The sequence below is a fragment of the Streptomyces africanus genome (assembly GCF_030816955.1).
Classification (GTDB): Bacteria; Actinomycetota; Actinomycetes; order Streptomycetales; family Streptomycetaceae; genus Streptomyces; species Streptomyces africanus.
This window is the reverse complement of record NZ_JAUSYP010000001.1, coordinates 7,567,214-7,792,975: the sequence shown is the minus strand read 5'-3', so window position 1 is coordinate 7,792,975 and position 225,762 is coordinate 7,567,214. Positions and strand designations below refer to the sequence as shown.

At 71.6% G+C, this 225,762-nt stretch carries 209 protein-coding genes, 2 tRNA genes, 4 pseudogenes and 1 riboswitch (2 of these 216 only partly in view); of the genes and pseudogenes, 85 read left to right on the top strand and 130 right to left on the bottom strand.

Annotated elements, in window-relative coordinates; genetic code table 11:
• Positions 1–671 carry the 5' portion of a LacI family DNA-binding transcriptional regulator gene (locus tag QF034_RS35780; protein ID WP_307178812.1) on the bottom strand. Its footprint begins 328 nt before the window's first position, so the window shows 671 of its 999 coding nt (coding positions 1–671); it begins with the start codon at positions 669–671; the stop codon falls past the left edge of the window.
• A gap of 110 nt (positions 672–781) precedes the next feature.
• Here QF034_RS35780 and QF034_RS35775 point away from each other — a divergent pair, with 110 nt between their 5' ends.
• Positions 782–1,945 (top strand): Gfo/Idh/MocA family protein, encoded by a 1,164-nt coding sequence (locus tag QF034_RS35775; RefSeq protein WP_307178811.1) that lies wholly within the window; start codon positions 782–784, stop codon positions 1,943–1,945.
• Positions 1,946–1,948: 3 nt separating this feature from the next.
• Here the strand turns inward: QF034_RS35775 and QF034_RS35770 are convergent, their stop codons facing one another.
• The gene (locus QF034_RS35770) at positions 1,949–2,560 is read right to left on the bottom strand and encodes a TMEM175 family protein (RefSeq protein ID WP_307178810.1); all 612 of its coding nucleotides are present in this window, start codon (positions 2,558–2,560) and stop codon (positions 1,949–1,951) included.
• Positions 2,561–2,636: 76 nt separating this feature from the next.
• A complete protein-coding gene (locus tag QF034_RS35765; RefSeq protein ID WP_307178809.1) occupies positions 2,637–3,671 on the bottom strand; it encodes a LacI family DNA-binding transcriptional regulator in 1,035 nt (344 codons plus the stop codon).
• 108 nt (positions 3,672–3,779) lie between these two features.
• Here QF034_RS35765 and QF034_RS35760 point away from each other — a divergent pair, with 108 nt between their 5' ends.
• From QF034_RS35760 to QF034_RS35745, 4 genes are all read left to right on the top strand, one after another.
• Positions 3,780–4,937: a phytanoyl-CoA dioxygenase family protein gene (locus QF034_RS35760; RefSeq protein WP_307178808.1), complete on the top strand. Its 1,158-nt coding sequence runs from the start codon at positions 3,780–3,782 to the stop codon at positions 4,935–4,937.
• Between the two features lie 8 nt (positions 4,938–4,945).
• On the top strand, positions 4,946–5,722 hold the full coding sequence (locus QF034_RS35755) for an SDR family oxidoreductase (protein WP_307178807.1): 777 nt from the start codon (positions 4,946–4,948) through the stop codon (positions 5,720–5,722).
• Positions 5,723–5,836: 114 nt separating this feature from the next.
• Positions 5,837–6,841 carry a Gfo/Idh/MocA family protein gene (locus QF034_RS35750; protein ID WP_307178806.1) on the top strand — a complete coding sequence of 335 codons (1,005 nt, stop codon included), beginning with the start codon at positions 5,837–5,839 and terminating at the stop codon, positions 6,839–6,841.
• Positions 6,838–7,857, top strand: a complete 1,020-nt coding sequence (locus QF034_RS35745) for a Gfo/Idh/MocA family protein (protein WP_307178805.1) — start codon at positions 6,838–6,840, stop codon at positions 7,855–7,857. The genes QF034_RS35750 and QF034_RS35745 overlap by 4 nt, the downstream gene beginning before the upstream one ends.
• A gap of 39 nt (positions 7,858–7,896) precedes the next feature.
• On the opposite strand, the gene QF034_RS35740 is transcribed toward QF034_RS35745, so the two are convergent.
• The 5 genes from QF034_RS35740 to QF034_RS35720 are packed head-to-tail and all read right to left on the bottom strand — an operon-like array spanning position 7,897 to position 12,855.
• A complete protein-coding gene (locus QF034_RS35740; protein ID WP_307178804.1) occupies positions 7,897–8,916 on the bottom strand; it encodes a Gfo/Idh/MocA family protein in 1,020 nt (339 codons plus the stop codon).
• Positions 8,917–8,938: 22 nt separating this feature from the next.
• A complete protein-coding gene (locus tag QF034_RS35735; RefSeq protein WP_307178803.1) occupies positions 8,939–9,841 on the bottom strand; it encodes a sugar phosphate isomerase/epimerase family protein in 903 nt (300 codons plus the stop codon).
• Between the two features lies 1 nt (position 9,842).
• The gene (locus QF034_RS35730; RefSeq protein WP_020271623.1) at positions 9,843–10,754 is read right to left on the bottom strand and encodes an ATP-binding cassette domain-containing protein; all 912 of its coding nucleotides are present in this window, start codon (positions 10,752–10,754) and stop codon (positions 9,843–9,845) included.
• Positions 10,755–10,759: 5 nt separating this feature from the next.
• On the bottom strand, positions 10,760–11,836 hold the full coding sequence (locus QF034_RS35725) for an ABC transporter permease (RefSeq protein ID WP_307178802.1): 1,077 nt from the start codon (positions 11,834–11,836) through the stop codon (positions 10,760–10,762).
• Positions 11,836–12,855 carry a sugar ABC transporter substrate-binding protein gene (locus tag QF034_RS35720; protein WP_307178801.1) on the bottom strand — a complete coding sequence of 340 codons (1,020 nt, stop codon included), beginning with the start codon at positions 12,853–12,855 and terminating at the stop codon, positions 11,836–11,838. Before QF034_RS35720 ends, QF034_RS35725 begins: the two co-directional genes overlap by 1 nt.
• A 323-nt stretch (positions 12,856–13,178) precedes the next feature.
• Between QF034_RS35720 and iolC the strand changes: the two genes are divergently transcribed.
• The 7 genes and pseudogenes from iolC to QF034_RS35685 all read left to right on the top strand — a co-directional run.
• Complete coding sequence (gene iolC / locus QF034_RS35715; RefSeq protein WP_307178800.1) at positions 13,179–14,156, top strand: 5-dehydro-2-deoxygluconokinase; 978 nt, start codon at positions 13,179–13,181, stop codon at positions 14,154–14,156.
• Between the two features lie 12 nt (positions 14,157–14,168).
• Entirely contained in the window at positions 14,169–15,047 is an 879-nt protein-coding gene (locus QF034_RS35710; RefSeq protein ID WP_086561861.1) for a Cgl0159 family (beta/alpha)8-fold protein, read from the top strand.
• A gap of 58 nt (positions 15,048–15,105) precedes the next feature.
• Positions 15,106–15,999, top strand: coding sequence for a 5-deoxy-glucuronate isomerase (gene iolB, locus QF034_RS35705; protein WP_307178799.1), 894 nt, complete (start codon positions 15,106–15,108; stop codon positions 15,997–15,999).
• Positions 15,996–17,870 carry a 3D-(3,5/4)-trihydroxycyclohexane-1,2-dione acylhydrolase (decyclizing) gene (gene iolD, locus QF034_RS35700; protein WP_307178798.1) on the top strand — a complete coding sequence of 625 codons (1,875 nt, stop codon included), beginning with the start codon at positions 15,996–15,998 and terminating at the stop codon, positions 17,868–17,870. Before iolB ends, iolD begins: the two co-directional genes overlap by 4 nt.
• Before the next feature lie 63 nt (positions 17,871–17,933).
• Positions 17,934–19,430: a CoA-acylating methylmalonate-semialdehyde dehydrogenase gene (locus QF034_RS35695; protein ID WP_307180060.1), complete on the top strand. Its 1,497-nt coding sequence runs from the start codon at positions 17,934–17,936 to the stop codon at positions 19,428–19,430.
• A 22-nt stretch (positions 19,431–19,452) separates the two neighbouring features.
• The gene (locus QF034_RS35690; protein ID WP_307178797.1) at positions 19,453–20,238 is read left to right on the top strand and encodes a GntR family transcriptional regulator; all 786 of its coding nucleotides are present in this window, start codon (positions 19,453–19,455) and stop codon (positions 20,236–20,238) included.
• 59 nt (positions 20,239–20,297) lie between these two features.
• Positions 20,298–20,595 (top strand): annotated as a pseudogene (locus QF034_RS35685) (TetR/AcrR family transcriptional regulator); the annotation flags it as partial.
• Here QF034_RS35685 and QF034_RS35680 read toward each other — a convergent pair.
• The 7 genes from QF034_RS35680 to QF034_RS35650 form a co-directional block, all read right to left on the bottom strand.
• Positions 20,549–21,385 (bottom strand): DUF427 domain-containing protein, encoded by an 837-nt coding sequence (locus QF034_RS35680; protein WP_307178796.1) that lies wholly within the window; start codon positions 21,383–21,385, stop codon positions 20,549–20,551. The pseudogene QF034_RS35685 and the gene QF034_RS35680 overlap by 47 nt on opposite strands.
• 56 nt (positions 21,386–21,441) lie before the next feature.
• The gene (locus QF034_RS35675; protein ID WP_307178795.1) at positions 21,442–22,425 is read right to left on the bottom strand and encodes an aldo/keto reductase; all 984 of its coding nucleotides are present in this window, start codon (positions 22,423–22,425) and stop codon (positions 21,442–21,444) included.
• 162 nt (positions 22,426–22,587) lie between these two features.
• Positions 22,588–23,775: an ABC transporter ATP-binding protein gene (locus QF034_RS35670; RefSeq protein WP_307178794.1), complete on the bottom strand. Its 1,188-nt coding sequence runs from the start codon at positions 23,773–23,775 to the stop codon at positions 22,588–22,590.
• A gap of 90 nt (positions 23,776–23,865) precedes the next feature.
• Positions 23,866–24,699, bottom strand: coding sequence for a carbohydrate ABC transporter permease (locus tag QF034_RS35665; protein WP_307178793.1), 834 nt, complete (start codon positions 24,697–24,699; stop codon positions 23,866–23,868).
• Complete coding sequence (locus QF034_RS35660; protein ID WP_370880906.1) at positions 24,699–25,652, bottom strand: carbohydrate ABC transporter permease; 954 nt, start codon at positions 25,650–25,652, stop codon at positions 24,699–24,701. Before QF034_RS35660 ends, QF034_RS35665 begins: the two co-directional genes overlap by 1 nt.
• Entirely contained in the window at positions 25,649–26,869 is a 1,221-nt protein-coding gene (locus QF034_RS35655; RefSeq protein ID WP_307178792.1) for an ABC transporter substrate-binding protein, read from the bottom strand. Before QF034_RS35655 ends, QF034_RS35660 begins: the two co-directional genes overlap by 4 nt.
• Before the next feature lie 391 nt (positions 26,870–27,260).
• Positions 27,261–27,334, bottom strand: a tRNA-Pro gene (locus QF034_RS35650).
• A 102-nt stretch (positions 27,335–27,436) separates the two neighbouring features.
• On the opposite strand from QF034_RS35650, the gene QF034_RS35645 reads away from it, so the two are divergent.
• From QF034_RS35645 to QF034_RS35630, 4 genes are all read left to right on the top strand, one after another.
• Positions 27,437–28,012, top strand: coding sequence for a DUF309 domain-containing protein (locus QF034_RS35645; protein WP_307178791.1), 576 nt, complete (start codon positions 27,437–27,439; stop codon positions 28,010–28,012).
• A 384-nt stretch (positions 28,013–28,396) separates the two neighbouring features.
• Positions 28,397–29,188, top strand: coding sequence for a precorrin-6A synthase (deacetylating) (gene cobF, locus QF034_RS35640; protein ID WP_307178790.1), 792 nt, complete (start codon positions 28,397–28,399; stop codon positions 29,186–29,188).
• A 72-nt stretch (positions 29,189–29,260) separates the two neighbouring features.
• Positions 29,261–31,336, top strand: a complete 2,076-nt coding sequence (locus tag QF034_RS35635; RefSeq protein ID WP_307178789.1) for an MDR family MFS transporter — start codon at positions 29,261–29,263, stop codon at positions 31,334–31,336.
• 78 nt (positions 31,337–31,414) lie between these two features.
• Positions 31,415–32,215, top strand: coding sequence for an HAD-IIA family hydrolase (locus QF034_RS35630; RefSeq protein WP_307178788.1), 801 nt, complete (start codon positions 31,415–31,417; stop codon positions 32,213–32,215).
• 48 nt (positions 32,216–32,263) lie between these two features.
• Here QF034_RS35630 and QF034_RS35625 read toward each other — a convergent pair whose 3' ends face one another.
• On the bottom strand, positions 32,264–33,043 hold the full coding sequence (locus QF034_RS35625) for a sulfite exporter TauE/SafE family protein (RefSeq protein ID WP_307178787.1): 780 nt from the start codon (positions 33,041–33,043) through the stop codon (positions 32,264–32,266).
• A 175-nt stretch (positions 33,044–33,218) separates the two neighbouring features.
• Between QF034_RS35625 and QF034_RS35620 the strand changes: the two genes are divergently transcribed.
• Entirely contained in the window at positions 33,219–33,857 is a 639-nt protein-coding gene (locus QF034_RS35620; protein ID WP_307178786.1) for a DUF6193 family natural product biosynthesis protein, read from the top strand.
• Positions 33,858–33,924: 67 nt separating this feature from the next.
• On the opposite strand, the gene QF034_RS35615 is transcribed toward QF034_RS35620, so the two are convergent.
• Positions 33,925–35,109, bottom strand: a complete 1,185-nt coding sequence (locus QF034_RS35615) for a thiolase family protein (RefSeq protein ID WP_307178785.1) — start codon at positions 35,107–35,109, stop codon at positions 33,925–33,927.
• Between the two features lie 183 nt (positions 35,110–35,292).
• Here QF034_RS35615 and QF034_RS35610 point away from each other — a divergent pair, with 183 nt between their 5' ends.
• Genes QF034_RS35610 through QF034_RS35595 form a run of 4 tightly spaced genes read left to right on the top strand, consistent with a single transcriptional unit; the run spans position 35,293 to position 37,077 of the window.
• Entirely contained in the window at positions 35,293–35,550 is a 258-nt protein-coding gene (locus QF034_RS35610; protein ID WP_020269817.1) for a WhiB family transcriptional regulator, read from the top strand.
• Positions 35,547–36,029: a Dps family protein gene (locus QF034_RS35605; protein WP_307178784.1), complete on the top strand. Its 483-nt coding sequence runs from the start codon at positions 35,547–35,549 to the stop codon at positions 36,027–36,029. Before QF034_RS35610 ends, QF034_RS35605 begins: the two co-directional genes overlap by 4 nt.
• Positions 36,030–36,081: 52 nt before the next feature.
• Positions 36,082–36,426, top strand: a complete 345-nt coding sequence (locus tag QF034_RS35600; RefSeq protein ID WP_307178783.1) for a DUF3140 domain-containing protein — start codon at positions 36,082–36,084, stop codon at positions 36,424–36,426.
• A complete protein-coding gene (locus QF034_RS35595; protein WP_307180058.1) occupies positions 36,427–37,077 on the top strand; it encodes an HhH-GDP family DNA glycosylase in 651 nt (216 codons plus the stop codon).
• A gap of 12 nt (positions 37,078–37,089) precedes the next feature.
• Here QF034_RS35595 and QF034_RS35590 read toward each other — a convergent pair whose 3' ends face one another.
• Genes QF034_RS35590 through QF034_RS35560 form a run of 7 tightly spaced genes read right to left on the bottom strand, consistent with a single transcriptional unit; the run spans position 37,090 to position 44,085 of the window.
• A complete protein-coding gene (locus tag QF034_RS35590) occupies positions 37,090–37,779 on the bottom strand; it encodes an SDR family oxidoreductase (RefSeq protein WP_307178782.1) in 690 nt (229 codons plus the stop codon).
• Entirely contained in the window at positions 37,776–38,657 is an 882-nt protein-coding gene (locus tag QF034_RS35585; RefSeq protein ID WP_307178781.1) for a cupin domain-containing protein, read from the bottom strand. The genes QF034_RS35590 and QF034_RS35585 overlap by 4 nt, the downstream gene beginning before the upstream one ends.
• A complete protein-coding gene (locus tag QF034_RS35580) occupies positions 38,654–40,024 on the bottom strand; it encodes an amidohydrolase family protein (RefSeq protein ID WP_307178780.1) in 1,371 nt (456 codons plus the stop codon). Before QF034_RS35580 ends, QF034_RS35585 begins: the two co-directional genes overlap by 4 nt.
• A 54-nt stretch (positions 40,025–40,078) precedes the next feature.
• Positions 40,079–41,059: an alpha-ketoacid dehydrogenase subunit beta gene (locus QF034_RS35575; RefSeq protein WP_307178779.1), complete on the bottom strand. Its 981-nt coding sequence runs from the start codon at positions 41,057–41,059 to the stop codon at positions 40,079–40,081.
• Positions 41,047–42,024: a thiamine pyrophosphate-dependent dehydrogenase E1 component subunit alpha gene (locus tag QF034_RS35570; protein ID WP_307178778.1), complete on the bottom strand. Its 978-nt coding sequence runs from the start codon at positions 42,022–42,024 to the stop codon at positions 41,047–41,049. The genes QF034_RS35575 and QF034_RS35570 overlap by 13 nt, the downstream gene beginning before the upstream one ends.
• Positions 42,024–43,373, bottom strand: a complete 1,350-nt coding sequence (locus QF034_RS35565) for a M24 family metallopeptidase (protein WP_307178777.1) — start codon at positions 43,371–43,373, stop codon at positions 42,024–42,026. The genes QF034_RS35570 and QF034_RS35565 overlap by 1 nt, the downstream gene beginning before the upstream one ends.
• Positions 43,374–43,425: 52 nt before the next feature.
• Complete coding sequence (locus tag QF034_RS35560; RefSeq protein ID WP_307178776.1) at positions 43,426–44,085, bottom strand: helix-turn-helix domain-containing protein; 660 nt, start codon at positions 44,083–44,085, stop codon at positions 43,426–43,428.
• Between the two features lie 198 nt (positions 44,086–44,283).
• On the opposite strand from QF034_RS35560, the gene QF034_RS35555 reads away from it, so the two are divergent.
• From QF034_RS35555 to QF034_RS35520, 8 genes are all read left to right on the top strand, one after another.
• Positions 44,284–45,108: a hypothetical protein gene (locus tag QF034_RS35555; protein ID WP_307178775.1), complete on the top strand. Its 825-nt coding sequence runs from the start codon at positions 44,284–44,286 to the stop codon at positions 45,106–45,108.
• Between the two features lie 138 nt (positions 45,109–45,246).
• On the top strand, positions 45,247–46,059 hold the full coding sequence (locus QF034_RS35550; RefSeq protein WP_307178774.1) for an SAM-dependent methyltransferase: 813 nt from the start codon (positions 45,247–45,249) through the stop codon (positions 46,057–46,059).
• Between the two features lie 45 nt (positions 46,060–46,104).
• The gene (locus tag QF034_RS35545) at positions 46,105–47,508 is read left to right on the top strand and encodes a type I glutamate--ammonia ligase (RefSeq protein WP_307178773.1); all 1,404 of its coding nucleotides are present in this window, start codon (positions 46,105–46,107) and stop codon (positions 47,506–47,508) included.
• Position 47,509: 1 nt separating this feature from the next.
• Complete coding sequence (locus QF034_RS35540) at positions 47,510–48,649, top strand: amidohydrolase family protein (RefSeq protein ID WP_307178772.1); 1,140 nt, start codon at positions 47,510–47,512, stop codon at positions 48,647–48,649.
• Between the two features lie 84 nt (positions 48,650–48,733).
• Positions 48,734–49,261, top strand: coding sequence for an NUDIX hydrolase family protein (locus tag QF034_RS35535; RefSeq protein WP_167409651.1), 528 nt, complete (start codon positions 48,734–48,736; stop codon positions 49,259–49,261).
• A gap of 31 nt (positions 49,262–49,292) precedes the next feature.
• On the top strand, positions 49,293–50,294 hold the full coding sequence (locus QF034_RS35530; protein ID WP_307178771.1) for a glycoside hydrolase family 43 protein: 1,002 nt from the start codon (positions 49,293–49,295) through the stop codon (positions 50,292–50,294).
• A 211-nt stretch (positions 50,295–50,505) separates the two neighbouring features.
• A complete protein-coding gene (locus QF034_RS35525; RefSeq protein ID WP_307178770.1) occupies positions 50,506–51,894 on the top strand; it encodes a PP2C family protein-serine/threonine phosphatase in 1,389 nt (462 codons plus the stop codon).
• A gap of 33 nt (positions 51,895–51,927) precedes the next feature.
• Positions 51,928–52,935 carry an MASE1 domain-containing protein gene (locus tag QF034_RS35520; protein WP_307178769.1) on the top strand — a complete coding sequence of 336 codons (1,008 nt, stop codon included), beginning with the start codon at positions 51,928–51,930 and terminating at the stop codon, positions 52,933–52,935.
• A 65-nt stretch (positions 52,936–53,000) separates the two neighbouring features.
• Here QF034_RS35520 and QF034_RS35515 read toward each other — a convergent pair.
• The 18 genes from QF034_RS35515 to QF034_RS35430 all read right to left on the bottom strand — a co-directional run bounded on the left by QF034_RS35515 (position 53,001) and on the right by QF034_RS35430 (position 70,325).
• Positions 53,001–53,074: transfer RNA gene (locus QF034_RS35515), tRNA-Pro, on the bottom strand.
• A 101-nt stretch (positions 53,075–53,175) separates the two neighbouring features.
• Complete coding sequence (locus QF034_RS35510; protein WP_307178768.1) at positions 53,176–53,535, bottom strand: MmcQ/YjbR family DNA-binding protein; 360 nt, start codon at positions 53,533–53,535, stop codon at positions 53,176–53,178.
• A 30-nt stretch (positions 53,536–53,565) separates the two neighbouring features.
• The gene (locus QF034_RS35505) at positions 53,566–54,099 is read right to left on the bottom strand and encodes a GNAT family N-acetyltransferase (protein ID WP_307178767.1); all 534 of its coding nucleotides are present in this window, start codon (positions 54,097–54,099) and stop codon (positions 53,566–53,568) included.
• A complete protein-coding gene (locus tag QF034_RS35500; protein ID WP_307178766.1) occupies positions 54,096–54,668 on the bottom strand; it encodes a helix-turn-helix domain-containing protein in 573 nt (190 codons plus the stop codon). Before QF034_RS35500 ends, QF034_RS35505 begins: the two co-directional genes overlap by 4 nt.
• A 45-nt stretch (positions 54,669–54,713) precedes the next feature.
• Positions 54,714–55,616 carry a LysR family transcriptional regulator gene (locus QF034_RS35495; RefSeq protein ID WP_307178765.1) on the bottom strand — a complete coding sequence of 301 codons (903 nt, stop codon included), beginning with the start codon at positions 55,614–55,616 and terminating at the stop codon, positions 54,714–54,716.
• A 31-nt stretch (positions 55,617–55,647) separates the two neighbouring features.
• Positions 55,648–56,841 carry a glycine C-acetyltransferase gene (locus tag QF034_RS35490; protein ID WP_307178764.1) on the bottom strand — a complete coding sequence of 398 codons (1,194 nt, stop codon included), beginning with the start codon at positions 56,839–56,841 and terminating at the stop codon, positions 55,648–55,650.
• Positions 56,842–56,874: 33 nt separating this feature from the next.
• Entirely contained in the window at positions 56,875–57,903 is a 1,029-nt protein-coding gene (tdh, locus tag QF034_RS35485) for an L-threonine 3-dehydrogenase (protein ID WP_307178763.1), read from the bottom strand.
• 184 nt (positions 57,904–58,087) lie between these two features.
• A complete protein-coding gene (locus tag QF034_RS35480) occupies positions 58,088–58,660 on the bottom strand; it encodes a GAF domain-containing protein (protein ID WP_307178762.1) in 573 nt (190 codons plus the stop codon).
• Positions 58,661–58,747: 87 nt separating this feature from the next.
• Positions 58,748–59,377 (bottom strand): GTP-binding protein, encoded by a 630-nt coding sequence (locus tag QF034_RS35475; protein ID WP_307178761.1) that lies wholly within the window; start codon positions 59,375–59,377, stop codon positions 58,748–58,750.
• Positions 59,355–59,726 carry a DUF742 domain-containing protein gene (locus QF034_RS35470; RefSeq protein WP_010044672.1) on the bottom strand — a complete coding sequence of 124 codons (372 nt, stop codon included), beginning with the start codon at positions 59,724–59,726 and terminating at the stop codon, positions 59,355–59,357. The genes QF034_RS35475 and QF034_RS35470 overlap by 23 nt, the downstream gene beginning before the upstream one ends.
• 2 nt (positions 59,727–59,728) lie before the next feature.
• Positions 59,729–60,163, bottom strand: coding sequence for a roadblock/LC7 domain-containing protein (locus QF034_RS35465; RefSeq protein ID WP_086564018.1), 435 nt, complete (start codon positions 60,161–60,163; stop codon positions 59,729–59,731).
• A gap of 68 nt (positions 60,164–60,231) precedes the next feature.
• Positions 60,232–62,331: a sensor histidine kinase gene (locus tag QF034_RS35460; RefSeq protein WP_307178760.1), complete on the bottom strand. Its 2,100-nt coding sequence runs from the start codon at positions 62,329–62,331 to the stop codon at positions 60,232–60,234.
• A 525-nt stretch (positions 62,332–62,856) separates the two neighbouring features.
• Positions 62,857–64,860, bottom strand: a complete 2,004-nt coding sequence (locus QF034_RS35455; protein WP_307178759.1) for an FAD-dependent oxidoreductase — start codon at positions 64,858–64,860, stop codon at positions 62,857–62,859.
• Positions 64,861–64,866: 6 nt separating this feature from the next.
• The gene (locus QF034_RS35450; protein ID WP_307178758.1) at positions 64,867–66,459 is read right to left on the bottom strand and encodes a class I tRNA ligase family protein; all 1,593 of its coding nucleotides are present in this window, start codon (positions 66,457–66,459) and stop codon (positions 64,867–64,869) included.
• A complete protein-coding gene (locus QF034_RS35445; protein WP_307178757.1) occupies positions 66,456–66,815 on the bottom strand; it encodes a cupin domain-containing protein in 360 nt (119 codons plus the stop codon). Before QF034_RS35445 ends, QF034_RS35450 begins: the two co-directional genes overlap by 4 nt.
• A gap of 57 nt (positions 66,816–66,872) precedes the next feature.
• Positions 66,873–68,225 carry a lysine N(6)-hydroxylase/L-ornithine N(5)-oxygenase family protein gene (locus QF034_RS35440; RefSeq protein WP_307178756.1) on the bottom strand — a complete coding sequence of 451 codons (1,353 nt, stop codon included), beginning with the start codon at positions 68,223–68,225 and terminating at the stop codon, positions 66,873–66,875.
• Between the two features lie 11 nt (positions 68,226–68,236).
• On the bottom strand, positions 68,237–69,535 hold the full coding sequence (locus tag QF034_RS35435) for an MFS transporter (protein WP_307178755.1): 1,299 nt from the start codon (positions 69,533–69,535) through the stop codon (positions 68,237–68,239).
• Position 69,536: 1 nt separating this feature from the next.
• Complete coding sequence (locus QF034_RS35430; RefSeq protein ID WP_307178754.1) at positions 69,537–70,325, bottom strand: class I SAM-dependent methyltransferase; 789 nt, start codon at positions 70,323–70,325, stop codon at positions 69,537–69,539.
• A 250-nt stretch (positions 70,326–70,575) separates the two neighbouring features.
• Here QF034_RS35430 and ddaH (QF034_RS35425) point away from each other — a divergent pair, with 250 nt between their 5' ends.
• Complete coding sequence (gene ddaH / locus QF034_RS35425) at positions 70,576–71,436, top strand: dimethylargininase (protein ID WP_307178753.1); 861 nt, start codon at positions 70,576–70,578, stop codon at positions 71,434–71,436.
• On the opposite strand, the gene QF034_RS35420 is transcribed toward ddaH (QF034_RS35425), so the two are convergent.
• The 12 genes from QF034_RS35420 to QF034_RS35365 all read right to left on the bottom strand — a co-directional run bounded on the left by QF034_RS35420 (position 71,399) and on the right by QF034_RS35365 (position 82,717).
• Complete coding sequence (locus QF034_RS35420) at positions 71,399–72,460, bottom strand: LysR substrate-binding domain-containing protein (protein WP_307178752.1); 1,062 nt, start codon at positions 72,458–72,460, stop codon at positions 71,399–71,401. The two genes, ddaH (QF034_RS35425) and QF034_RS35420, sit on opposite strands and share 38 nt — an antisense overlap.
• Positions 72,457–73,353, bottom strand: a complete 897-nt coding sequence (locus QF034_RS35415; protein WP_307178751.1) for an ABC transporter permease — start codon at positions 73,351–73,353, stop codon at positions 72,457–72,459. The genes QF034_RS35420 and QF034_RS35415 overlap by 4 nt, the downstream gene beginning before the upstream one ends.
• Entirely contained in the window at positions 73,340–74,128 is a 789-nt protein-coding gene (locus QF034_RS35410; protein WP_307180057.1) for an ABC transporter ATP-binding protein, read from the bottom strand. Before QF034_RS35410 ends, QF034_RS35415 begins: the two co-directional genes overlap by 14 nt.
• A gap of 80 nt (positions 74,129–74,208) precedes the next feature.
• A complete protein-coding gene (locus QF034_RS35405; RefSeq protein ID WP_307178750.1) occupies positions 74,209–75,531 on the bottom strand; it encodes a sulfate adenylyltransferase subunit 1 in 1,323 nt (440 codons plus the stop codon).
• 2 nt (positions 75,532–75,533) lie between these two features.
• Complete coding sequence (gene cysD / locus QF034_RS35400) at positions 75,534–76,469, bottom strand: sulfate adenylyltransferase subunit CysD (protein ID WP_307178749.1); 936 nt, start codon at positions 76,467–76,469, stop codon at positions 75,534–75,536.
• Positions 76,466–77,014, bottom strand: a complete 549-nt coding sequence (cysC, locus tag QF034_RS35395; RefSeq protein ID WP_307178748.1) for an adenylyl-sulfate kinase — start codon at positions 77,012–77,014, stop codon at positions 76,466–76,468. The genes cysD and cysC overlap by 4 nt, the downstream gene beginning before the upstream one ends.
• On the bottom strand, positions 77,011–77,826 hold the full coding sequence (locus tag QF034_RS35390; RefSeq protein ID WP_307178747.1) for a 3'(2'),5'-bisphosphate nucleotidase CysQ: 816 nt from the start codon (positions 77,824–77,826) through the stop codon (positions 77,011–77,013). The genes cysC and QF034_RS35390 overlap by 4 nt, the downstream gene beginning before the upstream one ends.
• Entirely contained in the window at positions 77,813–78,613 is an 801-nt protein-coding gene (locus QF034_RS35385; RefSeq protein WP_307178746.1) for an amino acid ABC transporter ATP-binding protein, read from the bottom strand. Before QF034_RS35385 ends, QF034_RS35390 begins: the two co-directional genes overlap by 14 nt.
• A gap of 3 nt (positions 78,614–78,616) precedes the next feature.
• Positions 78,617–79,471, bottom strand: coding sequence for an amino acid ABC transporter permease (locus QF034_RS35380; protein ID WP_307178745.1), 855 nt, complete (start codon positions 79,469–79,471; stop codon positions 78,617–78,619).
• Positions 79,472–79,478: 7 nt separating this feature from the next.
• Positions 79,479–80,321, bottom strand: coding sequence for an ABC transporter substrate-binding protein (locus QF034_RS35375; protein ID WP_307178744.1), 843 nt, complete (start codon positions 80,319–80,321; stop codon positions 79,479–79,481).
• The gene (locus QF034_RS35370; protein WP_307178743.1) at positions 80,318–81,634 is read right to left on the bottom strand and encodes an ATP-grasp domain-containing protein; all 1,317 of its coding nucleotides are present in this window, start codon (positions 81,632–81,634) and stop codon (positions 80,318–80,320) included. The genes QF034_RS35375 and QF034_RS35370 overlap by 4 nt, the downstream gene beginning before the upstream one ends.
• Positions 81,635–81,718: 84 nt before the next feature.
• Positions 81,719–82,717: a sulfotransferase family protein gene (locus QF034_RS35365; protein WP_307178742.1), complete on the bottom strand. Its 999-nt coding sequence runs from the start codon at positions 82,715–82,717 to the stop codon at positions 81,719–81,721.
• A 609-nt stretch (positions 82,718–83,326) separates the two neighbouring features.
• Here QF034_RS35365 and QF034_RS35360 point away from each other — a divergent pair.
• Positions 83,327–84,427 (top strand): ABC transporter substrate-binding protein, encoded by a 1,101-nt coding sequence (locus QF034_RS35360; protein ID WP_307178741.1) that lies wholly within the window; start codon positions 83,327–83,329, stop codon positions 84,425–84,427.
• A gap of 43 nt (positions 84,428–84,470) precedes the next feature.
• Here QF034_RS35360 and QF034_RS35355 read toward each other — a convergent pair whose 3' ends face one another.
• Entirely contained in the window at positions 84,471–85,661 is a 1,191-nt protein-coding gene (locus QF034_RS35355; protein WP_307178740.1) for an MBL fold metallo-hydrolase, read from the bottom strand.
• A gap of 125 nt (positions 85,662–85,786) precedes the next feature.
• On the opposite strand from QF034_RS35355, the gene QF034_RS35350 reads away from it, so the two are divergent.
• Together QF034_RS35350 and QF034_RS35345 are read left to right on the top strand one after the other, a co-directional pair.
• Positions 85,787–86,965: a glutamate dehydrogenase gene (locus QF034_RS35350; protein ID WP_307178739.1), complete on the top strand. Its 1,179-nt coding sequence runs from the start codon at positions 85,787–85,789 to the stop codon at positions 86,963–86,965.
• Between the two features lie 86 nt (positions 86,966–87,051).
• Entirely contained in the window at positions 87,052–87,666 is a 615-nt protein-coding gene (locus QF034_RS35345; RefSeq protein ID WP_307178738.1) for a TetR/AcrR family transcriptional regulator, read from the top strand.
• A 9-nt stretch (positions 87,667–87,675) separates the two neighbouring features.
• On the opposite strand, the gene QF034_RS35340 is transcribed toward QF034_RS35345, so the two are convergent.
• On the bottom strand, positions 87,676–88,413 hold the full coding sequence (locus QF034_RS35340; protein WP_307178737.1) for a helix-turn-helix domain-containing protein: 738 nt from the start codon (positions 88,411–88,413) through the stop codon (positions 87,676–87,678).
• Between the two features lie 220 nt (positions 88,414–88,633).
• Here QF034_RS35340 and QF034_RS35335 point away from each other — a divergent pair, with 220 nt between their 5' ends.
• Positions 88,634–89,731, top strand: a complete 1,098-nt coding sequence (locus tag QF034_RS35335) for a serine hydrolase domain-containing protein (RefSeq protein WP_307178736.1) — start codon at positions 88,634–88,636, stop codon at positions 89,729–89,731.
• A 208-nt stretch (positions 89,732–89,939) separates the two neighbouring features.
• On the opposite strand, the gene QF034_RS35330 is transcribed toward QF034_RS35335, so the two are convergent.
• The 4 genes from QF034_RS35330 to QF034_RS35315 form a co-directional block, all read right to left on the bottom strand.
• On the bottom strand, positions 89,940–90,725 hold the full coding sequence (locus QF034_RS35330) for an SGNH/GDSL hydrolase family protein (protein WP_307180056.1): 786 nt from the start codon (positions 90,723–90,725) through the stop codon (positions 89,940–89,942).
• A 145-nt stretch (positions 90,726–90,870) separates the two neighbouring features.
• Positions 90,871–91,587 carry a DUF6250 domain-containing protein gene (locus tag QF034_RS35325; RefSeq protein WP_307178735.1) on the bottom strand — a complete coding sequence of 239 codons (717 nt, stop codon included), beginning with the start codon at positions 91,585–91,587 and terminating at the stop codon, positions 90,871–90,873.
• A 192-nt stretch (positions 91,588–91,779) separates the two neighbouring features.
• Positions 91,780–92,694 carry a M23 family metallopeptidase gene (locus QF034_RS35320; RefSeq protein ID WP_307178734.1) on the bottom strand — a complete coding sequence of 305 codons (915 nt, stop codon included), beginning with the start codon at positions 92,692–92,694 and terminating at the stop codon, positions 91,780–91,782.
• Between the two features lie 4 nt (positions 92,695–92,698).
• Positions 92,699–92,860: riboswitch (cyclic di-AMP (ydaO/yuaA leader) on the bottom strand.
• Positions 92,861–93,170: 310 nt separating this feature from the next.
• A complete protein-coding gene (locus QF034_RS35315; RefSeq protein WP_307178733.1) occupies positions 93,171–95,246 on the bottom strand; it encodes an alpha-galactosidase in 2,076 nt (691 codons plus the stop codon).
• 179 nt (positions 95,247–95,425) lie between these two features.
• Here QF034_RS35315 and QF034_RS35310 point away from each other — a divergent pair, with 179 nt between their 5' ends.
• Entirely contained in the window at positions 95,426–96,223 is a 798-nt protein-coding gene (locus QF034_RS35310; RefSeq protein WP_307178732.1) for a tyrosine-protein phosphatase, read from the top strand.
• A gap of 21 nt (positions 96,224–96,244) precedes the next feature.
• On the opposite strand, the gene QF034_RS35305 is transcribed toward QF034_RS35310, so the two are convergent.
• The 20 genes from QF034_RS35305 to QF034_RS35210 all read right to left on the bottom strand — a co-directional run bounded on the left by QF034_RS35305 (position 96,245) and on the right by QF034_RS35210 (position 117,797).
• Positions 96,245–96,364 carry a DUF6126 family protein gene (locus QF034_RS35305; RefSeq protein WP_040903800.1) on the bottom strand — a complete coding sequence of 40 codons (120 nt, stop codon included), beginning with the start codon at positions 96,362–96,364 and terminating at the stop codon, positions 96,245–96,247.
• Complete coding sequence (locus tag QF034_RS35300; protein ID WP_307178731.1) at positions 96,361–97,005, bottom strand: helix-turn-helix domain-containing protein; 645 nt, start codon at positions 97,003–97,005, stop codon at positions 96,361–96,363. Before QF034_RS35300 ends, QF034_RS35305 begins: the two co-directional genes overlap by 4 nt.
• A 59-nt stretch (positions 97,006–97,064) precedes the next feature.
• Positions 97,065–98,480, bottom strand: a complete 1,416-nt coding sequence (locus tag QF034_RS35295; RefSeq protein ID WP_307178730.1) for an aspartate aminotransferase family protein — start codon at positions 98,478–98,480, stop codon at positions 97,065–97,067.
• Positions 98,477–100,372, bottom strand: a complete 1,896-nt coding sequence (gene dxs, locus QF034_RS35290) for a 1-deoxy-D-xylulose-5-phosphate synthase (RefSeq protein WP_307178729.1) — start codon at positions 100,370–100,372, stop codon at positions 98,477–98,479. Before dxs ends, QF034_RS35295 begins: the two co-directional genes overlap by 4 nt.
• A gap of 29 nt (positions 100,373–100,401) precedes the next feature.
• On the bottom strand, positions 100,402–101,559 hold the full coding sequence (gene ispG / locus QF034_RS35285; protein WP_307178728.1) for a flavodoxin-dependent (E)-4-hydroxy-3-methylbut-2-enyl-diphosphate synthase: 1,158 nt from the start codon (positions 101,557–101,559) through the stop codon (positions 100,402–100,404).
• Between the two features lie 4 nt (positions 101,560–101,563).
• Positions 101,564–102,586, bottom strand: a complete 1,023-nt coding sequence (hpnH, locus tag QF034_RS35280) for an adenosyl-hopene transferase HpnH (RefSeq protein ID WP_307178727.1) — start codon at positions 102,584–102,586, stop codon at positions 101,564–101,566.
• 5 nt (positions 102,587–102,591) lie between these two features.
• Positions 102,592–103,233: a 5'-methylthioadenosine/S-adenosylhomocysteine nucleosidase family protein gene (locus QF034_RS35275; RefSeq protein ID WP_307178726.1), complete on the bottom strand. Its 642-nt coding sequence runs from the start codon at positions 103,231–103,233 to the stop codon at positions 102,592–102,594.
• Complete coding sequence (gene shc / locus QF034_RS35270) at positions 103,230–105,272, bottom strand: squalene--hopene cyclase (protein WP_307178725.1); 2,043 nt, start codon at positions 105,270–105,272, stop codon at positions 103,230–103,232. Before shc ends, QF034_RS35275 begins: the two co-directional genes overlap by 4 nt.
• Positions 105,273–105,394: 122 nt before the next feature.
• Complete coding sequence (locus QF034_RS35265; protein WP_307178724.1) at positions 105,395–106,528, bottom strand: polyprenyl synthetase family protein; 1,134 nt, start codon at positions 106,526–106,528, stop codon at positions 105,395–105,397.
• Positions 106,528–107,940, bottom strand: coding sequence for a hydroxysqualene dehydroxylase HpnE (gene hpnE / locus QF034_RS35260; protein WP_307178723.1), 1,413 nt, complete (start codon positions 107,938–107,940; stop codon positions 106,528–106,530). Before hpnE ends, QF034_RS35265 begins: the two co-directional genes overlap by 1 nt.
• Positions 107,937–108,302, bottom strand: coding sequence for a DUF6380 family protein (locus tag QF034_RS41815; protein WP_503167806.1), 366 nt, complete (start codon positions 108,300–108,302; stop codon positions 107,937–107,939). Before QF034_RS41815 ends, hpnE begins: the two co-directional genes overlap by 4 nt.
• 242 nt (positions 108,303–108,544) lie before the next feature.
• A complete protein-coding gene (gene hpnD, locus QF034_RS35250; protein ID WP_307178722.1) occupies positions 108,545–109,495 on the bottom strand; it encodes a presqualene diphosphate synthase HpnD in 951 nt (316 codons plus the stop codon).
• Positions 109,492–110,394 carry a squalene synthase HpnC gene (gene hpnC, locus QF034_RS35245; protein ID WP_307178721.1) on the bottom strand — a complete coding sequence of 301 codons (903 nt, stop codon included), beginning with the start codon at positions 110,392–110,394 and terminating at the stop codon, positions 109,492–109,494. Before hpnC ends, hpnD begins: the two co-directional genes overlap by 4 nt.
• A gap of 359 nt (positions 110,395–110,753) precedes the next feature.
• Complete coding sequence (locus tag QF034_RS35240) at positions 110,754–111,533, bottom strand: ABC transporter ATP-binding protein (RefSeq protein ID WP_020272211.1); 780 nt, start codon at positions 111,531–111,533, stop codon at positions 110,754–110,756.
• On the bottom strand, positions 111,526–112,455 hold the full coding sequence (locus tag QF034_RS35235) for an ABC transporter permease (protein WP_307178720.1): 930 nt from the start codon (positions 112,453–112,455) through the stop codon (positions 111,526–111,528). Before QF034_RS35235 ends, QF034_RS35240 begins: the two co-directional genes overlap by 8 nt.
• A 103-nt stretch (positions 112,456–112,558) precedes the next feature.
• On the bottom strand, positions 112,559–113,431 hold the full coding sequence (locus QF034_RS35230) for a glycosyltransferase family 2 protein (protein ID WP_307180054.1): 873 nt from the start codon (positions 113,429–113,431) through the stop codon (positions 112,559–112,561).
• A gap of 5 nt (positions 113,432–113,436) precedes the next feature.
• Positions 113,437–114,216: a CDP-alcohol phosphatidyltransferase family protein gene (locus QF034_RS35225; protein ID WP_307178719.1), complete on the bottom strand. Its 780-nt coding sequence runs from the start codon at positions 114,214–114,216 to the stop codon at positions 113,437–113,439.
• Positions 114,194–115,255, bottom strand: a complete 1,062-nt coding sequence (locus QF034_RS35220; protein ID WP_307178718.1) for an iron-containing alcohol dehydrogenase family protein — start codon at positions 115,253–115,255, stop codon at positions 114,194–114,196. Before QF034_RS35220 ends, QF034_RS35225 begins: the two co-directional genes overlap by 23 nt.
• Positions 115,243–115,995 (bottom strand): phosphocholine cytidylyltransferase family protein, encoded by a 753-nt coding sequence (locus tag QF034_RS35215; protein WP_307178717.1) that lies wholly within the window; start codon positions 115,993–115,995, stop codon positions 115,243–115,245. The genes QF034_RS35220 and QF034_RS35215 overlap by 13 nt, the downstream gene beginning before the upstream one ends.
• Positions 115,992–117,797 carry a DUF5941 domain-containing protein gene (locus tag QF034_RS35210; protein ID WP_307178716.1) on the bottom strand — a complete coding sequence of 602 codons (1,806 nt, stop codon included), beginning with the start codon at positions 117,795–117,797 and terminating at the stop codon, positions 115,992–115,994. Before QF034_RS35210 ends, QF034_RS35215 begins: the two co-directional genes overlap by 4 nt.
• Before the next feature lie 279 nt (positions 117,798–118,076).
• Between QF034_RS35210 and galE the strand changes: the two genes are divergently transcribed.
• The 3 genes from galE to idi all read left to right on the top strand — a co-directional run bounded on the left by galE (position 118,077) and on the right by idi (position 121,040).
• Positions 118,077–119,048: a UDP-glucose 4-epimerase GalE gene (gene galE, locus QF034_RS35205; protein ID WP_307178715.1), complete on the top strand. Its 972-nt coding sequence runs from the start codon at positions 118,077–118,079 to the stop codon at positions 119,046–119,048.
• A 157-nt stretch (positions 119,049–119,205) separates the two neighbouring features.
• Positions 119,206–120,144, top strand: coding sequence for a cation diffusion facilitator family transporter (locus tag QF034_RS35200; RefSeq protein ID WP_307178714.1), 939 nt, complete (start codon positions 119,206–119,208; stop codon positions 120,142–120,144).
• A gap of 302 nt (positions 120,145–120,446) precedes the next feature.
• Positions 120,447–121,040, top strand: a complete 594-nt coding sequence (gene idi, locus QF034_RS35195) for an isopentenyl-diphosphate Delta-isomerase (RefSeq protein WP_307178713.1) — start codon at positions 120,447–120,449, stop codon at positions 121,038–121,040.
• A 24-nt stretch (positions 121,041–121,064) separates the two neighbouring features.
• Here the strand turns inward: idi and QF034_RS35190 are convergent, their stop codons facing one another.
• A complete protein-coding gene (locus QF034_RS35190; RefSeq protein ID WP_307180053.1) occupies positions 121,065–121,571 on the bottom strand; it encodes an ATP-binding protein in 507 nt (168 codons plus the stop codon).
• 218 nt (positions 121,572–121,789) lie between these two features.
• Between QF034_RS35190 and QF034_RS35185 the strand changes: the two genes are divergently transcribed.
• Complete coding sequence (locus QF034_RS35185; RefSeq protein ID WP_307178712.1) at positions 121,790–122,539, top strand: enoyl-CoA hydratase/isomerase family protein; 750 nt, start codon at positions 121,790–121,792, stop codon at positions 122,537–122,539.
• Here QF034_RS35185 and QF034_RS35180 read toward each other — a convergent pair.
• On the bottom strand, positions 122,532–123,167 hold the full coding sequence (locus tag QF034_RS35180; RefSeq protein ID WP_307178711.1) for a DJ-1/PfpI family protein: 636 nt from the start codon (positions 123,165–123,167) through the stop codon (positions 122,532–122,534). The two genes, QF034_RS35185 and QF034_RS35180, sit on opposite strands and share 8 nt — an antisense overlap.
• A 28-nt stretch (positions 123,168–123,195) precedes the next feature.
• A complete protein-coding gene (locus QF034_RS35175) occupies positions 123,196–124,155 on the bottom strand; it encodes a GlxA family transcriptional regulator (RefSeq protein WP_307178710.1) in 960 nt (319 codons plus the stop codon).
• Between the two features lie 114 nt (positions 124,156–124,269).
• On the opposite strand from QF034_RS35175, the gene QF034_RS35170 reads away from it, so the two are divergent.
• From QF034_RS35170 to QF034_RS35155, 4 genes are all read left to right on the top strand, one after another.
• Positions 124,270–125,139, top strand: a complete 870-nt coding sequence (locus tag QF034_RS35170; protein ID WP_307178709.1) for an SCO6745 family protein — start codon at positions 124,270–124,272, stop codon at positions 125,137–125,139.
• 114 nt (positions 125,140–125,253) lie between these two features.
• A complete protein-coding gene (locus tag QF034_RS35165; protein ID WP_010042827.1) occupies positions 125,254–125,385 on the top strand; it encodes an LPFR motif small protein in 132 nt (43 codons plus the stop codon).
• 129 nt (positions 125,386–125,514) lie between these two features.
• Entirely contained in the window at positions 125,515–127,899 is a 2,385-nt protein-coding gene (locus tag QF034_RS35160; RefSeq protein WP_307178708.1) for a Tex family protein, read from the top strand.
• Positions 127,900–128,010: 111 nt separating this feature from the next.
• Positions 128,011–128,568, top strand: coding sequence for a putative glycolipid-binding domain-containing protein (locus QF034_RS35155; protein WP_307178707.1), 558 nt, complete (start codon positions 128,011–128,013; stop codon positions 128,566–128,568).
• Here the strand turns inward: QF034_RS35155 and QF034_RS35150 are convergent.
• Both QF034_RS35150 and QF034_RS35145 read right to left on the bottom strand, forming a co-directional pair.
• On the bottom strand, positions 128,565–130,205 hold the full coding sequence (locus QF034_RS35150) for an ABC-F family ATP-binding cassette domain-containing protein (protein WP_307178706.1): 1,641 nt from the start codon (positions 130,203–130,205) through the stop codon (positions 128,565–128,567). The genes QF034_RS35155 and QF034_RS35150 overlap by 4 nt on opposite strands.
• 24 nt (positions 130,206–130,229) lie before the next feature.
• On the bottom strand, positions 130,230–131,252 hold the full coding sequence (locus QF034_RS35145; protein WP_307178705.1) for an oxidoreductase: 1,023 nt from the start codon (positions 131,250–131,252) through the stop codon (positions 130,230–130,232).
• A 66-nt stretch (positions 131,253–131,318) separates the two neighbouring features.
• Between QF034_RS35145 and QF034_RS35140 the strand changes: the two genes are divergently transcribed.
• Positions 131,319–132,266, top strand: coding sequence for an NAD(P)/FAD-dependent oxidoreductase (locus QF034_RS35140; RefSeq protein ID WP_307178704.1), 948 nt, complete (start codon positions 131,319–131,321; stop codon positions 132,264–132,266).
• A 112-nt stretch (positions 132,267–132,378) separates the two neighbouring features.
• Here QF034_RS35140 and QF034_RS35135 read toward each other — a convergent pair whose 3' ends face one another.
• From QF034_RS35135 to QF034_RS35125, 3 genes are all read right to left on the bottom strand, one after another.
• Positions 132,379–134,103 (bottom strand): BCCT family transporter, encoded by a 1,725-nt coding sequence (locus tag QF034_RS35135; protein WP_307178703.1) that lies wholly within the window; start codon positions 134,101–134,103, stop codon positions 132,379–132,381.
• 81 nt (positions 134,104–134,184) lie between these two features.
• Positions 134,185–135,471, bottom strand: coding sequence for a M14 family metallopeptidase (locus tag QF034_RS35130; protein WP_307178702.1), 1,287 nt, complete (start codon positions 135,469–135,471; stop codon positions 134,185–134,187).
• On the bottom strand, positions 135,468–137,423 hold the full coding sequence (locus QF034_RS35125) for a Xaa-Pro dipeptidyl-peptidase (protein WP_307178701.1): 1,956 nt from the start codon (positions 137,421–137,423) through the stop codon (positions 135,468–135,470). Before QF034_RS35125 ends, QF034_RS35130 begins: the two co-directional genes overlap by 4 nt.
• Before the next feature lie 201 nt (positions 137,424–137,624).
• Here QF034_RS35125 and QF034_RS35120 point away from each other — a divergent pair, with 201 nt between their 5' ends.
• Positions 137,625–139,139 carry a M1 family metallopeptidase gene (locus QF034_RS35120; protein WP_307178700.1) on the top strand — a complete coding sequence of 505 codons (1,515 nt, stop codon included), beginning with the start codon at positions 137,625–137,627 and terminating at the stop codon, positions 139,137–139,139.
• A 599-nt stretch (positions 139,140–139,738) separates the two neighbouring features.
• On the opposite strand, the gene QF034_RS35115 is transcribed toward QF034_RS35120, so the two are convergent.
• Together QF034_RS35115 and QF034_RS35110 are read right to left on the bottom strand one after the other, a co-directional pair.
• Positions 139,739–140,218: a macro domain-containing protein gene (locus QF034_RS35115; RefSeq protein WP_307178699.1), complete on the bottom strand. Its 480-nt coding sequence runs from the start codon at positions 140,216–140,218 to the stop codon at positions 139,739–139,741.
• A gap of 43 nt (positions 140,219–140,261) precedes the next feature.
• Positions 140,262–141,728, bottom strand: coding sequence for an amino acid permease (locus QF034_RS35110; RefSeq protein ID WP_307178698.1), 1,467 nt, complete (start codon positions 141,726–141,728; stop codon positions 140,262–140,264).
• Between the two features lie 269 nt (positions 141,729–141,997).
• Here QF034_RS35110 and QF034_RS35105 point away from each other — a divergent pair, with 269 nt between their 5' ends.
• Positions 141,998–142,708, top strand: a complete 711-nt coding sequence (locus tag QF034_RS35105) for a MerR family transcriptional regulator (RefSeq protein ID WP_307178697.1) — start codon at positions 141,998–142,000, stop codon at positions 142,706–142,708.
• Here QF034_RS35105 and QF034_RS35100 read toward each other — a convergent pair.
• From QF034_RS35100 to QF034_RS35090, 3 genes and pseudogenes are all read right to left on the bottom strand, one after another.
• Positions 142,700–144,880, bottom strand: coding sequence for a 3-hydroxyacyl-CoA dehydrogenase NAD-binding domain-containing protein (locus tag QF034_RS35100; protein ID WP_307178696.1), 2,181 nt, complete (start codon positions 144,878–144,880; stop codon positions 142,700–142,702). The two genes, QF034_RS35105 and QF034_RS35100, sit on opposite strands and share 9 nt — an antisense overlap.
• A gap of 34 nt (positions 144,881–144,914) precedes the next feature.
• Positions 144,915–146,130: pseudogene (locus QF034_RS35095) on the bottom strand (acetyl-CoA C-acetyltransferase).
• A gap of 11 nt (positions 146,131–146,141) precedes the next feature.
• Complete coding sequence (locus QF034_RS35090; protein WP_307178695.1) at positions 146,142–147,287, bottom strand: CaiB/BaiF CoA transferase family protein; 1,146 nt, start codon at positions 147,285–147,287, stop codon at positions 146,142–146,144.
• A gap of 218 nt (positions 147,288–147,505) precedes the next feature.
• Here QF034_RS35090 and QF034_RS35085 point away from each other — a divergent pair, with 218 nt between their 5' ends.
• The gene (locus tag QF034_RS35085; RefSeq protein WP_307178694.1) at positions 147,506–148,681 is read left to right on the top strand and encodes a saccharopine dehydrogenase family protein; all 1,176 of its coding nucleotides are present in this window, start codon (positions 147,506–147,508) and stop codon (positions 148,679–148,681) included.
• A gap of 17 nt (positions 148,682–148,698) precedes the next feature.
• Here QF034_RS35085 and mmpA read toward each other — a convergent pair whose 3' ends face one another.
• Positions 148,699–148,845, bottom strand: coding sequence for a morphogenic membrane protein MmpA (mmpA, locus tag QF034_RS35080; RefSeq protein WP_010042861.1), 147 nt, complete (start codon positions 148,843–148,845; stop codon positions 148,699–148,701).
• 203 nt (positions 148,846–149,048) lie between these two features.
• Here mmpA and QF034_RS35075 point away from each other — a divergent pair, with 203 nt between their 5' ends.
• A complete protein-coding gene (locus tag QF034_RS35075) occupies positions 149,049–149,243 on the top strand; it encodes a hypothetical protein (RefSeq protein WP_020271765.1) in 195 nt (64 codons plus the stop codon).
• Here QF034_RS35075 and QF034_RS35070 read toward each other — a convergent pair.
• The 3 genes from QF034_RS35070 to QF034_RS35060 all read right to left on the bottom strand — a co-directional run bounded on the left by QF034_RS35070 (position 149,231) and on the right by QF034_RS35060 (position 151,560).
• Positions 149,231–149,926, bottom strand: coding sequence for an endonuclease V (locus tag QF034_RS35070; RefSeq protein ID WP_307178693.1), 696 nt, complete (start codon positions 149,924–149,926; stop codon positions 149,231–149,233). The two genes, QF034_RS35075 and QF034_RS35070, sit on opposite strands and share 13 nt — an antisense overlap.
• Before the next feature lie 127 nt (positions 149,927–150,053).
• Positions 150,054–150,377: a hypothetical protein gene (locus QF034_RS35065; RefSeq protein WP_010042867.1), complete on the bottom strand. Its 324-nt coding sequence runs from the start codon at positions 150,375–150,377 to the stop codon at positions 150,054–150,056.
• A gap of 70 nt (positions 150,378–150,447) precedes the next feature.
• The gene (locus QF034_RS35060) at positions 150,448–151,560 is read right to left on the bottom strand and encodes a WD40/YVTN/BNR-like repeat-containing protein (RefSeq protein ID WP_307178692.1); all 1,113 of its coding nucleotides are present in this window, start codon (positions 151,558–151,560) and stop codon (positions 150,448–150,450) included.
• Between the two features lie 249 nt (positions 151,561–151,809).
• Between QF034_RS35060 and ssgD the strand changes: the two genes are divergently transcribed.
• A complete protein-coding gene (gene ssgD / locus QF034_RS35055; protein WP_307178691.1) occupies positions 151,810–152,226 on the top strand; it encodes a spore wall synthesis regulator SsgD in 417 nt (138 codons plus the stop codon).
• 65 nt (positions 152,227–152,291) lie between these two features.
• Here ssgD and QF034_RS35050 read toward each other — a convergent pair whose 3' ends face one another.
• Positions 152,292–152,939: a GOLPH3/VPS74 family protein gene (locus QF034_RS35050; protein ID WP_307178690.1), complete on the bottom strand. Its 648-nt coding sequence runs from the start codon at positions 152,937–152,939 to the stop codon at positions 152,292–152,294.
• 296 nt (positions 152,940–153,235) lie between these two features.
• Between QF034_RS35050 and QF034_RS35045 the strand changes: the two genes are divergently transcribed.
• Together QF034_RS35045 and QF034_RS35040 are read left to right on the top strand one after the other, a co-directional pair.
• Positions 153,236–154,861 carry an ABC-F family ATP-binding cassette domain-containing protein gene (locus tag QF034_RS35045; RefSeq protein ID WP_307178689.1) on the top strand — a complete coding sequence of 542 codons (1,626 nt, stop codon included), beginning with the start codon at positions 153,236–153,238 and terminating at the stop codon, positions 154,859–154,861.
• Positions 154,862–154,871: 10 nt separating this feature from the next.
• Entirely contained in the window at positions 154,872–157,163 is a 2,292-nt protein-coding gene (locus tag QF034_RS35040) for an ATP-binding cassette domain-containing protein (protein ID WP_307178688.1), read from the top strand.
• Here QF034_RS35040 and QF034_RS35035 read toward each other — a convergent pair.
• Complete coding sequence (locus QF034_RS35035; RefSeq protein WP_307178687.1) at positions 157,147–157,443, bottom strand: hypothetical protein; 297 nt, start codon at positions 157,441–157,443, stop codon at positions 157,147–157,149. The genes QF034_RS35040 and QF034_RS35035 overlap by 17 nt on opposite strands.
• Before the next feature lie 344 nt (positions 157,444–157,787).
• On the opposite strand from QF034_RS35035, the gene ddaH (QF034_RS35030) reads away from it, so the two are divergent.
• Positions 157,788–158,564 (top strand): dimethylargininase, encoded by a 777-nt coding sequence (gene ddaH / locus QF034_RS35030; protein WP_307178686.1) that lies wholly within the window; start codon positions 157,788–157,790, stop codon positions 158,562–158,564.
• 191 nt (positions 158,565–158,755) lie between these two features.
• Positions 158,756–159,742, top strand: coding sequence for an acyl-ACP desaturase (locus QF034_RS35025; protein ID WP_307178685.1), 987 nt, complete (start codon positions 158,756–158,758; stop codon positions 159,740–159,742).
• A 117-nt stretch (positions 159,743–159,859) separates the two neighbouring features.
• Here QF034_RS35025 and QF034_RS35020 read toward each other — a convergent pair whose 3' ends face one another.
• Positions 159,860–160,105, bottom strand: a complete 246-nt coding sequence (locus QF034_RS35020; protein WP_010042893.1) for a WhiB family transcriptional regulator — start codon at positions 160,103–160,105, stop codon at positions 159,860–159,862.
• A 246-nt stretch (positions 160,106–160,351) separates the two neighbouring features.
• Here QF034_RS35020 and QF034_RS35015 point away from each other — a divergent pair, with 246 nt between their 5' ends.
• Positions 160,352–161,134 carry a VOC family protein gene (locus tag QF034_RS35015; RefSeq protein ID WP_307178684.1) on the top strand — a complete coding sequence of 261 codons (783 nt, stop codon included), beginning with the start codon at positions 160,352–160,354 and terminating at the stop codon, positions 161,132–161,134.
• 15 nt (positions 161,135–161,149) lie between these two features.
• On the opposite strand, the gene QF034_RS35010 is transcribed toward QF034_RS35015, so the two are convergent.
• Positions 161,150–162,187 carry a LacI family DNA-binding transcriptional regulator gene (locus tag QF034_RS35010; protein WP_307178683.1) on the bottom strand — a complete coding sequence of 346 codons (1,038 nt, stop codon included), beginning with the start codon at positions 162,185–162,187 and terminating at the stop codon, positions 161,150–161,152.
• Positions 162,188–162,270: 83 nt separating this feature from the next.
• Positions 162,271–163,260 carry a multicopper oxidase domain-containing protein gene (locus QF034_RS35005; protein WP_307178682.1) on the bottom strand — a complete coding sequence of 330 codons (990 nt, stop codon included), beginning with the start codon at positions 163,258–163,260 and terminating at the stop codon, positions 162,271–162,273.
• A 190-nt stretch (positions 163,261–163,450) separates the two neighbouring features.
• Here QF034_RS35005 and QF034_RS35000 point away from each other — a divergent pair, with 190 nt between their 5' ends.
• Together QF034_RS35000 and QF034_RS34995 are read left to right on the top strand one after the other, a co-directional pair.
• Positions 163,451–165,925, top strand: a complete 2,475-nt coding sequence (locus tag QF034_RS35000) for a ThuA domain-containing protein (RefSeq protein WP_307178681.1) — start codon at positions 163,451–163,453, stop codon at positions 165,923–165,925.
• A 47-nt stretch (positions 165,926–165,972) separates the two neighbouring features.
• A complete protein-coding gene (locus tag QF034_RS34995) occupies positions 165,973–168,114 on the top strand; it encodes an OmpL47-type beta-barrel domain-containing protein (RefSeq protein ID WP_307180052.1) in 2,142 nt (713 codons plus the stop codon).
• On the opposite strand, the gene ligD is transcribed toward QF034_RS34995, so the two are convergent.
• Positions 168,101–169,132 carry a non-homologous end-joining DNA ligase gene (gene ligD / locus QF034_RS34990; protein WP_307178680.1) on the bottom strand — a complete coding sequence of 344 codons (1,032 nt, stop codon included), beginning with the start codon at positions 169,130–169,132 and terminating at the stop codon, positions 168,101–168,103. The two genes, QF034_RS34995 and ligD, sit on opposite strands and share 14 nt — an antisense overlap.
• A gap of 74 nt (positions 169,133–169,206) precedes the next feature.
• Here ligD and QF034_RS34985 point away from each other — a divergent pair, with 74 nt between their 5' ends.
• Entirely contained in the window at positions 169,207–170,271 is a 1,065-nt protein-coding gene (locus QF034_RS34985) for an ATP-dependent DNA ligase (protein WP_307178679.1), read from the top strand.
• Positions 170,272–170,287: 16 nt separating this feature from the next.
• On the opposite strand, the gene QF034_RS34980 is transcribed toward QF034_RS34985, so the two are convergent.
• Positions 170,288–171,478: a zinc-dependent alcohol dehydrogenase gene (locus QF034_RS34980; RefSeq protein ID WP_307178678.1), complete on the bottom strand. Its 1,191-nt coding sequence runs from the start codon at positions 171,476–171,478 to the stop codon at positions 170,288–170,290.
• 189 nt (positions 171,479–171,667) lie between these two features.
• Between QF034_RS34980 and QF034_RS34975 the strand changes: the two genes are divergently transcribed.
• Positions 171,668–172,678, top strand: coding sequence for a DUF3048 domain-containing protein (locus QF034_RS34975; RefSeq protein WP_307180051.1), 1,011 nt, complete (start codon positions 171,668–171,670; stop codon positions 172,676–172,678).
• 17 nt (positions 172,679–172,695) lie between these two features.
• On the opposite strand, the gene QF034_RS34970 is transcribed toward QF034_RS34975, so the two are convergent.
• Positions 172,696–173,160, bottom strand: coding sequence for a MarR family winged helix-turn-helix transcriptional regulator (locus tag QF034_RS34970; protein ID WP_307178677.1), 465 nt, complete (start codon positions 173,158–173,160; stop codon positions 172,696–172,698).
• 207 nt (positions 173,161–173,367) lie between these two features.
• Between QF034_RS34970 and QF034_RS34965 the strand changes: the two genes are divergently transcribed.
• From QF034_RS34965 to QF034_RS34930, 8 genes are all read left to right on the top strand, one after another.
• A complete protein-coding gene (locus QF034_RS34965; protein WP_307178676.1) occupies positions 173,368–174,123 on the top strand; it encodes a CoA transferase subunit A in 756 nt (251 codons plus the stop codon).
• Positions 174,123–174,767 carry a CoA transferase subunit B gene (locus QF034_RS34960; RefSeq protein ID WP_307178675.1) on the top strand — a complete coding sequence of 215 codons (645 nt, stop codon included), beginning with the start codon at positions 174,123–174,125 and terminating at the stop codon, positions 174,765–174,767. The genes QF034_RS34965 and QF034_RS34960 overlap by 1 nt, the downstream gene beginning before the upstream one ends.
• Positions 174,764–175,966: a thiolase family protein gene (locus tag QF034_RS34955; RefSeq protein ID WP_307178674.1), complete on the top strand. Its 1,203-nt coding sequence runs from the start codon at positions 174,764–174,766 to the stop codon at positions 175,964–175,966. The genes QF034_RS34960 and QF034_RS34955 overlap by 4 nt, the downstream gene beginning before the upstream one ends.
• A gap of 116 nt (positions 175,967–176,082) precedes the next feature.
• Positions 176,083–176,856 carry a protocatechuate 3,4-dioxygenase subunit beta gene (pcaH, locus tag QF034_RS34950; RefSeq protein WP_307178673.1) on the top strand — a complete coding sequence of 258 codons (774 nt, stop codon included), beginning with the start codon at positions 176,083–176,085 and terminating at the stop codon, positions 176,854–176,856.
• A gap of 6 nt (positions 176,857–176,862) precedes the next feature.
• Complete coding sequence (gene pcaG / locus QF034_RS34945) at positions 176,863–177,468, top strand: protocatechuate 3,4-dioxygenase subunit alpha (RefSeq protein ID WP_307178672.1); 606 nt, start codon at positions 176,863–176,865, stop codon at positions 177,466–177,468.
• Complete coding sequence (gene pcaB, locus QF034_RS34940) at positions 177,465–178,760, top strand: 3-carboxy-cis,cis-muconate cycloisomerase (protein ID WP_307178671.1); 1,296 nt, start codon at positions 177,465–177,467, stop codon at positions 178,758–178,760. The genes pcaG and pcaB overlap by 4 nt, the downstream gene beginning before the upstream one ends.
• Positions 178,757–179,878: a bifunctional 3-oxoadipate enol-lactonase/4-carboxymuconolactone decarboxylase PcaDC gene (gene pcaDC / locus QF034_RS34935; RefSeq protein WP_307178670.1), complete on the top strand. Its 1,122-nt coding sequence runs from the start codon at positions 178,757–178,759 to the stop codon at positions 179,876–179,878. Before pcaB ends, pcaDC begins: the two co-directional genes overlap by 4 nt.
• Before the next feature lie 64 nt (positions 179,879–179,942).
• A complete protein-coding gene (locus tag QF034_RS34930) occupies positions 179,943–180,734 on the top strand; it encodes an SDR family NAD(P)-dependent oxidoreductase (RefSeq protein WP_307178669.1) in 792 nt (263 codons plus the stop codon).
• Position 180,735: 1 nt separating this feature from the next.
• On the opposite strand, the gene QF034_RS34925 is transcribed toward QF034_RS34930, so the two are convergent.
• Complete coding sequence (locus QF034_RS34925; RefSeq protein WP_307178668.1) at positions 180,736–183,420, bottom strand: ATP-binding protein; 2,685 nt, start codon at positions 183,418–183,420, stop codon at positions 180,736–180,738.
• Between the two features lie 180 nt (positions 183,421–183,600).
• Between QF034_RS34925 and QF034_RS34920 the strand changes: the two genes are divergently transcribed.
• From QF034_RS34920 to QF034_RS34910, 3 genes and pseudogenes are all read left to right on the top strand, one after another.
• Entirely contained in the window at positions 183,601–184,902 is a 1,302-nt protein-coding gene (locus QF034_RS34920) for an MFS transporter (protein ID WP_307178667.1), read from the top strand.
• Positions 184,903–184,906: 4 nt separating this feature from the next.
• Positions 184,907–186,061, top strand: a complete 1,155-nt coding sequence (locus QF034_RS34915; RefSeq protein WP_307178666.1) for an anhydro-N-acetylmuramic acid kinase — start codon at positions 184,907–184,909, stop codon at positions 186,059–186,061.
• Between the two features lie 57 nt (positions 186,062–186,118).
• A pseudogene (locus QF034_RS34910) lies at positions 186,119–186,199 on the top strand (DUF2510 domain-containing protein); the annotation flags it as partial.
• 108 nt (positions 186,200–186,307) lie between these two features.
• On the opposite strand, the gene QF034_RS34905 reads toward QF034_RS34910, so the two are convergent.
• Complete coding sequence (locus tag QF034_RS34905; RefSeq protein ID WP_307180123.1) at positions 186,308–186,511, bottom strand: hypothetical protein; 204 nt, start codon at positions 186,509–186,511, stop codon at positions 186,308–186,310.
• Between the two features lie 126 nt (positions 186,512–186,637).
• Here QF034_RS34905 and QF034_RS34900 point away from each other — a divergent pair, with 126 nt between their 5' ends.
• Complete coding sequence (locus QF034_RS34900) at positions 186,638–187,720, top strand: collagen-like triple helix repeat-containing protein (protein ID WP_307180050.1); 1,083 nt, start codon at positions 186,638–186,640, stop codon at positions 187,718–187,720.
• A 173-nt stretch (positions 187,721–187,893) separates the two neighbouring features.
• On the opposite strand, the gene QF034_RS34895 is transcribed toward QF034_RS34900, so the two are convergent.
• Positions 187,894–188,502, bottom strand: coding sequence for a TetR/AcrR family transcriptional regulator (locus QF034_RS34895; protein WP_307178665.1), 609 nt, complete (start codon positions 188,500–188,502; stop codon positions 187,894–187,896).
• A gap of 169 nt (positions 188,503–188,671) precedes the next feature.
• Here QF034_RS34895 and QF034_RS34890 point away from each other — a divergent pair, with 169 nt between their 5' ends.
• Both QF034_RS34890 and QF034_RS34885 read left to right on the top strand, forming a co-directional pair.
• A complete protein-coding gene (locus QF034_RS34890) occupies positions 188,672–189,487 on the top strand; it encodes a phosphatase PAP2 family protein (protein WP_307178664.1) in 816 nt (271 codons plus the stop codon).
• The gene (locus QF034_RS34885; RefSeq protein WP_307178663.1) at positions 189,484–190,431 is read left to right on the top strand and encodes a DMT family protein; all 948 of its coding nucleotides are present in this window, start codon (positions 189,484–189,486) and stop codon (positions 190,429–190,431) included. The genes QF034_RS34890 and QF034_RS34885 overlap by 4 nt, the downstream gene beginning before the upstream one ends.
• Here QF034_RS34885 and QF034_RS34880 read toward each other — a convergent pair.
• Positions 190,421–192,472 carry a phosphocholine-specific phospholipase C gene (locus QF034_RS34880; RefSeq protein ID WP_307178662.1) on the bottom strand — a complete coding sequence of 684 codons (2,052 nt, stop codon included), beginning with the start codon at positions 192,470–192,472 and terminating at the stop codon, positions 190,421–190,423. The genes QF034_RS34885 and QF034_RS34880 overlap by 11 nt on opposite strands.
• A 163-nt stretch (positions 192,473–192,635) precedes the next feature.
• Between QF034_RS34880 and QF034_RS34875 the strand changes: the two genes are divergently transcribed.
• The gene (locus QF034_RS34875; protein ID WP_307178661.1) at positions 192,636–193,925 is read left to right on the top strand and encodes an MFS transporter; all 1,290 of its coding nucleotides are present in this window, start codon (positions 192,636–192,638) and stop codon (positions 193,923–193,925) included.
• Between the two features lie 13 nt (positions 193,926–193,938).
• On the opposite strand, the gene QF034_RS34870 is transcribed toward QF034_RS34875, so the two are convergent.
• The 9 genes from QF034_RS34870 to QF034_RS34835 form a co-directional block, all read right to left on the bottom strand.
• Positions 193,939–194,994, bottom strand: coding sequence for a hypothetical protein (locus QF034_RS34870; RefSeq protein ID WP_307178660.1), 1,056 nt, complete (start codon positions 194,992–194,994; stop codon positions 193,939–193,941).
• Between the two features lie 175 nt (positions 194,995–195,169).
• Positions 195,170–195,349, bottom strand: coding sequence for a LysM peptidoglycan-binding domain-containing protein (locus tag QF034_RS34865; RefSeq protein WP_307178659.1), 180 nt, complete (start codon positions 195,347–195,349; stop codon positions 195,170–195,172).
• Between the two features lie 95 nt (positions 195,350–195,444).
• Positions 195,445–196,683 carry a PP2C family protein-serine/threonine phosphatase gene (locus QF034_RS34860; protein WP_307178658.1) on the bottom strand — a complete coding sequence of 413 codons (1,239 nt, stop codon included), beginning with the start codon at positions 196,681–196,683 and terminating at the stop codon, positions 195,445–195,447.
• 393 nt (positions 196,684–197,076) lie between these two features.
• The gene (locus tag QF034_RS34855) at positions 197,077–198,225 is read right to left on the bottom strand and encodes an LLM class flavin-dependent oxidoreductase (RefSeq protein WP_307178657.1); all 1,149 of its coding nucleotides are present in this window, start codon (positions 198,223–198,225) and stop codon (positions 197,077–197,079) included.
• Positions 198,218–199,309: an LLM class flavin-dependent oxidoreductase gene (locus QF034_RS34850; RefSeq protein WP_307178656.1), complete on the bottom strand. Its 1,092-nt coding sequence runs from the start codon at positions 199,307–199,309 to the stop codon at positions 198,218–198,220. The genes QF034_RS34855 and QF034_RS34850 overlap by 8 nt, the downstream gene beginning before the upstream one ends.
• Positions 199,306–200,679 carry an NtaA/DmoA family FMN-dependent monooxygenase gene (locus tag QF034_RS34845; protein WP_307178655.1) on the bottom strand — a complete coding sequence of 458 codons (1,374 nt, stop codon included), beginning with the start codon at positions 200,677–200,679 and terminating at the stop codon, positions 199,306–199,308. Before QF034_RS34845 ends, QF034_RS34850 begins: the two co-directional genes overlap by 4 nt.
• A 20-nt stretch (positions 200,680–200,699) precedes the next feature.
• Positions 200,700–201,908: an LLM class flavin-dependent oxidoreductase gene (locus QF034_RS34840; RefSeq protein ID WP_307178654.1), complete on the bottom strand. Its 1,209-nt coding sequence runs from the start codon at positions 201,906–201,908 to the stop codon at positions 200,700–200,702.
• A gap of 112 nt (positions 201,909–202,020) precedes the next feature.
• Positions 202,021–202,086, bottom strand: coding sequence for a putative leader peptide (locus QF034_RS41625; RefSeq protein WP_370880979.1), 66 nt, complete (start codon positions 202,084–202,086; stop codon positions 202,021–202,023).
• A gap of 196 nt (positions 202,087–202,282) precedes the next feature.
• Entirely contained in the window at positions 202,283–203,626 is a 1,344-nt protein-coding gene (locus QF034_RS34835) for a vanadium-dependent haloperoxidase (protein ID WP_307178653.1), read from the bottom strand.
• 556 nt (positions 203,627–204,182) lie between these two features.
• Here QF034_RS34835 and QF034_RS34830 point away from each other — a divergent pair.
• The 6 genes from QF034_RS34830 to QF034_RS34805 all read left to right on the top strand — a co-directional run bounded on the left by QF034_RS34830 (position 204,183) and on the right by QF034_RS34805 (position 208,588).
• Positions 204,183–204,338, top strand: coding sequence for a hypothetical protein (locus tag QF034_RS34830; protein WP_307178652.1), 156 nt, complete (start codon positions 204,183–204,185; stop codon positions 204,336–204,338).
• A 73-nt stretch (positions 204,339–204,411) separates the two neighbouring features.
• Positions 204,412–205,335 carry an LLM class F420-dependent oxidoreductase gene (locus QF034_RS34825; protein ID WP_307178651.1) on the top strand — a complete coding sequence of 308 codons (924 nt, stop codon included), beginning with the start codon at positions 204,412–204,414 and terminating at the stop codon, positions 205,333–205,335.
• A 62-nt stretch (positions 205,336–205,397) separates the two neighbouring features.
• Entirely contained in the window at positions 205,398–206,222 is an 825-nt protein-coding gene (locus QF034_RS34820) for a DUF1684 domain-containing protein (RefSeq protein ID WP_307178650.1), read from the top strand.
• 187 nt (positions 206,223–206,409) lie between these two features.
• The gene (locus QF034_RS34815; RefSeq protein ID WP_307178649.1) at positions 206,410–207,480 is read left to right on the top strand and encodes a Rieske 2Fe-2S domain-containing protein; all 1,071 of its coding nucleotides are present in this window, start codon (positions 206,410–206,412) and stop codon (positions 207,478–207,480) included.
• Entirely contained in the window at positions 207,477–207,653 is a 177-nt protein-coding gene (locus QF034_RS34810; protein WP_307178648.1) for a hypothetical protein, read from the top strand. Before QF034_RS34815 ends, QF034_RS34810 begins: the two co-directional genes overlap by 4 nt.
• The gene (locus QF034_RS34805) at positions 207,653–208,588 is read left to right on the top strand and encodes a PDR/VanB family oxidoreductase (RefSeq protein ID WP_307178647.1); all 936 of its coding nucleotides are present in this window, start codon (positions 207,653–207,655) and stop codon (positions 208,586–208,588) included. The genes QF034_RS34810 and QF034_RS34805 overlap by 1 nt, the downstream gene beginning before the upstream one ends.
• Before the next feature lie 52 nt (positions 208,589–208,640).
• On the opposite strand, the gene QF034_RS34800 is transcribed toward QF034_RS34805, so the two are convergent.
• The 7 genes and pseudogenes from QF034_RS34800 to QF034_RS34770 all read right to left on the bottom strand — a co-directional run bounded on the left by QF034_RS34800 (position 208,641) and on the right by QF034_RS34770 (position 214,828).
• Complete coding sequence (locus QF034_RS34800; protein ID WP_307178646.1) at positions 208,641–209,315, bottom strand: GntR family transcriptional regulator; 675 nt, start codon at positions 209,313–209,315, stop codon at positions 208,641–208,643.
• Positions 209,312–210,313 carry a proline racemase family protein gene (locus QF034_RS34795; protein ID WP_307178645.1) on the bottom strand — a complete coding sequence of 334 codons (1,002 nt, stop codon included), beginning with the start codon at positions 210,311–210,313 and terminating at the stop codon, positions 209,312–209,314. Before QF034_RS34795 ends, QF034_RS34800 begins: the two co-directional genes overlap by 4 nt.
• A 5-nt stretch (positions 210,314–210,318) precedes the next feature.
• Positions 210,319–211,209 (bottom strand): dihydrodipicolinate synthase family protein, encoded by an 891-nt coding sequence (locus QF034_RS34790; RefSeq protein WP_307178644.1) that lies wholly within the window; start codon positions 211,207–211,209, stop codon positions 210,319–210,321.
• On the bottom strand, positions 211,206–212,570 hold the full coding sequence (locus QF034_RS34785; RefSeq protein WP_307178643.1) for an NAD(P)/FAD-dependent oxidoreductase: 1,365 nt from the start codon (positions 212,568–212,570) through the stop codon (positions 211,206–211,208). The genes QF034_RS34790 and QF034_RS34785 overlap by 4 nt, the downstream gene beginning before the upstream one ends.
• 58 nt (positions 212,571–212,628) lie before the next feature.
• A pseudogene (locus QF034_RS34780) lies at positions 212,629–212,919 on the bottom strand ((2Fe-2S)-binding protein); the annotation flags it as partial.
• Positions 212,916–214,070 (bottom strand): NAD(P)/FAD-dependent oxidoreductase, encoded by a 1,155-nt coding sequence (locus QF034_RS34775; protein ID WP_307178642.1) that lies wholly within the window; start codon positions 214,068–214,070, stop codon positions 212,916–212,918. The pseudogene QF034_RS34780 and the gene QF034_RS34775, both read right to left, overlap by 4 nt.
• A gap of 98 nt (positions 214,071–214,168) precedes the next feature.
• The gene (locus tag QF034_RS34770; RefSeq protein WP_307178641.1) at positions 214,169–214,828 is read right to left on the bottom strand and encodes an MmyB family transcriptional regulator; all 660 of its coding nucleotides are present in this window, start codon (positions 214,826–214,828) and stop codon (positions 214,169–214,171) included.
• Between the two features lie 238 nt (positions 214,829–215,066).
• Between QF034_RS34770 and QF034_RS34765 the strand changes: the two genes are divergently transcribed.
• The 5 genes from QF034_RS34765 to QF034_RS34745 all read left to right on the top strand — a co-directional run bounded on the left by QF034_RS34765 (position 215,067) and on the right by QF034_RS34745 (position 218,670).
• Positions 215,067–215,726 carry a helix-turn-helix domain-containing protein gene (locus QF034_RS34765; RefSeq protein WP_307180049.1) on the top strand — a complete coding sequence of 220 codons (660 nt, stop codon included), beginning with the start codon at positions 215,067–215,069 and terminating at the stop codon, positions 215,724–215,726.
• Positions 215,727–215,758: 32 nt separating this feature from the next.
• On the top strand, positions 215,759–216,289 hold the full coding sequence (locus tag QF034_RS34760; RefSeq protein WP_307180048.1) for a toxin-antitoxin system, toxin component: 531 nt from the start codon (positions 215,759–215,761) through the stop codon (positions 216,287–216,289).
• A 138-nt stretch (positions 216,290–216,427) separates the two neighbouring features.
• A complete protein-coding gene (locus QF034_RS34755) occupies positions 216,428–216,670 on the top strand; it encodes a hypothetical protein (protein ID WP_307178640.1) in 243 nt (80 codons plus the stop codon).
• A 189-nt stretch (positions 216,671–216,859) separates the two neighbouring features.
• Positions 216,860–217,903, top strand: a complete 1,044-nt coding sequence (locus QF034_RS34750; protein WP_307178639.1) for a GlxA family transcriptional regulator — start codon at positions 216,860–216,862, stop codon at positions 217,901–217,903.
• Positions 217,900–218,670, top strand: a complete 771-nt coding sequence (locus QF034_RS34745; RefSeq protein WP_307178638.1) for a DJ-1/PfpI family protein — start codon at positions 217,900–217,902, stop codon at positions 218,668–218,670. The genes QF034_RS34750 and QF034_RS34745 overlap by 4 nt, the downstream gene beginning before the upstream one ends.
• Positions 218,671–218,833: 163 nt before the next feature.
• Here the strand turns inward: QF034_RS34745 and QF034_RS34740 are convergent, their stop codons facing one another.
• Both QF034_RS34740 and QF034_RS34735 read right to left on the bottom strand, forming a co-directional pair.
• Positions 218,834–219,511 (bottom strand): 4'-phosphopantetheinyl transferase family protein, encoded by a 678-nt coding sequence (locus tag QF034_RS34740; protein WP_307178637.1) that lies wholly within the window; start codon positions 219,509–219,511, stop codon positions 218,834–218,836.
• A complete protein-coding gene (locus QF034_RS34735) occupies positions 219,508–220,380 on the bottom strand; it encodes a metallophosphoesterase family protein (protein WP_307178636.1) in 873 nt (290 codons plus the stop codon). The genes QF034_RS34740 and QF034_RS34735 overlap by 4 nt, the downstream gene beginning before the upstream one ends.
• Before the next feature lie 260 nt (positions 220,381–220,640).
• On the opposite strand from QF034_RS34735, the gene QF034_RS34730 reads away from it, so the two are divergent.
• Positions 220,641–221,822: an ATP-grasp domain-containing protein gene (locus tag QF034_RS34730; RefSeq protein ID WP_307178635.1), complete on the top strand. Its 1,182-nt coding sequence runs from the start codon at positions 220,641–220,643 to the stop codon at positions 221,820–221,822.
• On the opposite strand, the gene QF034_RS34725 is transcribed toward QF034_RS34730, so the two are convergent.
• From QF034_RS34725 to QF034_RS34715, 3 genes are all read right to left on the bottom strand, one after another.
• Entirely contained in the window at positions 221,759–222,310 is a 552-nt protein-coding gene (locus QF034_RS34725) for a cupin domain-containing protein (RefSeq protein ID WP_307178634.1), read from the bottom strand. The genes QF034_RS34730 and QF034_RS34725 overlap by 64 nt on opposite strands.
• A gap of 75 nt (positions 222,311–222,385) precedes the next feature.
• Entirely contained in the window at positions 222,386–223,636 is a 1,251-nt protein-coding gene (locus QF034_RS34720; RefSeq protein ID WP_307178633.1) for an alpha-L-fucosidase, read from the bottom strand.
• A gap of 3 nt (positions 223,637–223,639) precedes the next feature.
• Positions 223,640–225,762, bottom strand: the 3' portion of a protein-coding gene (locus QF034_RS34715; RefSeq protein WP_307178632.1) for an alpha-mannosidase. It continues 922 nt past the right edge of the window; 2,123 of the gene's 3,045 nt are visible here — the last part of the coding sequence; its start codon lies beyond the right edge, outside the window; it ends in the stop codon at positions 223,640–223,642.

Here is a 225,762-nt window from a genome sequence, read left to right as displayed (position 1 = left end):
TAGCCGCCCTCCTCGGTCATGTCGCCGCTCTCGACGACGGCCCGGTCCGCCAGGCCGTGCGCCCGCATCGTCGCCTCGAAGCTGCGGCGGCGCAGTTCGCCGACGGCTCCGTAGCCCGCGAGGTGCGCGATGCGGCGGTGACCGAGGCCGATGAGGTGCTCGGTGACCAGCCGGGCGCCCTGCTCGTCGTCGCCGGCGACCTGGTCCACCCCGGGCGGCACGGGCTCGCGGGCGCCCGCCAGGACGACCGGCATCCGCTCGGCGACCGCGCCGAGGGCCGCCGGGTCGGGCAGGGTGCCGACCACGACCAGGCCGTCGACGCGCAGGTCCAGGAGCGGGTCGGCCGGGTCCTGGCCGGTGCGGCGGTTGAGGCGGGCGTCGGCGAGCAGCATGTGCAGGCCGTTGGCGTGCAGCAGCGAGTTCAGGCCGTCGAGGAGGTCGACGAACCAGGGGTTGCGCAGGTCGTTCAGCAGGACGCCGACCGTGCGGGTGCGCTGCTCGCTGAGACTGCGGGCGGCGGCGTTGGGCCGGTAGCCCAGCTCCTGGGCGGCCCGGAGCACGGCCTCCCGCTTCTCGGGGCGCACCTGGTCGGAGCCGCGCAGCACCAGGGAGACCAGCGACTTGGAGACGCCGGCCCGTTCGGCGACGTCGCGGATGGTCGGCGGTCTCATGAGATGGACCGTTCCATACGGGTCGTGGCCTTGTCAAAGGGTTGACAGGCACGGGAAACCGCGCCCAGGGTGGGCTGGACAGGTTGTGGAACGGTCCAAGAGGGGCTCTCATGGTGGACACGCTCGGCGTCGCCGTCGTCGGTTTCGGCTGGATGGGGCGGGTGCACACCCAGGCGTACGCGCGCGTGCGGCACCACTATCCGCATCTGCCCCTCGTCCCGGAGCTGGTCACGGTCGCCGAGGAGGTGCCGGGGCGGGCCGAGGAGGCCGCCGCGCAGTTCGGGTTCGCGTCGACGACGCGTGACTGGCGCGAGGTGGTCGCCGACCCGCGGGTGAAGGCGGTCAGCATCACCGCGCCGAACTTCCTGCACCGCGAGATCGGCGTCGCCATGGCCGAGGCGGGCAAGCACATCTGGATCGAGAAGCCGGTGGGTCTGACCGCCGAGGACGCCCGTGCGGTGGCGGACGCGGTGGCCGAGGCGGGTGTGCAGGGCACCGTCGGCTTCAACTACCGCAACGCGCCCGCCGTCGAGGCGGCCCGCGAGCTGATCGCCTCGGGGGAGATCGGCACGGTCACGCATGTCCGCATCCGGCTGTTCAGCGACTACGCGGCCCATCCCGAGGGCGCGCTGACCTGGCGGTACGAGCGGGAGCGGGGCGGCAGCGGCGTACTGGGCGACCTCGCCTCGCACGGCGCGGACCTGGCGCGTCATCTGCTGGGCGACATCACGTCCCTGACGGCCGACACGGCGATCTTCCTGCCGGAGCGGGCCCGTCCCACCGGGGCGACGGCGGGTCACAGCCGCGCCTCGGGCGGCGAACTCGGCCCGGTGGAGAACGAGGACTACGTCAGTTGCCTGCTGCGCTTCGCCTCCGGGGCGCGCGGTGTGCTGGAGGCCTGCCGGGTCTCGGTCGGCGAGCAGAACAACTACGGCTTCGAGGTGCACGGCACCAAGGGCGCGGTCTTCTGGGACTTCCGCCGCATGAACGAGCTGGGGATCAGCCGCGGGACGACGTACCAGGACCAGGCCGTGACGAGGGTGTACGTCGGCCCGGGCCACGGCGAGTTCGCCGCGTTCCAGCCCGGTGCGGCGAACGCCATGGGGTACGACGACCTGAAGGTCATCGAGGCGTACCGCTTCCTCCGGTCGGTCGCCGAGGGCACTGCGCACGGGGCGACCCTCGCGGACGCCGTGCACAGTGCGGCCGCCCTGGACGCGATGGCGCGGTCGGCGTCGAGCGGCACCTGGGCGGAGGTGGCCGCGGGGGCGTGAGGTTCAGCCGGCCTTCTGGAGGCGGCGGCCCAGGACGTACCTCACCGGGACGAGGACCAGCCACAGCCACATGGCCGCCGCCCCGATCACCAGGGCCAGCGGGACGGTCACGGCGAACACCACCACCAGCGTGGCGCTCTCGAGGAGGTAGGGGGTGCTGCCGGTGTCGGAGGGGGTGCCGTCGCGGAGCCAGGGGCGCTTCGCGAGGACGGCGGCCAGCGCCAGATGACAGGCGCCGAGCGCGGCGACCGCCGCCGCGTAGACGGCGACCGACGCGGGCACGTCGCCGTACTCCGCGAGCAGCCTGGTCGGGAAAGGCACCAGGGCCGCGACACCCAGGCCGGTGAGGGACAGGATGATCACATGTCCGTCCACCTCCCGTACGTCACGGAAGATCCTGCGGTGGTCGCGCCAGAAACTGCCGAGCACGGCGACACTGAGCGCGTAGGCCCCGAGGTCCGGGAGCAGCTGGTGCAGGGCTTCCCGATACCTGTCCGCGTCCAGGTCTCGCGGGACGTAGAGGTCCAGGACCAGCAGCGTGATGGCGATGGCGAACACGCCGTCGGCGAGCGTCAGCAACCGGTCCGGCCCGCCGTCCGGGCGCGAGGTCCACATGAGGACGACGGTAGGGGCCTCGGCGCACCGCGCTCCCGATACACGCCGGGGTCCCACCCCGCGACATCGCCCCGGCTCACACGGCCGTCGCCTGCGGGGGCATGTTGTACGGCGTCACCACCTGGATCGCCGACGGCAGCGACGGCCCGGCCGGCGGGAGCGCGCCGTGCGCCCGCATGACGATGTGGCAGGCCTCGCGTACGTCCTGCCGCAGGTCGTGGTGGAGCACGGCGGACAGGCGGTGCGCACGCAGCAGCCGGGTGTTGTCGTGGTCGAGGTCGTGCGCGACGAACACGGCGCACTCGCGGCCGAGGTCGTCGAAGGCCCGCAGTGTGGCGATGTTGCCGCCGCCGATCGAGTACACGGCGCGGATGTCCGGATCGCGTTCCAGCGCCGCCCGCACGAGGTCGTACTGGGTGGCGTCCAGACCCTGCCCCTCGGCGATCTCGACCAGGGTGCGCTCGGGGTGGCGGGCCCGCATGGCGCTGCGGAAACCCATCTCGCGCTCCTCCTCGTTGCGGAAGAAACCGCTGCTGAGGCTGGTCAGGATGTTGCCGGGGCGCTCCCCCAGCCACTGGCCCGTCAGATACGCGGCTGTCGCGCCCGCCGCCCGGTCGTCGATGCCGACGTAGGCGCGGCGGGCGCTGGCGGGCAGGTCGGTCACCAGGGTCACGACCGGGATGCCGGCGGCTTCGAGGCGGCCGACGGCGGCGGTGACCTCGGGGACGTCCGGGGCCTTGAGGATCACGCCCTGCGAGCCGCGCCGGGCGATCCGGTCCAGGGTCCGCACCAGCTCCCCGGCCGGGCCGGTCTCGCGGAAGTGGAAGCGGGAGCGCAGCACCGCCGGGTGCAGGGACGGCAGCTCGGCCTCCAGGGCGGCGCGGATCGCGGTGGTGAAGCGCTCGGGCGCCTGCATCACGATGTCGACCATGAACGTCCGGCCGACGAGCCGGACCTGGGTGCGCTGCCGGTCCAGGTCGGCGATGGCCTGGCGCACCTCCCGGGCCGTGCTCTCCCGCACCCCTCCCCTGCCGTTCAGGACCCGGTCGACGGTCGCCTCGCTCAGGCCCGCCTGACGTGCGATCTCCCGGATCGGGAAGGGGTGGCCCATGCTCCGGCTCCTTGAGGGGTTTTTGATGGCTCGCTGCTGGTTGTTCGAGGGGTTTGTACTGACAAGAATGACAGGGCTGCGTCGCTCCGTGACCCCGAAGGGACGACGATGTCCTTCACTTCCGTACACCGCCGCGCCTGGCTGTCCGAACAGGACTGCGACCTCGACGCGTTCCGCGCGCTGGTCGAGCAGGCGACCGATCCCGCCGACTATCCGCACGCCTTTGCCGTGGAGCGGAACGTGCCGGTCTACGACACCGCCCTGCTCGAAGGCGACCGGGTGGTCCAGGCCGAGCTGGTGCGCGCGCTCGCCGACGGGCCCGGCATCGTCGTCTTCCGCGGCGCCTTCCCCGACCCGGAGGTCGTGGACCGCACCACCGCCGTGTTCGACGCCCTGATCGCCGAGCAGCGCGCCTCGGGCGCGACGGCCGGTGACCACTTCGCGAAGCCGGGCGCCAACGACCGGGTGTGGAACGCGCTGGAGAAGGCGGCCCTGTACGACGCGGAGGTGTTCGCCGACTACTACGCCAACGACGTCCTCGCCCTCGTCGCGACGGCCTGGCTGGGCCCCGGCTACCAGGTCACCTCGCAGCTCAACGTGGTCAACCCGGGCGGTGCCGCCCAGACCGCGCACCGCGACTACCATCTGGGCTTCCTCTCCAACGAGGTCGCCGCCGCCTACCCCGGGCACGTGCACCGCCTCTCCCCCGTGCTGACCCTCCAGGGCGCGGTCGCGCACTGCGACATGCCGGTGGAGTCCGGTCCGACGATGTACCTGCCGCACTCGCAGAAGTACGAGCCGGGCTATCTCGCCTGGCGGCTCCCGGAGTTCCGGGCGTACTTCGAGGCGCACCAGGTGCAGCTGCCGCTCGCCAAGGGCGACGCGGTCTTCTTCAACCCGGCCCTCTTCCACGCCGCCGGCACCAACCGCTCGGCGGACATCCGGCGCATGGCCAACCTGCTGCAGGTGTCGTCCGCGTTCGGGCGGGCGATGGAGACGGTGGACCGGGAGGCCGTGGCCAACGCGGTGTACCCCGTGCTGCTGAAGCGGAAGGCCGAGGGCGCGAGCGACGCGTGGCTGGGCAACGTCATCGCGGCGAGCGCCGAGGGCTACCCGTTCCCGACCAACCTCGACAGCGACCCGCCGGTCGACGGCCTCGCCCCGCCCTCGCAGGCGGATCTCGTACGGCGGGCCCTGTACGAGGAGTGGACGCCCGAGGCGCTCCGTGCGGAGCTGCGGGCCGGTACCGCACGGCGAGAGAGCTGAGGAACCTCGTGGGACTTCTCGACGACAAGATCGTCCTGGTCAACGGCGGCACTCAGGGTGTCGGCGCCGCCATCGCGCGGGCCGCGGTCCGCGAGGGGGCGGTCGTGGCCGTCACCGGGCGGCGCCCCGAACCCGGCGAGGCCCTGGTGGCGGAGCTGACCGCCGCGGGCGGCAAGGCCCTGTACGTGCGGGCCGACCTGGCGGACGCCGAGCAGGCGAAGACCTCAGTGGCCCGGGTCGTGGAGGCGTACGGCCGCGTCGACTGCCTCGTGAACTCCGCCGGGCTGACGTCCCGGGGGACGCTGCTGGACACCACGCCCGAGCTGTTCGACCAGCACATCGCGATCAACCTCAAGGGTCCGTTCTTCGCGATGCAGGCCGCGGTCGCGGACATGGTCGCGCGTCAGGCGCCCGGCACGGTCGTCAACATCATCACCTCGTCGGCGCACGGCGGGCAGCCGTTCCTGGCGCCGTACGTCGCCGCGAAGGCCGGCCTCATCGGCCTCACCCGTAATGCCGCGCACGCGCACCGGTGGGACCGGGTCCGGATCAACGGGCTGAACATCGGCTGGACGGCGACGGAAGGGGAGGACGCCACGCAGAAGTTTTTTCACGGGGCGGGGGACGACTGGCGTGAGGAGGCTGCTGGGAAGTTGCCGATGGGCAAGTTGGGCCAACCGGATGAGATCGCCGACTTTGTTGTGTTCCTGCTGTCGGAGCGGTCAGGCGTGGTCACCGGATCGGTCATCGACTGGGATCAGAACGTGCTGGGCGGACTCGACTGAGGATTGCCGCACGTTGTCGTCGGTCGTGTGCGGCACCGTGGTGGCTGGCCGCGCAGTTCCCCGCGCCCCTGAGGGCGTAGCACCACCCCCTGTTTACAACTAGGAGCAATACCCATGCGTATCGGAATTCTCGGGCTCGGCCGTATCGGTGCCTTTCATGCCGAGACCCTCTCCGGGCTCGACGCCGTCGAGTCCCTCGTCGTCACCGACCCGTTCGCGGACGCCGCCAAGGCCGCCGCCGAGCGGTTCGGAGCCGAGGTCGTGGACTCGCCGGAGGCCCTGCTGGCCGCCGGCGTGGACGGCATCGTCGTCGCGGCCGCCACGGACGCCCACCCCGCGCTGATCCTGGCCGGGGTCGAGGCCGGCATCCCGGTCTTCTGCGAGAAGCCCGTCGCCAAGACGATGAGCGAGGGCGTCGGCGTACTGAAGGCCGTACGCGGCAGTGACGTGCCGATCCAGATCGGCTACAACCGCCGTTTTGACACCGGTTTCGTCAACGCCCGCGCCGCCGTGCGGAGCGGCGAGCTCGGCACGCTGCACACGGTCCGCTCGACCACGCTCGACCCGGCGCCGCCGCCCGCCGCCTACATCGCCGCCTCCGGTGGCATCTTCCGCGACTGCTCGGTGCACGACTTCGACATCATCCGCTGGGTGACCGGCCGCGAGGTGACCGAGGTGTACGCCGTGGGCGGCAACCGCGGGGCCGACTTCATCAAGGAGGCCGGTGACGCCGACACCACCGGCGCGATCCTCACCCTGGACGACGGCACGATCGCCGTGGTGTCCAACTCCCGTCACAACGCCCGTGGTTACGACGTCCGCATGGAGATCCACGGCTTCACGGACTCCATCGCCGTCGGCCTGGAGGACAAGCTGCCGCTGCGCTCGGTCGAGCCGGGCGTGACCTTCCCGGCGGGCACCCCGCACGACTTCTTCATGGACCGCTTCACCGCGGCCTACCGCGCCGAACTGACCGCGTTCACCGAGGTCGTCGCCGGCACTCGCCCCTCGCCCTGCACGATCGAGGACGCCCTGGAGGCGGGCTGGATCGCCGAGGCGTGCACCCTGTCGCTGCACGAGCACCGGCCCGTGACGATCGAGGAGGTACGGCAGGCATGAGCGACGAGGGCCGGGAACCCCTGCGCATAGGTGTGCTGGGAGCCGCGCGGATCACCGAGCGCTCCCTGATCGACCCGGCCCGGGCGACCGGCCACCGCCTCGTCGCGGTGGCCGCCCGCGACCGCACCCGAGCCGAGGCGTTCGCCGCCGAGCACGGCGTGGAGCGGGTGGCGGGTTCGTACTCCGAGCTGGTGGCCGATCCCGAGGTGGACGTCGTCTACAACCCGCTCGCCAACGGTCTGCACGGCCCGTGGAACCTGGCCGCCCTCGCGGCGGGCAAGCACGTGCTGTCGGAGAAGCCGTCGGCGAGCAACGCGCGGGAGGCGGCGGAGGTGCGGGAGGCCGCCGGGAAGGCCGGGACGGTCTTCATGGAGGCCTTCCACTACCTCTTCCACCCGGTCACCCGCCGCCTGCACGAGCTGCTGGACTCCGGCGAACTCGGGGAACTGCGGCATGTGGAGGCGATGGTCGCCATCGCCTCCCCGCCGGACACCGACCCGCGCTGGTCGCTGCCGCTGGCCGGCGGCGCCCTGATGGACCTGGGCTGCTACAGCCTGCACGCGCTGCGCATGCTGGCGCCCTGGGCGGGCGGCGCGCCGCGCCTGGCCGGGGCCCGGGGCAAGGAGCGCGCGGGTGCGCCCGGGGTCGACGAGTGGCTGGACGCCGACCTGGAGTTCCCCGGCGGCGCGACGGGCTCGGCCCGCTGCCACATGGCGTACGACGACGGGCTGGACATGAGCATCCGGGTCGTCGGCTCCCGGGGCGAGGTGACGGCCCCGAACTTCGTGCTGCCCCAACTGGACGACCGGATCGTGGTCCGCACCCCGGAGGGCGAACGCACGGAGCACCTCGGGACGCGCTCGTCGTACACGTACCAGCTGGAGGCGTTCGCGGCCCGGGTGCGTGACGGTGCGGCGCTGCCGCTGGACGCGGACGACGCGGTGACGACGATGCAGCTCATCGACGACTGTTACAGGGCTGCCGGGTTCGCGCCCCGGCCCCGCACCAGGATCTGAGAACACGCCGAGCGGGCCGGGGGCACACCCCCGGCCCGTTCACGCGTACAGCGCGGGCTTCCCGACCAGTTCCACCTCGACCCGGCCGCCGTCCTCCAGCGCCCGTACCCCCGCCTCGCACACCGCGGCGGCGGCGTAGCCGTCCCAGACGCTCGGGCCGGTGACCTCGCCGCGGCGGGTGGCGTCGACCCAGGCCTGGAGCTCCCGGTCGTAGGCCGTCTCGAAGCGTTCGGTCCAGTCCTGGGCGATGGTGCCGCCCCAGCGGCCGGCCATGTTCGTGACCAGGGCGTGGCCGTCGCCGATGCGGGCGGTGCCGCGTTCGCAGACCACCTCGGCCTGGACCTGGTAGCCGAAGCCGCAGTTGACGAAGATCTCGACGTCGCTGAGGGCGCCGCCGTCGGTCTCGAAGACGACGAACTGCGGATCGCGCAGTCCGTCGGGGGCGTTGGCGGACGGCGCCGGGCGCAGCACCGTGACCGCCGTGATCTCGTGGTCCAGCAGCCAGCGGGTCGCGTCCGCCTCGTGGGCGACGGAGTCGCTGATGAGCATGGAGCTGGTGAAGAAGGGCGGGCTGGCGACGTTGCGGTGCCGGTTGTGCAGCATCAGCGGACGGCCCAGCTGACCCGTCGTCAGCAGGGCCTTCAGCTTCGCGTACTCGGGGTCGTAGCGGCGCATGAAGCCGACCTGGACACGGCGGTGGCCGAGGCGCAGTTCGGCTTCGAGGACGCGCAGGGCGGAGGCCGCGTCGGGGGTGAGCGGCTTCTCGCACAGGACGGGCAGATCGCGCTCGAAGGCGGCGAGCAGGGTGGCCTCGTGAGCCGGGCCCGGGGAGGCGATCAGGACGGCGTCCACGTCGGCGGCCGCCAGCGCGGCGGCCGGGTCGGTGTGGGCGCTGCAGCCGTCGACGCGGGCGGCGACGGCCTTCGCGCGCTCCGCGTCGACGTCGGCGACGGCGACCACCCGTGCTCCGCTGATGACTTCGTGGATGCGGCGCACATGGTCCGCGCCCATCCTTCCGGTACCGATGACCGCGACTCCCAGGGTGGCGCGCTCAGCCATGGCCGTCCGTCCTTTCGGGTCGTCAGGCGCCGCAGGACCTCAGGAACTTGCGGGTGCGCACCGCGATCGGCAGCGGCTTGTCCGGCTCGCAGGGGTACATGTCCTGCTCGACGATGGCGAACAGGTCCACGCCCAGCTTCTGGGCGGCCGTGAGCACCGGACCCAGCTCGGGGACACCGGCGGGCGGTTCGCACATCACTCCGCGCGCCACGGCGGGTCCGAACGGGACCTCGTTCTTGACCACGTCGGCGAGGATGTCCGGGTCGACCTGCTTGAGGTGCAGGTAGCCGATGCGCTCGCCGTACGTCTCGATCAGCTTGACGCTGTCGCCGCCGCAGTAGGCGTAGTGGCCCGTGTCCAGGCAGAGGTTGACCGCGTCGGAGTCGGTCGAGTCGAGGAACTGCTCGACGTGCTCCTCGGTGTCGATGTGGGTGTCGGCGTGCGGGTGGACGACGATGTCCAGGCCGTAGCGGTCCTTCACCTCACGGCCGAGGCGCTCCATGCCCGTGGTGAGGTTGCGCCACTGCTCGGTGGTGAGCTCCGGGGGCTCCAGGATCTCGGCGGTCTTGTCGTCCCGCCAGAAGGACGGGATGACGACCAGGTGCTTCGCGTCCATGGCCTGGGTGAGGGCGGCGACCCGGCTGACCTGCTCCCAGGTGGAGTCCCACTCGGACGGGCCGCGGTGCAGGCCGCAGAAGATCGTGCCGGCGGAGACCTTCAGGTTCCGCTTGGTCACCTCGTCGGTGAGCCGGGCCGGGTCGGTCGGCAGGTAGCCGTACGGGCCGAGTTCGATCCACGAGTAGCCGGCCTCGGCGACCTCGTCGAGGAAGCGTTCCCAGGGCACCTGCTGGGGGTCGTCGGGGAACCAGACGCCCCAGGAGTCGGGTGCGGAGCCGACCCGGATGCGGTCGAGCGCGAGGGCCATGTCAGGACTTTCCTTCCGAAGACGTGGCTACGGGGGCGGTGAGGTCTCCCGCCTCGGGGAGCTCCTCGACGTCGACGCCGCGGACCTGCGCCAACTCGTGCTTGAGGGAGGCCAGTTCGGTGCCGCCGGCCATGTGGTTGGTCAGCTCCTCGAGGCTGACCTCGCTGCGGGAGGCGGACAGTTCCATGGTGCCCAGGCGCAGCACGCTGAAGTGGTCGCCGACCATGTAGGCGTGGTGCGGGTTGTGGGTGATGAAGATGACGCCCAGGCCCTTCTCGCGGGCGGCGGCGATGTACTTCAGCACCACACCGGACTGCTTGACGCCGAGGGCGGCGGTCGGCTCGTCCAGGATGAGGACGCGGGCACCGAAGTAGACGGCGCGGGCGATCGCGACGCACTGGCGCTGGCCGCCGGAGAGCGTGCCGATGGGCTGCTCCATGTCGTCGAGGACGATGCCCATGTTGCGCAGTTCCTCGTCGGCGGTCTTCTTCATCTTCTCGATGTCGAGACGGCGGACGGGCCAGGGGCCCTTGGTCATCTCGGAGCCGAGGAAGAAGTTGCGCCACACCGGCATCAGCGGGACGACCGCGAGGTCCTGGTAGACCGTGGCGATGCCCTTGTCGAGGGCCTCGCGCGGGGTGGAGAAGCGCACCGGTTCGCCGTCGACGAGGAACTCGCCCTCGGTGTGCTGGTGCAAACCCGAGATGATCTTGATGAGGGTGGACTTGCCGGCGCCGTTGTCGCCGAGGACGCAGGTGACCCGGTTGGGGAAGACCTTCAGGTCGACGCCGTGCAGGGCGCGGATGTTGCCGTAGGACTTGCCCGCGCCGCGGAGTTCGACGAGGGCTCGGTCCTCCGCGGGCGGCGTGTCCTTCAGGACGGCCCCGTGGGTGCCGGTTTCGTTGCTGGTCATTGCGGTCACCTCCGGGTCGCCGTGCGCTGGACCCACAGATTGATGAGGACGGCGCCGAGGAGCATCACGCCGAGGAAGGCCTTGAACCAGTCGGGGTTCCAGCCGGCGTAGACGATGCCCTGCTGCACCATGCCGAACATGAAGGCGCCGAAGACCGGGCCGATCGCGGAGCCGTAGCCACCGGTCAGCAGACAGCCGCCGATGACGGCCGCGGCGATGTAGATGAGCTCCTGGCCCACGCCCTCGCCGGACTGGACGGTGTTGAAGGAGAACAGCTGGTGCATGCCGACGAACCAGGCGCCGAAGCCGACCAGCATGAACAGGGAGATCTTGGTGAAGGTCACCGGGACACCGACGGCCCGGGCGGAGTACTTGTTGCCGCCGACCGCGAAGATCCAGTTGCCGTACTTGGTGCGCAGCAGCACCCAGGTGGCCAGGGCCGCGAAGACCAGCCACCACACGACGGTGATCTTGACGTTGACCCCGCCGACCTCGAACGTCGACGCGAAGATCTTCTGCGCCTGGCCGAAGCCGTCCATGTCGCTGATGTCGTCGGTGGCGACGTTGCCGGTGACCAGCTTGGTGATCGCGAGGTTCACGCCCTGGAGGATCAGGAAGGTCCCCAGGGTGACCAGGAAGCTCGGCAGGCCGGTCTTGACCAGCAGCCAGCCGTTGAACGCGCCGATCGCGAGCGACACGAGCAGGGCGACGATCACGCCCACCCAGACGTTCATGGTCAGCTGGTAGCTGAGCATCGACGCGGTGAGCGCCGAGGTGACCACGGCGACACCGGCCGACAGGTCGAACTCGCCGCCGATCATCAGCAGGGCCACGGGCAGCGCCATGATCCCGATGGTCGACGACTGGTAGAGGATGTTGGCCATCGAGCTGCCGTCGCGCACCGGCGGTGCCGCGAACAGGAAGAACACGAGCACGGCGACGGCGCCGAGGAAGACGCCGACCTCGGGCCGGGCGAGCAGCCGCAGCGCCAGGGGGCGCTGCCGTGTCCGGCCGTCGGACTGCTTCTGGCCGGGGGCCGGCGGTGTGTCCACCGCCGGCGTGGCCTGCTGGGTCATGCTCATCACCGGGTGCCCTTCGCGGCGAACTCCCCGATCTTGTCGACGTTGGACTTGTCGACGAAGGCCGGGCCGGTCAGCACGGGCTGCTCGCCGCCGCCGCTGTAGTTGCCGTTGTTCTTGTAGAGCCACAGGCCGTCGACGGCCAGGTAGCCCTGGAGGTAGGGCTGCTGGTCGACCGCGAACTGGATGTCGCCGCCCTTGATGGCCTTGATGAGGTCCTTGTTGAGGTCGAAGGTGGCGACCTTCGCCTTGCTGCCGGCGTCGCCGACCGACTGCACCGCGGTCAGCGCGAAGGGGGCGCCCAGCGTGACGACGTAGTCGATGGAGGGGTCCTGCTTCAGCTTGGCGGTGATCGTCGACTTCACGGCCGGCATGTCGGTGCCGTTGACGTTCTGCGGGTCGACCTTGCCCTCGAAGGTCTTCGCCACACCGTCGCAGCGCTGCGTCAGGCCGACGTTGCCCTGCTCCTGCATGACGCAGAGGACCTTCTTGGCGCCGACCTCGTTCAGCTTCTTGCCGAAGGCCTCGCCGGCAACGGACTCGTCCTGGCCGAAGAACTCCAGCAGGTTGAGCTTCTTCCAGTCGCTCAGGCCGGAGTTGAGTCCGACCACGGGTATGCCGGACTTCTCGGCCTTGCCTATGACGCCCTTGAGGGCGTCCGGCTTGGCCAGGGTGACGGCGATGCCGTCGACCTTCTGGTCGATCGCGTTCTGGACCAGGTTGGCCTGGTTGCCCGCGTTCGGGTCGGCGGAGTAGACGAGCTTGATGTTGTCCTTGGCGGCGGCGGCCTCGGCGCCCTTGCGCACGGTGTCCCAGAAGGTGTCACCGGGCGCCTGGTGCGTGACCAGGGCGACCGTCATACGGGGCGTGGTCGCCTTGCCGGCGGAGGCGTTCGCGGCGCCTTCCTCCGACTTCTTGCCCCCGGAACTGCTGGAGCAGCCGGCGAGGGTCAGGGCCGCCGCCGCGGCAACGGCGACAACCGGCGCGATCCTGCGGGAGCGGGGGTGAGAAGAGCGGTCCATCTTTCCTGGCACCTCACTGTGCTACTGCGGGGGAAAGGGGAGGGGATCACGAGGGATCCGTGGTCCCGGAGCCTTACGGAGTCCGGATCATGATGCCGCAAACACACTGTTGCGATGCCACGGGATCCAAGTCCTTGCCGCGCTCGCTGTCAATACTTTGTTAAGACATCATTTCACAAGCAGGTCCGAATGTAAGTACAAACTATTGACAGGGCCGTCCTCCGCCCCCTACACCTGTAGGGCGGCAGGTCCCAGGTCATCCACGCCCCACGGTGTCAGGACGGCTCCGGACCCGCATCCCCAGCTTCCCGAGGAGGTCGCGCATGGCCGGGCCAGCCCAGTATTTCGACTTGATCACGATGGGCCGCATCGGGGTCGACCTCTATCCCCTCCAGACCGGCGTCCCGCTCCCCCAGGTGGAGACGTTCGGGAAATTTCTGGGAGGTTCGGCGGCCAATGTGGCGGTCGCCGCGGCGCGCCTCGGACGCCGTACGGCCGTGATCACCCGGACCGGCAACGACCCCTTCGGCACCTATCTGCACGAGGAGCTGACGTCCTTCGGCGTGGACGACCGCTGGGTCACCCCGGTCGACGCCTACCCGACGCCGGTCACCTTCTGCGAGATCTTCCCGCCGGACGACTTCCCGCTGTACTTCTACCGCCGCCCCAAGGCTCCCGACCTGGAGATCCAGACCGACGAGCTGGACTTCTTCGCGATCCGCGGGGCCCGGATCTTCTGGATCACCGGGACCGGCCTGAGCGAGGAGCCGAGCCGCTCCGCCACGCTCGCCGCCCTCAAGGCCCGCGACAAGGCGGGCATCACCGTCTTCGACCTCGACTGGCGGCCGATGTTCTGGGCCGACCCCGAGGAGGCCCGCCTGTACTACCGCGAGGCGCTGCGCCACGCCACCGTCGCGGTCGGCAACCTCGACGAGTGCGAGATCGCCACCGGCGTGCGCGAGCCGCAGGCCTGCGCCGACGCGCTGCTGGAGGCGGGCGTGGAACTGGCCGTCGTCAAACAGGGCCCCAAGGGCGTCCTGGCCGTGCACCGCGACGGCACCCGGGCCGAAGTACCGCCGGTGCCGGTCGAGGTGGTCAACGGCCTGGGCGCCGGCGACGCCTTCGGCGGCTCCCTCTGCCACGGTCTGCTCGCCGGCTGGGACCTGGAGAAGACCATGCGGCACGCCAACGCCGCCGGCGCCCTCGTCGCCTCCCGCCTCGCCTGCTCCTCCGCGATGCCCGCCGAGTCCGAGGTCGAGGACCTCCTGGCCACGGTGCCGTCGCCGAGCACGAGTCACTGAACGGAGCCTGCATTGAACATCGGCATCCCCGACCTCACCACGGTCCGGGCCCGCAATCCCGAGGCCGTCGCCGAGGCGGCGGCCCGCCGGGTGCGCCGCCCGCTGATCGGCGACAGCGGCCGGCTGATGATCGTGGCCGCCGACCACCCGGCGCGCGGCGCCCTCGGGGTCGGCGACCGGCGCCTGGCCATGGCCAACCGCGCCGATCTGCTGGAACGGCTCTGCGTCGCGCTGTCGAGGCCCGGTGTCGACGGGGTGCTCGCCACCGCCGACATCCTGGAGGACCTGCTCCTGCTCGGGGTGCTGGAGAACAAGGTCGTCATGGGCTCGATGAACCGCGGCGGCCTCGCCGGCGCCTCGTTCGAGATGGACGACCGTTTCACCGGCCACCGCGCCGAGGACATCGCCCGGCTCCGCTTCGACGCGGGCAAGCTCCTGGTCCGCATCGACTACGACGACCCGGGCTCCCTCACCACCCTGGAGTCCACCGCGCGGGCGATCGACGCCATGGCGGCCCGGCAGCTCCCCCTGTTCGTCGAGCCGTTCATCTCCCGGCGGGTCGACGGCACGGTGCGCAACGACCTGTCCGCCGAGGCCGTCACCCGGTCCATCGCGATCTCCGCCGGCCTGGGCGGCACCTCCGCCTACACCTGGCTGAAGCTGCCCGTCACCGACGACCCGGACGACATGGCCCAGGTCCTGGAGACCTCCACGCTCCCCGTCGTGCTGCTCGGCGGCGAGGTCGGCGGCGACCAGGAGGGCGCGTACGAACGCTGGCGCAAGGCCCTGCGCCTGCCCACCGTGCAGGGCATGGTCGTCGGGCGCTCGCTGCTCTACCCGGCCGGGGGCAGCGTGGAAGAGGCGGTGGACACGGCCGTCGGTCTGCTGTGAACAGGCCTGTCGAATCTGTCTGTTGTGAGTCGCTCCGCTGTGATCCGAAAGGCACACGATGACGTATCACCTTCCCGCGGGTAAGGCCCTCGGCGGCCCCTACATCGTCGACGTCACGCCCGAGAAGGCCGGCTGGGACCACTCCAGCCTGCGGATCCTGGAGCTGCCGCCGGGCGGCACGCACTCCTTCGACACCGGCGACAGCGAGTGGATCGTCGTCCCGCTGAGCGGCGGCTGCACGGTCGCCGCGACGGACGACTTCGGCCAGGACACCTTCGAGCTCCAGGGCCGCCGGGACGTCTTCAGCGGCGTCAGCGACTTCGCGTACGTGCCGCGCGACGCCCGGGCGAGCGTGACCTCCGCCGCCGGCGGCCGGTTCGCGCTGACCGGCGCGCGCTGCACCCGCCGGCTGCCCGCCCGCTACGGCCCGGCCTCCGAGGTGCCCGTGGAGCTGCGCGGCACCGGGAACTGCTCCCGGCAGGTCAACAACTTCGGCGCGGCGGGCGTGTTCGAGTGCGACAAGCTCATCGCGGTCGAGGTGATCACCCCGGGCGGCAACTGGTCGTCGTTCCCGCCGCACAAGCACGACGAGCACCGGCCGGGCGAGGAGTCCGTGCTGGAGGAGATCTACTACTTCGAGTTCGCCGGCCACGACGGCATCCCCGGCCTCGGCTACCAGCGCGTCTCCCCGTCCGGTCCGGGCCGGGACACCGACGTGCTGGCGGAGGTCCGCGACGGCGACGTCGTCCTGATCCCGGACGGCTGGCACGGACCGTCGATGGCCACGCCCGGCCACCACATGTACTACCTCAACGTCATGGCGGGCCCGGAGGCCGAGCGCGCCTGGCTGATCTGCGACCACCCCGACCACGCCTGGGTCCGCGACACCTGGCCCGACCAGCCGGTCGATCCCCGACTCCCTCTCTACACCGCCCCGGAGACCTCCGCATGAACGCCACCACCCGCCGACTGACGACCGCCCAGGCGCTGGTGCGGTTCCTGTCCGTCCAGTACACCGAGCGGGACGGCGTGCGGCGCCGGCTGATCGCCGGGACCTGGGGCATCTTCGGCCACGGCAACGTGGCCGGCGTCGGCCAGGCGCTCCTGGAGGCGGGCGAGGACGTCATGCCGTTCCACCAGGGACGCAACGAGCAGTCGATGGTGCACGCGGCGGTCGGCTACGCCCGGCAGCTGAACCGCCTGTCCGCGCAGGCGGTGACGACCTCGATCGGCCCGGGCGCCACCAACCTGGTCACCGGTGCGGCCCTGGCGACGATCAACCGGCTGCCGGTGCTGCTCCTGCCCGGCGACTACTTCGCCTCGCACGCCCCGGACCCGCTGCTCCAGCAGCTGGAGCACCCGGTCGAGGCCGATGTGTCGGTCAACGACACCCTGCGCCCGGTGTCCAGGTACTTCGACCGCATCACCCGCCCCGAGGCGCTCATCCCGTCGGCGCTCCAGGCCATGCGCGTGCTGGCCGACCCGGCCGAGACCGGCGCCGTCACCCTCGCCCTGCCGCAGGACGTGCAGGCGGAGGCGTACGACTGGCCGGAGGAGTTCTTCGCCGAGCGCGTCTGGTACGTACGGCGTCCCGCGCCGGACCCGGTGGAGCTGACGGCGGCCGTCGAGGCGATCCGGTCGGCCGAGCGGCCCCTGATCGTGGCGGGCGGAGGCGTCCACCACAGCGAGGCCGAGGCGGCCCTGAAGGCCTTCGTGGACGCCACCGGCATCCCCGTCGCCTCCACCCAGGCCGGCAAGGGCGCCCTGCGGTACGACCACCCCGCCGACCTCGGCGGCATCGGCCACACCGGCACGGCGGTCAGCGACGACCTCGCCCGCACCGCCGACCTCGTCATCGGTGTCGGCACCCGCTACACGGACTTCACCACCGCCTCCGGCACGCTCTTCCAGAACCCGGGCGTGCGGTTCCTCAACCTCAACATCACCGGCTTCGACGCGCACAAGCTGGCCGCGCGCACGCTGGTGTGCGACGCGAGGTCCGGCCTTGAAAGGCTGCTGGAGGCGCTCTCCGGCCACCGGGTGAGCGAGGAGTACGAGGCCGCGTACCGCGCCGGCAAGGAGCGCTGGGACGAGGTCGTCGAGGCCGCTTACCGCGCCGACGACGAGAGCGCGGTCCCGACCCAGACGCAGGTGCTCGGCGCGCTGGACGCGGCCGTCGGCGACGACGACGTGGTGATCAACGCGGCCGGCTCGCTCCCCGGCGACCTGCACAAACTGTGGCGCTCCCGCAGCCCGCGCCAGTACCACCTGGAGTACGGCTACTCCTGCATGGGCTACGAGATCCCGGCCGGCATCGGCGTCCAGCAGGCCGCTCCCCGCACACCGGTGTGGGCGCTGGTCGGCGACGGCACCTACCTGATGATGCCGACGGAGATCGTCACGGCCGTCCAGGAGGGCCTGCCGCTCAACATCGTGCTCCTCCAGAACCACGGCTACGCCTCCATCGGCGGTCTGTCGGAGGAGACCGGCGGCGAGCGGTTCGGCACCGCCTACCGGTTCCGGGCCGCCGACGGCACCTTCACCGGCGCCCCACTGCCGGTCGACCTGGCCGCCAACGCCGCCAGCCTCGGCATGGAGGTCCTGCGCGCCAAGACGGTGCGCGAGCTGCGCGAGGCGCTGGCCACGGCTCGTGCCTCCGACCGGCCGACGTGCGTGTACGTCGAGACCGACCCGGCCCCGACCGCTCCCCCGGCCGAGGCCTGGTGGGACGTGCCGGTGGCCGAGACCGCCTCCCGCGAGGCCGCCGTCGAGGCACGCGAGCGCTACGACCGCCAGGTCGCCGGACGCCGCCGTCACCTCTGAACATCCGCGAACTCCCCGCGAACTCCCCGTGAACTCAGGCTCCACGAAAGGCCCTTGCGCACCATGAAGACCATCACCCACTGGATCGACGGCAAGCCCGTCGAAGGCACCTCCGGCCGCTTCGGCCCCGTCTACAACCCGGCCACCGGCGCCCAGGAGAAGCAGGTCGCGTTCGCGACCGTCGACGAGGTGGACGCCGCCGTCGCCTCCGCCAAGGCCGCCTTCGAGTCCTGGGGCGACTCCTCGCTCGCCAAGCGCACGGCGGTGCTGTTCAAGTACCGCGAGCTGCTGGACGCCCACCGCGACGAGATCGCCGAGCTGATCACCGCCGAGCACGGCAAGGTGCACTCCGACGCGCTCGGCGAGGTCGCGCGCGGCATGGAGATCGTCGAACTCGCGTGCGGGATCAGCGTCCAGCTCAAGGGCGAGCTGTCCACGCAGGTCTCCACGCGGGTCGACGTCGCCTCGATCCGCCAGCCGCTGGGCGTGGTCGCGGGCATCACGCCGTTCAACTTCCCGGCGATGGTGCCGATGTGGATGTTCCCGCTGGCCATCGCGTGCGGCAACACGTTCGTGCTGAAGCCGTCGGAGAAGGACCCGTCGGCCTCCTTCCGCCTGGCCGAGCTGGCCAGTGAAGCGGGCCTGCCGGACGGCGTCCTGAACATCGTGCAGGGCGACAAGACGGCCGTGGACCGCATCCTGGAGCACCCGGACATCGAGGCGGTCTCCTTCGTCGGCTCGACCCCGATCGCCAAGTACATCCAGCTCAAGGCAGTCGAGCACGGCAAGCGCGTGCAGGCCCTGGGCGGCGCCAAGAACCACATGCTGGTCCTGCCCGACGCGGACCTGGACCTCGCCGCCGACCAGGCGATCAACGCGGCCTACGGCTCCGCGGGCGAGCGCTGCATGGCCGTGTCGGTCGTGGTCGCGGTCGGCGACACCGGCGACGAGCTGGTCGGCAAGATCGCGGAGCGGGCGAAGAACCTGAAGATCGGCCCCGGCAACGACCCGGCGTCCGAGATGGGTCCGCTGATCACTCGCGAGCACCGCGACAAGGTCGCCTCGTACGTGGCGGGCGCGGCCGAGCAGGGCGCCGAGGTCGTGGTCGACGGCACCGGCTTCTCGGTCGACGGCCACGAGGACGGCTTCTTCCTCGGCGTCTCCCTCCTGGACCGGGTGCCGCTGACGGCGGACGCGTACCGGGACGAGATCTTCGGCCCGGTGCTGTGCGTGGTCCGCGCGGAGACGTACGAGGAGGCCATCAAGCTGATCAACGACTCCCGCTGGGGCAACGGCACCGCGATCTTCACCCGGGACGGCGGCGCGGCGCGCCGCTTCCAGCTGGAGGTCAAGGCGGGCATGGTCGGCGTCAACGTGCCGATCCCGGTCCCGGTCGGCTACCACTCCTTCGGCGGCTGGAAGGACTCGCTCTTCGGCGACCTGCACGTCTACGGCAACGACGGCATCGCCTTCTACACCCAGGGCAAGGTCATCACCACGCGCTGGCCGGACCCGGCGGACGCCGGCGGCATCAACCTCGGTTTCCCGAGCAACTCCTGACGTCCGAAAGGGGGGTTCATCCATGGCGAGGACCGGTGGCCGGGCCCGTACCGCTGCCGCGCCTGCGCTCAGCTCGCTGGACTTCGCCCTGGACCGGGGCAGTCCCGTGCCGCTGTACTACCAGCTCGCGCGGCAGCTGGAGGCGGCGATCGAGCACGGGGTCCTCGCGCCGGGGGACCTCCTGGGCAACGAGGTCGACCTCTCGGTGCGCCTCGGCCTGTCCCGTCCCACCGTCCGCCAGGCCATCCAGTCCCTCGTGGACAAGGGGCTGCTGGTCCGGCGGCGCGGGGTGGGCACGCAGGTGGTGCACAGCCAGGTCAAGCGCCCGCTGGAGCTGAGCAGCCTCTACGACGACCTGGAGGAGGCCGGGCAGGGGCCCACCACACAGGTCGTGCGCCACGAGGTCGTCCCGGCCTCCTGCGACGTGGCCGCCGCCCTCGGCGTCGCGGAGGGCGGCGAGGTCACCGTCCTGGAGCGGCTGCGCTGCACACACGGCCAGCCGGTGGCCCTGCTGTGCAACTACCTGCCGGCGTCTGTCGTGGACCTCGACGACGCCCGCCTGGAGTCGACGGGGCTGTACCGGATCATGCGCTCGGCGGGCATCACCCTGCACAGCGCCCGGCAGCGCGTCAGCGCCCGCGCGGCCACCGCGCGGGAGGCCGCCCGTCTGGACGAGGAGGAGGGCGCGGCGCTGCTCACCATGCAGCGCACGGCGTACGACGACACCGGGCGCGCGGTCGAGTACGGGACGCACCTCTACCGGGCGTCGCGGTACACGTTCGACTTCCAGTTGCTGGTGAGGCCTTGACCGACCTCCGACCAGGTGCAAAGTCGTACGTATACACGGACGACGGCGAGGACGCCGAATGGCGAGCCGAACTGCACCGGATCGCCCGCACGACCTACGACGTGTGCCTCGCGCACCCCCAGGCCGTGCCGCTGCTGGCCACGCGGCTGCATGGTGGACAATCCGGACGAGACCGATCCCGCCTTCCGGCTCGGGCTGCACCGTCTGTCCGCCAAGGAGCTGCCGACGCTGCGGGAGACCGCGGCGGCGCTCGCCGAGCGGGGCGGCCCCGAGGGTCTCGCTGCCGGGCTCGACGCGCTGCTCGACAGCTTCACGGGCGGTTCCGGGTGCGGCTCGCCTTCCGCAGCATCCCGCTGAACGGCGTCTCCGGGCGCTCCAGGCGCTCGCCGTCCAGCGTGATGTCGACGGCCTCGTTGAAGAAGGCGACGCGCCCCTGGATCGCCGCCACCGCGGGCAGCGGGTCGGGGTAGCTCCAGACGATGTCGGGCGGCACATCGCCCCCGCCGCGCCAGGACCAGTACTCGGCGGTGCCCTTGTAGGGACATCCGGTGCTGTGGTCGGTGCCGTCGAACAGGTCCAGGCGGACGTCCTCGCGGGGGAAGTAATAGCGGGTCGGCAGGGAGGTCTCGAAGAGCAGCACGGGGGCGTGGGTGTCCGCGACGACCTGGCCGTCGATCTCGACCTGCACCTGGCGGCTGCTCGGCAGCGCGTCGACGCGTTTGTGCGGGTCACGGGGGTGGATGAAGATCTCTTCCTCCTCCTCGTACCAGTGGTCGAGGCCCGTGTCGGTGCGCCGGAACCACTCGAAGGCGATGTGGCCCGCCAGGTCGTCGGCGGGGAACGTCCAGGCCGCGTTCGGGCGCACCTCGCCGTCGGCGTCGAGGTCGTAGAAGATCCGGGAGCCGGTGTGCTTGCCGGTGGGCGGGTCCTGCGCCGGGCGGAGGAGGTCGGTGCGGACGTCGTCGTGCGGGAAGGCGTACTGCGGCACGGGCAGGTGGGGTTCCCAGACGAGGACGGGGTGCCGGCTGTCGACGACGGTGATGTCGCCCTTGCGGCCGCGCACCCAGCGCTCGCTGGGCTCCCACATGAGGCCTTCGGGGGTGGTCCTGATCGACCGTGCGGCGGGGTGGGCCGGGTGGGTGGTCATGGCCGGTGCTCCTTCCGGAGGTCCGGATGTCCGGTTCCCTCCACGGTCCCACGAGCTCAGTGGGCCGCGTCCAGCCTGGCCCGCTGCTCGGCGGTCAGTTCCAGGTCCACCGCGGCGAGGTTCTCCTCCAGCTGAGCCAGCGAGGAGACCCCGGCGAGCGGAACGATGGGCAGGTCGCCGCCGATCTGCCAGGCCAGCACGACCTGGTTGACGGTCGCCCCGGTCTCCCGGGCCACCTCCCGCAGCGCCGCCAGCCTCACCGGGGTGCCGGGGTGGTCGAAGTCCGCGGGCAGCCGGTCCGGGCGGGTGTAGGCACCCTTCAGCAGGGGCGAGTAGGCGACCAGGGTCAGGCCGGGCTCGGCCCTCAGGTAGCCGAGCAGGTCGGGGCCGGCGTGGCCGAGGCTGCCGTCCGGGAAGAGGGCCTCGGGTACGTCGGTGCGGGGGCGCAGGTGGCTGTGCGCGTACTGGAGCACCTCGTAGCCGGGCAGTCCGGCCGCGGCGGCGAGGGCGCGGGCCCGCTCGACCCGCCAGGTCGCGTGGTTGCTGACGCCGAGCAGTCCTACGGTGCCCTCGGCGACCAGGTCGGCGAAGCCCTCGACGGTCTCCCGGAGGGGGACCTTGTGGTCCTCGATGTGGGCGTACAGCAGGTCGAGCTTCGCCACGCCGAGCCGCTCGCGGCTGCGTTCGGCGGACTCCCGGATCACCTTCGCCGACAGGCCTTCGGGGTTGTCGACGTAGCTGGTGCCGGGGGCCAGGGGGCGGGCGCCGAGCTTGGTCGCGATGACGATCTCGTCGCCGATGCCGCGGCTGCGCCGCCAGCGGCCGAGGAGCTCCTCGCTCTGGCCGCCCTGGCCGCCGTCGGCCCAGAAGGCGTAGTTGTCGGACGTGTCGATGAAGTTCCCGCCGGCCTCGACGTACCGGTCGAGGACGGCGAAGGACGTCTTCTCGTCCGTCACCGAGCCGAACAGCATCGCGCCGAGGGCGAGCACGCTCACCTCGCGGCGGGTGCGCGGGTCCGTGCCGATCGTGCGGTAGCGCATGGCTGTTGCTCCCTCCCTTGCCGCCCCGGATCTCGGGGCGGCAAGGGGAGTCTTCAGCTTGGAGCGCACTTGAGGTCAAGGGCGTGCGGCGGAAAGGGAGGCCGCACCATGGGACCGCACAACGCAAAAGGCCATGTGCATCGCGCCCTGTGTGGTGCGTCGTCAGGCCGCCCTCAACGGATGCGTGAGGTTGGCTCCGGTTCCCGGGTCGAACACGTGCGCCTTGGCCATGTCGACCTGCAGCTCCACGGGTTCGCCCTCGCGGGCACGCGTGGCGGCGTCCAGGCGGGCCACCATGTGACTGGCGTCAGCGCCGGTGTCGCGCATGCCCGAGTCCGTGGCCAGCTCCTCCAACTCGGCGCTCGTCGCGGGACCTCCCTCCGCGGTGAAGTAGACATACACATCGGAGCCCAGCGACTCCAGTACCTCCACGGTGATGGTGAAGACCGGGCGCGTTCGGTCACGGTCGTGCGCCACGGCCACATCCTCGAATGCCTCCGGCCGAAGCCCGAGGATGACCTGGCGGGGGGCGTTCTGCCGTTCCAGTGCCTGCCTCGTACGGTCGTCGAGGGGAAGGTCACCCACGGGCGAGCGCAGGACACCGCCCTCCAGGGTGGCGTTCAGGAAGTTCATCGCCGGGGAGCCGATGAAACCCGCGACGAAGATGTTGCGCGGGAGGTCATACAGCTCGGCGGGTGTGCCGATCTGCTGGACCAGGCCCTGCCTCATGACCACGACCCGGTCGCCGAGCGTCATCGCCTCGGTCTGGTCGTGGGTGACGTACACGGTGGTCGTGCCGAGGCGGCGCTGCAGCCGGGAGATCTGGGTGCGCATCTGTACCCGGAGTTTTGCGTCCAGGTTGGACAGCGGCTCGTCCATCAAGAACGCCTTGGGATCACGGACGATCGCCCGGCCCATGGCCACGCGCTGGCGCTGGCCGCCCGAGAGGTTGGCGGGCTTGCGGTCCAGGTGCTCGGTCAGGTCAAGGATCCGGGCGGCTTCCGCCACCTTGGCGTCGATGGTGGCCTTGTCCACCTTGGCCAGGCGCAGCGGGAAGCCCATGTTCTCCCCAACGCTCATGTGCGGGTACAGGGCATAGCTCTGGAACACCATGGCGACGTCGCGTTCCTTGGGAGCCAGGTCGTTGACGACTCGGTCTCCGATACGCAGGGTGCCCTCGGTGATGTCCTCAAGTCCGGCGATCATGTTCAGTGTGGTGGACTTGCCGCATCCCGACGGACCGACCAGGATCACGAACTCGCCGTCGGCGATCTCGAGGTCCACGTCCTTCACGGCGAGGGCCCCGTCGGGAAAGCGCTTGGTGACTCCCTCAAGGATGATCTCGGCCATCGATGGTGCCTCCTTGCCTTCATGCCTTCCGGGTCCGGATACCGCGGTCGGTGTCGCGGACCGGTGGCCTGTCTGCCGCGGTCGGCCCGTTCACCCCTTGACTGCCCCTGAGGTCAGTCCGGCGACGATCCGCCGCTGGAAGAACAGGACGAAAACGATGATCGGGATGGTGATGACCACAGCGGCGGCGGCGATCGACCCTGTGGGCTGCTGGAACTGGGAGCTCCCGGTGAAGAAGGCGATCGCGGCAGGCACCGTGCGCGCGGCCTCGGTGGACGTCAGCGAGATCGCGAACAGGAAGTCGTTCCAGCAGAAGATGAACACGAGAATGGCCGTGGTGAACACGCCCGGCGCGGCCAGCGGCACGATGACCATCCGGAAGGCCTGCGCGGGCGTCGCCCCGTCGACCTTGGCGGCCTTCTCCAGATCCCAGGGAATCTCCCGGAAGAACGCCGACAGGGTGTAGATCGCGAGCGGCAGGGAGAAGGTCATGTACGGGATGATCAGTCCGACCCAGGTGTCGAAGATCCCGATGATCCGCTCGATGTTGAACAGTGGTGACACCAGCGAGATCGGCGGGAACATGGCGATCAGCAGTGACATGCCGATGAGCACCCGCTTGCCGGGGAAGCGCAGCCTGGCCACCGCATAGGCGGCCATGGTGCCCAGCGCCACCGCGATCACCGTGGCGATGAGCGCGATGCCGATGGAGTTGATCAGCGCCCGGGTGAACTCGGAGGTCGCGAAGATGCCCCGGTAGTTCTCCCAGGTCCAGTCCCTCGGGATGTAGTCGCCGTCGGTGAGGGTGCCGGGGTCCTTGAACGACAGCGCGGCGATCCACCACACCGGGAACAGGGCGTACAGCACCACCACGACGTTCACGACGGTCCATCGGGCGGCGTGCGTTTTGCCTACGGCGGCCATCAGCGCTTCACCTCCGCGCCGGGTGCAGCCGCGCCGAACAGCTTGACGAAGGCGAAGGCGATGATCCCGACGCAGATGAAGATCAGGACCGAGATCGCCGACCCGATGCCCAGGTTCAGCGCGGTGAACAGGTTGTCGTACCCGAGAATCGACACGGAGCCGGTTCCCTGGGCCCCCGCGGTCAGGATGTAGATGTTGTCGAAGATCCGGAATGCGTCCAGTGTGCGGAAGAGCAGCGCCACCAGGATGGCCGGCTTCATCAGCGGCACCATGACCCTGGTGAAACGCTGCCACGGGGTGGCGCCGTCCACCATGGCCGCCCTCAGGGTCTCCTCGGGGACCAGGGCGAGGCCGGCGAGCAGCAGCAGGGCCATGAACGGGGTCGTCTTCCACACTTCCGCGAGGACGATCAGCCACAGGGCCGGCCACTGCTCGGTCAGCGGAGCGTCACCTGCGGGCAGCAGTTCGGCGAGGTAGCCGAGGTCCGGGGTCCAGGCGTACTGCCACGAGAACGCGGCGACCACGGTGACGATGCCGTACGGGATGAGGACCGACGTGCGGACGACGCCCCGCGCGAAGATCGTGCGGTGCATGACCAGGGCGAGGCACATGCCGAGGACCAGCTCGATGGCCACGGACACGGCGGTGACGAACAGCGTCACCCAGAACGCGTCCCACCAGAACTGAGAGGTCAGCACGGCCCCGTAGTTGCTCAGGCCCACGAACTTCGCCTGCCCTGGAAAGCGCAGGTCGTACCGCTGGAGGGACAGGTAGACGGCGTATCCGATGGGGTACGCGGTCACGGCGAGCATGACGACGACGGCGGGTGCGCACAGCAGCCAGCCGAGCCGCCGCTCCTGCCGGGCGCCCACCGAGAGCGCCGCCTTGTCCTGCCGTGTCCGCTCTGCCTCGGGGGGTACCGGTGCTCCGGCCGGTTCCGCTTGCATGCTCACGGGATCACACCCTCGGATCGCAGGGCATCGTCGATCTGATCCCTGATGGTCTCGATCGAGCTCTCCGGCTTGATCCCCGACGGCGGGGACAGCGTGTGGGAGATCGCGATCGAGATGTTCTGGTAGGCCGGAGTGAGCGGCCGTACGCTCGCCTCCTGCAGGGCGGCCAGCACCTCCCGCGAGAACGGGTACGCCTTCATGAACGCCGGCTCGTCGTACAGGCTGCGCAACGTGGGCGGCAGACCGCCCTCGAGCGCGGCCGTGAGCTGGTTCTCCCGGTTACGCAGGCACAGCGCCGCCTCGAAGGCCAGGTCGGGGTGGCGCGAGTAGGCGCTCACAGCCAGATCGATGCCGCCGATCGTGGGCCGTGCCGGGCGGTTCGCGTCGACCCGCGGGTACGGCGCCCAGCGAAAGTTCTTGAACAACGCGGCGTTGTTCGCCTTCATCGACGGATAGACGAACGGGTAGTTGATCTCGAACGCCGCTACCCCCGACTCCATGGCGAGCCGGTTCTGGTCCTCCATCTGGTTGGACAGGGAGGGGTCCGCGGCCGGGGACTTCGCCAGATCACGCATGATTCCGGCGGCCCGCGAGGCAGGAGGACCGAGAGAAGGCTCGGTCGCGCTCGCGTTGAGGATGGAGCCGCCCGCACTGTTGATCAGCGTGTTGAACCAGACGGTCAGACCCTCGTACTGGGCGCCCTGGATCTCGACGAAGTGCGGCTTGCCCTGCCGCGCGAGGACGCCGGCCATGTCCAGCATTTCGGCCCAGGTCCTGGGCGGGGTGGGCACCAGGTCCTTGCGGTACCACAGGAGCTGGGTGTTGGTGTTGTACGGGACGGCGTACAGCTTGCCTTTCCAGGTCGCGGTCTGCAGCGGTACGCGCAGGGTGCCCTCGACGGCCTGCCGTTTCGCCGTCCCCGTCCATTCCCGGATCCAGCGCGCCTCGGCGAACTCCGCCGCCCAGGTGACGTCCAGGCCCAGGATGTCGAGCGAGTCGTCCTCGGCGGCGAGTCTGCGGACAAGCTGCTGGCGCTGGCCGTCCGCCGCACGCGGGAGTTTGTTGTAGCTGATCCTGTAGCGGCCGCCCGACGCCTGGCTGCACCGGTCGGCCGCCTTCTGGAGCGCACCGGAGTCGTCGGGGAAGTTGTACCAGTTCAGGGTGGGCCTACCGGAGCCCTCGTCACTGCCACAAGCGGCGAGCACCGAAGCCAGCAACGGCAGAACTGCGAACGCTCGCAGCCATCGCGTCCCCCTGGGACGTCCCATCTGACCCGAAAGGGGCCGGCAGCCGCACCTCGCGCGCACGCGCTCCACACCTCGTTTCCGGACGGTGGCACAGGACTCGGACCTCGCAGCGCTTCCCTCCCGGCGAACACTAGGGGCCCCATAAAGCAAGACCAAGCACATATCGCGACAAATCGCCCAGTGACTCGCAGAGGACCCCGGCGCGGTGCATGAGCCGTATTGATGTGGAAGAGGCCGCCGAAGCTGAGTGGGACGGCAGTTGTGTGCAGCCGTGCACTGTTGCCGGACGCGGTAACAAGGGAAACGACGAAGAGGCCACTTCCGAACAACGGAAATGGCCTCCGACCTGCTCCATCGCAAGTCGGGACGACAGGATTTGAACCTGCGACCCCTTGACCCCCAGTCAAGTGCGCTACCAAGCTGCGCCACGTCCCGGTGCGCGCCCACCGCGGTGAACCGCGTGATCGCGCGAACAGCACTTTACCCCACACCCCGGGCCATCCCGAAAGTCGGCCCCCGGCGCGGGACAATCGCCGTATGGGCAGCACAGACAGCAGGGGAAGCTCCGAGAACACCGGCCACACGGGGAACACGGTCGGGGGCCGGTCCGGCGGCGCCCGGGACCGCGACAGCGAGGGGCGGGCGCGCAACGCCCGGCCTCGGGACGGCCTCGGCCGGCCGCTGCCGTACGACGCGCCGGGCGTGCCGCGGCAGCCCGAGGGCGTCGTCCGCACGCCGGAGGAGACCGTCGCCGAGGCGCAGCGGCTGCTGGACGAGGGGAAACCGTTCCACGCGCACGAGGTCTTCGAGGACGCCTGGAAGTCGGGCCCCGACAGGGAACGGGAACTGTGGCGCGGCCTCGCCCAGCTCGCGGTCGGCCTGACCCACACCGCCCGCGGCAACCTCACGGGCGGGGCGCGCCTGCTGCGGCGCGGTGCGGGCGCGGCCGAGGCGTGGGCATCCGCCTCCGGCGAGGCGACGCCGCACGGGATCGACATCGGCAGCGTCGCCGCCTGGGCACGGGAGTTGGCCGAGGAGGTGGAGAGGGAGCGCCGCCCGGTGGACGCGGGGGCTCGGGCGCCGCGGTTGCGGGGTGCGGCCGCTGGGCGCTGACCGGGGGACAGGGAGTACGAGCACGCCCGGTGCGGAGCCGAGCGCGGGGCGCCGACCTGGGCCCGGCGCCCGCGGTGCAGGGGCCCCGGCTGGGGCCACAGGCGCGGGGCCATGCCCCGGCACCCAGGCACGGGCACAGGGCCCGGATCCACACCCGCGGCACGAACACACCCACCCCGGCTACGGCCAGGCACGCGCCCGCCCCGGGCACCCGGGCACGGGCACACGGCCCGGATCCCCGGCTTACAGCCACCCCCAGCAGCAGCCACGGACACGCCGCCCCCAGCCCAGACACCGGACCCGGGACGCGAGCCCCCGGCGCGAGGCGTGTGCCGGAGTGGGGCGCGCCCGGCGTTGTCAGTGGGGTGCGGGAGACTCGGCGGGGTGCGGAAGATTCATGTCATCGGTATCGGCGCGGGCGACCCCGAGCAGCTCACCCTCCAGGCCATCAGGGCGCTGCGGAGCACGGACGTGTTCTTCGTCCTGGACAAGGGCGAGGTGAAGGCCGACCTCACCCGGCTGCGGCGGGACATGCTCGACGCGCACCTACCGGACGGGGCGTCGTACCGGGTCGTCGAGGCCCGTGACCCGAAGCGGGACCGGGCCGCCGGCGGCGCGGCCTACTCCCCCGCCGTCGGGGACTGGCGCAGCGCCCGCGCCGGTGTCTACGAGCGGCTGATCGGCGAGGAGCTCGGCGCGGAGGAGACGGGCGCGTTCCTGGTGTGGGGCGACCCCGCGCTGTACGACAGCACGCTGGGGATCCTGGAAGAGGTGCTGGAGCGGGGCGCGGTGGCGTTCGAGTACGACGTCGTGCCGGGCATATCCAGCGTCTCGGCGCTCGCCGCGCGGCACCGGACGGGGCTCAACCGGGTCGCCCGGCCCGTGCAGATCACCACCGGACGGCGACTCGCGGAGGGCTTCCCGGAGGGCGTGGACGATGTGGTGGTGATGCTCGACGCGCACCAGGCCTTCCGGCGGTACATGCAGGACGACATCGACATCTACTGGGGCGCCTACATCGGCACCCCGGACGAGATCCTCGTCTCCGGCCCGATCGCCGAGGCCGCGCCCCGCATCGAGCGGCTGCGTGCCGAGGCCCGTGAGCGCAAGGGCTGGATCATGGACACGTATCTGCTGCGCCGGCACCCTCGCGACCGACCCGACCGGCACGACTGAGGCGCACATCACCGGGCACCCGTGCGGACGTTCTGGCATGCGCACGTAGCCCACAGGTGTGAAGGTGACGTCGTGACCGTCGTGGAGGAAACCACACTGCCCGCCTCGCAGCCCCCGGTGCTGGACACCCGTCGACGCAACGTCGTCTTCGTGACGATCATGCTGGGGATGCTGCTCGCGGCCCTCGACCAGACCATCGTCGGCACCGCTCTGCCGACCATCGTCTCGGACCTCGGCGGGGCGGATCACATGTCGTGGGTGGTCACCTCGTATCTCCTCGCGGAGACCGTCGCGACCGTGCTGGTCGGCAAGTTCGGCGACCTGTTCGGCCGCAAGGTGGTCTTCCAGGTCTCGGCGATCGTCTTCATCACGGGCTCGTTCCTGTGCGGTCTGGCCACCAACATGTCCCTGCTGATCGCCTGGCGGGCGATGCAGGGCATCGGCGCGGGCGGGCTGATGGTCACGTCGATGGCGCTGATCGCCGACGTCATCCCGCTGCGCGAGCGCGGCAAGTACCAGGGCGCGATCGGCGCGGTGTTCGGTGTGTCCACCGTCATCGGGCCGCTGCTCGGCGGGCTGTTCACCGACCATCTGACGTGGCGGTGGGCGTTCTACGTCAACGTCCCCATCGCGGTGGTCGTCGTCCTGGCGGCGGCCCGGACCATTCCGGTGGTGAAGTCCGTCTCCCGGCCGGTCATCGACTACCTGGGCATCGCGCTCGTCGCGCTCGGCGCCAGCGCGCTGATCCTGGCGACGAGCTGGGGCGGCAACGAGTACGCGTGGGGTTCGGGCGTGATCATCGCCCTGTTCGTGGGCGGGGTGATCGCGCTCGGCCTGTTCTGCTGGGTGGAGATCCGGGCGCGCGAACCGATGCTGCCCATGCGGCTGTTCGCCAACCCGGTGTTCACCGTCTGCTCGGTGCTGAGCTTCATCGTCGGCTTCGCGATGCTCGGCGCGCTGACGTATCTGCCGACGTATCTCCAGTACGTCGACGGCGACTCGGCCACAATCTCCGGTGTGCGGACGCTGCCGATGGTGGCCGGGCTGCTCATCGCGTCGGTCTTCAGCGGCAGCGTCGTCAGCAGGACCGGACGGTATCGCGTGTTCCCGATCGTCGGCGCACTGGTGATGGGCGCCGGCCTGTTTCTCATGTCCCTCATGGGGCCGGACACCGGCGCGGGGCTGGAGTCGCTGTACATGTTCGTCATGGGCACCGGCATCGGGCTGTGCATGCAGGTGCTGACGATCGCGGTGCAGAACACCGTCGACTACGCCGACCTGGGAACGGCGACCTCCGGGGTGACGTTCTTCCGTACGCTGGGCAGCTCGTTCGGCACGGCCGTCTTCGGCACGATCTACACCAACGCGCTGGCGCCCAACCTCCGCGAGGGAGTGGCGCAGGCGGCGCGGACCGGTGGCGTGGAGCCGGACGTGGTCGCCAGGGCGGCGACCAGCCCGGACGGCGTGCACCGGCTGCCGGCGGCCACGGCCGGCCCGATCATCGACGCCTACGCCGACACCCTCCAGACCGTGTTCCGGTGGACGGTGCCGGTCGCCGCACTGGGCTTCCTCGTCGCCCTGTTCCTCAAGGAGGTCCGGCTGCGCGACACCGCGCGAACGGGGTCGACCGACATGGGCGAGGGTTTCGCCTCACCGCACGGCGCGGACTCGCAGCGGGTGCTCGAGGCCGCCGTCGGCAAGATCATCGGCGGTACGGACCTGGACACCGCGCGCCGGATCATCCTGGAGTCGGACACGCGGCTCGATGTGGCGGGGGCCTGGGCGGTGATGCAGGTCGAGCTGTTCACGCGGATGGTCGGTCATGCCAGTCTCGGGTTGATCGCCGCGCGGCGCCGGATGCCGCCCGAAGTGCTGCTGCCGGTCTTCGAGCGGATGGTCGACGAGGGGTTCCTGACCCGGCACGGGCCCCTCCTCTCCCACACGGAGGCCGGCGCCCGCGAGGCCGCGGTCATCACCAGGGCCTGGGCCTCCTGGCTGGAGGACCGGCTGGGGCAGGACATCGGCCGCCCGTCGGACGGCGACCTGCGGATCGCGGTCGACGCGATCGCGAAACGGCTGCTGGTGGAGGACCTGAGCCACGGCCTGCCGGGCGTGCCGGCGAAGGCCCTGGCGACCAGCTCGGCATGACGGGCGGCTGCTGCCCTGCCCGCTGCTGGAGACCCGGGCCGACCGGCGGACACAGCGCGGCGTGGTTATCGTCCAGGCATGGAGTCCGTGCGTGCCGTGCTCGTCGACATCGACGGGGTGCTGACCGTCTCGTGGCGGCCCCTGCCGGGGGCCGTGGAGGCGTTGCGGGAGATCCGGGAAGCCGGGCTCGCCGTGCTGCTGGTCACCAACACGACGTCCCGGACGCGGGCGTCGATCGCCGGGACGCTCGCGGACGCGGGGTTCCCGGTGTCGGCCGAGGACATCCTGACCGCGCCCGCCGCCACCGCCGGCTACCTCGCCGAGCACGGTCCGGGTGCCCGCTGTGCCCTGCTGAACAGCGGCGACATCGCGGAGGACCTCGACGGGGTGACCGTCGTCGACGCGGCGGACTCCTCCACCGTGCCGGATGTGGTGCTGATCGGCGGGGCCGGTCCGGAGTTCGGTTACGCGGAGCTGGACCGGGCGTTCGGGCATCTCCAGCGCGGGGCCCGGCTGGTGGCGATGCACCGCAACCTGTACTGGCGTACGGCCGAGGGGCTGCGGCTGGACTCGGGGGCGTTCCTGGCCGGTCTTGAGCAGGCCGCCCGGGTGGAGGCCGAGATCACCGGCAAACCGGCCCGGGCGTTCTTCGAGGCGGCGCTGGCCAGGCTGGGCGCCGGTGCGGGCGAGGCCCTGATGGTCGGGGACGACATCGAGTCCGACGTGCTCGCGGCGCAGCGGGCCGGGATCACCGGGGTCCTCGTCCGGACCGGCAAGTTCCAGCCGGAGGACCTCCGCGCCGCCGACGGCACGCCCGACCACGTGATCGACTCCTTCGCCGGCCTTCCGGCGCTGCTGCGGGGTTCGGCACAGCGGTAGGTGGGTCGGCACAGCGGTAGTGCGAATCAGCGCAGCGGCAATCGCGGGTCAGCGCAGCAGTAGCTGCAGGCCGCCCACGACCGTCGCCGCGATGACCAGCTGTTCGAACAACCGCTGGTTGATCTTGTTGACCGCCCACTTGCCGAAGAACGCGCCGGGCACGACGAACACCACGAGCGCCAGGTCGAGGAGCAGGGAGCGGCCGTCGATCAGGCCGAGCCCGGCACTGAAGGGCAGCTTGGAGACGTTGACGATCAGGAAGAAGAAGGCCGACGTGCCGAGGAAGCCGAGTTTGCGGAAGCCCGCGGACAGCAGGTACATGGACATCACCGGGCCGCCCGCGTTGGCGACCATGGTGGTGAAGCCGCCGAGGACGCCGTAGGAGCGGGCCTTGACCCGGCCCGCCCGGCTGGTGACCGACTCCGGCTCGGGCTCCTGTCCCGCGGCGGCCGTACGCCTGCGCCAGACCGTCACTCCGGCCATCAGCAGCAGGATCGCGCCGATCGAGGTCCGTACGATCGCGTCGTCCGCCCACATCAGGAACACCGTGCCGACGACGACGCCCGCGGCGACCGCCGGGAACAGCCGCCACAGTGTGGGCCAGTGGGCGTGCCGCCGGTAGGTGGCGACGGCGAGCAGGTCACCGGCGATCAGCACCGGCAGCAGCACGCCGGTGGAGGCGCGGGCGGGCAGCACCGCGGCGAAGATGGCGAGGCTGACCGTGTTGGCCCCGCTCACGGCGGTCTTCGAGAAGCCGACGAGCAGGGCCGCGAAGGCGAGCGCGGCGAACTCCCAGCCGGTGATGTGCCAGAGCGTCATCGTGTTCATGCGAGCACTGATGCTATGTGCAACGAACCGGAGCCCGCAGGGCCGTCTCGCCGGTCGGGCATAATCAGCGGCCGTGTCCGCCCCTCCCGATCCCGCCGTTCTGTATCCCGATGCCGCGGCCTGCGGCAGTCTCGCCGCAGCGCTCCGGGCGGTAGCGGGAGGCTGCCTGGGCCTCGTGCCCGTCACGTCCCCGGATTCCGCTCCGCTGCTCCACGCGACGGTGGCGAGCCTCCTCCCGCACCGCGAGCCGCTGCGGATCAGCGCGTGGGCGCACGAACGGCGGTGGTCGGTCCGGGGCGCGGATCGGCTCCAGGGCCTCCCGCTCGTCGACGGCAGGACGGACGATCTGGGGAAGGTGGCCAGGGCGGCCCGGGCGTGGCACGACGGGGCGGTCCTGGAGGACGTCCGCCGGGCGGCGCCCTTCGTGCGTCTGACCGGCCGGTTCGAGGTGCCCGACCACGATCCCGCGCGCCTGACGGAATCCGAGTGGCAGGGCATGCGCCAGGAGGCGAGCGAACTGGAGTACGACTGGCAGGCGGCGTACCAGGCCCTGATCGAGGCGGCGTACGCCGAGCCGGCGCTGCGCGCGCTGTACCCGTTCACGAGTCACTGGGCGCTGCGCTTCTCGGCCACCACCCGGCCGGGCCTGACCACTGTCGGGCCGTGCCTGACCGCGGGCAGCGACGGCAGGTACGGGGTGGGCCGGGGCTTCGTCACCGCGGACCTCGGCCTGTTCACCACGGCGCGGGAGGCCGCGGCGCTGGCCGTGCGCCTGCTGCCCACCGGCCTCGGCCCGACCGCGCTCGGCGGCTGACCGCGCCCGACAGCCAACCGATGGGACGCGCTGCAGCGCACCGACCGAGTGGCTCGGTCCGCGGCGGCTACGCCCGCTCGACCAGCACCGCACTCCCCTGGCCCACCCCGACACACATCGTCGCCAGGCCCCGGCCCGCCCCGGTCCGCCGCATCCGGTGGAGCAGCGTCGTCAGGATGCGGGCACCCGAGCAGCCCAGCGGATGGCCGAGGGCGATGGCTCCGCCGCTCGGGTTGACCAGGTCGGGGTCGATGCCGAGCTGGTCCACGCAGGCCAGGGCCTGGGCCGCGAAGGCCTCGTTGAACTCGGCCTCCTCCAGGTCGCCGATGCTCCAGCCGGCTCGGGCCAGTACCTTGCGGGTGGCGGGGACCGGGCCGATGCCCATGACGTCGGGGTGGACGCCCGCGGAGGCTCCGGCGACGTAGCGGCCCAGGGACTCCAGGCCCAGCTCGTGCAGGGCGTCCTCGCTGACCAGGAGGAGGCCGGCGGCGCCGTCGTTCATCGGGGAGGCGTTGCCCGCGGTGACCGTGCCGCCGTCCCGGAAGACCGGCTTCAGCCGGGACAGCTTCTCGGACGAGGTGTCCTCGCGGACGCACTCGTCGGTGTCGACGACGACCCCGTCGGGCCGTTCCACGGGCAGGAGTTCGTCGTCGAAGTGGCCGTATCTGCGGGCGAGGGCGGCGCGCTGGTGGCTGCGCAGGGCGAAGTCGTCCTGGCGTTCACGGGGGATGCCGTAGCGCTCGGCGACCTCCTCCGCCGTCTCGCCCATGGAGAGCAGGCCGTGCAGGTCCCGCATCGCGGGGTTGACCAGGCGCCAGCCGAGGCGGGTGTCGGCGGTCTCGATGCGGTGCGGCAGGGCCTCGTCGGGGCGGGGCAGGACGAAGGGGGCGCGGCTCATCGACTCGGAGCCGCCCGCGATCACGATGTCGGCCTCGCCGGCGGCGATGGTGCGGGCCGCCGTGGTCACGGCCTCAAGGCCGGACGCGCAGAGGCGGTTGACGGTGGCGCCGGGCACGGACTCGGGGAGGCCGGCGAGCAGCGCGGCCATGCGGGCGACGTTGCGGTTGTCCTCGCCGGCCTGGTTGGCGGCACCCCAGTAGACGTCGTCGATCCGGGCGGGGTCGAGGTCGGGCACGTCGGCCAGGGCGCGGACGACGGTCGCGGCGAGGTCGTCGGGCCGTACCGAGGAAAGGGATCCCCGCAGCTTGCCGATGGGGGTGCGGCGGGCGGCCGCGAAGTGGACGGGACGCACGAGAGGACTCCTCACACCGCTTAATTAGCACTGCTAGTTTCGGACTATAGACCCTCGGTCTGCCCCTGTGAAGATTCCGGGGGCAGAAGTGCCCCCGGAGGGCGTTATCGCAGGCCGGAACAACCGGCCCGCATGGTTCCGCATCGGGGTTTGCCCCAGGGGGCCCGGGGCACCCGCGCGTTCATGGAGTGGTTGCGGAGCGCCGCCTGTGTGGACGAGGACCCCGAACTGTTCTTCCCCGTGGGCACGACAGGCCCGGCCTTGCGGGATGTCGACGCCGCGAAGCGGATCTGTGCGCGCTGCCCGGTGACCGACCAGTGCCTGAGCTTCGCGCTGAGCAGCGGCCAGGCAGCGGGCGTGTGGGGCGGGACCTGCGAGGAGGAGCGCGACGCACTGCTCCGGACCACGAGGAACGACGCGAGGAGGAGAAGCGCCCTATGACGGCTGTGCGGAGCACACTGCCCGACGAGGCCCGCCGGGTCTCGTGCGAGGCACTCCAGGACACCTTGGTGGACCTGCTCGGACTCTCGCTGATCGGGAAGCAGGCGCACTGGAACATCGTCGGACCACGGTTCCGGTCGATCCACCTCCAGCTGGACGAGGTGGTCTCGGCCGCGCGGAACTTCGCCGACACGGTGGCCGAGCGGTCCGCAGCGCTCGGCGTCCCGCCGGACGGCCGGCCGGAGACCATCGCCAAGGCCTTCACGCTGCCCGCCCCCAAGGAGGGCTGGGTGCGCGACGCGGACGCCGTGCAGGTGATGGTGGAGTCCCTCCAGGACGCCATCGGCCGGCTGCGCGAGCGCATCGACGCGACCGAGAAGGCCGACCTGGTCACGCAGGATCTGCTGATCAGCATCACCGCCGAGCTGGAGAAGCAGCGGTGGATGTTCGACGCGGAGAACTTCCCCCGCGAGGGCTGACCGGCGCGCGCACGTACGGGGCGCGCGCACGTACGTACGGAAGGGGCATGTGATGACCGACGCCCTTGAACTGGACGCGCTGTGGGAGGACTTCCACCGCGTGGTGAACATGACCTCGCAGGAGCTCGCGGCCTGGTTGCGGATGCGGGACGCCGACGAGGACGCGGAGCCGCTGCCCGAGCAGGCCGGGACCGAGACCGGACAGCACGTCCTGGCGATCCTCCAGAAGCGGCGCACCGACCTGACCGAGGACGACCTGCGCGTGATGCGGAACGTCGTGGACAGGGTCACCTCGCAGGTCGACCTGGAGAACGAGCCGTTGCCCGAGGTGACGGCCGAGGACACACGCCGCCGGCGCCGGCTGATGACGGTCGGCCACGATCCGCTCAAGGGGTAGATCGTGGACCGGCAGGAGCGCGTCGTGCGCGAACTGCTCTCCGCGCACGGCCGGACGTACGCGGACGAGGCGGGGATCCGGCTGAAGGACACCCCGCAGCCGCTGTACCGGCTGCTCGTGCTGGCCCATCTGCTCAGCGCCCGCATCCGCGGTTCGATCGCGCTGGCCACCGCCCGTGCCCTGCACGAGGCGGGGCTGCGCGACCCGCGCCGCATGGCGGAGGCCGACTGGCAGGAGCGGGTGGACGCGCTCGGCCGGGGCGGCTACCGGCGCTACGACGAGCGTACGGCGACCCAGCTCGGCGAGGCCGCCGAGCTGTTGACCGAGCGGTGGGGCGGGGATCTGCGGCGGCTGCGCCGGGAGGCGGACGGCAAGGTGTCCGAACTGCGCCATCTGCTGCAGGAGTTCCCCGGGGTGGGCCCGGCCGGAGCCGACATCTTCCTGCGCGAGGTGCAGGCTGTGTGGCCGGAGGCCGCCCCCTACCTCGACGCCAAGGCCCTCCAGGGTGCCGAACGGTTGAAGCTGCCGAAGGATCCGGACCGTCTCACCGAACTGGCCGGGCGGACCGGCCCGGCCGTCCTCGCCGCGGCGCTGGTGCGGGCGGCGGTGGACAAGGACGTGGCCGAGGACACGCTGCGGCGGGCCGGGTGAACCGGCCTGCTCTCAGCCGAGCAACCACCCTCCGTCCACCGTCAGTTCGACGGCATTGACCGACCGGTTGCGCAGCAGGAAGTCGACCGCGTCCACCACGTCCGCCATGGAGGCCAGCCGTCCGGTGGGCGTCTCGGTGCGCAGCACGTCGAGGACCTTCTCCGGTTTGGCCTGCCAGTACGGGCTGTCGCCGACGACGCCGGGGTGCACCGCGTTGACCCGGACGGGTGCGAGTTCGACGGCGAGGGAGTTCATCAGGCCCCGCACGCCCGCGTTGACCGTCGCCACCGTGGTCGCCCCCGGGTAGGGGCGTTCCTTGGCCTGTCCGCCGAAGAGCACGATGGCGCTGTCGTCGTGCAGCCGGGCCCGCAGCGTGTGCACGACCTCCGTGTAGCCGACGAGCTTGAGGGTGACCAGCCGCAGCGCGGCGTCGATGTCGTACTCGCTGACTTTGTTGTCGTCCCGGGAGACGCCCGCGACCACCAGATGGTCGACGCGTCCCACGCCGGCCAGCGCCGCCGCGATCTCCAGCGGCCGCGCCAGGTCGAGGGCGATGCCCCGGGCGCCGAACTCCTTGGCGATCAGGTCGGCGCGGTGGGCGTCGCGGCCGGTCAGGACGACTTCGTCGCCGCGCTCGGCGCGGGCCCGGGCGAACGCGAGGCCGATGCCCGACGTGCCGCCGACGACAAGGACACTGCTCATGAGCCCTCCTGAAGCGTCTGGCGCAGATAGTCCCAGTCCCTGGTGAACCGGTACGAGTGCCGCGGCGGTGGCTGCGGCGCCTGGGTCTCCAGCCACCGCAGGGGCCCCTGCCCGGCATTGACGAACCCATGCACACAGCCGGCGCCCGCCCACGCGAGGTCCCCGGGCTCCAGCCGGTACCGCTCGCCGTCGAGGGTGGTCTCGGCGACGCCCTCCAGGATCAGATACGTCTCCTCGAAGGGGTGGTCGTGGGTGCCGATGACGCCGTCGGACGCGTACTGCACCATGAACATCGTCGAGCCGACCGCGCCCAGGTCGCTGTCGACCATCATCTTCACGGTGATGCCGCTGTAGACCAGCAGCGCGGTGCGCATGCTCGCCGTGACGGCGAGCAGGTCCTGGGACTGCTTGCCGGGGTCCATCTGGGCGGGCTCGAAGTGCCCGAAGGAGCGGGTGCGCGGGTCGCGGACGTCGACCCGGACGGGGTCGCGCACGGGCACGTCCGGCACGGTCTGGGTGTCGTACCCGTAGCGGGCCCGCGGCACGGGGGCGAGCATGTCCGCCCAGCGGCCGGCGGTGTCCCCGGCGCCGCGCCAGGCATGCGGGACGCCGATCGGCAGCAGGCCGTAGTCGCCCTCCTCCAGCAGGTACGAGCCCTCGGGCACGTCGAGGACCACGGCCCCGTCGAGGACGTGGAAGCTCTCCTCGTACGAGTGCACATGGGCCGGCACACGGCCGTCGGGGCGCAGTTCGCACAGGCCGAACCCGGTGTGCACACTGCCGTCGTCCTCGCCGACCAGCGTCCGCCGCCGGTGGCCCAGGGCGTCGTACGGCGGCTCGGGCAACTCGGCCGCGCGGCGCACCAGATGACGCGTCATGCCGGGGCCTTCTCCCCCTTCGACTGCTTGATCTCCTTCGCCGCGAGGAGCCGGTCGCGGGCCTCGGAGACGAGCCGCAGGGCGCGCCCGGTGTCGGCGGCCAGCCTGCCGTCGCGCTTGCGGATCACACCGTCGACGAGGACGGTGTCCACATTGGACACGTCCGCGCACAGCGTCACCGCGGCCGCCGCGTCGTGCACGGGTGCGACGTTCAGCGCGGTGGCGTCGATCGCGACGATGTCGGCGCGCTTTCCGGGGGTCAGGGAGCCGGTGCGGTCCTCCAGGCCCGCGACATGGGCGCCGTTGACGGTGGCGATCTCCAGCATCTGACGCGCTGTCAGCATGTTGCTCGGGACGGGCAGGTTGGCCTGCCAGCAGTCGGCGTTGACGCGGGCGCGTTCGGCGCCGAAGGCCGCGCGGATCTGGGTGAACATGTCGCCGGGCACGGTGGTGACGACGTCGATGCTGAGCGACGGCCGCAGCCCGTGTTCGATCGCCTGCATCACGGGCGGCCAGCCGTGTCCCATCTGGAGCTCCACCTGCGGCGCGACGGACACCGTGCCCCCGCTGTCGGCGACCATCCGCCACTCCTCCTCGCTGAGGTAGCAGCAGTGGACGTAGGTGGTGTCCGGGCCGAGGAGCCCCATGCCGTGGAGCTGCTTGACCATGCCGAAACGGCCGGCCAGCCGCCCCATGGCCACGTGCACGGTGATCGGGATGCCGAGTTCGCGGGCGAGGGCCCACTCGGCGGCGACGACGTCACCTACGCAGAAGCCGGGTCCACGGGTGGCGAGGCCCATGGTCAGCAGGCCGTCGTCGGACGCGAAGTGCGTCGTGCGGATCCGCCGGACGTCCTCGGCCGGTATCGCGATCTTGCTCTCGAACCAGTAGTCGGCGAGGGAGGTGTTGGCGCTGCCGTACGCGTACTGCGCCCGGATGCCGGACTCCTTCAGGCCCTGGATCGCGGCGTCCGGGTGGTCCGGGGTGTTGTTGATGTGCGACCAGTCGACGAGCGTGGTGATGCCGGCGTCGAGGCACTCCAGCGCGCCCGCGAGGTTGGCCGCGTAGACGTCCTCCGGGGTGTACAGGGGTGCGAAGGTGTCGAGGATGTCGACGAAGTAGTCGTCGAGGGTGGCGTCGGGTGCGACGCCCCGGATCGGCGCCTCCCAGGTGTGGCGGTGGGTGTCGACGAAGCCGGGGATCACGATGTGGCCGCTCATGTCCAGGACTTCGGCGTCGGCGCTGATCTCGGGCTCGACGGCCGCGATCCTGCCGTCCTCGACGAGGACGTCCCCCTGGGGCAGCTCACCGACGGCGGGGTCCATCGAGATCACGTGACCGGAGCGCAGCAGTGTTCTTGTCGTCATCGCGCTTCCTCCAGGGTGTCGGTGCGGGGGCGGTGGGCGGCGTCGATGGGCGGCTCAGTAGGCGGCGAGTGCGCGGACCGCCGTGACGACCTTGCCGGCGGTGGGGATGACCTGTTCCTCCAGCGCGTCGGCGAACGGCAGCGGGACGCACTCCCCCGCCACCCGCCGCACGGGCGCGTCCAGCAGGCCGAAGCCCTCGTCGGCGACGATCGAGACGACGGTGCCGCCCCAGCCGCCCTGATACGGGTTCTCCTCGACGGTGACGAGCCGCGAAGTCTTGCTCAGCGAGGCGAGGACGGTCGCGGCGTCCAGCGGGACCAGGCAGCGCAGGTCGACCACCTCCGCCTCGATCCCCTCCCCCGACAGCACGTCGGCGGCCTTCAGCGCCAGGGGCACCGTCGAGGCGAGCGCGACGAGCGTGACGTCGGCGCCCTCGCGTACGACGGCGGCCCGGCCCAGCTCGACGACATGGTCAGGCGATGGCGGCGGCCCCTTGGTGGCCAGGAGGGCCTTGTGCTCGAAGAAGACCACGGGGTCGTCGCTGCGGATCGCCGCCGCCATCATGCCGATGACGTCGGCGGGTGTGGCCGGTGCCGCGATCTTCAGGCCGGGGACGGCCAGGGCCCAGTTCTCGGTGGCCTGGGAGTGCTGGGCGCCGAAGCCGAGCCCGCCGCCGTTGGCGGTGCGCACGACGAGCGGCACCGTCACCTGGCCGCCGGTCATGTAGCGGACCTTGGGGATCTCGTTGGCGAGGTAGTCCCAGCAGCAGGCCAGGAAGTCGGAGAACATGATCTCCGCGACGGGCCGCAGCCCGGTCATCGCGGCACCCATCGCCGCGCCCACGATGGCCTGTTCGGATATGGGCGTGTCCCACACCCGCTCGGGCCCGAACTCCTTCAACAGGCCCACGGTCGTCTTGAACACACCGCCGGCCGCGGCGATGTCCTCCCCGAGGCACACGACGGAGGTGTCCCGGCGCATCTCGCGCGCGATGCCCTCGGCGACCGCTTCCCGGTAGGTGATCACGTCCGCCATGCGGCACCTCCGTCCGCCCACACGTCGGTCAGCGCCTCCCGCGGATCGGGCGGCGGCCCGGCCTTCGCCGCCTCGACGGCCCGCTCCACGACGGCCCGGGCCCGCTCGTCGGCCTCCGCGACCGCCTCCGCCCCGGCCCCCAGCTCGGCGAGCCGCCCCCGGGCGAGGTCCAGCGGGTCGTGCTTCAGCCACCGTTCGACCTCCTCGGCCGGACGGTACGCCGCCGGGTCGGAGCGGCTGTGCCCGAAGTGCCGGTAGGTCTCGGCCTCCAGCACGGCGGGCCCGTCCCCCGCCCGGGCCCGCCGCGCGAGCCGCGCCACCGCCTCCTCGACGGCGACGACGTCGTTGCCGTCGACGACCTCGCCGGGGATACCGTGGGCGGGCGCCCGGTCGGCGGCGGGCCGGGCCACCGCCGTGACGTCGGCGATCGGCGTGTACTCCATGTACAGGTTGTTCTCGCACACGAAGAGCACCGGCAGCTTCCACACGGCGGCCAGATTGAGCGACTCGTGGAAGGCGCCGATGTTGGTCGCGCCGTCACCGAAGAAGGCGACCGCCAGCTGGTCCGTACCGCGCAGCCGGGCCGACCAGGCCGCGCCGACCGCCATCGGCAGATGCGCACCGACGATGGCGTACGAGCCGAGCATGCCGGTGGCCGCCTTGGTCAGGTGCATGGAGCCGCCCTTGGCCTTGCACAGCCCGGTCGCCCGGCTCATCAGCTCGGCGAGGCACTCCTCGGGGGTGGCGCCCCGGGCGAGGGCATGGTGGTGGCCCCTATAGGTGGCGAACACATAGTCGTCCGGGTGCAGGGCGGCGCTCGCACCCACGGCGATCGCCTCCTGCCCGGCGGCGAGATGCGTGGTGCCCTTGACCAGGCCCTGGAGGAACAGGTCGTGGGCGGCCTTCTCCGTACGGCGGATGACGGCCATCCGCTCGTAGCAGGCGAGGAGTCCGGCGGCGTCCATCAGTCCGCTCCGTCGCCATGAGACGTGTCGCGAGAGGTGTTGAGATGGGACTGCGCCTCCCGGCGGGTGTTCAGTTCGCCGCCCACCGTCCAGTACTTGCGCCCGGCCACCAGCAGTTCCTCGGCGGGGAACTTGGTGATGACCTCGCAGCCGTCGGCGGTGACGACGAGCTCCTCCTCGATCCGGGCGGCGGACCAGCCGTCGGCGGCCGGCCAGTAGGTCTCCAGGGCGAACACCATGCCCTCTTCGAGGACTTCGGGGTGATCGAGGGAGACCAGGCGGCTGAAGATCGGCTTCTCCCAGATCGACAGGCCGACGCCATGGCCGTACTGGAGGGCGAACGCGGCGGTCTCGTCGGCGAAGCCGAACTCCTCCGCACGCGGCCACACCCGCACGATGTCGGCGGTGGTCGCGCCCGGCCGGACGAGCGCGATCGCCTGGTCCATGTACGCGCGGCAGCGCACATAGGCGTCCCGCTGCGCACGGGAGGCGCTGCCGACGGCGAACGTGCGGTAGTAGCAGGTGCGGTAGCCCAGGTGGCTGTGCAGGATGTCGAAGAAGGCCGGGTCGCCGGGGCGGATCAGGCGGTCGCTGTAGACGTGCGGATGCGGTGAACACCGTTCGCCCGAGATGGCGTTGACGCCCTCGACGTACTCGCTGCCGAGGTCGTACAGGGCCTTGGCCACGACCCCGACGCACTCGTTCTCGCGCACGCCCGGGCGCAGCTGGCCGTACAGCTCCTCGTAGGCCGCGTCGACCATGGCGCAGGCCTGGGTGAGCAGGGCGATCTCGTCGCCGGTCTTGATGCGGCGGGCCTCCAGGAAGACCTGCTGTCCGTCGACGACGTCGATGCCCTCGGCGCGCAGGGCGGCGAGGACGGGCATCTCGGCGACGTCGACGCCGAGCGGTTCGTTCGCCACCCCGTGGTCGCGCAGCTCGGCGGCGATCTTGGCGGCCACGTCCTCAGCGATACCCGCGTCCGGGTGGAAGGCGCCGCGCAGGGTGGAGATGCCGGCGCGGGCGCCGGTGGGCGGGCCGCCCTTGCCGTCGCTGTAGTCGAGCCACGGGTTGTACAGCTGGTGGTGCCGGGCGGCGGAGCCGAAGTCCCAGACGACCGGTTCCCCGTCGCGCACCAGCAGGGCGAAGCGGATCAGCTTGTCCATCGCCCAGGTGCCGATGTGCGTGGCGGTCATGTAGCGGATGTTGGCGAAGTCGAAGCTGAGCACCGCGCCCAGCTCGGAGCGGTTCAGGGACTCGTGCAGCCGGGCCAGGCGCTGTCCGCGCAGCCGGTCCAGGTCGATGCGCTCTTCCCAGTCGACGGCGTTGGGGCCGTATGTGCGGATCGCCATGGCGACCACCCCCACTTCGGAGTGAACGCCCGGGGCCTGCGGGTGTCAAGTGTCACTGAACACCGCCGGAGACGAACCAGACACCGACAGCCGGTACCTCTCCATCGTTGCGGTAGCGGTGGGGGGTCGTCGACTCGAAGGAGACGGCGTCGCCCGGGCGCACGGTGTACTCGTCGAAACCGAGGGTGAGGATCAGTTCACCGGAGGTCAGATAGCCGTACTCGGTACCGGCGTGCCGCATCAGGGCGCCGGAGCCGGAGGAGGAGCCGCCGGGCCGGTAGGTCACCAGCAGGAAGTCGACATCCGCGCCCGGCACCCGGCCCAGACGCTCCCAGACGACGCCCGAGTCCAGCTCCAGCGTCTCGCGCTCACCCGCACCGACCAGCGGGCCGATCCGCCGCCCCGGGTCGGCGGCGAAGGCGGCCAGGGCGTGCAGGACGGTGCCGGGGGCCGTCGCCGCGAGCGGGGTCGCTCCCCGCTCCGGGACTTCGGCTCTCTCCCGGGCGTCGAAGAGGGACTCGACGGAGATGCCCAGGGCCGTCGTGATCGCGTACAGCGTGCTGACGGAGGGCTGGCTCTTGCCGGTCTCGATCTGCGACACGAGGCTCGCCGAGACGCCGGCCTCCCGGGCGAGCGCGCGCAGGCTCGTCCCGCGCTCCAGCCGCGCTTGCCGGATACGCGCGCCGACGGGCGGCACGACGGCGGGGGACACGGGCGGCTCCTCTCCCGAGTGGCGGGTGTGCAGCCTCATTGAACAGCCGGTGGGCTGTGCCACGCCAGAGACAGCGCACACCCGGGGCCGGGTGAGTGCCCCGGGCCGCGCTCACCCGAACAGTCCGGTGCCGGTGGTGGGCCGTCGGTGCCGGTGGTGCGCTGAGGGCACGCGTCACGCTCTCAGGAGGCACTGCCGATGACCCGTCGTCCGTACCGGCTCGCCCGTGTTCTCTCCTCCGCCCTGGCGGCAGGCACGCTGCTGACCACCACGGCCTGCTCGGACGACGGTGACACGGACGGTTCGCGCGTCTCGGACGTCGCCGCGTCACAGGTCGCCGGGAAGCGGCAGACCCTCTCGCCGACCGCCACCCTCACCACGGACGGCGCACGGACCGCGCTGATCACCGAGGCGGACATCGAGGACGACTGGACCCAGGTCAAGGACACGGAGGCCGAGAACTGGCACGACAGCCTGCTCATCGGCAGGGTCGACGTCTCCGACTTCCTCACCGCCAAGGCCCAGGCCGCCGACTGCCGGCGGCTCCTCGACTCCCTCTTCGACGACGATCTGCTGGGCAGGCCGTCCGGGGCGTCCGCACTGCGCGGCTTCGAGCAGGGCGACTCGCGCCTGCTGTACCAGGTGGCCTCCTACGAACGGACAGATCCGCAGGACTCCTTGAACTGGATGGCGAGCCTGCCGGAGAAGTGCGACCAGTTCACCGTCACCGACGACGGCGAACAGCGCACCGTCCAGGTCGTCGAGACCTCGCTGCCCGACGTGGGCGACGCCCGTGAGGGCCTGCGCGTGACGGTACGGGGCACGACCGGCGGCACGCAGGCCACGCTGACCCTGGACGTGGCCGCCGTACGCGTCGGCGACGACGCGATCACCGTCACGGCGGGCGGGCTCGACGGGGGCGAGAGCGACTCCGTCGGGCAGGCGGTGCGGCTCGGCACCCAGCGCCTGAAGGACGTGCTGGCCGGTAAGACGCCCGCCCCGAACCCCAGCGAGGTGGAGTAGCACGGTCGGCAGCTCTCCCCCCGCCGCGCGCCTACGCTCCCCGACGGCTTCTGCCGATTCCGGGGACAGGTGATCATCGGAGCGACACAATGGCCGCGGTGACCGGCACCGGTCGCTCGTGCGAGGAGAGGAAGAGACGTGAGTGAGAGCCACACCCCGCCGAGCGGCTCGGCGCGGCTGAACACCGGTGTGGCGCACAACGCGCGCGTGTGGAACTACTGGATCGGCGGCAAGGACAACTACGAGGTCGACCAGAAGGTCGGCGAGCAGGTGGCCGGCATGTTCCCGATCATCCGGGACATCGCCCGGGCGGACCGGGACTTCCTGGGCCGGGCCGTGTCGTTCCTGGCCGGCGAGCGCGGAGTGCGGCAGTTCCTCGACATCGGCACGGGGCTGCCGACGGCGGCCAACACCCACCAGATCGCCCAGCGGCTCGCGCCCGACTCCCGGATCGTCTACGTCGACAACGACCCGATCGTGCTGGTGCACGCCCGCACCCTGCTGGCCGGCAGCCCCGACGGCGTCACCGCCTACATCGACGCCGACGTGCACGACCCGGACGCCATCCTCGAACGGGCCGGGCACACCCTCGACCTCACCCAACCCGTCGCCGTCATGATGCTGGGCATCCTCAACTTCGTCCTGGACACGGAGAAGGCCCGGGACATCGTGCGCCGTGTGATGGCCGCGGTCCCCTCCGGCAGCCACCTGGTCCTCACCCACCCCACCTTCGACGACGTGCTCGGCGGCGCGGGGCAGATCCCGGCCATGAAGTTCTGGAACGAGAACGCCACTCCCCCGATCACCGCCCGCAGCGGCGCGGACATCGCCGCGTTCTTCGAAGGCCTGGAGCTGCTCGATCCGGGACTGGTGTCGTGCGGCCAGTGGCGCGCCGACGCCGGCTCGGCCGTGCTGGTGCCGCAGTACGGCGCGGTGGCCGTCAAGCCCTGACGCCCGGCGACCGTCCCGGCGGGGAGGACGTATCGAGGAGGACGTATGACGACCCTGGCCGATCCGGTGCCCGGCGGCCGTCCCGGCGATGTCGAGCGGGCCACCGCGCTGAGCGGCGAGCTGTCGGGGCGGGGTGTGCACGGCGTCGTGCTGTCCTACGTCGACACCGCGGGCATCGGCAGGGTGAAGACGATCCCGACGGCCCGGCTCGCCTCCGCCGCCGCCTGGGGCGTCGGCATGTCCCCGGTGTTCGACACGTTCCTGGCGAACGACTCCATCGTGACCACCGACGTCCTCGGCTCCCCCGACGGCGATCTGCGCCTCTACCCGGACCTCGACCAGCTCGTGGTGCTGGCCGGGCAGCCGGGCTGGGCGTGGGCGCCGGTCGACCGGGTCACGCAGGACGGGGAGCGTCATCCCGGCTGCGCGCGTACGTTCCTGCGCCGGGTCGTCGCCGAGGCGGCCGAGCGGCACGGCCTGACGTTCAAGGCGGCCGTGGAGGTCGAGTGGACCCTGGCCCGCGAGGACGCGCCCGGCGACGCGTTCGTGCCCGCGACGACCGGTCCGGCGTACGGGGCCGCACGGCAGGTGGAGCTCGGTGACTGCACCGCCGACCTGCTGGCCGCGTGCGCGGCCCAGGGCCTCGACGTGGAACAGGTCCATCCCGAGTACGCGGCCGGGCAGTTCGAGATCTCGGTGGGTGCCGTCGACCCGGTGGCGGCGGCCGACCGCAGCGTGCTGGTGCGGCAGACGGTCCGGGCGGTGTCCCGGCGGCACGGGCTGCGCGTCTCCTTCGCCCCGGCCGTCGTGGGGCAGGGCGTCGGCAACGGCGGGCACGTCCATCTCTCCGCCTGGCGCGGCGGGGCCAATCTGCACTCCGGGGGCGAGGGCCGCTACGGCATGACGGCCGAGGCGGAGTCGTTCACGGCCGGCCTCCTCGCCCATCTGCCCGGTCTCACGGCCGTGACCGCGCCGAGCCCCGCCAGCTATCTGCGGCTCAGGCCCTCCCAGTGGGCCGGGGTGTTCACCGCGTGGGGCCGCGAGACCCGGGAGACCGCCTTGCGCGTCGTCACGGGCACCGCGGGACTGCGCGACCAGGCGGCCAACCTGGAGATCAAACCGATCGACCTGGCCGCGAACCCCTATCTCGCGATCGGCTCCCTGATCGCCGCCGGACTGGACGGCCTGGCCTCGTCCGCCGCCCTGCCCGAGGAGACCACCGGGGATCCGGCACGGCTGGGCGAGGCCGAGGCGGCGGCCCGGGGCGTACGGCGGCTGCCGGTCTCGCTGGAGCGGGCCGTCGAGGAATTCCGCGAGGACGACGTGCTGCGGGCGGCCCTCGGCCCGGTCCTGGCCGACGCGGTGATCGCCGTACGGCGGGGAGAGCTGGCGTCCGTCGCCGGTCTCGACGACGACCAGGTGGCGGCGGCGTACCGGTGGAAGTACTGACGTGGGCGCGGTCCGCGAAGCGCTCGACGCGCTGCGCCTGGTCGACCACCACTGCCACGGCACGGTGGCCGCCGATCTCGGCCGGGAGGCCTTCGAGCCGCTCCTCACGGAGGGTGACGCGTGGCCGGGCGTCTCGCCCTTCGACAGTCCCGTGGGCGTGGCCGTGCGCCGCCACTGCGCTCCCCTGCTGGACCTGCCGCGGCACGCCCCCGTCGAGCAGTACCTGGCCCGGCGCTCGGAGCTCGGCTGGCGCGAGGTGCAGCGGCGCTTCCTGAGCGCCTCGGGCACGGACGTCTTCTGCGTCGACACCGGTATCGCCGCCGAGCGGCTCACCACCCCGGGTGACGTCGCCGAGGCCGCGGGCGGGTCCGCGTACGAGGTCGTGCGGCTGGAGAGCGTCGCCGAGTCGGTGCGGGCCGCGGGGGTCGAGCCGGACGCCTACGCGGACGCCTTCCGCGCGGCGGCGCTGGACGCCGTTCGGCGACCCGGCGTGGTGGCGGTGAAGTCGGTGGCGGCCTACCGCACCGGCTTCGGCCTGGACCCGGCCCGCCCCTCGGACGCGGAGGTCACCGGCGCCGCCCGGCGCTGGACGGCCCGCGGCGGCCGTCTGGACGATCCGGTCCTGGTGCGGCACCTGCTGTGGACCGCCGTCGACCTCGGCCTGCCGCTGCAGCTGCACACCGGGTTCGGCGACAACGACATCCGGCTGCACCGGGCCGACCCGGCCCTCCTCACGGACTGGCTGCACCTGACCGCCGGGACGATCCCGGTCCTGCTGCTGCACTGCTGGCCCTACCAGCGGCAGGCCGCCTACCTCGCGGCGGTCTTCGAGCAGGTGCATCTCGACGTGGGCCTCACCCTCCACCACGTCGGCCCGGCCCGGGCCGCTGCCGTCCTGGCGGAGGCTCTGGAGATCACACCGTTCCGCAAGCTGCTGTACAGCTCCGACGCGTACGGTGTGCCGGAGTTCTTCCACCTCGGGGCGCTCGCCTTCCGGCAGGGCCTGGCGGAACTGCTCCAGGAGCGGGTGGACGCCGACGAGCTGTCCCCGCCGGACGCGCTGCGGATCGCCCGGTGGGCCGGGCGGGACAACGCCCGCCGGGTCTACGGGCTCCCGGACGACCTCCCGGGAGGCGGCTGAACGGCGTGTGGCCGGTCACAGTTCCTCCCGAGCGGCTACCCAGGAAGTCCGAACGGCTGAAAGTATGATCAAGCGATGTCTGACATGACCGAAACCACGCCCGGCTGGCTGTCCTCCGACGAACTGGAGATGACGCGCGCCCGCATGCCGATCCTGTACGTCGATGCGGTCCCGGTCCGGGTCGACGACAGCGGCGAAGTCACCAGTGTCGGGGTGCTGCTGCGCATGGGACCCGACGGGACGGTCAGCCGGACGCTGGTGTCCGGCCGGGTGCTGCACCACGAACGCGTCCGCGACGCCCTGCTGCGCCATCTGGAGAAGGACCTCGGCCCGGTCGCGCTGCCCCGGGTCCCGACGTCGCTCCAGCCGTTCACGGTCGCGGAGTACTTCCCGACGCAGGGCATCACGCCGTACCACGACCCCCGCCAGCACGCGGTGTCCCTGGCCTACATCGTGCCGGTGACGGGTGACTGCCGGCCCCGGCAGGACGCCCTCGACCTGGTGTGGTTCAGCCCGCAGGAGGCCGTCTCGGAGGCGGTGCAGAGCGAGATGCCGGGCGGTCACGGGGTGCTGCTCAAGCAGGCGCTGGCCCATGCGGGCTGCGTGATCTGACGGGTGCGGGCCATTACCGAGGGGTGAGCTGATGCGGCTTCCCGACATGCCGCTGCACGACCCGTTCGTCGTCGCCGACGAATCGACGCGCACCTACCACCTCTACACGTCCAACGACCCCTCCGTATCGGGCGTGGACGGCACCGGCACGATGGTCTACCGCAGTCACGACCTGCGCGACTGGACGCGCCCCGTCGTGGTGTTCCTGACCGCCGAGCAGGAGGGCATCTGGGCGGCGGACGGCGCATGGGCCCCGGAGGTGCACGCCTGGGACGGCAGGTACTACCTCTTCACCACACTGCACGACGAGGACCGGCCGCTCCCGGTCCCGCCGCCCAACCAGTGGGGTGTCCCGTTCCGGACCCCGACCCATGTGCGGGGCACGATCACGGCGGTCTCCGACTCGCTGCTGGGCCCGTTCACCGTGCTCGACCCGGCCCGCCCGGTCCCGCCCGAGCACCTCATGACCCTCGACGGCACGCTGTACGTCGACCCGTCCGGGCAGCCCTGGATGGTGTACGCGCACGAGTGGCTCCAGACGATCGACGGAACGATGGAGGCGGTCCGGCTGACTCCCGACCTGTCCCGGACGGTCGGCGACCCGGTGTACCTCTTCAAGGGCTCGGACGCGCCCTGGACCGCCGAGCAGATCCCCGCGGGCGTACCGCACCAGCTGCCGCCGTACATCACCGACGGTCCTCAGCTGTACCGCACCCCCGACGGGTCCCTGCTGATGCTGTGGTCGACGTACGAGAAGAACACGGCCGGTCCTGACGGCACGGTCAGCGGCGGCTATGTGCAGACCTACGCCGTGTCGAGGTCCGGGGACCTCCAGGGCCCGTGGCGGCAGCACCGGCCGCTGGTCCGCGACGACAGCGGCCACGGCATGCTGTTCCACACCTTCGACGGCCGCCTGATGATGATCCTCCACCGGCCCTTCGAGAACGCGCGCGGGAAGCTGTACGAGATGGGACTGCGCGGTCACGAGCTGGAGGTACTGCGCCGCCGCGACGACCTGGACGGGGGCGGCTGACCCGCCTTTTCCCGTCACCGAGGCGGCGGTAGGCCCGGCCGGCGTGATCATGGCGGGGCCGCGTCGGATGGCTCCGACGCGGCCCGGCACTAAGCTGTACCAGGTGAGAAGGCCTGTTGTGGCGACATCCGCCGGCCGGCGCCCCGTCGGGGTGGATTCCGCGACAGTTGCCCCCCGAAGGTGACCCGAGACCGGGCAAGAGGCGCTCGCGATGGCAGGAGAGCGGCAAGAGCAGCACCCGAGGCAGCCGCAGCTGCCCGATCTGCACCTGCGCCTGCGGAGCGAGCTGAGCCGGATCGACGAGCAGCTGCGCGCCCTGCTGGATGCCATGGACCGGATGCAGGGCCTGCTGGACGCGGTGGTGGCCATCACTCGGGAGGTGGAACTGACCGCTGTGCTGCGCCGCATCGTGACCACCGCCATGGAGCTGGTCGGCGCCCGCTACGGGGCACTGGGCGTGCTCAACGAGTCGGGGGAGCACTTGGAGGACTTCATCACGGCCGGGCTTTCCGAGCAGGAACGCGCCGAGCTGGACGATACCGATCTGCCTCGCGGACTGGGTGTCCTCGGTCATCTCATCAGCCACCCCGAGCCCCTGCGGATCGACGACATCCCTGCCCATCGCTCCTCGGCCGGCTTCCCGCCCCGTCATCCGCACATGCGTACGTTGCTCGGGGTCGCCATCAGCGTCCGCGGCGCGATCTACGGCGACCTGTACCTCGCCGAGCGGCGCGACGGACAGCCCTTCGACATCCACGACCAGAACGTCGTCACGGCCCTGGCCAGCGCCGCCGGCATCGCGATCGAGAACGTCCGCCTGTTCGAACAGGTTCGTCTCGGAGCCGAGCAGTTCCAGCGGCTGCTCCTGCCCGCGCTGCCCGACCTGCGGCCCTTCACCGCCGCCGCCGTCTACCGGCCTGCCGCCGAGCCCAGCAGACTCGGAGGGGACTGGTACGACGCGATTCCCCTGCCCGGCGACGTCGTGGCGGTCGTCATCGGTGACGTGGTCGGTCACGACCTGGAAGCCGCGGCCGCCATGGCCTCGACGCGCAACATGCTGCGCGCTCTGCTGTTCGAACGGGGCAGTACGCCCGGTGCGGTCCTCGCCCGGCTCGACCGCACGCTCCAGGCCATCACGACCAACCCCGTCACGACCACCGCCCTGGCCCGCATCGAACCGGAGGGGCCGGGCTGGCGCATTCACTGGAGCACCGCGGGCCACGTCCCACCTCTGCTGCTCACCCCTGAAGGACGAGCGGAATATCTTTCCGCCGAACCCGGGCTGCCGCTCGGGGTCGACCTCCAGGAACCCCGCCCCGACCACTCGCGATTCCTCTCCCCGGGGGCCACACTGGTCTTCTTCACCGACGGGCTGATCGAACATCCTGCCCACTGCATCGACGAGAGCATGAAGGAGCTCGCCGATCTCGCCACCGTCCATGCGGCTCTGCCCTTGGACGAGCTGGTGCGGGCACTGGCCGATCAGCACCCGAGCGACGGTCATGACGACATGGCCGTCCTCGCCCTGCGCATCCCGCCCGCCCGGGCAGAACACCCGGCTCAACGATCGCGTGGAGGTTTCGGCGGATCCGGCGGATGATGGTCCGGAAGGATGTCGATGCGGAGGTCCCCGATGACTGTCGCACGGCATGCCTGGCCCCGGCGCGTTGGCTCGGCCGCCCTGGAAATCTGCGTCGTCGCCGCGCTGTACTACGGCTCGGCCGAGATCGGACTGCTCCAGCAGCTGGTACGTGGCCAGGTCACCCCCTTGTGGCCGCCGAGCGGTATCGCGCTGGCCGGCCTGCTCCTCCGCGGCCCGCGGGTCTGGCCCGGGATCGCTCTCGGCGCGTTCCTGGTGAACATCTCGCTGGGGCCCTCGCTCCTGGCCGTACTCGTGATCGCGTCGGGCAACACGCTCGCACCTCTGTGCTCGTACGCCTTGCTCCGCCGTACCGGGTTCCGCAGGGAGATGGACCGTCTGCGGGACGCCCTCGCACTGATCTTCCTCGGCGCCTTCACCGGCATGCTGGTCAGCGCCACGCTGGGCAGTGGGACGCTGATCCTCACCGGTGTGCTGGACCTGGGCGACTTCTGGCCGACGTGGTCGGTCTGGTGGACCGGCGACGCGATGGGTGTCCTGGTGGTGACTCCGGTCCTGCTGGTGCTCCGCTCGGCCCGCCTGCCCCGGGGCGCTCCGCTGTCCCGATGGGTGGAGGGGGTCTTCCTCCTGGCCGTCACGGTCTGCGTCGGTTTCGTCGAGACCAGCAGCACGCCTCTGCTGTTCCTCGGTTTCCCGCTGCTGATCTGGGCGGCCTTCCGCTTCCAGTTGGCCGGGGCCGCGCCCTGCGCCCTCGCCGTGTCGACCTTCGCGATCATCGCGGCCGGCCAGAAGACGGGTCCGTTCACCGGGCACGATCTGCTCACCAACATGATCACCCTGCAGGCGTTCAACGGTTCCGCCTCGCTGACCGCCCTCCTGGTCGGAGCGGCCGTCAGTGAACGCGCCCAGGCCGAGAGGGAGATCACGCTGGCGTGCGGACAGCTCGCCGCGATGGTCACCAGAATCGCCGCCAATGATCGCCGCCCGACTCACCCCACCAGTGAGGGAGAGCAAGCGGAGAGGGATACGGCTCCGAAATGACGAAGGGCCCCGTCCCACCGAAGTGGAACAAGGCCCTGAACCGGGGTGACACCCCAGACACTCTGTCGGGACGACAGGATTTGAACCTGCGACCCCTTGACCCCCAGTCAAGTGCGCTACCAAGCTGCGCCACGTCCCGTTGCCCGTCTGACCTGGGGGTTTCCCTCGGCCGAACGCGCAGGGAAACAATACCGCACTCGCGCCGGTGATCGCGCATCCGTTTCCGGGGCCCACCCTCTCTCAGTCCGCCGCCGGGAGGCCCAGCCGGGGATGTGCCTCCAGGAGCCGGGTGGGGGCCGCCTGGCGCCAGGAGTCGGCCAGGACGTCCCGCAGTTCGCCCTCGTCCTCCAGCGCGGCGAGCCGGACCCGCACCCAGGCGAACTGCGCCTCGTGGCCGGCGATCCAGAACTTCCCCGGCTCGGCGAGCACCAGTTCGTCCCGCTCCTCCTTGGGGCAGCGCACGGCGATGGACGTCTCGTCCTCCGGCAGCGTGGCGAACATCTTTCCCGCGACCCGGAACGTGGGCATGCTCCAGGCGATCTTCTCCGTCGTGTCCGGCAGGGACAGGGCGATACGTCGTACGTCTTCGGCATCCGGCATGGCAGGCACGGTATCGACTGCCACTGACAATCACCTGGTGAGAGCGGTTGCCGGTACGTGCTTGTAGTAGATCGTCGTCGGCCGGAGCCGCCCGTCGGGGCTCGCCGCGTAGTCGGGGATCGCGCCGATCGCCGTCCAGCCGGCGGACCGGTACAGCTGCTCGGCGGGGCTGCCGGTCTCGGTGTCCAGGTGCAGGAGCGTGACGCCGGCCTCGGCGGCGGCGCCCTCGGCCGTGGCCAGGAGCCCGCGTCCGAGGCCACGGCCGCGGGCGTCCCGGTGCACCATGAGCTTGACGAGCTCGGCGCGGTGACGGCTGTTCGGCTTGCCGGGGAAGGCCAGGCTCACGGTGCCCAGCACCCGGCCCCCCTCGTACGCCGCCCACACGGCGAGCCGTCCCGCTGCCACGTCGCCCGCCCGTTCCTCCCACCAGGCGAGCGCCTCCGCCCGGTCGAGCGGGGCGAGGAAGCCGACCGAGGCACCGCCGTTCACGGTGTCGGCCAGCAGATCCGCCAACCCGGCCTTGTCCCCGGCGAGTCTGGCCGCGTCCAGGCGCTCGACGATCACGGCCGCACCACCGCCAGCAGATACCGGACGCCCTCGTCAGCGGCGCACCGGAACCGGGTCGGGCCCCACACGCGCATGCGCAGGCAGTCACCGGGGCCGAGGTGGTGTGCGGTGCCCTGCTCGGTCACGTCGAGGGCTCCTTCCAGGACCCAGATGTGCTGCTCCAGGCCGGTGACGGGCGGACGGTCGTAGGCGATGTCGGCCCCGGGCGAGAGGCGTGCCTCGACGAGTTCGCCGCGCAGGGCGGGGTGCGGCGGCGACACGGACCGCCGTACGAAGCCGGAGGCCTGGTCCTGCCAGACGGGCTGGTCGGCGGCCCGCAGTACGGGCGCAGGCTCGGCCTCGACCTCGCTGAGCAGCTGGGACATGGTCCGCCCGTAGACGGCGCACAGACGGTTCAGGAGGGAGGCCGTGGGACTGATCTCCGCCCGCTCGGCCCGGGACAGCGTGGACCGGCTCACTCCGCTGCGGTCAGCCAACTCGCCCAGGGAGTAGCCATGTTCGGTCCGCAGCTCGGCCAGGCGGGCGCCCAGCCGGGTGTCGATCGCGCCCGTGTCGTCACTTCTCATATCTGAGATGATATCCCGGATGCGAGACGACCGGTCAACGGGTCCTCACACGGGAGCAGCCGCGGCGAGCGCGTCCAGCACCGGGCGGATCAGGGGATGCTCCTCGGCTCCCCGGCGTACCGCGGCGAAGACCCGCCGGGTGGGCGCCGTGCCGTCGACGGGGCGGACGACCACCCCGGCGAGGTCCATGCCGCGCAGCGCCGAGCGCGGCACGAGGGCGACGCCCGCGTCGGCGGAGGCGAGGGCGACGACCGCGCGGAAGTCGTCCGAGGAGTGCTCCATGCGGGGCTGGAAGCCGGCGTTCTCGCAGGCCAGGACCACCACGTCGTGGCACGGGTTGCCGGGGTACGGGCCGATCCACGCATCCTTGGCCAGTTCGGCGAGCGGGATCTCCGCCGCCCCGGCCAGGCGGTGGGCGACCGGGACGACCGCGTCGAAGGGCTCGGCGTACAGCGGTACGTGGGTCAGCCGCGGGTCGTCGGCGGCCGGGGCGCCCCGGTATTCGACGGCGACGGCGACATCGACCTGCCGGTCCAGCACCATCGGCAGACTGGCGTCGCCCTCGGCGTCCTGGACGCGGATGCGGATACCGGGCGCCGACTCGGTGAGGCGGGCCACCGCGGGTGCGACGACCAGCGCGATGCCGGTCGCGAAGGAGGCGACCGTGACGGTGCCGGCCGCGCCCGAGCTGTAGGCGGCCAACTCGGCCTCCGCTCGCTCCAGTTGGGCGAGGACCGCGTTGGTGTGGCTGAGCAGGATCTCGCCGGCGGGGGTGAGGCGTACGCCCTTGGCGCCGCGCTCGACGAGCCGGTGCCCGGTCTCCTGCTCCAGTGCGGCGAGCTGCTGGGACACGGCCGACGGGGTCAGGTACAGCGCGGCGGCAGCCGCCGTCACCGTACGGTGGTCGGCCACCGCACGGAGGATGTGGAGCCGCCGCGCTTCGATCATGCGATCGATTCTCTCAGGTCGGCGGCGGTTCTCAGCCGTCCAGCTCCGCCCGGGCCGCCACGAAGGCGTCCACCGCCCGGTTCACGTCCTTGGTGGAGTGCGCGGCCGACAGCTGGACGCGGATCCGGGCCTGGTCCTGCGGGACCACCGGGTACGAGAAGCCGATCACGTACACGCCGCGCTCCAGCAGCAGCTCCGCCATGCGCCCGGCGACCGCCGCGTCACCGATCATCACGGGGGCGATGGGGTGGTCACCGGGGAGGACGTCGAAGCCCTCCTCGGTCATCCGGCCGCGGAAGAGCGCCGTGTTCTCGGCGAGCCGGACGCGCAGGTCGTCCGCCGACTCCAGCAGGTCGAGCACCTTCAGGGAGGCCGCCGCGATCACCGGGGCGAGCGTGTTCGAGAAGAGGTACGGCCGGGAGCGCTGACGCAGCAGCGCGACGATCTCGGCGCGGGCGGCGACATAGCCGCCCGAGGCGCCGCCCAGGGCCTTGCCGAGGGTGCCGGTGATGATGTCGACGCGGTCCATGACGCCGTGCAGCTCGGGCGTGCCGCGGCCGCCGGGACCGACGAAGCCGACGGCGTGCGAGTCGTCGACCATGACCATCGCGTCGTAACGGTCGGCGAGGTCGCAGATCTCGCGCAGCGGTGCCACGTAGCCGTCCATGGAGAAGACGCCGTCGGTGACGATCAGGCGGCGGCGCGCGTCGGAGGCCTCCTTCAGGCGGGCCTCCAGCTCGGCGAGGTCGCGGTTGGCGTAGCGGAGGCGGCGGGCCTTGGACAGCCGGATGCCGTCGATGATCGACGCGTGGTTGAGGGCGTCGGAGATGACCGCGTCCTCCGGGCCGAGCAGCGTCTCGAACACGCCGCCGTTGGCGTCGAAGCAGGAGGAGTACAGGATCGTGTCCTCCTGCCCGAGGAACGCCGACAGCCGCGCCTCCAGCTCCTTGTGCACCTCCTGCGTGCCGCAGATGAAGCGGACGGAGGCCATGCCGTAGCCCCAGCGGTCCAGGGCCTCGTGGGCGGCGGCGACGACCTCGGGGTGATCGGCGAGGCCGAGGTAGTTGTTGGCGCAGAAGTTGAGGACCCCGCCGGGGCGGCCGCCGGCGGTGACGCTGACGGTCGCGGACTGCGGGCTGCCGATCACGCGCTCGGGCTTGTGCAGGCCGGCGGCGCGGATCTCGTCGAGGGTGGCGCGCAGGTCGTCGCGCACGGAGTCGAACATGAGGGCTCCTGAAGTGCTTGCGGTGAGGGGGAGTTACGCGGTCCAGTCGAGGATGACCTTGCCGCCGCGGCCGCTCGCCGCGTCGGCGAACGCCGCCTCGAAGTCGCGGTAGCCGTACCGGCCGGTGATCACGGGCGCGAGGTCGAGGCCGCCTTCCAGCAGCACGGACATCGCGTACCAGGTCTCGAACATCTCGCGGCCGTAGATGCCCTTGATCGTGATCATCGAGGTGACGATCCGGGCCCAGTCGACGGGGAACTCCTGCGCGGGCAGGCCGAGCATCGCGATCCGGCCGCCGTGCGTCATGTTGGCGATCATGTCCCGCATGGCCTCGGGGCGGCCGGACATCTCCAGGCCGACGTCGAAGCCCTCGCGCAGGCCGAGCGTGCGCTGCCCGTCGGCGATGGTGGCGTCCGCGACATTGAGCGCGAGGCTGACCCCGATCTTGCGGGCCAGGTCCAGCCGCTCCTCGCTGACGTCGGTGATCATGATGTTGCGGGCTCCCGCGTGCCGGGCCACGGCGGCGGCCATCAGCCCGATCGGGCCCGCACCGGTGATCAGTACGTCCTCGCCGACGAGCGGGAAGGACAGCGCGGTGTGCACGGCGTTGCCGAACGGGTCGAAGATCGCGGCCACGTCGAGGTCGACGGGCACCCGGTGCACCCAGACGTTGGCGGCGGGCAGGACGACGTACTCGGCGAACGCCCCGTCGCGGCCCACGCCCAGCCCTATGGTGGCCCGGCACAGATGGCGGCGGCCGGCCTGGCAGTTGCGGCACTTGCCGCACACCAGGTGGCCCTCGCCGCTCACCCGGTCGCCGACGGCGATGTCGGTGACGTCCCGCCCGGTCTCGACGACCTCGCCGACGAACTCGTGCCCGACCACGAGCGGGGTACGGATCGCCTGCCGCGCCCAGCCGTCCCAGGCCCTGATGTGCAGGTCGGTGCCGCAGATACCGGTGCGCAGCACCTTGATCAGTACGTCGCCCGGTCCGACGGCGGGCTCCGGGACGTCCGCGAGCCACAGCCCGGGCTCCGCCTTCTGTTTGACCAGCGCCTTCACCGCTACGGCTCCTGGGGGTGAGTTCCGGCTCCGGGCACGCCGAAGGAGCCCCTGGGCCGGGAGAGGAGTGGGATCGCCCAGCAATCTGCCGTACGCCGGCCGTACCGGTCCATCGAGGTTTTCTTAAGCGCCGCCTCAGCTTTCCTTCACGCCCCCCGCGTGCGCTGCGGAAACACGGGGCACGTCAGTAGGGCAGCGTGCCGTCCCGGCCCTCCAGCTGCGCGACGAGCTGCGCGGCGTGTTCCTTGATGGCCGTCAGGCCCGGCTTCCCCCACGGCCGGGGCCCGACGTCGGCGACGCTGACCGTGCCCAGCACCAGGCCCGTACCGTCGATGAGCGGTGCTCCCAGATAGGAACGGATACCGAACTCGTCGACCACCGGATTGCCCGCGAACCGCGGATAGTCGTGGACGTCCTCCAGGACCAGGGCCTTGCGTCGCGCCACCACATGGGGGCAGAAGCCATGGTCGCGGGGAAGAGTACGGCCCACTCGTGGACTGGTGCCGTCGCTCCGCACCACCGGCGCGACGGCCGGAACGTACAGGCCCGCATAGAACTGGCCCCGCTCGTCCGGGAAGTTGACCATGGCGTACGGCGCCCCGGTGAGCTCGGCGAGGCCGTGCGCGAAGGCATCCAGTGCGGGTTCGGGACGCTCCCCCAGACCCAGCAGGCGCAGTCGGCCGGCGCGGGCGGGGGCCTCCTTGTCCTCGGGTGTGAGCAGCAGACGACCGGCCGGACGCGGCGGGTCGTAGCTCATGGGCGTCCTCCCGGACTGTGGGCATGCGTCATATTCGAGCTCCCTGACGGGCGTTGGGGGATGACATGTGGGGATCACTGGTGGCGTTCACATGTGGGCGCCATACCCCGTCGCGGGGGCGGGCGCATGGGCGATGAGGTGGCGCACGAGGGTCAGCAGGGTCTGGACCCCGGAGCTGGAGATCCGGGCGTCACAGCACACGACGGGGATCTCCTCGGACAGGTCGAGGGCCGCGCGCACCTCCTCCGGGTCGTAACGGTAGGCGCCGTCGAACTCGTTGACGGCGATGATGAAGCCGAGGCCGCGTTGTTCGAAGAAGTCGACGGCCGCGAAACACTCCTGGAGGCGGCGGGTGTCGGCGAGGATGACCGCCCCGAGTGCGCCCTCGCACAACTCGTCCCACATGAACCAGAACCGTTCCTGTCCGGGTGTGCCGAACAGGTACAGCACGTGTTTCGGGTCGAGCGTGATGCGGCCGAAGTCCATGGCCACGGTCGTCTCGACCTTGTTCTCGATGCCGTCGAGGTTGTCGGTCGCGGCACTGACGGTGGTGAGCAGTTCCTCCGTGCTGAGCGGCGCGATCTCGCTGACCGCGCCGACGAAGGTCGTCTTGCCCACGCCGAACCCGCCCGCCACCAGGATCTTGAGAGCGGTGGGGAACGGGTCGCCGCCGTGGCCGGAATCGCCGGCGTAGTCAGAGCTGTCGTCGTAGTCCATCGAGCACTGCCTCCAGAAGGGCCCGGTCCGTCGGGTTGTGGTGGAACGCGGGGGGCTTGGTGGTCAGCGCCCCGCAGTCGACGAGGTCCGCCAGCAGCACCTTGGTGACGGCCACCGGCAGCTTCAGATGGGCGGCGACCTCCGCGACAGCGACAGGCACACTGCACCGCTCGAGTGCCTGTGCGTGCTCGGGGCCGAGGTAGCCGAGGGGGGTCGCCCCGGTGGCCATCACCTGCGACATCAGGTCGAGCGCGACGGTGGGACGGGTGCGGCCGTTGCTGACCGTGAACGGGCGCACCAGCCGCCCGGCCGCGTCGTCGAGCCAGGGCCCGTCACCGGCCGCCGCCACCCTCAAGGCCTCATCGCCGGGGATTCGACGGACTGCTGGCGGGGAGCGGTGACCAGGTACGGGCGGACGCTCTTGACCAGCATCGCCATCTCGTAGCCGAGGACGGCCGCGTCGGCCTCGCGGCCGGCGAGGACGGCCAGGCAGGTGCCGGAGCCGGCGGTGGTGACGAACAGCAGGGTCGAGGCGAGTTCGACCACGACCTGCCGGACGTCGCCGCCGTCGCCGAAGCGGACGCCGGCGCTGCGGCCGAGGGAGTACAGGCCGGAGGCCAGGGCGGCCATGTGGTCGGCACTGTCCGGGTCGAGGCCGTGCACGGACTTCACGAGCCCGTCGCAGGACAGGAGCACCGCGGCGCTCGTGTGCGGTACGCGCTGCACGAGGCCGCTCATCAGCCAGTCGAGATCGGATACATGGGCGGTCGGCGCATCGCTCGCCATGGTGGATCGACTCCTTGGGGTACGAAGGTCTGCGGGAGCGCTGGGGGTGGAGGTGGAAACGGGGGTGGTCATCCGGCGGGTGCGCTCCCGTCGTGCCGGGTGGTGGTGTGGTCGGGGCGGGACGCGGTCGCACCGTCCCGGGCGCCGCGCGCCTCGGTTGTGCGGGCCGCGTCCACGGCGGGTCGGGACTCGGTGTGCACCGGCTCCATGGGGATCGGGTTCCGGGGAACCGGGTCCTGGTGGGTCACGTGTGCCGGCTCGGTGTGCGTCGGCGGGTCCATGGGGGTCGACGGCTCCATGTGCGTCGACGGGGCCTTGTCGCCCCACTCCATGGTCCCGGCCTCCATGTGCTGTTGGGCCTCGGCGAGGCCGATGCCCCGCTGGAAGGCCGCCATCAGGCCGGGATCGTGACCGACGAGGAGCTCGGGGTCCTGGCGCGGCGTGGGACCGTCGCGCAGCTGGGGGGCGATGTGTTCCTGGGCACGGCGGCGGGGCAGCTGGGGCTTGCCCATGGTGCCCCGCACCGTGCCGTTGCGCGGGGTGGGCGGTGTGGTCACGTTCTCGGCGAGGACGCGCCGGTCGTCGGGGCTGATCCCGGGCCTCGCCTCGGCCGGGTTGGGCCGCTCCCGATGGGTCCCGCGCACGGGCAGGGGCGCGGGCCGGCCGCTCTGCGGGCTTGTGCCCAAGGCCCGTTCGGCCTCCTGCTGGTGCGCCCGGGATGCGGTGCCCGCGGTCTGCGGAACCGACGGCAACGCCTGGGACGCGGCACCCGACCCGGAGGCGAGCCCGTAGACCGCCGAGGCCCCTGACACAGCCCCATCGGCCCCCTCGGCTCGGGAACCGTGCTGCCCGGCCTGTCCTTGCTGCCGGGTCTGCCGCAGCGGTACGGCCGGACGATCCGTACCGCCCGCCCCGCCCTCGGTCTGCCCGGTGCCCCCGGGCGCGCCCGCCTCCGCCCCCAGCAGCGCCTGCGGCACGACGAGCACCGCCTGCACTCCGCCGTAGATGTTGCTCTGGAGGCGGACGGTGATGCCGTGCCGCCGGGCCAGCTGCGAGACGACGAACAACCCGATGCGGCCGTCCGCGAGGAGCCGGGCGACGTTCACCTGGTCCGGGTCGGCGAGCAGGGCGTTCATCCGCGTCTGCTCCTCCAGGGGCATGCCCAGTCCGCGGTCCTCGACCTCGACGGCGAGCCCGGAGGTGACGAGGTTGGCGCGCAGCAGCACCTGGGTGTGCGGGGCGGAGAACACCGTGGCGTTCTCGACGAGTTCGGCCAGCAGGTGGATGACGTCGGCCACGGCGTGTCCGCGCAGGGTGCCGTCGATCGGCGGCACGAGCTTGACCCGCGAGTACTGCTCGACCTCGGCGATGGCGGAGCGCAGCACCTCGGTCATGCAGACCGGGTTGCTCCACTGACGGCGGGAGACGGCCCCGCCGAGCACGGCGAGGTTCTCGGCGTGGCGGCGGATGCGGGTGGCGAGGTGGTCGACGTGGAAGAGCCCCTTGAGCAGGTCGGGGTCCTCCATCTCGTTCTCCAGCTCGTCGAGGATGGAAATCTCGCGGTGCACGAGCGACTGCAGGCGCCGGGCGAGGTTGACGAACACCTCGAGCTTCTGCTCGCTGCCCGCCTGGCTGGAGAGCTGCGAGGCCTGGACGACGGCCGTGACGGCGCCGTCGTGCGCTCGGGTGAGGTCGGCGGCGAGGAGTTCGAAGTCGTCGGCGCCCTCGGCGGGGCCGCCACGCGGCTTGCTCTGCGGGCCGGGCTGCGGCGGCCCGTCGCCGCGGCGCAGCGCCTCGACCAGGGTGCGCAGGTCGGCCTCGCGCCGCGCGGTGGTGCGGCGCAGGACGGCGATGCGGTCGTTCACGGACCGGGCGGCCCGGTTGGCGGCCACCGCGGCGACGACGATGCCGACGAGGGTCACCGAGACCGCCCCGGCGAGCACGGCCCACAGCGTCGGCCCCGGCCGCGCCCCGGTGGACCGGACGGTGAAGAGGACGGCGGCACAGCCGCTGAGGGCGACGGCGATGGGCGGCAGCACGGCGAGACGCAGCAGCTGGGGCCGTATGTGGGTCTCGTGCAGCGCGGGTGCGGTGCGGGCGGCCGGCCGCCCGTGCCGCCCGCCCTCACGGCGGTCTGCGCGTGCGCCCGGGGGGCGGAGGTGAGACATCGGTGTCCTCGTACTGGTCCGTCGGTCCTGGGTGCCAGGGGGGCTTGCGGTGGTACGGCCGGGCTCACGTGGCCGCGTCAGCGCGCCCTGGGCCACCCGGCGGGACTCGCCCGCGTCGGTCGTGCGCGGGCAGCGGGGATCCCCTTCGCGTCGACTCCGCCGTCCGCCTTGCGCCTGCACGTGCCGGCCCCCGCTCCCTGATCCGCCCTGTTTCCCGACGGCCACTGACAGTAGTCACCAGCGCATCATGTGCGGTGGGCAGTTGACAAACTCATACGGTGAGCGTCCTGCTCTGGTATGAGGTCTCGTACGACAGACCGATAAGTCCTCGGCTCAAGGCTTCCGTGAAGAGTAAGAGTTCGATCTGACCTGGTCAGAAGTAGTCATGGGGAGACGGCGAGGGCCGGGGGCTTGTGCGCCCCCGGCCCTCGCCGTCTGCCTTTCACCCGCCGGTCGTCCGCCCGCGGTCAGCCCGCCGACAGCGTTTCAGCGTCCCCGGCACACCTGGTCGCCTCTCCCTGTTCGTCACTGACCGTGTCGGCCTGGGCCATGGCTCCCCGGGTCCGGTCGGCACCGGTCGCCAACCCGGTCACCGTCTCGGCCGCCGCCTCCCCCGCCCGCCGGAGCCGACTTGAAACCGGAGCCCGACCAGCCCGCCGCCACGACGGTGCGCGCAAGGCCGGGGACGGGTCCCAGCAGAGCCGCCGGACTGACGAACAGATCCCGGCCGCGCACGCCGGTGAGCGCCCTCGCCGCGGTCAGGAACGGCAGCCGCGGACCCACCCGTTCCCGGAGCAGGCCGATCTGAGCTGACGTCAGGGCGGTGTCGGCGGTGGGCGGCACGTTCCACTCCTCGACCGGAAATCCGGCCAGCACCGCGTCCAGGCCGTCGGGCCGTGCCCACATCCCGGTGGTCAGGTCGACCAGCACGGGGAAGGGTTCGCCCTCCGTGCCGGACGGCCGCTCGAAGATCGCGTACTGGATCCGTTTGGTGCGGGCGGTGTGCCCGGCCGGCCAGTGTTCACCGAGCAGTTCCGGTGTGCCGCAGCCCGCCGCCAGCACCACCGCCTCCGCGTGCAGCCGACCGTCCAGCACGACTCCGGACCCGGCGTCGCACGCCAGCGTCCGCACCGCGTGGCCGTCCACGATGTGCGCTCCGGCCCGGCGTGCCCGGTCCGTCATCGCGGCCAGCGCCACGGCCGCCACGGCGTACCCGCCGCCCGGCTCCCAGACCGCGCCCTCCAGGCCCTCGCCCTCGATCAGGGGCCAGCGGCGGGTGACGTCGTCGATGTCCAGGACCTCGGCGGCCAGGCCCGCGGCGACCAGTTCGGCCGCCCCTTCCGTCGCGGCGGTCCTGCCCCCGGGCCCGAACAGGACCAACGCGCCGGTCCTGCGGAAGCCATGAGCGGCCGCCCGCTCCTCGCTGCCCCACAGCAGCCGGAAGGATCTGATCGCCCGGGCCCGCTCGGCGGCGTCGGCCTCATAGGCTCGCACCAGTGCCCCGGACACCGTGCTGGCGGCGTCTCCTCCGCCGTCCAGCAACATCACCGACCGCCCCCGCTCGGCGACTTCGGCCGCCGTCGCCCGGCCGACCACGCCTCCGCCGACCACTGCCACGTCGAAGGGGCCCTGAGGTGGGGGCGGGACGGCGACGGGCAGCACCTCCCAGCCGGCGCGGGGTGAGCCCTTCACCGGCTCGCCCCGCGCGTCCAGCGCCCAGGCCAGTTCGCCCCGCACGGTCTCCGCCAGCCGCTCGGCACGGCGCTCCGGATGCTTGCCGAGAGCTCCGGCCAGCGCCGCGCAGGCCGCCACGACCCGTGCCGCGGGTCCGCCGGCCAGCCGCGCCACCCGCACGCCCTCGACGGCGGCCCCGGCGAGCTCGGCGAACTCGGGTATGTCGCAGTCGTCGGTCGCGACGACCCACTGCCCGGGAGCCGGCGTCGTCCGGTTCCGCAGCAGCGCGGCCGCCCCGTGGTGGACACCGCACAGCGCGACCGCCGTCGCCGGGGTCGCCGGCCACTGCGCGTGGACGCCCACCGACAGCTCCGGTTCGGCGGCCTCCCGCAGGAGTCCGGCCAGCCGCAGCCCGTAGCCGGTACCGTCGTGCACCACGTCCAGGTGCTCTTGCCCCTGCTCGCGGCAGGCCGCCACCACGGCCGCGGCCTGCCCGGCGTCGTCGGAGCACAACCTGAGCGCGAGGCCGTCGGACCCGTCGAGCAGGCCTGGCGCCGTGGCGAGCGGCAGCAGCACCGGCAGCCGGTGCTCCTGGTAGACCGGCAGAGCGCCGCGGGCACCGAGGCTGTTGAAGTGGCCGACGACCGCGGCGAACCCGCCGTCGGCGACGACCTCACGCGCCCTGACGTCGCCCTGCTCCGCGTCACCCTGGTCGTCGAAGAACCGCCACTCGACCGGGGCCCGGCGCACCGCGTCGACCGCGCTGCTCAGGAGCTCGCCCCAGGCGGCGCGCGGCCCGCTGAAGGGCCCCACCACCGCCACCCGGGGGCGTCGCGTCGCTTCCCGTGCGCTCATCGGCCGTCAGCTCCCGAAGAGCGGGCCGTCCGGCAGCGTGAGCACCGTACCCGCCGGGGGCGGGGTCAGTGCCGCCGCGTCCACGCGCCGCGCGGGCTCCCACCCCAGTGCCTCGCTGAGCCGGGCGGCGCCCACGGGGACGACCGGGGCCGCCCAGGCGGCCAGCGCCGATGCCACGGCGAGTTCGCCGCTGAGCGCCGCCCGGTACGCGGCGCGGCCCGCGGGGCGTTCCCGCTCGTGGCGGTGGACATGCCCGAAGTCGGCCCCGCAGGACACGGCTTCGTCGAGGAGGGCGACCGCGCGGCGGGTGTCGAAGCCCTCGACGGAGTACGCCTCGCGCAGCTCGCCGCAGAGGCGGGTGAGTCGCGCCTTGAGCAACTCCCAGCCGTCCCCCGCCGGTTGCTCGCCGGGGACGACGCCGCCCGTCTCCGCGCGCACGGCCTCGACCAGGCGGTTCAGCCAGCCGTTCCACGCGGTGTCCAGGTGCTCGCGAGACCGGGCGAGGTCGCCGCGGCTGAAGTTGGTCTGGCGGCCGTTGGGCCGGTCACGCAGCGCGTGGAAGCGCAGGGCGTCGGCGCCGCCCTCCTTCAGCGCCTCCAGCGCCCACACCGCGTGCCGGCGGCTCGTGGAGAACTTCTTTCCCTCCAGCCGGTAGAACTCGTTGACGACGAAGGCCCTGGCCAGCGGCATCTCCGGGTCCCAGGCCATGAAGAGCGCCGGGAAGAGGACGGCGTGGAAGTAGCCGTTGTCGAAGCCGAAGAACTGGACGGGTCCGGAGGTGGGCCGGGCGGAGTCGGGGTCGCACTGCAGGAGGTAGCCCGGAGCCATCTCGAACCAGACGAAGATCCGCTGGTCCTCGAAGCCGGGCAAGGTCACCGGGACGCCCCAGTCGGAGGGGTGACTGACCGCGATCTCCGGCATGCCGTCCCCGAGCATCCGCTCGCACAGCCCGCGCAGGTGCGGCGGCATGAGCGTGTCCCGCCAGAAACGGGCCAGGCGGTCGGCGAAGGGCGCGAGCGGCAGGTAGAGGCGGGTCTGGGGGCGCAGTTCGGCTGCCGCGCCGCACACGACGCAGTGCGGATCGACGAGGTCGCCGCAGTCGTTGGGCCGCCCGCACGGCTCGCAGGCGTTGCCGTTGGAGCCGCTGCCGCAGTGCGGGCAGCCACCGGAGACGTACGCCTCGTAGAGCCAGCGGTCACAGGGCACGCAGTACGGGAGCGGTCGGGTACGGGGCACCAGGACGCCGTTGTCGTACAGCTTCTGGAAGAACGCCTGGACGAACTCGGCGTATCCCTGGTCGCGGCGCGGCGCGATCAGCCGGTCGAAGCCGGCTCCGGCGAGCTGCCAGCCGCGGGTGATGCGCTCGCCGTTGAGGTCGGCGACCTCCTCGCCGGTGTGTCCGTCGAGTTCTCCGCGCACGGCGACGTAGCTCTGGTGGTCGTCGAGGCCACTGGTCATCAGGACGCGCTCGTCCTCGGCCAGGGTGAAGCGGCGCAGCACGTCGGCGGCGAGGTAGGGGCCCGCCAGGTGGCCCACGTGCAGTTCGCCGTTGGGCGTCGGCGGGGTCGCGGTGATCCAGGTCGGGGTCGGCGCGCTCATGCCTCGTCCCCGCTCTTCGGCTCGTGCAGGGGCCAGTAGAAGGAGACCCAGCTGAGGTCGGTGTCACCGGCGTTGTGCACGGTGTGGGCCTGGTTGCGGGGAATGACCAGCACCGTGCCGGCGCCGATGGGGGCGCTCTCCTCGCCGACGTCGACGGTGCCACGGCCGCCTAAGGTGATCATCACCTCGTCCTGGTCGTGGCAGTCGGGTGCGGATCTGTCTCCGGCGGGCAGGAAGCAGGCCATGGCGCCGAAGGGCGGCTCCTCGTCCTGTCCGGCCCAGGGCACCAGGCGCTGGCAGGCCATGCCGAACTCCTGGGCCGCGTTCTCTTCGTGGATACGGAACGTCCTGATCATGTGCCTCTCGCTCTCTCAGCACGCGCTTGTGGGGCGTCCATCGGTCCTGGCCGGCTGTCAGTGCGACGAAACCGGGGCCACGTCCTGCCGTGCGACGGCCGGGCCGGCCACGCGTCCGCGGTCGAGCACGGATCCGAGGATCTCGCCCGCGCGTACGGCGGCGTTGGACAGCAGTGAGGAGGTGATGCCGTGGGAGTGCTCGGTGGCGCCGCACAGGTACACGCCGGCGTGGACCTCTGCCGCGGTGGCGACCCGGTACTCGCGCTCGACGAGCAGCCTGCCCTCCGCGTCACGGCGCAGCAGGTCTCCGGCGGGGCCGAGCAGGTCCAGCGGGTCGGCGGCCCGGTAACCAGTGGCGCACACCAGCAGATCCGCCTCGACATCGGTGCTCCGGCCGGAGGCCAGATGATGGATCGTCAGCTTGACGGACTCGTCGGACTCCTGGACGTCGCGCAGCACCGAGACGTTGTGCAGGCTCAGGCGCTCGACGCCGACGATCTTGTCCTCGTAGATCCGGCGGTACATCTCCTCGATGAGGTCGACGTCCACGACCGAGTAGTTGGTGTTGGCGTGGTAGCCGAAGAGGGAGTCCTTCACCTGCGGCGGCGCGGCGTGGAAGTCGTCGACGGCCGAGGGGTCGAAGATCCTGTTGGCGAACGGGCTGTCGTCGGCCTGGCTGTATCCGAAACGGGAGAAGACGGCGTGCACGTCGGCGGCCGGGTAGGAGCGGTGCAGGTGGTCGGCGACCTCGGCCGCGCTCTGCCCGGCGCCCAGGACGACGAGCCGGCGGGGGGTGCGCCCCGACGCGTCCAGCCGCGCGAGGTCGTGGAGCGTGGTGGAGCTGTGCCGTATGTGCGCGGAGACCTCCAGCCCGCTGGGCATGCGGGGTACCAGGCCCGGGGCGAGGACCAGGTTGCGGGCCTTCCTGACGACCAGTTCGCCCTTGTCCGCGTCGCGGGCGATGACCTCGAAGTGGGTGACGACCCCCTCCTCGGCGACCGGCCGGGCGGAGACCATCTCGTGGCCGTAGCTGACCAGGTGGTCCAGCTGGCCCGCGCACCAGGAGAGGTAGTCGTGGAACTCGACCCGCGACGGATACAGGACCTTGTGGTTGATGAAGTCGACGAGCCGGTCCCGGGCGTGCAGGTAGGGCACGAAGCCGAACCGGCTGACCGGATTGCGCAGCGTCGCCAGGTCCTTGAGGAAGGCCACCTGCATGGTGGCGCCCTCGATGAGCATGCCGCCGTGCCAGTCGAACGCGGGTTTGCGTTCGAGGAACTCGGCTGTCAGCGGCGGTCCTTCGCCGGTCTCGTTGTGTTCGGTGACCGCGATGGCGAGTGCCAGGTTGGCCGGGCCGAACCCCACGCCCAGTACGTCGACGACGGGGCTGTCCGTCCGCGACGGATCCATGTGTTTCCCTTTCAGTCTTGTGCCGGCCCGACGAGTTCGGAGCCCCCCGCGTCGAGCGCGGCCCGCTCCCTGGCGCGCGCGACCAGGACGGTGCGGTACTTGAGGATGATCACGACCCCGAAGAGGGCGTACAGCACCGCGATACCCCAGCGCGAGACGACCGCTCCGAGGGTCATGCACAGGGAGGCGATGAGCAGGGCGAGGCGGACGTTGAGGTTGAAGACCGCCATGTACTTGGTGCGCGACCGCTCGGGAACCAGGTCGGCGAGCATGGTCTGCTGCACGGGCACGTTGAGCAGTTCGCCGACGGTGAGGACGAGCATGGACAGCAGCAGTACCCAGCCGTTGCCGGACACGGCCATCACCATGTAGCCGGCGGTGAACAGGATCACGCCGGCGTACAGCCGCGGTCCGTCGCTCATCCGGCGCAGCAGCCGGTGGACGACCAGGGCGAGCAGGACCACCAGCAGGGTGTTCTCGGCGCGCAGGATGCCGAGGATCTCCACTCCGTTGACGGTCGCGTCCCAGGAGCCGAAGCTGAACAGCCGCTGCTCCTCGAAGGTCTCGCTGACCCGTACGTTGATGTAGTAGTTGATCTGCACTTCGATGGCCATCCGCAGGGTGGCCGCGATCAGCAGCGCCGAGAAGAGCCGGTCGGCGAGGACCGCGCGGTAGCCGGACGCGAAGCTGCGGACGTAGGCGCGCGCCGACTCGGTCTTCTCCGACACCGCACCGGCCGGAGCCGTCTCACTGATCTTGAAGAACGTGACCAGGAGGACGGCGAGCGATCCGGCGGCGACGGCGACGAGCATCTGGGGGAAGTAATCCCCGTACAGGAAGCCGCCGATGAGCACGCCGCAGGCGAGGGCGAGGTTGATCGACCAGTAGTTGATCGTGTAGACGAACTGCCGTGACTCGGGGGTGCTGACGTCGACGATCATCGCGTCGTTCGCCGGCACCGCGAGGTTGGAGGCGAGACTCCCGGCGAGGAAACCGGCGTAGATGACGCCGGCGTTCTCCCACCGGGGCATCGCGGCGACCGCCATCGTCGCGTACGCGACGACGACACCCGCCTCGCCCGCCAGCAGCAGCGGACGGCGGCCGTGGATGTCGGCCAGGTAGCCACCGATCAGCGATCCCGACACCTCGCACACCGCGATGGCCAGGACCATCGCACCCGCCACCGCGACACCGAACCGCTCGGCCAGGAACACGGTCATCAGAGGCATGACCATGACGTGGAGGAAGCGCTGCACGGCTCCCACGACGATCCGCACGCGGAGGTTGGGGTGCAGAGACCGGAATTTCATGTCAGGAACGCACTCCGGTGTAGATGTCGTAGTACTCGCCCGCGACGGGCGTCTTGCGCACGTCGGTGAGGCCGCAGCCCTTGAGGATGTCGACGAGCTGGTCGTGGCGCAGGTAGCGGGACCGCCGCTGGAACTCCCACGTGGCACCGTCCAGCGTCAGACTGCTCGACCAGGTGCGGATCCCCGTGGACCGGTCGATCGAGATGGTCTCGGCGATGTCGACGGTGTGCTGCCCGATGAGCAGGGTGGGGTGGACGACCGACTGGTCCTCGCGCCGCTCCAGGTCCGCCGCACGCGTGATGTCGACGTAGAAGCGCCCGCCGGGACGCACGCAGGCCACCCACTGCCCGATGGCCTCGGCCATCGTGGCCTGGTCGGCCAGCCCTTCGTCGTCCCAGGCTCCGGCGTAGATGTAGTTGCCCCCGCCGCGGTTCATCACCACGTCGAAGCCCTCGGCGTACCGGCGCGGGAGGTCCTCCCACAGCACGCGCTCGGGCCGGACGTCGAGGCCCTCGATGCCGGCGTTGCGCCGGAAGTGCGTCAGCATCAGTTCGCTGCCGTCGGTACAGGTGATGTCGTAGCCGCGACGGATCAGCTCCAGGGCGGGAAAGCCGCTTCCGCAGGCGCAGTCGAGAATGCGAAGGCCCTCCGCAGGCCCCAGCCACTTGGCTATTCCGTCGGCCGTCTCCTCACGGTCGAACTCGAAGAGCATGCACAGTTCCCACAGGGTTCCGATATCCGGATCCCCGGCATCGAGGGCTGCCTCGATGCGCGCATCGGAAACCGACACGGCTTTACTGTTCGTCAGGGCTGATGCTTTTCCCACGCCCCGTCCCTCCGCTGTCATGTGAAATTTGACTATGACCTTCGCAGCACGTCGAGCGCCCTGTCAAGCGGCTTCTGAAAGCAGCTCAGGCCACCTGGTCGCGCTATAGAGCCGCGTTATGAGCTGATTAGGAGAAGGAATTGGACAGCCCCTGATGCGAGGCTGCACATTGCTCCATACCGGAAATTCGCCAGCACACCGGAGGAAGTCTTTGATGCGCGATGAGCACACGCGTGTGTTCCGCAAGCGGCGCTATCTCATGTGTCCGCCGACCCATTTCGACGTCACCTACTCGATCAATCCGTGGATGGACCTGAGCAAACCGGTCGACCAACGGCTGGCGGTCGCGCAGTGGGAGGAACTGCGCGATCTGTACGTCGCCCTCGGACACACCGTCGAGCTGATCGACCCCCTGCCCGGTCTGCCGGACATGGTGTTCGCCGCGAACGGGGCCACCGTCGTGGACGGACGGGTGCTGGCCGCCCGCTTCCGCAACGCGGAGCGCGCCGCCGAAGGGCCGGCCTACGCCGCGTGGTTCCGCGCCAAGGGCTTCCCCGAGGTGCGCGAGTCCGACCACGTGAACGAGGGTGAGGGCGACTACCTCGTCACCGGCCGCTGGCTGCTGGCCGGCAGCGGCTTCCGCTCGGACCCGGCGGGCCACCTGAAGGCCCAGGAGTTCTTCCAGCGCCCGGTCGTGAGCCTCACCCTGACCGATCCCCGCTACTACCACCTCGACACCGCTCTCGCCGTGCTCGACGACGACCAGATCATGTACAACCCCTCCGCGTTCTCGCCCGGCAGCCTCGCCGTGCTGCGCGACCTGTTCCCCGACGCGCTGATCGCCTCCGACGCCGACGCGGCGGTCTTCGGCCTCAACGCGGTCAGCGACGGATACAACGTGGTCCTGGCCCAGGCCGCGACCGGGCTGATCGAGCAGTTGCGCGCGCACGGTTTCCATCCCCTGGGCGTCGACCTGTCCGAGTTGCTGAAGGCCGGCGGCGGCGTCAAGTGCTGCACGCTGGAGATCCGCACGCCGCTCACCGCCGGGCCGCGGACGGCCGCAGTTCCCGCATAGCCCGGGTGCGCGGGATCCGGGAAACCGTCGCACCGTCCGCCGGCTGTCCGTGTCTCCCCTGCCCGGCGACGACGGCGTCCGCGGCCGGCGAAGGAGGCACCGCCGGTCCGACGGCACCGTGCACGAACGACACGAAGGTGAGCAGGGCGGCATGGGCGTTGTCCTTCCGCCAGGCCAGGGCCATCGGCACGGCGACCGGCACCGTGAAGGGCTTGAACACCACGCCCGGCACGGCCAGCAGCGCCGCCGACGGCTCGGTGACCAGCGTGATGCCCGCGCCCTGTGCCACGGCCGCCAGCATGTGGGCCTCGTCGGGTTCCAGGCGGCTGATCTCCGGCGCGGCACCCTGTCCGTACACCGCGCCGAGCATCGACTCCCACAGGCCGCTGCGCTCACGCGGGAAGAACACCAGCGGCTCGCCGACGAGGTCCGCCGGTGCGACGCCCGGCCGGTCCGCGAGAGGGTGGCCGACCGGGACGGCGACGAGCACCCGGTCGTAGGCGATGACGGAGCACTGGAGGTCGTCGCCGTCGATCGGCGGCCGTACGAAGCCGACGTCGATCGTGCGCATCCGGATCCTCTCGACGTTCGCGTGGGTGTGCCCGGTGGCGGTCTCGACCGTCATGTGGGGGTACTGCTCACGGAACCGGCGGGTCAGTTCGGTCGGCAGTCCGATGCCGCCCGAGCGGGAGAAGGAGAGGGTGAGCCGCCCGTTGTGCCGGCCTGCCAGAACACTGGCGAAGCGGTCGAACTCCTCGGCGTGGGCCAGCAGTTGGCGGGCCTTCGGCTCCAGCACCCGGCCCGCCGCCGTCAGGGCGACACTCTGCCGGTCGCGCTCGAACAGCGGCATGCCGAGCCGGCGCTCCAGCGCCTTGATGCCCTGGGAGAGCCCCGGCTGCGTCATGTGCAGGCGCACGGCGGCCCGGCCGAAGCTCAGCTCGTCGGCGACGGCGAGGAAGTAGCGCAGGGAGCGCAGGTCGCCGGCGGTGATGCCCTCGCCCTCGAAGACGGTCTGACCGTTCACGGCGCACGCTCCAGCAGCCCACGGGTACGCAGCACGTACCGCTCCAATGGTGCGAAGACGAGGAGGTCGACAGCGATGCCGACGCACAGGATCAGCAGGATCGTCGCGAGGACCAGAGGCATGTCCTGCGCCACGCGCCCGTTCTCCAGCATCTGGCCCAGTCCGTACCCCATCTCCGGGGATCCCGCGATGAGTTCGGCGGCCATCAGGGACCGCCAGGAGAACGCCCAGCCCTGTTTCAGCCCGGCGAGGTAACCGGGCAGCGCGGCGGGCAGCAGGACGTGACGCACCGCCCGCAGTCCCTGTGCGCCCAGCGTCCGCCCGGCGCGCAGGAACAGCGGCGGCACCTGGTCCAGCCCTGCCACCAGCCCGTTGGCGACGGACGGTACGGCACCGAGCAGCACGACCGCGTAGATGGCCGTGTCCGTCAGGCCGAACCAGATGACCGAGGCCGGGACCCAGGCCACCGAGGGCAGGGACTGCAGACCGGTCAGGATCGGCCCGATCGCGGTCCTGACGGGGCGCACACTCCACACGAACAGCCCGAGCGGCGTGCCGATCGCGACCGCCGCGAGGAAGCCGAGTGCTCCGTGGGAGACGCTCTGCCCGATCACGCCCAGCGTGGTGCCCAGGTACCACTGCTCCACCAGGGCGTCCCACACCGCGCGCGGGCCGGGCAGGACGTAGTCCGGCTTGACCCCCGACAGGTGGACCAGCTCCCAGACCGTCAAGATCAGCACGCAGGCCACCACGGGAGGCGCCACACGCCCCAGCAGCACCCTGCCCAGCCGGGCGCCGCCCGTGTGCTGTGTGCTCTGCAGAGCGTCCAGCCCGGTGCTCAGCCCGGCCAGGTCGGCCGCCTCCGGAGGCCGTCTGATGTCAGCTCCCGGCATGACGGCTGATTTCCTTGCGTAACTCTTCGGTGATTTCCTTCGACTTCTCGGCCACTGCCTCGTCCTCCAGACGCCTCGGGTACGTCAGGTCGATGCGCCACTGGCGGGCGATGCGGCCGGGCCGGGAGGCCAGCAACACCACCCGCCCGCCGAGCCGCACCGCCTCCCGGACGTTGTGGGTCACGAAGAGCACCGACAGGCTGCGGGCGCCGCCGGCGGGCTGGTTCCACTCGTGCCAGACCCGGATCAGCTCGTCGTGCAGCAGGTCGCGGGTGATCGCGTCCAGCGCCGCGAAGGGCTCGTCCATCAGCAGCACTTGGGACGCCTGCGCCAGGGCGCGGGCGAGCGCGACGCGCTGGCGCATGCCGCCGGACAGCTCGTGCACCCGTTTGCCGTACGCGCCGTTCAGCCGGACGAGCCCCAGCAGGCGTTCGGCCTCGGGTCGGCGCTCACGGCGGGGAACTCCTCTGAGTCTGAGGGCCAGTTCGATGTTCTTCCCGGCGGTCAGCCACGGGAACAGCGCATGTTCCTGGAACATCAGCGCGGGGCGCGGGCCCTCCGCCGAGACCGTCCCCGCGCTGGGCTCGTCGATCCCCGCCGCCAGGCCGAGCAGGGTTGACTTGCCGCAGCCGGAGGCGCCCAGGAGACACACGAACTCGCCGGGTGCGACGGCCAGGCTGATGTCGTCGAGCACGAGCTGATCGCCGCCGGGGTGGCCGAAGGACTTGGACACGCCCCGCAGTTCCAGCGCGGGCGGGACGGCGGAGGCCCGCACCGGGACCGCCTGCGGGGCCGGCGGCGCCTCGGCCGTCGCGAGGGACTCCGCCGTTCGCGGGCTGTCGTACACCGGCCGGCTCACAGGCCTCCCCCGCAGCCGTCCGTGAACGCGGCGCCCGCCATGCCCGCGGCCAGCGTCGCCCCGTCGGCCGGGTCGATCAGCAGGAAGGATCCGGTGCGGCGCGAGTGCGCGTATCCGTCCATCGGGAGCGGCTCGGAGGTGTGCAGCACCACCGTCGCGATGTCGTTGGCCGTCAGGGACTCCGGCCGGGGACGGCGGGCCGGCCCGTTCGCCGTGTCGATCCGGTAGGGCAGGTCCTTGACGACCGCCTTGACCGTGCGCGTGGTGTGCTTGAGCAGCACGTGAGCCCCCGGGACCAGGGGCCGCTCGTGCAGATGGCAGACCGTCGCCTCGATGCGGCGGGTGAGTTCGGGGGCTGCCCCGCTCGGCACGACCAGGTCACCGCGCGACACGTCCAGGGCGTCGGCGAGCAGGACGGTCACGGACTCGGGGGCCGAGGCACTCGGGACGGGGACGCCCAGGGCGTCGATCGCCGCGACGGTCGTCACGTGGCCGGAGGGCAGCACGGTGACGGAGTCACCGACGTGGAAGCTGCCGGCGGCGATCTGGCCCGCGTATCCGCGGTAGTCGGGGTGCTCGGCGGTCTGCGGCCGGATCACGTACTGCACCGGGAAGCGCGCCGGGTGACCGGAGGGGTCGCGGCTGACCGGGACGCTCTCCAGGTGTTCGAGGACGGTGGGGCCGCCGTACCAGTCCATGTGCGCGGACGGCTCGACGACGTTGTCCCCGGCCAGCGCGGAGATCGGGATCGCGGTGATCTCCGGAACGCCCAGCTCGGCCGCGTACGCCGTCAGCTCGACCGCGATCCGCGCGAACACCGACTCCTCGTATCCGACGAGATCCATCTTGTTCACCGCGAGCACCACGTGCGGGACCCGCAGCAGAGCGGCGATGGCCACATGGCGGCGGGTCTGCTCCACCACTCCCTTGCGGGCGTCGACGAGGACGAGGGTCAGTTCGGCGGTGGAGGTGCCGGTGACCATATTCCGGGTGTACTGCTCGTGGCCCGGGGAGTCGGCCAGGATGTACCGGCGCCGCGCGGTGGCGAAGTAGCGGTACGCCACGTCGATGGTGATGCCCTGCTCGCGCTCGGCGCGCAGACCGTCGGTCAGCAGCGCGAGGTCCGGGGTGTCCCGGCCGCGGTTGCGGGACGCCTGCTCGACGGCCTCCAACTGGTCGGCCAGCACGTTCTTGGAGTCGTACAGCAGCCGTCCGACGAGAGTGGACTTGCCGTCGTCGACGGAGCCCGCGGTGGCGAAGCGCAGCAGGGTGGTGGTGTCCGCCGGATCCTCGGTGGTCTGCTCGGTGGTCTTGCCCATGTCTAGAAGTACCCTTCGCGCTTGCGGTCTTCCATCGCCGCTTCGGAGAGCTTGTCGTCGGCGCGCGTGGCGCCCCGCTCGGTCAGCCGGGTGGCGGCGATCTCCGTGATGACCTGCTCGACGGTCGCGGCGTCCGAGTCCACCGCGCCGGTGCAGGACATGTCCCCGACCGTCCGGTAGCGGACCAGGCGCTTTTCCACCGGTTCCGACGCGGTGGGTCCGCCCCACTCCCCTGCTGTCAGCCACATCCCGGAGCGCCGGAACACCTCCCGTTGGTGGGCGAAGTAGATCTCCGGCAGCTCGATCCGCTCGCGCTGGACGTACTGCCACACGTCCAGCTCGGTCCAGTTGGACAACGGGAAGACCCGCACGTGCTCGCCGGGAGCGTGGCGGCCGTTGTAGAGCTGCCACAGCTCGGGGCGCTGGCGGCGCGGATCCCACTGCGAGAACTCGTCCCTCAGGGAAAACACCCGTTCCTTGGCACGCGCCTTCTCCTCGTCCCGGCGAGCGCCGCCGAACACCGCGTCGAAGCGGTGCCGGCGGATGGCCTCGGTCAGCGGGAGGGTCTGGAGCGGGTTGCGGGTGCCGTCCGGGCGTTCGCGCAGGACTCCGCGGTCGATGTAGCCCTGCACGTCGGCCACGAGCAGCCGCAGCCCGTACCGGGCCACCGTCCTGTCCCGGTAGGCCAGCACCTCCGGGAAGTTGTGCCCGGTGTCGACGTGCAGCAGCGGGAACGGGACCGGTGCCGGGGCGAACGCCTTCAGCGCCAGGTGCAGCATGACGATGGAGTCCTTGCCGCCGGAGAACAGCAGCACCGGGTTCTCCAGCTCGCCCGCCACCTCGCGGAAGATGTGCACCGCCTCCGACTCCAGCGAGTCCAGGTGGCTCCAGCACCGCGTCACCTGCGTGTGTGACTGTGCTGCGGTCGCCCGCGTCACAACAACCCCCTCACGATCAGCAAAGCGTGGAGCATCACGGCGGACTCCCGCACCGTCTGGTTCTGGGTCTCGATGCGCAGGTCCGGGAACTCGGGCACCTCGTAGGGGTCGTCCACACCTGTCAGACCGGTCAGTTCGCCCGCGGCCTGCCTGGCGTACAGCCCCTTCACATCGCGCTTCGCGCACACCTCCACGGGCGTGGCGACGTGAACCTCCAGATAGGGGGTCCCGCTCTGTTCGTGGCGCTTGCGCACGGCCTCGCGGCTGGCCCGGTACGGGGCGATCACCGGCACCAGGGCGATGATCCGGTTCCGGGCGAGGATCTCGGCGACCAGCCCGATGCGCTGGACGTTCGTGTCGCGGTCCTCGCGGCTGAAGCCGAGGCCGGCCGAGAGGAACGAGCGGATCACGTCGCCGTCGAGCACCTCGACGCGGTGTCCGTCGCCGCGCAGCCGTTCGGCGAGTGCGGTGGCTATGGTGGTCTTGCCGGAGCTCGGCAGCCCGGTCAGCCAGACGGTACAGCCCTGCTGTACGACGGCCGTCATACGCCCGCGCCCGCTTCGGCGGCCGACCAGTCGGGGCAGACCCGGGCGAACGCCGCGCGGAACGGTTCGTGCAGCTCAGGCGTACAGACGGCCAGGTCGGGCAGTGTCGGATCCGCCCGGTTGTAGCGGGGCACGCTGCCGTCGAGCCGGAGAACGGTGCAGCCGTAGTGGGCGGCGACCGCCGCGGGTGCCGCCGAGTCCCACTCGTACTGGCCGCCGGCGTGCACGTACAGGTCGGCCTCGCCGAGCACGACGGACGCCGTCTTGGCCCCGGCCGAGCCCTGGGGTACGACGTCCGCGCCCAGTTCCTCGGCCAGACGTGTGACGAACTCGGGCGGCCGGGTGCGGCTGACCAGCATCCGGGGCCGTCGCCGGACGGACGCCCGGGGCGGCACCGAATCGTCGGTGCACAGGACGGTGCCGCGGGCGGGCAGTGCGACGGCTCCCGCCCTCAGCTCGCCTTCCTCCCACAGGGCCACGTGCACGGCCCAGTCCTCGCGCGGGGGCTCGGCGAACTCGCGGGTGCCGTCGAGCGGATCGATGATCCAGACGCGCCGGGCGGCCAGACGGCCACGGTCGTCGGCCGCCTCCTCCGACAGGACCGCGTCGTCGGGCCGGTGCCGCTCGAGCAGGCCGGCCAGGACGGACTGGGCACCACGGTCTCCGGCGGCTCTCAGCTCGCGGGGGTCGGTGCCCGGCGCCGCCGCGGCTCTGATCTCCATGAGACGCGCGCCCGCTGCCCCGGCGCAGGCGCGCGCCAAGGCGTGGTCGTCGTGCGCCTCACGTGTGTCGTGTGCGTCAGTGGTACTCATGTGTTCTCCCCGTGCTGGTCGTGCCCGGCCCCACAGAGCCCTGCGGTCCGAGAACTCGGTGGAGGAAGGTGCGGGTGCGCTCGTGGCGGGGATCGTCGATGACCTGCGACGGCAGGCCCTCCTCAACGATCACTCCGGCGTCCATGAAGACGACGCGGTCGGCCACGTCCCGGGCGAAGGCCATCTCGTGCGTGACGACGAGCATCGTCATGCCGTCCGTCCCGAGGTCGCGGATGACGGTGAGCACCTCGCCGACGAGCTCGGGGTCGAGGGCGGAGGTCGGCTCGTCGAAGAGCATCACGCTGGGGTTCATCGCCAGGGCGCGGGCTATGGCGACGCGTTGCTGCTGTCCGCCCGACAGCTGCGCCGGGTAGGCGTCGGCCTTGTCCTCGACACCGACGCGGGCCAGGCAGTCACGCCCGACGCGCTCCGCCTCGGCGCGGTCCCTCTTCAGTACGCGTCGCTGGGCGATGGTCACGTTGCCCAGCACCGTCAGGTGAGGGAACAGGTTGAACATCTGGAAGACCATGCCCATGCGCCGCCGGGCCGCGTCCAGGTCGGTGTCGGGGTGGTTGAGGCGGACCCCGTCGACCAGGACGACCCCCGAGGTGGGTTCCTCGAGCAGGTTCACACAGCGCAGCAGTGTGGACTTGCCGGACCCGGAGGGGCCGATGACGCACACGACCTCGCCCGCCGCGACGCTCAGGTCGACCCCCTTGAGGACGTCGAGCCCTCCGTACGACTTGTGCAGTCCCGCCACTTCGACGGCGGGTCGAGCCGTGGCCATGCGTCAGCCCCTTTCGGCGCGGCGGCTCTCCAGCCGGCGCACCAGGATCCCGAGCGGGACGGTGATGAGGAGGTAGCCGAGGCCGGCCACCACGAGCGGGGTCGAGTCGGCCTGGTCGGCGGCCACATCGGAGCCGAACTTGGCGAGTTCGGTGGTGGCCGCCGTGACCCCCAGGACGAAGGCCAGCGAGGAGTCCTTGAAGAGCAGGACGAGCTCGTTGGTCAGCGGCGGCACGACGATGCGCAGGGCCTGCGGGACCACGATCGAGAACATGGCCCGGGTGTGCGACATGCCCAGGCAACGGGCGCTCTCCAGCTGTCCCTTGGGCACGGCCTGGATGCCGGCCCGGAAGGTCTCGGCCATGTACGCCGCCGCGACCAGGCCCAGTGCCAGCGCCACCTGCCCGTAGATGCCCCCGGGCAGCGCGAATCCGGGGAAGGCGACCGGGATCCCGAAGCCGATGACCAGGAAGATCACCAGCGCCGGCAGCCCCCGGAAGATCTCGATGTAGAGCAGGGCGGTCCAGCGGTGCAGCGGTACGGAGGACAGGCGCATCAGGGCGAGTACGAGCCCGAGCAGGAAGCCGAGGACGTAGCCGCCGAGTGTGTACAGGACGGTGTTGCGCAGCGCCACCGTGAGCAGGTCGGGGAAGGTCTCGCGGGCGACACCCAGGTCCAGGAAGTGCTCCTGGACGGCGGCCCAGTCGACCTGGAGCGCCACGGCGGCGACAACGATGACGAACACCGCGTACTGCACGGTCAGACTGATGCGCTTGCGGCGACGCGGACTGGAACCGGCCGTCGCGGGAGGTGGGGGAACGGAACCGAGGTTCAGGGGAGCTGCGGACGTCTTGGCCATGGCTCCCTCAGGACGTCGTGCTGTGTTCGGGTGCGACGCCGAGCCACTTCTGGTGGAGACGGGCGTAACTGCCGTCCTGCTTCGCGTCCGCGATCACGTCGTTGATCACCTTGAGCAGGTCCTCGCTGCCCTTCTTCTTCACCACGAAGCCGTAGTGCGCTCCGGTGCTGATGGGCTGTCCGGCGGTGAACTTCCCGGCGAGTTCGGGCTTCTTGAGCCAGCTGGTGACCACGGGGAGGTCCTGCACGATGACGTCGACGCTGCCCGACCGCAGGGCCGTGAGCTGCTTGCCGGAGTCCTTGTACTCCTGCGGCTCGATGCCCTCGTCCACCGCGGCCTTCATGCTCGTGGTGCCGGTCAGCACGCCGACGCGCAGTTTGCCGGCCCTGGCCTCGTCGAGCGTGGCCACCGGCTTGCCCGCGGGGCTCATCAGGCTGAGCGCCTCGTCGAAGTACGAGTCCGAGAAGGCCACGTTCTTCCTGCGCTCCTGAGTGATCGTGATGCCGGCTGCCGCGACGTCGCACCTGCCGGAGTTGAGGGCCGCGCCGCTGCGGATCGGGTCGAAGTCGATGTCGACGATCTCCTGCTTCACCCCGAGCCGCTGGGACACCTTGTCCATGAGCGCGATGTCGAAGCCGACGACCTTGCCGTTCCGGGTGAAGGAGAACGGCTCGTAGGGCACGTTGGTGCACACCACGAACTTCCCGGACTTCACCAGCGTGACGTTCTTGACCAGGGGCGACGCGGCCTTCTCGGCGCCCTGCCCACCGCAGGACGCGATGAGGAGGGCCACCGGCACCATCGCGCCGCCGACGGCCCGGCACCGTCTGCGGTGGCGCGTCGTCCTCACTGGGCCGTCAGCCCTTGCGCCTCGCCGGCGTCGACCACTTCCACGTCGAGTTTCTCGGCGAGGGAGCGCGCCACGTCGTGGACGACGGCCGGGTCCTGGCCGGGCTGCCAGGGGTGCCACACCGACAGCAGGCCGGTGAAGTCGAAGCCCTTCTCACCGGAGACGACGTCCGTGCCGGGCTTGGCCACGGGGAAGTACGTGCGGAAGTACGGCGAGTGCATGGCCTCGCCCACGCTGTTGCGCACGACACGGCCGTTGCGGTAGACGACCTTGGCGCACACGGTCATCCGGGGCGGCTGCTTCTGGTTCTCCTGGGCGAGGATGTCCTCGACGCTCTCGCCGCACGCCGCGCGCAGGAACATGCGCACGAAGTCGATGGCGTACACGTCCTTGATGTGCCGGTAGACATGGCCGCCGGAGACGCGGATCGAGAACTCGACAACCCGGTACCGGCCTTGTGCGTCCTGCCGCATCTCGGCGTTGAACAGGCCGTGCCGCACGCCGAGCGCACGGGTGATGCTCGCGGCGATGCCGGCGACCTCGTCCTCGCGCTCCGGGGTCTTGAACGGCAGCGTGTACAGGTCTTCTTCGAAGTGCGGGCCGGTCGAGTGCTTCTTGTTGTGGACGCCGCCGAGGATGAACTGCCCGTCGAGTACGACACCGTCGAGGGTGATCTCCTCGCCCGGCAGGTACTCCTCCAGGACCGCCCAGGACTCCGGGGCGCCGGAGAAGTAGAAGTTGCGGCCGCTCTCGATGTAGCCCTGGATCACCTTGAGGGAGGCCCTCAACCGGTCCGCGTCCCCGACGAGTTCGACACAGTCGCTGGCGGCGGCCCGGGTCGGCTTGACCATGAGCGGCAGTCCGTGGGCGGTGGCCGCCTCGACGGCCGACTCGATGTCGGTAACCGGGTGGAACCAGACCGACGGGATGTCGTGCTCGGCCAGGAACACCCGCTGGCGATGCTTGTCGCGGCAGATGCGGGCGCTCTCCGGGATCGCCCAGTCGAGGCCGAGCTCGGCGTTGGCCTCCTCGACGATCTCGATGTCCGGCTCGATGAAGGTGACGACGGCCGAGGCACCGCGTTCCCGGGCGGTCTCGACGGCGGCCTTCACGAAGTCACGCTGGTCCGAGTCGTGCGGGAGCCGGCGCACGGAGGCGAAGCGGGGATCGTTCGCCCAGGGCTCCGTGTCAACGGTGAGGAGGTGGGTCCGTATGTCCAGGTCGAGCATGGTCTGAACGTGGTCCGGCGACGTACTGAGCCCACGTCTCATCACGAGCACGAGGGTGCGCGGCCGGCTGGTGACCTTTGTCATGCGGCTTCGGAGCTCCTTGGTTCGGCGTGCGAGGAAACGAGAGCCCGCGGGCGACGGCCCAGGGGGAGGGTTCTGGGGGACGGTTCAGGCCTGGTAGCCGTACAGCTCCAGGGCCTTGGCCAGGCGCTCCTGCGCCAGTTGCCCGACCCGGGGCGTGAACGCCTCCCGCCAGCTGCCGATCTGGCCCTTGAAGAAGGAGAACGAGTCCCTGCGGAAGATCCCGTCAGCGGTCTTCTCGGGGTCCGCGTCGGCATCGACGAACTCGATCACGCGCCGTACGGCGTCGAGCTGGGCCTCGGCCGAGCCACCGCCCTGCGGGCCCACCATTTCCTCGAACGAGATGTTGCAGACCTTGGGATGGTTGAGGAGCCAGAGCATCCGCTCGTGATCACCGCTGCCCGGGAAGGCCGGATCCGACAGCGCGTAAAGAAGACGCTCCTCCAAGGAGCCCTTGGCCGCCAGAATGTTGTTGAAAACTTGAAACTCACTGAAGTTGCCGAATCCCTGGACGGTCTTACCGAGCAGGAAGTTCACCATCGACAGGACCATGTCGCGGGGGTCGCGGTACATGAAGAGGATCCGCGGCTCGCCGGTCCGGGTCCATTCTTCGATGAATTTCCCGTCGACCCTCTTGATGTCGAGTTCCGGAATGATCCAGCAGGTGTTCTCCGGCGTCGCGGAGAAAGGTGTGCCCGAGGTGCGCCGCAGGGCCTGATCGACGGCGTCGGTATGAGTGAGCTGAGCGCCGTAGCGGTTGACGAGAGGCATCCCGAGACGCTGTTGCCAGGCCCAGCCGAGCGCCTCCCATGCCTGGTCGGAGCCCGTCCGGAAGGCCTCTTCGCCCTGCACCTTGAGGGCGTCGGCCGCCTGGTCGCCGTGCACCATGCGCATGACCCGGTCACGGGTCGCGTCGGACAGAACGGGCCGGATTTCCTGCGGAATCCTGGACTGACCGTAGATCTTGTAGCCGAGAGCCAGCATCAGTTCCTGCACGAGATGGGTGCCGGATTTCATCAGCGAGACAACGACGACTCTTTCCGCCCGCATACCGCCGACATCCGGAACCTGTTGCTGCACAGTCATCCCCTCACTTGTCCGCCGATACCTTTTGGCACTCAGCTGACAACTCTGACTCTAATGTTGATCAAATCGTTGCAACTGCTTGACATCAATGTCAACCAAAGAAACTTCCACCCCATCCGTCCAGAGCGCCTTTCAGCCAAGAAAGTTCCACCATCGACGCCCGCACCACTCTGGCGGCACAGATAAGCGCTCCTTATGAGGAAAGTGGGGCGAACGGAACATTGCCTCGCCTCCGACACCAGGACACCCCTGCACACTCACGCCACTCATAACGTTTACTTTTTCTTAGCGGCAGCAAATAAGAGGAAGGGGGCATTCCGATCGGTGAAGAAAGGTGCACGCTGCAGTTTGCGAGCGCCGTCCGATTGTCCGAGACGCCCCCGTGGACGCACATCAATCCGGCTGATTCGTCAGAACGCCCGACTCACCCTTGACGAGGCCGAGTTGCCATGGACCAGCCGTGCCGACGAAGAGTTCCTCTTGAGCGCACGTTTGGCAGATGAGTACGCTGAGGCGGCCGGGGCGGCACGGCTGCTGCTCACCCATCTGCGGCCGGGCCCCGGTCGGGCACCTCCGCCGGTCTCCACCCCTGACCTCTAGGACCCCGCCATGCGCTCTGCCCCGTTACCGTTACCGCCCCTGACTCGACTGCTCGCAGCGGTGGCGCTCGCCATCGCGCTGAGCCTGCTGGCGGGATGCGGATACGGAAAGAACCGGCCGATCGCGGCAGACGCGGCCGGTCCGCCCGCCCGTGGCCCCAAGCTCTCCGTCGACACCGTGCGCATCGGCTACCTGCCCAACATCACCCACGCCACGGCGCTCATCGGCCTCGAACGGGGCTTCTTCGCCCGGGAGTTGAAGGGGACCGCCGTCGCTCCCCGCACCTTCGGCTCCGGCCCGACCGCCATCGAGGCCCTCAACGCCGGTTCCGTCGACATCGCCTGGACCGGCCCGTCACCCGCGATCAACGGATTCCTGCGGTCGGGCGGGGACGCGCTGCGGATCGTGGCGGGCTCCGCCTCCGGTGGCGTGCGGCTCGTGGTGAACCCCGACCGCATCCGCTCCCTGAACGAGGTGAAGGGCAAACGGATCGCCACGCCGCAAGTGGGCAACACCCAGGACGTGGCATTCCTGCACTGGGCGGCGAGCCGTGGGTGGAAGATCGACCCGGCGACCGGCCGGGGCGACGTCTCGCTGGTCCGCAGCGACAACCGGGTCACGGTGGACGCCTACCGCTCCGGCTCCCTGGACGGCGCCTGGGTTCCCGAGCCGACCGCCTCGATGCTGGTCGCGGAGGGGGCACGCGTGCTGCTGGACGAGGCGGACCTCTGGCCCGGACGCCGTTTCACCACGACGAACGTCATCGTCTCACCCACGTTCCTGGCGAAGCACCGGGACGTGGTCGACGCGGTCGTACGGGCATCCGTCGCCGCCACCACCTGGATGGCCGCCCATCCCCGGGAAGCCAGGACCGCGGCGGGTGCCCATCTCGAACGCCTGACGGGCAAGGCGCTTCCGGCCGCGGTGCTCGACGCCGCCTGGCAGGGGGTCACGTTCACGAACGACCCGCTGCCGCCGACCCTGCGCGCCCAAGCCCGGCACGCGGCCCGGCTGCACCTGCTCGCGTCGGACGACCTGACGGGGATCTACGACCTGGGCCCGCTCAACAGGGCGTTGCGGTCGGCGGGGCTTCCGCCGGTCGAGGAATGACTTACGTGACCACAGCGCGCGCCCGCGCCGCGGCACCACCGCATCACTTCTCGCCCGCGAGGTCGAGATCATCTGGAGCGGCCGGCGTGACGGCCACCGTCTTGGTACGTCGCCACGGATGAACAAGGGGCGCGGACACCGCCCGCCACCAAGCCTCCCCGGGGAGCTTCCCGGCCGGCTCGAAGGGCTCGCCCGGCCGGGGGAACGCCACGTCCTGTCCCGCCTCCTCGGCCAGGTCCTTCGTCCACTCCCCCGGCTCGGCCCAGGCATGGGTGGCGAGGTTGAACGTGCCCCAGTGGATCGGAAGCAGCACCCCGTGGGGCGTGCCTCCCTGGAGGTCGAGCTGAGCCTGGATCCCCTCCGGAGGCGTCATGTGGATGTCCGGCCAGAAGTCGGAGTACGCACCGAGCTGGATCATCGTGGCGTCGAACGGCCCGTGTTCGGCGCCGATCTCCTTGAAGCCGTCGAAGTAGCCGGTGTCTCCGCTGTGGTAGATCCGGTGCTCCTCGCCGGCGACGACCCAGGAGGCCCACAGGGTGTGCTGGGTGTTGCGCAGGCCCCGGCCGCAGAAGTGCCGGGCCGGAGTGGCGGTCAGGGTGAGGCCGTCGATCTTCGTCGACTCGTGCCAGTCCAGTTCGCGCAGCCGGCCGGCGGACACGCCCCAGTGCTCCAGGTGCGCCCCGACGCCGAGCGGCACGGCGAACTGCGTGTCCGTGCCGGCCAGGGCCTTGATGGTGGGCATGTCCAGGTGGTCGTAGTGGTCGTGCGAGATGACCACGACGTCGACCGGGCCGAGCGCGGCCAGCGGCAGGGGCACCGGGTGCAGCCGCTTCGGCCCGGCGAACGGGAACGGGGAGCAGCGCTCGCCCCACACCGGGTCGAACAGCACGCGCCGGCCGTCGATCTCGGCGAGCACGCTGGAGTGCCCCATCCAGGTCAGGCGCAGCCCGGTGGCCGGGGGCCGGGCGAGGTCGGCGAGGATGGTGGCGTGCACCGGCACGGTGCCCTTCGGGGCACGGCGGGGCCGGGCCTCCTTGTCGAAGAAGACCTTGGCGAAGTCGACGGTGGAGCCCGAGGGCCGGGTCCGCGCGGGACCTCCGGGGTTCTGGAAGACCCCGTCCTTGAAGTGGGGCGATCTGCGGATGCGCGCCATGCGCTCACCGCTGGGGTCCGCGCCGAACGCCCCGGGCTGGAACGCGCGGAGCCCGGAGCTCGGGGAACGGAAACCGGCCACGCTACCTCCAGGTGGAGTCGGTCAGGCTTTCCATTATGGTCGGCCCCTCCAAAAACACCGGGGCCCAGGGGTCCCATGACGGTGATACTGAACCAGTATTCAGTAATCACGGCGAAGGAGCCCGCATGGCCGGCCCCCTGCTGTCCCTCACCTGGACCGACCACCTCACCGGCCGCCAGGGCTTCCTGGTCGTCGACCGGCTGGTGCGCGGTGTCGCCAGTGGCGGTCTGCGGATGCGCCCGGGCTGCACCCTGGACGAGGTCACCGGCCTGGCCCGCGGCATGACCATGAAGGAGGCCCTCCACTACGACCCCGCCGCCCGCTACGTCCCGCTCGGCGGCGCCAAGGGCGGCATCGACTGCGACCCGCGCGACCCGGAGGCCTACCCGCTGCTGGTGCGGTACCTGCGCGCCATGCGGCCGTACATCGAGAACTTCTGGACGACCGGGGAGGACCTCGGACTCACCCAGGACCTGGTGGACCGGGCCGCGGCCGAGGCGGGGCTGGTCTCCTCCATCCAGGCCGTCTACCCGCTGCTGGACGACGAGGCGGAGGCCCGGCGGCGGCTCCGGGACGCCTTCGCGGTGGAGGTGGACGGCATCGGCCTGGACGAGCTGGTCGGGGGCTGCGGTGTCGCCGAGGCGGCCCTCACGGCGCTGGCCCACGCCGGGGTGCCCCACGCGGGGACGCGGGTCGCCCTCCAGGGGCTGGGCACCATGGGCGGGGCCACCGCGCGCTTCCTCTCCCGGGCGGGACTCACGGTCGTGGCCGTCGCCGACATCAAGGGGACGATCGCCAACCCGGCGGGGCTCGACGTCGAGGCACTGCTCGCCGCGCGGGATGCGCACGGCACCGTGGACCGCTCCGCGCTGCGCCCCGGTGACCGCGAACTGCCGGACGACGCCTGGCTGTCGGCCGACGCGGACGTCCTGGTGCCCGCGGCCGTCTCGTACGCGATCGACGCCGGGAACCAGGAGCGGATCACGGCCCGCTGGATCGTCGAGGCGGCCAACATGCCCGTACGACCGGAGGCGGAGCCGCTGCTCGCCGCGCGTGGGGTGACCGTGTTGCCGGACGTCGTGGTCAACTCCGGGACGAACGCCTGGTGGTGGTGGACGCTGTTCGGGGACATCGGCGCCGACGCCGAGGAGGCGTTCGCGCACACACGCCGCTCGATGCGGTCCCTGGTCGAGCGGATGCTGGCCCGCGCCCGGGCCGACGGCACGACACCGCGGGCCGCCGCCCATGCGCTCGTGGCGGACCGGCTGCCGGTCATGACGGAACGATTCGGCTGCTACCGCTGACAGCCGGCGGGACAGTGCCGGGCCCCGTGCCGTACCGGCCGAACGCACCGGTCAAGCGGGTGCACGCGCGTGTGTAGGGTGACGGCGTGACGAGAGTCCGGTTGAGCGTGGCGGAACGGCGCGGGGAGCTGCTGCGAGCCGCCGTCGAGCAGATCGAGGCACGGGGTGTGGCGGCGGTCAGGATCGCCGACGTGGCCTCGGCGCTCGGTGTGAGCAACGCGCTGGTGCTCTACCACTTCTCGACGAAGGAGAAGCTGGTCGCCGCCGCGTTCCGGCACGCGGCCGAGGCCGACCTCGCGCATCTGCGCAGGCTGCTCGGCCGCCGTACGTCGGCCCTGCGGCGGCTGCGGTCGGCCGTACGGTGGTACGCCCCGACCGGCCAGGCCAAGGGCTGGCGGCTGTGGATCGAGGGCTGGGCGGCGGCACTGCGCGAGCCCGCGCTGCGGGAGGTCACCCAGGACCTCGACCGGCAGTGGAAGGCGGCCCTCGCCGAGGTGATCACGGAGGGCATGGCGGCCGGCGAGTTCCACTGCCCCGACCCCCACGGCGCGGCCCTGCGCCTCACCGCCCTCCTCGACGGCCTCGCCGTCCAGCTGACGTCCTACCCGGGCGCGGTGCCGCGGGCACGGGCCCAGGAGTGGGCCGAGGAAGCACTGGCCCGCGAACTGGGCCTGGAATCGGCGGCCTTGACCCGGCCCTGACCGAGCCGTCTATCCGACGGTGCCGCCTGAGCTCGTCTCGGGTTTGCTGTGGAGCACCTCACGGGCCTGCTCTGCGGCACGGATGAGGCTCTCGGCGACGAAGTCGACGAAGCGGGCGATGTTCTCGAGGCGGGTGGCGGCCGGCGTGTCGGAACCGAGGACGCCGACGCCCTGCCGTGCGGCCGCGGCCAGTTGGGCGCTGGACCGGGCGCTGGCGATCATCGACTGGTAGAAGACGTCGTCGTCGACGGCGTAGCGCTCGCGGCGGCCCTCGCCGCGCTCCCGGCGGATGAGCCCCTGACTCTCCAGGAACGCGACCGCCTTGGACACGGAGGCCGGGCTGACCTGAAGGTGCCGGACGAGTTCGGACGCGGTGAGGCTGCCCGCGTCGGTGGTGTAGAGGCAGGTCAGCACCCGGGACATCATCTTGGGCAGGCCCTGCTGCATGAGGAGGGTGGTGAACATCTCCTCGTACTCGCGCACGGCCTCGACATCACGTCCGTGGGCCGGCGCGGGCGCCTGCGCCCCCCGGGGAGCGGCCTGCCTGCGCCGGTGGGTCCGGCGCTCGGTGGCGCGGTGGGCCAGGTCGGCACGGTAGGCGGTCGGGCCGCCGTTGCGCATCACCTCACGCGTGACCGTCGAGGTCGGCCGCCCGAGACGCCTGGCGATCTCCGCGTAGGCGAGACCATCACCCAGCCCCTGCGCGATCTGCTGACGTTCCTGCTGGGTGAGCCTGCCTCCCGGCATAGCGAACTCCTTAGCGCTCCTGGGTGCCGGCAGCATAGCGTTAATTGTCCAACCATTGCAACGATCGGACCTCACTCGTTGCATTGATTTCACAGCCATTGCAACGATTTCTCGGCCTTCACCAGCGATTACAACATCTGTACGCAACGACTGCGTTGCCGCACTCGCGAACGCAACGTAGCTTTCCATTCATCGAAACAACGAGCCCAAGGAGAGCACAATGGCGGACCGCCCGGAGTTGCAGAAGGCCATTCAGGAGATCGTCGATTCCGGTTTCACCGGGGTGCAGCTGCGTGTGCACGACGAGCAGGGCGAGTGGGTCGGCAGCGCCGGCTTGGGCGAGCTGGGTGAGAGCGCCGAGCCGCCGACCGACGGACACTGCCGGATCGGCAGCAACACCAAGACCTTCATCGCGACCCTGGTGCTGCAACTGGTGGCCGAGGGCAGGATCGGGCTGGACACACCGGCGGACGACTACCTGCCCGAGTTCGGGCTGGACCGGCGGATCACCGTCCGGATGGTGCTCCAGCACACCAGCGGGGTGTTCAACTTCACCGGCGAGTTCTACGACGACGGGACGTTCGCGCCGGGCATCCCCGTCACCGGCATGGAGTGGGTGGACAACCGATTCAAGACCTACCGGCCGGAAGAGCTGGTACGGCTGGCGTTGTCCAAGCCGGCGCGGTTCGAGCCGGGGACGGACTGGAGTTACTCCAACACCAACTACGTGCTGGCCAAGCTGCTGATCGAGAAGGTCGCCGGCTGCCCACTGGCCGATGAGATGCAGCGGCGGATCCTGGGGCCGCTCGGACTGTCGGGCACCGTGGCGCCGTACACCCAGCAGGAGGTCCCCGAGCCGCACGCCCACGCCTACTACCGGTACGAGGAGGAGGACGGCCGGCAGAAGACGGTGGACGTCACCCGCCAGAACCCCTCCTGGATCTCCGGCGGCGGTGACATGATCTCGACCACCCAGGACCTGCACACGTTCATCTCCGCGCTCCTGGCGGGCAAGCTCCTGCCGGCCCCGCTGCTGGCCGAGATGTGCACGTCGCATCCCAAGGCGGGCTACGGCCTGGGGGTGTTCGTCCAGGACACGGAAGCCGGCGGCACGATCATCACCCACAACGGCGGCATCACGGGCCACGCGGCGCTGATGTACAGCACGCCCGACGGCAGCAAGACCCTGACCGCCGCGCTGAACTACGTGGACGACGCAGCGATGTCCCTGGCCGAGCCGTTCCAGAAGGCGACACAGAGGCTCGTCAAGGAGGTGTTCGGCGGCGGTCGGACCGAGCGGACCGCGTCGACGGGCTGAGCCGGAAGGGTCGGGGAGCAGCCGAGACACGCCCGCAGCCGCGCACGCACGGAAGGGGACGTGGCGGGGGGCCTCCCGCAGCGGTTGGCGCGTCAACGCCAGTCAGTCGGTGTGTGACCCCATCGCGCCGTTCCGAGGACGGACACGCCCCGGCGCGGCCCCGACCCACAAGCCAGCCGCAGGCGAACGGCGGCCGCAGCCGCTGGCGTCACGCCACCGAAGCGATCCGCATCCTGATGTCCTCCGGCGACAGCGCCCCCTTCGCCGTCACGTGATCCCCCGACGACTCCCCACGCAGCCGCCGCCCGATCCACGGCACCAGAAACTCCCGCGCCCAGTGCACGTCGTCCCGCCGCACCTCGAGAGGCCCCCGAGCCGGCAGCGGCGGCCACGGCTGCTCCGGGTCCGCCGGAACCTCCAGCCCGAGCACCTGCCCCGCGCGGAGCGCCACCCGCGTGTGCCCCTCGGGCGACAGGTGCAGCCGGTCGGCGTCCCAGGCCCTGCGGTCCTGCACACTGCGCAGGGACCACAGGTCGAGCACCGGGCAGCCGTACCGGTCGGCGATGGCCCGGACATGCCCGTTGTACGTCGCGATCTTGCCGCGCAGGTGCTTGAGCACGGGCACCCCACGCGTGTCGAACCCGGTCGTCACCATCACCGTGCCGGCCACGGCGGTGAGCCGCACAAGGGCCCGCTCGAAGCGCTCGGCCACCTCGTCCGGGTCGGTACCCGGCCGGAGGATGTCGTTGCCCCCGGCGCAGAACGAGACGAGGTCCGGGGCCATGTCGACGGCCCGCGGAACCTGGTCCGCCACGATCTGGTCGAGGAGCTTCCCGCGCACGGCGAGGTTGGTGTACTGGAAGTCGCCTTCTGGCCGGCGGTCGGCGAGCAGGACGGCGAACCGGTCGGCCCAGCCGACGAACGCCCCGTCGGGGCCGGGATCACCGACGCCCTCGGTGAAGCTGTCCCCCACCGCCACGTACGACCCGATCACTGCTCTGCTGTCACTCTTCGAATCGTCTGCCACAGCAGCACATGATTCACCTTCGAATGTGACTTACGCGACCGTAGGAAGGGGTTGACGGACGGTGAGATAAGCCACTCCTAAAGTGTTCACCAACTCCGGAATAGGCCACCCGTCAGCGATGTCGGGGGGTCTGTCGCCACACCCGGAATCCCGCGATCCGGAAGTGACTCCACACGGTCCGGAAGCCGAAGTGCCCACCCGTGTACGGCTCCGGATCGCTGTAGTCGAACACGAGCCTCCCGTTGTTCCACCACCGCACCGTCGAACCGTCGGAGACGATCCGCACCCGGTTCGGCTCACCCGGCACCAGAAGCGGCTCGGTGTAGTCGTAGATCAGGGGCCGGACACCGGGCTCCCCGACGTACCGCCGCAGCCGGGTCGTGGTGTTGTAGTTGGCCCCGAAACCGGCGTAGTACGTCGTCAGGTGGTCGTACTCCTCCAGCGCCCCACCGCGCGGCGTGGCGAAGAGATCTCCCGGGGAGCGGACGTCGGTCGCGTTCCAGAAGTTGTTGAGGTCCGAGACCCGGTCGTTGACCCCGCCCTCGGAGACAGGCGTGGCGGTGTACTCAAGGACGTACGGGCCTTCGAGCCGCCGCCTGAACCACACGGTCGCCCCGCTCGGCACGTCGATCTCCAGAACGCCGCGAGAGGCGGTGACGGTGCCGCCGTCCTGGAGTTCGGTCGCCCACTGGCCGAGGCCGTGGCAGAAGTCGTCATGGGCGATGAGGCGATGGCGCCGGGGCGCGGCGTACGCGGCGCCCGTCGGAACGAGGGCCGCCAGGGCGGCTCCGGCGGCCAGGCCTGCGAACGCTCTACGAGTGGTCGGCACGGGACACGTCTCCTCGGGGATCCGCCTGGAAGGCTCCAGAAAGCGCTTGCACTCCGGTCGGGATCACTCTGTCCCAACTGCCGCCCGCTGTCGATCCCTTGGCCCGATCAGCACCCGCACACACCGAAGGCCGGACCCGGGGATCGGGGTCCGGCCTTCGGTCGCGTGTCAGGCGGGTGGTGGTGCGGTCGGTCAGCCGACGGAGACGCCGTGCGAGCGCAGGAAGGCGACCGGGTCCACGTCCGAGCCGTAGTCCGGCGTGGTGCGGATCTCGAAGTGCAGGTGCGGTCCCGTCACGTTGCCGGTGGCGCCCGACAGTCCGACCTGCTGCCCGGCCGTCACGGTCTGGCCGGCCGAGACGGAGAGCTGGGACAGGTGGGCGTACTGGGCGTAGTAGCCGTCGGCGAGCTTGATGACGACCTGGTTGCCGTACGCGCCGCCCCAGCCGGCGGAGACGACCGTGCCCGCGCCGACGGCCTTCAGCGAGGTGCCGGTCGGGACGACGAAGTCGACACCGGTGTGGTAGCCGCTGGACCACATGCTGCCGGCCATGTGGTACGGCGTACCGACGGTGGCACCGGTCACCGGGAGAGTGAAACCACTGGAGTTGCTCTCGGCGGCGGGCTTGGCGGCGGCCGGCTTGGCGGCGGTCTCCGCCTTCGGGGCCGACTCGGCGGCGGACGGCTTCGGGGCCGAGGCCTTCGGCGCGGACGGGGCAGAGGCCTTCGGGGCGCTCACCGCCTTCTTGCCGATCGCCAGCCTCAGCCCCGGGTGGATCAGCGACGGGTCGTCGCCGACGGCGTCACGGTTGTCCGCGTAGAGCTTCTTCCAGCCCCCGTCGACGTTCTGCTCGTCGGCGATCTTCGCGAGACAGTCACCGGCCCGCACGGTGTACGAGCGGGCGCCCGTGGCCTTTTCGGCGGCCTTCTTCCCGGCGGCCGGAGCGGACTGGACGGCCTTTTCCGGAGTCGACTGCGGGGTGGCGGCATGGGCGCCGGCGGCCCCCATGAGCGGAAGGGCGAGAGCGGCCCCACCGGTTCCGGCGACGGCGATGGAGCGGGTGAAACGCTGGGACTTCGGGCGGCGGTGCTTACCCTTCGCGGGCATGGCGAATTCCTCTCCGTCGCCTGCGAGGTGAGCTGTCGGGTGCGGACTGGAGATGCCCGGCCACGCGGAGGCGCGGCTTAACCCCAAGCCGTTCCGGGAACCGGAACAGGCGTCTTACCTGTGGGTCCCCCGCTCCTGCCGTACGTCGGGTCAGCGTGTGGGGCTCCGGGCGGCGGCAGGATTAGGCGTCCGTCCGGATTGGTGTGGAAGGTAAGCGACCAGGACGCAAAGGAACAAGCTTGCGGTTGCCTCTGACGGCGTTTTTCTTGACGCGCCGACACCTTTTCCGTCACGGAGCGTGGATTACCGATCTCCCGCATCCCGCAATACCCCTGAATAACGCCAGAATTACGTGCACATGGCAACAACACATCGTCACGAATATGACGATGCTCACGCACCCCGACCTCATCTCCTTTACAGTCGGGGCACGTTATGCCTAAATACCCGAAGCGCTCCCTATTCGGACAGAAGGGCTACTTGCGCTTAAGTCGGACGACAGTGGCGTCCAGATCCCCGCGCAGACCGACCCGCAGCCCGTGGTGGAGCAGCACGGCACCCCGGTGAACTTCGCCCGTTTCGAGGCATTCGTACGATGCCGCGGGGTCGAGGCCCCGCAGCCGGAGCGCCGGAACGGGCTCGCCGTAGCGCTGCGCCTGGAGCCAGGCGAGGACGACGGTCTTGTCGCCGAGGGCGTACTGCACGGCGCTCAGGCCACCCTCCGGCGGGCGCAGCCGGTACAGGTCGCCGCGCTGCACCACGGGCCTGATCTCCTTGTAGAGCTCCACCCAGTCCCGCGCCTCGGCGAGGTCCCGCTCCGTCCACTTCGTGAGGTCGCCGCCGACCCCGAGCACCCCGGCCATGGCGCTGACGAACCGGAACCGCAGGGAGCTGGCCCGCTGGTTGAGCATGGCGTTCGGGCTGTCGGTGACCCAGGCGGCCATGACCCGGGCCGGGTGGATCTGGCTGAAGCCGTGCTGGATCGCGAGCCGGTCGAGCGGGTCGGTGTTGTCCGAGGTCCACACCTGGTCCGTGCGTCCGAGCACGCCGAGGTCGATCCGGCCGCCGCCGCCCGAGCAGGACTCGAAGGCCACTTGGGGGTGGGCGGCCCGCAGCCGGTCCAGCAGGCCGTACAGGGCATGGACGTGGTCGACCCACAGCCGCTGCGGGTAGGGGTCGTCCGGCCAGCCTGCGTCGGTGAAGCAGCGGTTGAAGTCCCACTTGACGTAGTCGATCGGGGCGCTGGACAGGAGCCCGTCGAGCTGCTCCCAGAGGTACTCCTGGACGCCCTCGCGGGCGAGGTTCAGTACGAGCTGATTACGGAACTCCGTCCGCTTTCGTCCCGGTTGGTACTGCACCCAGTCCGGGTGTGCGCGGTACAGGTCGCTGTCCGGGTTGACCATCTCCGGCTCGACCCAGATGCCGAACTGCATACCGAGGCCGTGCACGTGCTCGGCGAGCGGCTTGAGGCCGCCCGGGAAGCGGTCGGGGTTGGGGGTCCAGTCGCCGAGTCCGGCCCGGTCACTGGTGCGCGCCCCGAACCAGCCGTCGTCGACCACGAACAGTTCGACGCCCATGGCGGCGGCCCGCTCGGCGAGCGCCCGCTGCTGCTCCTCGGAGATGTCGAACTCGGTGGCCTCCCAGGAGTTGAACAGCACCGGCCGGTCCTGGTCGGCGTCCGGGATCACGTACGTCCGCTGGTAGGCGTGCCAGGCGCGGCTGGCCCCGCCGTGGCCGCCGTCGCTCCACAGCCCGGCGAAGACGGGGGTCGTGTACGACTCCCCCGTGCCCAGCATCAGCAGGCCCGAGTCGTCGTACCCGGCCCCGCCGGTGATCTGCACGCGTGCGTCCGGGAGCTGGGCGACGGCGATCCGCCAGGACCCGGACCAGCCCAGGGCGCATCCGTAGACCTCGCCGTGCTCCTCGGTCGCGTCGGTGTCGAGCGCGACCCAGGGCAGGTGCTGGTGGCCGGTGTGGCCGCGGCGGCTGCCGATGACCTTCTCGCCGTGGGTGAGGCCGGAGCGTTCCAGCCGGGACTCGGCGCCCCAGCGGCCGTGCAGCTGGGACAGCCGCCAGGTGTCGCGGTCGGGCAGGGTCCAGGTGGCGGAGTCGGCGCGCAGCACCTCGACGGCGGGCCCGTGGTTGTCGAGGGTCACCCAGCGTTCGACGACGTCCGTCGAGGGGGGCATCCGGTAGTGCAGCGTGATGGCCAGGCCGCCGTCGCGGAAGCGCAGCCGCAGCTCACCGTCCTCGGTGTCATGACCCTCGTAGGTCCACTCCGTGCCGCGCCGCTCGCCGGTGCGTACGGACAGGGCGGGCCGTGCGAAACGAGGGCCGCCCTCGACCGGATACTCCTCGCGCCCGTCGAGCGGTGACTCGAAGGGCCAGTAGTCCGGCAGCGGCCGGACGGCGAGGGCCTCGGCGTCGGCGAGGCCGATCCGGGCGCCCCAGTGCAGGTGCAGCAGTTCGTCGCGGTCGGTGACATGGACGGCGTAGCTGCTGGCTGGCCCGGAGAGCACCCATGTACGACCGTCTTCGGAGATGTCCAGCATCAAGGCCTCACAGATTCGAACAGGCCCGATCAGGTGCGACCAGGCTCCGACATCATCAAGGGCCGCGGGGGCTCCCGGCAACGCCTGTGGACAACTCATTGCCCCAGGCAGGCATGTCGTATCGTCGGGTGGTGCCCGTCGACGAGCCGCGTCGGCGGCGCCGAAGGGGAGGAGCCCTCGTGACACAGCAGGTCCCGTCGACCGAGCCCGAGCTGGCCGGAGTGCGCAACTTCCGCGATGTGGGCGGACTGCCGACCGTGGACGGGCGGCGGGTGCGACAGGGAGTGCTGTTCCGCAGCGGCCACCTCGCCCATGCGACCGGGGAGGACGCCGCCTTCCTGGCCACCCTGGGCCTGCACACGATCTTCGACTTCCGCAACGCGGCCGACCAGAAGCTCGAAGGGCCGGACGTCGAGCTGCCGGGCGTGCGCAATGTGAACCTGCCGCTGAGCGACCCCGCCGACGGCGCCGAGTTCTGGAAGATGGTGCGCGACGGCGACCTGGACCAGCTGCGCGCGATCCTCGCGGACGGCAAGGGCGCGGACCGGATGATCGCCTCGTACCGCACGATCATCCGGAGCCGCACGGCCGAGCACTCCCGGGTGCTGCACGCGCTCGCCGAGGACAGCGTCCCCGCCCTGATGCACTGCGCGGCGGGCAAGGACCGCGCGGGTCTGTCCATCGCGGTGACGCTGCTCGCCCTGGGCGTCGAGCGCGAGGCGATCGTCGACGACTACCTGAAGTCCAACGCCAAGCACCGCCGCTACAAGGTGCACCGCAGCAGCTCCGCCGCCTCGGCCTATTCCCCCGAGGTCATGGAGCTGCTCAACCCCCTGTTCGACGCGCGCGCCGAGTACCTGACGGCGGCCTTCGACACCATCGAGGAGACCTGGGGCGGCGTCGACGCCTATCTGGAGAAGGGGCTCGGGCTCACCCCGCAGACCCGGGAGCGGCTGCGCGAGCGGTTGCTCGACTGACGTACGGCGGCGGCCCGGCGGCTACTTGGCTCCGACCTCGAACAGCAGATAGACGAAGGCCGCGAAGACGTGCCCCACGACGAGGTAGATGAACAGCCGCACCCACAGGGCGCGGGGGAACTTCTCCTCCATGTCCTTCACGGCGTGTCTCCCGGGGTGGGGCCCAGGCACAGGGCGGCCGTGGGGCTCTGCAGGAGGGTGTGGACGAAGAGCAGTTCGACGCCGTCCGGGTCCTGGGCGGCGATCCGGTGCGGAGTCAGCGAGTCGAAGTGGGCGCTGTCTCCGGGCGCGAGCTGGTGCGTGGTGTCGCCGAGGCGCAGCCGCAGCCGTCCCCGCAGCACATGGAGCCACTCCTCGCCGGGGTGGACGCGCACGATGTCGCCCTGTGAGCCGTACGGGACGTGGACGCGCAGGGCCTGCATCCCGCGCCCGGGTGCGCCGGCCTGCCAGTACGTCCAGCCGCCCGCCGCGGTCGGTTCCATGTCGGCGGCGCGGATGACGGCGTCCCGGGCGGCGGGCGTCTCGCCGAGCAGCTCGGCGACCGTCGTACCGTAGATCCGGGCGAGCGCGAGCAGCATCGGCAGGGAGGGCTGGCGCTGCCCGGTCTCCAGGCGGGAGAGGTGGGCGGGCGACAGCCCGGCGGCGCGCGCCGCGGCCTCCAGGGTCAGAGAGGCCTGGCGCCGAAGCGACCGCAGTTGCGGCGCGACGGCGGGCAGCGCATCCGCTGCCTGGTCAGCGGACGGGGCGGCCCCGGAGGACCGCTCGGTCTCGGAGGAGCTCATGCCTCCATTCAGCCCGAGCCTTGCCCCACCGGCAAATTTCTTGCCTCAGAGGCAAAAACTCAGCGGTTCGCCACCGCCTGTTTGACGAGCGTCTTGCCGAAATCCCACATCAGGCCCCCGTCGTGCGCGTCGTCCATCACGGCCGTGAAGGCGTCGACGAACCGGTCCACCTCCCGCTCGCCGATGATCAGCGGCGGGATCAGCTTGATCACCTCCATGTGGTCGCCGGAGACCTGGGTGAGGATCCGGTGCTTCTGGAGCAGCGGTACGACGACCATCTGCGCGAACAGCCCCTTGCGCGCGGCCTGGAGCACGGCCCAGCGGCTGCGCAGCTTCAGCGACTTCGGCCGGCCGAACTCGATGCCGATCATCAGGCCCCGCCCGCGGACGTCGGCGAGCATCTCGTACTTGTCCGTCAGCGCCGCGAGCCGGGATCTGAACAGTTCCCCGGTGGTGCGGACTCCCGCGACGATCTGCTCGTTCTCCATCACCGACAGCACCGCCAGGCCCGCCGCCATGGCCTGCGCGTTGGACCCGAAGCTCGCCGAGTGGACCAGCACCCGGTCCATCGACGAGTAGACCTTCTTGAAGATCCAGTCCTTGCCGAGTGTCGCGCCCACCGGCACATAGCCGCCGGAGAGCGCCTTGGCCACGCACACCAGGTCGGGTTCCACCCCCTCCTCGTGCTGGTAGGCGTAGAAGTCGCCGGTGCGGCCGAGGCCCGTCTGCACCTCGTCGGCGATGAGCAGCGCCTTGTGCCGGTGCAGCAGTTCCTGGGCGGCGAGGAGATAGCCGGGCGGGGCCTCCAGCACGCCCTTGCCCTGGATCGGCTCGACGATCAGGGCGGCGACGTCGCCCTTCCTCAACTCCCTTTCCAGCGCGTCGAGGTCGCCGAGCGGTACGGCCGTGTCGGGCAGCAGCGGGGCGAAGCCGTCACGGAAGCCGGACTCGCCGTTGACGGAGAGGGAGCCGGTGGTCAGGCCGTGGAAGGCGTGCGCGCAGTACAGGATCCTGGGCCTGCCGGTGACGTACCGGGCGAACTTCAGCGCTCCCTCGACCGCCTCCGTGCCGCTGTTGCCGAAGAACACCCGGTCCAGGTGCGGACTGTGCGCGAGCAGCTTCTCGGCCAGCAGGCCCGGGAGCGGCTGGCAGTCGAACCGGGTGAGGTCGGCGAGCTGGGCGTCCAGGACGTCGTGCAGCGCCTTGCGCACGACGGGGTGGTGGCGGCCGAGGCCCATCACCCCGAACCCGGCGAGCATGTCCAGGTAGTCGTTGCCGTCCGCGTCGTAGAAGTAGGCGCCCTCGGCGCGCTCGTAGACCTTGTCGAAGCCGATGGTGTGCAGCATGCGCGGGAGCTGGTGGTTGAGGTACCGGGTGTGCAGCTCGTAGCGCTCGGCTCCGCGCTCGGCCAGCGTTGCGCCGAGGTCGAACTCCCCGGCCTGCGACGACTCCGACGCGGATTCGGCGGTGGTCATTCCTGTGGCTCCTTGGACAGCTCTTTCTTCACGGTCAGGCTCGCGCTGATCCGTCCGGCGACCTCGACGGGTGTCAGGCCGATGTCGGCGAGCACCTCCCCGCGCTTGGCGTGCGCGAGGAACTGCTCGGGGATCCCGAAGCGCCTTACGGGGACGTCGACTTCGGCATCGCCCAGGGCCAGCGCCACGGCCGAGCCGACCCCGGCCGCCCGGCTGTTGTCCTCGACGACGGCGACCAGGCGGTGTTCGGCGGCGAGCCCCGGGAGTGCCGGGTCGACGGGCTTGACCCAGCGGGGGTCGACGACGGTGCAGCCGATGCCGCGGGCTTCGAGCAGCTCCGCGGCCTGGAGGCAGACCGGCGCCATGACACCGACGGCGACCAGAAGCACCTCCGCTCGGTCGGCGCGGTGCAGCACGTCGAGTCCGCCCACCCGGTCGACCGCCGGGATCGACGGGCCGACGGACTCCTTCGGGAAGCGCAGCAGCGTCGGCGCGTCGTCGACGGCGACGGCCTCGCGCAGCTGGGCGCGCAGCTGGTCGGCGTCCCGCGGCGCGGCGATCCTCAGGCCGGGGACGACCTGGAGGACGGACATGTCCCACATGCCGTTGTGGGAGGGCCCGTCGACGCCGGTGACACCGGCCCGGTCGAGCACGAAGGTCACCCCGCACCGGTGCAGGGCCACGTCCATCAGGAGCTGGTCGAAGGCACGGTTGAGGAAGGTGGCGTAGACGGCGACGACCGGGTGCAGGCCGCCCGTAGCCAGGCCCGCCGCGGACACGGCCGCGTGCTGCTCGGCGATACCGACGTCCCACACCCGGTCCGGGAACCGCTCGGCGAACCGTCCCAGGCCGACCGGATGCAGCATGGCGGCGGTTATCGCGACGATGTCGTCCCGTTCCTCGCCGATCCGGACGATCTCGTCGCCGAACACCGAGGTCCACGAGGGGCCGCCCGCCGGGGAGAGCGGCGCGCAGGTCAGCGGGTCCATGACGCCGACGGTGTGGAAGTGGTCCTCCTCGTGCGCGAGGGCGGGTTCGTAGCCGCGGCCCTTCTCCGTGAGGCAGTGGACGAGGACCGGCCCGTGGAAGCGTTTCGCCCGGCGCAGGGCGGACTCCACGGCCCCGATGTCGTGCCCGTCGATCGGGCCCACGTACTTCAGGCCCAGATCCTCGAACAGGCCCTGCGGGGCGAACGCGTCCTTGAAGCCCTTCTTCGCGCCGTGCAGGGCCTCGTAGAGGGTGGTGCCGACCAGGGGCGTGGCCTGGAGGACGTCCTTGCCCCAGGCGAGGACCCGTTCGTAACCGTCGGTCGTGCGTAGCGTCGCGAGGTGGTTGGCGAGGCCGCCGATGGTCGGGGCGTAGGAGCGTTCGTTGTCGTTGACGACGATGATCAGCGGGCGGTTCTTGGCGGCCGCGATGTTGTTGAGGGCCTCCCAGGCCATGCCGCCGGTCAGGGCGCCGTCGCCGGTCACCGCGACGACATGGCCCTTCTCCCCGCGCACCTGGCGGGCCTTGGCGAGCCCGTCGGCCCAGCCCAGCGCCGTGGAGGCATGGCTGTTCTCGATGACGTCGTGCTCGGACTCCTCGCGCGAGGGGTAGCCCGACAGGCCGCCCTTGCCGCGCAGCTTGGAGAAGTCCTGGCGTCCCGTCAGCAGTTTGTGGACGTAGCTCTGGTGGCCGGTGTCCCACAGGATGCGGTCGACCGGCGATTCGAAGACCCGGTGCAGGGCGACGGTGAGCTCCACCACCCCCAGGTTGGGTCCCAGATGACCCCCGGTCCTGGCGACCGCGTGCACCAGGAACTCCCTGATCTCATCGGACAGTTCGCCGAGTTCCGGCTCGGACAGCGCCTTCAGGTCGCGTGGTCCCCGGATGCTCTCCAGAATCGTCACGCTCGGGCCCCCTTCGCATTCCGTGCTCTTCAGCTCACGGTGACGGCCGGCTCCCCCGGCCCCACGCCGTCCTGGTCCATCTGCTCGGCGAGCTTCATCGCCTCTTCGATCAGCGTCTCGACGATCTTCGACTCGGGAACGGTCTTGATGACCTCGCCCTTGACGAAGATCTGGCCCTTGCCGTTGCCGGAGGCCACCCCCAGATCGGCCTCCCGTGCCTCGCCGGGTCCGTTGACCACACACCCCATGACGGCGACCCGCAACGGCACTTCCATGCCCTCGAGTCCTGCCGTGACCTCGTCGGCGAGCTTGTAGACGTCGACCTGGGCGCGTCCGCAGGAGGGGCAGGAGACGATCTCCAGCCTGCGCTGCCGCAGCCCCAGCGACTCCAGGATCTGGATGCCGACCTTGACCTCCTCGGCCGGTGGCGCCGACAGCGACACCCGGATCGTGTCGCCGATGCCCCGCGACAGCAGCGCGCCGAAGGCCACCGCCGACTTGATCGTTCCCTGGAACGCCGGGCCCGCCTCCGTCACGCCCAGGTGCAGCGGGTAGTCGCACTGCTCGGCGAGCTGCCGGTACGCCTCGATCATCACGACCGGGTCGTTGTGCTTGACGGAGATCTTGATGTCCCGGAACTCGTGCTCCTCGAACAGGGACGCCTCCCACAGCGCGCTCTCCACGAGCGCCTCCGGGGTCGCCTTGCCGTACTTCTGCAACAGCCGCCGGTCCAGCGACCCGGCGTTGACGCCGATCCGGATCGGGGTGCCGTGGTCCTTGGCGGCCTGCGCGATCTCCTTGACCCGGTCGTCGAACTGCTTGATGTTGCCGGGGTTGACGCGGACCGCCGCACAACCCGCCTCGATGGCCGCGAAGACGTACTTCGGCTGGAAGTGGATGTCGGCGATCACCGGGATCTGCGACTTGCGCGCGATGGTCGCGAGCGCGTCCGCGTCGTCCTGCGTGGGGCAGGCGACCCGGACGATCTGGCAGCCGGACGCGGTGAGTTCGGCGATCTGCTGCAGGGTGGCGCCGATGTCCGACGTACGGGTCGTCGTCATCGACTGCACCGACACCGGGGCCCCGCCCCCGACCGCCACCGGGCCGACCTGGATCCGGCGCGAGACACGCCGCTCGGTGATCGGCCGGACCGGCACCTCGGGAACGCCCAGCGGGATGGCGGTCATGGCCTCACTCCCGGTTTCCGGAGACCGTCTCACGCATGGCGCGCAGGGACTCCTTCAGCGATCCCATGGTGGCGAGGACGGCGGTGGGCTCGTAGCCGCAGTGCGCCATGCAGTTGGCGCAGCGCGGGTCCTTGCCGCGGCCGTACTTGTCCCAGTCGGTGTCCTCGACCAGCTCCCGGTACGTCGGCACGTAACCGTCGCTCATCAGGTAGCAGGGGCGCTGCCAGCCGAACAGCGAGTAGTTCGGGATCGCCCACGCCGTGCACGGGAAGTCGACCTTGCCCTCCAGGAAGTCCAGGAAGAGCGGGGAGTGGTTGAGCCGCCAGCGCCGCCGGTTGCCACCCGCGAAGGCCTTCTTGAACAGCTCGCGGGTCTGCTCCACGCCGAGGAAGTGCTCCTGGTCGGGGGCCTTCTCGTAGGCATAGGCGGGCGAGATCATCATCTCGTCGACCTTGAGGTCGTCGTTGAGGAAGTTCAGCACCTCGATGATGGTCTGCGGGGTGTCGGTGTTGAAGAAGGTCGAGTTGGTGGTCACCCGGAAGCCGCGCCGCTTGGCCTCCTTGATGGCCTCGACCGCCTCGTCGAACACGCCCTCCTTCGCCACCGACTCGTCGTGCCGCTCGCGCAGCCCGTCGATGTGCACCGCGAAGGCGAAGTAGGGGGAGGGCTTGAACTTGTCCATCTTCTTGCGCAGCAGCAGGGCGTTGGTGCACAGGAAAACGTACTTCCGCCTGGCCACCAGCTGCCGCACGATCTCGTCGATCTGCGGGTGCATCAGCGGCTCGCCGCCGGCGATGGACACCATGGGGGCACCGGACTCCAGCACGGCCCCCACGGCCTGCGCGACCGGCATCCGCTGCTTGAGCACCCCGGCCGGGTGCTGGATCTTGCCGCACCCCTCGCACTTGAGGTTGCAGGCGTACAACGGCTCCAGCTCGACGATGAGCGGGAACTTGTCCCGCCGGCGCAGCTTCTGTTCAGCCAAGTACGTAGCGACCTTGATGGACTGTCGGAGCGGCATGGCCATCTGGCTCACCTCCTGGGGAGCAGCAAGGAACGGTGCCATTCGAAGAAAGCGGGAAGGACGGAACGAAGAACACGGAAAGCTGATATTCCACCGCGCACCGTGCCGATCCGGACGAGTTCATGTTCTGGAGCGTCCACGACCACCCGGACGGCCGCAACCGGGCGCTCACCCGCACGCACGGCGCTCAGGAGCGTGGCCGCCGATTCCATGTCGGTCGCGATCGCGCCCGTCGCGAGCAGATCGGACCGCTCCTGACCGCGTACGACGTGGTCGGAGCCGGTGAGCGGCCCGGTGTGCACGGTCCGCCCGGGCACCGTGCGGACCAGCTCCTTGACCAGCAGATCGGTCCCGACGCAGGGGGTCGAGCCGCGAGGATCACGGGTCTCCTCGGCGACGACCAGGTCACCGGGGTGCATCCCGGGCGCGAGCCCCGCGCAGAAGCCGGTGGCCAGGACGGCGGCGTCGCGCAGGGCCGGGGCGGCGAGCATCCGGGTGACGGACCGCTCGGCCGCCGCCGGCCCCATGCCGGTCCGCAGCACGGTGACCGGCCCGCCGGCGCCGCCCCGGTCCCCCGCGCGCAGGGCGAACTGCTCGATGCCGAGCGCGCAGGCGATCAGCAGCGGGGCCGGAGCGGGCTGTGTGCTCATTCAGTTCCCTTGGCCTCGGCCGGCGGTTTCCGGGCCGCCCCGCTGCCCTGGTGGCGGTCGGCGAAGGGATCGCCGTGCAGATACCGGCCGAGTGCGGTGAGCGGGAACACCTGCCGGTAGAGGTGGTAGTTGATGGAGAAGTCCCACGGGAAGCCCGTCCCCGTGAAATACGGCTCGTCCCAGGAACCGTCCTCCTGCTGGGTGGCGGCGAGCCACTCGATGCCGCGTTCGACGGCCTTGGAGTCCCGCTCCCCCGCCGCGAGCAGGGCCATCAGGGCCCATGCCGTCTGGGAGGCGGTCGAGGCGCCCCTGCCGCTCCACTCCTTGACGTCCTTGTAGGAGCGCAGGTCCTCGCCCCAGCCGCCGTCGTCGTTCTGGACCGACTCCAGCCAGGTCACGGCCCGGCGGATCGCCGGGTGCGCGGCGGGGATGCCCGCGGCCACCAGAGCGGGTACGACGGACCCGGTGCCGTAGACGTAGTTGACGCCCCAGCGCCCGAACCAGGAGCCGTCGGGTTCCTGTTCGGCCAGCAGCCACTCGATGCCGCGCCGGGTGCGCGGGTCGTGGGCGAGGCCCTCCACCGCGAGCATCTCGACGACGTGTGCGGTGACGTCGGCGGAGGGCGGGTCGATGACCTCCCCGAAGTCGCAGAAGGGCAGCCGGTTCGGGAACGGGCTGGTGTTGTCGACGTCGAAGGCGGCCCATGCGCCGTTCTTCGACTGCATGCCGAGCGTCCAGCGCACCCCGCGCCCGACGGCCTTGTCGACCCGCACCGGGTCGTGGTGGGCGATCCGGCGCAGCGCGAGGACCACCTCGGCGGTGTCGTCGATGTCGGGGTAGTTGTCGTTGTGGAACTCGAACGCCCAGCCCCCTGGGGGCAGTCCGGGCCGCTGCACCGACCAGTCACCGGGCCTGACGATCTCCTCGCCCAGCATCCAGTCCGCGGCCTTCACCAACTGCGGGTGGTCGGCGGGCAGTCCGGCGTCCGCGAGCGCGATCGCGGCCAGGCAGGTGTCCCACACCGGCGACTGGCAGGCCTCGATCATCCGGGCCCCGTCCTCGCGCCACACGGCGAACCGGTCGAGCGAGGCGAGCCCCTCGCGCATCACGGGATGCCGGAGGTCGTAACCGAGCAGGTGCAGGGCGATGATCGAGTACACGGCCGGGGGCTGGATGCCGCCCCAGCAGCCGTCGTTCTCCTGCCGCTCGATGATCCAGCGGGCGGCGCTGTTCATCGCGGCTCTGCGCAGCCGGCGCGGCGCGACCTTCCGCAGGGCGTGCAGGCCCTTGTCCATCCGCTGGAAGGCACCGTCCCAACTGAAACCCGGGGCAAGCGGCTTGGCCGGGTTCGGGCGGGCCGGGTCGGTGTGCAGCTCGTCCAGCGGGAAGGGCGCGGGGCGGACCGGCCGCTTCGCGGAGACGATCGTCAGCGGGACGATGGTCTGCCGCGCCCAGCAGCCGAAGTCGTAGATGTTGAGCGGCACCCACTTCGGGAAGTAGATGAGCTCCGGGGGCAGTTCGGGCAGGTCCTCCCACTTCCACCAGCCGAACAGGGCCAGCCAGATGCGGGTGAAGACCCGGGCGGCGGCGATGCCGCCCTGCTCGCGGATCCATCTGGAGGCCTTCGCCATGTGCGGTGCGCCGGGCTCGTCGCCGGCCAGGCGGAGGGCGACGTAGGCCTCGATGGTGGCGGAGAGTTCGCCGGGGCCGCCGTAGAAGGTGGCCCAGGTGCCGTCCTCGCGCTGCTCGCCGCGGATGAAGAGCGCGGCGGCCCGGGTGGTCTTCTCGTCGCGGATGCCGAGGAACTGGCGGAGCATCAGGTCCTCGGCGTCCATCGTGACGTTGGTCTCGAGGTCGCCCTTCCACCAGCCCTGGGCGTCCTGGAGGGAGAGCAGGAAGTCGGTGGCGCGTTGTGCGGCGCGTGCGGCGGCTTGCGGTGCCCCGGCCGCGGCGGGGGTGGTGCTGTCGATGGCGGTGTCGCTGGCCGCGGCAGCGCGGGGTGGCAGGGCCCCGGTGCTTCCGTCGGTCGTCGCTGTCATGGCTTCCCCTTCGTGCAGTGGTGCAAGGTGTGCAGCTGCTGTGGGTCCGCCGTCGGCCGGTGCTCCGTGGTGTCTCGCGGCACCGGCCGGCGACTACGCGAGGGCTATTCGACCGATAGTGATCATCTCTTTCGTACGACGACGAAGTCCGCGAGGGCCGTGAACTGCTCCCGCACCCGGTCGGGCATGTCGACGGCGTCGAGGGCTTCGATGGCGATGGTGTGCTGACGGCGTGCCTCGTCGGCGGTCCATTCGCGGCCGCCCGCCTCCTCGATGAGGGCGGCGCGGGCCGCGAACTCCTCCTCGGAGAAGTTCTCGACGTCGCTGCTCTTGGCGTCGGCGGCGAGGATCTCGCCGAGCCGCTCGGATGCGGGGCCGCCCGCCGCGAGCGCGGCGACGACCGGCAGCGACTTCTTGCGCTGGCGCAGGTCGCTCCAGGTCTGCTTGCCGGTGGCGTCCGGGTCGCCCCAGATGCCGAGGAGGTCGTCGACGGCCTGGAAGGCGAGGCCCAGGTGGTAGCCGTACTTCTCCAGCGTGTCGGCGGTGCGGTCGTCGGCGCCGCCGAGGACCGCGCCGATGGAGCTGGCGCAGGCGAGCAGGGCGCCGGTCTTGTTGCCCTCCATCTCCAGGCACTCCTCGACGGTGACGCGGTCGCGGTGCTCGTAGGAGATGTCCTGGGCCTGACCGTCGATCAGGGCGCGGGTGGCGGTGGTCAGGCGGCGGGTGGCGCGGCCGGCCTCGACGGTGCCGAGTTCGAGGAGCACCTCACCCGCGAGGGCGAACAGGGCGTCGCCGACCAGGATGGCCTGGGCGGGGCCGTGCACCTTCCAGACCGTGTCGCGGTGGCGGCGCTGTTCGTCGCCGTCCATCAGGTCGTCGTGGAGGAGGGAGAAGTTGTGGACCAGTTCCACGGCGACGGCGCCGGGGATGCCGGTCTCGGGGGCGGCGGACATGACCTCGGCGGACAGCACCGCGAGGGCGGGGCGTACGGCCTTGCCGCCGTCGCCCGCCGCGGGCCGGCCCTGGGCGTCGATCCATCCGAAGTGGTAGGCGGCAACAGTGTCCATAGGAGGTGCCAGGCGGTCGATGGCCGCCCGCAGTACCGGAGTGGCCAGGGTCCGGCCGCGCTCCAGGAGCGCGGTCACGTCCACCGCCTCGGCAGTCTTCGAGGCCGGGGGCACAGTGGGCACAGTCTCTCCTCTTGTTGCGGTACCGGGGGTGCGGGGGCCGCCAGCCGCGCTGTCCTGAGCGAGCATCACGCCGCCTCCTCGAACGCGAAGAGGTGCTGCGGGCGGGGCCGGCCCAGGGCGCCCAGCACGGCGTCCGCCGCGCCGACTCCACTGCGGACCGCACTCTCCATGGTCGCGGGCCACCCGGTGGCGGTCCACGCTCCGGCCAGGTACAGGCCGGATGCCTTGGTGCGGGCGCCGGGCCTGAGGCGCCCGACGCCGGGGGTGGGAGCGAATGTCGCGGTGCGCTCCCGGGTGACGAAGAAGTCCTTCACCGCGGCGCCGCGGGCCGGCGGCAGCAGCCGCTCCAGCTCGGGCAGGTACCTCTCGCGCAGCACGGCCACGGGGTCGTCGATCTCGTCCTGGGCCACCGACTGCGACAGCGCGAGGTACTGCCCCTCGCGCAGCCCGGACGCCTCGGTCCGGTCGAACACCCACTGCACCGGGGTGCCGAGGGCGGCGAAGAACGGCCGGGCGAGCACCTTGCGGTCGTACACCACATGGACGTTGAGGATGGGAGCGGTGCCGATCTCCAGGAGCCGCTCCGGCGCGTCGAGGGCACCCGCGGGCAGCAGGTCGTACGCCTCGCGCTGCGGTACGGCGAGCACGACGGCGTCGGCCTGGAGCGTCTCGCCGGGAACCTGGACGCTCCACGCTCCGTTCGCGTTCTCGGAGACGGCGGTGACGCGGGTACGGACCTCGGTGCGGACGCCGGCGGAGTCGAGCGCCTCGCGGGCCAGCCGGTCGTGCAGGTCGCCGAGCGGGACCCGCGCCCAGCCGATGTCGGCCGCGCCCGGGTCGGACAGCAGACCGGTCTTGAACACCATCGCGGCGAGCCCCAGGGAGGCGTCGCCCGCGACGGCGTTGAGGGTGGCGACCCCGACCAGGTCCCACAGGGCTTCGACGGCGCGCTTCGACTGGCCGTGCGCGGCCAGCCAGCTGCCGAAGTCCTGCGTGTCCAGGGCCGGATCGGCGAGGTCGAGCCCCTTGAGGGCGAGCGCTGCGCGGCCCACCTTGGCGCGGTCGGCGAGTGACAGGTGCGGATACGTGGCGAGGCTGCGGCCCAGGTGCAGGGGCACGGGCAGCGCGTCGCGCCGCAGCCTGCCGAGCCGTCGCCCCGCGGGCCGCGCGGCGTCCAGGACGGGCACGTCGAGCCGGTCCTGGAGCGGGGCCAGCGCCGCGCCCTCGATGCGGTCGAGGAACCAGCGGTAGGCGGTGCAGCAGCGCAGGTACACATGCTGTCCGTTGTCGACGGTCAGCTCGCCGCGCTGGAAGGAGAAGGCCAGGCCGCCGAGTCTCGGCCTGCCCTCCAGCAGGGTGACGCGTACGCCGGCGTCGGCGAGCGCGAGCGCGGCGGTGATGCCGGCGAGCCCGCCGCCCACCACGACGGTGTGCCGCCCGTCGGCGACCGGTCCCCGGGATCCCGTGCCTTGGGTCATCGTGCACCCTCCCCTGCGCGGCGGCCGCACGGCCCGAACGATGGGCAACCAACCGTCTCCGTCAGGGACGCGGCCCCACGCCGGAGGGTTGCCCACCACTTGTCCCCGACGGCGGGGGAAGAAGGGGCGTCGCTCCCACGGCGGGCCGCCGGGGTCACGCCGGCGAGACCACCCGACCCGGAACCGACGAGGCTGCGGCCCCGGTGCAGGGGTACGTGCAGCGCGTCGCGCCGCGGCCTGCCGAGCCGTCGCCCCGCGGACCGCGCGGCGTCCAGGACGGGCACGTCGAGCCGGTCCCGGAGCGGGGCCGACGCCGCGCCCTCGGCGACCCCGACGCGCCCGCAGCGGTCCAGGGAGAACATCGGCTCGGTCCCGTCGCAGGCCTGCGGGGCGTCGCACCCGCGCCCCACCGCCGGGGTCACGCGCGCGCAACCGCCCGACCCGCCGCCGACGCTTCCCCGTCGGCGGGCCGGGGAGAACACCGGCGCGGTCCCGTGGCGGGCCTGCCGGGCGTGCGGTGACGTGCTCCGAGGCGCTGTCCGGTAGCGGGGGACCGCGCCCGCAGAGCGCATGTCGGTGGCGTCTTGCCGGACCGGTTCGTTCGTCACGCGCGCCTCCTGACGGTCCGTCGGGTCACGTGGCGGGCGTCGAGGCCGGACAGGCCGCGCACGGCGACGTAGGCCTTCTCCCTGCCGGGCAGGGAAACGCGGCCGCGCAGCACGGCCTCCGGGTCGCGCTCGATGCGGTCGAGGAGACGGCGGTAGATGCCGGCCATGGCGGCGACACACGCGCCGCTGCGGCGGTCGAGCATGGGGAGCAGCCGGTAGCCCTCGGCGAAAAGAGCGCGGGCCCGTCGCACTTCGAAGTGCACGAGGCCCGCGAAGTCGGAGCCCTCCGGTGGCCGTGGCCCGGAGAACCCGGCCGAGCAGCCGAATTTGGCGAGGTCGTCGGCGGGCAGATAGGTGCGCCCGCCCACGGCGTCCTCACGGACGTCCCTCAGGATGTTGGTGAGCTGGAGCGCGAGGCCGAGCGTGTCGGCATACTCCGGCGCGCGGTCGACCCCCCGCGCCCCCGGTTCCGTGCCGAACACACCGAGCGAGAGCCGCCCGATGGCCCCCGCCACACAGCGGCAGTACACCTTCAGGTCGTCCCAGGTCTCGTACGTCTCGCCGCGTACGTCCATCAGGACGCCGTCGATGAGCTCGTCCAGGCCGCCGAGCGGGATCGGGAAGTGCCCGGCGGCGTGCGAGAGGGCGACGGCGACCGGGTCGGTGTCGTCCTGGGCCACCTCGCCCTCGCGGATCCGGGTGAGCAGCGCCCGGGTCTCCTCCAGCCTGGCCACCTTGACGTCACCGGCGAGCGCACCGTCGCCGATGTCGTCGACCCGCCGCGAGAACGCGTACAGCGCCGACATCGCACGGCGCTGGGGCGTCGGCAGCAGCCGGATGCCGTAGGCGAAGTTACGGGCCTGCCGCCCGGTGACGGCCTCGCAGTAGCTGTAGGCGGCGAGTACCGGTGGGGACGCGTGTGGTTCCGACTCCACGGTCCGGATCACCCCTCTCCTCGCAGAGTCACGCCCACCTCACGCAGCAACCGGACCTTGCCGGGCTTGGGCGGGCCGGGAAGTACGTCGTAATCGGCGGCGGCGATCGCGTGGACGGCCGCCCTTCCTCCCGCCACGAACCCTGCGAGCAGCAGCTTCAACCTGCCGTGGACGCTACCCACCAGGGGGGCGCCTTCATTCAGGAGATCCCGGGCCCTTTGGGCTTCGTACGCAATCAGCGCACGGACCGACGCTCCGGCGGAGGTCGCTGCGAGGTCCGCCTCCTCGACGTGAAAGCGCTTCATGTCGGCGGCGGGCAGGTAGATACGGTCGCGGCCGAGGTCCTCGGCCACGTCCTGGAGGTGCTCGACGATCTGGAGGGCCGTGCAGATCATGTCGGAGCGGCGGATCCGCTCGGGCGTCGAGGTGCCGGTGACGGCGAGGACGAGACGGCCGACGGGGTTGGCGGACAGCTCGCAGTAGGCGAGGAGGTCGTCGTAGGTCTCGTACCGGCCGACCAGCTGGTCCTGGCGGTTGGCGGCGATCAGGCCGAGGAACGGCTCGGGGGTCAGCGAGCAGCGCCGGACGGTCGGCTGGAGGCGGCGCAGCAGGGGGTGACGGGGGGTCGAGTCGAAGACCCTGCGCAGGTCGGCCTCGAAGGCGTCCAGCAGGACCAGCCGGTCCTCGGCCTCCTGTGGGGACACGCCGAGCAGCCGGGCATCGGCGCCGCCGGGGGCCAGGTCGCCGTCGCCGATGTCGTCGACCAGGCGGGCGAAGCCGTAGACGGCCATGAGGTCGGTGCGCCAGGCGCGGGGCAGGAAGAACGGGGCCACGGGGAAGTTCTCGCCCGCGGCCTTGTCGAGCGTGCCCCGCTCCGGGTCGAGGGCGCGCGCCGTGCCGGTTCCCGTCACCGCCGGCTGCCCGGCGCGAGGACGGCACGTGCTGCGTGGAGCTGGGGAGTTTCCGTAGCCATCGCCGTCACATCTCCCGTTCTACACTGCCGACCCAATACACACTATTTCGGACACGCCGCCCAGCCGTCCGCACGGCGGTGCGACGAGCGATGTCGCGCATTATCGCCCTGATTGCCGCGTTTCGGGACCGGTACAGCTTACGTTGTACAGCGCATCGGGGATCGCCAGGGTGTCCCGCACATCACGAGAACACACCGATTGACCCCAAGATTCCTGACATGGGCCGGAGTTGACGCATCTTTTGCAGACGCGGGGCCCCACCGGAACAGTTCCGGCGGGGCCCTGGCCGGGCCGGACTACTTGCCGGTGAACTTCTCGTACTCCTTGAGCACCTCGTCGGTCGGGCCGTCCATGCGCAGCTCGCCGCGTTCCAGCCACAGGACGCGGTTGCAGGTGTCGCGGATGGACTTGTTGTTGTGGCTGACCAGAAACACGGTGCCGGCTTCCTTGCGCAGCTCCCGGATGCGGTCCTCGGAGCGCTTCTGGAACTTGCGGTCACCGGTGGCCAGGGCCTCGTCGATCATCAGGACGTCGTGGTCCTTGGCCGCGGCGATGGAGAAGCGGAGCCGGGCCGCCATGCCGGAGGAGTAGGTGCGCATGGGCAGGGTGATGAAGTCGCCCTTCTCGTTGATGCCGGAGAAGTCGACGATGTCCTGGTAGCGCTCCTTGATCTCCTCCCGGGACATGCCCATGGCGAGCCCGCCCAATATGACGTTCCGCTCGCCGGTGAGGTCGTTCATCAGGGCCGCGTTGACCCCGAGCAGCGAGGGCTGACCGTCGGTGTAGACCTTGCCCTGCTCGGCGGGGAGCAGACCGGCGATGGCGCGCAGCAGGGTCGACTTGCCGGAGCCGTTGGAGCCGATCAGGCCGATGGCCTCGCCGCGGTACGCGACGAAGGAGACGCCTCGCACTGCGTGCACCTTGCGCACGCCGCGCTCCTCGCCGCGCTTGAGGATGCGGCTGAGGGCGGCGGTGGCGCTGCCCTTGCCGCTCTTGGCGCCGTTGACGCGGTAGACGATGTGCAGGTCGTCCGCGATGACGGTGGGGATCCGTTCGTCCTGCTTCTGCTCAGCCACGGCCGTACCTCTCCTCCGCCTTCCAGAAGTACACGAAGCCGCCCAGGGCGAACAGCACGGCCCAGCCGCCCGCGGCCGCCCACACGTGGTCGGGGAGGTACTCCGAGCCGTAGTCGTCGATGAGGGCGAAGCGCATCAGGTCCATGTAGATCGCGGCCGGGTTCCACTGGAGGATGTTCGCGATCCAGTCCGGCTTGTCCTTGAGGAAGATCGGGATGGAGAACATCACACCGGACGCGTACATCCAGGTCCGCATCACGAACGGCATCAGCTGCGCGAGGTCCGGGGTCTTGGCGCCCGCCCGGGCCATGATCAGCGCGAGGCCGGTGTTGAAGCAGAACTGCAGGACGAGCACCGGCACGATCAGCAGCCAGGACAGGTCCGGGTATTGACCGAAGCCGACCGCGACGGCGAACAGCACGATCATCGAGAACAGCAGCTGCTGGAGCTGCTGGAGCGCGAAGGAGATCGGCAGCGAGGCGCGTGGGAAGTGCAGGGCGCGGACCAGGCCGAGATTGCCGGAGATCGCGCGCACGCCCGCCATCACCGAGCTCTGCGTGAAGGTGAACACGAACACGCCCGTGACCAGGAACGGGATGTACACCTCGCGGGGCAGACCGCGGTCGGCCTCCAGGAGCAGGCCGAAGATGAAGAAGTACACGGCCGCGTTCAGCAGTGGTGTGGCCACCTGCCACAGCTGGCCGAGCTTGGCCTGGCTGTACTGGGCGGTCAGCTTCGCGCGGGAGAAGGCGAGGATGAAGTGCCGCCGGTCCCAGAGCTGACGGACGTACTCGATGAGGGACGGCCGGGCGCCGCTCACGCTGAGCCCGTACTTGGCGGCGAGCTCCCTCGCCGTGAGTCCCTCGTCGGGCGCCGCGGGCGCGCTGACCGCGACCGTGGCGTCGTGCGTTGTCTCACTCACTAGTGGAAACTTTCGTCTTCGAGATGCGCGGCCTGTCCGGGCCTGCATGAGCCGGGGGCCAGGGTACGGCCCGGGTGCTCCCGGCTACTCCGATACGAGCTTGTCAGATGACGGGGGGCCGGCCCAGCCGGGTCAGCCGCCACACCGTACGCCACTTCATGGGACGGCGCGGCCCGCACGGGGTCGTCCAGCCCTCGCGGAATCCGCCGAACCAGGCCCGCAGGGCGGGGCCGGAGGGACGGCGTACGAGGGTGAGCAGCAGCCACACGCCGAGGTAGACCGGGACGAGCGGCGCGGGGAGGTTGCGGCGGGCGAGCCAGACGCGGTTGCGGGCGACCATGCGGTGGTAGACCGCGTGACGCGAGGGAGCGGTCGTCGGGTGGTACAGCACCATGTCGGACCGGTAGTCGATCATCCAGCCCGCGTCGAGGGCCCGCCATGCCAGGTCGGTTTCCTCGTGGGCGTAGAAGAATGCGTCCGGGAGTCCGCCGACGTCGGCGAAGACCCGGGTGCGCACGGCGTTGGCGCCGCCGAGGAAGGTGGTGACCCGGGAGGAGCGCATCGGATCGGCGGCGCGCAGCCGGGGCACGTGGCGGCGCTGGGTGGCGCCGGTGTCCGGGTCGGCTATGCGGAAGCTGATGATGCCGAGCTTCGGGTCGGCCTCGAAGGCCTTCCGGCACAGCTCGGCGGTGTCGTGGCCGGCGAGCAGCCCGTCGTCGTCGAGGAACAGCAGGATGTCGACGTCCCGGCCGGCCGGGCCGAAGGCCTCGATGCCGACGTTGCGGCCGCCGGGGATGCCGAGGTTCTCGGGCAGTTCGATCGTGCGGACGCCCTCGGGGACGTCCGGGACGGGCGAGCCGTTGCCGACGACGACCACCTCGACCGGGTCGCCGTCCTGCCCCGCGACCGAGTCGAGAAGGGCCCGCAGCTCGTCGGGGCGGTTGCCCATGGTGATGATGACGGCGCCGACCTTCATACCGCTCACTTCAGCCTGCTCGAAGCGAGGATGGACACCAGGTGCAGCAGGGTCTGCACCAGCGCGATGCCGGCCAGCACGGCCACGCCGAGCCGGGAGAAGAACAGGTCGCCGCGAGTCTGGTCGACGATGGCCAGGACGAGGATCAGCAGGGACGCCTCGATGCCGAGGATCAGGCGGTGGAACTTGAGCGCGGCGGCGGCCTTGCGGGCCAGCGCCATGCCGGAGGAGCGGATCTCGGCGGCGGCCTCCTGGACCGGCGGCTTCCCGGCCTGGTGCCGGGCGACGCCGACGAGGTCGGTCTCGGCCTTGATCAGGATGGCGCCGAGGGCGGCCAGGGTGCCGAGGAAAGCCCACAGCCAGTCGATCCGGCCGCTGCCCCACAGGTCGGCGGCGCGCAGGCCGAAGCCGACGAGCACGGCGGCGTCGGTGAGGTAGGCGCCGACGCGGTCCAGGTAGACGCCGTTGAGCGAGTACTGCTTCTTCCAGCGCGCGATCTCGCCGTCGACGCAGTCCAGCAGGAGGTACATCTGGACGCACACCACGCCGAGCACGGCACCCGGGATCCCCGGCATGAGAAGTGCCGGGGCCGCGAGCACACCGAAGACGGTCATCAGGTAGGTGAGCTGGTTGGGCGTGACCCTGGTGTTGACCAGGTAACGGTCGACACGCAGGGACACCTCACGCATGTAGAGGCGTCCCATCCAGTGCTCACCGCTGCGCCGGTCCTTCACCCCCGCGGGGTGAACGACGGGGCGTAGTTCAGCTACCGATGGCCTTGACATAGTCGGCGTAGGTGTCCTTGATCTGTTCGGTGTTCAGGTCGAGGTGTTCGAGGATGGTGTAGCGGCCGGGCCGGGTCTCCGGGGCGAACTCGACGGCCTTGACGAACTCGTCCGTCGTGAAGCCGATCTCGTCCGGCAGCACGGGCAGCCCGTGCCGGCGCAGTACCTCGGCCATGTACGCCGACTGTTCGTGCGCCCCGCGCAGCCACATCGCGAAGGCCGCGCCGAGACCGCACTGCTCGCCGTGGGCGGCGGCCCGCTTCGGGTAGAGCAGGTCGAAGGCGTGGTTGATCTCGTGGCACGCCCCGGAGGACGGCCGCGAGTCGCCCGACACCGACATCGCGATGCCGCTGAGGACCAGCGCCTCGGCGAGCACCTGGAGGAAGTCGTTGTCCCCGATGCCGCCCGGGTGCCGCAGTACGGCCTCGCCGGCCTGGCGGGCCATGGCCGCGGCGAGTCCGTCGATCCGCTCGCCCTTGACCCGATTGGCCAGCTCCCAGTCCGCGATCGCGGAGATGTTGGAGACGGCGTCGCCGATGCCGGCGCGGACGAAACGGACCGGGGCCTCGCGGATGACGTCCAGGTCGATGACGACCGCGATCGGGTTCGGCACGCCGTAGGAGCCGCGGCCCGCGTCGTTGTCGAGGGTGGCGACCGGCGAGCACAGGCCGTCATGCGCGAGGTTCGTGGGCACGGCGACCAGGGGCAGGCCGACGCGTGCCGCGGCGAACTTGGCGCAGTCGATGATCTTGCCGCCGCCGAGGCCGACGACCGCGTCGAAGTGGCCGGCCTTTATGTCGCTCGCCAGCCGGACCGCGTCGTCGAGGGTGCCGCCGCCCACCTCGTACCAGGTGGCGCCGGGCATGCTCGGCGAGATGCGCTCGCGCAGCCTGGCGCCGGAGCCGCCGCTGACGGCGACGGCGAGGCGGCCGGAGTGCGAGATGCGCTCGTCGGCGAGGACGCACGCCAGGTCGTCGAGGGCACCCGGGCGGATGTCCACGACCAGCGGCGAGGGGATGAGCCGGGTCAGTACTGGCATGCGATCTCCCGTCCACGGGCGAGATCGTCGTGGTTGTCGATCTCCACCCACTTGACGTCGCCGATCGGCGCCACGTCGATACGGAAGCCGCGGTTCACCAGCTCCTGGTAGCCGTGCTCGTAGAACTGCTGCGGGTCGGTCTCCCACACGGTCTTGAGCGCGTCGGCCAGTTCGGGGGCCGCGTCGCCCTCGATGAGGGTGACGCCGATGTACTCGCCGGTGGCCTCGGCGGGGTCCATCAGCTTGGTGATCTTCGTCATGCCCTTCTCGGGGTCGACGACGACCTTCATCTCCTCGTCGGCCAGGTCCTTGACCGTGTCCAGGGCGAGGATGATCTTCTTGCCGTCGCCGCGGGCGGCGAGCAGCGTCTTCTCGACGGAGACCGGGTGGACGGTGTCGCCGTTGGCGAGGATCACACCGTCCTTGAGGGCGTCACGCCCGCACCACAGGGAGTAGGCGTTGTTCCACTCCTCGGCCTTGTCGTTGTCGATGAGGGTGAGCTTGAGGCCGTACTTCTGTTCCAGGGCCGCCTTGCGCTCGTACACGGCTTCCTTGCGGTAACCGACGATGATCGCGACCTCGGTGAGACCGATCTCGGCGAAGTTGCCGAGTGTCAGGTCGAGAACCGTGGGTTCGCCCTCTATACCCGCGGGACCCACCGGCACCAGCGCCTTGGGAAGGCTGTCGGTGTAGGGGCGCAGACGCCGTCCGGCGCCGGCCGCCAGCACGAGGCCGATCATGCGGGTTCTCCTTCATCGTGTACGGCGGGCGCCCCAGCGGACACCCAGAAGCGGATGCTCTCGACGAGCACCACCAGGGCCACGGCCACGGCGAGAGCCGTGAGCGCGACCGTGAACTGCGAAGCGGTGAGCAGCGCGGCGAGGACGGTGACGAGCAGCGTCCGTCCTTCGTGCCCCCCGATGGAACGCACCAGCCAGGCCGGGGGCGCTCCGGCGTCGCCGCGGATGCGGTACACCGTGTCGTAGTGATGGTAGGCGACCGCGGCCACCAGCCCGAAAGCCGCAGGAAGGGCTCCGTTCACGTCCGCTCGGGCCGCCAGGACCAGGACGGTGCCGTACTCGGCGGCGCGGAGGAACGGCGGGACCAGCCAGTCGAGGGCGCCCTTGAGGGGGCGGGCGACGGCGAGGCCGGAGGTGAGGGCGTAGGCGAGTGCCGCGACGATCGGCCAGGGTCCGCCGAAGCCGGTCAGTGCGGCCGTGAGGACCACGGCGAGACCGCCGAGGAGGGCGACGGCGGGGGTCGCGAAGCCCGGCAGCCCGCGGGCGGGCTGCCTGAGGGCCTGCGCCACGCCCTGGGCGAGCGGGCCGCTGTCCGCGAGGTCGGCGAGCGCCCCGGCCGCCCGGTCGGTGCGCCGCGCCTTGCGGGTCAGGGAGCGCAGCACGCGGCCCGCCGTGGTGTACGTCGCCGCGAAGGCGCAGCCGATGAGCAGCGCGTAGAAGGTGATACGGGGCGTGGTGGCCGCCGTGAGTACCGCGATCATCGCCCAGCGCTCGCCGATGGGCAGGACGATCATGCGGCGCACCCAGACCGTCCAGCCGACGCTGTCGAGCTTGTCGGAGAGGGCCGCGGTGGGGCTGGTGTTGGCGGTGGCGTCGTGGTTGGCCTCGTTGAAGGAGAAGTCCACGACGTGCCGGCAGGTCTGCAGGACCATGGCGCCGAGGGCGAGGGCCCAGACGTCGTCGCCGCCGCGGGCCGCTCCCAGGGCGAGGCCGGCGTAGTAGGCGTACTCCTTGGCCCGGTCGAAGGTGGCGTCGAGCCAGGCGCCGAGCGTGGAGTACTGCAGGGAGTAGCGGGCGAGCTGGCCGTCCGTGCAGTCCAGTACGAAGGACGCGATGAGCAGGACGCCGGCTGCGACGAAGCCGCCGCGGGTGCCGGTGGCCGCGCAGGCCGCCGCTATGAGCGCGGTGAGCAGCGAGGCGGTGGTGACCTGGTTCGGGGTCAGGCCTCGGCGGGCGCACCAGCGGGCGATGTACCGGGAGTACGGGCTGATGCAGTAGGTGGTGAAGAAGCCGTCGCGGGACTTCACGGCCGACTTCAGGCGTACGGCCTCGTCGTCGACGTCCGTCACCGCCTGCCGTGCCTCGTTGCGGGCCTGCGGGTCGGCGGGGACGGCGGCGACGAGGCTGCCCAGCTCGGGGCGGTGCACCTCGGTGCCGTCGGCGTCCAGGGCGGTGACGATGCGGTCGGCGAGGCTGTCGACCATGGTGGTGCCGCCGCCCGCGGAGTTCTCACGGGCCATCGCCCGGGTCAGTGCCTGGCGGCCGACGGGCTGGGCCGTGACGGCGCCGGGGATCGCGGCGAGCGGGAAGCGGGGGTCGGTGAGGCCGAGGCGCAGCGCGTGCACATGCCCCACGAACCGGGCGTCGACCAGGGCCACGCGCTCCTCGCCCGGCACCCCGGCGAGCAGGGTCTCGGCCTCGGCGGCGTCGGCCGCGACCCGCACGTCGAAGCCGAGGGACCGCAGATCGCCCTCGATCGACGATCCGGGGACCGGCTGACCGGTGAGGATGGCGGTCGACAACCGAATTCACTCCCTGGGTACCGACGCGTCCGCGCCAGTGCTGTACATGGTGGGGGCGCCCGCGCCGGAAAGCTCCCGGGCGGCATGACGGCAGAGGCTATCGGATGCCGGGAGGGCCGCGTTCACCGCCTGTTCGGCGGATCGATCGACGTGGTTCGCACAGGCCTTTGCCGCGATCATCATCGTGGATCCGGGGCCCGCCCCACAAACCGCGCCCCCCAGACCGGACATCGAGGACATCGGGCAGGGTCCGGCCAGGGCCGCATAGGGTGGGCGACCATGACTTGGCTGATCACCGGCGGGGCCGGCTACATCGGGGCCCACGTGGCCAGGGCCATGAACGAGGCCGGGGAGCGGGTGCTCGCCCTGGACGACCTCTCGGCCGGGGTACCGGCGCGGCTGCCGGCGGACGTACCGCTCGTCGAGGGCTCGTCGCTCGACGGTGACCTGCTGAAACGGGTGTTCGCCGAGCACGGCGTGACGGGTGTGGTGCATCTCGCGGCGCGCAAGCAGGTCGCCGAGTCCGTCGCGCAGCCCACGCGGTACTACCGGGAGAACGTCGGCGGTCTGGTGACCCTTCTGGACGCGGTCGCCGGGGCCGGGATCGAGCGCTTCGTGTTCTCGTCGTCGGCGGCGGTGTACGGCGACCCGGGTGTGGACCTCATCACGGAGGACACGCCCTGCGCGCCGGTGAACCCGTACGGCGAGACCAAGCTCGCCGGGGAGTGGCTGGTGCGGGCGGCGGGCCGGGCGCACGGGATCTCCACGGTATGTCTGCGCTATTTCAACGTGGCGGGCGCGGCCGCGCCGGAACTGGCCGACACGGGCGTCTTCAACATCGTCCCGATGGTCTTCGACCGGCTGACGCGCGACGAGGCGCCCAGGATCTTCGGTGACGACTACCCCACCCCGGACGGCACCTGCGTCCGTGACTACATTCACGTCGCCGACCTGGCCGAGGCGCATCTCGCGGCGGCCCGGCGGCTCGGCGGCGAGGGTGTCACGGGCGATCTGACGGTCAACATCGGCCGGGGCGAGGGCGTCTCGGTGCGCGAACTCATCACGGTCATCGGTGAGGTCACCGGCGACCGCCGGCCACCGCTCGTCGAGGGCCGCCGCCCCGGGGACGCGCCCCGGGCGGTCGCCTCGGCATCCCGGGCGGCGGAGGAACTCGGCTGGACCGCGCGGCGCGGGGTGCGCGAGATGGCCGAGTCGGCCTGGCGCGGCTGGCTCCTGCACCACAGCTCCTGACCTCCTGAGGGCGCCCTGACCTGCGCATCGTTTCCGCAGGTCAGGGCACATGACAACGGTGTTCAGTGCCGCGTTGCGCATACCCCCTCCCCGTAGTTCACTGGGGTGCTCGGCGCGATCAGAGCGACAATCGGACGGACACCGGAGGGCGGCTTTCATGGGGGCTGGGCACGATCACGGGCACGCGCACGGCGCGGCGGCCGGCGGTACGGCGACCTCGGCGTACCGCGGCAGGCTGCGGGTCGCGCTGGCGATCACGCTCGGCATCGTGGTCGTCCAGATCGTCGGCGGGCTGCTCGCCGACTCGCTCGCGCTCGTCGCGGACTCGGCGCACATGGCGACGGACGCGCTGGGCCTGGGCATGGCGCTGCTCGCGATCCACTTCGCGAACCGGCCGCCCAGCGACCGGGCGACCTTCGGCTACGCCCGCGCCGAGATACTCGCCGCCCTGGCCAACTGCCTGCTGCTGCTCGGGGTCGGCGGGTACGTCCTGTACGAGTCGGTCCAGCGCTTCGTCACTCCGGCGGACACCGAGGGCCACCTCGCTGTCGTGTTCGGTGTCATCGGCCTGGTCGCGAACATGGTGTCGCTGGCGCTGCTGATGCGCGGCCAGAAAGAGAGCCTGAACGTCCGCGGCGCGTTCCTGGAGGTGGCGGCGGACGCCCTGGGTTCGGTCACGGTGATCGTCTCGTCCCTGGTGATCATGACCACCGGCTGGCAGGCCGCCGACCCCATCGCCTCGCTCGTCATCGCGCTGATGATCGTGCCGCGCACGGTGAAGCTGCTGCGCGAGACCCTGAACGTCCTGCTGGAGGCGGCGCCCAAGGGTGTCGACATGGCGGAGGTGCGGGCCCACATCCTGGCGACCGACGGGGTGGAGGACGTCCACGACCTGCACGCCTGGACGATCACCTCCGGCATGCCGGTGCTGTCGGCGCACGTCGTCGTCAGCTCGGACGTGCTGAGCGCGATCGGCCACGAGAAGATGCTCCACGAGCTCCAGGACTGTCTCGGCGGTCACTTCGACGTGGAGCACTGCACCTTCCAGCTGGAGCCGGGCGGGCACGCGGAGCACGAGGCGCGCCTCTGTCACTGACGCGCCCGCTTACGGGACTTCCGGGGCTGATGGAGCTGGTGGGGCGCGTTGTGCTGTGAGTGCGCCGGGGTACGCAGCCCTCCGGCGCGCGCCCGCGCCCTGGCTCTCACCGCACCCGCGGGGACGATTTTCGGCCCACCGCACCGGGCACGATCTCCTACTGGGTCCCTCTTCCGGTGTCCGAGCGGCGCCGTCCGCGCTCCGCGCCACCGCGCGGGACATGCGGGGCGCGTCGCGAAGTGCCGGGAGTGCCGGATTCGTACGGCAGACTTGGGGCGCGAAGACCGATGTGAAGGATGGGTATGCCGATCACACCTGCCACCGCGACGCACAACCCGTCGAACGGCACCGCAGACGCGATTTTGCTGGAACTGGTCGACGAGGACGGCGTGACGATCGGCACCGCGGAGAAGCTCGCCGCCCATCAGCCACCCGGGCAGTTGCACCGCGCGTTCTCCGTGTTCCTCTTCGACGAGTACGGCCGGCTGCTGCTCCAGCAGCGGGCGCTGGGCAAGTACCACTCCCCCGGCGTGTGGTCGAACACCTGCTGCGGCCACCCCTACCCCGGTGAGGCGCCCTTCGCGGCGGCGGCGCGGCGGACCTTCGAGGAACTCGGCGCCTCCCCGTCCCTGCTGGCCGAGGCGGGCACGGTCCGCTACAACCACCCGGACCCGGAGTCCGGTCTGGTGGAGCAGGAGTACAACCACCTCTTCGTCGGCATGGTGCAGGCGGTGCTGCGGCCGGATCCGGAGGAGGTGGCGTCGACGGCGTTCGTGACCCCGCCCGAGCTGGCGGAGCGGCACGCCAAGGACACCTTCTCGTCCTGGTTCATGACCGTCCTGGACGCAGCCCGGCCGGCGATCAGGGAGCTGACCGGCGCGTCGGCCGGATGGTGACGACGGCCCTGGCGGACCGGGTTGTCAGGGGAAGCGCACGGGTTTGAGCGGCAGGGTGGCCCAGATCACCTTGCCGCCGCTCGCGGTGTGGTCGACCTCGCAGACACCGCCGGCCTCGCGTGTGATCTCGCGCACCAGCAGCAGTCCGCGGCCGCCGGTCCGGCCGTGGTCGGTCTCCAGTGCGGTCGGCCGGTACGGGTGGTTGTCCTCCACGGACACGCGCAGCCACTCGGCGCCGACGGCCAGCTCGACGGCGATGGTCGGTGAGAGCACCGCCGCGTGCTTCACGGCGTTCGTCACCAGCTCCGAGACGATCAGCAGCAGCCCTTGGGCCAGGTCGTCCGAGGCCGGCACCCCCTGACGCAGCAGCAGGTCCCGTACGGCGTGCCGCGCCTGCGGCACCGAGGCGTCGACCGCCGGTGCGGTGAACCGCCAGACCCCTTCGTACGGCAGCGGATCCGCGGGCCCGGGGCCGAAGGGCGCCGCGCCGCCCTCTGGGCGTGGGCCGAACCCACGCCCGTCGTCGTCCATCGTCCGGTCGCCACCCTCACGCTCGATTGTCGCCACACCCCGAGTGTTGGTAACGATGCGCTCCCTACCCCAGGGCTGAACAGAAGTCAGCAACTATCGAGCACTTATGACCGTTGGCGTATGACACGGTCAGTTGTGGGACTGGTCCTGTCCCCGTTGTGCCGTCTCGGCGAACTATTCGGGTTGTACGGGTTTGGCATCCGGATAGCATCCGGCGCATGGAGCCGCAGTTGCTGTACAGCGTGACCGACTCGGTCGCGACGGTCGTCATCCATCATCCCGAGAAGCGCAACGCCATGACGGCCGGGATGTGGCGTTCCCTGCCGCCGCTGCTGGAGCGGCTCGCGGGTGATCCGGCCGTGCGGGCGCTGGTGCTCAGCGGCGAGGGCGGGACGTTCTGCGCCGGGGCCGACATCTCGACACTGCGGGGCTCGCCGGAGGAGGCGCAGCGGCTCGCCGTGGCGGCCGAGGAGGCGCTCGCCGCGTTCCCGAAGCCGACGCTGGCGGCGGTGCGCGGGCACTGCGTGGGCGGCGGGGCGCAGCTGGCGGCGGCCTGTGATCTGCGGTTCGCCGAGGAGGGGGCGCTGTTCGGGGTGACGCCGGCGAAGCTCGGCATCGTGTATCCGGCGTCCTCGACCCGGCGGCTGGTCTCCCTGGTCGGGCCGGCCACCGCCAAGTACCTGCTGTTCTCCGGCGAACTGATCGACGCGGAGCGGGCGCTGCGCACCGGGCTGGCCGACGAAGTGCTGCCCGACGGCGAACTGGGCAAGCGGGTCGCCGAGTTCACCCGGATCCTGACGTCGCGTTCGCAGCTGACGCAGGCCGCGGCCAAGGAGTTCGCGAACGGCCGCACGGACCGCGACGCCCACTGGGCCGCGCGGGCACGCGAGAGCGGCGACACCGCGGAGGGCGTCACCGCGTTCCTGGAGCGCAGGCAGCCGCGGTTCGGCTGGAGCGTGCCTACGTGAGGATGACGCCGGAGTGCGACCGGAGCAGTTCGACCACGTGCGCGGGGGCCTTCTCGGGTGATCCGGCGTCGTAGGGCGGCTGCGGGTCGTACTCGGCGGCGAGCTGGACGATCTGCGCGTGGGTGTCGCCCGCGATCCGGCCCAGCAGAGTCAGTCCCATGTCGATGCCGGCGGAGACGCCGGCCGCGGTGACGTACTTGCCGTCGGTGACGACCCGCTCCCCCGTCGGCTCGGCGCCGTGGCGCTTCAGCTCCTCCAGGGCCAGCCAGTGGGAGGTCGCGCGGCGGCCCCGGAGGAGTCCGGCGGCGGCGAGCAGCAGGGAGCCGGTGCACACGGACGTCGTCCAGGTGCTGCCGGCGTCGGCGGAGCGCAGCCAGGTGAGCAGGGGTCCGTCCGCCGCGAGCGGGAGCGGGCCCGGGCTGCCGGGGACCACGATGATGTCGGGGTTCGGTACGTCGGCCAGGGTCCGGTCGGCGACGAGGGCGAGGTTGCCGGATTCGTTCCGTACGGGGCCGGCTTCCTCGGCGACGAAGACGGTCTCCGCGTCCGGGAGCCGGCCGAGGGTCTCGTAGGGGCCCACGGCGTCGAGGGCGGTGAAGCGGTCGTAGAGGACGATGGCGATCTGCATGGGAACCTTCCGGTCGGTTTAGTGGGGGTCAGGACGTCGTCGCCGGGCGGAAGCGGCGGCGGTACTCCGCCGGGGGCGTGCCCAGAGCCTTGACGAAGGCGCGGCGCATGGCCTCGGGGGTGCCGTAGCCGCTGGTGCGGGAGATCTCCTCGATGCCGTCGGCGGTGTCCTCCAGCAGGCGGCGGGCGTGTTCGAGTCGGACCCGGTCCACGTAGCGGCCCGGCGTCATACCCGTCTCGGACCGGAAGGCGCGGGCGAAGTGGCGGGGCGACAGACGGGCGCGGGCGGCGAGGGCCTCGACGGAGAGGTCGGCGTCGGGGCGTTCGGTGATGAAGCGCTGGACCTCCCTCAGGGGCTCGCGGTGTGCGGTCTGGGCCGCGAGCTGGGCGCTGAACTGGGCCTGGTTCCCGGGCCGGCGCAGGAACACGACCAGGTGGCGGGCGATGGTGAGGGCGGCGTCCCGGCCCAGGTCCTCCTCCACCAGGGCGAGGGCGAGGTCGATGCCGGCGGTGACACCGGCCGAGGTGGCGATGTGTCCGTCGCGTACGTAGACGGGGTCGGGGTCGATCTCGACGGCCGGGTGGTCGCGGGCGAGCCGGTCGCAGTACGCCCAGTGGGTCGTGGCCCGGCGGCCGTCCAGCAGGCCGGCCGCGGCGAGCACGGACGCGCCGGTGCACACGGAGACCAGGCGGGCGGCGCGCGGCCCGTGCTCGCGCACCCAGTCGACCAGGCGCGGGTCGGGGCGCAGGCTGCCCGTGCCGCCGGGGACGAGGAGGATGTCCGGGTCGGGCGCGGTGGCCAGGGACACGTCGGGCACGAGGGTCAGACCGCTGGTGGTCCGTACGGGCGCCCCGTCCAGGGACGCCGTGTGGATCCGGTACGCGCCCGGCGAGAGCAGCTCCGCGCCCGCGAAGACCTCCACGGGCCCGGTGACGTCGAGGCTCTGCACTCCCTCGAAGAGGACGGCGAGAACGGTGCGCTGGGCCATGCCGTCGATTCTTCGCGGGCCCGGGGTGTGGCCGCAATGACGAAGTCCCCACCTTTTCTGCCATGAGGACTGCGGCCGTAGAGGGCATACCAAGCGGTTGGTAACCTCCCGGGCATGACGACTGCCGCCCTTGAGCCGCGCGCCGGCCGACGCTGCCACAACGTGCTCAACTCCCTGCACTCCACGCACTACTTCTCACCCGATGTGGGCCGGGAACTGCGTGCCGTCGGGGTCACCGATCCCCGCGCCGTGAACTTCGCCGTGCGCGCCGCCGCCCTCGGGCCGGTCGGGGCCGGGGCGGTGACCGCGGCCTTCTACAACTACAAGTACGAGCTGGTGGCCCGGCACGTGCCGGCGGTGTGGGAGACCGCGACACCCGGCCAGGTGCTGGCGGCACGCGCGCGTGCGGTCGACGCGACGCTGCGCCGGCTGCTGGGCGAAGAGGCCGTGGCGTCGGCCGGGATGGCCGAGGCCGCGCGGCTCGCGCTGCGCGCCGCGGAGGCCTGCTCGCGCGGGGCGCGGCCCCTGTACGCCGCCCATGCCGACCTGCCCGTCCCCGAGGAACCGCATCTCGCGTACTGGCATGCGGCGACCCTGCTGCGCGAGCACCGGGGCGACGGGCATCTGGCCGTGCTGATGTCCGCGGGGCTGGACGGGCTGGAGGCCATGGTGACCCACACGGCGACGGGCAAGGGCATGACACCGAAGTGGGTCTTCGGCACCCGCGGCTGGAGCCAGGAGGACTGGGACGCGGCGACGGGCCGGCTGCGTGAGCGCGGGCTGCTGGACGCGACCGGTGAGCTCACCGAGCGCGGTGTTGCCCTGCGCGAGGAGATCGAGCAGGAGACGGACCGCCTGGACCGGGCCCCGTACGAGCACCTGGGCGCGCAGGGGGTGGCGCGGCTGACCGAGCTGGGGGCGGGGTTCGCGCAGGCGGCGCTGAAGGCCGGGGCGTATCCGGCGGACCTGCTCGGCAAGCGCTGACGGGTGCTGCCCACGGTCCCGGGCAACTGTGCCGGGCCGTGACGCATGGTGAGGCTTTGGCGAGGTACCCGGTCTCTCCCGGCCGCTGCGGTCGGGAGAGGAAAGGGGAATTACGTGTTCCGTGCCATTGCAGACGTGCTGCGCCAGATCGGCGGCGCCATCGCCACCGTCGTCACGCTGCCCTTCCGGGCCCTGGCCCGGCTCTTCGGCGGCGCTTCGTCCTCGACCCGCAGCCGCAGGGTCTGAGCCTCGGGGTCGCAGCCGCGAGGTTCTGACAAGAACCGTCCCGACCTGCCGGGTGCCGCCCTGACCCCGAGTGTCGGTGTCACCTGCCACAATTGCCGCGCAACCTCAGTGGAGAAGGCGGTACGGGACGTGACGACACCCGGGTCCCTCGAAGTAGGGTCCATCGAAGGCAGGATCGCCGAGGAGCTCGGCGTACGGGAGCGGCAGGTCAGGGCTGCCGTGGAGCTGCTCGACAGCGGTTCTACGGTGCCCTTCATCGCCCGCTACCGCAAGGAAGCGACCGAGATGCTCGACGATGCGCAGCTGCGCACCGTCGAGGAGCGGCTGCGCTATCTGCGGGAGCTGGAGGAGCGGCGGACGGCGATCCTGGAGTCGGTGCGCGAGCAGGGCAAGCTCACCGAGGAACTGGAGGCGCGGATCCGGGGTGCCGAGACCAAGGCGCGCCTGGAGGACATCTACCTCCCGTACAAGCCCAAGCGGCGCACCAAGGCGCAGATCGCGCGCGAGGCCGGTCTCGAGCCGCTGGCGGAGGGGCTGCTCGGCGATCCGACCGTCGAGCCCCTCGCCGCGGCCGCCGCGTTCGTCGACGCCGACAAGGGCGTGGCCGATCCGCAGGCGGCCCTCGACGGCGCCCGGGCGATCCTCACCGAGCGGTTCTCGGAGGACGCCGACCTGATCGGCGAGCTGCGCGAGCGCATGTGGGTGCGCGGGCGGCTGGCCGCCAAGGTGCGGGACGGCAAGGAGGAGGCGGGCGCGAAGTTCGCCGACTACTTCGACTTCGCCGAGCCGTTCACGGAGCTCCCCTCGCACCGCATCCTGGCGATGCTGCGCGGCGAGAAGGAGGAGGTCCTCGACCTCGTCCTGGAGCCCGAGGAGCCGACCGACGGCCCCTCGTCGTACGAGGGGATGGTCGCGCACCGGTTCGGGATCGCCGATCGGGGCCGCCCGGGCGACAAATGGCTGCAGGACACGGTCCGCTGGGCGTGGCGCACCCGCATCCTCGTCCACCTCGGCATCGACCTCAGGCTGCGGCTGCGCACGGCCGCCGAGGACGAGGCCGTGCGGGTCTTCGCGGCGAACCTGCGCGACCTGCTGCTCGCCGCCCCGGCGGGCACGCGCGCGACGCTCGGGCTGGACCCCGGTTTCCGTACGGGTGTGAAGGTCGCCGTCGTCGACGCGACCGGCAAGGTCGTCGCCACGGACGTCATCCACCCGCACGTCCCGGCCAACCGGTGGGACGAGGCCATCGCCAAGCTGGCCCGGCTCGCGAAGGAGCACGCGGTCGAGCTGATCGCCATCGGCAACGGCACGGCCTCCCGCGAGACCGACAAGCTCGCCGGGGAACTGATCACCAAGCACCCGGAGCTGAAGCTCACGAAGGTGATGGTGTCCGAGGCCGGCGCGTCCGTGTACTCGGCGTCCGCCTTCGCCTCGCAGGAGCTGCCCGACATGGACGTGTCGCTGCGCGGCGCCGTGTCGATCGCCCGGCGGCTCCAGGACCCGCTGGCCGAGCTGGTGAAGATCGACCCGAAGTCGATCGGTGTCGGCCAGTACCAGCACGACCTGTCCGAGGTGAAGCTGTCGCGTTCGCTGGACGCGGTGGTGGAGGACTGTGTGAACGGCGTGGGCGTGGACGTCAACACGGCGTCGGCCCCGCTGCTCTCGCGGGTCTCCGGCATCACCTCCGGGCTCGCCGAGAACATCGTGGCGCACCGGGACGCCAACGGCCCGTTCAAGTCCCGCGGTGAGCTGAAGAAGGTGGCGCGGCTGGGCCCGAAGGCGTACGAGCAGTGCGCGGGCTTCCTGCGGATCCGCGGCGGTGACGACCCGCTGGACGCGTCCAGCGTGCACCCGGAGGCCTACCCGGTGGTCCGGCGCATGGTGAAGACCGCCGGGCAGGAGGTCGCGGGGCTCATCGGCAACACGGCGGTGCTGCGCTCGCTGAAGCCGCAGGACTTCGTGGACGAGACGTTCGGTCTGCCGACGGTCACGGACATCCTCAAGGAGCTGGAGAAGCCCGGCCGCGACCCGCGTCCGGCCTTCAAGACGGCCGCCTTCAAGGAGGGCGTGGAGAAGATCTCGGACCTCTCGTCCGGGATGGTCCTGGAGGGCGTCGTGACGAACGTCGCCGCGTTCGGCGCGTTCGTGGACGTCGGTGTCCACCAGGACGGTCTGGTGCACGTGTCCGCGATGTCGAAGACGTTCGTCAAGGATCCGCGGGACGTGGTGAAGCCCGGCGACATCGTCAAGGTGAAGGTCCTCGACGTCGACATCCCGCGCAAGCGGATCTCGCTGACGCTGCGCCTGGACGACGAGGCGGCACCGCAGGGGCAGGGCGGCTCCGGCGAGCGCCGGCAGCGCGGTGGGCGTCCGCCGCAGCAGCGGCAGGGCGGCGCCGCCGGGCGCCGTGGTGGCGGTGGCGGTTCTCGTCAGGCGCCGCCGCCTGCCAACGGGGCGATGGCTGACGCGCTGCGCCGGGCCGGTCTTGTCGACCCGGGGAAGGGGCGCCGCTGACGGCTCCGCCGGGGGCCGCGGGGAGCTGCGGGTTCGTTGTGGCTGGTCGCGCAGTTCCCCGCGCCCCTGAAAAGGGGCGCTTCGCGCCCTTTCAGTTTTAGAGTGGCCGGCATGTCTGCTGCGCGTGTCATCACCTGGGAAGTGTCCGCCAGCCGGGGGGTCGAGACCGCCTGGGTCGAGCTTGGGGACGGCGTGATGCAGGCACGCGGGCGGGTCGTCGGGACCGATCCGGAGCCGTACTGGGTCACATACGAACTCGACACCACCGAGGGCTTCGTGACCCGTCGGCTGCGGGTGACGGCCGAGTCCGCCGACGGCAGCCGCACGCTGGACCTGCGGCACGACGGCCGGGGCGGATGGACCGCGGACGGCGAGCCGCTGCCCGGCGTCGACGGCGCCCTCGACTGCGATCTGGGGCTGTGCCCGCTCACCAACACCATGCCGGTGCTCCGGCACGGGCTGCATCAGGCGCCCGGCGAACGGGAGTTCCTGATGGCCTGGGTGTCGGTGCCGGACCTGGCGGTGCGGCCGTCCCGCCAGACGTACACGCATCTCGGACCCGGGCGGGTCCGGTACGCCTCCGGTGACTTCCGCAGCGATCTGGAGTTCGACGAGGAGGGGTACGTCGTCGACTACCCCCAGCTGGCCCGCCGCCTGACGGCCCGTTAGCGCTCGGTCACCTTGCCGTCCGCCACCTCGATGCGGCGGGTGACGCGCACGGCGTCGAGCATGCGGCGGTCGTGGGTGACCAGCAGGAGGGTGCCCTCGTAGGAGTCGAGCGCGGACTCCAACTGCTCGATGGCGGGCAGGTCGAGGTGGTTGGTCGGCTCGTCGAGGACCAGGAGGTTGACGCCGCGGCCCTGGAGCAGCGCCAGGGCCGCTCGGGTGCGCTCGCCCGGGGAGAGGGTCGCCGCGGGGCGCAGGACGTGGTGCGACTTGAGGCCGAACTTGGCCAGGAGGGTGCGTACCTCGGCCGGTTCGGTGTCCGGGACGGCCGCGCGGAAGGCGTCCATCAAGGGCTCCTGGCCGTGGAACAGCTTCCGGGCCTGGTCGACCTCGCCGAGCAGGACGCCCGAGCCGAGGGCCGCGTGCCCGGCGTCGAGCGGGACGCGGCCGAGCAGGGCGGCGAGCAGGGTGGACTTGCCGGCGCCGTTCGCGCCCGTCACCGCCACCCGGTCCGCCCAGTCGATCTGGAGGGACACCGGGCCGAGGACGAAGCCGCCGCGGCGCACCTCGGCGTCCCGCAGGGTCGCGACGACGGCGCCCGAGCGCGGGGCCGACGCGATCTCCATGCGCAGTTCCCACTCCTTGCGGGGCTCCTCGACGACGTCCAGCCGCTCGATCATGCGCTGGGTCTGCCGCGCCTTCGCGGCCTGTTTCTCGCTGGCCTCGCTGCGGAACTTGCGGCCGATCTTGTCGTTGTCGTTGCCCGCCTTGCGGCGCGCGTTCTTCACGCCCTTGTCCATCCAGGAGCGCTGCGTCTGCGCGCGGTCCTGGAGGGCCGCCTTCTTGTCGGCGTACTCCTCGAACTCGTCGCGGGCGTGCCGGCGCGCGACCTCCCGCTCCTCCAGATAGGCCTCGTAGCCACCGCCGTAGAGGTTGATCTGCCGCTGGGCGAGGTCGAGTTCGAGGACCTTGGTGACCGTGCGGGTGAGGAACTCGCGGTCGTGGCTGACGACCACCGTCCCGGCGCGCAGGCCGCTCACGAAGCGTTCGAGGCGCTCCAGGCCGTCCAGGTCGAGGTCGTTGGTGGGCTCGTCGAGGAGGAAGACGTCGTAGCGGGACAGGAGCAGGGAAGCGAGGCCGGCGCGGGCGGCCTGGCCGCCGGACAGCGACGTCATCAGCTGGTCCAGATCGACCGCGAGACCCAGGGAGTCGGCGACCTCCTCGGCGCGTTCGTCGAGGTCGGCGCCGCCGAGTCCGAGCCAGCGCTCCAGGCTCGTGGCGTAGGCGTCGTCGGCGCCGGGCGCCCCGTCGACCAGGGCCTGGGTCGCCTCGTCCATGAGCCGCTGGGCCTCGGCGACGCCGGTGCGGCGGGACAGGAACGCCCGTACGGTCTCGCCGGGGCGGCGGTCCGGCTCCTGCGGCAGGTGGCCGACGGTGGCGGCCGGCGGGGACAGGCGCAGCTCGCCCTGCTCGGGGGTGGTGAGTCCGGCGAGCATCCTGAGCAGGGTGGACTTGCCGGCGCCGTTGGCTCCGACCAGGCCGATCACGTCGCCGGGCGCGACGACGAGGTCGAGTCCGGTGAACAGGGAGCGGTCGCCGTGGCCGGCGGCGAGGTTCTTGGCGACGAGGGTGGCAGTCATCAGAGTGCAGATCCTAATGGGCCCTCAGTGGGTGACGGCCGTCACCAGGACACCTCCGGACGTGCGCGCCACGACGAAGGACGGTCCCTTGACCGCCTTGGCGTCGAGAGCGATGCGGTGGCGGCCCGGTTCCAGGACGCCGTCGAAGATCTCGTGGGTGCGGGTGCGGGAGAACCGGTCGAGGCGGTACGCGGCGAGGGTGACCCGGCAGGCGGAGGTGATCTCGATGTCGGCTTCGCCATCGGTGACGGCCAGGCCGGTGAGGCGGCGCTGCTCCAGCGGGCTGCGGTCCAGGGCGTGTTCGATCTGCGCGACGAGGAGGGGGACGATCGGGGCGAGACCGTCGACGCGGGCGACGGGGACCTCGGCGCGTTCGAAGGCGCGGCGGACGGCGGCACGTTGCTGCTCGCCGGTCCCGGGCGCGAAGGCGACGGCGCCGTAGGCGCGCAGTTCGTCGGCGGGCACGTGGTCGGCGTCGTGGGCGATGTCGGCGCCGACGCCGATGGTGCGGAGCGCCGCGGCGAGCTTGGCCAGGACGGCGACGCGGGCGCCGATCAGCAGGACGCGGCGGCGGGGGTCCGGGGCGGAGCCGCCCAGCAGGGCGCTCAGCGCGGCGCGGTACTCGGCGCCGCGGAAGCGGAACGGGCCGATGCCGTGGTAGCCGTTGAGCTCCAGGTCGGCGTGTTCGTCGGTCTGCCAGGCGAAGTCCCGCCAGATGACGTCCTCGCCGTCCGGCTGGATGACGGCGGTGACGGCGCCGCAGGCCAGGTCCTCGCACTCGGGGCACCCATAGACGACGTAGCGGCCGCCGGGCAGCGGTGCCGGGCTCTCCAGGAGCAGGCTGCGGACCTGCGCGGTGAAGATCGCGGGTGGTACGTCGGAGGCGAGCGGGGAGACCGCGTCGAGGTCGGAGAGCCGGAACAGCAGCGGGCGTCCGTCGACGATGAAGTCCACGAAGTCCCGGTGGACCTGGTAACCACCGTCGGTGAGGACTCCGCCGGCCCGCATCGCGGGTGCCAGGCCGAAGGTCGTGTACTCGGCACACATACGGTGAGTATTCCCACACCGGGCGTGATGTGAGCACGGCATGGCACATTCCGCTACGGTCCGGGCATGGCTGGTGAGCGCGGTGACGAGATCGTGGTGGTCGGTGGCGGGGTGGTCGGGCTGACGACCGCGGTGGTTCTCGCCGAGCGGGGGCGGCGGGTACGGGTGTGGACGCGGGACCGCGTCGAGGGGACCACCTCGGCGGTTGCGGGGGCGTTGTGGTGGCCGTACCGGATCGAGCCGCTCGCGCTGGCGCGGGTGTGGGCGCTGCGGTCGCTGGAGGTGTACGAGGAGCTGGCCGCCGGGTCCGGGGCGGGCGGCGTGCGCCTGGTCGACGGGGTACTGGGCGAGACGCGTCTCGACGAGGTCGACGGGTGGCTGACGGAGCGGGTGCCGGAGCTGCGGGCGACCACGGCCGCGGAGTACGCGGGGGCGGGGGTCCGGGCGCGGTTGCCGCTCATCGACATGCCGGTTCATCTGCCCTGGCTGCGGGAGCGGTTGGCGGCGGCGGGCGGTGTGGTCGAGGCTCGTACGGTGTCCGGGCTCGCGGAGGCCGACGCGCCGGTCGTGGTCAACTGCACGGGGCTCGCCGCGCGGGAGCTGGTGCCGGATCCGTCCGTGCGGCCCGTGCGCGGGCAGTTGGTCGTCGTGGAGAACCCGGGGATCGACACCTGGCTGGTCTCCACCGACGCGGCCGGCGAGTACGCGTACATGTTCCCGCAGCCGGGCGGGCTCGTCCTCGGCGGTACGGCGGAGGAGGACGCGTGGTCGCTGGAGCCGGACCCCGCGACGGCCGAGGCGATCATCCGCCGCTGCGCGGCGCTGCGGCCGGAGATCGCCGGGGCTCGGGTACTGGAACACCGGGTGGGACTGCGCCCCACCCGCCCGGCCGTCCGCCTGGAGCGCGACACCCTGCCGGACGGCCGCCTGTTGATCCACAACTACGGCCACGGCGGCGCGGGCGTGACCGTGGCCTGGGGATGTGCGGAGGAGGCGGCCCGGCTGGTCGGCTAGGGGGTGTCTGGAAAGTCCTGTGCGGTGCCCGCGGTGTAGGGGCTGTCCGACCCTGACGCCCCCGGCCGATGGCGGCCGGGGGCGTCAGGCTGAACCGGAGGGGGCGGCCGGGTCAGTGCTTGCCGATGGGGTCGCCCTCGACGTCCGGGCCGCGGCCCGGGCCGACGCGGAACTCGAACTCGCCGTCGTACTTCTTGTGGCCTTCGATGACGGCCTGTTCCACCGCCTCGGAGCCCATCTGTTCGCGCACCATCACCGGGTCGCGGCGCAGGTCGCGCATGAGGGCCACGCACATGAAGACCATCACGACGACGAATGGCGCCGCCGCGAGGATCGTGAGGTTCTGCAGGCCCGTCAGCGCGTCGCCCTGGCCGCTGCCGACCAGGAGCATGATCGCGGCCACCGCGCCGGTGACGACGCCCCAGAACACCACGACCAGACGGCCCGGTTCGAGCGCGCCCTTCTGCGACAGGGTGCCCATGACGATCGACGCCGCGTCGGCGCCCGACACGAAGAAGATGCCGACGAGGATCATCACGAGCAGGCTCGTGGCGGTGGCCCACGGGAACTGCTGGAGCACGTCGAAGAGCTGGCCCTCCGGGGTCGCCTCCTTGCCGAGCCTGCCCTGCTCCTGCATCTTCATCGCCGAGCCGCCGAAGACCGCGAACCAGATCAGGCTGACCGTGCTGGGCACGAGGATGACACCGCCGACGAACTGCCGGATCGTGCGGCCCCGGCTGATGCGGGCGATGAACATGCCCACGAACGGCGTCCAGGAGATCCACCACGCCCAGTAGAAGACGGTCCAGCTGGACAGCCAGTCCGCGACACCCTCCCCGCCGCTGGCCTCCGTACGGCCGGCCAGCTGGGGCAGGTCGCCGAGGTAGGCGAACACGGACGTGGGCAGCAGGTCCAGGACGATGATCGTCGGACCCGCCACGAACACGAACACGGCGAGCACCAGCGCCAGCACCATGTTCGTGTTGGACAGCCACTGGATGCCCTTCTCCACACCCGAGATCGCGGACGCGACGAAGGCCAGGGTCAGCACCGCGATGATGGCGACGAGCAGCCCGGTGCTCACCTTGTCCATCCAGTTCAGCTCCTGCACACCGGAGCCGATCTGGAGCGCGCCGAGGCCCAGCGAGGCGGCAGAGCCGAAGACGGTCGCGATGATCGCGAGAACGTCGATGGCCCGGCCGATGCCGCCGTTGGCGTTCTTCGTGCCGATCAGCGGTGTGAACACGGCACTGATGGTCTGGCGGCGCCGCCTGCGGAAGGTGCTGTAGGCGATGGCGAGGCCCACCACGGCGTAGATCGCCCACGGGTGGAGCGTCCAGTGGAACAGGGTGGTGGCCATGGCCGTCTCCATGCGCTCACCGGAGTCGGCCGGGTCGGTGCCCGGCGGGGCCGTCGAGTAGTGCGACAACGGCTCGCTCACGCCGTAGAACATCAGGCCGATGCCCATGCCGGCGCTGAACATCATCGCGACCCAGGACACCGTGCGGAACTCGGGCTCCTCGCCCTCGGCCCCGAGGTGGATACGGCCGTAGCGGCTGGCCGCGAGCCAGAGGGCGAACACGACGAAGGCGGAGGCGGCGAGCATGAACGCCCAGCCGCCGTTGTGCATCAGCCCGCCGAGCATGCTGGTGGAGACGTCTTCGAGCGAGTCGGTCGCCGCAGCTCCCCAGACCACGAAGGCGAGGGTGAGCACGGCCGTGACCCCGAAGACAATGCGGTCGGTTCTGGGGCGTTCCTGACCGGGGAGGCCCGCTTCCGAACCCGGAAGCGCGGCCCCTTCTTGGTGATCGCTCTCACTTGGTCGGTCGTGCGTCACAGGCGGCACCTTTCATCGGAACGTAGGAGGAACGTAAGTCCTCCGTACGCCCCTACCACGTGTGGCGTAATTTCACCCCCCTCAACATTGCGCTTCCGGTTCTCCTGCCGTCAGGTGGTACGTTCCGCGCTCGTCGAGCAGCAGTGGCACGAGCGCCCGCAGAGGCTGGCGCAGCGGTACGAACGCGCCGTGCGCGTCCCGGCGTACGCGCACTCCGTGCAGCGCGAGTTCGTCTCCCACCTCGGCGTACTGCGCGGCCGTGAGCCGGTAGCCGCAGGGCGGGTTCTGGATCACCTCGGCCGGTTCGGGCGCGTCGTTGTCCGCGCCACCCAGGTAGACGGGGCCGGAGGTGGCGTAGCCCGCGAGCCGGGCCCTGCCCGTCGCCGCCTCGACCGCACCGCGCCGCTGGTCGGTGTATCCGAACAGGCCCTTGAGCCCGTCCAGTTGAGAGGTGACGCGGCGGCGGTTGTTCAGCGCCTCGTCCGCCTTCTCGGCCTCGGTGAGCGGGTCCACGCGGCTCTCGATGAGCAGTCCGATGCCATGTTTGATGCCGGACATGTTGCGCAAAATGCGCTCCTGTCCGTCTCCGGCGACCTGCTTCACCGGCTCACCGGTCTCCGGGTCGGTCCAGATGCCGTAGGTGCCGGTCGAGTGTCCGGCCCGCTGGGCCGCGGGGCGGACGTACTTCTCGGAGAGGGTCTTCGCCTCGTCGTGGACCGCCTCGTGGGTGTTGAGGTTGCGCGGCCACAGGTCGAAGAGGTCCTTGTCGTAGTACGGGGGTGTGGCGCCGTACTCGTGCAGGTCGTAGACGAGGTCGGGGCCCTGGTCGCGGACGAGCCCGGCCAGCGCCCGGCCTTCGGCGGTCCGGAGCGCGAGGTGGTCGCGGTTGATGTCGACGCCGTCGCTGTTGCCCCGCGTGTCGGCGGCCCGGCCGTCGGGGTTGGCGGTGGGCACGACGAGGACCGTGGTGCGGTCCAGGAAGCGCCGGGTGCGGCTGTCACGGGCGTACGCGAGGTCGCGGACGGTGGTCAGACAGGCCTCACGGCCGGAGGGTTCGTCGCCGTGCTGGCTGCACACGAGCAGGACCTTGTTGGGGGTCGGACGGGTGCCGATCCGTACGAGTTGCAGCGGGCGGCCCTGCTTCGTCGTGCCGAAGCGGGTCATGGAGACGCGGCTGCTCGACCGGTCGACGGTGTTGAGGAAGTCCTGTTCCTCGGGCTGGGTGGTCCAGCGGGCGCCGTTCGTCTGCTCGAAGCCGGTGCGGGGCGGGGAGTCGGTGGCGGCCCGGGCCGGGACGGCGACCAGGGACGCGGCGACGGCCGCGGCGGTCAGGGTCAGGGCACGGACTCGGGTCGTGGCGCGGGTCACTGGCTTCCCTCCGGGACGCGGTGGGCGGTACGCGGATCCCGTACGCCGTCCAGGAGCGTGGCGTCGGGCGTGGCGGACGCGGCGCCCGTGGTGGCGCGGGCGAAGGCGGTGGCTCCGCCGACGAACGGGACGCGCGCCGAGGTGCGGGACAGGTCGAGGATCAGCCTGGGCTTGTCCGCGGGAGGGTCGGTGAGGTCCTTGTCGGTGCCCGCGACGATCAGCGCCAGGCGGTGGCCTTCGGGGACGACGTGGTCGGTCGCGGCCAGGTCGAGGGTGATCGTGTACCGCTTGCCCGGGGTGAGCGGAGCGCCCTTCTGGTCGGAGGCGTGGTTGCCGAGGTCGGCCCAACCGCGGCTGACGATCGTGTAGTCCACGTCGGCGGTCTTGGCCTTCGTCTCCTTGAAGCAGGAGCTGTCGCCGGCGGTGCTCGCGCCCCAGCAGGTGCGGTCGGTGAGGGTGGTGATGCCCTCGCCCGCGTCGGCGTAGTCGCGGATGGTGGCGGGGCCGATGTCCACGAGGACGGCGGAGAGGTGGGCCGTCGGGGTGGAGGGTGTCGCGGTGACGGCGACCTCGGAGGAGCCGGACAGACGCAGGTCGCGGCTGAGCGGCCGGGTGACGAAACCGGCCTTCTCCGGTGTCGACTTGTCGATCTGCGCGGCCCAGTCGGTCTCGCTCAGCTCCGGGTCGTCCGTGAAGGTCTCGGTGCCGCGGCCGCGGTGCAGGCCGAGGGTGCCGACGCCGGCCTGGGCGCCCCGGCCGGGGCGCAGGGTGGCGGCGCGGGTGCCGCTCGGCGGCCAGGTGCTGGAGGTGGTCCACTGGTCGGGCGCGCGTTCGATGTCGGCCACGGGTTCGCGGTCGATGCCGTTGTCGTAGCCCATGAGTTCGTGGTCGAACCAGCGGTGCAGCGTCTCGACCCAGGCACCACGGCGGAAGTCGAAGGGGTCGACGTGGCCCGTCTGGGACAGCCAGATCTTGCGCTCCACGCCGTTCTTCGCGAGGGCGTCCCACCACTGGCCGACGTGCTTCATACGCACGTTGAGGTCCTGCATGCCGTGCACGAGGAAGACGCTGGCCTTGACCTTCCGTGCGGCCCTGACGTAGTCGCGCTCGGTCCACAGCGAGGTCCAGTCGCCGGTGCGCGGGGCTCCGTCGACGAGCCTGCGCTGCACGGCGGCGCACTTGGCGCGGGCGTCGGGGCTGTCGACGTAGTCCGACAGCCATTCGGGGCCGGAGTCGTACAGCGGGGCGCCCTGCTGGAAGTAGTAGTCGTACCAGGAGGAGATGGCGCTGATCGGGACGATGGTCTTCAGTCCCTCGACACCGGTCGCGGCGACGCCGTTGGCGATGGTGCCGTCCCAGCTCTTGCCGATCATGCCGGTGCGGCCGTTGGTCCAGGCGGCCTTGGCGCGGGTCGTGCCCGTGCGGGTGGTGTAGGCCTTGGCGCGGCCGTTGAGCCAGTCGACGACGGCCTTCGCGGACTGGATGTCGGAGCGGCCGCCGACGTCGACGCAACCGTCGGAGCGATTGGTTCCGGCCAGGTCGACGCCGACGAAGGCGTAGCCGCGCGGCACGAAGTAGTTGTCGTAGAACAGCGGCATCTGTACGACGTCGCCGTTCGCGTCGTACGTCTTCTTCTGGCTCTCGTTGCCGCGCCCGCAGCAGGAGTAGTACGGGCTGGCGTCCATGATGACGGGGACCTTGCGGCCCTGCCGGGCGGGTTCGCGGGGGCGGACGATGTCCACGGCGACCCGGTCGGCCTTCCCGTCACGGTCGCCGTCGAGTCCGGTGTCCACCCAGACGGCCTCGCGGATGGCGTTCTCGTACGAGTGGACGGGCCGGCTCTCCCCCGGGGCGGCTTCTGCCGCGGCCGGGGTGAGCAGTGTGGCCATCAGGGCGGCCGTGGCCACCGTCGCGAGCGGTCTCCAGGTCGTGAAGCGCGTGCGTTTCGGCATGCGGCGGACGCTACATCGGTGAAGTCCTGTTCAGAAGGGGGCAACTGACGGACCGGCGTGTCCGGGACGGACCCTTGGGTCGGGTGTCTCATGTCGGCCGAATGGCGATCGTGTGACATCAGGGGCCATGGACATGATCAGGGGCACCGGGAGCCAATAGGCTCCGGACAGACTTCGGGACCCTACGACTTGGAGTTTTTCGTGCACCGCAGAATCATCGCGCCGGGAGCCCTCGCCGCGGCCGTTCTCCTGCTGGCGATCCCGGCATCGGCCGCGCCCCACTCCCCCGGCGCACCGGGTATCGGTGACCCCTACTACCCGGCCTACGGCAACGGCGGATACGACGTCTCCCACTACGACCTCAGGCTGAAGTACCAGCCGGCCACGGACGAACTCGAGGGCACGGCGACCCTCGTGGCCCGCACCACACAGGACCTGTCCAGCTTCAACCTGGACTTCCTGCTGGACGTCGGCGAGGTGCGGGTCAACGGCGCGAAGGCGTCGCTGCGGACGTCGGGCGAGCACGAGCTGGAGATCACGCCGAGGACCCCGCTGGCCAAGGGCACACCCGTCACCGTCGTCGTGCGCTACCGCGGCGTGCCGTCGTCGAAGAAGGCGTACGGCTTCACCAGCTGGCACCGCACACCGGACGGGGGCGTCGCGGCGAACGAGCCCGAGGCGGCGGCCTGGTGGTTCCCGAGCAACGACCACCCGCTCGACAAGGCCACCTACGACGTGTCCGTGCAGGTCCCGGACGGCACGCAGGCCATCTCCAACGGCACGCTCCAGTCGAAGAGTTCGCGCCTGGGCTGGACCCGCTGGAACTGGCGCTCCGACAAGCCGCAGACCACGTACCTCGCCACGCTCGCGGTCGGGAAGTTCGACATCACGACCGGCACGACCGAGAGCGGCATCCCGGTCCTCAACGCCTACAGCGAGGACCTGGGCGAACACGCCGGCGCGGCGCGGGCGAGCATCGAACGGACCGGGGAGGTCGCCGACTGGCTGTCCGGCTACTTCGGGCCGTACCCCTACAGCGCGCTCGGCGGATACGTGCCGAACACCACCACCGGTTACGCGCTGGAGACCCAGACCCGGCCGTACTACAGCCCGCGGCAGTTCGCGAACGGGTCGAACGTCTCCCTCGTCGTCCATGAGCTGGCGCACCAGTGGTACGGGGACGACGTGTCGCTCAAGCGCTGGAAGGACATCTGGATCAACGAGGGCTTCGCGCGGTACGCGCAGTGGCTGTGGTCCGAGCACGAGGGCGAGGGCACGGCGCAGGAACTCGCCGACTACGTGTACGCCTCGCACCCCGCCGACGACCCGTTCTGGACGGTGAAGCCCGGGGATCCGGGGCCGGAGAACCAGTTCGACATCGCGGTGTACGACCGGGGCGCGCTGGCCGTCCAGGCGCTGCGCAACGAGATCGGTGACGAGGCGTTCTTCGCGGTCCTCCAGGGCTGGCCGCGGAAGTACGCCCACGGCAACGCGTCGGTCGCCGACTTCCAGCGGTACGCCGAGGAGGTGTCGGGCAAGCCCCTGGCCGCCCTGTTCGACACGTGGCTGTACCAGCCGTCGAAGCCGGGGGTGCCGGCGGCCCGGGCCGCGGCGGTGGCGAAGGGGGCGGGGGCTGTGCCGCAGCCGAGGTCGTGGAAGAAGATCGGGGCGACGAACGGGGTGCACGAGCACGCGGGCGCGGAGCACGGGCGCTGAGGTGCGTTGTCACGCTTGGCTGCGGGCAGTCGTGCCTCCCCCAGTGCCTTGAGGGCCTGGGAGGTACCCCCAGGGCGGCACGGGTGGGCGCAGCGGTACCTCGTCGCGCCGAGGTGCGCAACGCCCGCCCAGTCGCGCAGGCACCTGGCCTGCTGAACGCCGTCCCTCGGTCTGCGGTGGGGCGGTACCGGCGGGCCGCGTCGAACCACCCCGTACAGCCCGGAGCCGGACCCGGACACCGGCGTCCTGAAACCCCGGCGGCATCGCCGCGTACTCCACCGCACTGGCCGACACCGTCGGCGGTGTCCTCGACGACGGCCGGTTCCCCGTCGTGCTCGGCGGCGATGGCCTCCATGGAACTCGCCCTCGCCACCGGGCGCGGCCCGCGCGTGCCGGCCGGCCTGGAGGGCCGGGGCCCGCTGGTGCGGGACGGGGACGTCGTCGCGCTGGGGTTCCGGGACGCGGAGGAGTCCGCGGCGTACGGCATGCAGCCACTGCCCTCCGCGCTGCACGCACTGGAGCTGGACACCGTGCGCGCCCTGGGAGCGGGCGAGGCGGCCATCGTTCGACAGGGACGGCCCGGACTGAGACGGGGCCGGTCAGTCCCCGTGGTCGTACACCGTCACCGGTATCCCCCGCCGTATGAGCCGCTCCTCGATCAGCGGTTCGACCCGCGACCACTTGCCGCCGGCGAGGCCGCAGCCGATCCGGGGCATGTGGACGGTCGCGCCCAGTTCACCGGCCCGCGCGGCCAGGGCCTCCAGCGCCGTGTCGATCGCCTCGTAGCGGACGGGGACGCCCTTGCTGCCGGTCTTGGTGCCGCGCTGGCCGATCATGTTGGCCACCCACACGTGCCGCTCGACCTGCACGAACTGCACCGCGCCGAGCCCGAAGTCGTTCCCCGCGCGGCCCCGGTGCCAGGCCCGGTACGCCGCCTCCGGCTCGGGCCAGCGGCGCGATATCGCCAGGACGAAGCCCTTGCCCCAGCCCCCGATGTCGTTGCAGACATGGGCGATGACCTTGACGCCCTTCACCGACGGAACGGTGGCGTCACCCCGGACGTACGTGATCCCCGACATGACGCCACCGTATGCGCTGCCACTGACAGTGGCCCCCGGCCTGCTACTTCGTGAACTGCGACAGCTCCTGGTCGGCCGTCTGCGACACCCGGCGGCGGATGCCGAACCAGCCCGCGACCAGCATGGCCGCGATCACCGGGATGAGCAGGAGCGTCTTGCGGCCGACCTCGGGGTCGTTCCACATCATGCCGAGGCAGGCCAGCAGGAAGGCGATCGTGGTGATCTCCGTGACCGGGCTGCCGGGGAGCCGGAAGGAAGGCCGCTCGACCAGGCCCGCCCTGGCGCGGCGGACGAAGACGAGGTGGCAGATCATGATGATCACCCAGGTGCTGATGATGCCGAGTGAGGCGACGTTCAGCACGATCTCGAAGGCCTGGGCCGGGACCAGGAAGTTCAGGCCGACGCCGAGGACGCACACCGCGCAGGTCAGCAGGATGCCGCCGTAGGGAACCTGGCTGCGGTTCATGCGGGCGGTGAACTTCGGCGCGGAGCCGGCCATCGCCATCGAGCGCAGGATGCGGCCCGTGGAGTACAGGCCCGAGTTCAGCGAGGACATCGCCGCCGTCAGGACCACCAGGTTCATCACGTCGCCCGCCGCCGGTACGCCGATCTTCGACAGGACCGTGACGAAGGGGCTCTGGTCGGCCGAGTAGACCGAGCCGGGGAGCAGGAGAGCCAGCAGGACGACCGAGCCGACGTAGAACAGGCCGACCCGCCACATGATCGAGTTCACCGCGCGCGGGACGACCTTCTCCGGCTCGGCGGTCTCGCCCGCGGCGACACCGACCAGCTCCAGCGCGGCGTACGCGAAGATCACGCCCTGCATGACCAGGACGACGGGCATCATGCCGTGCGGGAGGACGCCGCCGTTGTCGGTGATGACGCTCAGGCCCGGGGTCTGGCCGCCCACCTCGTGCTGGGTGGCGAGGAGGAAGATGCCGATGAACATGAAGCCGACGAGCGTCGCGACCTTGATGATCGCGAACCAGAACTCCATCTCGCCGAAGATCTTCACCGAGATCAGGTTCACCGCCAGCACGACCGCGAGGGCGGCCAGCGCGAGCACCCACTGCGGGATGTCGGTGAACAGGCTCCAGTAGTGCGTGTAGAGGGCGATCGCGGTGATGTCGGCGATGCCGGTGGTCGACCAGTTCAGGAAGTACATCCAGCCGGCGACGTAGGCGCCCTTCTCGCCGAGGAACTCGCGCGCGTAGGACACGAAGGAGCCCGAGGAGGGGCGGTAGAGGACGAGTTCGCCGAGGGCCCTGACCACGAAGAAGGCGAAGATTCCGCAGACCAGGTAGGCGATCGCCAGCGCCGGGCCCGCGTCGTGGAGGCGGCCGCCGGCGCCGAGGAAGAGGCCGGTGCCGATGGCCCCGCCGATGGCGATCATGTTGACGTGGCGGGCCTTGAGGTCCTTGCTGTAGCCGGCGTCGCCCGCGTCCGCGGGCACCTGGGCCGCATCGGTACGCGGCGTGGCCGCAGCCGTGTTCACGGCGTCCTTGCTCACGGGTGGTTCCACTCTCTGGATCGCCCCGGACATCGTGGGCCCGGGGTCCGTACAGTGCGATGGCCCGTACCACCCTTGTGACGCGGCACAGACCAAGCCAGCACCTTCCCACACCGATCCGCTCGCACACGGTGACCGGCGTCACACAGCGTGACTTTTCACAAGGTCCACCAGGGAGCGGCACCGCCGCCACCCGTCGTTCACGTCAGGGTCATGCGGGGGTGCGGACGAGGTTTCACAGCACTGGTGAGACAGCGATACTGCTGCACATGACGACCGACACCGAGGAACCGACCCTCACGATCGACGAACTGGCGGCCCGGGCCGGTGTCACGGTGCGCACGGTCCGCTTCTACGGCACGAAGGGCCTGCTGCCGCCGCCGGTGCTCGGTCCCCGGCGCGTGGGGCACTACGGGCGGGAGCATCTGGCCCGGCTGGCGCTGATCGAGGAGTTGCAGCACCAGGGCATGACGCTGGCGGGCATCGAGCGCTATCTGCGCCGGTTGCCGCCGGACCTGAGCCCGCGCGACCTCGCCGTGCACCGGGCGGTGGTGGCCTCCTGGGCGCCGGACGCCGTGGAGATGGTCACGCGGGCGGAGCTTCAGCGGCGGGCCGGGCGGCCGCTCGGCGACGAGGACGTCGAGCGGCTCGTCGCGATGGGCGTGCTCCGGCCCGCCGACGGCGGGTACGAGGCCGATCTCGGTCTGCTCCGGCTGGGTGTCGGGCTGCTGGACGTGCCGCTCTCCCCGGAGGCGATCTTCGCGGCGCGCACGGTTCTCACCGAGCACGCGCGCGCCGCGGCCCGTGAACTCTCCCGGCTCTTCCGCGGTGAGGTGGCCGAGCGGGACGCGCGGGACGTGCGGTCCCTGTCGGCGCACATGCACCCCTTGGTGGTGCAGGCGCTCCTCACCGCCTTTCAGCGGTCGCTGAAGGAAGAGCTCGGCGAGTGGCTCTCCGAGCCCTCGGAAGAGTCACGCTGAGTCGCTGAACCGCTCCCCCTTCTCGGCCTTCTCCACCAGCAGCGCGGGCGGCGTGAACCGGTCGCCGTAGCGCTCGGCGAGTTCACGCGCGCGTGCCACGAACCCGGGCAGGCCGCCCTCGTAGCCGTTGATGTACTGGAGCACGCCGCCGGTCCAGCCGGGGAAGCCGATGCCGAAGATGGAGCCGATGTTGGCGTCGGCGACGGAGGTCAGCACGCCTTCCTCCAGCAGCCGGACGGTGTCCAGCGCCTCGGAGAACAGCATGCGCTCCTGCATGTCCTCGAACGGGATCCGGTACCCGGCCTTGGTGAAGTGCTCCCGCAGGCCCGGCCAGAGTCCGGTGCGCTTGCCGTCGTCCCCGTAGTCGTAGAAACCCGCACCGCCGCTGCGGCCCGTGCGGCCGAACTCGTCGACCATGCGGTCGATGACGGCCTCGGCGGGGTGGGCCGTCCAGGTGCCGCCCGCCTCCTCCACGGCCCGCTTGGTCTCGGCCCGGATCTTGCGGGGCAGGGTCAGCGTCAGCTCGTCCATGAGGGAGAGGACCTTGGCCGGGTAGCCCGCCTGGGCGGCGGCCTGCTCGACCGACGCCGGCTCGATGCCCTCGCCGACCATGGCGACGCCCTCGTTGATGAAGTGCCCGATGACGCGGGAGGTGAAGAAGCCGCGCGAGTCGTTGACGACGATCGGGGTCTTGTTGATCTGCCGGACCAGGTCGAAGGCGCGGGCCAGGGCCTCCTGGCCCGTGCGCTCGCCCTTGATGATCTCGACGAGCGGCATCTTGTCGACGGGCGAGAAGAAGTGCAGGCCGATGAAGTCGCCCTGGCGCTCCACGCCCTCGGCGAGCGCCGTGATGGGCAGGGTGGAGGTGTTGGAGCACAGCAGCGCGTCGGGCGCCACGACACCCTGGATCTCCTGGAACACCTTGTGCTTGAGGGACGTGTCCTCGAAGACGGCCTCGATGACGGCGTCGCAGCCGGTCAGGTCCCGCACCTCGGCGGTGGGGGTGATGCGGGCGAGCAGCGCGTCCGCCTTCTCCTGCGTCGTACGGCCCTTGGCGACGGCCTTGGCGCACAGCTTCTCGGAGTAGCCCTTGCCCTTGAGAGCCGCCTCCAGGGAGACGTCCTTCAGGACGACGTCGATGCCGGCGCGGGCGCAGGAGTAGGCGATGCCGGCGCCCATCATCCCGGCGCCGAGGACGGCGACCTTGCGGACCTTGCGGGGCTCGATGCCCTGGGGGCGGTTGGCGCCGGAGTTGACCGCCTGGAGGTCGAAGAAGAACGCCTGGATCATGTTCTTCGAGGTCTGCCCGGCCGCGAGTTCCACGAAGTAGCGGGCCTCGATGACCTGGGCGGTCTCGAAGTCGACCTGGGAGCCCTCGACGGCGGCGGCGAGGATGTTGCGAGGGGCCGGGTAGGGGGCGCCGTTCGTCTGCTTGCGCAAGCTGGCCGGGAAGGCGGGCAGGTTCGCCGCGAACTTGGGGTTGGCCGGGGTGCCGCCCGGGATCTTGTACCCCGGCTTGTCCCAGGGCTGCTGCGACTCGGGGTGGGCGTCGATGAAGGCGCGGGCCTTTTCGAGGAGTTCCTCCTGGGTGGTGGCCACGTCGTCGACGAGGCCGTTCTCCAGGGCGCGGCGCGGGTTGTACTGGGTGCCCTGGAGGAGGACCTTCAGCAGGGCGTCGGCGATGCCGAGCAGGCGGACGGTGCGGACGACGCCGCCGCCTCCGGGCAGCAGGCCGAGGGTGACCTCGGGGCAGCCGATCTTGGAGCCGGGCGCGTCGAGGGCGATGCGGTGATGGCAGGCCAGGGCGATCTCGTAACCGCCGCCGAGGGCCGCGCCGTTGAGAGCCGCGACGACCGGCTTGCCGAGTGTCTCGATGCGGCGCAGGTTCCGCTTGATGGCCATGCCGCCGTCGAACAGTTCCTGGGCCGTCTCCGGCGTGACGCGGATCAGGTCGCGCAGGTCGCCGCCGGCGAAGAAGGTCTTCTTCGCGGAGGTGATGATGACGCCCCGGATGGTGTCCTTCTCGGCCTCCAGGCGGTCGGTGACGGCGGCGAGCGAGTCGCGGAACGCCTGGTTCATGGTGTTCGCGGACTGGTTCGGGTCGTCGATGACCAGGGTGACGAGGCCGGTGCGGTCCTGTTCCCAGCGGATGGTGGTGGACTCAGTGCTCATGTGGAGGTGCTCCGTGTGATCCGTCGGGAGGGGGTCAGATGCGCTCGACGATGGTCGCGACGCCCATGCCGCCGCCGACGCACAGCGTGGCGAGGCCGTAGCGCTTGTCCTGGCGCTCCAGTTCGTCGACGAGGGTGCCGAGGATCATCGCGCCGGTCGCGCCGAGGGGGTGGCCGAGCGCGATCGCGCCGCCGTTGACGTTGACCTTGTCCAGAGACAGGCCCATGTCCTTCACGAAGCGCAGTACGACCGCCGCGAACGCCTCGTTGATCTCGACGAGGTCGATGTCGTCGATGGTGAGCCCGGCCTTGGCGAGGGCCTTGCGGGTGGCGGGGGCGGGGCCGGTGAGCATGATGGTGGGCTCGGAGCCGGAGACGGCGGCGGAGACGATCCGCGCGCGGGGCGTGAGGCCGTAGCGCTCGCCGACCTCCTTCGAGCCGATCGCGACGAGCGAGGCGCCGTCCACGATGCCGGAGGAGTTGCCCGCGTGGTGGACGTGGTCGATCTTCTCCACCCAGTGGTACTGCTGGAGCGCGACCGCGTCGAAGCCGCCGAGTTCGCCGATGTCCGCGAAGGACGGCTTCAGCCCCGCGAGGGAGTCGGCGGTGGTGCCGGGGCGCAGGTGCTCGTCGTGGTCGAGGACGACGAGGCCGCTGCGGTCCTTCACCGGGACGACGGACTTGTCGAAGCGGCCCTCCTTCCAGGCGGTGGCCGCGCGCTCCTGGGAGAGGGCCGCGTACTCGTCGACGTCGCGCCGCGAGAAGCCCTCGATGGTGGCGATCAGGTCGGCGCCGATGCCCTGCGGCACGAAGTTGACCTGGAGGTTGGTCATCGGGTCGTTGAACCAGGCGCCGCCGTCCGAGGCCATCGGCACCCGGGACATCGATTCGACGCCGCCGGCGAGGACGAGGTCCTCCCAGCCCGAACGGACCTTGGCGGCCGCCAGGTTGACGGCCTCCAGACCCGAGGCACAGAAGCGGTTCTCCTGCACACCGGCCACCGTGTCGGGCAGCCCCGCGGCGATGGCGGCGATCCGGGCGATGTCGGAGCCCTGGTCGCCGACGGGGGCCGACGACCCCGAGCACGATGTCGTCGACGGCGGCCGGGTCCAGGTCCGGGAAGCGGGCGCGGATCTCGTGGATGAGTCCGACGACCAGGTCGATGGGCTTGGTGCCGTGCAGCGCGCCGCTGGCCTTGCCGCGCCCGCGCGGAGTGCGGATCGCGTCGTACACATACGCTTCGGTGCTCACGAGGAGGCCTTTCACTGAGGGGTGCGGGACGACGGGAGGAGCCCGGGGACGTCCCAGTCCCGGGCGACGTCCGCCGTGTCGGCGCCCGGCCGGGCCGGGCCGGTGCGGACGGTGGTCGGGGTCGCGGAGAAGCGGGGGGCCGGGGCGGGCTGGGTGATGCCGCCGTGGTCGGTGAAGGTGCCGCGGGCGGCCAGGTGCGGGTGGTGCGGGGCCTCGCGCAGCGACAGCACGGGCGCCACGCACGCGTCGGTGCCGTCGAAGACGGCCGTCCACTCGTCCCTGGTCCGGGTCTTGAAACGGGCGGCGACCTGTTCGCGCAGTTCACTCCACCGGGTGACGTCCTTGCGGGCGGCGGCCTGGTCCTCGATGCCGAGGAGGGCGAGGAACTCCGCGTAGAACCGCGGCTCCAGGGCGCCGACGGCCATGTACCGGCCGTCGGCCGTCTCGTACGTCCCGTAGTACGGGCAGCCGCCGTCCAGGAGGTTGGCGCCGCGGCGGTCCTGCCAGCCGCCGGCGGCGAGCATGCCGTGGATCATCGTGGCGAGGTGGGAGACGCCGTCGACGATGGCGGCGTCGACGACCTGGCCGGTGCCGGTCGCCCGCGCGTGGTGCAGGGCGGCGAGGACGCCCACGACGAGGTAGAGGGAGCCGCCCGCGTAGTCGCCGAGCAGGTTGGCCGGGACCGGCGGCGGCTCGTCCGGGCGGCCGATCATGCCGAGCGCGCCGGTGGGGGCGAGGTACGCGATGTCGTGCCCGGCGCGGTCGGCGAGCGGGCCGTCCTGGCCCCAGCCGGTCATCCGGCCGTAGACGAGGGCCGGGTTGCGGGCGTGGCAGGGCTCGGGGCCGACGCCGAGGCGCTCGGCGACACCGGGGCGGTAGCCCTCGACCAGGACGTCGGCGCGGGCGGCCAGGTCGAGCACCTGGTCCGGCCCGTCCGGGGCCTTCAGGTCGACGACCACCGAGCGCTTGTTGCGGTTGGTGACGTCGTACGCCGGGTCGATCGCGAGGCCGGGGCCGCCGGGTCGGTCCACGCGCACGACGTCGGCGCCGAGGTCGGCCAGGAGCATGGCGGCGAACGGGCCGGGCCCGATGCCGGCCAGCTCGACGACGCGCACGCCGGTGAGCGGGCCCTGTCCTGGCGTCCTTGCCGTGGCCATCCAGCCCCCAGTGCTGTGACACAACCGATGTAACACCAGTGATGCTAAGAACACGTTCCACTCTTCACAAGAGCTGAACGAGCAAGCGCTTAGCAATCTGCCCGACGGGTCGGCTCCCGTCCAGTTCCGCCGTCAGCCGGGCCCGTCGTCGCGCTCCGCACTCCTCACGCTAGCCTCGGCCACCGACAGCGGCACGGGCTGCACGACCGAGGGGTGTCATGAGCAGGCTGAAAACGGACCGTCCGTACGACATCGTGCTCTTCGGAGCGACGAGTTTCGCCGGAGCGCTCACCGCCGAGTACCTCGCGGCCCACGCGCCCGAGGGGCTGCGGTGGGCGATCGCGGGCCGCAGCACGGAGAAGCTGGAGCGGCTGCGGGAGCGGCTGCCCGGCGGCACGGAGGTCGGGGTGCTGCGGGCGGACGTCTCCGACCCGGCGTCGGTGCGCGCCCTCGCCGAGCACGCGCGCGTGGTGGCCACGACGGTCGGCCCGTACGTGACGTACGGCGAGGAACTCGTCGCCGCCTGCGCGGACACCGGGACCGACTACCTCGACCTCTGCGGCGAGCCCGAGTTCGTGGACCTGATGTACGTCAAGCACGACGCACGCGCGCGGGAGACCGGCGCACGGCTGGTGCACGCCGCGGGCTTCGACTCGATTCCGCACGACCTGGGCGTGTACTTCACCGTGCAGCAGCTGCCCGAGGACGTGCCGCTGACCGTGGAGGGCTTCGTGACCGCCGACGCGGCGTTCTCGGGCGGGACCTTCGCCTCCGCCCTCAACCAGTTCGCGCGGCAGCGGGAGATGGCGGCGGCCGCACGGGACCGACGGCGGCACGAGCCGCGGCTGGTGGGCCGGCGGGCGTCGGCGCCGGCGGGTGCGCCGCGGTTCGCCAAGGAGGTGGGCGCGTGGGCGCTGCCGATGCCGACGATCGACCCGCAGATCGTGCGGCGGTCGGCGTCGGCCCTCGACCGGTACGGACCCGACTTCCGCTACCGGCAGTACGCTGCCGTCCGGCGTCTGCCCGTCGCGGTGGGCGGTGTCGCGGCCGTCGGCGCGCTGGTGGCGGCGGCCCAGGTGCCGCCGGCGCGGCGCTGGTTGTCGGGCCGGCTCAGGCCCGGGGACGGGCCGAGCCCCGAGAAGCGGGCGAAGAGCTGGTTCTCCCTGCGCTTCGTGGGCGAGGGCGGCGGCCGGCGGGTGTTCACGGAGGTCTCGGGCGGCGATCCCGGCTACGACGAGACGGCGAAGATGCTCGCCGAGTCGGCACTGTGCCTGGCCTTCGACGACCTTCCGAAGACCGCCGGGCAGGTCACCACGGCGGTGGCGATGGGCGACGCGCTGATCGGCCGGCTGCGCGCGGCGGGCATCCGCTTCCGCGTGGCGTCGACCCGCTGAAGGTCCTGCTGACGGTCCTACAGCGGCCACTCGGCGATGGTGTAGATCATCCCGGCGATCCAGCCGAGCCCCGCCAGCACGGCGAGGATCAGCCCTATGGTGACGGCCCGCTCGACGGTCTGGGTCGGGCCGGCAACAGGCTTGGGGGCGCGGTGCGTTGTCATGCGCCCCAGCCTGCCGACGGGGGTGGGGGCCGGGCATCCGTACGGGTACTCAGAGCCGGTACTCAGATCTGCCGCCCCGCCGTGGGCAGGCCCGTCCCCCGGCCCCGCCCCCGACCCCTCCCCCGGTTTGAGGCTTTCCGCCGCCCGCTCCTGGTGACAGCTCGAAAAGTGCCAACAAGGAGTTCAATGAAACCATTGAAGGCATGAAGTTCCTTCTCGAAGTCAGCATGGACGACGCGGCGTTGGCCGAGGACCCGGCGGGCGAGCTGGGCCGGATCCTCAGGTACTGGGGCGGCAACCTGCGCCACTACGCGCTCCGGCCCGGGGACGGGTCGGTCATCTACGACTCGGAGTACCGCGAGGTGGGCCACTGGAGCGTGGCCGGTCAGGCGGAATAGGTCTCCCGCAACGCCGTCCGGCACAGCGCGTCCGCCCTGCGCGTGGTCTCCGGGAGGCGGTAGTCGGGGGTCAGCGCGAGGGTGTGGGCGCAGGCGTTCGAAAGAGTCACGCGGTGGCCGACGGAGACGAAGACGGGCTTCACGCCGTCGCGCGTGCGCAGGGCGCGGCCGACCTCCTCGGAGCCGGCGAGCAGCGCGGACGTACTGCCACGCGGGGTGTCCGGGTCGTCGTAGGTGAAGGTGAACGGGTTCTTGGCGACGCCGATCGTGGGCAGCCCGGTCAGGACGCCGAGGTGGCTGGCGAGGCCGAAGCGGCGGGGGTGGGCGAGGCCGTAGCCGTCGCAGACGACCAGCCCGGGCGGGCACGGCAGGGCGTCGAGGGCGGCGAGGACCGCGGGGAGCTCGCGGAAGGCGAGCAGTCCGGGCACGTAGGGGAAGGAGACCCGGCCCACCGCCGTGGCCTCGGCGACGACGTCGAGGCTCGACGCGTCCAGGACGACGGCGGCGGCCGCGACGACATCGCGCTCGTCGTCGTACGCGACGTCGACCCCCGTCACACGGCCCGTTCCGGGCGGCGGCCCGGCTTCGTCGAAGATCACACGTTCACGCAGTCCGTCCTGGACGGCGCGGGCCTGCTCCTCGGTGGCGGGCCAGTCCTCGGGGGTGCGTACGGTCGTCGTCATGATGCCCCTGAGCCTATGGGCTGCTGATCCTCGGGGCTGCTGAGAACCCTGCGCTGCCGAGCCTCTGAGCAGCTCGAAGGCCGGCGGAACCCGGGAGTCCCGCCGGCCTTCGGGGGGGGCGTGCGGACTACTTGCCCAGCGCGCGCTGGAGCTGGCTCTTGTTCATGTTGGAACGGCCCTCGACGCCGCGGCGCTTGGCCTCCTGGTACAGCTGGTCGTAGGTGGGGCCCTGGGAGCCCTGGCCCGACCGCTGGCCGCCGCGCTTGCCGGAGGACATGTCCTTCGTCGAGGTGCGGCTGGCCGTCTTCGACTCGCCGGAGCGGGCGCGTTCCTTGTTGACCGTCCGCGAGGCGATCTCCTTGGCGCGGCCGGTGCTCTCGCCCCGGTCCTGCGCGCTCTTCTTGATGTGCTCGTACTGGCGCTCCCGCTTGGAGCTCGAACCGCGTGGCATGACCGCTCACTTCCTTTCGCCTTCAGTGAACGAGTACCCACACTGCCAACAATCAGGGCATACCGCGCGCTCAATGCTCCAGGCGGGCAACCCGCCCCTTCTCGCCGGCGGCCCAGCACCCTTGGTCCGGGGTGCAGTCGACGGTGTCGTAGGAGCCGGTGTCGACCGTGCGCCAGCTGCGGCCGCCGTCCGTGGTGAGGTCGGTGCCGGTGGGGCCGACGGCGAGGGCGGCGGTGCGGCTGTGCGGGAGCCAGGCGACGCCGGAGCGGTAGGCGGGCGGGGGCGTGCCGGCGGGGCGCCAGGTGCGGCCGCCGTCGCCGGTGTGCGCGGCGGCGTTCGGCGAGGGCCGGCCGGCGGTGAAGTCGCCGCCGACGGCGAGACCGTGGGCGCGGTCGCGGAAGGCCAGCGCGAAGACACCGCGGGCCGGGTCGCCCGCCGGGAGGGGCGCGGCGGTGGCCGTCCAGGTGCGTCCCCGGTCGGCGGAGTGCAGCACGCGCGCGTGCGCGGCCCCGCCGGTGGCGAGCCAGACGTCCTTCGGGCCGGAGCTGACCAGACACTGGCCGCTCGCGGCGAATCCGGCCTCGCCCTCCTGCGCGGCCGGCATGCCCTCGCTCGGCAGCACCTTCCACGACCGGCCGCCGTCGCGGGTCGACAGGATGCGGAACTTCCCGTCCACCGGGTCGCTCATCGCGAGGCCGTGGCGGCGGTCGAAGAAGGTGAGGCAGTCGTAGAAGGCCTTCGGGTCGGTGTTGCGGAAGGACTCCGTCCAGGTCGCCCCGCCGTCGTCGGTGCGGTACACGCGGGACGCCTCGCCCTCGCCGATGGCCAGGACCACGGCCCGGCGCGCGTCGAACGCCTCGACGTCCCGGAACTGCAACTCCGCCGCGCCCGGCGGCGAGACGTTTCGCCAGGTGGTGCCGCCGTCGGTGGTGCGCAGGACCGTGCCGCCGGTCCCGGCGAGCCAGGCGGTGTTCCGGCTGACGGCGGCCAGGCCGCGGAACCGTACGTCCGGGGTGCCGGTGTCCTTGAGTTCCCAGTGCGGCACCCGGCGTTCCGGCTCGTGCGCCTGCGCCGGTACGGCGGTCAGGGCCGCGAGGGCGACCAGTGCCGCCGCGCCCGCCGCCACTCCGGTCGCCCTGCTCCGTGTCCGTCCCGTCCGTCGCGTGCTCCCCAAGCGCCTCATGGCCGGCGAAGCTAGCCCACCCCCAGGGCGCCGTCCAGACGGCCTCGCCCGTGCTCCCGGTCGCCCGGGTGGGGCCACAAGTGCCCTGGGGGGCACAGGAGGAGAGTCACGTCACTCTCGTGCATGAACGCGGTGACAGAGGTCACTCGCACTTCGTGTGCACGGATTGGCTGATTCCGTCGTCTCTTCCAGTGCCCGGCCTCATCCGCCCGGAAGTGTCCCGTCCAGCCGTCACAAGGGAGCAAGGCGTTGTCCATCGTCATCGAGCAGCCCGTGGAGGCCCGCCTCGTCGCCGCCGCGCCGCGTATGCCGAACATTCCCGCGACGCTCCACTACGACCGACGTGATCCGTTCGCCGTCCGTATGACCTTCCCGGCCCCGGCCACGCTGGAGGGCGTCGAGGTCTGCTGGACCTTCTCCCGCGAGCTGCTCGCCGCGGGCCTCAAGAACGCCGAGGGCCACGGCGACGTGCGGGTGCGGCCGTACGGGTACGACCGCACGGTGCTGGAGTTCCACGCCCCCGAGGGCACGGCCGTCGTGCACGTCCGTTCCGGTGAGGTGCGCCGGTTCCTGGAGGCCACGAGCGAGCTGGTGCCGGTCGGTCTGGAACACCTCCAGCTGGATCTGGACCACGACCTGGCGGAGCTGATGCGGGACGCGTGCTGAGCTGACGCGCGCCGAGTGATCCCCCGGGTCGACGGCCCCGGGCAGGGATCCGGCGTGGAAGTGGGTCAGGGCAGAGCCGTCGCCGTCGCGGCCAGGGCCGTGCGGATCTCGCCGACGATCTCCGCGAGCCCGGGCGCAGACGCCACGGCGCGCTCCGCCAGTTCCCGTACGCGCCGCTCGTGAGCGCCGGCGTCCTCTGCGGGGACCAGTTCCGCCGAGGCGGCCAGCGTCGCGACCGCCGCGTCCCGCTCGGAGACCTGGGCGACCGGCCGCGGTCCTCGGAGCGTCCGACGTGTCTCCTCCCGCAGCGCCTCCGCGGCGGCGACGCGCTCCAGCGCGTACTCCACGGACGGGAACACCCCGAGGACCCGCTTCTTCTCCGCCCGCAGATACCCCTGGGCCACCAGCTGCTCCCGCACCGCGTCGAGGGTCACCCGCGATCGCAGCGTCACCCAGGTCCGCCAGCGGTGCGGGCACGACTCGCGGACGAGGTCCAGCAGCCCGTCGAGGACCGCGTCACCCGTGCGGGAGTCCAGGTCGACCGGCGTGGCGATGCCGTCCTCGTCGACGAGCAGGCCGTGCCGGGCCAGCTCGGTGAGGGCGCCGGCCCGTACCGGGCCGGACAGCTGGGCGGTGCCGGTGCCCGGCGGCCGCGCGGGGGCCCAGGCCAGCAGGCAGAGCCGGGCCGGCAGCGAGAGCGGGCCGTCGGGCACGGGTCCTCCTCGGGGCGGGAGATCGGGTCTCACGTTAATCCGTTGACAGGCCCGACGCCCCCTCGTACGTTGTTCAGCGTCCTGTTGCCGCCGATTGGAGAAGGACGTTGCTCGTCTGAGGTCCTGAGACACCGCGTCACCCACCTCTGGTGTGTGCGCTGCGTGCGACCTCGGCGTTCGAGCCGTCCTCCGGTGCAGGGCTTCATTTCTGCCCCTGGAGCCCCTCCTCCCTGGTCGCAGGTGTCTCGATACGCGTTTGCCCCTGACCACATCGAGCAACCGCGAAAGAGGCCCGCATGCCTACTTCCATCACCGTCACCTCCCTCGCCTTCACCTGGCCCGACGGCACCCCCGTCTTCGAGGGCCTCGACGTGGCCTTCGGCCCGGGCCGGACCGGCCTGGTCGGCGTCAACGGGTCCGGAAAATCCACCCTGTTGAAGCTCATCGCCGGGGAACTCGCCCCGGCCGACGGCACCGTCCGCGTGGCCGGCGAGGTCGGATACCTCCCGCAGAACGTCACGCTCGACACCACCCTGCGCGTCGACGAGGCGCTCGGCATCGCCGACCAGCGGGCCGCCCTGCACGCCATCGAGGCGGGCGACGTCTCCGAGGCGCACTTCGAGACCGTCGGCGACGACTGGGACGTGGAGGAACGCGCCCTGGCCACCCTCGGCGAACTCGGCCTCGGTCACGTCGAGTTGGACCGCACCATCGGCGAGGTGTCGGGCGGCGAGTCGGTGCTGCTGCGGCTGGCGTCGCTGCTGCTGCGCCGGCCCGACGTGCTGCTGCTGGACGAGCCGACCAACAACCTCGACCTGTACGCCCGCAGGCGGCTGTACGCGGCCGTGGAGTCCTGGCCGGGCGTGATGGTCGTCGTCAGCCACGACCGGGAACTGCTGGACCTCGTCGACCAGATCGCGGATCTGCGCTCCGGGGAGATCAGCTGGTACGGCGGCAACTACTCCGACTACGAGGAGGCCCTCGCGATCGAACAGGACGCGGCCGAGCGCATGGTGCGCGTCGCCGAGGCGGACTTCCGCAAGCAGAAGCGCGAACTGGCCGACGCCCAGATGAAGCTGGCCCGCCGCAAGCGGTACGGGCAGAAGATGTGGGACCAGAAACGCGAGCCGAAGATCGTCATGGGGGCGCGCAAGCGCGCGGCGCAGGAGTCCGCGGGCAAGCACCGGATCATGCACGAGGAGAAGCTCGCCGAGGCCAGGGAGCGGCTGGACGAGGCGGTGGACGCCGTACGGGACGACGACGAGATCCGTGTCGACCTGCCGTACACGGCCGTGCCGCCGGGACGTACCGTCCTGACCCTGCTGGATCTCCGGCTCCGGTACGGCGCCCGTGTGGACGGCGGTTTCGACCTGCGCGGACCCGAGCGGGTCGCGCTGATCGGGCGCAACGGCGCGGGCAAGACGACGCTGCTGCGCACCATCAGCGGGGAGCTCGCTCCGGAGTCGGGCGAGGTGACGGCGCACGTCCCGCTGCGGTTCCTGCCGCAGCGGCTCGACGTCCTCGACGGGGAGCTGACCGTCGCCGAGAACGTGGCCCGGTTCGCGCCGGGCGCCACCAACAACCGGGTCCGGGCGCGGCTGGCCCGCTTCCTGTTCCGGGGCGCCCGTGCCGACCAGAAGGCGGCGACGCTGTCCGGCGGCGAACGCTTCCGGGCGGCGCTGGCCGCCCTGATGCTGGCCGAGCCCGCGCCGCAGTTGCTCATGCTGGACGAGCCGACCAACAACCTCGACATGGCGAGCGTGCGGCAGCTGACCACGGCCCTGGAGTCGTACGAGGGGGCACTGATCGTGGCCAGTCACGACCTGCCGTTCCTGGAGTCGATCGGCATCACGCGCTGGCTGCTGCTGGAGGAGGGAGAACTGAAGGAAATCACGCCAGAGGCTGTCGGGTTTCCCGCCTAGCGTCGATGGCATGACCGACTTCACGCACGATGTCATCACCCTGACAGGAGCTCGCGAGAACAACCTCAAGGACGTCACCCTCCGCATCCCGAAAGGCCGGCTGACCGTGTTCACCGGCGTTTCGGGGTCGGGGAAGTCGTCCGTCGTCTTCGACACGATCGCGGTGGAGTCGCAGCGCCAGCTGAACGAGACGTACCCGTGGTTCGTCCGCAACCGGCTGCCCAAGTACGAGCGGCCGCAGGCGGACGGCCTGGAGGACCTCTCCCCCGCGATCGTCGTCGACCAGCGGCCGGTCGGCGGCCACTCCCGGTCGACCGTCGGCACCATGACGGACATCTACTCGGTGATCCGGGTGCTGTTCTCCCGGCACGGCACCCCGAGCGCCGGGCCGGCGACCGCGTACTCGTTCAACGACCCGTCGGGCATGTGCCCCGAGTGCGACGGCCTCGGCCGGACGGTACGGCCCGACTGGGACCGCATCCTGGATCCCGACCGTTCCCTCGCGGAGGGGGCGGTCCGCTTCCCGCCGTTCGCCGCGGGCACCTGGCAGGGCCAGGCGTACACGAACAGCGCCGACCTGGACCCCGACAAGCCGGTGGGGCGGTTCACCGCCGACGAGCGCGAGTTCCTGATGCGCGGACGGCCCGGCAGCAAGGTCACCGTCAACGGCAGCGGCGGCACCTGGACCACCGACTACGAGGGGCTGGCCGACCGTTTCGAGCGGCTGTACCTGAAGCGGGACCTGTCGGCCATGAGCCAGAAGACCCGCGACCTCGTCCGGGAGTTCCTGGTGGAGGGCACCTGCCCGGCCTGCCGGGGAGCCCGGCTCAACGCGGCGGCGCTCACCACCCGGATCGGCGGCCGGAACATCGCCGACTGCGCACGGATGCAGATCACGGACCTGATCGCCGTACTGAAGGAGATCGACGACCCGGTGGCCGGGCCGATCGCGCGGGCGGCCGTGACCGCGCTGGAGCGCGTCGAGGCGATCGGCCTCGGCTATCTCAGCCTCGACCGGGAGACGTCGACCCTCAGCGGCGGGGAGGGGCAGCGGCTGAAGACGGTGCGGCACCTCGGCTCCAGCCTGACCGGGATGACGTACATCTTCGACGAGCCGAGTGTCGGGCTGCACCCGCGCGACGTGGGCCGCCTCGGAGATCTGCTGCTGCGGCTGCGCGACAAGGGCAACACCGTGCTGGTCGTCGAGCACGACCCGGACGTCATCGCGCTGGCCGACCACGTCGTGGACATGGGGCCTGGCGCCGGCGCCGAGGGCGGCCGCGTGGTCTTCGAGGGCACACCGGCCTCACTGGCCGCCTCCGACACCCTCACCGGGCGCTGCCTGCGCCGCCGCACGGCGGTCAAGGAACAGGTACGGCAGGCCGGCGGCGAGCTGTGGGTCAAGGGCGCCGACCGGCACAACCTGCGCGACGTGACCGTGCGGTTCCCGGCCGGTGTGCTCACGGCCGTGACCGGGGTCGCGGGATCCGGGAAGAGCACCCTGGTCGGGGAGTTCACCGCCGCGCACCCCGACGCCGTGGTCGTCGACCAGTCGTCGATCGGGATCTCGGGCCGGTCCACTCCGGCGACCTACCTGGGGATCATGGACACCGTACGGAAGATCTTCGCCCGCGAGACGGGGGCCGAGGCCGGTCTCTTCAGCTTCAACTCCGGCGGCGCCTGCGGCACCTGTGAGGGCCGCGGCATCATCCACACCGACCTCGCCTTCATGGACCCGGTGACGACGACCTGCCACGACTGCGAGGGGCGGCGCTTCAAGGAGGAGGTGCTGCGGCTGACCGTCCAGGGCAGCTCCATCGCCGACGTCCTCCAGATGACGGCCGAGCAGGCGCTCGCCTTCTTCGACGACACGGGCGTACGACGCCGGCTGCGGGCCCTGCGGGACGTCGGACTGACGTATCTGACGCTCGGCCAGCCCCTCTCCACGCTCTCCGGCGGCGAGCGGCAGCGCATCAAGCTGGCTACACGGTTGCACCGGACGGGCTCGGTCTACGTGCTCGACGAACCGACGACCGGGCTGCACATGGCGGACGTGGAGGGACTCGTCGCCCTGCTGGACCGGCTGGTCGACACGGGCAACACGGTCGTCGTCGTGGAGCACAACCTGGACGTGGTCGCCCGGGCCGACTGGGTGATCGACCTCGGCCCGGACGGCGGCCGGGACGGCGGCGAGATCGTCTTCGAGGGGACGCCGCGACAGCTGCTGGAGGCGCGGGGATCGTTCACCGGGGAGCACCTGCGGCGGGCCGTCGCGGCATCGGCCGTCACCTCGCCGGTGTGAGCTCCCCGGTGAGCGGGACGTCCGGGAGCGCCGTGTTGCTGACGACGGCGAGGCGCGGGCCGTCCGGGCCGTGCTGCCACTGCCCGCCGACCAGCGGCAGCAGGGCGGTGTCGGGGGGCGGTCCGCCGGTCCAGTCGAGGGTGCCGGCGATGGTGTCGGGGGTCGTGTCGGCGAGGGCCTGCGCGAGCGACGCCCGGTCGGTGGGATCGGCCGCGACGGTGAGGGCGTGGTGGGCGGTCTCCACCAGGGCGTGGGCGAGGCCGAGGGGCGCCGCTGGCACCGACCAAGAACGGCCCACGCCAAGTCTCGCCCGCGCCGACAGCAAACCGCCCCTGGGCCGGAGGCGGCGGCCTGGAGCCGCCCGGGTCGGCAGCAGACCGGCCCGGGCGGTGCTGTCCGGTGATCCGCACGCGTCGGGCCGGGTGCAGGACCCGCCAGGAGCCGGCCGGGCCCGGAGGCGGGCACTCACCCCTGCTGCCTGCCAAGGCGCCGGACTCCCCCAGGGGTGTCCTCTTCCGGGATCGCCCTGCATGATGGTCGGCCGACGCCCGATGGGTTCCGGCCGACCCCGGAGGCTCCGTCGGCGCCGTCCAGACACGTCCCATCCGATACGGAGTCACGCTCGTGCCCAGCAAGAAGGCCCTCGTCCGCCGCCCCAGCCCGCGTCTTGCCGAAGGGCTGGTGACACACATCGAGCGGGAGAGGGTCGACGCCGACCTCGCGGTCGAGCAGTGGGAGGCGTACGTGGCGGCCCTGCGCACGCACGGCTGGGAGACCATCGAGGTGGACCCGGCCGGCGACTGCCCGGACTCGGTGTTCGTCGAGGACACGGTCGTGATGTACAAGAACGTGGCGCTGATCGCCCGCCCGGGCGCCGAGTCCCGGCGTGACGAGACCGCCGGGGTCGAGGAGGCCGTGGCCGGTCTGGGCTGCTCGGTGAACTGGATCTGGGAGCCGGGCACCCTGGAGGGCGGTGACGTACTGAAGATCGGCGACACCGTGTACGTGGGCCGGGGCGGGCGCACCAACGCCGCCGGCGTCCAGCAGCTGCGGGCCGCGTTCGAACCGCTGGGCGCGCGGGTCGTCGCCGTACCGGTCACCAAGGTGCTGCACCTGAAGTCGGCGGTCACGGCGCTGCCGGACGGGACGGTCATCGGGCACATCCCGAAGATGGACGCGCCTTCGCTGTTCGCGCGCTTCCTGCCGGTGCCGGAGGAGTCCGGTTCGCACGTCGTGCTGCTCGGCGGTGACAAACTGCTGATGGCGGCCAGCGCGCCGAAGACCGCGGAGCTGTTCGCGGACCTGGGGTACGAACCGGTCGTCGTGGACATCAGCGAGTTCGAGAAGCTCGAGGGATGTGTGACGTGCCTCTCGGTGCGGCTGCGGGGGCTGTACGCCTGAGGAGGCCGTACGCCCTCGGTCCAGCCCCTCGACCTGCGGCTCCGGGGCGGGGTGGGGCGCGGACGAGCGACACCGCTGATCAGGTGCCTTTACAGCGCCCTTAACCTACGGCATCGTAACCTACGGGAACGTAGCCTACGATGCCGTAGGTTACCGCTCACCGCTCGTACGCATGTCCCCCTGGAGAGTCCATGACGATCACCACTCCCCACCTCGGCAGCCCCGCCGGCGCCTGGACCGACGCTCAGCTGCTGTACGCACTGGAGGAAGTGGTCGAGCAGGAACTCAACCGGCATCTGCAGGTCGCCAAGGACTGGATGCCGCACGAGTACGTGCCCTGGAGCGACGCGCGCAACTTCCCCGGCCTCTTCGAGGACGGCGAGGCCTGGGACAAGGAGCAGTCGAAGGTCACCGAGATCGGCCGCATCGCGCTCGTCGTGAACCTGCTGACCGAGGACAACCTGCCCAGCTACCACCACGAGATCGCCTCGCTCTTCGGCCGCGACGGCGCCTGGGGCACCTGGGTGCACCGCTGGACGGCCGAGGAGGGCCGGCACGGCATCGTGATGCGGGACTACCTGCTCGCCTCGCGCGCGGTGGACCCGGACAAGCTGGAGCAGTTCCGCATGTCCCACATGAGCGAGGGCTTCGAGTCGGACAACCGGCACTCGATGCTGCACTCGATCGCTTACGTCGCCTTCCAGGAGCTGGCCACCCGCATCTCGCACCGCAACACCGGCCACCAGTCCGGCGACCCGGTCTGCGACCGCATGCTGGCGCGCATCGCGACCGACGAGAACCTGCACATGGTCTTCTACCGCAACCTCCTGAAGTCGGCGTTCGAGCTGGCTCCCGACCTGACCATGCAGGCCGTGCGGGACGTGGTCGTGAACTTCCGGATGCCCGGCCACGGCATCCCCGGCTTCGAGCGCGCCGCCGCGCAGATGGCGATCGGCGAGGTCTACAACCTGCGCATCCACCACGACGACGTGCTCCAGCCCGTGCTGCGCTTCCTGAAGATCATGGAGATCGACGGCCTGGGCCCCGAGGGCCTCAAGGCGCAGGAGGAACTGGGCCTGTACATGGGCGGCCTGGACAGCGAGGCGGCGAAGTTCGACGAGAAGCTGGCCGCGCGCAAGGCCCGTATGGCGGCCCGGGCGGGCGCCGCCGGCGCCTGACGGCCGCCCCGGCCGATCCGGCCCCATGACTGCGAGGCCCCGACCGCCACGAGCGGCCGGGGCCTCGGCGTTGCGCGCGCCCGCCCGGCCCCCACCCCGGCTGATACGCGCACACGGCTACCGGGACGTACGCCGCAGTTCCAGCCGCTCCTTCTCCGACAGACCGCCCCAGACACCGAACCGTTCGTCGTTGTCCATCGCGTACTCCAGGCAGGCGTCACGGATCGGGCACAGGCCGCAGATCCGCTTCGCCTCCCGTACCGAGCTGCCGGGCTCGGGGAAGAAGAAGTCCGCCCCGGTCTGCGCGCACAACGCTTCCTGCTGCCAGGCGAGTTCGGGCGAGATCATGGTGTCGATGTGCATGCCCAGAAGCGTTCCGGAGGGCGAAAAACGTTCGATCAACGCGGGATCAACACCACACGGGCGGACCTGAGGCCACCTTGATGGACGCGCCTCGGGCCACCTTGATGGTCACCCGCCGGACCCGCCGACGCACGGCGGCGCGCGGAAACCCGGCGTCACGCTCCGGCGGCGCTCCGGCGGCGCTTGTCAGTGGCCGGTGCGAGACTCGGCAGAGCAGACGACGGAACCTGTGCGAGGAGACCGACGATGCTCACCACCCGTTATGTGACCGGCGCTCCGAACTGGATCGATCTCGGCACCCCCGACATCGACGGCGCCGCCGCCTTCTACGGCGGCCTGTTCGGCTGGCGGTTCCAGCCGGGTGGGCCCGAGGTCGGCGGGTACGGCCTCTTCCAGCTCGACGGCAGGACCACGGCCGGTGGCATGCAGACCACCCCGGAGCAGGGCCCGCCCTCCTGGACGGTGTACTTCCAGGCGCCGGACGCGGACGCCACGGCGCGGGCGGCCGGTGAGGCGCACGGCTCGGTGCTGATGCAGCCCATGGACGTGCAGGACCTGGGCCGTATGGCGATCCTCGCCGACCAGGCGGGGGTGCCCTTCGGCCTGTGGCAGCCGGGCCGGAACAAGGGCCTGGACGTCGTCCGGGAGCCCGGCTCGCTGTGCTGGCTGGAGCTGTACACGGCGGACGTCCCGGCCGCTGCCGCCTTCTACCACTCCGTGCTCGGCCTGGAGACCGTCGGCGTCGACTTCCCCGGCGGCACCTACACCACCCTCACCCCGCCCGGAGAGAGCGAGGACGCCATGTTCGGCGGCCTCGTCCCCCTGGCCGACGCGGCCGAGGAGGAGGCCCACTGGCTGCCGTACCTCGAGGTCACCGACCCGGACGCCACCGTCGCCCGGGCCCGGGAACTGGGCGGCACGGTCCGTATGCCCGCCACGGACCTGCCGGGCGTGGGCCGCCTCGCCAAGCTCACGGACCCGTACGGGGCGCGGTTCGCGGTGATCCGCAGTGAACCGCAGCCTGGCTGAGGCACCTGAGCGGGACTACGCGGACGCCCGCCGTACCAGGGTCGTCGGGAGGACGACGCCGGAGGGCGTGTCGCCGACGCCCTCCTGAGGAGTGCCGCGGTCGAACCCCCGCAGCAGCAGGCGGGCCATCAGACGGCCCATCTCCTCGATGTCCTGACGGACCGTCGTCAGGGGCGGATCGGTCTGTTCCGCGAGGGGCAGCATGTCGTCGAAGCCGATCACGGCGACGTCGTCGGGGACCCGCCGCCCGGCCTCGCGCAGGACGCGCAGCGCCCCCGAGGCGGTGAGGTCGTTGGCGGCGAACACCGCGTCCAGGTCCGGGCAACGGCCGAGGAGTTCCCGCATTGCCCGTTCGCCCCCGGCCGGGGTGAAGTCGGCCTCGGCGATCAGCCGCGGGTCGGCGTCCACCATGACGTCCCGGTAGCCGTCGAGCCGGTCCACGGCGGACGTCTGGTCGAGGGCGCCGGTGATGTGCGCGATACGGGTGCGGCCGAGGCCGGCCAGGTGGCGGACCGCGTCACGGGCGCCGCCGCGGTTGTCGCTGTCGACGTACACCACGCCGCGCCGGTCACCGCTCCAGCCGGGCCGCCCGCCGAAGACGGTCGGGACGCCGGCCCGCTGGATCAGCCCGGGCAGCGGGTCGTCGAGGTGCAGGGAGAAGACGAGCGCCCCGTCGACATGCCCGCCGGCGAGGTACCGGCCGACCCGGGCGTGGTCGTCCCGGCCCTCCGTGAGCAGCAGGACGAGCTGGTTGTCGTGGGCCGTGAGTTCCTTGCTGATGCCACGCAGCTGGAGTGCGAAGAACGGGTCGGCGAACACGCGGGTCTCCGGTTCGGCGACGACGACCGCGATCGCGTCGTGCCGCCGGGTCACCAGGCTGCGGGCCGCCTGGTTGGGCACGTACCCGAGCTCCTCCACCGCCTTGCGGACCCGCTCGACGAGGATGTCCCTGACCCCGTCCCCGCCGTTGACCACGCGCGAGACGGTGGCCCGCGAGACACCGGCCCGGGCGGCCACGGCCTCCAGCGTGGGACGCGGCGCTGTGTCGGTCACTTGGGGGCTCCTCACCTGCGGGTGCGGATCAGGATAGCCCCGCCGGCGCAGGTGGTGAGAGCGCTCTCGCGCCCGCGCGACCGTCAGTGCTCGTGCTCCCGCTGGTCGCCCTCCTGGGGATCGTGCTCCCCGTGCCCGTGCGGGTCGTAGCCGGGAATCGTGCCGTCCGGCTTCTTCACCAGGAACAGTCCCACCATCCCCATGTCGGAGTGGCTCTGCACATGGCAGTGGTACATCCAGGCGCCGGCGCCTACCCCCTCCCCCGCGATCACCTGGAAGCCGAACGAGTCGGCCGGGCCCGTGATCTTGTTGTCGATGACCTGGCTGGGGTCGTCGGGGCCGGTCAGCATGCCGGTGCGGTTGTCCGCCCAGCGGTGACCGTGCATGTGGAACGTGTGGTAGAACTCGCCGTGCGTGATCACGATGAACTCGACGCGATCACCCACCGTGGCCTCGAAGTTCGGCCCGGAGTGCGGCGGCCTGTTGTTGATGAGCATGTCGTTGAAGACGACCGTGTGCGTCCGGTCGGGCAGGACGTCGCCCTTGCGGCGGACGATGACCGGGCCGAACAGGCCCTTCTGAAGCCCCTGCGTGCCGTGGTCCGTGCCGACGACGTGGTCGTGGTAGTGCCAGTAACCCGCGCTGCCCGCCCGCCAGGTGCCGTCCTTGCGGCGGCCGGGGGCGTGGGTGCGCCAGGTGTAGGTGCGGGTGCCGCCCGGCTCGACATGACTGCGGTTCAGCTTCGTGCCGTCGCTGGTGATCTCGTAGTCCAGGCCGTGGACGTGCAGGCTCACCGCCACGTCCATGGTGTTCTCGAACTCGATGTGCAGCGTGTCGCCCTCGTTGAGCCCGATGAGCGGGCCGGGGACGGTCGCCTTGCCCTTCTCCAGGCCGTAGCCCATCTGCCCGTCGGCGAGCTTCTCGGCGTACAGCTTGATGCGCTTCACCTCGCCCCCGGCCGGTGCCGTCTTCGCCGGTCCGGTGGCGCTGACGGCCTCCGGCGCCACGGACAACGAGGTCGCGACGGCCGCGCTCCCCAGCAGGACCCGCCGGTTGAAGCTGCGTCTGTCCATGCGGAACTCCCCACCCTGGTAAGGCTTTTACGACAGACGTACCTGTGACGAACCTGTGAGACGGTACCGGCCGGGCTCCCGTTTATCCACACTCAAGACAAAGTTGGGGCCATCACGGTCATAGGTATTGGCGAGACATGAAAAGGGGTTTAGCTTCCTTGGCGGTGTTGCTGTGACCGAGGAGGTGCCCATGCACTTACGAGGGTTGAGCAAGGGAAGACGTGTCTGGGCGGCCTCCGTGGCCGCCGGGGCCGTGACCGCCGGACTGCTGTCGGGGCCCGCCCACGCGGGCCCGTACCCGGGACCCCCGCTGACAACGATGTCGATCAAGTCGCCGCCGGGCGGCGCGAATGCACGGGTGCTGATCTTCCACGGTTCCGCGGCGGCCGGGGAGGAGTCGCCGGTCGTGAACGCCGGGATCGAGGCCATCGAGGACATCGGGCTGTCGGGACCGGCGAACCGCCGTTTCAAGGTTCAGGCCACCGACGACGCCTCGGTGTTCACCGACGAGACGAAACTCGGCCGCTTCAACGCGATCGTGTTCCTGACCGGCGGGGGCGATGTCCTCGACGCGGAGCAGGAGGCGGGCCTGGAGGCCTACATGGAGGCCGGCGGCGGGTTCGTCGGCATTCATGACGCGGCGCGCGCGGAGCCGTACTCGGACTGGTTCACCGGACTGGTGGGGGCCCGGCCGGCGGCGTCGAGCCCGGCCGCCGCCCAGCGGGCGACCGTCGAGGTCGGCGACCGCCGGCACCCGGCCACCAAGGACCTGCCGGTGCAGTGGAAGCGCCCCGACAAGTGGCTGAACTGGGTGAAGAACCCGTCGGGCGACGTCCACACGGTGGCCCGGGTCCGGGAGTCGACCTATCAGCCGGGGGCGGGTGCCAACGGCTGGGACCATCCCGTGAGCTGGTGCCGTGACTACGACGGCGGACGCTCCTTCTACACCGGCATGGGCGGCACGGTCTCGTCGTACGACGAGACCGACTTCCGGGCCCATCTGCGCGGCGCGCTGATGTGGACGACCCGGCTGGAGCAGGCCGACTGCAAGGCGACCATCAACGCCAACTACGCGGCGGAGCGGCTGACCAAGCCCAACCAGCCGGGGCAGAACGACCAGATCGGCGAGCCGCACGGGCTGGTCACCGCGCCCGACGGCCGGGTGTTCTACATCGGCCGGGGCGGCGCCGACTCCTCGCAGCCCGTGGTCACCGACTGGAACAACCCCGACATCGGCAAGGGCAAGGGCGAGATCCACGTCTACGACCCGAAGACCAAGCAGGTCACGCTCGCCGGGGCGCTCACCGTCTTCGGCAACAAGGGCGGCGGCGACGAACTGGTCAAGGTCGAGGAGGGGCTGCTCGGGATCGAACTGGACCCCGGGTTCGAGCAGAACGGCTGGGTGTATCTGCACTACACGCCTCACTCGCAGATCAACCGGCACACACGGATGGCCGAGCGGCGGGTCTCCCGCTTCACGCTCGACCAGGCGACCGACAAGCTGGACCTGGGCAGCGAGAAGGTGCTGCTGAAGTGGCCGGTGCAGATCCACAGTTGCTGCCACTCGGGCGGCGGGATGGCCTGGGACTCCAAGGGCAACCTGTACATCGCCACGGGTGACAACAACTCCAGCGGGTTCAGCGGTGGTTACTCGGGCAACAACCCGCAGCCGAACTACAAGGGCGTCTCCTTCGCGGACGCGCGCCGCACGGCCGGCAACACCAACAACCTCAACGGCAAGATCCTGCGCATCCACCCGGAGCCGGACGGGACGTACACGCTCCCCGAGGGCAACCTCTTCACCGGGAAGGAGACCGACGAGGGCGGCGGCAAGACACGCGGCGAGATCTATGTGATGGGGGTCAGGAACCCCGCCCGTATCTTCATCGACAAGTCGACCGACGTGCTGTATGCGGGCTGGGTCGGCCCGGACGCGAGCGCGCCCTCGACGACCTGGGGGCCGGCCAAGTACGACACGTTCGCCGCCATCACCAAGGCGAGCAACCGTGGCTGGCCGTACTGCATGGGCAACAAGCAGCCCTACCGGGACCGCAATCTGCCGGACCCGTCCCAGCCGCTCGGCTGGTACGACTGCGACCACCCGAAGAACGAGTCGCCGAACAACGACGGTCTGGTCAATCTGCCGCCGGTCACCGGCAACAACATCTGGTACTCGCCGCAGGGCGGCGCGCCGGACTACCCGCGGGACGCGAACGGTGTCCCGTCGTACAAGCCGGAGGAGGCGACGTACCGGCTGCCCTGGCTGAAGGGCGGCGGGCAGGCCGCGATGAACGGGCCGGTCTACCGGTACGACACCGGCAGCACGAGTGCGACCAAGTGGCCCGCCTACTGGGACGGCAAGTGGTTCGTCGGTGACTTCTACGACGCCGACCAGCCGCGCAACGCGGTGCTCCTGGACCCGAAGACGCAAGGCGACGGCGGTCTGCCGGTGCACTCGGAGTCGCTGAAGAAGATCGTGCCGATCGGCAACGACGGCATCAAGAACCTCATGGACTGGAAGTTCGGTCCGGACGGCGCGCTGTACGTCCTCGACTACGGGCGCGGCTTCTTCACCTCGGACTCCAAGTCGGCCCTGTGGCGGGTCACCTACAAGGGCGGCGGGCCGACCCCGGCCGCCGGTCAGCTGGCGAGGGGGACCGAGTGATCCGGCAGCGAAGAATCTGGGCAGCCCTGCTGGCCGCCCTGCTCGTGATGCTCGGTGTGCAGGCGATGCCCGCCGCCGGGCAGACGCAGGCGCCGGCCGCCGAACAGGTCCTCACCTGGACGGCCGGCAACGACATCGACAAGTACCTCTCGGCGCCCAAGACGGCGGTCGCCGGCAGCGCGACGATCGTGTTCGAGAACAGTGCGGCCACCGGCAACACCACGGGCATGCCGCACACGCTGACGTTCGTGACCAGCGATCCCGAGTTCAACAACGACGTGCAGCTCAACATCCTGGCCAATCCGAACGACGCCCAGGGCGGCAAGCACACCGCCCAGGTCACCCTCACGCCCGGCCGGTACTTCTACCATTGCACGATCCCCGGCCACGGCCAGATGCAGGGCATCCTGGTGGTGACCGAGGGCACCGGCGAGGACACCACCGCACCCGAGGCGTCGGCGCAGGTGAGCGGGACGCAGAACGCGCAGGGCGAGTACGTCGGTTCGGCGAGCGTGGCCATCCGCGCCACCGACGAGGGCGGCTCCGGCGTCGAGAGGATCGAGTACGCGATCGGTGACACGGGCGCCTGGCAGCCGTACACGGCGCCGGTCGTCATCGATCAGGTGGGCGCCCACAAGGTCCGCTACCGCGCCTTCGACAAGGCGGGGAACGTCTCCGCCGAGAAGAGCACCGCGTTCACGGTGGTGGCGCCGCAGTCGGACGACACGACGGCGCCGGAGACCTCGGCGACGGTGACCGGCGAGCGCGACCCGGACGGGGCGTACATCGACATGGCGACGGTCACCGTCTCCGCGTCCGACACGGGCTCCGGGGTGAACACGATCGAGTACGCGATCGGCTCCGGTGCCTGGCAGCCGTACACCGCGCCCGTGATGGTGCACCAGGTGGGCGCGCACACCGTCCGCTACCGCGCCACGGACAAGGCGGGCAACGTGGCGGCCGAGAAGAGCGTGCAGTTCACGGTCGTCGCGGCGCCGCCGCAGGACACCACCCCGCCGGTGACGGGCGTGACCGTGGAGGGCACGAAGAACTCCGACGGGGCGTACGTCAACAGCGCCCGGGTGACCGTCACGGCCACCGACGAGCACGGCTCGGGCGTCGAGAAGATCGAGTACTCGCTGGACGGCGGACCGTACCTGGCGTACACGGCGCCGGTGGTGGTCGACCGGGCGGGCGCGCACACCGTGGCGTACCGGGCGACCGACAAGGCCGGCAACACCTCGGCGGCGCGTACCGTGACCTTCACGGTCGTCTCCGGGCAGGTGCCGGCGCCGAACTGCCCGGAGTACGACGAGCGGCTGACGGTGATCGTCGGTGACGTCGACTCCGGCGTGCGCAACCGGGTCACGGACAACCGCTGCCGGATCGGCGAGCTGATCGAGGACGAGAAGGAGTGGACGTCCCACGCGCTGTTCCTCAAGCACGTGACGTCCGTCCTCGACGCGCTGCTGAAGGAGGGCGTGATCGACCAGCGCGAGTACACCGCCATCCGCAAGGCCGCCCGCCAGTCCGGCATCGGCAAGCCGGGGCAGACCGAGGGCTACCGGGCGCTCTTCGACGGCAGTGCCGAGTCGCTGGCCAAGTGGCAGCAGGTGGGCGGTGGTTCGTTCGCGCTGAACCCCGACAAGACGATCACCTCCAGCACCACCACGCCCGGCATGGGCATGCTGTGGTTCCCGCAGCGCAAGTACGGCGACTTCTCGCTGAAGCTCCAGTGGCGTGACGACGCCCCGGGCACGGGCAACGCCAACTCCGGTGTTTTCGTGCGCTTCCCGTGGGTCCACGACCACCCGGAGGAGTCCCGGCCGGAGTGGGTCGCCATCAAGTACGGGCACGAGGTCCAGGTGCTCGACCGGCCCGACGGCGACATGTACAAGACGGGCTCGGTCTACGGGTTCGACCGGGTGGGCCTCGCCGGCGCCGGTGTGACACAGAAGGGCACCTGGAACGACTACGAGATCCGCGTGGTCGGCCAGCACTACTCGGTGTTCCGCAACGGCGTGCTGATCAACGAGTTCGACAACACCGGCGGCCAGGAGTTCAGCCCGCCCCGCTCGGACGACCCGGGCACGGACGGGCGGCGGTTCGCCTCCGGCTACATCGGGCTCCAGGTGCACGGCACGACGGATGTGGTCTCGTACCGCGACATCCGGATCAAGGAGTTGTAGGCCCGCCGGTCGCCTTCCTGGCCCTGCTCGGCTGTACCCGCCTCGGTTCCCCCGGCATCTTCGGATACTCGGGCGGGTACGGCAGGTCTCCCAGCCCGTGGTCGTGTTCGTCGCGGCGGGCGAGGTCGAGCAGGGCCTCCAGGGAGTAGCGGTGGTCGTCCATGTCCGCGTGCACGTCGCCGAGTTCGGCGAAGCGCGCGGGCATCGTCGCGAGGTCGAAGTCCTGGGGGTGCGCGACCCCCACCTCGTCCCAGCGCAGGGGTGCGGAGACGGGGGCGTGCGGGCGGGGGCGTACGGAGTAGGCGGAGGCGATCGTGCGGTCGCGGGCCGTCTGGTTGTAGTCGATGAAGATGCGCTTGCCCCGCTCCTCCTTCCACCACTTGATGGTGACCTGCTCGGGCATCCGCCGCTCCATCTCCCGGCCGACGGCGATGGCGGCGCGCCGGACCTGGGTGAAGGTCCAGCGGGGTTCGATGGGCACGAAGACGTGCAGGCCCCGGCCGCCGGAGGTCTTGGGGAAGCCGCGCAGCCCGCCGAACTCGTCGAGGACGGCCCGCAGTTCGTGGGCGGCGCGGACGGCGTCCTCGTAGTCGGTGCCGGGCTGCGGGTCGAGGTCGATGCGGAGTTCGTCCGGGCGGTCGACGTCGTCGCGGCGGACCGGCCAGGGGTGGAAGGTGAGCGTGCCGAACTGGGCGGCCCACACCACGGCACCGACCTCGGTGGGGCACATCTCGTCGGCGCTGCGGCCGCTGGGGAAGGTGATGTGCGCGGTCGGGATCCAGTCGGGCATGTTCTTCGGCGCCCGCTTCTGGAAGAAGTTCTCGCCGTTCACGCCCTCGGGGTAGCGCTCCAGGGTGGTGGGGCGGTCGCGCAGGGCGCGCAGGATGCCGGGGCCGACGGCCAGGTAGTAGCGGGCGAGGTCCAGCTTGGTGAAGCCCCGCTCCGGAAAGAACACCTTGTCCGGGCTGGACAGCCGTACGGTCCGGCCGCCCGTCTCCAGCTCCACCGCGTCACCCATGCGAGCCACGGTAGGCGCACCCCGCATACCTCGCACATCGGGCGTTCTCCGGCACATGGGCGCAGAATCGGACCATGGATCTGCCGGTGATGCCCCCTGTCCTGCCGATGCTCGCCAAGTCGGTGGCGACGATCCCGTCGGGCATGCAGTACGAGGCGAAGTGGGACGGGTTCCGGGCGATCGTCTTCCGCGACGGGGACGAGGTCGAGCTCGGCAGCCGTACGGGCAAGCCTCTGACCCGGTACTTTCCTGAGTTGGTGACGGCCGTGCGGGAGCGGTTGCCGGAGCGCTCGGTGGTGGACGGGGAGATCGTGATCGCCCGGGAGGGGCATCTGGACTTCGACGCGCTGACGGAGCGGATCCACCCGGCGGACTCGCGGGTGCGGATGCTGGCCGAGCGGACACCGGCCTCGTTCGTCGCCTTCGATCTGCTGGCGCTGGGGGACGAGTCGCTGATGGACGTCCCGCTGACCGAGCGGCGGGAGCTGCTGGACAGGGAGCTGTCGGGGGTGACCGCGCCGGTGCACCTGGCTCCGGCGACCACCGACATCGAGGTGGCGCGCAGCTGGTTCGAGCAGTACGAGGGTGCGGGGCTGGACGGGGTCATCGCCAAGCCGCTGACCGTGCGCTACCGGCCGGACGAGCGCGCCATGTTCAAGATCAAGCACGAGCGGACGGCGGACGTGGTCGTCGCCGGGTACCGCCTGCACAAGAGCGGCCCCGTGGTGGGCTCGCTGCTGCTCGGCCTGTACGACGACCGGGGCACCCTCCAGCACGTGGGCGTGTCCGCCGCGTTCCCGATGAAGCGGCGCGCCGAGCTGGTGGAGGAGCTGGAGCCGCTGCGCATGGACGATGTCCGGGGACATCCGTGGGCGGCCTGGTCCGAGGAGGCCGCGCACGAGAAGGCCCGGCTGCCGGGGGCGCCGAGCCGCTGGTCGGGCCGCAAGGACCTGTCGTGGGTGCCGCTGCGGCCGGAGCGGGTGGCCGAGGTGGCCTACGACCACATGGAGGACGGGCAGCGCTTCCGGCACACCGCCCGTTTCCGCCGCTGGCGCCCGGACCGGACCCCGGAGAGCTGCACGTACGCGCAGCTCCAGGAGCCGGTCCGCTACGACCTGGCGGAGATCCTGGGCGTGTAGAGCACACAAAGACCCGTCAGGGCTGCATCAGCACCTTGACCGCGCCGTCCTGCTTGCGCTGGAACATCTCGTACGCGTGCGGGGCCTCCGACAGCGGCACCCGGTGCGTGGCGAAGTCCTCGACGCCGAGCGGGTCCTCGTCGGTCAGGTACGGGATGATGTCGTCGCTCCAGCGGCGGACGTTGGCCTGGCCCATCCGCATCTGGATCTGCTTGTCGAACAGGGTGAGCATCGGCATCGGGTCCGCCATGCCGCCGTACACGCCGGACAGCGAGATGGTGCCGCCGCGCCGGACCAGGTCGATGGCGGTGTAGAGGGCGGCGAGGCGGTCGATGCTGAAGCGTTCGGCGAACGGGCCGCTCAGCTTGCGGGGCATGACCGCCGTGGCCTGCTGGGCGAGCTTGGCCGCCGCGCTGCCGTGGGCCTCGGTGCCGACCGCGTCGATCACGGCGTCGGGGCCGCGGCCGTCGGTCTCGTCGCGGATCGCCTCGATGAGTTCCTTCTCGTCGTCGAAGGACCTGAGGTCGTACGTCTCCACCCCGCGCGAGCGGGCCCGGCGCAGCCGCTCCGGGACCAGGTCCACGCCGAACACCCGCCCCGCGCCCTTGACCTGGGCGACGCGGCAGGCCATGTCCCCGATGGGGCCGAGGCCGAGCACGGCGATGCTGCCGCCCTGCGGGACGTCGGCGTAGGCGACCGCCTGCCAGGCGGTGGGCAGGACGTCGGAGAGGTAGACGAACCGGTCGTCGGGCGGGCCTTCCGGCACCTTGATCGGGCCGTACTGCGCCTGCGGGACGCGCAGGTACTCGGCCTGGGCGCCCGGCACCGAGCCGTACAGGCGGGTGTAGCCGAACAGGGCGGCGCCCATGCCCTCGCCGTGGACCTGGGTGGTCTCGCACTGGGTGGGCAGGCCGGTCAGGCACATCCAGCAGTTGCCGCAGGCGATCTGGAACGGCACCACGACCCGGTCTCCGGCCTGGAGGTCCGGGACGCCGGCGCCGACCTCCTCGACGATGCCGATGGGTTCGTGGCCGAGGATGTCCCCGGGGGTCATGAACGGCGTGAGCACTTCGTACAGGTGCAGGTCGGAACCGCACAGTCCGGTGGAGGTGACGCGGATGACCGCGTCCGTCGGTTCCCGGATCTCCGGATCGGGCACGTTCTCCACCCGGACGTCCCGCTTCCCCTGCCAGGTCACAGCCCTCATCGCCTCGCGCTCCCTCCGTCAGCGTGCGCGTCGGTCGGCCGGTCGGTCAGTCGGCGAGGCCCGGGTACCCGGGCGTATCCACGCTCAACCTTGAGCCGAACGGCGGGCGAAGCGGAGCCCCTCCGTCAAAATTGATCAGGTATGGCCATCGGTAGACATATAAGTGCACAATCTAGACACATCGAGGACATGGAGCCGGTGGCGACGGTGAGCAGGGAACGAGGGGCGCGCGGACGGCGCGCAGCGACGACAGCGGCGCTGCTGGCCGCCACGGTGACGGCCGCCCTGGCGGCGGGCTGCACCAGCGGGGGCACTCCCGGCGACGACGGACGGGGCACCTCCCGGCAGCCGGAGCAAGGCACATCATCGTCGTCTGCGGCGACCGGCTCCCCCGTGCTCGCCGTCAAGCTCGACAACGCCGCCGCGGCCCGGCCGCACACCGGCGTCGACGCGGCGGACGTGGTGTACGCGGAGCAGGTCGAGGGCGGGCTGAGCCGGCTGATGGCGGTGTACGCGACGCGGTTGCCGGAGGCGGTCGGCCCGGTGCGCAGCGCCCGCGAGTCGGATCTGGAGCTGTTGCGCCAGTTCGACCGGCCCGTACTCGCCTTCTCGGGCGCGCAGAAGAGGCTCCTGCCGCTGATCGACAGGGCACCGCTGGAGTCGGAGACGCCGGGCAGCACCCCCGACGCCTACTTCCGCGGCCCCGGCAGGACCGCCCCGCACAACCTCTATCTGCGGCCCGAGCGGATCGTGCCCGAGGTTCCCGGCCGGGCCGCCCTGACCACCGGTTTCCGCTACGGCTCCGCCCCGGCCGGCGGCACGCCGACGACCTCGCAGACGGTGCGCTACCCGGCGGCCCGTTTCACCTTCACCTGGTCGGACTCCCGGGACCGCTGGCTGGTCGGCATGGACGGCGCGCCCGCCACGACGGCCGACGGGAAGCGGATGGCGGCCGCGACGGTCGTCGTGCAGTACGTGAAGGTGCGCGAGTCCGCCTTCCGCGACTTCCTCGGCCACAACACGCCGTACACGCAGACGGTGGGCTCCGGAAAGGCCAGGGTCCTGCGCGACGGGCGGGCCTACGACGTGCACTGGAAGCGCGAGGAGGGCGCGGACGGCACGGCGTTCACCACCGGCGACGGCACACCGGTGAACTTCGCGAAGGGCCAGGTGTGGGTGGTGTACGCCAAGGCGTCCTGACCCGCGGGCCGCGCCCGTCAGCGGGGCGCCACCAGGGACTCCCCCGGGTTGCGCAGCCCCTCGGCCGCGTCCGCGACACGCCGGATGAGGTCGAAGAACACCGTCCGCTCCTCGGCCGACAGCGGGGCGAGGAACACCTGGTTCATCCGGGCGGTGCGCACGGTCAGCTTGCGGTGGGTGCGCTCGCCCTCGTCCGTGAGACGCAGCAGGGAACGGCGGCCGTCCTCGGGGTCGCGGATCTTGTCGAGGAGTCCGCGCCGGCTGAGCCGGCTGATCACCTCGGCGATGGTCGACCGGTCCAGGCCCACCCGCTCCCCCACCGTGCGCTGGTCCAGCCCGGGCTCGTCGACGAGCGTGTTGAGGACCGCGTACTGGGGCGAGGTGATCTCCTCGGAGACCATCGTGTTCCACAGCAGGTAGTGCGCCTGCTGGAGCCGCCGGGCCAGGTGCCCGGGGTGGGTGGTGAGGTCCGCCGCCGCCATGTGCACCCCTCGCTCGTATTCGTCGGTGCACTGAACAATACCCGGCCGCTCATGGACTGTCTGCCGTCCGCACAAGGGACCGGAGGTGGATACACCGAGGTCTTGACGCCCTTCCGTCCCGGTGGCAGCGTGAGAGCAGCTTCGCGAAAATACTCAGTGCCCTGACTAAATGGGGTCGGGTCGCTCGGAAGAGATGGGGCTTCTCGGATGGACAAGGTGGTCGCCACAGCCCTGGAGGCGGTGGCCGACGTCCCGGACGGCGCGTCGCTCGCGGTGGGCGGTTTCGGGCTGAGCGGTGTGCCGAACGTGCTGATCGGGGCGCTGTACGAGCGCGGGGTGGCCGGGCTGTCGGTGGTCTCCAACAACTGCGGGGCGATGGAGACGGGCCTGGCCGTCCTGCTGGCGGCCGGCCGGATCGCCCGGGTGACGGGGTCCTACATCGGCGCCAACAAGGAGTTCGCCCGGCAGTACCTGGCCGGTGAGCTGGAGGTCGAGCTGATCCCGCAGGGCACGCTGGCCGAGCGGCTGCGCGCCGGCGGCGCCGGGATCCCCGCCTTCTACACCCCGGCCGGGGTGGGCACGCAGGTCGCCGAGGGCGGACTGCCGTGGCGCTACGACGGGCAGGGCGGGGTCGCGATCGCCTCCCCGGCGAAGGAGGTCCGGGAGTTCGACGGCGCGGAGTACGTGCTGGAGCGGGGCATCCGCACCGACTTCGCCCTGGTCCGGGCCGCGAAGGGCGACCGGCACGGCAACCTGGTCTTCGGCAAGTCCGCCCGGAACTTCAACCCGCTGGCCGCGATGGCCGGACGGGTCACGATCGCCGAGGTGGAGGAGCTGGTGGAGCCCGGCGAGATCGACCCGGACGCGGTGCATCTGCCCGGCATCTTCGTGCGGAGGGTGCTCGCGCTCACCCCTGAGCAGGCGGCGGACAAGAAGATCGAGCAGCGGACGGTGAGGTCCTGATGGCCTGGAGTCGCGAGGAGATGGCCGCGCGGGCGGCACGGGAGCTGAGGGACGGCCAGTACGTCAATCTCGGCATCGGGCTGCCCACCCTCATCCCCAACTACCTCCCCGAGGGCGTCGAGGTCGTCCTCGAATCCGAGAACGGCATCCTGGGCACGGGTCCGTACCCCGCGGAGGAGCAGGTCGACCCGGACCTGATCAACGCGGGGAAGGAGACGGTGACGGTCCTGCCGGGCGCGTCGTTCTTCGACTCGGCGCTGTCGTTCTCGATGATCCGGGGCGGGCACATCGACGTGGCGGTGCTCGGTGCCATGCAGGTGTCCGAGCGGGGCGACCTGGCCAACTGGGCGATCCCCGGCAAGCTGATCACCGGGATCGGCGGGGCGATGGACCTGGTGCACGGCGCCCGTACGGTCGTCGTCGTCATGACGCACACCGCCAAGGACGGCTCGCCGAAGATCCTCACCGAGTGCGCCCTGCCGCTGACCGGCAAGGGGTGCGTGAACCGGATCATCACCGACCTCGGCGTCCTGGACGTCACCGACGACGGACTCGTCCTGATCGAGACCGCGCCGGGCGTGACCGCCGCCGAGATCGCCGGCAAGACCGACGCCGAACTGACCGTGCCGGAGGGCGTGAAGTGAAGGACGTCTACATCGTCGACGCGGTCCGCACGCCGATCGGCCGCTACAACGGCGCACTGGCCGGCGTGCGCCCGGACGACCTGGCCGCGCACGCCGTCCGCGAACTCCTTGCCCGCACTCCGCACTTGGACCCGGCGCGCATCGAGGACGTGTACTTCGGCAACGCCAACGGCGCCGGTGAGGAGAACCGCAACGTCGGCCGGATGGCCGCCCTGCTCGCGGGCCTGCCCACCTCCGTGCCGGGCGTGACCGTCAACCGGCTGTGCGCGTCCGGCCTGGAGGCCGTGATCCAGGCGGCCCGTGCGATCGCCGTCGGCGACGCCTCGATCGCGCTGGCCGGCGGGGTCGAGTCCATGACCCGGGCGCCGTACGTCCTGCCGAAGAGCGACAGGCCCTTCCCGGCCGGGCACACCGAGCTGTACTCGACGACCCTCGGCTGGCGGATGGTCAACCCGCGGATGGAGCCGCAGTGGACCATCCCGCTGGGCGAGTCGGCCGAACTCATCGCCGACAAGCACAAGATCGGCCGGGAGCAGCAGGACGAGTTCGCGCTGGCCTCCCATGTGAAGGCCGCGGATGCTCAGCGGGCCGGGTTGTTCGACGCCGAGCTGGCCCCCGTGGCGATTCCGCAGCGCAAGGGCGACCCGGTCGTCTTCGCCGCCGACGAGTGTGTCCGGCCGGATGCGTCCCTGGCGGCGATGTCCAGGCTGAAGCCGTCGTTCCGTACGGAGGGGGGCACGGTGACGGCGGGCAATGCGTCGCCGTTGAACGACGGTGCGGCGGCGCTGCTGCTGGTCGACGAGGAGGGGTTGAGGGCGACCGGGCGTGAGCCGCTGGCCCGGGTGTCCGCCACCGGAGTCTCCGCGATCGACCCGCACTACTTCGGGCTGGCGCCCGTGGAGGCGGTCAACCGGGCGTTGGCCAAGGCGGGCAGGGGCTTCGACGACCTGTCCGTGCTGGAGCTGAACGAGGCCTTCGCGGCGCAGGTGCTGGGGTGTGTGGCCGAGTGGCCCGAGTTCGATCCCGCGATTCTCAATCCGCAGGGTGGGGCGATTGCTATCGGGCATCCGCTGGGTGCGTCCGGGGCTCGGCTCGCCGGCACTGTTGCCCATCAGCTGGCCCGGCTTGGCAGTGGCGTTGGTGTCGCCACGCTTTGTATCGGGGTGGGCCAGGGGCTTGCGCTCGTTCTGGAACGGTAGACGTTCGGCTGCGGGCCGGATGTGGCTGGTCGCGCCCGCGCGGCGGAGCCGCACATCGACAACAGCCCCGCTCCCCTTTCGGGGTGCGATCCACAAGGACCTTTCAGGGGACCCCCATGACTCTCACTCAGCACGACATCGACCAGGAGATCGCGGCCGAGCGTGCCGCGTACGAGAAGCGGCTCGCCGACGGTGGGACCGTCGAGCATCAGCCGCGGCGTGACTACGCGCCGTACCGGTCCTCGGTGCTCCGGCATCCCAAGCAGCCGCCGGTCACGATCGACGTCGGCAAGGATCCGGAGCTGGTGGAGCTGGCCTCCCCGGCGTTCGGGGAGCGGGACATCACCGAGATCGACAACGACCTCACCCGGCAGCACGACGGTGAGCCGATCGGTGAGCGGATCACCGTCTCCGGGCGGTTGCTGGACCGTGACGGCCGCCCGGTGCGCGGCCAGCTCGTGGAGATCTGGCAGGCCAACTCGGCGGGCCGGTACGCCCATCAGCGCGAGCAGCACGACGCCCCGCTGGACCCGAACTTCACCGGCGTGGGCCGCACCCTCACCGACGGCGAGGGCCGCTACCACTTCACCACCGTCCAGCCGGGCCCCTACCCGTGGCGCCAGCACCTCAACGCCTGGCGGCCGGCGCACATCCACTTCTCGCTCTTCGGCACGGCGTTCACCCAGCGGCTCGTGACGCAGATGTACTTCCCGAGCGACCCGCTGTTCCCCTACGACCCGATCATCCAGTCGGTGACCGACGACGCGGCCCGGCAGCGGCTGGTCGCGACGTACGACCACAGCCTGTCGGTGCCGGAGTTCTCGATGGGCTACCACTGGGACATCGTGCTGGACGGCCCGCAGGCCACCTGGATCGAAGAAGGGCGCTGACCTGCCATGACGAAGATCGACACCAGCAGGCCGGAGAGCGTGCTGCCCACCCCGTCGCACACCGTCGGCCCGTTCTACGGCCACGCCCTGCCGTTCCGCGGCGGCGAGGAGATCGCGCCCCTCGGGCATCCGGACACCGTCACCCTGCACGGGTACGTCACCGACGGCGCCGGCACTCCGTTGCCGGACGCCCTGATCGAGCTGTGGGGCGCGGACCCGGACGGCAACGTGCCGACGGCGGACGGTTCGATGCGCCGTGACCCGGCGTCGGGCGGCTTCCTGGGGCGCAACGGCGTGGAGTTCACGGGCTGGGGACGTATCCAGACCGATGCCAACGGCCACTGGTACGCGCGCACGCTACGGCCCGGCGCGCGCGGGCGGAGCGCTCCGTACATCAGCGTGTGCGTCTTCGCGCGGGGGCTTCTCGTGCACCTGTACACCCGTATCTACCTGCCCGACGACGAGGCGGTGCTCGCCGCCGATCCGCTGCTGTCCGGGCTGGAGGACGGGCGCCGCGACACGCTGATCGCCGTGGCGGAGGCGGCCGGCACGTACCGTTTCGACATCCGCCTTCAGGGCGAAGGCGAGACGGTCTTCCTGGAGTTCCAGTGACAGCTGCCCACGGTGACACCGGCCTGCTCGCCCCGGGGTGGGCCGACTCGGCGGCGGCGTCCGCCACGAGCGACCACGCCTATCTGCGGGCGCTGCTCGACGCGGAGGCCGCGCTGACCCGGGCCCAGGCGGCGCTGGGGCTGGCCCCCGCCGAGGCGGCGACGGCGGTGACCGAGGCGGCCGGTGCCGGCGCCTTCGACGTACGGTCCCTCGCCGAGCGGGCCCGCGCGGGCGGCAATCCCGTCATCCCCCTGGTCGCGGAGCTGACGAAGGCAGTCGGTGAGGAGTACGGCCCCTACGTCCACCGGGGCGCGACCAGCCAGGACATCATGGACACCGCGACGATGCTGGTCGCCGTGCGCACGCTGGACCTGGTGCTCGCCGATCTCGGCCGCACGCAGCGGGCGCTGGGGCGGCTGGCCGCCGAGCACCGTGACACCGCGATGCCGGGGCGGACGCTCACCCAGCACGCCGTACCGACGACGTTCGGGCTGAAGGCGGCCGGCTGGCGCGCGCTCGTCCTCGACGCGCGGGACCGCATCACCCGGGTACGCGGGGGCCTCCCCGTCCAGCTCGGCGGCGCGGCGGGCACCCTGGCGGCCTTCGGGGCGTACGGCGCGAGCGATCCGGCCGCGCTGCCGGCGGCCTACGCCCGTGAACTCGGCCTGTGCGCCCCCGATCTGCCCTGGCACACCCTGCGGACGCCCGTCGCCGATCTGGCCGGCTGCCTCGCCTTCACGGCGGGCGCGCTCGGCAAGCTCGCCGTGGACGTGCTGACCCTCTCGCGCACCGAGATCGCCGAGGTCGCCGAGGGCAGCGGCGGGGGTTCGTCGGCCATGCCGCACAAGTCCAATCCCGTACGGTCCACCCTCATCGCATCCGCCGCGCGGCGGGCACCGCAGCTCGCGGCCACGCTGTACGGGTCGCTGGCGGCGGAGGACGAGCGGCCGGCCGGGGCCTGGCACGCGGAGTGGGAACCCCTGCGGGACCTGCTGCGGCTGGCCGGCGGGGCCGCCCGGGACGCCGCCGAGCTGGCGGAGGGACTGCGGGTCAGGCCCGAGGTGATGCGCGAGCATCTGGATCTCACCGGCGGGTTGATCGTCTCCGAACGGCTGTCCGCCGAGCTGGCGCCGGTGCTGGGCCGCGCCCGCGCCAAGGAGCTCCTCACCCGGCTGGCCGCCGAGGGACGCCCGCCGGCCCAAGCGCCGGAGCTGGCGGACGTCGACCTCGATCCCACCCACTACACCGGCTCCGCCGGAGCCCTCACCGACCGTGCTCTGGAGCGACGTTGACACTTCTCGCCCACCGTGCCGAAGGACCCCCTTCCGCACCCCCGCTGCTGCTCGGCCCCTCCCTCGGCACGTCGAACGCCCTGTGGGACAAGGTCGCGCCCGAGCTGTCGATCACCCACCGGGTGGTCCGCTGGGACCTGCCGGGACACGGCAGCTCGGCGGCCGGTCTCATCGAGGCGGGCGCGACGGTCGGTGACCTCGCCGACCTGGTGCTGGCGCTCGCCGACTCGCTCGGCATCGAACGGTTCGCGTACGCGGGCGTGTCCCTGGGCGGGGCCGTGGGGCTGCACTTGGCCGTACACCGTCCGGAGCGGCTGTCGTCCCTCGCCGTGATCTGTTCCTCCGCGCACTTCAACGGGGCGAAGCCCTGGCAGGAGCGGGCCGCGCTGGTGCGGCGGGAAGGGCTGGCCGGGCTGGCGGAGAGTGCGGACGCGCGCTGGTTCACGTCCGGTTTCACCGTGCCGGAGCTGGTGGAGGACCACCGTCGCGCCGACCCGGAGGCGTATGCGGCCTGCTGTGACGCGCTCGCCGCGTTCGATCTGCGGGACCGGCTGGCCGAGATCGCCGTACCGGCCCTGCTGGTCGCCGGACGGAACGACCCGGCGACGCCGCCCGCGCATCTGCGGGAGATCGCGGACGCGGTGCCGGGCGCGACGCTCGTGGAGCTCCCGGGCGCCTCGCACCTGGCGCCCGCGCAGTGCCCGGAGGCGGTGCTGACCGCGCTGCGGGCGCACCTCGGCGGTCCCGCCGGCCGCGGTATGGAGGTGCGGCGCGAGGTGCTCGGCGACGCGCACGTCGACCGGGCGCAGGCCCGGCAGACCCCCTTCACGGCGCGCTTCCAGGACTTCATCTCGCGCTACGCCTGGGGCGAGATCTGGACCGACCCGACGCTGTCGCGCCGCGAGCGCAGCATGATCACCCTCACCGCGCTGGTCGCGCACGGCCACTACGACGAACTCGCCATGCACGTCCGGGCGGCTCGCCGGGGTGGGCTCACACCGGAGGAGATCGGCGCGGTGCTGCTGCAGAGCGCGGTGTACTGCGGGGTGCCGGCGGCGAACTCGGCGTTCGCGACGGCCCAGCGGGTGCTGGCGGAGGAGGACGGCACGGCAGGGTGATCCTGCTGGTCGTAGGCTCGACGGCAGCTCGCTCCGGCCCGCCCTGCGTGCCTACGGTGGGGGCATGTCCACGATCCTGATCACCGGCGCCACCTCGGGGCTCGGCCGGTACGTCGCCTTCGAACTCGTCCGTTCCGGGCATGTCGTCCTCGTCCACGGCCGGGACGCGGGCCGCACCGAGCGGCTGGCCGGGGAGCTGCGCGCCGAGGGGGACGCCGAGGCTTTCGTCGCCGACCTGGCCTCGCTGGCGCAGGTGCGTGAGCTGGCCGGGCACGTCGCCGACGCGCATCCCGAGCTCGACGTGCTGGTCAACAACGCGGGCGTGGGGTCCGGGACGCCCGGTGCGGGCCGTGAGCTGAGCGTCGACGGGCACGAGTTGCGGCTGGCGGTGAACTATCTGGCGCCGGTCGTGCTGACCCGGGCCCTGCTGCCGGTGCTGCGGGCGAACGCGCCGGCGCGGATCGTCAACGTCGGTTCGGCCGGTCAGGAACCCCTCGTCGCCGAGGACCCCGAGTTCACCCGCGGCTACGACGGCGTGTCGGCGTACTGCCGCAGCAAGTTCGCGCTCGCCGCCCACACGTTCGCGCTCGCCGGGGAACTGGACGGCACCGGCGTCTCGGTGAACGTGCTGCACCCGGCGACCTACATGGACACGGCGATGGTCCGCGAGGCGGAGGTCACGCCGTGGAACACGGTCGCCGACGGGGCGGCCGGGGTGCTGGCCCTGGCCACGCGCGACCTGGGCAGCGGCCGGTACTACGACGGGACGAGACCGGCGCGGGCCCATGAGGCGGCGTACGACCCCGGGGTGCGCGAGCGACTCGCCGCGGTGACCGACCAGTTGCTCGGCCTCTGAGCTACCCGGGCCCGGCGCCCGCCTTCAGCGCCGCGCGTGCCCGTGCCGCCAGTCCGTCCGCGCCGCAGGAGACCGCCAGGTCCAGGCCGCGGTCGAGGTCGGTCGCCGAGCGGGCGGCGATGCCGTACTCGATGCGGGCCGCCGCGTGCTCGTACTGGCAGGGCGAGGACTCCAGGAAGGTGACGGCCTGGGCGGCGAGGCGGACCGCGCGCTGGCCCGTCTCCAGGGCGGCGGCGCAGCGCAGGGCCTCGCCTATGGCGGTGTCCGTGCCGAAGCGCTCGGCCTGGCGGCGGACGTCGACGGCGAGCCGGGCGGCACGGGCCGGGTCCTCGGTGGCCAGGGCCCGGGCGAGGTCGGCCGCCCAGGGGACGAGCACGGGGTTGTGGTGCCCGCGCGCTGCCGCCGCCTTCTCGGCTGCCTCCAGTTCGTTGATGCCGTCCTTGAGGCGGCCGACGGCGAGCAGCAGCCGGCCGCGCACCGCCGGCGGATCCGGCAGCACTATGGTCGACGGGTAGGGCGGGGCGAAGCCGTACCGTTCGGCGATGTCCCAGGCCTCGTCGACATGACCGCGGGCGAGCAGCGTGTCGACGAGATTGCAGGTCACGGTCCAGTACAGGGGCAGTCCGCGACCGACCCGCTCGGCGAGGGGCAGCGCCTCGCGCAGGGACTGTTCCGCGTCCTCGAGACGGCCGCGCCTGCGGTGCGCGACGCCGACATAGGCGTGCGCCAGGGCGAGGTGTCCGCCGGTCCAGCCGGCGATCTCGTAGTTGCGCACGGCCTCGTTGAAGAGGCTTTCGGCGCGGTCGACGCGGTCGGTGAAGGCGTACGCGTTGGCCAGCATCAGCAGCAGTTCGATGCCCCACTCGGTGTCGGTCCAGCCGAGTCCGGGGGCCAGGCGGCCGTTGACGAGGGCGCGGTCGCACAGCTCGACGACCTCCTCGGCGTTCTCCCCGTGCATCAGGGCGTCGAATCCGCGCAGGATGAGCAGGGCGCGTTCGGAGTTGTTCCGGCCGGTGCAGGTCCGCGCGAGCTCGGCCAGGCGCTCGGAGCGGCCCGGCGATGACACCTCACCGGCGTGGATCCCCTCCCACATGATGCGCACGGCCTCCAGGCGCATCCGGGCCGGTCCGGGTTCCAGCCGGGCCGCCTCCGACCCGACCATGCGGACGGCCTCCTGCAGCTGGTCGTTGTGGACCAGTGCCTGGGACAGGCGGATGACGGCGTCCACCCGGTCGTCGCCGACGAGGCCGGGCATGCCGAGCGCGGTCCGCAGGTGGCCTATCGTCCTGGCGGGCACGGTCAGAAGTGTGGCGCAGCCCAGTTCGTACAGGACCTGTGCGTGGATGTCGGGCCGGGGCGGTTCCTCCAGCGCGCGTTCCAGGCAGCGCCGGGCGGCGTCGGGGGCGCCGACCGCGAGGTGTTCGCGGGCGGCCTCGCGCAGCTGCTCGACGAGTTCCTCGTCGTCGTCCGGGTGGACTTCGATGAGGTGGCGGGCGGCGGCAGCGGCGCCGTGTCCCTCGTCGGTGACGATGCGGGCGGCGATGCCGTGCATGGCGGTGCGCAGGGCGTCCGGGATCGAGTTGTAGACGGCGGTGGCGATCAGGGGGTGGACGAACTCCAGGTCGCCTTCGGCGGTGCGGCCGGTCGCGGGGTCGGGGGCGGTGAGGATGCGGGCGGTGCGCAGCAGTCCGGCGCAGCGGCGGGCCTCGTCGGGTTTCAGGGTGGCGAGCTTGGCGACCAGGTCGACGGAGATGCCGGTGCCGAGGATGGCTGCGGCCCAGGCGAACCTGGTGGCGTCGATGCCGAGTTCCTCCAGGCGGGCGACGATGCCGCCGCCGCGGGCCGAGCGGTTCAGCTCGCGCAGTTCCCCGGCCCGGGCCTCGACCGGTTCGAGTTCGCTGTCCCGCACCTTGGCGAGGAGTTCGACGGTGTCGTAGGGGTTGCCGGCGGTGACGGCCCAGACCTCGCGGCAGAACGCGGCGTCGGCGTGCTCGCCCAGGGCGGCGCGGGTGAGTCCGGCCGTGGCGTCCGGGGTGAGGGCACTCAGGGTCGTGACGGGGCCGTCCGCGGCGGCGGCGACGGTGTCGAGGTGCCGGGCGCTCGTGCCGGAGACCTCGCCCGGGCGGCGGGTGACCACGACCAGGACGGACATCTCGTCGCGGCGTTCGGCCAGCGCGGCGAGCCAGTGCAGGGTCTCCTGGTCGGCCCAGTGGGCGTCGTCGATGAGCAGCACCAGCGGCCAGTCCCGGCGGGAGAGCCGGCGCACGGCGGCGACGAGGCCGTCGCACACGCCCTGCGGGTCAGCCTGCCGGTCGCCCGGGTCCGCAATGCCGAGGGCGGGCCCGGCGATGTCGTACCAGTCGCCGAGGTACTCGCGGGCCTCCTCCTGCAGCATCGACATCAGCGCGGGTTGCAGTAACTGCCGTACGACGTTGAAGGGGACCGACCTGAGGGTCTCGCCACCGCGGGCCGACCAGACCTGGCAGCCGCGTGCCTCGGCGATGCGGCGGGTTTCGGCCAGCAGCGCGGTCTTGCCGAGTCCGGCCTCGCCGCGGAAGACCAGCAGCCCGCCGGACGAGGAGCGGTCCGCGCACAGGCTGTCGACCGCCCGCGCGACGGCGGCGACTTCCTCGTCGCGCTCCCACAGGGAAGCCGAGGCTGCGGCCGTGGGCCGTACCTCCGTCATCCCGCTACCTCCCCAAGTCGCCCGAATGACGTACAGACGTCGAGCGTAGCCGTCCGATTGCCTGAGTGGAGGATGCTCGGGGCACCTGTTGCCGTGATGGGTGACACCGGGTGCGGTCGGACGACGCATCCGGGCCGTCACCAGCCGTCTTCGCGTCAACGGCGTGCAATTGCAGGGGAGGTGACGTTCATTCACCACACCGGGGAGACACGGCGGGGCCGGCGGGCGCTGGTCGCCGGGTCGGTGGGCAATCTCATCGAGTGGTACGAGTTCGGCGTCTACGGCTACTTCGCGACGATCATCGCGGCGCGGTTCTTCACGCCGGAGGGCGGCAGTGAGATCGAGGGGCTGGTGAAGACGTACGCCTCGTTCGCGCTGGCGTTCTTCTTCCGGCCCGTCGGCGCGGCGCTTTTCGGCCGACTGGGTGACCGGATCGGCCGTCGTCCGGTGCTGGTCCTGGTGATCACGCTGATGACGGTGGCGACGACGCTGATCGGCGCGCTGCCGACGTACGCGCAGGCGGGTGCCCTGGCGCCCTGGCTGCTCACCTTCCTGCGGGTGCTCCAAGGGCTGTCGGCCGGTGGGGAGTTCGGCGGGGCCGTGTCGGTGATGACGGAGTTCGCGCCGCCCGGCCGGCGGGGGCTGTACGGGTCGTGGCAGTCGTTCACGGTGGCGCTCGGGCTGCTGGCCGGCGCGGGCGCGGCGGCGGTGCTCGCCACGGTGCTGACGGCGGAGCAGCTGGGATCGTGGGGGTGGCGGCTGCCGTTCCTGCTGACGCTGCCGCTCGGGCTGGGGGCGTTGTGGCTGCGGCTGCGGCTGGACGAGACGCCGGCGTTCGTGGCGGAGCGGTCCGAGGAGACCCCTCCCGCGCGCGAGGTCGTCAGGGCGGTCGTGCTGGGCGCGGGACGGATCATGGGCTGGGCCGCGGCCGGTTACACGTTCCTCGTCGTGCTGCCGTCGTATCTCCAGAGTTCGCTGGGCGCGACCTTCCAGCAGGCGCTGGTCGCCACCGTGCTGGCCAACCTGGGCTTCGCGGTGACGATCGTGCCGGCGGGGCTGCTCAGCGACCTGCTCGGGCGGCGGGCGGTGATGCTGACGGGGGCCGTGCTGGTGGTGGTCCTCGCGGTGCCACTGCTCAACCTTCTTCAGGAGCCCGGCGTTTCGAACACCGTGAAGGGTGTGGCGGTGTTCGGCGCCGGTGCGGTGCTGGGCCTGATGGCGGGGCCGGGTCCGGCGATGTTGTCGGAGATGTTCCCGACGCGGGTGCGCTGCACGGGCCTGGGACTCGCCTACGCGCTGTCCAATGCGGTGTTCTCGGGGTGCGCCGGGCTCATCATCACGGAGACGATCGAACGGACGGGGAGCGTCGACATCCCGGCGTACTACGCGGCGGCGGCGTGCGCGGTGAGCGTGCCGGCGCTGGTCACGCTGTCCGGGCGGCGGACGGGGATGGCCAAGGTGGCGGAAGAGAGGGCTGGTTGAGCGGATGCGGGTGATCGGACTCATGTCCGGGACGTCGTACGACGCCATCGACGCGGCGGCTGCCGACCTGGACCTCGTCGGCGACAGCCTGGTGCTGAAGCCGCTCGGCACGGTGAGCGAGCCGTACGACGGTGAACTGCGCGAGACCCTGACCGCCGCCCTGCCGCCGGGCACCACCACGCTGGGCGAGGTGTGCCGGCTGGACACCCTCGTCGGGCAGGCCTTCGCGGCCGCCGCGGTCCGGGCCGACCGGGAGCTGTGCGAGGGGCGGGCCGAGTTGGTGGCCTCGCACGGGCAGACCGTCTACCACTGGGGCACCGGGAAGGAGGTGCACGGCACGCTCCAGCTCGGGCAGCCGGCGTGGATCGCCGAGGCGACCGGGCTGCCGGTGGTCGCCGACTTCCGGCCGCGGGACATCGCCGCCGGCGGACAGGGCGCCCCGCTGGTCAGCCTGTTCGACCTGCTATGGCTGCGGGGCCGGCCGGGCAGGCCCGTCGCGCTGAACATCGGCGGCATCGCCAACCTCACCGCGCCCGACGGGACCGCGTTCGACACCGGGCCGGGCTGCGCGCTGATCGACGCGGCGGCCCGGGGGTTCAGCGGCGGCGCCCTGGCCTACGACACGGACGGGGCCCTGGCCGGGCACGGGCGGGTGCACGGGCCGCTGCTGGACCGGCTGCTGGAGGAGCCGTACTACGCGCTGCCCGCGCCCAAGACGACGGGCAAGGAGCTGTTCCACCTCGGTCGTCTGCGGGACGCGCTGGCCGGGTTCGGAACGCTGCCGGCCGAGGACGTCGTCGCCACCCTGACGATGCTCACGGCCAGGACGGTGGCGGACGCCGTGCGGTCGGTGGGCGCGACGGAGGTCGTCGCCTCGGGCGGCGGGACCCGCAACCCGGTGCTGATGGGGATGCTCGGGGAGCTGCTGCCGGGGGTGGCGGTGCGCATTTCGGACGAACTGGGGCTGCCGTCCGGGGCGAAGGAGGCCTACGCCTTCGCGGTCCTGGGGTTCCTGACCCTGCACGACCTGCCCGGAACCGAGCCCGCGAGCACGGGTGCGCGGCATCCGAGCGTGCTCGGTTCGGTGACCCCGGGCCGGGACGGGCTGCGGCCGCCCCCGCCGGCCGGCCGTCGGCCGACGCGTCTGCTGCTGGACTGACGCGATCCGTTCGGCTCCTCTCATCCCGCTTTCACCGACGCCTCATACGGTGGGGGCATGACGCAGGAGACTCCTCCCGGGTGGTACCCCGACCCCGGACAGAAAAGTGACGGGCCCGCCACCGTGCGCTGGTGGGACGGCAAGACCTGGACGGACCGCATCCGCCCGGCGCAGCCGACCGCGACCTGGGCTCCCCCTGCCCAGGATCCGGCCCCTGGTGAGGCTCCGTCGGGAGATCCGGCCTCTTCAGCTGATATGTCGCCCGCGGAGCAGCAGGGTGCCGCCGGGCATCCGGGCGGTGCCGGGAATCCGCCTGGCGCCGGACAGCCGACCGGCGTTGGACAGCCGCAAGCGCAGCAGCCCGCCGATGCCGGGGCACCAGGAGCCGCCGGGAGGCCGGCCGGTGCCGGAGAGCCGGCCGGTGCCGGAACCCCGGGAGCACCCGGGCACCCGGCGAGTGCCGAACCACCGGGACATACCGGGAATCCGGCCGGTGCCGGAGAGCCGGCCGGCGCCGGAACCCCCGGAGCACCCGGGCAACCGGCGAGTGCCGAACTACCGGGACATACCGGGAATCTGCCCGACGCCGGAGAGCCGGCCGGTGCCGGAACCCCGGGAGCATCCGGGCACCCGGCGAGTGCCGGAGCAGCGGGACCCACCGGGAATCCGGCCGGTGCCGGAGCCCCAGGGCCCTCCGGATATCCGGGTGGTGCCGGACAACCGGCCGTCGCGGCGTATCCGGGCGGCCCTGGGTATCCGCCCGGCGCCGGGTATCCGGCAGCCCCCGGGTATCCCGCCTACCCCGCCGCGCCTCCGGCCGCCGGCCGAGGGCGAGGGCTGCGGATCGGGATAGCCGTGGCGGCAGCCGTCGTCGTCCTCGCCAGCATCGGTGTCGGCGTGTACGCGCTGACCGACAACGGCGGCTCGGGCGGCGGTTCCGCCACCTCGCAGGGACCGGGCGGTCCGGGCGGACCCGGGGGCCAGGGCGGGCCGTTCGGCGGACCGGGCGGATCCGGGGGGTCCGGAGGCGACGGTGGATCCGGAGGCTCCGGCGGGGACGGCGGCTCCGGCGGGGACGGCGGCTCCGGCGGGCCGAGCCCCTCGCCCGAGCAGTCCGAGCCGCCGAAGATCAGGAGCGGGTCGGTGACCGACGCGGTCAGCGGGATCAGCCTGCCGATCCCCAAGGGCTGGTACGGCCAGGAGGTCAGGGCCGGCGCGCAGGTGACGTCCGACGACTCCTACAAGTGCCCGGGCGACACCTCCTCGACCTGCATGAAGGGCGGAGCCTACTCGGCCCCGGCCCTGGCCCTCGGCACCAAGGGCAGCACCGCCGAGGAGATCGCCAAGGCGGACATCGCGGCGAACGCCGAGGAGTCCTACGGCGGCAAGTCCTACGGCGGGATCACCTCCCACGACGTGCTGGACTCCAAGGCCGTGACCGTGGCCGGGCAGAAGGGCTACCTGGTCCGCTGGAAGGCCGTCACGAGCAAGGGCGCCGACGGCATCGTGGAGTCGCTCGCGTTCCCCTCCCCCGCGAACGCCAAGCAGATGGTCGTCGTGCGCTTCGGCGTCGACGCCGACCAGAAGGAGTCCGTCCTGGACGAGATCACCAAGGGCATCGAGGTCGCGACGGGCGGCGGCAACGGCCAGAACGTCTGACCGGCCCCGACCCGGCCGGGCCACAAGGGGGCCCGGACACCGTCGGCCGGGTGGGGCGCCCCCGCCGCTCACAGGGGCACCCCGCCCGGCCGGGGGGTGCGCGCCGCCCCCGTCCCCACGGGTCGGCGCGGTCGGGTCGCCGTCCGGTCACCCCGTGGACGGCGGCCCGGGTCTCAGGTGAGGCCCAGTGCCGGCAGTACCGCCGCCTCCACGAACCGGACCAGATAGTCCGGGTCCGCGTCCTCGCCCTCCAGCACGGGCCGGATGCGCAGGACGCCGAACATCTGCGCCGGGATGTACTCCAGCGCCGGATGATCCGCGGGCACCTCTCCCCGTTCGACCCCGCGCCGGATGATCTCCTTGAGCGCGGCGATCTCCGGTTCCACCAGCGCCTCGCGCAGCGCGCGCTTCAGCTCGGGGTCCTGGGGCGCGGCATGGGCGAGCGCCTGGAGGAGCTTGGTGTCCCGGCCCGACAGCTCGCCCGCCGCCCGGGCGGCCTCGCGCAGATCGTCCGCGAGCGAGCCGGTGTCGATGCAGCGCGTCCGCCGGTGGGAGCGCAGCGCCGCCGCCACGAACTGGGGTTTGGTCTTCCACTGCCGGTAGAGCGTGGACTTGCTGCACCGGGTGCTGGCCGCGATCCCCTCCATGGTGACGGAGTCGTATCCGCACTCGCGGAGCTGCCCCAGCACGGCGTCGTAGAACTCCTGCTCACGCTCGGGCGTGATCTTGGAGCGGCGCGTGACACCGACCGGCTCGGGCCGGTCCGCAGCCTGCGACGTCATGGGCGGTGCTCCCTGGCTTTCGTCGGGCGGCCGGAAAATTCCCGGCCGGCGCTGTGTCGTTCGTCTATCGATACGCCAGTGTACCGGTACGCGGCCGTATCGGTACACTGGCGTATCGGTACGCACTCGTACCGATAACAGCACCACCGTCACCGAAGGGGCCGGGGGAATGAATGCCCGCACCGAGCCTGCGCCGGCGGGGTCCGACGCGCTAGCGCGACCGCCGCTCGTCCGGGAGCTCCTGCTCGTCGCAGGGCTCTTCCTCGTCTACAAGCTCGGCCGGCAGCTGGCCACGGGCCACACCGGCGAGGCCTTCCACAACGCGCACCGCGTGTGGGACCTCGAACGAGCGGTTCACCTGCCCGGCGAGGGGGCGGTGCAGTCCCTGCTGCTGCACGGCGACGGCCTGGTGCACATCGCGAACACCTACTACGCGGCCGTCCACTTCCCGGCCACCGCCGCCTTCCTGATCTGGCTCTACCTGCGCCGCCCGGCCCACTACGTGTGGGCCCGCCGGGTGCTGGCCGCCGTCACCGCCGCCGCCCTGGCGCTGCACCTGCTGTTCCCGCTCGCCCCGCCGCGCATGCTGGCAGGGACCGGCCTGGTGGACACGGCGCGGGTGTACGGCCCGTCGGTGTACGGCACTCCCGCGACGGACTCCCTGTCGAACCAGTTCGCGGCGATGCCGTCGCTGCACTTCGGCTGGGCGCTGATGGTGGCGGTCGGCCTGATCGCGGCGACCCGCTCGCGCCGGCGCGGGCTGTGGCTGCTGCATCCCCTGCTGACGCTGCTGGTGATCGTCGGCACCGCGAACCACTACTGGCTCGACGCGATCGTGGCGACGGCGTTGCTGGGTCTGGCCCTGGCGGCAATCCATCTGCCGCACCGCACGGTGACGACGGCGGGCCGGGCGCAGGGACGGCTCGTACCGGCCCGGCCTCAGGCTCGGGCCGAGGAGCAGGTGCTGGCGGGTGCGGGCCGATGAGCGCCGTCCTCGTCGCCGTGGTCCTGTCCCTCGTCTCCGCCGTCGCCTACGCGGCCGCGGCGGTGGCCCAGGAGCGGCTCGCCTCCCGCTCGCCCGGCTCGGGCACGCTCCGGCTGCTCGCCCATGGCGCCTGGTGGTGGTCGGTCGGGCTGAACGCGGGTGCCGCGCTGCTCCACGTCGTGGCGCTGAAGTACGGTCCGCTGACCGTGGTCCAGCCGCTCGGCGCGCTCACCCTGGTCGCGGCGGTGCCGATGGGGGCGCGGCTCGCGGGGCGGCGGGTGAGCGCCGTCGAGTGGCGCGGCACCGCGCTGACGCTGCTCGGCCTGGCCGCGATCCTGGTCACGGCGTCCGGGCCGGCGCCCGACGACGTGCTGAGCGTGCCCGAGGCGCTGACGGTCGCGGGCACCACCGCGGCCCTCATCGGGGTGCTGTCCCGGCCGGGCGCCCGTCCCGGGCTGCGGCACGCGAGCGCGTCCGGCGTGGCCTCCGGGGTCGCCTCGGCCCTCACGCAGACCGTGACGGTGGCCGCGACGGACCGGTCCGGTCCGCTGCTGAGCGTGCAGGTGGTCGGGGTGGCGCTGCTCGTGGCGGCGTTCGCGGCCGGCGGGCTGCTGCTGTCGCAGACGGCCTACCGGGGCGGTCTCGGCGGCCCGCTCGCGATGGTGACCCTGGCCAATCCGCTGGCCGCCGCGGTGATCGGCCTGGCGCTGCTGGGAGAACGCCTCCAGGGCGGCCCGGCGGGCGTGTTGCTCGCACTCGCCGGGGCCGGCCTGGCGTCCTGGGGCGTGGTGCTGCTCAGCCGGACGACGCCCGCAGCCGTCCCGGCGGACGACGACCATCCGGTGGCCGCCGTCCTGGCTCTGGAACCCGGCTCCGCCACGGCCGAACCGGTGCTGGTTCCCCGGCCGCACGATCCGGGGCACCTCACCGCGGCTACTCGGTGATGATCGCCGGGTCACTCACGCCCGGCTGCCCGTTCTCGACGTGTCCCGCGAACCGCCGCAGGAACGTCTTGTCGCCCTCGGCGGTGACGGTCAGGTCGTACCAGCGGCGGCCGGCGGCGAGGTCCACGGTCCGGCACGCCTTCGCGCCCGGGCGGAGGGTGACGGTCGAGGGCCGGCCGCCGTAGCCGTCGGAGAGCTTGAGACGTGCCGTGCCGGAGCCCTTGTTGGTGAAGGTCAGCTCGATGTCGTCGCCGGTGTGGCGTGCGGTGACCTCGCAGCCGGCCGTGGTGTTCGACCCCTTGAAGACCCGCACGAAGCCGTTCGGTCCGTGCACGGTCAGGTCGTAGGAGCCCGCCGGCCAGGCCGAGTCCCAGGTGTCGGAGAGTGTCTTGCCGGCCTCGGTGGTGTACACCCAGGGGCCGTCGGTGCGGTTGCCCGAGGTGATGTGGAACGCGGCGCCGGCCTTCGGCCCGGAGGCGAAGGTGAGGGTGAGCTTCCCGGCGGCCGCGTCGACCGAGGCGTCCACATGCGGGGCGTACTTCAGCGGCCGGGCGCGGCGCAGACCGCGTTCCTGCCGGGGCATGCGCGGGTCGGCGGGCGGGGTGGGCTTGTAGTCGGGGTGGCGTTCGCGGTCCTGCGGCTCGTACGCGTCGGTGCCGGGCAGCGGGGCGGGCCTCGTGTCCTTGCGGGAGAAGTCGAAGGCGGAGGTCAGGTCACCGCAGATCGCCCGGCGCCAGGGCGAGATGTTGGTCTCGCGCACGCCGAAGCGGCGCTCCATGAACCGCAGGATCGAGGTGTGGTCGAACGTCTCCGAGCAGACGTATCCGCCCTTGCTCCACGGCGAGACCACCAGCATCGGCACCCGCGGGCCGAGGCCGTAGGGGCCGGCCGTGTTCTTGCCGTCGCCCGGGAAGAGGTCGAGGGAGACGTCGACGGTGGACTTGCCGCGGGAGGCGTCCTTCGGCGGCAGGGGCGGTACGACGTGGTCGAAGAAGCCGTCGTTCTCGTCGTAGGTGATGAACAGGGCCGTCTTCGACCAGACCTCCGGGTCGGCGGTGAGGGCGTCCAGGACCTGGGCGATGTACCAGGCGCCGTAGTTCGACGGCCAGTTGGAGTGCTCGGAGAAGGCCTCGGGGGCGGCGATCCAGGAGATCTGCGGCAGCCTGCCGGCCTTGACGTCGGCCTTCAGCACATCGAAGTAGCCGTCGCCGGCCTTGGCGTTCGTGCCGGTGCGGGCCTTGTCGTACCAGGGGTCGCCGGGCTTCGCGTCGCGGTACTTGTTGAAGTACAGCAGCGAGTTGTCGCCGTAGTTGCCGCGGTAGGCGTCCTCGATCCAGCCCCAGGAGCCCTTCGCGTCGAGGCCGTCGCCGATGTCCTGGTAGATCTTCCAGGAGATGCCGGCCTGCTCCAGGCGCTCCGGGTAGGTCGTCCAGCCGTAGCCGAGCTCGTCGTTGCCGAGGACCGGGCCGCCACCGGTGCCGTCGTTGCCCGTGTAACCGGACCACATGTAGTAGCGGTTCGGGTCGGTGGAGCCGATGAACGAGCAGTGGTAGGCGTCGCAGACGGCGAAGGAGTCGGCGAGGGCGTAGTGGAAGGGGATGTCCTCGCGGGTCAAGTAGGCCATGGTCGTGGTGCCCTTGGCGGGTACCCACCGGTCGTACTTGCCGCCGTCGTAGGCCTGGTGGCCGTCGGGCCAGGAGTGCGGCAGGCCCTCCAGGAACTGCATGCCGAGGTCGTCGGCGTCCGGGTGGAACGGCAGGATCTCCTTGCCGTCCTTCTCCTGGTGCCAGACCGGCTTGCCGTTGTCGAGCGTGACCGGACGCGGGTCGCCGAAGCCGCGCACGCCTCTCAGGGTGCCGAAGTAGTGATCGAAGGAACGGTTCTCCTGCATCAGGACGACGATGTGCTCGACGTCCTCGATCGAACCGGTGCGGTGGTTGGCCGGGAGCGCGGCGGCACGCTGGATGCTGGCGGACAGCGCGCTGAAGGCCGTGGTGGCACCCGCGAGTTGGAGAAAGCGGCGCCGGTTGACTTCGGACATGAAGGACAGACCTCTCATCCTGAGGTACGGGATGGCCGGAACGTGACGGAATCTGCGCGGAAGGAGTGTTTCAGGGACACCAAACGACAAGGAAGGGGCCGGTGACACTCGTGTGAAAGTCGCCGGTACGTGAGGTGTGCCGGGGCGTTGTCAGGGGAGGGTCATGGACGTGACAGAGACGCAGACGGCCTCCCCGCCGACGAAACGGCCCGTTCGCCAGCTCCTCGCCGCCTCCGTGGGCAACGCCGTGGAGTGGTACGACTGGTACGCCTACACGTTTCTGGCCACCTACATCGCCGCCCAGGTCTTCCCGAAGAGCGCGGACAACTCGCTGGTGCCGCTGCTGTCCACGTTCGCGGTGTTCGCGGTGGGCTTCTTCATGCGGCCGGTCGGCGGGCTGCTGATGGGCGCGGTCGCGGACCGGCACGGACGGCGGGCCGCGCTGACGGTCACCATCCTGCTGATGGGCGGCAGCAGCCTGCTGGTCGGGCTGACCCCGACGTACGCGGCGGTGGGCGTACTGGCGCCGGTGATCCTCGTCCTGGCGCGGTTGCTGCAAGGCCTGTCCGTGGGCGGCGAGTTCGCGGCCTCGACGACCTTCCTGGTCGAGTCGGCGGCCCCCGGCCGGCGCGGGCTGTTCTCCAGCTTCCAGTACGTGTCGACGACCGTGGGACAGCTCGTCGCCTCCGGCATCGCCACGCTGCTCGTGGACACGCTGAACGACGGGCAGATGAACGGCTGGGGCTGGCGGGTGCCGTTCATGCTGGGGGCCGTGCTGAGCCTGGTCGGCTTCTGGATCCGGCAGGGCGCGCAGGAGACCCGCAGCGCCGAGCAGCAGCAGGCCCCGCGCCCCGGCCTGTTCGAGGCGCTGCGCCGGCACCCGCGCGAGTCGCTCCTCATCGGCGGCATCACGGCGGGCGGCACCATCGCCTACTACACATGGACGTCGTACCTGCCCACGTACGCCGAACTCAACGCGGGGCTGGACAAGTCGGACGCGCTGCTCGCGGGCACGATCTCACTGGCCTTCTTCGCCCTGCTGCAACCGCTCGGCGGCCTCCTGTCGGACCGCTTCGGCCGCCGGCCGCTGCTCCTCTTCTTCGGCCTGGGCTTCGCCCTGCTCACGGTGCCCCTGCTGCACGCCCTGCGGGACTCGTTCGCCGTGCTGCTGCTCGTGCAGTGCGCCGGCATGGTGCTGCTGACCGGGTTCACCTCGATCAGCGCGGCCGTGAACGCGGAGATCTTCCCGCCCCGGGTCCGCGCGGCCGGCATCGGCTTCCCGTACTCGCTGACGGTCGCCCTCTTCGGCGGCACGGCTCCGTACGTGGGAACGCTGTTCAAGGAGGTGGGCCACGCCGGGCTGTTCCCCTGGTACGTCGCGGTGCTCTGCCTGCTGTCGTCGCTGGTGTACCTGCGGCTGCCGGAGACGGCTCACACACCTCTGCGGCGATGAGCGGGCGGCCGGGTCAGGGCCCGGCTCGTGCGCGAGTCCCGTCCGCTCCGTCGTCCGCGGGCTCTTTCTCGCGCGTCCCCTCCTGTGCCCCCTCATGCGGTCCCGCGCCGTCCTGGAAGGCGGCCTGCGGTCCGGGCGCCCTGGTCTCTCCCGGCACGTCGCTCTCCTTGACGGCGGCTCTCTCGGCGTCGACCACGGCGTCGGTCGTCCTGCCCACCTCCGCCAGCGTCATCTGGGCGCGGTCGTCGACCAGCCGGGTCACCAGGTGCTGGGCGGCGCCGAAGGCCGCGGCCCAGCCGAGGACCTGCGCCCTGCTGTCGAGATCACTGAGCCCGGGGACGAAAGCGCCCCGGATCAGGAGCAGTCCGAGGAAGGCGGACAGGGCTCCGGTGGGGAACTTCAGCACCGCCGACGCCAGGGGCAGCATGTAGGGCGAGTCGGTGCCCCGGATGCGGCGCAGGGAGGCGATGACGGTGAGTGCCGCGCCGGCGAGCCCGGCGATCTCGACGGTGAGGATGTCCCTCGGCTCGGCCAGGTCGCTGGCGGGGATTCCCGCCGGCACATTGGGATGCTCCGCGGTAGGGCACACGACATCGATCCCGCCCGCGTTCCCGGGGTCGACCTTGGGCGTGAAGCACATGCTCAGCGACTGAGGGAAGAACCAGCCGTAGACGGCGAGGCCCGCGACACCGAACAGGACGAGGAACGTCGCGGTCCACAGGATGTTGCGCAGGCTGCGCACCCGGGCCAGTTCGTCGTCCAGCGCGTTGTACGCGGCGTCGAGCGCCCGGACCATGAGGTCACGGTCGCTCGGTGAGATCTCGCCGGAGATGATGGAACGGAGCCGCCGGGCCAGACGGACACGTCGCGGGTCGTCCGTTTCCAGATGATCCTTGACCAGCGCCATGACCTCGCTGGCACGGCCGGCGGCTTCCTCGTCGGAGACCAGTTGCAGGAGCATCACCTCCGCGCTGCGAATGTTCGACCAGACGCCCTCACGCGCGGCCGACCCGGACCAGGCACGCCGCCATCCGAAATCCTCGTCGGCAGCCGAGCCGGCCTTTTTCAAATGACCCCGCATTCCCTCGACGAGCGCCTTGCGGTCTTCGGAGCAGGGCGTGACACGCTCGCGTTCCAGCTGTGCTTCGAGATAGGCGATCCGGGTTTTCGCCCGTGCGCGCCAAGCGGTCCGCGGTGGCCGGCCCGGAGCGGTTCCGGTCACTCGTATACGGCGGGCCGGCGCACTACTCACCCTGCATTTCCGGGGGAGCCACACGGATCCGCTGTCCGGGGTGAATGAGATCCGGATTCGTGATCTGGGGGTTCCACTCCAGAATCTGGTCCAGCGTTACGCGGTACATAACCGCGATCTCACTGAGCGTGTCGCCACGTTTCACCACGTAGAACTCTGCTGTCTTTTCCATGTGTCCACACTAAGCGAATTACCCGCCACGGAAAAGTCGAGAATTCCGTTTCAATTTCACTTTTTGATACGGAAACGGCTTCCGTTGAAACCGCCTCACAGGCGGACCACGACCAGGGCGATGTCGTCGTCCCGACCACCGCCGGGGACGCCCATGTCGATCAGCAGTTCCTCGGCGAGTTCTTCCACCGAGAGGGCGCCGTGCCGGGCGAGAGCGTCGATCAGCCGGGCCAGGCCGGTGTCGATGTCCTCGTCGCGGCGTTCGATGAGGCCGTCGGTGTAGAGCACGAGGGTGTCCCCTCGGGAGTAGGACAGACCCGCCTGGGGGCGGGGCACGTGTTCCGGCCGGGCACCCAGCGGCGGGTCGGTGGCCTGATCCAGCAGTTGGCAGCTGCCGTCCGGGCTGAGCAGTATCGGCGGTGGGTGGCCGGCGTTGCTGTAGATGATCAGCCGGCTGCGCGGGTCGATGAGCACCTTGGCCACGGTGGTGGCCAGCGCGCCGTCCACCGCCCTGGCGTACAGGCCCAGCACCTCCAGGGCCTGTGCGGGGCTGGGCACGGCCCGGATGGCGGCGCTCAGGGCGCTGCGCAGCATGCCCATCACGGCGGCGGCCTCCAGGCCGTGGCCGACGACGTCCCCGATGGCGATGGAGTAGCGGTCCGGCGGCAGATCGACCACGTCGTACCAGTCGCCGCACACGTTGAGCGATCCGCTGGCCGGCAGATAGCGCACGGCGATCTCCCGGTGCCTGTCCAGGTCGGGCGAGCGGAGCATGACCTCCTGGAGGGTGACGGCGATCTCGCGTTCGCGGGCGTGCGCCTGGCGCAGCCGCTCGTTCAGCTGTTCAAGATCCTGGGAACGGGCGTACACCTGGGCCGCGATCCCTGTCACCTGGTTGCTCAGCGGCGGGGTGAGCTCCCGGATGAGGGGGGAACGCATCAACTCGGTGACGTCGTCGGCCCGCGCGATGATCCATTTCACGGCGCCGTCCGTCCCCAGGACGGGGCTGGACATCCCGCACCACCAGCGCTCCTCCACCTCGCCCGGCTTGCCGTCGACGGGAATGTCGAATCGCCGCGGTGCCACCACGTCGGTCGCGTGGGTGTCCAGCACGCGCTGGAGCGAGGCGCCGAAGTCACGCGCCGCCTCCGGCGCGCCGGGGGTGTCCGGAAACGCCTCCAGGATGTACCGCCCGGCCAGCTCTTCGCGGCTCCTGCCGGTGACCTGGAGGTAGGCCCGGTTCGCATGGCAGACCACCAGGTCGGCGTCCAGCACCAGGTACGGATTCGGTGCGGCGTCGAACAGCTCCTCGAAATCGATCTCCGCTGACGTCACGCTGACCTGCCGATCTTTACAGGCGCGACCGCTGCAACTCCAACCTAAGGGCAGCTCGCCGGGCACGCCCGCCGGACGACCAACGACAGGAGAATACGCCCGCCCGCACGGGTGCCCCGGCCGGCCGCTCGGGCCGGGGTGAGCCGACGGGCCGGCACACCCCGAGTCACGCTGCCCTTCTGGTCCTCGCCGAAGGAGACCGGACCAAGGTCGGTGGCCTGCCCGCAGGCCGCGAGCACGGAGACGCGGCCCGACGTGTTCGTGTGCAGGACACGGCCCGCCGGGTCCAGCCCACTGCCGGGGCACGGAGGCCGCCGGAGCGGCGGTGCAGATCGTGGCGTACGGGACGAGGAGAGGTACCTGCTGGGCGCGGCCGGCGCATGCTCCCGGGCATCAGCTCGGCTGGAAGGAGTGACCCCGTCGGCGCCATTCCTCCGCGAGCAGTTCGTATGAACGGACCCGGTCCGTGTGGTCGTGGGTGATCGTCGTGATGAGCAACTCGTCCGCGCCCGTGGCCTCCTGGAGTTGTTCCAACTGGTCGGCCACCCGGCCCGGTGAACCGACGAACTGGGTGTCGAGGCGGTCCTGGACGAGGGCCCGGTCCTCGTCGGTCCATGGATGGGCACGTGCTTCCTGCGGCGTCGGGAACTCGATGGCGCCCTCGGCGGTGCGGATGCTGCGGACCCACGGGCCGTAGCCGGTGGCGAGTTCTCGGGCGGTGGCGTCGTTCTCGGCGACGACGACGTCCGCCGAGACGCTGACGTACGGCTTGTCCAGGAACTCGGAAGGCTGGAAGAAGGACCGGTAGCCCTCCACCGCCTCCAGGACCGTGGCCGGGCTGACGTGGTAGTTCGCCGCGAACCGCAGTCCGTTGCGGCCCGCGACAGCGGCGCTCTGACCACCGCTGCTGCCCAGGATCCACACCTCCACGTCGGCGCCCTCCCCTGGCACGACGTGCGCCTCGACGCCCTCCGGGGAGCGGTAGGTGCCGGCGAGCAGGGCGAGGATGTCGTCGATCTGCTCGGCGTAGTCCTGCGACTCGGCGCCCGGCAGCAGAAGCAGCCTGCGCTGCAGCGCGATGCGGGGGGACCCGAGCAGCTGCTCGAAGGAGAAACGGGGCGGGATCAACAGGCCGTTCGGCGTGTGGCCGTCGACGACCGGGGTCGCCGTCGGCAACGGTGCGGCCGGCTGTCCCGGCGGACGGCCGCCCGAGCGGCCCAGGCCCAGGTCGAAGCGGCCCGGGTGCAGCGCGTCGAGCAGGCCGAACTCCTCCACGGTGGACAGCGCCGTGCGGTGCCCGAGCTGCACGGCCCCGGAACCGAGCCGGATGGTGGAGGTGGCGGATGCGGTCAGCCCCAGGACGACCGCGGGGGACGTACCCGCCACGCCCGGATTGAGATGGTGCTCGGCGAACCAGTAGCGGGCGTATCCGAAGCGCTCGGCGTGCTGTGCGAGGTCGATGGAGCTGCGCAGGGCATCGGCCGCCGTCGATCCGGAGGGGACCGGGACCAGGTCGAGAACACCGAGGGGGATATCAGACATGGACGGACTCCTGGGTGAGCGGGGGCGCCGGAAGCACGGGTCCCCATACGAACGGCGGGTCCGGGATCTCGCGGCGCAGCACGGGGGCGGCCTTGGACTGGAACAGCTCGAGGGAGGCACGGTGCTGGGACTCCGTCAGCCCGCTCGCGTCGGCGTGCAGGTGGAGCACGGTGTGCCCGAACTGTTCGTGGTAGCGGTGCACCTTGTCGATGACCTGTTGCGGGCTGCCGATCAGAGCGGAGCTGCGTTCGACGAAGTCCTCCAGGCTCTCGAAGACGACCGGCAGGCCGGCCTTCTTGAAGAACGCCAGGTTGGACTCGAAGACCGGCCGGTACGCCGCCATCGCCTCCTGCGAGGTGCGGGCGACGTAGACGCCCGCCGTGCCCGCGCCGACGGTGACCTGCGCCGGGTCGTGGCCGTAGTGCTCCCAGCGCTCGCGGTAGTGGCGGATCAACTCGGCATACGGCCCGATGGGGTTGGTGACGTTCGCCGAGAACAGCGGGTCGCCGTAGCGGGCGGCCAGGTCGGCCGACTCCTTGCTGGTCGCGCTGCCGTGCCAGACCCGGACCGGCCGCTGATACGGGCGCGGCCACACCTCGGCGTCCGTCAGCGGGGGACGGAAGCGGGTGTCGGCGGTGACCTTGTCCTGGCGCCAGATCTTCCGGAAGACCTCGTAACTCTCGGCATTGCGGTCCCACTGGTCCTCGGGCGTGACGTGGAACAGGTCGCGCTGAGCGGCGCCGTTGCCCTTGCCGATGATCAGGTCGAGGCGCCCGTTGGACAGGTGGTCGAGGGTGGCGTAGTCCTCGTATGCCCGGACCGGGTCCAGCAGGCTGAGCGTCGTGACGGCCGTGAACAGGCGGATCCGCTTCGTCAGGGCGGCCACATGGCTGAGTACGACGGTCGGGGAGGAGGAGATGAACGGCCGCTCGTGGCGCTCCCCCACGCCGAAGCCGTCGAAGCCCAGCTCCTCGGCGAGCAGCGCGTTGCCGAGTACCTCGCGGAAGCGGTCGTGGGTGGACTTCTGCACCCCGGTGACGGGGTCCGGGCGGTGCACGATGAGTGTGATGGCGAGGAATTTCACGACGCCACCCCCTCGTCGGACCCCTCGTCCGGGTGGGCGAGGCCGAGGTGGTGGCGGAGGGTCGGGCCCTCGTAGTCGGTGCGGAAGACGCCCTGTTCCTGTAGGAGCGGTACGACCTGGTCGGCGAAGTCGTCGAGGCCGGTGGGGGTGATGTGCGGGACGAGGATGAAGCCGTCACTCGCGTCCGCCTGGACGTACTCGTTGATGGTCCGGGCGACGGTCGCCGGTGATCCGATGAAGTTCTGGCGGTTGCCCGTCTCGATGACCAGGTCGCGGATGGACCAGTTGTGGGCGGCGGCGAGCTCACGCCACTCGCGGGCGGTGGCCAGCGGGTCACGGTACATGCGGACCTGGGCGCGGCCCTTTGAGATGTGGTCGGCGCTGACGTCCGGGTCGATGTCGGGCAGCGGGCCTTCGGGATCGTAGGAGGACAGGTCCCGGTTCCAGACGAACTCCAGGTGCTTGAGGGCGGTGGCCCCGCTGACCTGCTGTCGGCGCACCTCCCTGGCCAGTTCCCCGGCCTCTTCGTCCGTGTCGGCGAGGACGAAGCTCGCGGCGGGCAGGATGAGCAGTTCGTCTTGGCGGCGGCCGTACTTGGCGAGGCGGCTCTTGACGTCCGTGTAGAAGGCCTGGCCGCCCTCCAGGGTGGCGTACCGGCTGAAGATGGCGTCGGCGGAGGAGGCGGCGAACTCGCGGCCCTCGTCGGAGTCACCGGCCTGGAAGACGACCGGGCGGCCCTGCGGTGAGCGCGGGACGTTGAACTGGCCATGGATGTCGAAGTGTCGCCCGCTGTGGGCGAAGGAGCCGGCCTTCGCGTCGCGCAGGAAGACGCCCGCGGCCTGGTCGGCGAGGATCTCGTCGCCGTGCCAGGAGTCGAAGAGCTCGTTCGCCGTGGCCAGGAACTCCTTGGCGCGGGAGTAGCGCTCCGACTGGGGCAGGAAGCCGCCGCGGCGGAAGTTCTCGCCGGTGAAGGCGTCCCAGGAGGTGACGACGTTCCAGGCGGAGCGGCCGCCGGAGAGGTGGTCGAGACTGGCGAACTGGCGGGCCACCTCATAGGGCTCGTTGAAGGTGGAGTTGATGGTGCCGGTCAGGCCGAGGTGCTCGGTGACGGCCGCGAGCGCGGTGAGGACGGTGAAGGTGTCGGGGCGGCCGACCACGTCCAAGTCGTAGATCTTCCCGCCCTGTTCGCGCAGGCGCAGGCCCTCGGCAAGGAAGAGGAAGTCGAACTTGGCGCGTTCGGCGGTCTGTGCGAAGTGGACGAAGGAGCTGAACTCGATGTGACTGCCCGCCTTCGGGTCGCTCCACACGGTGGTGTTGTTGACGCCGGGGAAGTGTGCGGCCAGATGGATCTGCTTCAGCGGCTTGCTCATGTCGGTGCGGTCCTTCCGGCTCAGGCGGCGGCGTAGCGGTTGGCGGGGCGGGGCAGGCCCAGCAGGCCGCGTAGGGTGTCGGCCTCGTAGGCGGTGCGGAAGGCGCCCCGGTCCTGGAGTTCGGGGACCAGGCCCTGGGTGATGGCGGGCAGGTCGTGTCCCGCGACCGCGGGGCGCAGTCGGAAGCCGCTCAGGCCTGATTCCGCCCATTCCTGGAGCAGATCGGCGAGTTGAAGGGGCGTACCGGCGAAGATGCGCGCGTCGCTCGTGTACGGCTCGCCCGCGAGGGCGTCGAGCCGTGCGCGTCGGTCCTCGGCGGCGCTCTGGTCGTCGTCGAGGAAGACCACCACGTCACCGAAGAGGTGCAGGAGTTCGCCCGAACGCCCGGCCGCCGCCTGTTCGGCGCGGATCTCGGCGACGATCGCGCGGGCCTGGTCGGTGTCGTGCGGGGTGACGTAGCCGATGTCGGCCTGGCGGGCGACCAGCCGGTAGGGGACGGTCTGGTGGGCGAGGGCGGTGACCAGCGGCTGGCCCTGCGGCGGGCGCGGGGTGATGGACGGGCCCTTGACGCTGAAGTGACGGCCCTCGAAGTCGATGTGGTGCAGCTTGTCGCGGTCGACGAAGCGGCCGGTGGCGACGTCCCGGATCTCGGCGTCGTCCTCCCAGCTGTCCCAGAGCCGGCGCACCACCTCGATGTAGTCGGCAGCCTCGTCGAACAGATCGGTGAGGCGTTCCTGCCCGGTCGGCGTCCGCAACCCCTCCAGGCTGATCGGCGGGAAGGTGCGGCGGCCGAAGTGGTCGGCTTCGTGCGGTCGGGCGGAGATCTGCACCCGCAGGCCCGCGCGGCGGGTGCTGACGTAGTCGAGGGTGGCGATCGCCTTGGAGATGTGGAACGGCTCCGTGTGGGTGGCGATCACCGTCGGCACCAGGCCGATGTGCCGGGTGAGGGGAGCGATGCGGGAGGCGATCAGTACGGCGTCGAGGCGGCCGCGCACCTGGTCGGTGCGGCCGTCCGGCTCGCCGTAGTGCGAGGACTGCAGGCCGAGGCCGTCCTCCAGGGTGACGAAGTCGAGCAGGCCGCGCTCGGCCTCGGCCACCAGGTCGGCCCAGTATCCGGCGGTGAAAAGGTCCCGGGGGCGGGCGACTTGCTCACGCCAGGAGGCGGGGTGCCAGCCGGTGCCGTCCAGGGCGACGGCAAGGTGCAGGGGGGAAACGGGAGTTGAGGACACGAGGGTGCCTTCCTGGAGTCCGTACGAGATCGCCGGCCCGCGGACAGGGGGCGCACGGCGGATGGCGACCGAAGGGAGACGGGGGTCCCCCGGCCGAAGGCCGGGGGGAGGGTCAGGACCTACAGAGGGCGCCGGCCACGCGCTGGAGGTCGATGTGGGGCCGGCCGTGGAGGCGCACGGCGCTCAGTACACGTGTCACGCGGCCCACCTCCACGTCATCGCCTTCGACAAGGGCAACGGCACAGCTGTGCCGTTTCTTCCAGGACGGCGCCCTGGCGCACCCTGCGACGGCTCCGAGTGGGCTCTGTACGACACCCGCACCGACCCGACGGAGATCCAAGTGAGCGCCACGACGCCGGTGAGCGAACGGAGAGTCAGCGCGGAGCCAAGAGCCGTCCCGCGTCGTGCAGGACGTACCGTGCCACGTTCGTGCCGAGCGTGATCCCCGCCTCGTCGGCCGACCTCGTGTGGATACCGGAGAAGACCCGGGCGTCGACGTTTTCGTCCGATAGCTGCTTCCAGGTGGTGTAGGTCCGGGTCACGCCCGGCGCGGTGGGGCTGGTCAGTGCGAACGGGGCGCTACGCGGACCTGCGAGCGCCGACAGGACGGTCTGCGCGGCGCCCGCGTAGGTGGTGTGGCCGCTCGGGTAGTCCGGATGCGCCGGGGTGGTGTGCAGCGGCGTCCAGCCGAGGTCGGGTTCGATCGCGCCCGTTCGGATCGCGGTCACGGGACGCCAGCGTTCATAGGCGTACTTGCTGTCGGAGGTGGCGATCTGCGTGTCCACCAGCGCCACATGGAACAGAGCGACCAGCCGCGCCTGCCCGGCGATCCCCTGATGTGTGCGGGAGAGCGCCACGCGCAGCGGCTCGGTATAGAGGGTGAGGGAGGAGCCGAGCCAGAAGGTGGCGGTCTCGGTCTGGCGAGCGCTGCGCACCGCGCTGTCCGCAGCGCCGTACGCCCGTACCTCCGCGAGGTCGGCGGCATAGCGCCGTGAGTCCAGGGCGGGCGGCGGGGCGAGCCGGAACTGGCTCTGCGTCCTGAGCAGGAACGGCTTGGCGACACGGTTGCCGTACTGGGCCGCCGGCGCGTGGTCGGGTGGCGTCGGCTGCCACACGCCCGGCGCCGCGGGCTTGACGGGATAGGGCGCGTTGACCGCGGCGGGGCCGAGACCGTCGCCCTCCCGCGACGCGAGGACGATGTCCGCCTGCCGCTCTCCCACCGCGACACCCCGCTCCTCGGCCGGGCCGTCGGGAATCGCGTCGAGAGTCTCCTTGAACTTCGCGTCGAGCTGCTCCGTTCGGCTCGGGGCCAGCGTCACCAGCGCGCGGTGTACAGCCCCGGCGAGCGCCGCCTCCTGATACGCACCGCGGTCGACGCCGGCGGGCACGCTCCGGGTGGCCCGGGCAGCCGCGAGCCAACCGATGGCCCATGTGCGGCTGTTGGTGATCTGGGTGGACGCCCCGGCCGTCGCGATGGTCTCGGCTGTCGCGTCGTACCAGGCGAGAGCCGTGGGCGTACGTCCGGCCGCCGAGGCCTGCGGAACGGTGACGGACGCGGCCAACAGCGCCGCCGCGCCCAGGACGAAGAGGGCGGGCCGGGTTCTGGTCGAACTCACGTGTTCTCCTGGGGCTGGTGGGGTGAGGAAGTCGTCACGGTCCGCGTCGGGGGCGTGGAAGCGGGAGATGTCGATGCCAGGCAGGACCGTGGACCGGGCCATGAGGGTTTCCTTCACGGCAGAGCGGACGCGCACGCCTCACAACTACGCCCGAGGGCGGGCTGGTTGAGGGACGCGAGAAGGCTGCAGTCAGAAAGAGAAGAGCGAGATCGCGAGCCGTCGAACGGCGATCAGCAACAGACCTCGTCGAACTGGTCGGCGCGGCGGCTCACCCAGAACGGGTCGAGCAGCACCGTGTGCGCCGGGCCAGTGGTCTCCATGGCCGGATCAAAGCACAACGGGAAAGATGCGTCCACCATGCGTCCCAGCGGATGAGATGGCCTTCGCCCTGTTCGACCTTGACACTCACAGGGGCGGGCGACGGCTCATCACCTGGCGGATCCGGTGGGCCGAGTCGGCGCGGTGGAGCGGGCGGCCTTCGTCGCAGCGTCCACGAGCACCACCGGGATCGCGCCCGTCGTCCCGGTCACGTACGCCGAACCATTCCACGTCTCCGCCCAGTTGGCGCCCCCTGTACCGCGTCTCCGCTGCTCGCGCCGGGCGGTGGTGACGGAGGAGGAGCGTCCCGAGGCGGCCCGCGCCCGGGGGGCGGCCGCCCTTGGCGGCTCGTGGCGTACGGCTGCATCCGCTGGTGCTGGACGAGGACCTGCCCGTCCTCTCCGGCCTCGTGCTGCCGACCCGGTCCGAGCGGCGCCTCTTCACCCGTCGGCTGCCCGGTACGTCCCTGCGCTCAGCCCCTTCCACTCAGGACTGAGTACACATGACTGACAAGAAGCTGTCACACACGGACAGGAATGCGGGTCCGGCCGGCGCCCGTTCTGACTGACATGACTGTTGGAGTAGCGCTCAACGCGTCCGACGCGCCGAACCAGGTCGACGCCACCGTAGAACTGGCCCGGGAAGCAGCGGAGTTCGCTCTCACGTCGGCCTGGTTCGGGCAGACCTTCGGCGCGGACTCACCTCAGCTCGCGGCGATCGTCGGGCGGGAAGTGCCCGCACTTCAGGTCGGCACCTCCGCGATCCCTGTCTTCGGCCGCCACCCGCTGCTGGTCTCCAGCCAGGCCCAGACCGCCCAGGCCGCGACCCACGGCCGCTACCACCTCGGTCTGGCGCTGGGCACGAAACTGCTGACGGAGGCCGGCTTCGGCCTGCCTTTCGAACGCCCCATCGCCCGGCTGCGTGAATTCCTCACAGCCCTGCGGCAGTTGACCGAGACCGGCACGGCCGATTTCCACGGTGAGCTGCTCACCGCGGCCACCCCGATCCCTGCGCGGGTACCGGGTGCCGAGAGCGGTGTCCCCCTGCTGATCGCCGCGATGGGGCCGCAGGCGCTGCGGGTCAGTGGTGAGCTGGCCGACGGGATCCTGCCCTACCTGGCAGGACCGCGCGCCCTGGCGGAACACATCGTGCCCGCCCTGACCACCGCGGCCGAGGCCGCCGGCCGTCCCGCGCCCCGGATCGTGGCCCTGGTGCCCGGCGTGGTCACGGACGACGTGGAGGCGGTGCGGGCGAAGGCCACCGAGAACCTCGCGTTCTACGAACGGATCCCGTCCTACGCGCGGGTCATCGAACTCTCCGGCGGCCGGCGGGCCGCCGACCTGGCCGTGATCGGCGACGAGAAGACCGTCGAGGCCGAGGTACGCCGTTACCGCGACGCCGGCGCCACCGAGGTCGTGTTCTCGGGCACCGAGATCGCGGGAGAAGCCGACCGGCGACGCACCTGGCGACTCCTCGGCGAACTGGCCCGCTGAGCACGCCGGTCGAACCGACGGACCGACCGGCCCCCCTGCACCCTCTGGACGAAGGAGAACCCATGACCACCGAGGCCACCACGACCGACTTCCATGCCTTCACGGAGAACTGGCTGGAGTGGTACCGCGCCCAGGAGGACCGGCTCGCCGACCCGCACGGGTTCCTGGCGATCACCGGCCTGCACTGGCTCGACGACCGGTCCCAGCGCTTCCCGGACGCGCCCGGTGCGTGGCGCACCGGCCCCGACGGGGTCGTCGTAGACCTCGACGACGGCGAGGAACTGGTCGTCGACGGAACGCCGGTGAACGGTGAACACCGCTTCGGCGTGCTTCCCGAACGCGGCAGTGTCGACGCCGTCTGGGGAGACGCCGTCATCGAGGTCGCCAGGCGCGGCGGGCACGACATCGTGCGCCCCAGGCACCCGGACGCGCCGCTGCGCACGGCCTTCACCGGAACGCCCGCCTACGCCCCCGACCCGCGCTGGGCCGTGACGGGCCGCTACATCCCCTTCGACACGCCACGACCGACCACCGTGGGCGCCGCGGTCGAGGGCCTTGAGCATGTGTACGACGCTCCGGGCAGGGTCGAGTTCGAGCTGGACGGGCGCCCCCTGTCGCTGACCACGTTCCCCGGCCACGGCGCGGGCCGGCTGATGGTGCTGTTCACCGACGAGACTTCCGGGGTCACCACCTACGCAGCCAACCGGTCCCTCGCCCTGGAGCCGCCCGCCGCCGACGGTACGGTCGTCCTGGACTTCAACCGCGCCGCGAACCTGCCGTGCGCCTACACGGACCTGGCCACCTGCCCGCTGCCCCCGGCCGAGAACAGGCTGCCGGTGGCGATCGAGGCCGGCCAGAAGATTCCCCGCGAGCGCGGCGGTTCCTGAGCCGGACCCGGAGCCGGTCCGATCGCCCCGGCGTCAAGCCCCGGCTCGCAAGGCCCTGACCAGCCCTTCCGCAGAGACGCTTCCGCCTGACGGAAGCCGTCTTGCGCGGCGACCGCAGCCGTCACGACCCTGAATCCAACCACGGCACGCGGGGCGACGGCGCCCCGCCGACAGGGACGGGAACGCCATGCCCCACATGACCGCCTTCGCCAGGAACCAGTGGTACGTCGCCGCCTACAGTCACGAGGTCGGGCGGGAGTTGCTCGGACGGACGATCCTCGGTGAGACGCTCGTGCTCTACCGGACCGAGGAGGAGGGCACGCCGGTCGTGCTGCACGACCGGTGTGTGCACCGCCGGTACCCGCTGTCCGAGGCCCCGACGCGCCTCGACGGCGACCGGATCGTGTGCGGGTATCACGGGTTCACGTACGACACGACCGGTACGTGCGTGTACGTGCCGGGGCAGAAGCGGGTGCCGCGCACGGCCCGGGTCGCCTCCTACCCGGTCGTCGAGCAGGACTCGCTGATCTGGGTGTGGATCGGCGACCCGGCGCTCGCCGATCCGCAGAGCATCCCGCGGGCCAGGCACCTCGACTCCCCCGGCTGGGTCACCGTGCGCGGCATGGAGCCCATCGACTGCGACTACGGACTCCTCGTCGACAACCTCCTGGACCTGTCGCACGAGACGTATCTGCACGGCGGCTACATCGGCACCCCCGAGGTCGCCGAGACGCCGATCACGACGGAGGTCGACGAGGGCGCCGGGATCGTCCGGGTGAGCCGGCACATGGACGACGCCGAGTGCCCGCCCTTCTACGCCAGGTCCACCGGCATCGAGGGGCGGATCACCCGCTGGCAGGACATCGAGTACCACGCGCCCTGCCTGTATCTGCTGCACAGCCGCATCGCCCCGGTCGGTGTGCTGCCCGAGCCGGACGGCAGCGACCCGAACGGCTTCCACACCGAGATCACGTACGCGATCACCCCGTCCGGCGACGGCAAGGTGTACGACTTCTGGGCCGTCTCGCGCGACTGGGCGATCGACGACGCCGAGGTCACCGAGTTCCTGCGCGGCAACAACCACACGGTCGTGATGCAGGACGTCACCGCGCTCAACCTGCTCCAGAAGACCCTCGGCACCGAGCGCACCGGCTACCAGGAGCTGAGCATCAGCATCGACACCGGTGGTCTGGCCGCCCGCCGTATCCTCGCCCGGCTGGTGGAGCAGGGCGAGAAGCCGGTGGAGAAGGTCCAGTGACGAGCCCGACCGGCGAGATCTACCGCATCGACTGGCTGCCCGGCACCGACGTCCTGCACGGCACCTGCCACTGCGGCCGTGAGCACACCGCGCAGGACCCGGTGGAGATGTGGGAGTGGATGCTCGCCCACCCGCAGGGGCATGACGTCGACGAGCCGCAAGGGAACAGCTGATGAGCGTGTACGAAGCCGAACTCGTCGTCGAGCGGCGTGAGTTCGCCGCCGACGGCGTGCTCGCCCTCACCCTGCGCCACCCGCTCGGCGAGCCGCTCCCGGTGTGGGAGCCGGGCGCGCACATCGACGTCGTGCTCGGCCCCGGGCTGGAGCGGCAGTACTCGCTGTGCGGCGATCCGGCTGACCGGTCGGCCTGGCGGATCGCGGTGCTGCGCGAGCCGGACGGCCGGGGTGGTTCGGCGCATGTGCACGAGCAGGTGGGGCAGGGCGACAAGGTCCGGGTGCGCGGGCCCCGTAACAACTTCGGCCTGGAGCCCGCCCCCCGCTACCGTTTCGTCGCGGGCGGCATCGGCATCACCCCGATCCTGCCGATGCTGGCGGCGGCCGAGGCGGCGGGCGCCGAGTGGACGCTGCTGTACGGCGGGCGCACCCGCCGGTCGATGGCGTTCGGCGAGGAACTGGCCCGGTACGGCGACCGGGTGACGATCGCGCCCGAGGACGAGACGGGGCTGCTGGACCTGCCCTCGGTGCTGGACGACGTACCCGAGGGCACGCTCGTCTACTGCTGCGGCCCCGGGCCGCTGCTGGACGCGGTCGAGGAGCGCTGCCCGTCCGGAGTGCTGCGCGTCGAGCGGTTCCGGCCGAAGGAGCAGGAGACGGGCGGCACCACCGAGTTCGAGGTGGAGCTGGCGCGGAGCGGCAGGACACTCACCGTGGCTCCGGACGTGTCGGTCCTGGACGCCGTGCGCGAGGCCGGTGTCGAGGTGCTCTTCTCCTGCACCGAGGGCACCTGCGGCACGTGCGAGACCGACGTGCTGGAGGGCGAGCCGGACCATCGTGACTCGGTGCTCACCGACGACGAACGCGCGGCGGGCGAGACCATGCTCATCTGTGTGTCCCGCTGCCGCGGCAAGCGGCTCGTGCTGGACCTCTGACCCGCCGTCGGCCCCCGCCGTCCCGGTCCGGCACCGGGACGGCGAGCAGGCGTCAGGGACCTGCGGGTCCTGCCCACAGACCCCGGACGTGCCCGAGATGCCGGGTCATCACCGTCCGTACGGCGTCCTCGTCCCGGGCGAGCAGCGCGTCCAGGATCTCCAGGTGCTCCTCCGCCGACGCCTCCAGCCGCCCCTGCTCGACGAGCGCGGTCAGTCCGTACAGCCGGGAGCGGCGTCTGAGGTCCCGTACGACGTCGACGAGATGGCCGTTGCCCGCGAGGGCCAGCAGGCCGAGGTGGAAGCGCAGGTCGGCCTCGACGTAGGCGATGAGGTCGCCGGCCGCTGCGGAGGTGACGATCTCCTGGGCGACCGGCCTGAGTGCCTCCAGCGCCACCGGGTCGGCCGTGGCCGCGAGACTCGCCGTCGTGGGGATCTCGATCAGCGCCCGGATGTGGGTGTACTCGTCCAGTTGCCTCTCGGAGACGGCCGTGACCCGGAAGCCCTTGTTGGGCACGGTGGCGACGAGGCCTTCCTTGGCGAGGTCGAGCATGGCCTCGCGCACGGGGGTGGCGGAGACGCCGAAGCGGGTGGCGAGGCCGGGGGCCGAGTAGACCTCGCCGGGGAGCAGCTCGCCGGCGATCAGTGCGGCCCGCAGCGCGTCCGCGACCCGCTCCCGGTGGCTGGGTTTCCTGCTGCCCAGCACGGGCAGCGCGGGTGTGCGGCTCACAGGACGAACCCCGCCGGGAACGGGTCCTCGGGGTCCAGCAGGTACTGGGCGGTGCCGGTGATCCAGGCGCGTCCGGTGAAGCTGGGCAGCACGGCCGGGCGGCCGGCCACCTCGGTGGTGCCGAGCAGTCGGCCGGTGAACCGGGTGCCGATGAAGGACTCGTTCACGAACTCGGTGTGCAGCGGGAGTTCACCGCGGGCGTGCAACTGTGCCATGCGGGCGCTGGTGCCCGTGCCGCAGGGCGAGCGGTCGAACCAGCCGGGGTGGATGGCCATGGCGTGCCGGGAGTGGCGGGCGGTCGAGCCGGGGGCGGCCAGGTAGACGTGGTGGAGGCCGTGGATGGACGGGTCCTCCGGGTGGACGGGCGGGTCCTCGGCGTTGACGGCGGCCATGAGGGACAGGCCGGCCCTGAGGATGTCGTCCTTGCGGGACCGGTCGAAGGGCAGGCCGAACCGCTCCAGCGGCAGGATGGCGTAGAAGTTGCCGCCGAAGGCGAGGTCGTACGTCACCGTCCGGCCGTCGGCGAGGGTGGCCTCGCGGTCGAGGTCGACGGCGAAGGAGGGCACGTTCCGCAAGGTGACCGACGTGGCGACCCCGTCCGCCACGGCCACCTCGGCGACGACCGGGCCCGCCGGGGTGTCGAGCCGGATGGTGGTGACCGGCTCGGTGACCTCGACCATGCCGGTCTCGACGAGGACGGTCGCCACGCCGATCGTGCCGTGCCCGCACATCGGCAGATAGCCGGAGACCTCGATGTAGACGACGCCCCAGTCGCAGTCGGGGCGGGTCGGCGGCTGGAGGATCGCGCCGCTCATGGCGGAGTGGCCGCGCGGCTCGTTCATCAGCAACTGCTTGATGTCGTCGCGGTGTTCGCGGAAGTACAGCCGCCGCTCGTTCATGGTGGCGCCGGGGATGGTGCCGATGCCGCCGGTGATCACACGGGTCGGCATGCCCTCGGTGTGCGAGTCGACGGCGTGCAGGACGAGTCTGCTGCGCATGATCCCTACGACAATCCGGCCGCGACGGCCTTCTCGGTGGCGGACCGGACGGCGGCCTCCTGCTCGGGCAGCAGCGGCATGCGCGGCGGCCGGCAGGGTCCGCCGTGGCGGCCGACCAGGTCCATGGAGAGTTTGATGGCCTGGACGAACTCCACCCGCGAGTCCCACCGCAGCAGCGGATGCAGCTGCCGGTACAGGGGCCGCGCGGTGTCGAGGTCGCCGTCGACGGCCGCGTGGTACAGCTCGACGGACGCCTGCGGCAGCGCGTTCGGGTAGCCGGCCACCCAGCCCTTCGCGCCCGCGACTGCCAGCTCCAGCAGGACGTCGTCCGCGCCGATCAGCAGGTCGAGTTCGGGGGCGAGTTCGGCGATGCGGTAGGCCCGCCGGACGTCTCCGGAGAACTCCTTGACCGCCCGGATGTACCCCTCGCCGTGCAGCCGGGCGAGCAGCTCCGGCACGAGGTCGACCTTGGTGTCGACGGGGTTGTTGTACGCGACGACCGGCAGGCCCGCCTGCGCGACCTCGGCGTAGTGGGCGAGGACGGAGCGCTCGTCGGCGCGGTAGGCGTTCGGCGGCAGCAGCATCACCGCCCGGCAGCCCGCCTCGCCCGCCTGCTCGGCCCAGCGCCGGGACTCGGCGGACCCGTACGCGGCGACGCCGGGCATGACGCGCTGCCCGCCGATCGCGGCGACGGCCGTTTCGACGACCCGGGCGCGCTCCTCGGGGGTGAGCACCTGGTACTCGCCGAGGGAGCCGTTCGGCACGACGCCGTCGCAGCCGTTCTCGACCAGCCAGGCGCAGTGCTCGGCGTACTTGTCGTAGTTCACGGAGAGGTCGTCGTTCAGCGGGAGCGCCGTGGCGACGAGGACGCCGCGCCAGGGGCGGTGGTCGGTCATGACAGTTCCTCCTGGGAGTGTTGCCGTGCGAGGACGCCGAGCGGTACCGGACGGGCGAACGGCCTTCTGGACGGGGAGGGCGGGCAGCCGGCGAGACCCGCGACGGCGGCTGCGCACATCCGGCCCTGGCACCAGCCCATGCCGGCCCGGGTCAGCAGCTTCACGGTGCGCTCGTCACCCGCGCCGAGGTCCAGGGCGTCGCGCACGGCACCGGCGGTGACCTCCTCACAGCGGCAGACCACGGTGTCGTCGGTGACCTGCTCGGGCCAGTGCGCGGGCGGCACGTAGGCGGCGTCGAGGGCGGCTGCCGAACTGCTGAGCTTCGTACGGGCCTTGAGGGCGGCTGGGGCCGGGTCGGGGGCGGTGCCGCGCAGGAACGCGGCGGCGGAGCACCCGGCGATGTGCCCCTCGGCGAGGGCGAGGGCCGCGCCGCCGATACCGGTGGACTCCCCGGCCGCCCACACGCCGGGTACGTCCGTGCGCTGCTCGGCGTCGACGGCCACGGCGAGCCCGTCCAGGCCGCAGCCGATGCCCTCCGCCAGATCGGTGTGCGGGAGCATGCCGTGGCCGACGGCCAGGGTGTCGCAGACCAACTGCCGCTCCGTGCCGGGCCGGACGCGTCCGGCGGTGTCGAGGGCGGCGACCGTGACGCCGGTCAGCCGGTCGTCGCCGTGGGCGCGGACGACGGTGTGGCGGGCCAGCACCGGCACGCGGTGGCGCAGCAGCCGGGCGGCGTATCCGGCTCCTTCGGGGAGCTTGCCGGCCAGGGCGAGGCCGTGGCGGGCCAGGCGCCCGGGGCCGGTGGACTCGACGAGCGCGGCGACCTCGACGCCCGCTGCCGCGAGCCCGGTCGCCACGGGCAGCAGCAGCGGCCCGGTCCCGGCCACGACGGCCCGGCGCCCCGGCACCACAAGGCCGCCCTTGAGCATGGCCTGGGCGCCCCCGGCGGTGACGACGCCCGGAAGGGTCCAGCCGGGGAAGGGCAGCACGTGTTCGTATCCGCCGGTGGCCAGGAGCACGGCACGGGCGTGCACCTCGGCCGGTTCTTCCTGTTCCGGGCCGAGCAGCGCGTGCACGGTGAAGCCGCCGGACTCGCGTTCCACGCACCACACGTGATGATCCGTCAGCACGCGTACGGAACTGGCTGCGAGGCCGTCCCTCAGCCGCTCCCAGGTCCGCCACCGGTGGTGCAGCGCCTCGGGCCGTCCGGCTGCGAGCCCGGCGGCGGGCTGCCGGTAGAACTGCCCGCCGGTCTCCGTCGCCGCGTCGACGAGGGCGACCCGCGTGCCGCGCGCGGCGGCCGCCAGGGACGCGGCCAGCCCGGCCGGTCCGGCGCCGATCACCGCGAGCTCAGTCCGCATGACCGTCTCCCCCGTCGTTCGCCCCGTGGTCGCCCGTCCCCTCGTGGCCCGCCTCCGCATGGCCCGTCCCCTCCTGCGTGCCGATCACGTCACCCGGCCGCACCGCGAGCAGGCAAGCGCGTTGGTTGGGGCGGCCGTTGACGGTCACCAGGCAGTCGAAGCAGACGCCGATCCCGCAGAACACCCCGCGCGGGCGGCCCTCGCCCCGGGTGGTGCGCCAGGAGGTGACGCCCGCCGCCCACAGCACGGCGGCGACCGTCTGACCGGGCAGCGCCTCGACCGGCCGCCCGTCGAAGGTGACCGTGAAGGCGGGGCCGGGTCTGGCCCCCGCCAGCTCCAGGGGATTCACTCGGCCTCCTTGGGAAAGCGGTCGGGCCGGAACGGGCCGAGATCCAGGTCGGGCGTCCGCCCCGTCAGCACCTGGGCGATCAGCTGCCCGGTGCCGGTGGCCAGACCGATGCCCGCGCCCTCGTGCCCGCAGGCGTGCAGCAGTCCGGGCGCCCGGGGGTCGGGGCCGATCGCGGGCAGATGGTCCGGCAGATACGGCCGGAAGCCGGCGTACGTCCGCATGGCCCGGACACCGGCGAGGAACGGGAAGAGCCGCGTCGCGCCCGCCGCCAGCGCCCGCAGCGCCGGGAGCGACAACGACCGGTCGAAGCCGACCCGTTCGCGGCTCGCGCCGATGAGCACCGGCCCGGCGGGCGTGCCCTCGACCACCGGGGAGGTCTGGAGGGCCGCCGAGTCGCTGGCGACGTCGGCCACGTAGTCGGCGGCGTACACCTTGTGCCGGATCCGGGGCGGCAGCGGCTCGGTGACCAGGACGAAACCGCGCCGGGGCAGCACCGGCAGCGACACCCCGGCGCGGGCCGCCACCTCGCCGCCCCAGGTGCCGGACGCGTTGACGACCGCCGGGGCGTGGACGTCGCCCCGGTCGGTCCGCACGCCGCGCACCGCACCGTCGGAGCCGCGCAGCACCCCGGTCATCTCACGGCCGGTGAGCAGCCGGGCGTTCGAGGCGCGCAGCAGGTGCGCCGCCGCCAGGGCGGGCATCACCTGGGCGTCCTGCGGGTAGTGCACGCCGCCCGCGAGGCCGGGGGCCAGGTACGGCTCCAGGTCGGGGAGCCGGTCCGGCGGCACCGGGACCGCCTCCACCCCGGCCGCGCGCTGCCCGGCGGCGAGCCTCTCCAGCCCGGCCAGCGCTTCGCCGGTGCCGGCGACGACGACCCCGCCCTTGGCCTGGTACTCGACCGCCTTTCCCAGCCCCTCCTCGGCCAGTCCGGCCCACAGCCGGGCGGACAGCAGGGCCAGGTCGAGCTCGGGGCCGGGTTCCTTGTCGGAGACGAGGAGGTTGCCCTCTCCCGCGCCGGTCGTGCCGCCGGCCACCGGGCCGCGGTCCAGCACGACGGTGTCCAGGCCCGCGCGGGCCGCGTACAGGGCACAGGCGGCGCCCACCATTCCGGCTCCGACCACCACGACATCGCAGGTCAGCGGCTCGCTCACGGCAGTACTATGTCACACACCACATCGCCTGGGAATGGGGGCGAACGCCGGCGACGCGCGATGTGGTGCTGCGGTGACAGGGGTGAAACCGGCGGAGCTCAGTCGGCCGCCGGGACGACCCTCAGGTGGGAGGCGGTACGGCGCGTCCGGCGGTCCCGGGACGGGGTGCGGCGGGCCTCGCGCAGCACGAACGTGAGCCGGGCGCAGCCCAGTTCGTCGAGCGTCCTGGACGTCTCGACGACGATCCGGCAGTCGGTGGCGCCCCAGCGCGGATCCGGGTGCAGCAGCGGCCGTACGGCACCGTCCTGCTCGACGGCGCTCTCGCCGACCGAGCGGATCCAGTGCGGCAGGCCGTGCCGGTAGGCGGCCTCCATGATCGGGTCCTGGGCGATGTCGCGGCGGATGGCCTGGAGGCCGTGGTCGGGACCGTGGCTCTCCACGGTCCGCGCGAAGTGCGCGAGCATCGGCAGGCACCAGCTCGCCTCGTGCTCGCCGAGCACCGTGGGGGCGTCGGGGTGGAACAGCACGAACCTGAGGAAGTTGTCGCCCGGCATAGCCGTCGGGTGCGGGCCGACGCCACCGAAAAGTGACCGGAAGGCGCTGTTGGCCAGCACCACGTCCCAGCAGTGGTCGACGACGAGCGAGGGGAAGGAGACGGCCTCCAGAAGCCCGGCGTAGTCCTCCAGGTAGGCCTGGACATCGGAAGTCTGGGGGACGGGCCGCGGTGCCGGCCGCTGCCCTCCTGCCTGATATGCCATCGGGAGGTCACCCCTCTTGCCCGTGCGGCCCTGACGCGGCGCCCCGATCCTGGTGCCCGGAGCTGAGGCGTGTCAACTATCGTGGCATTTCGTGCTGGTTGACGGCTGAAATTGGCCACAGTTGTGGCGAGACCTGGATGTGAGTTCGAACCACCGGCTACGCTCCGGGAAGTTCACGCCGGGGTAGGTCACGGCATCCACTTGTGAGAAGCCTGTGAGAGACGTAGGAGATCTGTCGGTGGCGGGTGGCTTCGTCGAAGGTCCGGGCGCCACGCCGACGGCCGTGCTGGCGGCCGTCGTCTCCCGTGTCTCCGCGCTCGCCGACCGGCTCGGCGTGCCGCACGCCGAGGTCTTCGACATCGGCCGGCTGTCCGTCGCCTCCGGCGTCCCGGAGCCCGTGGTCAAGGCCCTGCTCGGCGGCCGGCCGGCGGGCGAGCCCGATGTGCAGGCCCGGTTCCTCCAGCGCCTGGACCTGCTGCGCCGGACCCGGCTCAAGCCCAACGGCCGCAAGTACACCCAGCAGGAGATCGCCGACGGCGCGGGCATGTCCCGGCAGCAGGCCGGTGCCCTCATCAACGGCGACCGGCGGCCGACCATGGAGCACTGCGACGCCCTCCAGCGTTTCTTCCGGGTGCATGCCGGGTTCCTCACGGCCGAGGACCCCGAGGCACTGGTGAGCGCCCTCCAGCACACCGAGCAGGAGCTGCTCCAGAAGCTCGCCGACCGCGAGCGGGAGGCGGCCGCGGCGGCCGACGACCCGCTGGAGCGGCTGTTGCAGGACCACGGCGTGCGCGGCATCGCCTGGCGGGCCGCGCAGCTGCCCACCGACCAGCACCGCGACAAGGTGGCGGAGTGGCTGGACATGCTCCTGGAGAGCGTCAAGCGGCCCGAGTCGTGACCGTGGGGAGAACTGTGGGCATCGGTAAGGAAATGCGCCGCCTGTGCGGCGAACTGGTCGCGGAGCTGACCCTCCCCGCGCCGGCGCGGCCCGAGGAGCTGTACGCCGCGCTGTGCGACGCCATGAGCAGACGCCGGGGCCGCCCCGTCCACTTCCGTACGGCCGCCTTCCCGCCCGGGACCGCGAGCGGGCTGTGGCTCGACATGGCCGAGCAGGACCTCGTCGTGATCGAGGAACGCACAGCTCCCGATCACCAGTTGGTGATCCTGGGGCACGAGCTGTGGCACATGAAGGCGGGGCACTGCTCCCACCACGTCGAGGGCGCCGCCGTCGCGGCCCGGCTGCTCCACGACGGCGCCGACCTCCAGGAGACGGTGCTGAAGGTCGCCGCGCGCACCCGCTTCGACCTCGACGAGGAGAAGGAGGCGGAGAGCTTCGGGCTGCTGCTGGCCAGCAAGTGCCGGGCGTGGCTGGCGGGTTCGTCGTCGCGGGGCCCGGTGCAGCGGGACCACCTGGCGGGGCGGATCGAGGCGTCGCTGGGATATCCGGGGTCGCAGGGCTGAGGTGGGGTTCCGCCTCCGCCGAGCGGGCGAACCGACGGGCGACGGGGCCGGATTGTCAGTGGTGGGCGGCAAGCTGGAGGTGCGCCCCTTGTGTGCGGGGCGCGCGACCGATGACTCCGACACGGGGAGAGCCGACCGATGCCCACCGCCGTACTGACCGACCGCGAACGCACCGCCGTCCAGGCCTATCTGCGGCTGCTGCACACGGTCCGGGCCGCCTTCGACCTGGAGCCGGGCCCGCCCGGAGCCTCCCGGCCCCCGGTCGTCCCGCCCGCCGTCCTCGCCGAGGCGGAAGAGGCCCTCGAACGAGCGGGCCTCACCGGCAACGAGGAGTCATTCTTCCGCCTCCTCCAGAACTGGTGCCCGGAGCCGGGGCCCTGACGTGACGCCGGCAGCGGGGCCGGGCCCGATCACCGACGGCCCGGCCCCCGAGCGGAGGGCGCGACCCGCAGTTGGCCGTACCTCTCGGCATCGGGTTCAGGAACCGCCGGAGCGGATCTGCCTGAGGCCTCCTGTCCGGTCGAGGCACGCCCCTGCGGGAGCCCGACGAGAGAATCGATGCTGCGGGGTGTGCGCTTGAATCAGGACGGGAACAACCACAGGCACCGGCGAGGCGACCAGCGGCGCGTTCTCATCGTCGCCTACGACAACGCGCAGATACTCGACATCGCCTGTCCCAGCGGCGCCTTGGACATCGCCAACCGGTACGGCGCGCAGCCGCCCTACGCCATCGAACTGGGCACCCTCGGCCGCCGGGCTGCCCGAAGCTCGGCCGGGATTCTGCTGACACCCGGGCAGAGCCTGGAGGCGGTGGTGGGACGCCTGGACACACTGATCGTCGTGGGCGGCATCGGCTGTGAAGAGGCGGCGACGGACGAGCGCTTACTGGACCAGGTGCGGCGGCTGGCCGCACACAGCCGGCGTGTGGCCTCCGTCTGCACCGGCGCCCACGTGCTGGCCGCTGCCGGACTGCTCGACCGCAGACGGGTGACAACCCACTGGGGATGGGCAGACCGGCTCGCAGAGCGCCACCCGGACGTGGCAGTGGACGCACGTCCCCTCTACATCCGCGACGGAAACGTCTACACCTCGGCCGGGGTCACCAGCGCCCTCGACCTGACACTGGCCCTGATCGAGGACGACCACGGCCCGACCCTCGCCCGGACCGTCGCCCGCGAACTGGTCACTCATCTGCACCGGCCCGCCGACCAGGCCCAGATATCGATGTTCCTTGCCGCACCACCGCCGGAAGACCGGCTGGTACGGGACCTGTTGGGCCATATCACCGGCCACCTGGCCGAGGACCTCAGCCCTGCGGCTCTGGCGGCCCGGGCGGGGGTCAGCCCCCGGCACCTGACCCGTCTGTTCACCGCGCACCTCGGTACAACTCCCGCGCGGGCCGTACGCGTGGCACGCACCGAAGCGGCGGCGCACCTCGTGCGCTCCAGCGCACTGTCCATGGCAGCGATCGCCCGGCGCTGCGGATTCCGGTCGACGGAGACGCTGCGGCAGGCGTTCCTCGACCACTACGGGGTCACGGGGGACAGACTTCGCAGGATGCCGGACATGCCACCCCCACATGCCGCACCGAGGCAGAAGACTCCCGGCCCATGAGCCATTCCACGACACGCAGAAACGTCCTGCGCGGGACCGTGGCCACCGCCGCGCTCGCGGCCACGGCTGCAGCCGCCCGGACCGAAGCGGCGTACGCGGCCCCGCACGGCGGCGCGACGGGCCCGAACATCGGCATCCTGCTGTACGACGGCTACAGCCTGCTGGACCCCACCGGCCCGGCCGAGGTCCTGTCCCGGCTGCCGGACGCCACCGTGACCATGATCGCCGAGAAACGCGGAGCCGTCCGCACGGACACGGCAGACGTGGCCGTGGTCGCCGAGCGCTCCATCGCCGAGGTCGACCGTCTCGACGTCCTCCTGGTGCCAGGCGCGGGCAACCGCGGAACCACCGGTGCGATGAACAACCAGGTGCTCCTGCGCTGGATCCGCAAGATCCACCGCCACACCCGGTGGACCACCTCCGTCTGCACCGGCAGCATCGTCCTCGCCGCGGCCGGCCTGCTGGACGGCCGGGAGGCGACGACCTACTGGGCCTCCGCCGACTACCTCCAGTCCACGTTCGACGTCACCTACCTGCCCCAGCGCTACGTACGCTCCGGAAAGATCATCACCGCGGCCGGGGTATCGGCGGGAATGGACATGGCCCTGTACCTCGCGTCCCTGGTCGCGGACGAAGACACGGCCAGAGCCATCCAGCTCGCCGTCGAATACGACCCCCAACCCCCCTTCGACTCCGGCAACGCCTCAGACGCCAGTCCCCGACTGAAGCAGCGTGCACTGCAGTTGCTCGCCGCATCACAGGTTTAGGGGACGCGGACGCTTGTGCGCATGAGCCGAGGAACGGGCTGTACCACGCGGCGCAGCCTCTCTGACTGAGCGCTTCAGTTGGCCGGCCAGGCCCCAGCCGGCCACCGACAGCCGGGCCCTGGGTCGGGCGAGGGCCCGCACGCCGGCCCGATGATCGCCGGAATCAGCCGTTCGGTACGGCGATCGCCGTCGTGACCAGGCCGTGGTCGGTGGTCCACCGGCCGTCGAAATGGTCCAGGCGGCGGTCGCCGACCCGGGGGCCGGGGACGAGGAGCGTGGCGCGGAACGTGCCGCGCGGTCGGTCGCCGGGGTCGGGGGAGAGTTCGATGTCGGCCTCCGTGAAGTCCAGCCACTTGCCGGTGAGGGGGAACCACGCCTTGTAGACGGCCTCCTTCGCGCTGAACAGCAGCCGATCCCAGTGGACGTCGGGGCGCTGCGCCGCCAGGTGCCGCAGGCGCTCGGTCTCGGACGGGAGGGCCACGGCGGGCAGGACGCCCTCGGGCAGCGGCCCGTGGGTCTCGGCGTCGATGCCGAGGGAGGCGAGGTCGGCCGCACGGACCAGGGCGGCGGCGCAGTAGCCGTCGCAGTGGGTCATGCTGCCGGCCAGCCCGGCCGGCCAGCGCGGGGCGCCGCGCTCCCCGGGCAGGACCGGCTGCGGCGGCACGCCGAGCTTCTCCATGGCCCGGCGGGCGCAGGAGCGGACGGCGGCGAACTCCCGGCGCCGCTTGGCGACCGCCCGCGTCACGAGCGCCGCCTCCTCGGGGTACAGCGGGGCGTCCGCGCCCTCGTCGCCGTACGCCTCCACGGTGACGACGGTCTGTGGCAACAGTTCCCCGATCACCGCTCCTCGCCCTCTTCCGGTTCCGGTTCCGGCAGGATGCGCCGCAGCCGCCCCGGCTCCCCGGCTCGCTTGCGCCACTCCCGGGGGTAGCCCACCGACACCTCCTCGAAGCGCACGCCCTCGTGCCAGGTGGTGCGGGGGATGTGCAGGTGGCCGTAGACCATCGCGCGGACGCGGAACCTGCGGTGCCAGTCGGCGGTCAGGCCGGTGCCGCACCACATGGCGAACTCGGGGTGCCACAGGACGTCCATCGGGTGCCGGTGCAGCGGGTAGTGGTTGACCGGGATCACGGGCAGGCCGTCGGGCAGTTCGGCGAGTCTGCGTTCGGTCTCGGCGACCCGGGCCCGGCACCAGGCCTCCCTGCTCGGGTACGGGTCGGGGTGCAGCAGGTACTCGTCGGTGCACACGATGCCCGTGCCCTGGGCGTACGCCAGGCCCTGCTCCTTGGTCGCGCAGTCGTCCGGCAGCAACGAGTAGTCGTACAGGAGGAAAAGCGGCGCGACGGCGACGGGGCCGCCGGGGCCGTCCCAGACGGGGTAGGGGTCCTCCGGTGTCGTCACGCCGAGGTCCCGGCACAGTTCGACCAGGTGGTCGTACCGGGCGACGCCGCGCAGGGTGACGGGGTCGCTCGGATGGGTCCACAGCTCGTGGTTCCCGGGCACCCAGACGACTTTGCGGAAGCGGCCGGCGAGCGTCTTGAGGGTCCAGCGGACGTCGGCCACGGTCTCGGCGACATCGCCGGCCACGAGCAGCCAGTCGTCGTCCGTCCCGGGCCGCATCCGTTCGACCAGCGCGCGGTTCTCCGGGTAGCCGATGTGCAGATCGCTGATGGCCAGCAGTTGTCCGGCGCCACCGGCCGTCGACGTCACTCCTCGTCCCCCTCCGCGTCCCGACGCGAACGCCACCACGAGATCACATCACCGCGCCCGGGGACAAGGGCGGCCGGACGGCCGGGGATCGTCAATCCGTAACCCGCGCGTTGCACGACAGGGCCCGCCGAGGCCGTATGATCTGGCCCAACACCACCGCTGAAAACTTCCCTCTCGCAGGGGCGGTTTGGTGTCCCTCCATTCATCCTGCCCGGGCACGGGCTGCTGAGCCCTGCCCGCGAACCGGAAAGGCGGCCTGCATGGTCTCTCGCGTACGCGTCTGGCTCAACCGCACGTACGCGGAGAACGTGTTCTTCATGGATCAGCTGCGGAGAAATCCCAGCGACCGGGCCGTCGAGATCCATGCGACGCACGGCGACCCCGACTCCCCCGTGCTGGCCGCCGCCGACACCGCCGAGCTGGAACCCGAGAACCTCTCCCCCGCCGGGTACGTCGAGTACGCGCTGGACCAGTGCGCGCGGCGCGGTATCGACGTGTTCGTGCCCCGGCTGCACCAGTCGGCGATCGTGGCGCATCGCGCCGAGTTCGAGGCGGCCGGTACGGCGGTGCTGGCACCGCCGCCCGAGGCGGTGGCCGTCTTCCACGACAAGGTGATCGCCTACGAGGCGGTCCAGGCGATCGGCGTGCCGGTGCCGCCGTGGTGGCGGGTCCGGTCGGGTGACGAACTCGTCGCCGCGGTCGAGGAGTTGGAGGCCGCCGGGCACAAGGCGTGCTTCAAGCCGGCGTCCGGGGCGGGCGGGGTGGGCTTCCGCGTGATCACGCGCGCGCCCTTCTCGATGATGCACCTGAGCGGGTTCCCGAGCCCGTACGTGCCGCTCGACCTGGTGCTGGAGGCGCTGGAGCGGGCCGAGGAACAGGTCGACTGGCTGGTGATGCCGCGCCTGGAGCAGCCCGAGGTGTCGGTGGACTGCCTGACGGGTCCGGACAACCGGGTCCGGCTGGCCGTCGGCCGCACCAAGAACGGCCGCCGCCGGGGCTTCACGCTGCACGAGCAGTGGCTGGACCCGGCCCGGCGGATCGCGGAGGGCTTCGGTCTGCACTACCTGTCCAACATCCAGTTCCGGATGTTCGGCGACCGGCCGGTCCTGATGGACGTCAACACCCGTCCGGCCGGCGGCCTGCACCAGCTGTCGCTGTGCGGTGTCAACGCCCCCTGGGCCGCCGTCCAGCTGGCGCTCGGCGAGGACCCGGGCGAGGTGGTCCCGCCCTTCCTGGGCCAGGACTACACGGTCGTGTCGGGGCCGCGTCCGCTGCGGCCGGTGCAACTGCCGCAGCAGCGGCCGGAGGTCGCGGAGCCGCTGTCGGCGGTAGCCGCGCAGGTTGCCGCCGGACCGGTCGAGTCCGTCGGGGCGGCGGCTCAGGCGGCGCCGCTCCCGGGCCTGGCCGCGAGCGCCGCGCGCCACACCGGGCTGTCGACGTAGTGGTTGTCGAAGCGTTCCGAGGAGTCCTTGATCTCCTGCGGGTCGGCCTCGCCGCGCATCACCCGGCCCAGTAGCCGGAGATAGTCGAAGCGCCCCGCGCCCGGGGTGAAGACGAACAGCACATCGGCTGTCGCACCGGGCGCGGCGGCGAAGGCGTGCGGGGTGTTCGGCGGCACCAGAAGGAAGTCGCCGGCCTCCAGCACGGTGATCTCCTCGCCCACCAGCACCTGGAGGGCGCCGTCGATCACGTAGAACATCTCGGACGCCTTGGTGTGCAGGTGGGCGGGCGCACCGACCGCGCCCTCGGCGAACGTCGACCGGTAGCTGGTCAGCCGCCCGCCGGTGTCCCCGGAGTCGGCGAGGAGGGTCATCACGCTGCTGGGGTCCCGCGTCGTCTCGGCCTCGGCGGCACGGGTGAGAACCGGCGGGAAGCCGCCGGTGTCTGACGTCCCGTCGGTGTGTCCCGTCTCGTTCTGCGTCGTCGTCATGACCATGACCGTACCGAGCCGGGCGACCCATGGCAGGGGCATTCGGGTGTCGTGATCCGGGTCAATTCGGCGGCGTCAGAAGCGGCCCCCACCCCGGTACAGTTCCAGTTCGCCGTCCAGTTCGACGGCGAGAACGGTGGCGTGCGGGTCGAGGTCCCGCGTCGCGGGAGGTTCGATCCACAAGACGCCCGGGGTTTCGTGGAGCCCGCCCGTGACGCTGTGGGTCAGTTCCGTCCCGGTGCCCAGGACCGAGATGCGCCGGACCTCGCTGAGCAGGCCGCGCACATTGATCTCCGCGCGCGGGGCGTCGAAGAGGGTCAGGTAGAGGGTGCGGCGGTCCTTGGAGAGGGTGCTCGGGCCGTAGTGGTGGCCCGGCGGGAGTCCCCGTTCGGTGCCGTACACCGCTTCCGCGTGCCGGGCGATCCAGTCGCCGAGCCCTTCCAGCCGCTGCGCCTGTTCGGCCGGGATCGTGCCGTCCTCCCGCGGGCCGACGCTGAGCAGCAGGTTGCCTCCGCCGCCGATGGTCTCGGTGAAGTAGCGGATCAGCTGGTCGACCGACTTGTGGTTGTGGTCGTGGTGCTGGTGGCCCCAGGAGTCGTTGATCGTCAGGCACAGCTCCCAGGGGCCCTCGGGCGGGACGACCGGGGCGCCCTGTTCCGGCGTCGCGTAGTCGCCCTCGCTGAGCATGCGGGCGTTGAAGACGACGTCGGGTACCTCGGAGCGGATGAGGGCGGCGAGTTCGGGGATGCGCCACTGCTCCTCGCTGCGGTCCCACTCGCCGTCGAACCACAGCAGGTCCGGCTTGTAACGGGAGGTCAGTTCGCGGATCTGGCCGTCGCGGTAGGCGAGGAACCTCTCCCAGGCCCGAAGGTCCTCGTCCTCGGCGGCGACCTCCGAGTAGCGGTTGTCCTCCAGCTCCGGCGGTCGGCCCGGCTTGCGGGTGGAGGCGTAGTCGGGGTGACTCCAGTCCGAGTGCGAGTAGTACAGCCCGACCTTGAGGCCCTGCTCGCGCAGGGCGTCGGCGTAGCCGCCGATCAGGTCGCGGCCCACGTTCAGGTCGCCGTAGGCCGTGTCCCACAGGGCGACGCCGTCGTGATGGCGGCTGGTCAGCACGGCGTACTTGGCGCCGGCCCGCGCGAAGAGCTTCGCCCAGTCGCGCGGTGCGTAGCGGGAGGCCGTGAAGCGGTCGAACTGGGACATGTACTGGTCGTAGGGGACGATGTCGTCGTAGAACGACCAGGACTCCTGGACGCCGTCGACGGCGTAGATGCCCCAGTGGATGAAGATCCCCAGCTTGGCGTCGGTGAACCAGGGGTGCATGGCCATGGGTCAGCTCCTGCGCAGACGCAGGGTCAGGATCTGGAAGGGCCGCAGGGCGACGGGGACACCGCCGTCGCCGTCCACGCTCGCCTCCTCCAGCGGTCGCTCCAGCAGGTCGGTGATCTGGGCGCCGGCGAGCGGGAAGCCGGTGCGCAGGACGCCCTGGGCCCGGCCGCCGCGGGACTCGTAGAGCCGTACGACGACGTCGCCGGAGGCGTCGTCGGCGAGCTTGACCGCCTCCACGGTCACGCCCTCGCCCTCGGTGGAGACGACCGGTGCGGGGGCGCCCGCCGCGTCGGCCACCCGGAGCGGGAGGTTGAGGGCGTAGCCCTCGGCGACGGCGTCCTCGATGGTCGCGCCGGGCAGCAGCGCGTAGGTGAAGCGGTGGCGGCCCTGGTCGGCCTCGGGGTCCGGGATGCGCGGGGCACGGACCAGGCTGAGGCGGACGGTGGTCGTGGTCCCGCCGTCCTCGCGGACCGTGCGGGAGACGTCGTGGCCGTAGGTGGAGTCGTTGATGACGGCGACGCCGTAGCCGGGTTCGCCGATGTGCACCCAGCGGTGGCCGGAGACCTCGAAGCGGGCCGCCTCCCAGCTGGTGTTGGTGTGGGTGGGCCGCTGGATGTGGCCGAACTGGATCTCGGCGGAGGAGTGCGGAGCCCGGATGTCGACCGGGAAGGCCGCCTTGAGGATCTTCTCGGTCTCGTGCCAGTCGATATCGGTCTCGATGTCGATCCGGGGGCTGCCGGCGCGGACGGTGATCGTCTGGGTGATCTTCGAACCCTTGCCGAAGTCCCGCTCGACGCGGATCGCGCCGATGAGCGGGTCCTGCTCGACGACCGAGACGGACGAGGCGTCGAGGAGGTCCGTGTAGCGGTTCTTGTAGTGCTTGTCGATGTCCCAGGCGTCCCAGTAGTTGGGCAGGTCGGTGTGGAGGCGGAGCAGGTTGCCCTGGTCGGCCAGGACCTCGCGGTCGGCGCGCAGGTCGCGGACGGACGAGAGGGTGCCGTCCTCGGCCACCTCCACGCGGACCAGCCCGTTGTCGAGCACCCGGCCGCTCACGGTCACCGGCTGCGGGGGCTCGGCCTCGGCGAGGGGCGCGGAGCCGCTCGCGGGCACCTCCACGTACACCGGTGCGCCGTCGGGGGTGCGGACCATCTCGGCCCGGTCGTAGGGGCTGGTGTTGAAGACGCGGGTCCCTCCGGAGCCGAGCGCGGCCACCGCCTCGGCGGTCAGCGCCTGGAGCTCACCGGCCACGCGGGCGTACTCGGCCTCGGCCTCCCGGTGCACCCAGGCGATCGACGAGCCGGGCAGGATGTCGTGGAACTGGTGCAGCAGCACCGTCTTCCAGAGCCGGTCCAGCTTCTCGTGCGGGTACGTGTAGCCCGGCGCGTGCAGCGCGGCCGTGGTCGCCCACAGCTCGGCCTCGCGCAGGAGGTGCTCGGAGCGGCGGTTGCCCTGCTTGGTGCGGGCCTGGGAGGTGTAGGTGGCGCGGTGCAGCTCCAGGTAGAGCTCGCCGACCCAGACGGGCGCGTCCGGGTACTCCTCGCGGGCCTTGGCGAAGAACTCGTCGGGGTGTTCGACGACGACCTTCGCGGAGCCCTCCAGGTCCGCCAGCCGGCGGGCGCGCTCCATGATCTCGCGGGTCGGGCCGCCACCGCCGTCGCCCCAGCCGAACGGGGCCAGGGAACGGCTCGCGCCGCCCTTCTCCTGGTAGTTGCGGACCGCGCGGGACATCTCCTCGCCGCTGAAGCGGGCGTTGTAGGTGTCGACCGGCGGGAAGTGGGTGAAGATCCGGGTGCCGTCGATGCCCTCCCACCAGAAGGTGTGGTGGGGGAACCTGTTGGTCTGGTTCCAGGAGATCTTCTGCGTGAGGAACCACTCGTTGCCGGCGAGCTTGGCGAGCTGCGGGTAGGCCGCGTTGTAGCCGAAGGAGTCCGGCAGCCACACGCCCTTGGTCTCGATGCCGAAGTGCTCGATGAAGAACCGCTTGCCGTGGATGAACTGGCGGGCGACGGCCTCGCCGCCGGGCAGGTTGCCGTCGGCCTCGACCCACATGCCGCCGACCGGCGCCCACTGGCCCTTCTTGACCGACTCCCGGATGCGCGACCAGACCTTGGGATAGTTGTCGCGCA

Bases quoted from the DNA above. Each gene is read 5' to 3' on its own strand.
- QF034_RS35775 (WP_307178811.1), top strand. From the start codon at position 782: ATGGTGGACACGCTCGGCGTCGCCGTCGTCGGTTTCGGCTGGATGGGG.
- QF034_RS35770 (WP_307178810.1), bottom strand. From the start codon at position 2,560: ATGTGGACCTCGCGCCCGGACGGCGGGCCGGACCGGTTGCTGACGCTC.
- QF034_RS35765 (WP_307178809.1), bottom strand. From the start codon at position 3,671: ATGGGCCACCCCTTCCCGATCCGGGAGATCGCACGTCAGGCGGGCCTG.
- QF034_RS35760 (WP_307178808.1), top strand. From the start codon at position 3,780: ATGTCCTTCACTTCCGTACACCGCCGCGCCTGGCTGTCCGAACAGGAC.
- QF034_RS35750 (WP_307178806.1), top strand. From the start codon at position 5,837: ATGCGTATCGGAATTCTCGGGCTCGGCCGTATCGGTGCCTTTCATGCC.
- QF034_RS35745 (WP_307178805.1), top strand. From the start codon at position 6,838: ATGAGCGACGAGGGCCGGGAACCCCTGCGCATAGGTGTGCTGGGAGCC.
- QF034_RS35740 (WP_307178804.1), bottom strand. From the start codon at position 8,916: ATGGCTGAGCGCGCCACCCTGGGAGTCGCGGTCATCGGTACCGGAAGG.
- QF034_RS35735 (WP_307178803.1), bottom strand. From the start codon at position 9,841: ATGGCCCTCGCGCTCGACCGCATCCGGGTCGGCTCCGCACCCGACTCC.
- QF034_RS35730 (WP_020271623.1), bottom strand. From the start codon at position 10,754: ATGACCAGCAACGAAACCGGCACCCACGGGGCCGTCCTGAAGGACACG.
- QF034_RS35725 (WP_307178802.1), bottom strand. From the start codon at position 11,836: ATGAGCATGACCCAGCAGGCCACGCCGGCGGTGGACACACCGCCGGCC.
- QF034_RS35720 (WP_307178801.1), bottom strand. From the start codon at position 12,855: ATGGACCGCTCTTCTCACCCCCGCTCCCGCAGGATCGCGCCGGTTGTC.
- iolC (WP_307178800.1), top strand. From the start codon at position 13,179: ATGGCCGGGCCAGCCCAGTATTTCGACTTGATCACGATGGGCCGCATC.
- iolB (WP_307178799.1), top strand. From the start codon at position 15,106: ATGACGTATCACCTTCCCGCGGGTAAGGCCCTCGGCGGCCCCTACATC.
- iolD (WP_307178798.1), top strand. From the start codon at position 15,996: ATGAACGCCACCACCCGCCGACTGACGACCGCCCAGGCGCTGGTGCGG.
- QF034_RS35695 (WP_307180060.1), top strand. From the start codon at position 17,934: ATGAAGACCATCACCCACTGGATCGACGGCAAGCCCGTCGAAGGCACC.
- QF034_RS35690 (WP_307178797.1), top strand. From the start codon at position 19,453: ATGGCGAGGACCGGTGGCCGGGCCCGTACCGCTGCCGCGCCTGCGCTC.
- QF034_RS35680 (WP_307178796.1), bottom strand. From the start codon at position 21,385: ATGACCACCCACCCGGCCCACCCCGCCGCACGGTCGATCAGGACCACC.
- QF034_RS35675 (WP_307178795.1), bottom strand. From the start codon at position 22,425: ATGCGCTACCGCACGATCGGCACGGACCCGCGCACCCGCCGCGAGGTG.
- QF034_RS35670 (WP_307178794.1), bottom strand. From the start codon at position 23,775: ATGGCCGAGATCATCCTTGAGGGAGTCACCAAGCGCTTTCCCGACGGG.
- QF034_RS35665 (WP_307178793.1), bottom strand. From the start codon at position 24,699: ATGGCCGCCGTAGGCAAAACGCACGCCGCCCGATGGACCGTCGTGAAC.
- QF034_RS35645 (WP_307178791.1), top strand. From the start codon at position 27,437: ATGGGCAGCACAGACAGCAGGGGAAGCTCCGAGAACACCGGCCACACG.
- QF034_RS35630 (WP_307178788.1), top strand. From the start codon at position 31,415: ATGGAGTCCGTGCGTGCCGTGCTCGTCGACATCGACGGGGTGCTGACC.
- QF034_RS35625 (WP_307178787.1), bottom strand. From the start codon at position 33,043: ATGAACACGATGACGCTCTGGCACATCACCGGCTGGGAGTTCGCCGCG.
- QF034_RS35610 (WP_020269817.1), top strand. From the start codon at position 35,293: ATGGAGTGGTTGCGGAGCGCCGCCTGTGTGGACGAGGACCCCGAACTG.
- QF034_RS35605 (WP_307178784.1), top strand. From the start codon at position 35,547: ATGACGGCTGTGCGGAGCACACTGCCCGACGAGGCCCGCCGGGTCTCG.
- QF034_RS35600 (WP_307178783.1), top strand. From the start codon at position 36,082: ATGACCGACGCCCTTGAACTGGACGCGCTGTGGGAGGACTTCCACCGC.
- QF034_RS35590 (WP_307178782.1), bottom strand. From the start codon at position 37,779: ATGAGCAGTGTCCTTGTCGTCGGCGGCACGTCGGGCATCGGCCTCGCG.
- QF034_RS35585 (WP_307178781.1), bottom strand. From the start codon at position 38,657: ATGACGCGTCATCTGGTGCGCCGCGCGGCCGAGTTGCCCGAGCCGCCG.
- QF034_RS35580 (WP_307178780.1), bottom strand. From the start codon at position 40,024: ATGACGACAAGAACACTGCTGCGCTCCGGTCACGTGATCTCGATGGAC.
- QF034_RS35575 (WP_307178779.1), bottom strand. From the start codon at position 41,059: ATGGCGGACGTGATCACCTACCGGGAAGCGGTCGCCGAGGGCATCGCG.
- QF034_RS35570 (WP_307178778.1), bottom strand. From the start codon at position 42,024: ATGGACGCCGCCGGACTCCTCGCCTGCTACGAGCGGATGGCCGTCATC.
- QF034_RS35565 (WP_307178777.1), bottom strand. From the start codon at position 43,373: ATGGCGATCCGCACATACGGCCCCAACGCCGTCGACTGGGAAGAGCGC.
- QF034_RS35555 (WP_307178775.1), top strand. From the start codon at position 44,284: ATGACCCGTCGTCCGTACCGGCTCGCCCGTGTTCTCTCCTCCGCCCTG.
- QF034_RS35545 (WP_307178773.1), top strand. From the start codon at position 46,105: ATGACGACCCTGGCCGATCCGGTGCCCGGCGGCCGTCCCGGCGATGTC.
- QF034_RS35535 (WP_167409651.1), top strand. From the start codon at position 48,734: ATGACCGAAACCACGCCCGGCTGGCTGTCCTCCGACGAACTGGAGATG.
- QF034_RS35530 (WP_307178771.1), top strand. From the start codon at position 49,293: ATGCGGCTTCCCGACATGCCGCTGCACGACCCGTTCGTCGTCGCCGAC.
- QF034_RS35525 (WP_307178770.1), top strand. From the start codon at position 50,506: ATGGCAGGAGAGCGGCAAGAGCAGCACCCGAGGCAGCCGCAGCTGCCC.
- QF034_RS35520 (WP_307178769.1), top strand. From the start codon at position 51,928: ATGACTGTCGCACGGCATGCCTGGCCCCGGCGCGTTGGCTCGGCCGCC.
- QF034_RS35510 (WP_307178768.1), bottom strand. From the start codon at position 53,535: ATGCCGGATGCCGAAGACGTACGACGTATCGCCCTGTCCCTGCCGGAC.
- QF034_RS35500 (WP_307178766.1), bottom strand. From the start codon at position 54,668: ATGAGAAGTGACGACACGGGCGCGATCGACACCCGGCTGGGCGCCCGC.
- QF034_RS35495 (WP_307178765.1), bottom strand. From the start codon at position 55,616: ATGATCGAAGCGCGGCGGCTCCACATCCTCCGTGCGGTGGCCGACCAC.
- QF034_RS35490 (WP_307178764.1), bottom strand. From the start codon at position 56,841: ATGTTCGACTCCGTGCGCGACGACCTGCGCGCCACCCTCGACGAGATC.
- QF034_RS35480 (WP_307178762.1), bottom strand. From the start codon at position 58,660: ATGAGCTACGACCCGCCGCGTCCGGCCGGTCGTCTGCTGCTCACACCC.
- QF034_RS35475 (WP_307178761.1), bottom strand. From the start codon at position 59,377: ATGGACTACGACGACAGCTCTGACTACGCCGGCGATTCCGGCCACGGC.
- QF034_RS35465 (WP_086564018.1), bottom strand. From the start codon at position 60,163: ATGGCGAGCGATGCGCCGACCGCCCATGTATCCGATCTCGACTGGCTG.
- QF034_RS35460 (WP_307178760.1), bottom strand. From the start codon at position 62,331: ATGTCTCACCTCCGCCCCCCGGGCGCACGCGCAGACCGCCGTGAGGGC.
- QF034_RS35455 (WP_307178759.1), bottom strand. From the start codon at position 64,860: ATGAGCGCACGGGAAGCGACGCGACGCCCCCGGGTGGCGGTGGTGGGG.
- QF034_RS35450 (WP_307178758.1), bottom strand. From the start codon at position 66,459: ATGAGCGCGCCGACCCCGACCTGGATCACCGCGACCCCGCCGACGCCC.
- QF034_RS35445 (WP_307178757.1), bottom strand. From the start codon at position 66,815: ATGATCAGGACGTTCCGTATCCACGAAGAGAACGCGGCCCAGGAGTTC.
- QF034_RS35440 (WP_307178756.1), bottom strand. From the start codon at position 68,225: ATGGATCCGTCGCGGACGGACAGCCCCGTCGTCGACGTACTGGGCGTG.
- QF034_RS35435 (WP_307178755.1), bottom strand. From the start codon at position 69,535: ATGAAATTCCGGTCTCTGCACCCCAACCTCCGCGTGCGGATCGTCGTG.
- ddaH (WP_307178753.1), top strand. From the start codon at position 70,576: ATGCGCGATGAGCACACGCGTGTGTTCCGCAAGCGGCGCTATCTCATG.
- QF034_RS35415 (WP_307178751.1), bottom strand. From the start codon at position 73,353: ATGCCGGGAGCTGACATCAGACGGCCTCCGGAGGCGGCCGACCTGGCC.
- QF034_RS35405 (WP_307178750.1), bottom strand. From the start codon at position 75,531: ATGGGCAAGACCACCGAGCAGACCACCGAGGATCCGGCGGACACCACC.
- cysC (WP_307178748.1), bottom strand. From the start codon at position 77,014: ATGACGGCCGTCGTACAGCAGGGCTGTACCGTCTGGCTGACCGGGCTG.
- QF034_RS35390 (WP_307178747.1), bottom strand. From the start codon at position 77,826: ATGAGTACCACTGACGCACACGACACACGTGAGGCGCACGACGACCAC.
- QF034_RS35385 (WP_307178746.1), bottom strand. From the start codon at position 78,613: ATGGCCACGGCTCGACCCGCCGTCGAAGTGGCGGGACTGCACAAGTCG.
- QF034_RS35380 (WP_307178745.1), bottom strand. From the start codon at position 79,471: ATGGCCAAGACGTCCGCAGCTCCCCTGAACCTCGGTTCCGTTCCCCCA.
- QF034_RS35370 (WP_307178743.1), bottom strand. From the start codon at position 81,634: ATGACAAAGGTCACCAGCCGGCCGCGCACCCTCGTGCTCGTGATGAGA.
- QF034_RS35365 (WP_307178742.1), bottom strand. From the start codon at position 82,717: ATGACTGTGCAGCAACAGGTTCCGGATGTCGGCGGTATGCGGGCGGAA.
- QF034_RS35360 (WP_307178741.1), top strand. From the start codon at position 83,327: ATGCGCTCTGCCCCGTTACCGTTACCGCCCCTGACTCGACTGCTCGCA.
- QF034_RS35350 (WP_307178739.1), top strand. From the start codon at position 85,787: ATGGCCGGCCCCCTGCTGTCCCTCACCTGGACCGACCACCTCACCGGC.
- QF034_RS35340 (WP_307178737.1), bottom strand. From the start codon at position 88,413: ATGCCGGGAGGCAGGCTCACCCAGCAGGAACGTCAGCAGATCGCGCAG.
- QF034_RS35335 (WP_307178736.1), top strand. From the start codon at position 88,634: ATGGCGGACCGCCCGGAGTTGCAGAAGGCCATTCAGGAGATCGTCGAT.
- QF034_RS35320 (WP_307178734.1), bottom strand. From the start codon at position 92,694: ATGCCCGCGAAGGGTAAGCACCGCCGCCCGAAGTCCCAGCGTTTCACC.
- QF034_RS35315 (WP_307178733.1), bottom strand. From the start codon at position 95,246: ATGCTGGACATCTCCGAAGACGGTCGTACATGGGTGCTCTCCGGGCCA.
- QF034_RS35300 (WP_307178731.1), bottom strand. From the start codon at position 97,005: ATGAGCTCCTCCGAGACCGAGCGGTCCTCCGGGGCCGCCCCGTCCGCT.
- QF034_RS35295 (WP_307178730.1), bottom strand. From the start codon at position 98,480: ATGACCACCGCCGAATCCGCGTCGGAGTCGTCGCAGGCCGGGGAGTTC.
- ispG (WP_307178728.1), bottom strand. From the start codon at position 101,559: ATGACCGCCATCCCGCTGGGCGTTCCCGAGGTGCCGGTCCGGCCGATC.
- hpnH (WP_307178727.1), bottom strand. From the start codon at position 102,586: ATGGCCATGCCGCTCCGACAGTCCATCAAGGTCGCTACGTACTTGGCT.
- QF034_RS35275 (WP_307178726.1), bottom strand. From the start codon at position 103,233: ATGAGCACACAGCCCGCTCCGGCCCCGCTGCTGATCGCCTGCGCGCTC.
- shc (WP_307178725.1), bottom strand. From the start codon at position 105,272: ATGACAGCGACGACCGACGGAAGCACCGGGGCCCTGCCACCCCGCGCT.
- QF034_RS35265 (WP_307178724.1), bottom strand. From the start codon at position 106,528: ATGCTCGCTCAGGACAGCGCGGCTGGCGGCCCCCGCACCCCCGGTACC.
- hpnE (WP_307178723.1), bottom strand. From the start codon at position 107,940: ATGACCCAAGGCACGGGATCCCGGGGACCGGTCGCCGACGGGCGGCAC.
- QF034_RS41815 (WP_503167806.1), bottom strand. From the start codon at position 108,302: ATGTTCTCCCTGGACCGCTGCGGGCGCGTCGGGGTCGCCGAGGGCGCG.
- QF034_RS35230 (WP_307180054.1), bottom strand. From the start codon at position 113,431: ATGAAGGTCGGCGCCGTCATCATCACCATGGGCAACCGCCCCGACGAG.
- QF034_RS35225 (WP_307178719.1), bottom strand. From the start codon at position 114,216: ATGTCAAGGCCATCGGTAGCTGAACTACGCCCCGTCGTTCACCCCGCG.
- QF034_RS35220 (WP_307178718.1), bottom strand. From the start codon at position 115,255: ATGCCAGTACTGACCCGGCTCATCCCCTCGCCGCTGGTCGTGGACATC.
- QF034_RS35215 (WP_307178717.1), bottom strand. From the start codon at position 115,995: ATGATCGGCCTCGTGCTGGCGGCCGGCGCCGGACGGCGTCTGCGCCCC.
- galE (WP_307178715.1), top strand. From the start codon at position 118,077: ATGACTTGGCTGATCACCGGCGGGGCCGGCTACATCGGGGCCCACGTG.
- QF034_RS35200 (WP_307178714.1), top strand. From the start codon at position 119,206: ATGGGGGCTGGGCACGATCACGGGCACGCGCACGGCGCGGCGGCCGGC.
- idi (WP_307178713.1), top strand. From the start codon at position 120,447: ATGCCGATCACACCTGCCACCGCGACGCACAACCCGTCGAACGGCACC.
- QF034_RS35190 (WP_307180053.1), bottom strand. From the start codon at position 121,571: ATGGACGACGACGGGCGTGGGTTCGGCCCACGCCCAGAGGGCGGCGCG.
- QF034_RS35185 (WP_307178712.1), top strand. From the start codon at position 121,790: ATGGAGCCGCAGTTGCTGTACAGCGTGACCGACTCGGTCGCGACGGTC.
- QF034_RS35180 (WP_307178711.1), bottom strand. From the start codon at position 123,167: ATGCAGATCGCCATCGTCCTCTACGACCGCTTCACCGCCCTCGACGCC.
- QF034_RS35175 (WP_307178710.1), bottom strand. From the start codon at position 124,155: ATGGCCCAGCGCACCGTTCTCGCCGTCCTCTTCGAGGGAGTGCAGAGC.
- QF034_RS35170 (WP_307178709.1), top strand. From the start codon at position 124,270: ATGACGACTGCCGCCCTTGAGCCGCGCGCCGGCCGACGCTGCCACAAC.
- QF034_RS35155 (WP_307178707.1), top strand. From the start codon at position 128,011: ATGTCTGCTGCGCGTGTCATCACCTGGGAAGTGTCCGCCAGCCGGGGG.
- QF034_RS35150 (WP_307178706.1), bottom strand. From the start codon at position 130,205: ATGACTGCCACCCTCGTCGCCAAGAACCTCGCCGCCGGCCACGGCGAC.
- QF034_RS35145 (WP_307178705.1), bottom strand. From the start codon at position 131,252: ATGTGTGCCGAGTACACGACCTTCGGCCTGGCACCCGCGATGCGGGCC.
- QF034_RS35140 (WP_307178704.1), top strand. From the start codon at position 131,319: ATGGCTGGTGAGCGCGGTGACGAGATCGTGGTGGTCGGTGGCGGGGTG.
- QF034_RS35125 (WP_307178701.1), bottom strand. From the start codon at position 137,423: ATGCCGAAACGCACGCGCTTCACGACCTGGAGACCGCTCGCGACGGTG.
- QF034_RS35115 (WP_307178699.1), bottom strand. From the start codon at position 140,218: ATGTCGGGGATCACGTACGTCCGGGGTGACGCCACCGTTCCGTCGGTG.
- QF034_RS35105 (WP_307178697.1), top strand. From the start codon at position 141,998: ATGACGACCGACACCGAGGAACCGACCCTCACGATCGACGAACTGGCG.
- QF034_RS35100 (WP_307178696.1), bottom strand. From the start codon at position 144,880: ATGAGCACTGAGTCCACCACCATCCGCTGGGAACAGGACCGCACCGGC.
- QF034_RS35090 (WP_307178695.1), bottom strand. From the start codon at position 147,287: ATGGCCACGGCAAGGACGCCAGGACAGGGCCCGCTCACCGGCGTGCGC.
- QF034_RS35085 (WP_307178694.1), top strand. From the start codon at position 147,506: ATGAGCAGGCTGAAAACGGACCGTCCGTACGACATCGTGCTCTTCGGA.
- mmpA (WP_010042861.1), bottom strand. From the start codon at position 148,845: ATGACAACGCACCGCGCCCCCAAGCCTGTTGCCGGCCCGACCCAGACC.
- QF034_RS35075 (WP_020271765.1), top strand. From the start codon at position 149,049: ATGAAGTTCCTTCTCGAAGTCAGCATGGACGACGCGGCGTTGGCCGAG.
- QF034_RS35070 (WP_307178693.1), bottom strand. From the start codon at position 149,926: ATGACGACGACCGTACGCACCCCCGAGGACTGGCCCGCCACCGAGGAG.
- QF034_RS35065 (WP_010042867.1), bottom strand. From the start codon at position 150,377: ATGCCACGCGGTTCGAGCTCCAAGCGGGAGCGCCAGTACGAGCACATC.
- QF034_RS35060 (WP_307178692.1), bottom strand. From the start codon at position 151,560: ATGAGGCGCTTGGGGAGCACGCGACGGACGGGACGGACACGGAGCAGG.
- QF034_RS35045 (WP_307178689.1), top strand. From the start codon at position 153,236: ATGCCTACTTCCATCACCGTCACCTCCCTCGCCTTCACCTGGCCCGAC.
- QF034_RS35040 (WP_307178688.1), top strand. From the start codon at position 154,872: ATGACCGACTTCACGCACGATGTCATCACCCTGACAGGAGCTCGCGAG.
- QF034_RS35025 (WP_307178685.1), top strand. From the start codon at position 158,756: ATGACGATCACCACTCCCCACCTCGGCAGCCCCGCCGGCGCCTGGACC.
- QF034_RS35020 (WP_010042893.1), bottom strand. From the start codon at position 160,105: ATGCACATCGACACCATGATCTCGCCCGAACTCGCCTGGCAGCAGGAA.
- QF034_RS35015 (WP_307178684.1), top strand. From the start codon at position 160,352: ATGCTCACCACCCGTTATGTGACCGGCGCTCCGAACTGGATCGATCTC.
- QF034_RS35005 (WP_307178682.1), bottom strand. From the start codon at position 163,260: ATGGACAGACGCAGCTTCAACCGGCGGGTCCTGCTGGGGAGCGCGGCC.
- QF034_RS35000 (WP_307178681.1), top strand. From the start codon at position 163,451: ATGCACTTACGAGGGTTGAGCAAGGGAAGACGTGTCTGGGCGGCCTCC.
- QF034_RS34995 (WP_307180052.1), top strand. From the start codon at position 165,973: ATGCTCGGTGTGCAGGCGATGCCCGCCGCCGGGCAGACGCAGGCGCCG.
- ligD (WP_307178680.1), bottom strand. From the start codon at position 169,132: ATGGGTGACGCGGTGGAGCTGGAGACGGGCGGCCGGACCGTACGGCTG.
- QF034_RS34985 (WP_307178679.1), top strand. From the start codon at position 169,207: ATGGATCTGCCGGTGATGCCCCCTGTCCTGCCGATGCTCGCCAAGTCG.
- QF034_RS34980 (WP_307178678.1), bottom strand. From the start codon at position 171,478: ATGAGGGCTGTGACCTGGCAGGGGAAGCGGGACGTCCGGGTGGAGAAC.
- QF034_RS34975 (WP_307180051.1), top strand. From the start codon at position 171,668: ATGGAGCCGGTGGCGACGGTGAGCAGGGAACGAGGGGCGCGCGGACGG.
- QF034_RS34970 (WP_307178677.1), bottom strand. From the start codon at position 173,160: ATGGCGGCGGCGGACCTCACCACCCACCCCGGGCACCTGGCCCGGCGG.
- QF034_RS34965 (WP_307178676.1), top strand. From the start codon at position 173,368: ATGGACAAGGTGGTCGCCACAGCCCTGGAGGCGGTGGCCGACGTCCCG.
- QF034_RS34960 (WP_307178675.1), top strand. From the start codon at position 174,123: ATGGCCTGGAGTCGCGAGGAGATGGCCGCGCGGGCGGCACGGGAGCTG.
- pcaH (WP_307178673.1), top strand. From the start codon at position 176,083: ATGACTCTCACTCAGCACGACATCGACCAGGAGATCGCGGCCGAGCGT.
- pcaG (WP_307178672.1), top strand. From the start codon at position 176,863: ATGACGAAGATCGACACCAGCAGGCCGGAGAGCGTGCTGCCCACCCCG.
- QF034_RS34930 (WP_307178669.1), top strand. From the start codon at position 179,943: ATGTCCACGATCCTGATCACCGGCGCCACCTCGGGGCTCGGCCGGTAC.
- QF034_RS34925 (WP_307178668.1), bottom strand. From the start codon at position 183,420: ATGACGGAGGTACGGCCCACGGCCGCAGCCTCGGCTTCCCTGTGGGAG.
- QF034_RS34915 (WP_307178666.1), top strand. From the start codon at position 184,907: ATGCGGGTGATCGGACTCATGTCCGGGACGTCGTACGACGCCATCGAC.
- QF034_RS34895 (WP_307178665.1), bottom strand. From the start codon at position 188,502: ATGACGTCGCAGGCTGCGGACCGGCCCGAGCCGGTCGGTGTCACGCGC.
- QF034_RS34890 (WP_307178664.1), top strand. From the start codon at position 188,672: ATGAATGCCCGCACCGAGCCTGCGCCGGCGGGGTCCGACGCGCTAGCG.
- QF034_RS34885 (WP_307178663.1), top strand. From the start codon at position 189,484: ATGAGCGCCGTCCTCGTCGCCGTGGTCCTGTCCCTCGTCTCCGCCGTC.
- QF034_RS34880 (WP_307178662.1), bottom strand. From the start codon at position 192,472: ATGTCCGAAGTCAACCGGCGCCGCTTTCTCCAACTCGCGGGTGCCACC.
- QF034_RS34875 (WP_307178661.1), top strand. From the start codon at position 192,636: ATGGACGTGACAGAGACGCAGACGGCCTCCCCGCCGACGAAACGGCCC.
- QF034_RS34865 (WP_307178659.1), bottom strand. From the start codon at position 195,349: ATGGAAAAGACAGCAGAGTTCTACGTGGTGAAACGTGGCGACACGCTC.
- QF034_RS34855 (WP_307178657.1), bottom strand. From the start codon at position 198,225: ATGTCTGATATCCCCCTCGGTGTTCTCGACCTGGTCCCGGTCCCCTCC.
- QF034_RS34845 (WP_307178655.1), bottom strand. From the start codon at position 200,679: ATGAGCAAGCCGCTGAAGCAGATCCATCTGGCCGCACACTTCCCCGGC.
- QF034_RS34835 (WP_307178653.1), bottom strand. From the start codon at position 203,626: ATGGCCCGGTCCACGGTCCTGCCTGGCATCGACATCTCCCGCTTCCAC.
- QF034_RS34825 (WP_307178651.1), top strand. From the start codon at position 204,412: ATGACTGTTGGAGTAGCGCTCAACGCGTCCGACGCGCCGAACCAGGTC.
- QF034_RS34820 (WP_307178650.1), top strand. From the start codon at position 205,398: ATGACCACCGAGGCCACCACGACCGACTTCCATGCCTTCACGGAGAAC.
- QF034_RS34815 (WP_307178649.1), top strand. From the start codon at position 206,410: ATGCCCCACATGACCGCCTTCGCCAGGAACCAGTGGTACGTCGCCGCC.
- QF034_RS34805 (WP_307178647.1), top strand. From the start codon at position 207,653: ATGAGCGTGTACGAAGCCGAACTCGTCGTCGAGCGGCGTGAGTTCGCC.
- QF034_RS34795 (WP_307178645.1), bottom strand. From the start codon at position 210,313: ATGCGCAGCAGACTCGTCCTGCACGCCGTCGACTCGCACACCGAGGGC.
- QF034_RS34790 (WP_307178644.1), bottom strand. From the start codon at position 211,209: ATGACCGACCACCGCCCCTGGCGCGGCGTCCTCGTCGCCACGGCGCTC.
- QF034_RS34785 (WP_307178643.1), bottom strand. From the start codon at position 212,570: ATGCGGACTGAGCTCGCGGTGATCGGCGCCGGACCGGCCGGGCTGGCC.
- QF034_RS34770 (WP_307178641.1), bottom strand. From the start codon at position 214,828: ATGGCATATCAGGCAGGAGGGCAGCGGCCGGCACCGCGGCCCGTCCCC.
- QF034_RS34760 (WP_307180048.1), top strand. From the start codon at position 215,759: ATGCGCCGCCTGTGCGGCGAACTGGTCGCGGAGCTGACCCTCCCCGCG.
- QF034_RS34755 (WP_307178640.1), top strand. From the start codon at position 216,428: ATGCCCACCGCCGTACTGACCGACCGCGAACGCACCGCCGTCCAGGCC.
- QF034_RS34745 (WP_307178638.1), top strand. From the start codon at position 217,900: ATGAGCCATTCCACGACACGCAGAAACGTCCTGCGCGGGACCGTGGCC.
- QF034_RS34730 (WP_307178635.1), top strand. From the start codon at position 220,641: ATGGTCTCTCGCGTACGCGTCTGGCTCAACCGCACGTACGCGGAGAAC.
- QF034_RS34725 (WP_307178634.1), bottom strand. From the start codon at position 222,310: ATGACGACGACGCAGAACGAGACGGGACACACCGACGGGACGTCAGAC.
- QF034_RS34720 (WP_307178633.1), bottom strand. From the start codon at position 223,636: ATGGCCATGCACCCCTGGTTCACCGACGCCAAGCTGGGGATCTTCATC.